The organism is Clostridium sp. CS1-1 (assembly GCF_056135525.1).
Window position 1 is genome coordinate 2,018,503 of record NZ_CM148680.1, and the last position, 230,686, is coordinate 2,249,188.

The following is a 230,686-nucleotide window of genomic DNA, read 5'->3' on the forward strand; positions in this document are numbered from 1 at the left end:
ACCAGATGTATTTATTCATGCTATGAAATTTGTATATTTATCCGCAGCTTCAATATGCGTTATAGGGATGACGCTTACTGTTTTAAGAATAATGGAAAGAAGAAAAAAACAACTTGTGCTTCACTAGTGAAACAATCTAGTAAGTTAGAATATAGTAAAAGGAAAGTGCAACTTAACCTTAGGATAGTGACCTGTTTGAATAGTAGGCTTTTAAGTTCATTTAACTTCTCTAGTATTAACAGTGCAACTTGTGAATACTAGAGAAGTATGAGTACTAAGGTGGTTATGTGTATGAGTTAATTCAGTTAAAAATCAGGTGTGATATTACCTTCATCTGATTTTTAATTGAATTAACATAATAAATATTTATTAGTTTCTCTTTTTTAGCCATATGTTTAGCCCATATATTATGGTAAAACTAAAGCATAAAACAGTACCAAAAAGTATGTTTGCAGTTCTAGTGTCGCCTCCTTCTACGGCAAAATATATAGCAAGTGGAATTGTTTGAGTCTTTCCCGGTATATTTCCAGCAACCATTAAAGTTGCACCAAACTCTCCAAGTGCTCTAGCAAAGGAGAGTACTAAACCACTTATGATTCCTGTTAATGCTAGCGGCAAAGTTATCCTAAAGAACACTTTTGTTTCACTTGCACCAAGTGTTCTTGCAGCATTCTCATAAGATTTATCAACACTTAAAAAAGCACTTTTACAACTTTGATACATTAGCGGTAGAGATACTATAAAAGAAGCAATGCAAGCTGCCCATAGTGTAAATATTAAGTTTATATGTAAAGTTTCGTATAAAAATTTTCCTATAATACCTCTTTTTCCAAGCAAAATGAGAAGTCCATATCCTGTTACAGAAGGTGGAAGCACCATAGGTATTGTGATAAGAGTTTCCAGGATATCCTTTCCTTTAAAGTCATATTTAGTGAATATTCTTGCTAAAGCTACTCCAACTATAAGTGTAAAAACTGTAGAAATTAAAGATACCTTTAAAGATATAAGTATTGAATTTAAAATCATAACTAGTCTATATTACTCTGTCAGCTCTTTTAATTTTATAGCCATAGAGCTAAGATTGTTAATGGCTGCATCCATTTGTTGAATTTGAGATAGCTGATTTTTAAAAGTATCTGTAGTTGAAATTATGCTTTCAGAGATATTGTTAACTGATTTTTCAATTTTTGTCAATGTATTATTTATTTCACTAATTGAATGACTACTTGAGTTGGATAGTTTTCTGATTTCTTTTGCTACTACAGAAAAACCTTTTCCATGGTCTCCAGCTCTAGAAGCTTCTATTGCTGCATTTAATCCTAAAAGATTAGTTTGGGAAGCAATATTCTTTATGAAATTTAGTACTTCATCCGTATTTTTTGCGTTTACCGCTGCTTCTTCCACTTCGGATAATATGGCATCGTTAGAGTATACAGCGGATTCTATTCCAGATGAAACCAAGCTTGAGGCCTTAGAGATGTCATTTAAGGATTCAGACAAAATACTTGATAAGTTTAGTATTTCATGATGTCGTTTCATACTTTTAACAAGAACAATACTGCCAATTATTGCTCCCATATCATCCTTTACTGGAATTCCTGTAGCCTTAATTTCTACTCCAAAAACCTCTTTTGGAACTATTAGAGATAAAGTTTTTTTAGCTTTAATACATTCATAAGCAGCACCGCCAGGTCTTAACGAATCACCGGCTTGGGCATTCAAATTTATATTTTTGCTATTAATTACTTTAATAAAATGTTCTGTTGTCGATATAGTAAATGCTACCTCGTCTTCAAAAAAACTCTGCATATAAGGTATCATTTCATTAAAAGCATTCTGTAACTTATTTTCGATATTAAATTCCTTCATGATTATTCCTCCCCTTAGAAAGCTAAATAACGACCCAAAAATTGTTTATGATTATATAATACCACAATATATTATAAAGTTAAGAGTCGATAGTTAATAATTAATGCTTGGTAGCAATTTTTCTATTAAAATTAAAGAGTCTCTTGTCGAATCAAAGCTAAAATTATATAGCAATAACTGACTGTAAATAGGAAGTACTTTGCATATTTACTATGCATTGTAACCAATTTGTTGTTTTTGAATATACTACTTATATAAAACAGAAGAGAAAGCTTAAAGTTATAACTTAAGTTTAGATTTGCATTAGGATTAAAAATTGAGGTGCTTAAGAATATGAGGAGGGATCTTTATGTCATGTAGAAGAAGAGGAAGAGAAGATTGGTGGATTATTATACTAATAATAATTCTTCTTGGCTTTAATAGAAGATAGTTAAATGTAGGGAAACGAATTTTTCGTTTCCCTTTATACATTAATGATACTAGTATTTCTAGTTAAGGGTTTAAAGGTGTTTTTCAAAACCACATAAAGTGAATTTAGTTTTAAAATTAGAAAGGTAAGTTGTAAAATTTAAATAAAAACATCTTATAATGTAGTAACAGTTTTTAGATTTCCTAATATAATACTAGTATAAACAAAAGATTTAATGATTGAAGATAATGGGTTACTATAAGATTATAAGGAGGGGTCTATATGTCACATAAACATTGCTGCAGACATGATGGATTTATCGGAGGTTTTGGCGGAGGAAACTGTAGCTGGATAATAATATTAATAATTTTGTTATGTTGCTGTAATAATAGAAGATAGTATTTGGCGATGAGGAATCAAAAATGAAACTATATTAAATGATATAAATTTACATCATTTAATATGACTGATAACTATACTAGAATAATAAGTAATGAGGAAGCGATGATTCGCTTCCTTTTTCTATGCCATGATTGGATGTTTGTTTAAGCATTGTATTAAGACACTATTCTTATTATTATAAAAATTAAATTAAATTCAAGGTGATAAAAAATGCAAAATAGTGTAAAATTATAGTGAATAAGCTTTTTAACTTAATTAAATCGGGGGAGTTTTCATAGATGATAAAAAACAATAAAGTTTTGGTGTTTTTAGTATTTGCATTGTTAGCTATTTACTTATTCCCTAACAAAGCTAGTGCAGTTAGAAATGAGAAAAAGCATGTGCTTATTTTAAACTCCTATAACCAGGGATATGAGTGGACAGACTCTATAATGAAGGGGATAGGAGAATCTATAAAATACGACAAAGAGAAGCTCTTTATGGATGTAGAATACATGGATACCAAGAGAAAATGGAATAAAGAGTACTTTGAGAAACTATATGAGTTTTATAAGTATAAGTACAGTGATAGAAAATTTGATGTTATTATTTGTAGTGACAATGATGCTTTAAATTTTATGACTAAATATGGAGATGAGCTTTTTCCAAATACGCCTGTGGTATTTTGCGGAATAAACTATTTTAATCAGGATGTGATAAAAGGACATAAACAATACACAGGAGTAGTAGAAAATGTAGATTTTAAGAAGACTATTGATATAGCTATAGAGTTGAATCCCAAAATTAAGAAGGTAGTTGCACTTACAGATAGAACTACAAGTGGAATATTAAAAAACGAAGAATTAAATAAATTATCATCTAAATATAATGATTTGCAGTTTCAATCTTACGACTGTGGAGACATTAAACATATAAAAGATGTACTTGCATCGCTTGATAAGGAAAGTATGGTAATACTCATGGGAACTATAGAGGAGAATTACGGAAAGTACATGCCTGCAAAAGAGTTTGCTGATGTTGTTGTGCAAAATTCTCCAGTTCCAGTGTACACTATGTGGGACTTTCATTTGAATTCAGGTGTACTTGGTGGGGTGATTAATACTGGGTACTATCAAGGTGAAAAAGCAGGAAAATTATCAGAACTGATTCTAAAGGGACAAAATGTTAAAAATTTGCCTGTAATTATGGATAGCGGTAATAAATATATGTTTGACTATAGTGCAATGAAAAAATTTAATATAGAACCATCAGACTTACCTAGAGGTAGTATCGTTGTAAATGAACCAACATCAAAATATGATATTCCCAAAATATATATTTTGTATGCGCTTTTGGTTTTGATGATAATTTCGGTTATATTTAATTACTTACTAGCTTTTAACATAACTGAACGTAAAAAATCCGAAGAATTACTTAAGGAAAGTGAAGAGCAATATAGAAAACTTTTTGAACTATCACCTAATTCTATTCTAGTTAATAATAAAGGAATTATACAACTAGCTAATAAATCTTCGTTAAAGCTATTCGGTGTCGAAGACTATGGTCAATTAGTTGGAAAATCTTTAAGTGATTTTATGCAGCACGATATGGATACTAAAAGCAAGCTTCACATTCTAGAAAAATATAATAAGGGATATTTGCTAAAAGAAGGAAGGATACTTCGTAAAGATGGAACCGTTGCTGACGTCGAAATATCAACAACATCTTTTCATTATAAAGGGGAAGATATGGTTCTTACAGTGGAAAGAGACATTACTGACAGTAAAAGACTTTTGGAAACCTTAGAATATGACAAAATAAAAACAGAGTTTTTTTCTAATATATCGCATGAACTTAGGACACCTTTAAATGTAATTTTGAGCGCTATACAACTATGGGAGTTATATGAGAAGAACGATGAAAATGGTCAAATTGACAAAAAAGGTTACAAATATATAAATACAATGAAACAGAACTGTTATAGACTACTTAGGCTAATTGGAAATCTAATTGATGTTACGAAGGTGGATTCAAATTATATGAGTCCCCATTTTCAAAACTACAATATTGTAAGTTTAGTTGAGAATATAACTTTATCCGTTGCTGATTATATAGAAAATAAATATATAAATTTAGTGTTCGATACTGATTCTGAAGAAAAGATTATAGCTTGTGATTTAGATAAAATAGAGAGAATTATACTAAATCTCCTTTCTAATGCTGTTAAATTCACAAATGCTGGAGATAGTATTTTCGTAAACATCTATGATAAGAAAGATAAGGTTTTAATTGTTGTAAAGGATACAGGGGTAGGAATTCCTAAAGATAAGCTCGAAATAATCTTCGATAGATTTAAACAGGTAGATAAGTCCCTTTCTAGAAACAGAGAGGGTAGTGGCATAGGTTTATCTCTTGTAAAAGCTTTTGTGGAAATGCATGGTGGGAAAGTTATGGTTAAAAGTGAATATGGAAGGGGAAGTGAATTTATCGTAGAACTTCCAGTATGTAGAACTGCAGAAGATGAGTGTGCTGTAACATATGAAGGAGATAACAAGAAGAATTATTTGGGAAGGGTAAATATTGAGTTTTCTGATATCTATGAGGAATAGAAAGAGTTTTATGGAAAAGTTACTTCTTAAAAGCTATGGACAAAGCTGATTATATCAATAATACATAAATCTAGTTGACAAAGTCAATTAAAATTGTATATTATTAACATAAGATTTAGTTCCAAAAAATGGATTGGGGTGATTTTATGGATAAACAGAAGGATATTATTGTCTCAGAAGTAAGAAGTTTTAGTCGTTTCTATACGAACATAATAGGTTTATTAAATCAAAGTATACTGGATAGCCCATATTCTCTTACAGAGGTTCGAATTCTTCTTGAAATAGACAAGACTAAAGATTGTACAGCAAATGTTTTAATTGATAGGTTAGGAATTGATAGAGGTTATATGAGCAGAATTTTAAATCGTTTTGAATCTAGTGAGTTGATTATAAAGGAGAATTCTTCAAATGATGGTCGTGTTTTTTTCTTATGTTTGACAGTAAAGGGTAAGCAAATTTTATCAGTTCTCGAGGAAAGATCTAATAAACAGATTAAAAACTTAATAGAGAACTTAACAGAAAGTGAAAGTGAAAAATTGGTAGATTCTTTGAGATATATTAAATTTGCGTTGTCGCCAGATCTAAATGCAATTAAAATTCGAAAATATGATGTAAAAGATATTAAATACATCATAAGTAGACATAGAGAGTTGTATAAAGTTGAGTATAAATTTACCTCAGAGTTTGCAGATTATGTCGAAAAGTATGTAAATAAATTCAATGAGAATCATGATGAAGCTAAAGAAAATATATGGATTGCAGAGTTAAACGGTTCACCAATAGGAGTTATAGCAATTGTAAAAGTTGACAACTCTACTGCTCAACTTCGATGGTTTCTTATTGAACCAGAAATGAGAGGAAAAGGGTTGGGGCATAAACTTATAAAAATAGCAATAGATTTTTGTAAAGATAAAAACTATAAACATATTCTATTATGGACTGTTGATATAGTGGAAGCAGCTCGACATCTTTATGGAATATATGGATTTAATTTAACCGAGTCAGTAGATAATAATAGTTGGACCGATTGTTTGATTAAAGAGGAACGTTGGGATTTATATCTGTAATTTAATTTTATTAAAAGCGACACATCTTGACATTAGTATATATAATGCGTCGCTTTTTTATTGATTTTTAGCTAGAAAGGATATCCTCTATTAAGTCTACATCTAAAATAGTAATTTGATTTTTCTCAAAATCAATAATTCCCTCATCCTTCATACTAATTAACTCTCTAGATAAAGATGGTCTTGGAATACCTAGCTGCTCTGCCATCTCTTTTTTTGTTATTTTTAATGAAATAGTTTGGCTGCCTTGAACCTTATATTCATCTAAAATATAAGAAGCAACTTTTTGTCTAATTGTTTGATATGATATATTTCTTAACTTCTTGTTTAGCATAAGGATTTTATTAGATAAGAGAGTCATAAAGTTACTTAAAAATTCAGGGCTTACGCTACTTAATTTTAATATATTTTCCTTAGATATAAACATAAGTTTACAATTTTCAGAAGCAATAATTGTAGCAGGATAGGTGCTTTTATTGGAAAATATTATAACCTCACCAAAAATATTTCCTGCTTGTAGCTTAGACATGGTAATTGTTTTACCTGAAGCGTAGATTCTTTGCACTTCCACACTGCCTTTAATAACTATCCCTATACTTGAGCAGTGAGACCCTTCCAATGCTATAACTTCATTTTTACTGAAAGTATTTATTGTATAATTTATATTTTTTAATGTATCTTCTATATTTTTTTCTGCAAATCCTCTCATTAATATGCATTGTTTAAGTGTATTGATAATCTCGGTCATAAAATTACCTCCAAATTTTTTACTTATTCAAGGTACTTAGTTAAGTGGAAATTTTGTCTTGTTGTAACATATGTTACTGCACTTATAAATTTATTCTATTATAATGTAGACAACAAGACAAGGGGAGGAAATAATTATGATAAGAAAAATTGTGGATATAGATAAAGAGAAATGTAATGGATGTGGATTGTGCGTACACGCTTGCCATGAAGGTGCAATTGAACTGATAGACGGTAAAGCAATTCTTATAAGTGATGAATATTGCGATGGCTTAGGTGATTGTTTGCCAGAATGTCCTACTGGTGCTATAGAAATTGTTGAAAGAGAAAGTGTAGCTTATAATGAAGAATTAGTTATGAAGAGAATGGCAGAGAAGAAGCAGGCTACAGAAGACAATACTTTACCTTGTGGATGCCCTGGAACAGTAGCTAAGAAAATCGAAAGAAAACAAGTAGTTGAAGAGCCTACACTAGCTTGTGGCTGTCCTGGAACAGCTGCTAAAAAGATAGAGAAAAAGCCTTTAAAAGTAATGTCTGCAATGCAGCCAAGAAAGAAAGCGGTATCAGATACAGGGGTTTTACAATCTGAGTTAAATCAATGGCCTGTTCAATTAAAACTAATAAATACTCAAGCACCTTATCTTAAAGGAGCAAATTTATTAGTTGCTGCTGACTGCACGGCCTACGCCTTTGCGGATTTCCATAGAGAATTCATAAAGGATCGTATTACAGTTATAGGATGTCCTAAACTTGATGATGTGAAATTCTATGAAGAAAAACTTGCAGAGATTATTAGAATAAACAATTTAAAAAGTGTAACTGTTGTGAGAATGGAAGTACCTTGCTGTGCAGGCATTGTAAATGCTGTAAAGAATGCAATGCTTAGTGCACAAGTAATTGTTCCTTATAGGGAAATAACTATAACAACTGATGGAAGTATGATGGAATAGTAATATCAGAATAGATCGGTTTAATTTAAAAAGCTCCGATTTTTTGGCGAAAAGCTGTGAAAAAAATGAAATTAATTTATAGGATTAGCTTTAATTTAGAAAAAGGTCAGTTTGTTCTGGCCTTTTTTTCGTTTAATAAAGGACGATAGGAACATTTTATATTTAAGCACATAAAATGATTTACATAGAGAGTAATATATATTAATGTTAATTTTATATTAATAAGTCTAATATACATTGACAGTATATAGATAAAGGTATATATTGTATATAGATGAATATCTATATAAGGAGTGATTAAGTGAGCTTAAACTATGATGATAATGTAAAAGTTATAAAAGCACTTGCAGATACTAATAGATTAAAAATAATTGATATTTTATCTTGTGGTGAGAAATGTGCGTGTGATATTCTAGAACATTTTGAGTTCACTCAACCTACACTTTCACATCATATGAAGGTGCTGATGGAGTGTGGACTAGTTGACTGTAGAAAAGAGGGATTATGGAGCTACTACTCCTTAAATACTTCTAATTGTAATAAATTAATGTTATTTTTTATGAATCTTGTGACTGATACAGATGATTGCATCTGTAAAAATAAATCTAAATGTGAGTGTAAATAAAAATAAGGAGATGGGTACTATGAAAAAAATGATTATTTTTGATCCAGCAATGTGTTGTTCAACAGGAGTGTGTGGTCCAGTTGTTAACCCGGAATTATTAAGAGTGTCTACTGTGCTAAATAGTCTAAAGAACAAAGGCGTTATCGTTGAAAGATTTAACCTAACAAGTAATCCTCAAGCTTTTATAGACAATAAGGTAATTAATGAACTACTTAATACTGAAGGCGTAGATATCCTACCAGTAGTTATTGTAGATGGTGAGATTGCTAAAACTAAAGCATATCCAACTAATGAAGAATTTTGTACTATGTTAGATGTTCCTGAAAGTTATCTTAAAGCTACAATTAAGATAAAGAAGATGAGTGATATAAGGAAAGAAAAATCAAAGGATTGTGGTTGTGAAGGTGGTTGCTGCTAATAAGGAGAGGAGAAATACTTATGACTAAGAAATTTAATCCAAACGAAATACAGTTAACTAAATATTTGTTTTTTACCGGAAAAGGTGGTGTTGGCAAAACCTCAACAGCCTGTGCTACTGCAATGACTTTAGCAGACCAAGGGAAAAGAATAATGTTAGTGAGTACAGATCCAGCTTCAAATCTACAGGATGTTTTTAATACCGAATTAAATAACAAAGGGGTTCAAATAAAGGATGTGCCAAATCTTGTAGTTGCAAACTTTGATCCAGAAATGGCAGCTAATGAGTATAAGGAAAGTGTAGTTGGTCCTTTTAGAGGGAAACTCCCGGATGTAGTCATTAAAAATATGGAAGAACAGCTTTCAGGATCATGTACTGTTGAAATAGCTGCTTTCAATGAGTTTTCAAATTTCATTACTGATGATAAAGTTCAAGAGGATTTCGACTATGTGATATTTGATACAGCTCCAACAGGACATACACTAAGAATGCTGCAGTTACCTTCCGCATGGAGCGATTTTATAAGTGAGAGCACTCATGGAGCGTCTTGTCTTGGCCAGCTAGCTGGACTTGAAAGTAAAAAGGAAGTCTATAAGAATGCTGTAAGAACCTTAGCAGATAAGAATATGACAACTCTTATTTTAGTTTCTAGACCTGAAAGTTCACCACTTAAGGAAGCTGAGAGAGCCTCTAAGGAGCTGCAGCATATTGGACTGAATAACCAAATTCTTGTTATTAATGGTGTGTTACAAAATCATAACGATGAGTTATCTACTGCTTTATATAAAAAACAACAGAAGGCACTCGAAGAAATGCCACAGTATTTAAAAAACTTGGAGAACTTTGAAATACCATTAAGACCATATAATGTAACTGGTCTTGAAAATGTAAGAGCATTTTTGAAGGAAGAAAATGTAAAGTATAGCCAAGAAAAGTTAAATATTAGCGAAATACCTAAGTTAAAAACAGTAATTGAGGATTTATACAATAGCGATAAGAAAGTGATTTTCACAATGGGTAAAGGCGGAGTAGGAAAAACTACTATAGCTGCCACTATTGCACTAGGTCTAGCAAAAAAAGGCAAGAAAGTTCATCTAACAACTACTGATCCAGCGGCGCATCTAAAGTTTGTTTTGGATGAAGATTCCAGTATAACTTTAAGTCATATTGATGAAAAAGAAGAATTAGCAAAATATCAAGAAGAAGTATTAAGCAAGGCGCGAGAAACAATGGGTGAGGAAGATTTAGCTTATATAGAAGAAGATTTAAGATCACCATGTACCCAAGAGATTGCTGTATTTAGAGCTTTTGCCGAGATAGTTGAGAGATCAGAGAATGAAGTTGTTGTTATTGATACTGCGCCTACGGGACATACTTTATTACTTTTAGATTCAACTCAAAGCTACAATAAAGAAATACAACGTACTCAAGGAGATATACCAGAATCAGTTAAGAATTTGCTACCTAAACTAAGAAATGAAAAGCATACAGACGTTGTTATTGTAACTCTTGCAGAAACAACGCCAGTTTATGAAGCATTGAGGCTGCAGGAAGATTTAAATAGAGCAGGCATCCACAGTAAATGGTGGATAATTAATTCTAGTATGTATATTACTAATACAACTAATGAGATATTAAAAGCTAAGGCTAGTAATGAAATCCAGTGGATAAATAGGGTGGACGAAATATCTAAGGGTAATTTTGTTGTTATTGAATGGAAGTCTGAAGAACTAAAAGGCGAAAGATTGATAGAACTAATTAACTAAAGAATAAGTTCACTACAAAATTGAATTGAAAAATCTTTTGTGGTGGGCTTTTTATGTATTTATATTTTATAAAAAGTTAGGGGGATTACTATGAGTAGACAATCGTCAAGGTTATCATGGCTTGACCGTTACTTGACATTATGGATTTTTATTGCCATGGGCTTGGGAATATTTTTAGGGTGGGCAGTACCTAGTTTATCTGAAGCATTATCAAAGTTATCTATTGGTACTACATCTATTCCTATTGCTATAGGTCTTATTGTAATGATGTATCCACCACTAGCTAAGGTGAATTATAAACAGATAGGAAAGGTATTTAGAAATCCTAAAGTTTTAACTTTATCCTTAGTACAAAACTGGGTTATTGGACCGGTGCTCATGTTTGCTCTTGCAGTTTTATTCTTGAGAAACTATCCTCATTTTATGGTAGGACTTATACTTATTGGATTAGCAAGATGTATTGCTATGGTAATTGTTTGGAATAGCCTTGCCGATGGAGATAGTGAGTATGCAGCAGCACTTGTTGCTTTTAACTCCATATTCCAAGTTGTATTCTTTTCATTATTTGCATATTTATTTATCACAGTATTTCCAAAGCTCATAGGACTAGAAGGCATGGCTGTGCATATTTCTATGACAGAAGTAGCATCATCAGTGGCTGTTTATCTTGGAATACCATTTATTGGTGGTATGCTTACAAGATTGATATTAGAGCCTAAGATGGGAACTGAGTGGTATACTAAAAAGTTTATACCTAAGATTAGTCCATTGGCATTAATTGCTTTGCTATTCACTATTGTTATTATGTTCATGTTTAAAGGTAAGTATATAATTGAACTTCCTATGGATGTTGTGAGAATAGCAGTACCTCTAGTTATATACTTTATAATAATGTTCTCTGTTTCTTTCCTTATAAGCTATAAGTCAGGAATAGATTATCACAGAACGGTAACTCTTGCCTTCACAGCAGCCAGTAATAATTTTGAACTTGCCATTGCCGTTGCTGTTGCAGTATTTGGAATCGAGTCAAAGGAGGCATTTACTGCTGTTATAGGTCCACTTATTGAAGTACCCGTAATGATAGCACTTGTTAATGTGGCGTTAAGATGGGGTAGAAAGTACTTTAACTACAGGAAAAACGTAGAAGGGGAATAATTAGAGTGGATTTATAAAGGCCAGTAAATAACTCGGCCTCTTTAAGAATTTTATAGCATCAGTTGGTAATGGAGAGAAATATCTATAGGAACGAATAAGAGGCTGAGATAAAAGGATTAAAATTCTTTTGTCTCAGCCTTATCTTATTTAGCAGACTCAAATGTACCGTAAATTATAGGTTTATATTCCTGAACCATAACCCTACCTTTAGATATAACTGTATGAATGTTTAGTTTTTCATCCATTAAGACTATATCGGCATCATACCCCTCAACAATTTTACCTTTGTTTTTAAGTTTTAATAATTTAGCTGGGGAGGATGTTAAAGGAATCAAGGTTTCCTCAACGGAAATGCCTTTATTTAATATGCACTCCTTAATAATATCTAAATTTACGGAAGGCAGTTCTGTTGTAATTCTTAGAAGCTTTCCGTTCTGGTCAAATATAGGCATACTTCCTCCAGCATCTGAACTCATGGTTATATTATAAGGTGAGATACCTTCGCTTAGCATAGTTTTATACACTTCAGCTGCACTAACGGCATCGTCGCCTTCTGGTTTTATTCCTGTTGTTATATCTACAAAGCCACCACTTTTTGCATACTCTATTGATTGCTTGTAAACAAGAGAATTTCTATTTATGTGAGTAGGTAGTAAATTCTCAAAAGGAATTTCTGATTCATTAGCAATATCCAAAACAGGGATAAGGCCTTTTTTTCCATCTCCAACATGCATATGTAAAACACCACATTTTCCAGCAATCATTCCACCAACTCTGGCCTCGCTGGCCAAATGGATTAAATCATAATCAGACGGGTGGCTTCCTCTGTGGTCTGATATAGCTATTTCACCTACACCGATTATTTTATCAACAAAAATAATATCCGTTCTTGCACTGTCTGTTATTGTTCTTGTTGGCATTTCATAGCATCCGGTCCAACAAAAAGTGCTTAGGCCTTCCTCTTCAAGACCTCTAGCTTTGGCAAGAAGATTTCCCATACTTCTTGTGGTGCCATCAGTGCCGAGTAAGCCGATACAAGTGGTGATACCATTTAAAGTAAAGTCTGTTAACTTTAATTCTGGGGTTCTTGTAGTGAAGCCACCTTCACCTCCTCCACCAGTAATATGAACGTGTAAATCAATTAAACCTGGTATAGCAGTCAAACCATCTCCATCTATTATCTGAATTTCAGGAAAGTTTTTAGTTGGTAAACTTATTTCAGACGATAAATAAACTATTTTATCAAAGCTAATTAGTATATTTTTTTTACCTAAAGATTCAGGTGCAAAAACTTCTACATTTTTTATTAAGATCACGATTTCATCTCCTTTGCTACTGTAGATAGCTGTGACTATATGAATATTTTTACCAAAGTCTTTTTTTTATATTCGAAAACTAATATAATTATCATTATATTAGTAGCAACTAACTGTTAGATAATAACATAGGAAGGGTGATATAGAATGTTTTTTATAGGAATTTTTGGAGTAGAGGAAAAGCAAAAAGAAATTAGGACTATAGAAAACTTATCCTGTAAAAATTGTGAAGGTAGTTCTAATCTTGTTTTATTAAAGCAATATACATTTTTTCATTTGTTTTTTATACCTATATTTAAGTGGGATATAAGGTATTATTTAATGTGTAATAAATGTAATGCAGTGTATGAGTTATCAAAGGAAAAAGGAATTAGAACTGAACAAGGTGAGGATAATGCTATTACTTATTGGGATTTAAATAGAATTGAAACATCAAGTTATGGTAATTACAGATATAATACAAACAGGTGTGAAAATTGTAGAAGGGAAATAGAGCCTCATTTTGCATATTGTCCACATTGCGGAAAAAAGCAATATTAGCAAGAATGTAGTTAGAAAAACATATTTTTGAAGAAATTTTAAAAAGAATGTTGACATTTTGGACAAAATGGGATATTATAATACTTGTGTTCGATAAAAGTAACACTACAGTCTTAGCTGGCCCCTTGGTCAAGCGGTTAAGACACCACCCTTTCACGGTGGTAACAGGGGTTCGATTCCCCTAGGGGTCACCAAATATTTTGGGCGCATAGCTCAGCTGGGAGAGCACCTGCCTTACAAGCAGGGGGTCACAGGTTCGATCCCTGTTGTGCCCACCAAAAATAAATATGGCCCAGTGGCTCAGTTGGTTAGAGTGCCGGCCTGTCACGCCGGAGGTCGAGGGTTCGAGTCCCTTCTGGGTCGCCAAAAATATATGTTGATATAGCTTAACGGATAGGAAATTGGTATAGTGTAGGCTCGATTTTGGTATCAGCATTATAAAATATTATGGCCCCTTGGTCAAGCGGTCAAGACACCACCCTTTCACGGTGGTAACAGGGGTTCGATTCCCCTAGGGGTCACCAAGATAAAGCAACTTAAACATTTAATGTTTAAGTTGTTTTTGTTTTATATTATAATCTTAAATAAGATATAGGGCTGTATTAACAGCCCATATTTCCACCAGCTGGTATAACGTTAAAGGATTTTCCGAAAAGTCCTTTTGTATACACTATTTTTGAACCATCAAATAAATAAGAGGTATCTGGTTCAAGTACAAATTTAACATCATTAACAGTAAACACTTCGTCATCAGCTTGTTGCTCATCCAGAGCAGCACCTAGAATAGGGCCGCCTCAGCCAAAGCCTTTCACCATAAGTCTTACTGCAGGTTTATTTTGTTTTTCTAAATTTTCAAGTAAAGCGTTTTTTGTATTATCATCAAATAAAATATTCATAAGTTAACCTCCTCTTACCCATACGGGGTATCTGTATCCTTAGCTTTATTATATTATTTAATTTCTCCTATGTCAATAAAAATATTAGATGTAAATAATTAAAGTAATGTGTATATAGTGAAACCTATTTACAAATTCTTTTAAGTTAAATCTAATCTCTTTTAATAAGTTTATCAAAATAAATACATAATAACATAAGTAGACATTAGGAATTTAATAATATAAATCATTGCTTTAAAAGAAAGGAGAGAGGATTTTGAAAGAAGTATATATAAAGGAAATTAAGCCAGGGGAGAATGTAGCTACAACTTTAATGGTGCTAAAAAAACTTTATCGAGATGGTAATAAGTCTACTATAATCTTAGGAGATAAAAGCGGTGACACAAAAGCTGTAATTGAAGATAAAGATATATTACAAGTCGGTAATGTTTTGAAAATCAAAGGGGTTTTGTCCAATATACTTGAAGTGAAAAGCTTTGAGATCGTAGAGCATTTTTCGATGGAAGATTATCTACCTTATGTTGAAAGACCGATTGATGACATAATGAATGATATAGAAGAGATATCAAATGAAGAGTTTAAGAGTAAAGAAGTCATTGCATTGAATAATTACTTCTTTAATAATAGTGAATTTGTAAAAAAGTTTAGAAAGGGAATAGGCGGAGTAAGTCAACATCACAACTACATTGGTGGCTTGGCCGAACATACTCTAAACGTTATGTATATAGCAAAGATGCTTGCATATAGGTATGATGCTAGAAATAAAGAAGTTGCAATCCTTGGAGCTAAGCTTCATGATATCGGAAAGACAGAAGAGTATTTTGTTGACGGCCCATTTTCCTTTACTTTAACAGGAGAGATGGAAGGACACATAGTAATAGGTGTTAGAATGATAGAAGAAGCCTTTAAATCAAATCCAGAGCTATATGGTGAGGATTTTAAAGCAAGAATAAAGGGGTGTATAGTACAACACCACGGAAAACTTGAGTACGGCTCACCCAGAAAACCTAATACAGAGGAAGCACATATCTTAAATTTGGCAGACCAAGCAGATGCATTTTTAAATAAAATCTCACAAATCAAAAAAGGAGCACAGCCTAATACTTGGTCAGAGTATGATAGAAGAATCGAAGGGAAAATTTATATCTAGTCACAGAAATCCAGATGGAACATTATCGTCTGGATTTTTGAATATAGCAAGTATATTAGTTAATAATAGTATTAAAGTTTTAAGTCAATGGAGTGATATATCATGAATATAGATGTTGTGGTTATGTCTATAGCAACTATAATAATAGTAGCTTTGCTAATAATATTTGTTCCCAAAAGTAAAATACGTGAGGCGCATATAATTTTTATGTTTAAAGAAGTATTAACTTGGTTACTTGGGTTAGTTGTTGTGGAATACAGATTAATTGAATACCCAGTCAGATTATTTCCATATGCTACTAGAAGTAGTTTTTTGTTTGAGTATTTTATGTATCCTTCAATATGTATATTATTTAATCTACACTTTCCTGAAGAAAAAGGTTTTTTTCATCAGCTTATGCACTACGTTTATTATTGTTCAGCTATGACAATCTTTGAGGTTATTGCAGAAATGTATACCAATATTCTTAATTATATTCACTGGAGCTGGTATGTGACATGGCTCACATTATGTATGACTTTTTATATCTCACGACAATATTATCGATGGTTTTTTAGAAACAAAAGGATTTAGTATATAATAACGTCTAAGTGTTTTTCTTATGTTTGATTTTTGTTATAATAATATGGGGTTTGTAATCTCAATAAAAGTTATAAAGAGAAAATGCTTAGAGGTGATGCAGATGGATATAAATATAGGATTGTTAATTTCTTTTATACTTATTATATATGGTGTACTAAAAAATATATTCATAGGATATATGATAATTGTTTGCTATTTTTTATTTGCGTTAATTTCCTTCAAAAAGGGTTTTAAATTTAAGGATATAGTAAAAATGTCTTATAAAGGTGGAAAACGCTCCTTTGTGGTTTTAAAAATGTTTATATTAATAGGAGCAGTTATCAGTGCATGGATGGCATCAGGCACAATACCGACAATAGTTTATTATTGTTTAAAATACATAACCCCGTCTACATTTATACTCTCCACGTTTGTAGTTTGCTGTGTAATGTCTTCTTTAATAGGTACTTCGCTGGGAACGGTAAGTACTGTTGGAATACCTTTGATGATAATTGCAAGAAGCGGAAATGTAAACCTGAATATAACAGCAGGGGCGATTATTGCAGGTGCTTACTTTGGCGATAGATGTTCTCCTATGTCTTCAAGTGCAGCTTTAGTTGCAAATTTAACTGAAACAAACGTATTTATAAATATTAAAAAAATGATTTATTCATCAATAGTTCCGTTTTTGATATCTTTGATTTTTTATTATAGGCTATCACTAAATCAACCTTTAAGAGTAATAAATAGTAATCTATCAAATGAACTTTTCAGCGCATTTAGAATCGAATTTATTATGTTCATTCCTGCTTTAATAATCATAGTACTTTCGCTTTGTAAGATTAATATGAAGACTTCTATTTTGATTAGTATTATATCTGCAGGTATATTAGCTTTATTCTTTCAGCACCATCAATTAAAAGAGTTAGTCTATTATATTATTTTCGGATTCAAAATAAGCAGTAATAGCCCACTGCAAAATATTATAAAGGGCGGAGGAATACTATCAATGTTAAAGGCCGCTGTAGTTGTATTTGTATCCTGTGCCTTAGCAGGAATATTTGAAGGGATAAAAGTCTTTGACAAGTTAAAAAATTCACTTTTATGTATGAAACTTACTGGATATAGACTATTTGGGGTAACCTCAATAGTGAGTATAGTTACTGCTGCATTCGGTTGCAATCAATCAATTGCAACTGTCATGACAAGTGAAATTATGAAAGACTGCTATGATAACATTGACAAGCATCAATTTGCCTTAGATCTCGAAAATTCTGGAATATTAATTTCTGCGTTAATACCTTGGAATATTGCTGCATTAGTGCCTACAACAACAATGAACGTAAGCACCGCAGGATATGTGCCTTACGCATTTTATTTATACATACTTCCTATTATCTATCTTATATGTTCTAAATACTTTAATAAAAATATAAGTGAAAATGTCAATATAACAGTATAGAACTTTTAACCTTAAAAATTGTAATACATTAACATAAGTTTATGTGGAAATTAAATTTCTCCTAATAGCTTATAGGGGATGATATCCGTGTTTGTTAAAGTAGGTATATTAACTCTTTTAGGCCATTAAATTTTAATAATAAATTTCATAATAGATTCATATTTGGAATATTTATAAAATATAATACTATTTAGCTTGTATCTGTTTGAAGCTTATGTTACGTAGACTAATATAGCAGGAGGTTAATATATGCTAAAAAGGGTCATTGTTATTTATAAATCAAAATATGGAAGTACAAAACGTTATGCAGAATGGATAGCGGAAGAGGTAAATGGAGACTTATTAGAAAGTTCTAAAGTAAAAATTTCTGATTTACAAAAGTACGATATTATTATATTTGGAGGCTCCTTACATGCGGTAGGCATTAGAGGAGTAAAGCTAATTACAGATAATATTGAGCAGCTTAGGGATAAAGAAATTATAGTATTTGGAACTGGTGCATCACCAGTTTATGAAGATGCAGTTAATCATATAATAGAACACAACTTTAACGAAAAGATTAGGGAAAGAGTGAACTTCTTTTATCTAAGAGGGGCCTTCAACTATGATAAATTATCTTTTAGTGATAAGGTTCTAATGAACATCTTAAAAGCTAAACTTAAAGCTAAAAAAGAAGAGGAATTAGATGATGAAAGTAAAGAACTACTAGATTGCTATGACAATCCAGTCGACTGGACAGATAAAACGGCCATTATTCCTATTATTCAATTTATAAATAGTACAACTTAGCAAGAAATGGCCACTTAATCTAAGTTTAGATTCACACTGTTACGTTAGTCCTTACTTAGAAAACAGAATTTAATACTAACTAACCTTTAAAATCTCCAATCTTTTAAGTTTATTAGTATTAGATTCTGCTACTGAAGAGAGGTCTGACGCAGCAGTGTAAGTCTACTATTCAAACGGTTTACTATCTTAAGGTTAAGTCGCATTTTCTTTTAAGCCTACAAAACCTCTCTAATTACTCTTAGAACATTTTTATAAAATATATTCTCTATTTCATCATCTGAAAATCCATTTTTATTCAGTTGAAAAGCTAATTTGTCCATTTCAGAAATATTAGCAATCTCACTAGGCATGTCTACTCCATCAAAGTCAGAACCGATACCTATAACGTCAATTCCACCTACATTTCTAATGTGTTTAATATGACATATCATATCTGATACTTTGGCTGGAATATTTTCACCTAAAAATGACTTCTCAAAATTAATACCCATAACTCCACCTTTTTCGGATAGAATTTTAATCATTTCATCAGTAAGGTTTCTAGGGTGGTTAGTTATTGAACGAGCATTAGAGTGAGAAGCTACAAAAGGATTCTTGGAAAGTCTTGAAACGTCATAAAAACCTTTGTCTGATAAATGAGATACATCTATTATCATAGATAGATTATTCATTTCGCGAACTACTTCTTGTCCAAAGGATGTTAAACCCCTATATACGAACTCTGGCTTACAGTTAGGGTATCCTATTTCGTTTGGAAAATTCCAAGTGAGAGTTATAAGGCGCACACCTAATCTATAAAAATTTCTAAGGTTGTACAAACTTCCGTTAAGAGCGTCTCCTCCTTCAATAGTTAGGAGAGCAGATATTTTGCCTTTACTCTTATTCTTATTTATATCTCTGTAGTTCTTAGCTATTGCTATGCTGTCTTTATTTTTATCAATTTCTAAGTAAAATCTGTCCAACATCCTTAGACAAGTATCCAAAGGGTTATCAGTTTGTTTTTGATCTATATACAGGGCGAAAAATTGTGCTAAGGAATTTCCTTTTTTCAGTTTTTCTATATCTACGCTTAAGTTATTTTTCAATAGACCTGAATCATTTTTATTTTTTGAAAGCTCATATATAGTATCGCAATGAAAATCGATTAAATTCATAATCTAACCTCCTTAAGGTTACATACACTAAATAATTTATTTACTCTTAGGGTTTACTTATCAGCGATTATTTAGCTTTTGTTATATTTACCTACTTATAATATATTATATACTTTTTTACTATAATTGACATACTGATTTAAAATAGAAATTATATATAAAGTTATAATATTTTGATATTTGCCAATACGTGTTATAATTATCAAAGAAATTTAAGAAATGAAATAGATTTTTCATATGATATTGAATGATACTTAATCATTAACAAAATTAAGTGAATTGAAAAAAGTTATTTTGATAAAATGAAAGAAACTGCAGCCTTTATAAATATTGGAAGGGGGAAAACAGTTAATGAAAAGGATTTAATTCAGGCGCTTAAAAACAAGAAAATTCGTGCTGCTGTCTTGGATGTGTTTTTTAAAGAACCCATGCCAGAGAATAACCCATTATGGGAATTAGAGAACGTTATAATAACTCCTCATATTTGCGGGGAATCAATAAGATATATGGACAAGGCTATGGAAATAGTCGAACATAATTTGCAAGCATTTGCTAATAGAAGTATGGATATGATAAATATTGTAGACACAGAAAGAGGATACTAAAATAATAGTTTATAGTGAAAGCACTATCAAAATTTATTGAAATTCAGCAATATTGATAGTGCTCATTTTAATTTTAAACATTTATAAAAAGAGTTAAAATTGAATTGTTATCTTAAAAATCAATTTCGGTTGACAATAAAAAGATTATATAGTATTATAATTGTAAACTTGTATGCTTATATGAGTTTACAATTTACCGGATAATAGGAGAAGAATTATGAAACTTAAAGTAAGAGATATGATTTTGGTAGCTATGTTTACTGCATTAACAGCAATAGGAGCTTTTATTAAAATACCTATAGGACCTGCACCTATAACTCTTCAAAGCTTATTTACTGCACTAGCAGGTGTGTTGCTTGGAGCAAGGTTAGGAGGACTTTCACAGCTAGTGTATGTAGTTCTTGGACTTATAGGCATTCCAATATTTACTGCTGGGGGAGGACTTTCCTATGTTTTTAAACCTTCCTTTGGATATCTTATAGGCTATATATTAGCAGCCTTTGTTATTGGGAAAATATCTGAAGGATACGATAAACCAAGCTATTTAAGGTTATTTTTAGTTTCTCTAATTGGCACAGTAGTAATTTATACTATAGGAGTTCCTTATTTATATGTAATATTAAAATATGTAATGGGAGCAAATATAACTTTTATAGGAGCCTTAAAGACAGGATTTTTAGTATTTATACCTGGAGACATAGTAAAATGCATAGTGACTGGATTGTTGGGAGCTAAGGTAGTACCAGTTATTAAAAAGGCGGCACTTTCATAAACGATCTAAAATTAGGCTACATAAGTTAGAAAACTATGTAGCCTAATTTTTTATATTGCAGTTAACAAATCTAATATGTCTATATAGGTGTGTAACTTCCACCTAAGCCTCTAACAGATACTTCTCCTGAAATTACTTTTTCTACCTTTCCATCGGTATGCTGAATAATCAACTCACCGTCTTCGTTCAAATCTATAGCTTTGGCGATAGTCTCTTTCCCTCTGTTGAGTATAGTAATTTCTTTGCCTATTAAGATAGAACTTTTTTTGCAGATGTCAACAGAAGCTTTTACGGAATTTTCCTTTTGGAATTCATCGTATAGGATTTCAAAGGTGTTTAATAAATTACTAACAAGTTCTTTTCTTTTTATATAATTTCCTGTTTCTGCACTCAGAGAGGTGGCTATTTCTCTGAGTTCCTCAGGGAACTCTGACTTTTCTAAGTTTACATTTATGCCTATGCCCATAACCACATAATTAACTTTGTTTAGTTCTCCACTCATTTCTGTAAGAATACCACATACTTTTTTTCCGTTAAGTACTATATCATTAGGCCATTTCACATAACCCTCTATACCTAGTTTATGTAGTGATTTAATAACTGCGGCAGCACCAACTTGAGTAACTTTAGGAACATTCATCGGGTCAGTGTCTGGTCTTAAAATAATAGATAACCATATTCCTTTAAATCTAGGTGAAACCCAGTTACGTCCGAGTCTACCTCGGCCGACAGTTTGTTCTTCGCTTATAACAACAGTACCATTTGGTGCATTGCTTAAAGCAAGTTCCTTAGCTTTATTATTTGTTGAATCTATTGTTTGGAAATACATTATATCTTTGCCAATGTATTTTGTATTTAAGTTTTCACTTAATTCTTCAAAAGAAAGCAAGTCAGGGGAGGAAATTAACCTGTAACCTCGTTTTGATACAGATTCTATCTCGTAGCCTTCTTCTTTGAGTCCATTTATATATTTCCATATGGCAGTACGCGTAACTCCAAGTTCTCCACTTATATTTTGGCCAGAAATAAAGCTTTTTTCGTTTTCCTTCAATAAATGAAGAATTTTATTTTTCATAAGATCACCTCATAACGTTATCTTACTAATTATACTTTGAACTTATGCTATGTGCAATAGTAGTGGAGTTTCAACTGATATTTTGCTAAATTAGCTATAATAAAGAAAGCAGATGTTAACGTATGTCATTAACATCTACTCTTTACGAAACTGTATTTATAAGTATTATACATTTAAGGTAAATTATTATTTGATTTTAATCATTATGAGAAAGCTTTGAACGTTTGGTATACTTTTTGCCATTTGCATGAGCACCTATTTTTTCGCCATTTTCAATTCCGATGTCTCCACCGTGCTGAGGATACATTTTTCTTAGTTCAGCATTAGATTTATGATCAGTTCTTAAATGATTTTTATTATTATCCATTTATAAACACATCCTTTTATATATATTACATATATTCGCAATATCGATTACAGTTTTTTGCAATTGGTATTGCGGAGAAATTTAATTAAATCTGCATTAATAATTTGCACTGCCTACGATAAATGTATTCAAAGCAAAGTTTCTTACTAATGTATAAAATACTTTTTATATGAAGATATTTGAAGAAATAAATCATTCAAGGCAATTAACTTTTATTTAACAATTTCAAATAGTCTAAATTATAAAAAATATATATAATTTTTAATAGAAAAGCGTTATAATGAAATCAAGGAACTTAATAATCGAATAGGGGGTTATCTTATGTTAAATGGCAAAAAAATTCGAGAGATTAGGTTGAGTCTAGGTTATACTACCCTGGATATTCAAAAACTCACGAAGAGCCCAAAATTTGAAACTTCAATTTCAAAATCCTATTTAGAGGAATTAGAGAGAGGGGATAAGAAAAATCCCAGCTTTGTAAAGGTGGTCGTTCTTGCTAAAATTTTAAGATGTAAAGTGGACGACCTTATATTAAGTGCCTAAGATAAAGTTAAAATGAATTTACTTAAGAGTTTATAGATAAACATATATATCAATGGTTCGAATTTTAAGTCAAGAATAAAACCTTTTTCTATAGAAAATAATAATAGAAAGAGGTGATTGTTATGAAAGAAAAGGATCAAAAAAGTGAACAAGTAAAATTTGTAGACATTTCAAAAGAATATCTAATTGAGACAGGGAAAGAAGTTCCACGAGCTATTATAAAATCTTCTGATATTGTAGAAGATGAAGATGGAAACTGCACTGTTATGGGGCATAAAATAGAAGCTAATGCATGTAGTATGATAAAGGATGATTACGAGGTTTAGTTTAAGGTATCTACGGGTTTACTGAAATTTGAAAGAGGGATGAAAATGCTAGATATTTGTTTACTAGGCTGTGGAGGAAGTATGCCTGTAGCACATAGATATCTTACTTCCATGGTAGCATCTTTTAGAGGAAGAAAAATACTTATAGATTGTGGTGAAGGCACACAAGTAAGTCTAAAAATGTTAGGATGGGGTATGAAAACTATTGATGCGATTCTCTTTACTCATTTTCATGCGGACCATGTGGCAGGACTACCAGGACTGCTTTTGACCATAGCAAATTCAGATAGAACAGATCCACTAACTATTATAGGGCCAGAGGGGTTATGGGAAGTGGTTAATGGACTCAGAGTTATTGCTCCGGTATTACCTTATAAAATAGATATTCTTGAATTTAAAGGACAAGGAAGAACATCTCAAAAGGTAGGGAATTTTAATATAAATATTATGTCAGTAAATCACACAATGCCTTGTTTTGCATATTCCATAGATGTTCCAAGGAGTAGGAAGTTTGATAAAGATATGGCTATAAAAAACAATATACCTGTAACCTTCTGGAATAGACTGCAAAAAGGTGAAGAAGTGTACTATGAGGATAGATGGCTTACAGGAGATATGGTTTTAGGCGAAGAAAGAAGAGGACTTAGGGTGTCCTATAGTACAGATACAAGACCTATAGAAGAGTTAATAGAATTTGCAAAGGGATCAGATTTGTTTATTTGCGAAGGGATGTATGGAGATGATGAGAGTCTTCCAAAAGCTTTGGAAAATAAACACATGCTTTTTTCAGAAGCAGCTACGCTAGCAAGAGAGGGCGGAGTTAAGGAATTATGGCTTACTCATTTTAGTCCTTCTATGTCAAATCCAGAAGAATATTTACAAAATGCAGTAAATATTTTTCCCAATACTGTTTTAGGTCAAGATAGGCTTACTAAAAGTTTGAATTTTGAAGATGAAAATAGAATCTAATACTAATCTATTTTTAAAGACTCCAATTTTTTTGGTGTTTTCTTGCAAAAACCATGAAAAGAATTGAGAGTCTTTAAATTCGTTAGCAATAAGATAGTGTAATTTTTTAGTCGAAGCTGACTTCACAGTATAAACCTATTAATAATATATCTTAAATAGCTATGAACTAAAAAGTCTACAAATTGAGGAACTCCATGTAAAAAGCTTGAAAAGTTAATTAAAACTACTATTTTTACAAAGTAAAAGTTAACAATTATAAGATGAAAAATTAGCTTTTACTTTGTAAATTGTTATATGGATGCTCCCATTGCTCGTATAGGTAAACAATTATATAAGGTGCTATATATCGGGTAATAGTAAGGAAATGATTCCAATGGTTATATATTAACAACCCTTTTGAGTGCATCCATAAAGCAAAAAAAGCAGAAAGTATACCCAATGATGCAAATAAATAAACTTTGTGATTATCTTGAATTTTAGGTATAGCAATAGCAGCAAGGCATCCGACTATTGTTGCAAGGGTCATTGCAACAAATCGATCATTTGCTGTATCGTTATCGAAAATGTTAGGTCTATACTCATACAGTTTCATTACGCCTCCCATTATTGCTCCTGGCCACTCAGTAATGACATAAATAGAACAAAGAAGGCGAAACTGATAAGAAACTGGTGGAGAATAATTGACTAATCGATCTGCAAAATAGGCTAAAATCCGCGACACGACTAAAATAATTGAAGGAGTTATCCAATGATTCCAATGATAGTAAACCATGTAACCATATTTTACGAATAAAAATTCTAGAATTCCCAGCATTGAAGCGAAAATACTGCTTAATAACCAAGGACGATGGTATCGTACCGAATAACAACAAAAGATAATGGCTATTAAGGGGAATATCATTCCATCTGAAAAAACAATTCCTAGGTAATTGCCAATATCTATGGTATTTAACAAGTGAACAGGTAGATCATAAAAATTAAACCAGAAATCAAAAGGTACATCGCCAAAATCAGTTATGAAAACAGTAATTACATATATGCTGATAATAGAATGCCATGTCAAATGAGCCTTTCTAATAGCCCAAATAGACCATAACAAAAAGAAAATTAATGTAATAATATAAATCAAACTATTACCCCTTTCAATCTAAACATATTAATACTTATAGGCTACTGTAGATACCAGTGATATCACCAATAGCAACAGGAAACCATCCCTATGCAAAGAGTATTCAATGGCCTAGTTTATCTTTTGCATTTACAAAAGATCTGAGGATTTTTAATTCATCAATCTGTTTACAATACGCATAGTTTTTCATACCTTGACCTATTTTGATTAGTCTGCTCTATTGTCAAGTTAGATATTCATCGAACGAAAAAATGGTAATTGTCTTATCTTTTGGTGGAATGAAAAAGACTATACCTAATAAAAGTAAAGATTAAGCTAGGTTGAATTTTACTAATATATATTATAGAATTATTTTACCGGAGATGTATAAAATCGTATTAAAGTGTTAAATAATATTAACTTATAAGAGGAGGGAAAAATCAAAATGGTAATATGTAAAAATCTCTATGAAAATAAAAACATAGAAGTTGTAGAAGCTAGGGGAGATGTAAAAGTCCTTGAATATAAGAAAGATTTAAGTGTAAATGCTGCAAATGCTATGGCATCATATTTTGCTTCTGAAATGAATGTTAGAAAGAGACAAGTATTGATTGAATTAAAAGGTAGTGCCTATACAATTAGTGCAGGAGCGATGCAGTGGACTTCTGGAGATGTTAATATGGTTGCTGATGTTAAAGGATTTGGTGATTTGTTTGGTAAAGCTTTATCCTCTAAGGTAACAAAAGAATCCGCAATTAAACCCAAATATCAAGGAACTGGCCTATTAATGTTAGAACCTACATATAAACACATTTTACTTGAAGATGTTTCAGAGTGGAGTGGAATAGTACTAGATGATGGACTTTTTCTTGCTTGTGAATCAAAGGTTCAACAAAAGATAGTAGCTAGAACTAATCTTTCTTCAGCAATGCTAGGAAAAGAAGGATTATTCAACTTATGCCTTAAAGGTGCAGGAATTGCTGTATTAGAGAGTCCTGTGCCAAGGGATGAACTTATAGAATTTGTACTTGAAAATGATGAAGTTAGAATTGACGGAAATTATGCTATTGCATGGTCTGATTCACTAGATTTTAGAGTTGAAAAGTCTAGCAAAAGTTTGATTGGTTCTGCGGTTTCAGGTGAAGGGTTAGTTAATGTGTATCGTGGAACAGGAAGAATACTTATGGCACCTATAGAGTAAGATATATTGCAGAGTCAAGTATATGAAATTTAACTAATGAATTTCAAAGATTCCGCTTGAACATGGATAAATCTTAATCTAGTCCAAAAGCTAAAATCCACGACGTTTTTGTCGTGGATTTTAGCTTTTTACTCAGTCATCACAGCTACTTCTTGTTCAGCTAAATCTGAATCTCTACAGGATAAAGGTTTAATTCCTTGAATTTCAAGTTCTTCATAAAGCTTTTTCATAGTCATATCAGGTTGATAGTAGAATTGACTTTCTCTTATTATAAAAAAATTCCAACCAACCCTTTGAAGTGTCATACGTCTACTATGATTTTCTTCCCAATTTAATGAGAAGGCTGTATTTTCACCACAGCAATCCACAGCTAATCTACTATGATTTCCTTCTATTACAAAGTCGATTTTGTACTTACCAACCTTAACATCAGTTTTAAATCTATAACCATTAGCCTTTAGTTCACTGTAGACATCCTTTTTAAATCCTGAAGATAATATGCTGTTGCCTTCTACATAGATTACAGATTTATTTTCATTATTTATGCAGTACTCTAACAGAGATGCCCTTACGCATTTAGGGTTTAAATCCTCCAAATCTACTGAGTGAAATAAAAACATTTGATTTCTAGCGCGGCTTGCAGCAACGTTAAATCTTCTAATATCTGATTCTTTAGTTAAGGACATAAACTTAGCATTTTTTGCAATAACTAGGGATAAGAACATGACATCTCTCTCATCACCTTGGAAGGAGTATGCATCACCGCATATAATCTTTCGTTCTATCATTTCTTCTATTCCTAGCTTTTCCTTAAGCATATTCTCAATAAGTTCACTTTGAGCCTCTCCAAGAAGAGAAATAACCCCCATAGTCATATATCTATATCTTTCATCTTTGCAGCACTCAACGATTTTATCTACAAGAGCCTCTGCTTCTTTTATGTTTACGTTTTTAGAACTGTCTTTTACTCCATCTTGAATTAGTACTGCAGATATAGCAGGGTTAAAGCTTTCTGTTTTATCAGGACATCTTAGAGGTATAATTTCATTTGAGTAACACAATTCATTACTAAAACCTATAATCTCAGGTGCGCATCTAAAATGCTCCTTCAGCACTAATCTACTAGGGAATACCCTTAAAGCAGTATGATAAAGACTTGTTTTCAAATCAAACCATTCTGCATGTGGAATATCCTTTAAGTATCTATTTATCAAGTTTTCGACCATCTCATTATCTTTACCAATGGCTTCTGGACTAATCTGGCATTCATCGCCAACAATTACAGCTCGTTTACCTCTTAGAAGGGCGGTTACCGCTGAAATATCACTCTGGCTGCTCTCGTCAACAATGACTACATCAAACAGATCATTTTCAAGATTAATGTTCTCAACAACCTTATTTAGAGGCATAATCCAAACAGGAATAACACCTTTACAGTTTTCCATTTCCTTTTGTGCAAACTTTCTATATTTAGCTGCTTGTTTTCCAGTACCTTTCCCAATCCTCTTTATAGATTCCATCCATGTAAAAAGACTTCTCTTTTGCGACTCTGTAGTACGAATAATCTGGTTATACCAAGTTTTTTTAGCAACTATCTCTTTTATAAGTGCTTTTTCTCTAAGAGTTTCAGCCTCAATGTCCTTTTCTATTTGTTCGGGCCTTAACTTACAAACTTCATTTAAAAGAGATGCAGCTGCTCGCCATTTCCAAGCGTTTTCCCAGTTTTTGTAGTTTTCATCTATGAAGTTTTCGCCCCATTCAGCTAAGAGCTTTTTAGTAAATTGAGGACAGATTTCTCTTAATTTACTAAGGAATCTATTTATCTGTTCACCCTTGTCTTTTATTTCTTTAAGCTTCCACAAGCTATCATAAAGCTTTCTAATTTTAGTCTTATCATACTCTGCTATCCAATCAGAGGCTTCCATTAGGTAATCGTTACTTAAAAATAACCTTCTCGTTTTTTCTAGGTATTTATTTAAATCCTCATATTCTTTTATATATTTTATAGATTGAAGGGCATTTAAAAGATATTCATAGCCTTGTTTATTGTACAAATTCAAATCAACGGGAGGGGTAGTGTCTCCTAATAAATTCACAATATTATTAGCATAATCTTCTTCCCAATTTATAATAGATTGAAGTTCTATAACATTTTCAGCGATTGTATTAAGTAAATTACTATCGGAACTAGTAACAACTTTGCCACCAAATTCTTTTACTGTATTATTCCATAAAGTTCTTAAATGTCTTTCTAAGGATTCTCTCTCTATAGCTTTGCTAAATATATCACACTGTTCTCTTGTATTTATAGGTCTATAGTCTACTTCACAATCTTCCAAAATATAGCCTAAGCTGCTGTGGAAAACCTTAAACATAGAACTAAGCTTTCCTTTAGATTGAATATGTTTATTAATCACCTCAAAATCTTTTTGAAGTTTACTGATATCCAGATTACTTGGAAACTTTATGTTATGAGAATTTACAATTTGCTTTAAAACACTTATCTGTCTCACATAATTGTTTAAATTTAAAATTATGTCTTTCCAATATTCTTTAGAAGACTCGCTATTATAGTAAGACTTCATAACAGATTTAAGCCAACTGCTTTCTATTTGTTCGATTTTTTCTTTTGCTTTTAGTGAAATTTTTAGAAGTTCTTCAAGTTTATCTTCACTAGATTTCATTTTCCAATGTTCTACGTTTGCTCTATATTTATGAATATTTCCTTCTAATGTCTTCATTCTATCAAGATTTGCAACAAGCTCATCATAGGTTGGTACCTTATAGAGCAAATCTCTTATTTTAGTTAGTTTATCTACTTCATCCTTTTTATTTTCTTTTAACAACTTCAATAACATATTGAATTCTTCTTCTGTTAAAGGGCATCTTGTTTTAAGATGAATATTATCATCTATAAAGCAGTAGTTATCCTTGTTCTCTTTCACCCATTTTGCAAGAGCAGTTAAAGTTAAAGTTTCGTTTTTATAATTTATAGTTTTATTTTCGAAGGATTCAGCTTCCTTTAAGTCATGCTTAAGGTGTTCTATATCCATTCTGCATTTCTTCAAATCATCTTCTAGAGGAGATAGCTCTTTTAGAAGTGCTTTAGGATCAATTGACAGATTTTCAGTTATTTTTCTTACAGACTCGTCTAATTCTTTTAGAGCCTTTCCGTCATTACCTAAAAGGCTTATACATAAGGCTTCAATTTCCTCTGGTATTTTGCTGGCAAGCACCTTTAAAGCTTTATCTGTCTGACTTGTAACAAGAACTCTTTTACCATGTGCCATTAAATGACATATCAAGTTAACTATAGTGTGGCTTTTACCAGTGCCTGGAGGACCTTGTACTACAACACCAAAGTTTTTAGCGAGTCTCTTAGTAATTTCCTCCTGCTCTTCATTAGATGGCAGAGGAAATAAAATGTCTTTCCCAATGGAGTCCCATTCTCTGTAATTTTCATTAACTTGTATAGAATTATTCTCTTTTACCAAAGCCTCAACAGTTTTTGGTATAGTATTGTTATTATCTATGTAATTTAATATATCCTTAAGCTCTAAATCCCACAGCCTTGTGTCAATATTTCTTAGAGCTATACTAGGTGCATTATAAATAGCTGGTATATCACCAGTTTTTATATCACTTAGAGAACTTATATCATTTTTAATTCCTTCCATTGAAGCTTCTGAACTAAGGCTATTCAGAATTCTTTCTAAAGTGCCTTGGACATCCTCCATCTTTCTTGCATCAATTCCAGAATCTTTGATTTGAAGGTTAATATCTATTATTTCATGAAGATTAGGAAGATCAAGTCCTTCAAGTATTCCTAGTTCCAAATTAGTAATATTGTTATAAGGAGTAAGAATAAATATGCCATGCTCTGCATCAAAGTTTAATGACATCCTTGTTGTAAAAATAGGATGGATTATTTTTTCATCGTTAACTTTCCAGCTTAAGAGACCATGCCCCCAAACTATTTCTAGATCTTCACTATTCTTTTCTAATTCTGAGTATATCTTAAAAAGTGAATTATAAAGGTCTTTATGCTCTTTTCCGACTTGAAGCCAATTTTCATCTTCTTTTTTATTCAAAATACAGCCTTTTTTATTATATAAATCGGCTTCCCAAATAACTTTATTGTATTTGGTTACGTCGCGGATTATCTTTTTATCCATATTTTTTATACTTAGTAGGTACAAAAATATACTTTTTATTTTATTTCTACTATCCAATTTGAACCCTCCCACGTGAATTATGACAATACATATTATTATAGCATATTTATGGAGGCATTACTTTATTTTCTCAAGAAATATCATAAGCGGATAGTTGACGTTTGTTGAATTGAGAGTGAACAAACCAATTCTTTTTACGAAGTAATGAGAAAAATTTTCATTAGCAACCAAATGTCCATTGTCAACCCAAAAAGTCAATTAACTAAAAATTAAGTGAAACATGTGAATGGACTAACATATACTAATACTAGAGCACTTTACAAGGGAGTAGCACATGCTGAAAAAATATCATAGATCTATAAGTTTTTTAAGTAAAATGTTTTTTTTAATATTAGGTTCTGTACTTGTGTCAGTGGGACTTGAGATATTTCTAATACCAAATAACATAGTTGACGGAGGAATTACAGGTATATCAATTATTTTAAGCTACTTAACAAAAATGCCACTTGGGGTTTTTATACTTGCGTTAAACATACCATTTCTTATTGTTGGATATAAACAAATAGGAAAAACCTTTGCTTTTACAACATTATTCTCCGTAATAATGCTGTCTATTGGAGTTACATTACTTCATCCAATTCCAAGCATAACTCACGATGTGCTTTTAGCTTCGGTTTTTGGAGGAATAATATTAGGGGTTGGAGTTGGACTTATAATTAGACATGGAGGCTCATTAGATGGAACTGAAATAGTAGCTATAATATTAGATGAAAGTACAGCTTTTTCAATTGGTGAAATTATAATGTTTTTTAATCTTTTCATACTTAGTAGTGCTGGGCTAGTTTTCGGATGGGATAAAGCAATGTATTCTTTAATTGCATATTTCATAGCCTTCAAAATAATTGATATTACTGTTGAAGGATTAAACGAATCGAAGGCTGTATTTATTGTATCGGAAAGAAACAAGGATATTACAGAGGCGTTAATGGCAAGACTAGGGAGGGGAGTAACTTTACTTGATGGAAAGGGAGCTTATAAAAATACTAAAACTAGTGTTATATATGTTGTAGTTACAAGACTTGAAATTGCTAAGTTGAAATCTATTGTTCATGGCTTTGATGAAGATGCTTTAGTTACTATTGGAAGTGTTGAGGTCACAGGAAAAAGGTATAAGAAGAAGCCAATACATTAAACTTACTAAGAAAAGCAGTAGGTACTTATCCATTCTAAAATTTCACAGGTGGAATGGATAAATACCTACTAATTTATGCTTCAAGAATAAATAAATTAAATTTGTACATATTGATAGATATAATGCATGAATTAGGAGGTAGCAGTAATGTTTAGAGAAATATTTTTTTGTGAAAATAATGTAAGCAAAGGGTTAGAAGAAATAGTAGAAAGACTTGAAAAGAAGTTTCCAGATGATACTGTATTTATTGAGCCATGTCTAGGTCGCTGTGGAGAATGTGCAGAAATTCTATATGCTGTAGTCGATGCTGAAATGATTACAGGAGAGACACCGGAGGAATTATACGAAAATATAAAGAGAGAATTGGAGGATTAATAAAGGGTGGTGTTATCATGAAATGTTTATTTTTACAGTATCCTAAATGAACTACCAGTAGAAAGGCTAGGAACTGGCTAGAAAAAAATAATATAAAATTTGAAGACAGACATATAATTGAAGAGAAGCTAACAAAAGAAGAATTAAGAGTGATTATAGGTAAGAGCGGTATTCCAATAAATAAGTTTTTTAATAGCAGTGGGAAACTATATAAAGAGATGGAGTTGAAGGATAAGGTTAGTACTTTGTCAGAAGAAGAACTTCTAGAAATTTTAGGATCGAATGGAATGCTTGTAAAGCGACCAATTTTGGTACTTGGGGATAAAGTTTTAGTAGGGTTTAAAGAGGAACAGTGGCAATCAATATTATAAATATTATATGTAAAAAATACTTTTTCATTAAAATAGGAGGTAAATTTCATAAATTTATCTATAATTCATAGAAAATAATGTATTTTTATGATATATTAAATTCATTAAAATTAAAAATACAACTATGACATCAAAAAAGAAGGGAGATAACATGGAAAATAAGACTACCTCATCAAATTTTATAAAAAATATTGTTATTGAAGATTTAAAATCAGGAGATTATAATCAGATAATCACTCGTTTCCCACCGGAACCAAATGGTTATTTACATATTGGTCATGCAAAATCAATTATCTTAAACTTTGAATTAGCAGATGAGTTTAAAGGTAGAACAAACCTACGTTTTGACGATACAAACCCAACTAAAGAGGATACAGAGTATGTAGAATCGATAAAAGAAGACGTTAAATGGTTAGGATATAACTGGGAAGAGCTTCATTTTGCTTCAAATTATTTTGAAGCAATGTATGAGCGTGCTGTGTTATTAATAAAAAAAGGAATAGCTTATGTAGATGACTTATCTGGAGACCAAATAAGAGAATACAGAGGTACTTTAACGGAGCCGGGAAAAGAGAGTCCATTTAGAAATAGAACAGTAGAAGAGAATTTAGATTTATTTGATCGTATGAGAAAAGGTGAATTTAAAGACGGAGAAAAGGTTCTAAGAGCTAAAATAGATATGGCATCACCTAATATAAGTATGAGAGACCCTATTATATATCGTATAGCTCATGCTACACATCATAACACAGGAGATAAGTGGTGTATTTACCCAATGTATGCTTTTGCACATCCATTAGAAGATGCAATTGAAGGGGTTACCCATTCAATTTGTACATTGGAGTTCGAAGATCTTCGCCCACTATATGATTGGACAATTAAAGAGTGTGAGATGGAAAGCAAACCTAAACAGATTGAATTTGCAAGATTGAATTTAACTAATACAGTTATGAGCAAAAGAAAGTTAAAACAATTAGTAGAAGAAAATTTAGTAGATGGCTGGGATGACCCTCGTATGCCAACTATAGCTGGTTTAAGAAGAAGAGGATATACACCAGAAGCTTTAAGAAATTTCTGTGGGGAAATTGGAGTAGCAAAGTCTAACAGTATAGTAGATTCTCAAATGCTTGACCATTTTGTTCGTGAAGATCTAGAGAAAAAGACTCCTAAAGTAATGGGAGTATTAAATCCTATAAAGGTTGTAATTACAAACTACCCTGAAGATCAGGTTGAAATGCTAGAGGTTCCATACAATGTAGACATTCCTGAACTTGGAAGTCGTCAAATTCCATTCTGTAGAGAAATATATATAGATGGAGAAGACTTCATGGAAAATCCACCTAAGAAATATTTTAGAATGTTCCCAGGTAATGAAGTGAGATTAAAGGAAGCTTACTTTGTAAAATGTAATGAAGTTATAAAAGATGAAAAAGGGAATATAGTTGAGCTACAATGTACTTATGATCCTGAAACAAAGAGCGGAACTGGATTTACTGGAAGAAAGGTTAAAGGAACAATTCACTGGGTAAGTGCAAAACATGCTACACCAGCTGAAATAAGATTATATGAACCTTTAATACTTGATGAAGAAGGGGATAGCGAAAAGTCCTTCCTTGAACAAGTTAATCCTAACTCATTACAGATTCTTAACGGATTTGTAGAGCCAGAGCTAAAGAATGCAAAACCGCAAGATAAGTTCCAATTTATTAGACAAGGCTATTTTAACGTAGATCCTAAAAATACAAAGAATGATAAGTTGGTATTTAACAGAGTAGTATCTCTAAAGAGTTCATTTAAAATAGGATAATAATTAAAAAGCATGGATTATACAAATCCATGCTTTTTAATTATTAAATTCACTAAGAATATTAAGTCTAATAGTTATAAGACTATTTAAGTCCCTTCATGTTACCTCTAAGAGCTTTTAAACGACCGTTTACATAACTTAAAAGTTGACCCATATCGTTCTTAATATCTGCAGGAGCGTTAGTTACTATAGTTATAATATCTAATTTATTTCCTTTTACTTCTTTACCTATTTCATATGCCAGACATATGTTTTTAACTTTCCAATATGCATTATTAAATTCGTCAACTTGTCTTTTATTATAGTAGCCTTTTTCAATGCCAAATTGAAATAAATCCGCTGCAGCTTCTAATTCCTCTAGGTCCTCAGCTTGCAGGGTTTCATTAATAAGAGCTTGAAATGTTTTCATAATAGAGCACCCCTCTTTTGTCAAATAATAATTTTTACTGTTATAAAAGCTTTATATATTTAACTCTATAAGCTTAAGTAGAACTCTTACAACTTTTTATTCTATAAAAATTCAAATCCGAGTATTATTATATTATATTGTACTAGATTTTACAAATTAAATTTATACTCTAAAGAAAAATAGTGGAAAAAACACATCTTTTTATACGCTTTTTAACAATTAAATAGATAAATTAAGAAAATTTTAGAAATTATTAGATAACATACTAAATATTTGGATAAATCGCATTATAACAAAATGTAAAAATAGTCGCAATATGATAACATTGAGGTGTAAACGCATCCACAATAGAATATATAAAAGTGAAGAATGCGTTTAAAATGACAGGTGTTTCGGGAAAATACAAGCTTTAGAACAAGAGTTACAATCAGAAGTTGTAAAATTAATACAAGCTCCAGGTGTATAGGTGGAGAAGAAAAGAGGTTGTTGATTTATTACCGGCAGAACTGGAAAGACTAGAATGTTACAAGTTCTTTGAATGTTATATGGAGTATGTAGTTGGAAGAGTTAAATTTACAACGAATGAACTACAGTAGAGTATTCGCCAATGCAAGAACAATATGCCCATACTCCGTATGACAAAGTACGCACAGACTTTATAGTTAATATAGTGGTTGGAGATGTATCCAATTTCTTAAAGGTTTTTATAGGCTTATCAGAAAATAAATCTGTAGAATAATCGGATTGTTTCATCACTAAAAATATTAGTATATAATGAAATCCAAACTAAAATCTGTTATAATTGTAAATTAGAAAGCATTAGGATAACAATTATTAGGAGGAAAATCAATGTTTAAATGGAAAAGTGAATATGAAACAGGAGTACAGAAAGTAGACGAGCAGCATAAGAAGCTTTTTGAAATAGCAAATGGAGCTTATGAGCTCCTAACAAATGATTTGTGTATTGATAAGTATGATAAAATTGTACATATAATTGAAGAACTAAAGGATTATACAGTATTTCACTTTACAGCCGAAGAGGAATACATGCTTAGCATAGGATATAAGAAATTCTTTTCTCATAAGGTAGAGCATGACGAGTTTATTAAAAAGTTTAATGATATTGACTATAATCGTATAGATAATGGACAAAATGAATACATAATGGAATTATTAGAGTTCATTTATCGTTGGATTGATGAACATATTTTAATAAAGGATAAAGAGCATAGTCATATGTAGAATTTGGATTGTAACTATTTGTTATAAACCAAGGTAAATATAATGGATACCAAGGCATGTTCAACAAAGGATCTGCTTTGGTATTTTTGGTTAAGTGATAAAATTGACAAAATGGGTAGCGTTATATCAATGAATTCATATAATTTTGAGCGTGCATTTAAGGAGGATTCATAATTGGAACCGTTTGATAGAGCAGTTAGAGATCGTTTGATTACTGAAAGTATTTCAGATATGACTTGGGAAATGGATTTAGTGAAAAATAAGATTTATGTGTCAGATTCTTGGAAGGAGTTTCTAGAACTTGAAAACGATGAGTTTAAATATAATCCGGAATTTTGGTATACAATTATTCATCCTAAAGACCTGGAGAAGGTGATAAGATCCTTTTCTGATCATTTAGAAAAGGTAACACCATTATATGAAGTTGAGTACAGAATTAAAACTAAAATTAATGGGTACAAATGGGTTTTATGTAGAGCTAAGGCTTCAAGGGATGAGAATGGGAAACCTATATATATAGCTGGATTTCATATTGATATTAATAGACATAAAACTGTTGAAGAAAGTGAAAAGAAGTACTGCAAACTGTTTAACAATGTTAATGACGCAATTTTTTTATCTCCTATAAACAAGAATGTATCTTATGGTAAGTTTATGGAAGTCAATAACGTTGCTGTTAAATTAACTGGACATTCGAAAGAAGATCTTTTGAAAATGAGCGTTTATGACATTACACCAAAGGAAAGTTATGAACAAACCTCAATAAATCTAAAGGAAGCTTTAGAAAAAGGAAGTTTTTGTTTAGAAATAAAGATCTTAAATAGGGATGGACATGTAATTCCAGCAGAAATAAGTGGTCATTTGTTTAATTTAAATGGAGAAATTGTTGAGCTAGCTGTTATTAGAGATATAGGCGAAAGGTTAAAAACTCAGGAAACTTTAAAAGAGCTTCTAGAGCAAACAATTGAGTATGATAGGCTCAAAACAGAGTTCTTTAGCAATATATCACATGAACTTAGAACGCCGCTAAATATAATATTAAGTTCCATACAGCTTCTGAATTGCGTTCAGAGTGAATGTGAGAATAATTCAAGTAAATGTTGCTCAGCCTTCAGAAAATACATAAATGTTATGCAAAAAAATAGCTATCGTCTATTAAAACTTATAAGTAATCTTATAGATATAACGAAAATTGATGCTGGGTTTTATAAATTGGATATTAAAAATCATGATATAATTAACATTATTGAAGATATCACACTATCTGTTATTCCATACGTAGAGAGTAAGGGAATTGAAATAGTTTTTGATACTGATGTTGAAGAAAAAGTTATGGCTTGTGACTATGATAAAATAGAAAGAATACTATTAAATCTTCTATCCAATGCCATAAAGTTTACTGATTCCTGTGGAAAAATTGAGGTAAATGTTTCAGATAAAAAAGAATATCTAACAATCTCAGTAAAAGATACAGGAAAAGGTATTCCCGAAGAAAAGTTTAACACTATATTTGAGAGATTTGGACAAGTTAATGAAGTTCTTACTAAAAGAGCAGAGGGGAGTGGGATAGGTCTCTCACTTGTAAAAGCATTGATACAAGCTCATGATGGTAAAATATCCGTTAAAAGCAAGATTGGGGAGGGAAGCGAGTTCATAATTGAACTTCCTTTTAGAACAGTAGAAGAATGTGAAAGTTTCCAGTCGAATATGATGTACTCCTCGGAACAGAGTAAAATTGATAGAATAAAAATTGAATTTTCAGATATATATACATAATATTTTTACCCCAGAGAAATTTTTTTCTTTGGGGTAAAAATATAAACAGGTAAAAAGAATGTCAAGGATGTTAATTTGGAGCTGTATAAAGGTGAAATTTCATGGATAGCTGGACTTAGGGTGGCAATCAATATAACCTTATTAAAAGCATTATTTGGGGCATATATAGATAGCTGGTGACTACCTAGCAAAAGCTTTAAATGGAAAAGGAAAAATAGTTGAAATAATGGGTATTATGGGGACGAATGTTGCTCAAGATAGAAGTAAGGGATTCAATGAAGCAATTGCAAAGCATCCAGATATGAAAGTCGTAGCTAAACAAACTGTGAACTTCGATAGAGCAGAAGCGATGAAGGTTATGGAAAACATACTTCAAGCCAATAAAGAAATAGATGGTGTATACGCTGCCAATGATGAAATGGCTCTTGGAGCACTAGAAGCAATAGAAGCTGCCGGAAGACTTGATAAAATTACATTGATTGGTTGTGATGCAATAGACCCTGCAGTGGCAGCTGTAAAAGCTGGTAAACAAGAAGCTACAATAGCAGAACCACCTTTCTTCCTTGGTAAAACAGCTGTAGAAACAGCTTTAAAAGCTGTTAAAGGTGAAAAAGTTGAAAAGAAAGTAATATTAAGCTCAACATTGGTAACAAAGGAAAATGTTGAAACAGTTAAGACAAAAGAATAAAATTTAAGACAAAAGAATAAAATTTAAGGTCACAGTTACAATTAAACTGTGGCCTTAAGAATTGGTTATGAATTTGAAGGGAGATAAACAAAATGGAAATACAAAGATATATAGATCATACAATACTTAAACCAGAAGCAACAGAACAGCAGGTGATAAGGCTATGTGAAGAGGCTAGAAAATATAATTTTGCATCTGTTTGTGTGAATCCTTATTATACATCTTTAGTAAGAAAAGAACTTGAAGGAACAGATGTAAAAACTTGTGTCGTAATTGGGTTTCCTTTAGGAGCTAATACTAAAGAGGTTAAGGCCTTTGAGACAGAAAATGCCATTCAAAATGGAGCTCAAGAGGTTGATATGGTAATAAATGTTGGTGCCTTGAAGGATAAAATGTATGATGTTGTCGAAGAGGATATAAGATATGTTGTGGAACAAGCGAAAGGAAAGGCATTAGTCAAGGTTATTATTGAGACTTGTTTATTAACTGAAGAAGAAAAGGTAAAAGCTTGTGAACTGTCAGTTAAGGCTGGTGCAGATTTTGTAAAGACTTCCACAGGATTTAGCTCTGGTGGAGCAAAAGTAGAGGACGTGGTCTTAATGAGAAAAACTGTAGGAGCTGATGTTGGAGTAAAAGCTTCTGGGGGAATTAGAGATTTTGAGGCTACAAGAGCCATGATAGAAGCTGGTGCTAATAGAATTGGGGCAAGTGCAGGAATAAAAATTGTTGAGGAGTCTTCAAAGTAATAGGATATTACTGAGAATATAGTACTGGGTTACGTTAGTATGCCGATTATTACTATATTCTTTTTATTTGTATTGGTTAGTTATTATTCAAAAAGGACAATTGTGAAATATGAAATATTTGAATTGATATCTTTCAAATAGTGGTTGACTTTATTCTGTTAAATTGATATAATACAACAGTAAAATTAAATAGTAACTTCTTATCAAGAGTGGTGGAGGGACTGGCCCTATGATACCCGGCAACCCAAAAGTACGATGTGCTTTTAAAGGTGCTAAATCCAGCAGGTTTTACCTGGCAGATGAGGAAAGGTGTATTAACTTCTTGATTTATCTGCAAGAAGTTTTTTTATTGTCTAAAATTATGATACAAAGAACTAAAGATTACACCATTTATGAGTTTTAACATCAAAATTTAAATTGAAGGTTGTCTTAAAACAGTATAAATCAATAGCAATTTAAATAAGTTAGAACTTAACATCAATTGAAAAAGAGGAGGAGTTTATAATGAGTCAAAACAAAACAGGAAACCCATGGGCATTATTGCCATTTTTAATTTTTGTGGCTGTGTACATAATTACTGGAATTGTAACTAATGATTTTTATGCTTTGCCAGTTACGGTACCATTCTTAATAGCAGCTTTAGTAGCATTAGCCATGAATAGGAAGGAAAGTTTTAATAATAAATTAGAAAGATTTTGCTTGGGAGCTGCGGACACAAATATTATTTTAATGTGCATAATATTTATATTAGCTGGTTCCTTTGCTCAGGTAGCAAAGGATATGGGGGCTGTTGATTCTACTGTTAACCTTGGGTTAAGCATTTTGCCGAGTAATATTTTGATTGCAGGTGTGTTTATTATCGGATGTTTCATTTCAACTTCAATAGGGACTTCAATGGGAACAATTGCGGCTATAGCGCCTATGGCGGTAGGACTAGCTACTAAAACCGGTGTTCCAGTAGAACTTGCGTTAGCAGCGGTAGTAGGTGGAGCGATGTTTGGAGATAATCTTTCGATGATTTCAGATACAACAATAGCTGCTACTAAAACTCAAGGTTGTGAATTGAAAGATAAGTTTAAAGTTAATTTCAAAATTGTTCTTCCAGCAGCTGTAATAACCGCAATTATCCTTGCTGTCATTACAAGTGGAAAGGAAATTGCTTTAGTTGGTAATTATAGCTATTCGTTAATTAAAGTACTTCCTTATGTATTTGTCTTAATAGGTGCTTTAATTGGAGGGAATGTAATTCTGGTACTGATATTTGGTACTTTGTTTTCAGGGGTAGTGGGAATGGCAACAGGTGCCTTTAATTTAATAGGCTTTGCTCAATCGGCTGGAAAAGGAATTACAGGTATGTCTGATTTAGTTATCATGTCACTTTTGATAAGCGGAATGGTAGAGTTAGTTAAATATAACGGCGGAATTGATTTTATTATTAATTTTATAACAAAACGAATTAAGAGCAAAAAAGGTGCTGAATTTGGAATTGCTGCGCTTATAAGTGTAGTAGATGCATGTACAGCCAATAACACTGTAGCAATAGTTATGGTTGGTCCATTAGCAAAGGATATTGCAGATAAATTTGGAGTAGATCCAAGAAAGTCGGCTAGTCTATTAGATACTTTCTCCTGTTTTATTCAGGGAATTATACCTTACGGAGCTCAGATACTTGTAGCTGCTGGTGTAGCTAAAATATCTCCTATTTTAGTGATGAAGTATTTGTTCTATCCTTATTTAATGGGAGCTTGCGCTTTAATAGCAATTCTAACTGGATTACCTAAATTGAGACCGATAAATGTTAAGAATAATGAAGATAATAAAAAAACTGCTTAATGCTTGTAGTGTGAGTAAAGTGAAATAAAACTAGACTATAATGTCAGATAAGTTTTGAAGTATGAGCCAAGTAAACTCATACCTCAAAAGCTTATTAGCTTTTAATTTACGGATTTTTTAAGTCATAAAGATAAGAATATATGTTATGGTCAAATATAATCTATATTATATAATTTTTAAGTTAAGTTTAAGTATGAGTTTAAATGTTTGGTGCATTCATATATAAAAAATTATATTATATTTATGATTTAAATTGGCCTTAAGAACAGGAGATTTTATGATCAATGTAGAATAAATAAAGTAGGTCAAAAATTTGCACTTGTCATAAAGTGGAACTTGAGCCAAGTGGTAATATTAAGTCAGGTAATCATCGGATAAGATTTAAGTAGTTTTCAGGTAAATGGTAATCCACATCTGAAGAAAAAATCATTTCATATTTACAGCCATGAAATGATTTTATAACTCATAAAAAAGGTTTAGTTTTTATTGACTAAACCTTTTTTATTTACATACCTATAGGTAGATTATAATGTTTTAAAGGTACATCATTATTCTGCTCTTACAATATTAGGATTCTGCTTGAATATCTCTTTCTTTTCCTAAAAAGAAAACAGCTAGTGCCTCAGGTCCTCCATATGCTCCTACAACAGGACCAATGTAACTGATAATTACATCTTTAACTTTTACCTTACTTAATATAAGATCTTTTAATACTAAGGCATCTTCTAAGCAGTCCCCGTGAGAAACACCTATAACTTGGTCCTCAGGATTCTCTATCTTTTCTATAACCTTTTCAACTAAGGTATTAATAGCTTTTTTGCGTCCTCTTATTTTATCTAAAGGCAAAACTTTACCTAGATTACTTATAGTTAGGAATGGTTTTATGCTTAAAAGAGTGCCTACAAAGGCTGCTGTGGCAGATATTCTACCTCCTCTTTTAAGATGATTTATATCATTTACTACCATATAAGTATTTAAATTTTGCTTAATATTTTCTAAAAAGCTGACTATATCCTCAATTGACGAACCTTGCTTTTGCATTTCGTAGGCTTTTAGAACCATTAAACCTTGTCCAAGGCAAGCTGTTAGAATATCTATTACATAAATCTTTGCACTAGGATGTTCTTCAAGGGCCATATTTCTCGCCACATGTGCTCCACTCACAGTACCACTTAATCCACTAGAAGCTCCAATATATAAGATGTCTTTTCCTTCATTTAAAATTGACTTAAAGAGATCAAAAAAGGAGTGACTGCTTGGTTGAGAAGTTTTAGGCATTTCTCCTTTTCTCATATCATCATAAAACCCTTTTAAGGGATAGCTTGTACCGAAGTCATCTAGCCTTTCGTTTTCGTTATAACGATAAGTCAAACTTACGTAAGGAATCTTAAGTTCGTCTACAAACTGTATTGGTAAATCCGAGCAACTATCAGTAATAATTGTGAAATCTCTCATCTTCTTTCCTCATAAACTTTCAAATATATTTTGACAATAGTTATTTTGCAATATTTCATATTGTTATTCTACAAAAAATATCAAAATAGCACAAGATGTATCAAATAAATATTCCATTCAGTTTTAGGGTGATTAAGTATATTTTTCTCACTAATTAAATAAATGGGTTAAATTAAATTGGTACATCATATAAATAACTATAAATAGTTATAAATTTCAGACAATTGATTAGTGTTGTTATAATAAATAAACTGAAAGTGTTTGGAAAAGACCTATTATTAGTTGGGGGAGAGTGATGAGTGGTGTTAGATGAACTATTTAGTAAGGGTTTAAAGGTGTCCTGTGAGGGCAATATAAATATTAATAGATGCAATGATGATATTTTGATAATACTTGAGCGGAGCTGTGATCTTGAGGGAGAAGAAAGAGAGAGTACTATTCATAACTTGCAAAAAGGGTATGCTATGATTCAAAGTGGAAATAATAATGGTAATTGTGGTTCAATTGAACATGGCAAAAAAGAAAGCATAATTATTAAAGCTGATGCTAAAGATAAAAGTAGTAACATCACACAGAGAAATTTTCAAGTTATAATTGGCAATAAAAAAACAAAAAACGCAAGAATAAGTAATAAAGACAAACAATATTCTAACCGAAAAAAAATACATGATGAAAGATATTTTAATTATAACAATAAAAATGGTACAAATATTTTTATAATGGCCATAAATGATATTTATGTGAAAATAAGGAGTTTTATTCGTGAGATTTTTAGTAAAATAAAATGGTGGAAGTCATAATTTTATATAGTTATACAACTAAAAGCAAATTATGAAAAGGAAGGGAGTCAGTTTGACCCCCTTTTTTAGTGATTTTAAGATGTTTCTAGAATTCCAGAAGTAATTTGTTTTAATAGAGTAATTAAAATAAATGCAATATTTTTAAGCTGATGTATCATAATTAGGAATATTTAAAAATATTATAGTATAAATATAAAAATATGATAGTTAAGGCTTTAAATTGATGGTGCATAGTATAAGCATAAACGGATTACTTAGAGTATCACAAATAAGCTGATAAGTAATATTATGGCATTATACTAGTGTAAAAGTTTTACAGGGTAGGTGGTTTAAAGTGTCAAATATAATATTCATTATCTTCTTTTTTATAGCTGTTTGTATAATTATATTTACAGACGATACAAGCTGTTACTCTAGTTCAGATAAAGCTGCGTATAGAGTACCTACAGAATATTTTTTAGATGATAAGTATTTGCTTCACCGTTATTCGAATTCCTTACAAAACATAGGAGATGAAACGCATATTAAAGTAAAATCTTCAACTATAAGAAAGAAGAGAAGGGTGAGTACTAAAAGAATTAGCAGAGATTTTGAAGATATTCCGCTTAAAGTAATTAGAGGAAAGAGATAAGTACTTTAAATTAAAAATCTTGATACTCGGGATTAGGCTTATAGTTAATTACTGTAAGCCTTTTATGTTTTAGTATATTTATGGTTTACATAAACTATAGAATATTAATTTTAAAAATTTTATAAAAATATTCATAAAAAAGCTTAATATGAAAAAACTAATTCTAACTCTTAGTTTAAATAATACTATAATTGGAGGCTTTTTATGAATCATTTAATTATTTATGCTCATCCAAATACAAATAGTTTTTCAAATGCTATAGTAGAAGCCGCAAAGGACTTTTCTATGAAAAGAAAATATAAAACAGAGATTAGAGATCTGTACTCTATAGGATTTGACCCTATACTAAAGAGTACAGATTTATCGGATATTCATGAAGGTAAAGTTCCAGAAGATATTAAAAGAGAGCAAAGTTACATAAAGTGGGCTAATATAATTACTTTTGTATATCCTATCTGGTGGACTGGAATGCCTGCTATTCTAAAAGGGTATATAGATAGAGTGTTTTCCTTCGGAATGGCTTATAAACAGGGCGAACAGGGGCAAGAAGGATTGCTAAAAGATAAAAAAGTATTTATTTTTAGCCCAATGGGTACATCAAATGAAAATTATAATAAAAACGGCATTATTGCAGCCATGAAACAAATTTCTGACAACGGAATATTTAGTTTTTGTGGAATGAAAGTTGAACAGCATGCATTTTTTGGAGATGTGCCTAAGGCAAAAGAAGACGTGAGAAAACAATATTTGCAGGCAGTTTCAGAAATTTATTCAAGAAGTTTAAAATCTGAACAAGGCAATAGTGAGGAGAGCGAAAGTAAAGACTCTGAGAATAGCAATAATGATAATGGTTCAAATAGCAATAATAAAAATGAAGGTTCTCAGGGGAATGGTGGGAACTGTGACAATAAAAATAGTGGTGGCGGAAATAATAGTAAAAATCAAAAAGATGATAATGAGAACGGTGAAAGTAATAAAAATAAGTGCAATGATAGCAATGATCAACAAAATAGTAATCAACAAAAGAATAATCAGGAAAGCACACAAAATAATAAGAATACAGAAAACAATTCTCAAGAATCTGATAGTGTAAATAAAAAGAATGATAATAAGCAAAATAAAGATAGCAATTCTGAAAGTAAAACTAAGTCAGGAAATAGTAATAAATCCTAATATGTAAAACTATAGGTAAATAAATATATCGATTTAGATAATAGTATAGCAAAAACTCTAAATTATATATATAATATATATTATCCGAAAAGCAAATGGAATTTTTGGTCATGTAAAAATAAATTAGTAAATTATATTAAAATTAAACAAAAGTGATGAAGAAAACCACTTTGAAAACTTCAGAGTGGTATTATTTTTGTTTAATTAATGTACAAGTTTTTCACTAACGCTTATATTTAGCATTAAATTACTAAAAATATGGGTGTTAGTCGTAGTAGTTATGCAAGAAAGGATGAGTTAGTGCTTTGAAAGAATTATTTTGTGATTCAAAGTTTTATAGGAATTTGCTTAGAATAGCTTTGCCTATCATTATACAAAATTTTATTGCAAGTTCTTTGAATATGATTGATACAGTAATCGTTGGTAGACTTGGAGAGACGGAGATAGCCTCTGTCGGAATAGCCAATCAATTTATGGTACTATTTAATATAATAGCCTTCGGTATGTTTAGCGGGTCAGGAATATTTATATCTCAATTTTGGGGAAAGAGAGACATCAAGAACATAAGAAAGGTATTGGGAGTTTCATTAGTTGCTGGATTGGTATTATCCGTAATATTTACTGTAGTAGCCTTAAGTATTCCACATAAAATTATAGGGATATTTAATACGGATCCTAAAGTTATAATCTTAGGTTCAAAGTTCTTGAGAATTGCGTGTATAAGTTATTTATTTTCAGCAGTGACTTTTACGTTTGCTATGGCTTCAAGATATGTAGAACAGGCTTTTATTCCAATGGCGGTTAGTGCTATTGCCCTGCTTTCAAATACATTTTTAAATTATGTTTTTGTGTTTGGTAAGTTTGGGGCACCTGAACTAGGAGTTAGTGGTTCAGCTTTAGCAACAGTAATTGCAAGGATGATCGAAATGACGATAATGATCACATATATTTATAAAACTAATAATATACTTGCAGCTAGATTTAGTGATTTTAAAGAAGTAAGCAAGGAATTTGTTTTTAGATTATTTAAGACAATCATACCTGTTGTTTTAAATGAAGCTTGCTGGGGGCTTGGAATTGTAGTATATTCAGTAGCTTATGGCAGAATAGGAACTCAGGCAATGGCTTCAGTTCAAATTAGTAATACAATACAAAATTTATTTATGGTTTTGACCTTTGGCATTGCAAGTTCAGCAACAGTAATGATTGGAAAGAAAATTGGTGCTGGTGATGAAGAAACTGGAAAAATATATGCTAGAAGATTTTCAGCTTTGGGATTTATAATTGGATTATTTTCAGGAACAATATTATTTTTTACATCTCCAAGTATTTTATCATTTTTTAAAGTATCCGAAAGTGTTTTACATGATTCATTATTAATTCTGTATATAACTTCCGCAGTTTTAGTTCTAAGAATGTTTAATATAATCCTAGTGGTTGGAATTCTAAGAGGTGGAGGAGACACAAAGTTTTCGTTTATAGCTGAGGCTTCAACTATGTGGGGTATTGGAGTTCCAATGGCTTTTGTAGGTGCTCTTCTTTTAAAGCTGCCTGTATACCTAGTAGTTGCCATGATTGCTATGGAAGATGTAGTTAAATGTATAATCGGAATTATAAGAATAGTTTCAAATAAGTGGGTGAAAAACGTTATTCATAATATGTAGCAATAAATGAGATGTTTATCTTTGAAAAGGAGACGATTATATGAACGTTTATGAAGTTATTATAAGGCTGTTTTTAGCTACTATTGTTGGCGGATTAATTGGATACGAGAGAGAATATAAAAATAGACCAGCAGGTTTTAGAACACACATACTCGTATGTGTTGGTTCCTCTGTAATATCGATGATTCAATTATATGATGTTGATCAAACTGTAAATATAATATTAAAGCATCCGGAACTTGCCAGTGCACTGAAAGCAGATATAGGAAGAATGGGGGCACAGGTCGTAAGTGGAATCGGATTTTTAGGAGCAGGTACAATAATACACCAAAAAGGATCAGTTAAAGGGCTTACAACAGCAGCTAGCTTATGGGTAGTTGCTTGCATTGGTCTTGCAGTAGGATTAGGCTACTATTCCTTAAGTGTTCTATCTACTGTAGCTGTAGTTTTAGTTCTTGTAAGTTTAAAGAAATTCGAATCTAGATTCATGGACAGATCAAGTTTGACTAAGCTTGAAATTGTATATTTAGATAAAAAGGGAATGGTTCAGAAAGTAGAAAATTATTTTCAAGGTAAAAATATAAAGGTTAAGAATATAGAATTTATTATTGAAGATGAAATAGAGGAATATGCAGCAAGCTACGCACGAAGTTTATATTCCATATTGGTACCGAGATATATACAAACAGGAGAAATCATTAAGGATTTAGCACTAATAGATGAGGTTATAAAGGTAACCATTATTTAATAAGAATTAAAATTACTGTTGTTTAAGTGCATTAAGTGAGTAACAATATGTATCTTAGCTAACATTAAATTTAAATGATTCTTCTGAGAAAAAGCTTCAGTCAGAGACTAATGAGACTGAGGCTTTTTCATATTGGATTTTAGCTTGGATAGAAAATAAATTTAAGGTAATCATATAGATTAAAGTGTAATTTACACCATAATAATTGATTTAAATATTAAAGAATTTAAGGAGGAGAATATTTTATGGAAAGGCTAGTTGGAAAGTCAGCGCCTTACTTTAAGATGAGTGCTGTAAAAGGAGATGGAAGTGATTTTATAGATGTAAAATCTGATGATTATAGAGGAAAGTGGTTAGTAATGTTCTTCTACCCATTAGATTTTACATTCATATGACCTACTGAGATTACTGGTTTCAGTAATAGGTATGAAGAATTCAAGAAAGCAAATGCAGAATTATTAGCAGTAAGTTGTGATAGCCAATATGCACATCAAGCTTGGGTAAAACAAAATCCTAATGAGGGTGGTTTAGGAGAGATAAACTTTCCAATAGCTTCTGATAAAACAATGGAAGCATCAAGAAATTATGGTGTTCTAATGGAGGAGGAAGGAATATCCCTTAGAGGTTTATTTGTTATAGACCCAGAAGGCGCTATAAGATATTCTGTAGTTCATGATTTAGGAATAGGAAGAAGTGTTGATGAAACAATCCGTGTACTTAGCGCGCTTCAAACCGGAGGATTATGCCCTATCGACTGGCATGTAGGGGATGAGACTCTTTAATTTTAAAATGATATCAGCACTGTGATTATTATCTGTGCTGATTTTACTGAAAAATGTGGACATACTATGTTATAATGTAATAAGAGATTAAAACCCATTATAAAATTTATAGTTATTATAGGTATTTTAAATAGCTTATAGGAGTGACGAGAATGGAAAGAGTAAAGCTTACAGAAGGCTTAGAGTTTTCAAAGATAGTACATGGTTATTGGAGAATTGCAGAGTGGGGAATGACTTCTCAAGGGGTTTTAGATTTATTAGAAAAATGCATAGAAATGGGTATCACAACTATAGATCATGCGGATATTTATGGAGGCTATACCTGTGAGGGCCTATTTGGGAATGCATTAGCATTAAAACCTAATCTTAGAGAAAAAATTGAGATAGTCACAAAATGTGGTATAAAGTTAATATCTAAAAATCGACCAGAGAATAAAATAAAATATTACGATACTAGCAAGGAACATATAATTAAATCAGTTGAAAACTCTTTAAAAAACCTTAATACCGATTATATAGACTTGCTACTGATACATAGGCCAGATCCATTCATGAATCCTGAGGAAGTTGCAGAGGCATTTACTAAGTTAAAGGATGAAGGAAAAGTATTGAATTTTGGAGTATCTAATTTTAAACCATCTCAGTTTAATATGCTTTCGTCTTATTTAGAATTTCCACTTGTAACAAATCAAATAGAAATTTCAGTTATGAACTTAGACAGCTTTGCTAATGGGAGTATAGATCATTTGCTAGAAAGAGGAATTCCACCTATGGCTTGGTCTCCTCTTGCCGGTGGAAAAATTTTCAGTTCTAATGATGATAGAGCTATTAGATTGCGAGGAACTCTAGAAAAAATTGCTGCGGAATTGAATATAAGTTCAATAGATACTTTAATGTACGCTTGGTTATTAAACCATCCTGCAAAGATAATTCCTATAGTTGGGTCAGGAAAGATAGATAGAATTAAAGCTGCAGTAGAGGCTGAGAATGTAAAGTTGACAAGACAGCAGTGGTTTGAAATATGGCAGAGTTCAACAGGTAGAGAGGTAGAGTAATAATTTACAGTGCAAAAATGACCGATCTTTAAGATTAATCTTAAGGATCGGTCATTTTAAATTTAATATTATTATTAATCTGTTCTGTGATGATAATAAGATCCATAGTATGGATTATAATAAGGTGCATAGTATGGACTGAAATATGGATTGAAATACGGATTATAATATGGTGGATAGTAATTATGTGGATAATCACCAAATGCATAGGAACCTAATCCTAATAAAGCTAATGGTAATAAATCCCCTTGTCTAGACATATCTTGCCCATATTGATTCATCATACCTGGACCGTACATCATAGGATAACCTTGCATCGAATAAGGCATTTGTTGCATTTCATAAGGCATTGAGCCACTCATAGGCATTTGTTGCATTTCATAAGGCATTGAGCCACTCATAGGCATTTGCTGCATTTCATAAGGCATTGAGCCACTCATAGGCATTTGCTGCATTTCATAAGGCATTGAGCCACTCATAGGCATTTGCTGCATTTCATAAGGCATTGAGCCACTCATAGGCATTTGTTGCATTTCATAAGGCATTGAGCCACTCATAGGCATTTGTTGCATTTCATAAGGCATTGCGCCACCCATAGGCATTTGTTGCATTCCATAAGGCATTGTGCCATCCATAGGCATTTGCTGAGTACCATAAGGCATCATACCACTCATTGGAATGTCATTCATGGCATCGTCTTGTCGTTCATCTAAAGTGTCTACTCTTTCATTTTTATTAAATTCCATAAAAATCCTCCATAAGATAACTACATTAATATAGTATGAAGTAACAGAGGGATTGACACTAAATTTTTAGAGTATAGTTTTTTTTGTTAAGGGAATAATTAAGTTTAGATGTGTTTTTTAACAAATAATCCCAAGGATGGTAGTTTACCTCTTTATAATAAAAATGAGGAGGATTTTCGTATGGAAAACAATCCTATAGATAGAGAGTTAGTCTGTAATGAAAATCATTTAAAACAGACACTAGGTGAAGGAGCTGATATTGTATATCGTCGCATTGTAATACCAAGCTTTAACGATGTGAGAGCTCTTTTAGTATTTATTGATGGTTTAGTTAACACAAGTGAAATTGATGACACAATACTAGCGCCATTAATATCCTATTCCCAGCTTCCAGATCAAAAAGATTTGATAGTCAATGAAGGTTTATTAAATGGATTAATTGATGCCGGGGTATTCGCACCTTCCGTTAAGGCCACTGATAAGTGGGAGGATGCCTGTGACAGTTTAGTTTCAGGTGATAGTGTTTTGTTTGTCGATGGAATGAATAATGCTTTTATTTTTGCAACTAGGGGCTTTCAGACTCGTGCTGTATCGGAACCAGCCACTGAAACCGAGGTTCGAGGTCCAAGAGATGGATTTGTTGAAAGTATCCGTATTAACACTACTCTTATACGAAGAAGGATTCGTGATTATGGGCTGAGATTCGATATGATGAGAATTGGTGAAAGAACAAAAACAGATATTGCAATTGCCTACATTGATTCATTGGTAGATAAAAAGACATTAGGAGAATTGGTTAGCCGTTTAAATAGAATAAAAGTAGATAGTATACTAGAGAGTGGATATATAGAGGAGTTTATTGAAGATTCTCCATACTCCCCATTTCCCCAAATAGAACACACAGAAAGACCAGATAAAGCTTCAGCAGCTATACTATCTGGTAGGATTGTAATTTTAGTTGACAATACACCATTTGTATTAATTGTGCCAACTATATTTTGGCAATTTATTCAAGGCAGTGGAGATTATTATGAGAGATTTTTCATAGGCACAGCAATCCGGTTTATTCGTATTTTATCTATGTTTTTAGCCTTAACAAGTTCTTCTATATATGTTTTACTTGCTTCTTATCATCAAGAAATGCTCCCTACACCTTTGGCGTTGAAAATGGCTGCTGGAAGGGAAGGAATACCATTTCCGGCAGTGCTTGAAGTTTTAATAATGGAATTAATGTTTGAAGTCTTGCGTGAAGCAGGTATTAGAATACCAAAACCCATTGGTCAGGCTGTAAGCATTGTTGGAGCTTTAGTTATTGGAGATGCATCGGTAAATGCAGGCTTAGTTTCTCCTACAGCAGTAATTGTAGTTGCAATCACAGGTATAAGCTCCTTTGTTATGCCAGCCTATAGTTTAGCTATTACTTTTAGAATGCTTAGGTTCCCGCTTATAGTAATTACTGGATTATTTGGAATTTTGGGGTTTCTAGGAGTAACAATTGCTATTACAATTCATTTGCTTTCGCTTAGATCTTTTGGTGCACCTTTTATGGCTCCAGTTATGCCTTTCCGTATTGATGAAAATAAAGATATTGCAGTAAGAGTTCCTTGGTGGAAAATGGCTAGGAGACCAAAGTTTTCACATTCTTCTAATGTAGTGAGACAATCGGGAGATTTAAAACCAGAGCCACCAAAGGATAACTTGAAAGACTCTTAATACTACTTTGAGGGATGATAAAATTATGAAAAAATTAATAGCCTTATTCTTTATATTTAACACAATTTTTTTATCAGGATGTTGGGATATGAGAGAGTTAAATGAACTAGGAATGGTAATGATAGTTGGAATAGATAAATCCACTGACAAAGAAGGGTTTGTGGTTACAGTTCAAATAGCAAAAGGAAAAGGCCAAGGAGGAGGTCAAGGTAGTACCGCTAGTGGAGAGCCAACCTGGGTAGCAAGTGCTGATGGAAGTACTATTTTCGAAGCTGTTAGGAATCTTGCTAGGTTTTCATCAAGAAGAATAATGTGGGCTCATAATAATGTTGTAATTATTGGAGAAGAACTTGCAAGAGAAGATATAACACCTGTAATAGATTTTTTTACACATAACCCTGAGTTAAGAATGAAAACATGGGTAGGAATTGCAAAAGGAAAAGCAAGCGAATATGTGTCATCCAAAACAGGTATGGAAGATATACCTGGAATATCAGTAGCAGAGTTGTTTAGATACCAGGATCTTCCGAGTTTAAGTGTACAGACTGATATGCTTAGACTTTATTCAGACTTTTTAAGTGATTCCGTTCAACCACTTGTGTCTACATTCAGAAAGAGAGAAAAATTGCCTGGCGAAGGAAATAGTCAGGTTGAACTTGCTGGCGGAGCAGTTTTTAAGGGTACAAAAATGCAAGGATGGCTTTCTCCAGAGGAAACAAGAGGACTAAGTTGGGTAAGAGGTGAAACAAAAAGCTCAATCCTTTCAGTATCCAATATAGGTGAAAATAAAAAAAAGGTTGCAGTAGAACTTAGAAATATAAATGTTAAAATAAATTCAGAAATTGATGATAATAATCCTGTAATAAATATCAATTTCCAAGCAGAAGGGCATATTTCAGAAGAAGATTTCGTATCTAATATGTCTATTGATGAATTGAAAAATAAGGTGGAAAAAGAGTTAAAAACGCAGGTGGAAAAAGCTATTTCTAAGGGGACAGAAAAGATTCAAAAAGAATATAAGAGTGATGTCTTAGGTCTTGGTCGTATAATCCATATTCAGCATAAGAGTGAATGGGATAAGAGTATAAAGAATAAATGGGAAGAACTATACCCAAATACTTTAATTAATATTAATGTGAAAATAGATATTCGTACTAGCGTTCTTTACCAAAGACCTATTATGCAGGAAAAAGAAAGTGGAGGTTTGAGAAGGGATGAAGGCAAAGATTGATAGGCTACAATATTTTTTTGTTATTCCTAATATATTGTTCGGTAAAGCAATAGGAATTACTGCAGGAGTTATAGTGAGAAGAATAGGGGCAGATACATGGTCGGCTATGCTAATTGGGTTTATAGCAGGTACTTTAATGGTATTAATGATGACATATGTCTCATCGAAGTTTCCAGAAAAAACAATTATTCAATACGCTGAGGATATCTTTGGAAGATTAATCGGCAAAACCTTAGGGGGGATAATAGCAATATTTTTTACTGTTGCATTTATGGTATCTGCAAATGTAATAACCTTACATCTTAGTGAATATTTTTTACCTCAAACCCCTTTTTTCTTATTATGTACAATTTATATTTTACTATGTGCATATGGGGTAATATCAGGAATCGAGGTTACTCTAAGATTTTCATTCTTCGGATTTATTATGGCCAATATGATAAATATAACTATGGTTTTAGGTACTATAAGAGATTTTCGTTATATGAATCTTATGCCTTTAATGGATAGAGGATTGAGTGCTAATGTCTACAATAGTATGTATATGTTTACTGATATAGCTATGGTTATTTTTGCCATAGGAATAATATATCCAATGATTAATGAGAAGAAGAAATCTATATCTATATCATTTTGGGGGATGTTAGTAGGGGCTATCATGATAATTATTTGGCCTATTAGCGAGGTTGGTGTTATGGGAGCAGATGTAATGAAGCAGTTTACTGTAGTATGTATGCAGCAGGTAAGAAGTGCTCAACTATCTATTTATCTTCCAAGATACGAATTAATTATGGTTATTTTCTTTGTTTGGGCAATGTTTGTTCAATCAACTGTGATGTTATTTTGCAGTACGTACAGTTTCAAGCAGGTTACCAATGTAAAAAAAGATTGGAAAATTTTTTTCCCTTTAATTTTAATAACAATAATTGGAACTTATTATATTGGTCGGGATCACAATTTTTATGTGCATTTTTTATCAAATGGATGGGGGCAAGTATGTGCAGTTTTAAGTATAGGATTACCGATTCTTTTTCTCTTGATTGGAATGCTCCGAGGTAAGTTAAAGAACTCGAGTCAAATAAAATAAGTTGCTAATTTGCCTTAAGTGTAAATAGGATTATGTGCTAATTTTTAAGAACTAAAATAAATTTTATAGTATTAAAACAACCTAGGAGATTAATTACGTTAATCTATAGCTGGTAGAATTTGATAATGCATCTGTATTATGCACTTATGAATTAAAATCTGAGGTAGTCAGTTGTAAGAATAGTTAAGGGCCTTATCAACACTGAACTTGATAAGGCTTTTATAGAGTTAAAATTCTTAATCTTGAATAGATTAAAATGCTTAGTAATTATTGACAGATAGGGATAACTTATAATAAAGTATACTTAGGAGTTCTATGCAATAATTTAGCGTACACGAAAGGGAAGGGGTAACGTGATAAATTTTTTTAAAGCCAAAAAGAATAACTCAATTGTTGAGAATTCAATTGTTGATGAGATAAAGGAAAAGAATATTTCTTGTGGTAATATACAAGATGAGACTGTTGACTTTTTAAAGAGTATGCATAAAAAGATAGAGACAATTATAAATCAGCATAATATGGTTAATAGTGAGCATGATGTTTTAGCAGATTTAGCTGGAGATATAAAAAATCAAATGAAGATTGTTTCAGAGTTGACAACAAATACAGATGAATCTACTAATATTCTATATAATGAAGGTAATAAACTTTTGCGTATTACCGAAACTACTGTAGAAAAATCTGTAGAAGGAAAAGAATCTGTGGAGTCCATGATGAATATTATTTCTTCTCTAGAAAATGAAATTAAGGGTACTTATAGTAGCATAAATCTACTTGCAGAGAAGTTTAATAAAATCAACGAAATAGCTCAGCTAATCAGCGGTATAGCAAATCAAACTAATTTACTTGCATTAAATGCAGCAATTGAAGCAGCGAGGGCAGGTGAAAGTGGTAAAGGTTTTGCTGTGGTTGCAGATGAAGTTAGAAAACTTGCGGAAGTAACTGGACAAAGTACAAAAAATATTACTGACTTAGTACACAGTATTAATTTAGAAACAAAAAATGTATTGAATAATGCAGAAAAAAGCACAAAAGTAATTTCAGAAGGAATAGGAGCATCAAAAGGTGCGATAGAAAAAATTGATGAAACGCTAACTTCTTTTGCTGAGGTAGAAGGTGGAGTAAAGAAAGTAATTAATATTTTAGGGACTCAAAAAGGAAATGTTGGACAGGTGTTACAAAAAATAAGCAGTATTGATGAGATTTTAAAAGAAACAAATAATCAAATACTCCATCATATAGAAGAGGCAACTGGAGTAGACAAAAAGCTTGAAGAAAGCGTAAAGGAATTAAATAATTACACTAAAAAAATATTATAATAAACGAATTAGTGTTAAAACCGTACAAACTTTAAGCTTGTACGGTTTTTTAGGTTTAAATATCACTAAGAGTATGAAATTCAAAATTTATGATATAATTTAGATAATAAAGTAAAATTATAACTAGAGAGGATATTAATAAGTAAATTGTAATTTAACAAACTTTAAATTTGATTGGAAGTGTAAATGTGAGCAAGGTAATATTGATTGTAGATGATGAAGAGAGAATTAGATTTTTAATAGATGCCTATTTAAAAAAAGAAGGATTCCGCGTTCTTCAAGCGGAAAATGGTGAAGTAGCACTTAAAATATTGGAAGAAGATAAAGTTGATTTTGTAGTTCTTGATATTATGATGCCTGTAATGGATGGTTGGACTACCTGTAGGGAGATTAGAAAAACATCTGATGTTCCAATACTTATGCTTACGGCAAAGGCAGAAGATGAAGATCAGTTACTTGGTTTTCAGTTAGGTATAGACAGTTATGTTACAAAACCCTTTAGTCCAAAAGTTTTAGTAGCTAAAATAAAAGCTTTACTAAAAAGATCCTATCCTGATGAACTAGAAGATACTAATTCACTTGATGGGCTTTATATAAATGAACAAAATCATGAAATAAAATTGGATGAAAAAGAAATATATTTATCTCCTAAGGAGTTTGAACTATTATGCTATTTCGTACGTAATAAAGATATAGTTTTAAGTAGGGAAAAAATTTTAGACTCAATATGGGGATTGGATTATGATGGGGATTTGAGGACAGTGGATACTCATATAAAAAGACTAAGAGAAAAACTAGGGGAAAAGGCGTACTTAATATCTACAATAAGGGGAACTGGTTACAAGTTTGAGGTTAAAAAATGAATTTAAAAGATATAAGATTAATAAAAAGTATTAACGAAAGTATAACTTGGAAATTATTTGTTGTAACTGTTATAGTTTTTATTATTTTTATAAGTAGTACTTTAGTAATTCAATCCGTGTTTTTTAGTCAATTTTATATAAGTAAAAAGGAAGATAACCTACAAAAAGGAATCGAAAAATTCAAAATTGCCTATGATAAATCAGAAGATGGTAAAAAAATAACAGATTTAATCAGAGATTTTGAAGAAAGTCATAATGCTAAGATAGTTATATTAGATAATAAGGGCAGAATAAAGTTTATTACAAAGTCTAATAGTGAGCGAAGTGATGCTGCTAGAATAAGGATCATTAATGAAACGATAAAAAACTGGACTTTAAGATCTGATATGCTTTCAGAAATGAGAGAAAATAACAAGTCTATTACTATATTAACTGAAAAAAATAATAATGAAATTAGAAGTATCATAAGTGCAATTCCAAGTAATAACAAAGATGAAATAATTTTTGCTATTACATCACTTCAGCCTGTAAATGAGGCTACTTATGTTATAAAAGAGTTTTATTTCTATTTTTATTTTGGAGCAATATTTTTAATTATAATATTATCTCTACTTTACTCGAATATGATTTCAAAGCCATTACTTCAGCTAAACAAAGCAGCCTCAAAAATGGCAGAATTAGATTTTTCTGATAAGCTTGTTATTCAAAGAGAAGATGAAATAGGAAGCCTAGCTACTACTTTAAGTTTTTTGTCGGATAACCTAGATAAAGCGTTAACGTCCCTTAAGGAAGCTAATGCAAAACTGGAAGAGGATATCGAAAAGGAAAGAAGAATAGAAAGAATGAGAAAAGAGTTTGTAGCAGCGGTTTCTCATGAGCTAAAAACACCAATAAGCCTTATAGGTGGTTACGCCGAAGGTTTAAAAGATGGAGTTTTTGAAGCAGAAGAAAAGGAATACTATATTGATGTTATTATGGATGAAAGTAAGAAGATGTCTAATTTAGTATCTGATCTGCTAGACTTATCTCAGCTAGAATCAGGAAACTTTAGATTAGTAAAAGAAAGGTTTTATATTAATGAACTATTGAAATACACAATAAAGAAGTTTGGGTCCCTAATAGATGAAAAAAATATAAAGCTAAAAGTAATTAAATTAGATGAAATATGTATATATGCGGATTGGTCAAGAATGGAACAGGTTGTTACTAATTTTATTACAAATGCTATAAGGCATACTGAAGAAAATGGACAGATTAACATTGGTATTGAAGAAATAGGGAATGACAAGTATCAGGTTTATATTGAGAATAGTGGAAGCCTTATACCTGAAGAGGAAAAGAATAAGATATGGGATAACTTTTATAAGATAGATAAGTCTAGGAATAGAAAGCTTGGTGGTACTGGTATAGGCCTTGCTATTGTTAAAAATATACTTATGTTACATGGATATGAATATGGGGTAGAAAATACAGAATATGGAGTCAAATTTTACTTTATTGTTAATAAATCCATGCAATAATAGGTCTGTTTAACCAAGAATTAAATTATAACTTAACTTCTAATAGCATTTAACAATTATAATTCAAATAGAAATTAGAACGATACTAAATAATAAGAAGTTGAATAAAATATACATCTAGCTTTTAGTAAAATATTGTCTTGTTAACTGTAAAAAGCAAATCATACAAAAGCTGTCGCTAGTAATAGCTACAGCTTTTGTATACTGTGAAGACAAGACCTTATAAACAAATCTTACATATAATATATTTTATATTAGTTATTTGCCATTAAGCAATGTTTATACATTTGTCAATAAATAAGTTAAAACTTACAAAAACATGAAAAGATTTAGTAAAAAAATAAATTAAATAGATTTAGAAAATCTTATTATTAAACTTATTAATTGTTTAAAAGAAAGTTATTAGCTTATTAAAGTAAAGTAGTTTACAATTTGTTAAATAATTTGTCACTGAACTGTAATGTTTTAGGTATAAGATAAACTTGAAACTATAAAGGGAAGGACGAAGAAAATGAATTTTAAGAATATAAAGCAGAGTAAATTAGGAGACTTTATATTATATAATGCAGACTTAATAATATTCTCGTATATAATATTTTTAAAATTAATGATCTATGCGAAGCAGATATCGCCAGAGTATTTATATACAAAAGTAGCATATCCAATTTTTGCTTCTATTTTAATATTGACAAGCTTTACGGTGCTTCTTAGCAAACAGAAGAGATTAAATTTATTGTTTTCCATGGATTTAATTATAAGCTTAGTTTTATTGTCTGATATAGTATATTTTAAGTATTTTAAGGACGTTACAACAGTTGCAGCTTTAAAAAATATAAAACTTTTGGGCGGGGTATCTTCTAGTGTAAGTAGTTTAATCAATTTAAAGGATTTTTTGTATTTAGCGGATATAGTCCTACTATTACCAGTACTAAAAATATATAAGAAGACTCCTCAAACTCAGAAAAAACCTTTTATTAAAAGATTTTCTGTTTTTATTCTCATGCTTATAATAGGACTTTTTATGAATGTGAAATCTGTGTACGCAGTTTCTAAGGATCAACCAACACTTTTAACTTCAATGAGTAATAGAATATATTTAACAAAAATGATAGGTAATCTAAACTTTCACGCAGTAGATGCCTTCAATTATGTGAGTACGAATGTTAAAAACTCAAAAAAGTTACCTTCGGAGAGAGAAGAAGAAATTAAAAACTTTTTAGTAGAAAACAATAATAATAGCACTAATTTAAAAGGAATAGCAGAAGGCAAAAACTTAATAGTTATTCAAGTTGAAGCCTTACAAAGCTTTGTTATTAACCAAAAGATAGGTGGACAAGAGATAACCCCTAACTTAAATAAATGGATAAATAAGAGCTTGTATTTCGATAACTATTTTTATCAAGTAGCAGGTGGTAATACTTCGGATGCAGAGTTTATGTCTAATAATTCATTGTACCCTGCAGAATCAGGCGCTGCTTATAATACTTATAGTAGCAACTATTATGATTCTTTAGCAAGACAGTTAAAGGAAAATAATTATTACACAGCAGCATTGCATGGTAATAATGAAGGCTTTTGGAACAGAAATGTAATGTATAAAGCCGAAGATTTTCAGGATTTTTATGGACAACATAGTTTTAATATTGATGAAGAAGTAGGTCTAGGTTTAAGTGATAAATCATTTTTAAATCAATCCTTAGATAAAATTAAGAGTTTTAAAGAACCTTACTATTCGTTTTTAGTAACCTTAAGTAGTCATCATCCGTATGACGATGTAAAAGCTTATGGAGATTTTAATGTTGGAGAATATGACAATTCTCTTTTAGGAAATTATCTAAAAAGTATTCATTATACAGATGAACAATTAGGAATGTTTTTAGATAAACTAGATAAAGAAGGAATTCTAAGTAACTCTGTAGTTGCTGTTTATGGAGATCATTTTGCAATTCCAAGAGAAGAAATAGATCAGCTTTACAAATTTGAAAATGTAAGTAATGCTAATGATTTAACTTGGTTTGAATATCAGAAAGTACCTCTAATAATGCATTTTCCAAATGATCAATATAAAGGTGTAAATCATACTTATTCTGGACAAATGGATTTATATCCAACGCTAGCGAACTTGTTTAATTTATCAAAAGATTATATGTTTGGTAAAGATATGCTTAATTCAAATAGTAATAAAGTAATCTTTAGAAATGGATCATTTACTGATGGAAACACGTTTTATATTTCTTGGACAGACACCTATTATGACATAAAAACCGGTAAGATGATCGAAGAAACTGAAGACTTAAAAAAGAAAAAGGAAGATGCTACAAAAGAACTTAAGTACTCAGATGATTTACTAAATCATAATTTATTAAAGACTTTTAAAGAGGAGATTAAGAATACGTTAAAGTAAGATTTATAGTGTTATCAAAGCCTTGAAAAATCAAGGCTTTTTTTGAAATTTAAAAGAATACTTTCAATTAAGTTTTTGACCTTAAATAACATAAATATTAGGCACTAAATTGATTAGTACCTAATATTAACAAATTTATTCTTTATTTTCTCTTATTATGAGATTTATAAAAAAGCTGGCAATATAGGGCCAACTTTTTTTAAGGAAAGTAATTCTCCCGCTAAGAAGAACAGCGCGAGTTTTTAAAGGATAACCGTGGAATATTGCTCAGTTATCCGCATTAATTATCTTCTTAGAACACGAAGTGCGTCAGCTACTTTTCTTGCAAAATTCAGAGGTTTATCAATTGACTCAAAGTGAATATACATAAGCCTTGGACATTCAAATAACCAGTGATTATGAAGTCCAGTAACCAAAATCCCGTGGCTTCTGAGTATAGTAATAAAATCATTAATTTCATCTTGGAGGATAACTGTTTCACCTAAATTAAGGGTTCTTCCTCTTTTATCCATGGACTCGAAAGAAAATAGAGCAGCTAAAGCTAATGGGGAACGAGTTCGTCTACCAAGTATTTGTGCATTTATATTTCTGTTAAATGTCACAACACATAGGTTATTTGTTGAAGTTAGAATTTCTGCCCCAAGTATTCTTGCAAATTCACTACAAACTGAACGACTATTACTCATATCAGATTCACTACAAGTTGAACGAGTAGTATTCATATCAGATTCACTATAAACTGAATGACAATTACCCATATTTATTCCCCCCACGTTTATTTTATAGAAAATCAAGACTAAGTTAGTTTGTAATTTATAGTCAAACTTGATTCCCTATGTAGTGTGAGGGATTATATTTGATACTATATTATGCAGCTTGTTTATAATGGTTCATAATTAATATCAGTATTTTGATTTCATAAATTAAAACTCTTACTTTAAACAACAATAAAAAGATAATTTTTTAGGTAGATTATTAAATTTCATAACTATAGTAATAACATTATCATTGTGTAAAGCTAATAGTAAAGCTGGCAGAATGTCAGAGAGTTTAAGTAAATTGAACATAGATACAAAATAGAATAAAAAAACATATAATGAGTCCCCCTTGTTATATAGCAAATAAGCATTGGTAGAAATACTAGTGCTTATTTCAATTGAAAATACTTATCAACAATATATTGTGGATAATGTGCATAATTAATACTATATATTGAGTATAGAAGTGAGAATGGGCTAGCTAACTACACAATTTATAAATGTAAAACATATAAGATTAGAATTTATATTGTTTTCTGAGAATGTGGAAAGAGTGCTAAAGGATAGGAATTTAGAATACCTTTATTGTTTTAGTAAGAGGTCAGAAATGGGAAACGATTGCAATAGTCTTAAAGAATACATGAAGGAAGTTATAAGAAGGTGAGTAGGGCATTGAGACAATTAAAATAATTCAATAAAAAAGGGATAATAAATATCCTTATAGAATAATAATACTAATGATAAAATATAGGAGGTATATTATGGGAATATTAGATGGATTAATGGGAAATGCTTCAGAATCGAATACAGAAGAGATTCAGAAAAAATATGCTAATATATTAGCGGAAAATGAGCAAGTAGAAAAAGCTTATAAACTATTAAGAGATATGTTTATATTTACTAATAAAAGGCTTATACTTGTAGACATTCAAGGAATGACAGGAAAGAAGATAGAATATCATTCTATCCCATACAAGAGCATAACACATTTTAGTATAGAAACATCAGGACATTTTGATTTAGATGCTGAACTAAAAATATGGATTTCTGGAACAGCGTTACCAATTCAAAAACAATTTAATAAGAGTCTAGACATATACGAATTGCAGTCCTTGTTAGCGACTTATGTATTTAAATAAATATAAATTAATTGAAGTTATTAAGAGAAATGGTTAAAAATCATCTCTCTTTTATTTTGCGTATAAAAAGTTATAAATTTGAAATAAATAAAATTAAGATTTTTGATGATTGATAAAGGATTGTAAATAGTTTGATTTAAGATCGTTAGACCTACCAGAGGAATAATGGATTCAATTATTTGATGCAGTCATAAGAACTGAGGTTATAGCCTATTTCAGTAGATAAAATACTTAAATATATATTAACATTTTTAATTAAAGAACATAGTCTATGTAGGAGGTAGATTTTATGAAAGTTATAGAAACAAATCTAAATTTTAGAGGATTAGCTTATGGTAATAAACCAAATAAAATAGTTTTACACCACTCAGAAGCTTCTAAGTGTACTATACAAGACATTCATCAGTGGCATTTAGCTAATGGATGGGCTGGATGTGGATATCACTTTTTAGTTAGAAAGGATGGAAGTATTTATAGAGGAAGACCAGAAAATGCAATAGGAGCTCATTGTCCTAGTGCTAATAGTAACAGTATAGGAATATGTGCAGAAGGTGAGTATATGACTGAAACAATGCCAGAAGCGCAAAATAAAGCTATCATAGAATTAGGACAGTACCTTAAAGGAAAATATTCTATAAGTAATGTGTATGGTCACAGAGAATTATATTCAACTGATTGCCCAGGTACTAATTTTCCGTTAAGAGAATTATCTAACTCTATAATGTCTGGAAGTGCTGTTTCAGTTACTATGTTAACTTCAACTACAGCACACACAGTCAAAAATCCTATATTATTAGAGCAAATAAAGTCTTTACAGTACAACTTTAATAAAGTAAAGGGTACGAGCCTAACTGTAGACGGTTTAGCTGGCATAAATACAATTAAGGCTGTAAATGCTTATGTTATAAATAGAGGCGAAAATAATAATATAATAAAGTGGGTACAGCAAAAATTACAGTTGTGGGGATATAAAGTGAAAACCATATCTGGAGTATATGATGAGACTACTTTCCAAGCTGTTACCGAATTGCAAAGAAATTGGGGACGAGATATAGATGGAGTTATTGGACCTAAGACTTGGGAGATATTCTTGAACAACTAATTATAGAGAGCTGTAAAAGGCTCTCTTTTATATAGAGCGTATCATAATCTACATCAAAATAAGCTTTCTTATTTTGAACTTGTTGTTCAACGTGTCATAGTGTGCTATTATATATTGAGTTGTGAACTAAGGAGTATACATAGAATTATAGGATAACTGAAATATAGGAGGACGAAATGATTAAAGCAATTTTATTTGATTTAGATGGAACTTTAATAAATACAAATGAGCTTATAATTGAAAGTTTTAAATATACTTTTAGTAAGTATTTAAAAAGAGAAGCATCAAGGGAGGAGATTGTAAGAACCTTTGGAGAACCTCTAAGAGAAACTATGGCCAAATATGACGAAGAAAATGCTGATTTAATGGTAAGTATATATAGAAACTATAATGAAGCTAAACATGATGAAATAGCTAGCACCTTTGAAGGAGTAGAGGAAGGTTTAAAAGCACTAAAAAGTAGGGGAATTAAGCTTGCAATAGTAACTTCAAAAAGAAGAGAATTGGCTGAACGAGGACTGAAATTAATAAACATATATGAGTATATGGATGTTATAGTTACTCCAGAAGATACGGAAAAACACAAACCACTTGGAGATCCAGCCTTAAAGGCTTGTGAGCTTTTAGATGTTTCTCCAGGGGAAACAATTATGATTGGAGATAGTCATAACGATATCCTATGTGGCAGAAATGCAGGATGTAGTACATGTCTTGTAAAATATACAGCACTTCCATTTAATGAGCTTATGGAGTATAAGCCTGATTTTGTTATTGAAAACATTAAAGAATTAGTTTCTGTTTGTAACTCCTTAAATAAGGATGTTGTATAGATAAGTAATCTCTTAAGAAAATCAATATATTGAGAAGTTCAAGTAAGCTTAGAGATACCTTTATTTCAACTTCTCAATATATTATTTTAATTTCTAAATAAAACTTGCTTAAGAAAAATAGTTTTATTTAAAAATTTAAATTATGCTGTACTGGTCAAAATTACGAGTCATTATCAGGTAAGTTTAATCCCATATCATCTACGTGAGTAAGATCAATATGAGTAAGATCTACTAGTCTGTGAGGTAAATCTAAATTAGGATCTTTTAAATCTCCGCCTAAACCTTTCATAATCTGTTTTGCTTTTTCTTCATCATTTCCTTCAACGTTTACAACTACTCTATAGTTTATATCAGTAATTTCTTCAAAGCCACCCATACCACTTACCATCGGGCTAGCAGCATCTAAAGGTCTTTTTGAAGGATCTCCTATAAGAGGACCTGAGCTTAAAACTAATGAAGAAAGACTTGGAGAATCTTCATTTCCAGGAAGAACGGTGTTATTTCCAGTATTAAACTCAACATAATGGTCATTTATATCTGCTACTGCATTTTTAAAACCCTCACTTTTTAGTCTTTCTACTGCTTCATTGGCATTTTTAATTCCTTTAAAATACGCTTCTAGTTTCATAGTTACCTCCTATATATATCATAACTTTAAGTTATTTTCTCTCGCAATAAAGAATATTATTCTATATAGTAATAATAGATTTATATGGTAAAATGTTAGAATAAATCTAGATTTTAAGAATAATTTTTACTTTAACATATTTAAAGACAAAACCACAAAATATCTCTAAAATTTTTTGTAGTTTAGATACTTGAATTTGATGAAAGGAGTTATTAATAATGAAAGTATACTATTTATCGGTATTATTAGTTATAGTATCCAATACTATTTATCATGTATTTCAAAAATCAATTCCGGATGCAGCAAACCCGTTCACTTCGCTAGTGGCTACATATGCAGTAGCTTTAGTATTAACAATTATTGCTTTTTTTATATATCCTTCAAATACAGGATTTGTAGAATCATTTAAAAAGCTTAACTGGTCAAGTTATGCATTAGGAGCCTCAATTCTTGGACTAGAATTAGGATTCTTATTGGCCTATAGAGCGGGATGGAATATAAGTTTAGCTGCTCTCTTTACAAATGTCTGTGTATCGGTTTTGCTTATTCCTATAGGGATACTACTGTATAAAGAACATATTTCTTTAATAAATATAATAGGGATTGTTCTAAGTATAGCAGGAGTTGTTTGTATATATAAAAAGTAAGAGGAATCATTAACAATTATAAAGAGGTGACAAGAAGCATGAAAGCAGATGCGGTTTTTGAAGGAGGAGGAGTGAAGGGAATAGGATTAGTTGGAGCTATTTGTTGTCTTGAAGAGAAAGGATTTGAATGGTATCGTTTAGCGGGATCATCTGCAGGAGCAATGATTGCAGCGCTTTTAGCTGTAGGATACTCAGGAAAAGAATTGAAAGAAATAATGATTAATTTAAATTATAAGGACTTTTTGGATAAAAGAAAGCTAAAATTAGTGTCATTTGTATCAAAATCATCGTCACTCTTTAAAGATAAAGGGATACATTCTGGTGACCCTATAAAGAGAATTATGGCAGAACTTCTTGAAAAAAAGGGTAAAATTAAGTTTAAAGATATAAGTATTAATGGTAGGTCTAGATTAAAAATAATTGCCTCGGATATTACTCAAAAAAATATGTTAATACTACCAGATGATATTTCTAGATATGGAATAGATCCTATGGAATTTGAAATTGCAGAGGCGGTTAGAATGAGTATTAGTATTCCGTTTTATTTCAGGCCGATTAAGTTTAACTATAATGATATATATAGCTATATTGTTGATGGAGGTATTCTAAGTAATTTTCCTATATGGATATTTGATGTGGACAATACTCCAAGATGGCCGACCTTTGGATTTAAACTTGTGGGTGATAGAATTAGCTATACATCTGTAGGTAAAACTGATTTAATATCATTTTTGCTAGATGTTGTTGATACAATGATAAATAGAAATGAAGAGATATTTATAAAAGACAAAGATGCAGTTAGAACCATATTTATCCCAAACCTAGGAGTTTCAACCGTAGATTTTGATATAACAAAAGAAATGAAGTTAAGAATTTTCAAGTCAGGTTATAACAGCGCAGAAAAATTTTTGAATAATTGGGACTTTCAAAAATATATACAAAAATACAGACGATAACAATTCTATAAACAAGCTAAAGAATGATATAACAGGATATTTTAAAGCCTTGTCATACAATATACTTAACGAGAATACTAATTTGTAAAGTAAAATTATTGAATAATAAATTAAATAATAGTCTTAAAGCCGAACAGATAAGGAGTCATTATGATAAATAATAAGGTTAATAAAAGTGGAAAGTTGAATAATGTAACTGAACTAAAAGATGAGGTAATAGAAGCAACTAAAGAATATGTTAGAAATGAGCTAGAAGGTGAAGGGTCAGGACATGACTGGTGGCATGTTTATAGGGTTTGGAAAAATGCAATAAGTATTGCAACAGGCGAAAATGCTGATTTGTATACAGTTGAGTTGTCAGCGCTTTTGCATGATATAGCAGATTGGAAGTTTTGCAATGGAGATGATACTGTAGGGCCGAAAGTTGCTGCTGAATGGTTAAAAAGTCAGAATGTTGATGAAGAAAGGATTAAACACATAAGTGACATTATAAAAAACTTATCTTTCAAAGGTGCTGGTGTTAAAAATGAAATCAAAACTATTGAAGGCAAGATAGTTCAGGATGCAGATAGATTAGATGCTATTGGTGCTATAGGTATAGCTAGAACTTTTGCATACGGTGGTCATAAAGGAAGGGAAATGCACAATCCCTATATCAATCCAGAATTTCATCAAAGCTTTGAACAATATAAAAATAGTCAAGGAACAACTATTAACCATTTCTATGAAAAGCTTTTGCTCCTAAAGGATATGATGAGCACAGAAACAGCGAAAAAAATAGCACTGAAGAGACATGAATTCATGGAGGAATTTTTAAAGCAATTTTACATAGAATGGAATGGAGCGGAAAAGTAAAATAATAAATATGTAAGGGGTGGTTTAATAATTTAAACCACCCCTTACATATTTATTATTTTACTTGGCAAGTACTATTCACCACAACCTGAGCAGCTGCTTCCACAACCGCCATCAGCTTGTATTTCTGTTTCTATACTTAAACCACCGCGGCCATTCTCGCTACCACTCTTTATAGTAAAAGCACCATATTGGTTTATTAGGTCTTTTTCAACTAAGAACTTAGTGTCTTGAATTTGTACAACTATATCATTAGCCTTTTGTTCATCCAGAACAAGATTAAATGATGGACCGCTTCAGCCCATACCTGCTAAATAAATTCTAATTACATCAGTTGTAATATCATTTGATTTTAAAAGTTCTTGAAACTCTTTATAAGCTACATCGCTCATATTCACAGCTGCCATGTATATTACCTCACTTCTCGTTTTATTTTATAGTTATTTGTGAACTTGCTCTACTCATAAGGCAATAGAGCTTTCTGCATCGATGACCTCGAAACCTATTATCATCGCAGGCTTAATGTCGATAGTTATTATCGTATTTAAGTCAAGTCTTATGTTATAAATAAAAGATAACTAATAGTGTTTAATTATAATTTTAAACTAAGACTTCTATTTAATTATAATAATATAAAATAATAAAATTTTCAAGTATAACAAAATTAAATATGTTTAATTTATTATATTTAAAATTTTTTTTGTTGTTACAATTTTAATTTCGAAACTTTAATACTAAAAAATTTTAAACTATAGATATGTATTTAAAACTTTTTATAAAAAGTTAAAAATGTATTCCTTAATGAAGTGATAAAAAACAAAACAAATATAAAAGTTTACTAATATTATTATATTAATTATATATATAAATACATCTAATTTTCGTATAAATCAAATTTTTGTAAAAATAAGTTGAATTAAAACATTAAATCTTCTGAAATGTAGGGTTTATTATTTAGGGATTCAACTAAAATTCAATAAAAAAAAGATTCTATTAATTTTAATATTTTCAAAACAGGAACAATTGATTGTTAATAATTTAATTATATTTAAAAAATAAATATAAAAATTATAATAATAAGTAAAATAGACGTTTTAAACGATAACACGAACAATGAGTGGCGAAAATTGTAGGAAAATTAAAGAAAAAAACGTATAGCAAAATAATTGTTTTCATGATAAAATATTCACGAAGGCAAGAAGATAATACATATCCTTCATTCATTCCACAAATAAAAATATATATACAATTCGAAAGGGGAAAATACACAAATGGAAAAGGGAAAATACTTAGCAGAAACAAAAAAAGCACTAACACCTCTTTTAGCAATAGAAGAGGCAGCAAGATGTCTTTTGTGCCATGATGCGCCATGCAGCAAAGCATGTCCAGCAGGCACAGATCCAGCAAAATTCATACGTTCATTACGTTTCAGAAACTTAAAGGGTGCGGCTGAAACAATAAGAACTAACAATCCACTTGGAGGAGTATGTTCAAGGGTATGTCCTTATGACAACTACTGTGAAGGTGCTTGTAGCAGATGTGGAATAGACAAGCCTATTAGAATCGGAGAGTTACAGAGATATATAAGTGACCACGAGCAAGCTATAGGTATGGAAATTCTTCAAAAAGTTGAATTAAATAAAGAAAAGGTAGCTGTAATCGGTTCAGGTCCAAGCGGTCTAACTGCTGCAGCAAGTTTAGCACAAAAAGGATATAAAGTAACTGTATTTGAGGAAAAAGATATTTTAGGCGGATTTTTAAGTTATGGAATTCCTCCTCAAAGATTACCTCAAGAAGTTGTTGAAAATGAAATAAATTATATAAAAGCACTAGGTGTTGAATTCAAAACTAACGTTAAAGTTGGAAAAGAGATCAGCGTAGATGCTTTAAGAGGAGAAGGTTACAAAGCATTCTTAGTAGCTTGTGGAATACAAAAAGGTAAGAGTATAGATGTTAAAGGCGCAGAATTAGAAGGCGTTATTAACGGAGTAGATTTCTTAGCAGAAGCTAAAATTAAGAATGGTGAAGTTGCAGTAGGTAAGAGTGTAATCGTTATTGGTGGCGGAGACGTTGCTATGGACTGTGCTTCAACAGCAAAACTTCTTGGTGCAGAAGATGTTAAAATTGTTTATAGAAGAACAATAGAAAAAATGCCTGCAAGCACAGAAGAAAGAGAATACATCCAACAACACTTAAATATTCCTATATTTACAGGCTTCAAGCCAGCTGAAATAGTTGGACAAGACGGTAAAGTTATAGGATTAAAAGCTGAAGGAATGTTTGATGCTTCAACAATGCAATTAGCAGCTGATATGGTTATATTTGCTGTTGGACAAGAAGCAGAAGATGTAAATGCTATAACAACTCTAGACGTAGAAGATGTATTTGCATCTGGAGATATAGTTGAAAGCGACAAAACTGTTGTACAAGCAGTAGCATCAGGTAAAATAGCTGCAGAAAAAATCGAAGCTTACTTAATAGAAAAATCAGGAGTAGATGAAGCAGCATCAGCTAAGGAGGGTGTAAGATAATGAAAAAGAAAGATCTTTCAATAGAGTTTTGTGGAGTAAAATTTGAGAACCCATTTTTATTAGCATCATCACCAGTTGGAAACAACTATGAAATGTGTGCTAAAGCATTAGAAACTGGTTGGGGTGGAATAGTATTTAAAACTGTTAACTCAGAAAAAATGATAGAAGTATCACCACGTTTTGATGCAACTAGAAAAGAAGGAACTCCTTTCGTAGGATTCAAAAACATGGAGCAAGTTGCAGAGCATTCATTAGAAGAAAACTTAAGAGACATGAAGAAACTTAAAGAAAATTATCCAAATAAGGTTCTTATAGCTTCGATAATGGGATCAAGTGATGAAGAATGGACAAGATTAGCACAACAAGTAACAGAAATTGGAGCTGACATCATAGAGTGTAATTTCTCATGTCCTCAAATGACAACTAGCACAATGGGTTCAGACGTTGGACAAAACCCAGAATTGGTTAAGCAATACTCAGCAGCAGTAAGAAGAGGAACTCATCTTCCAGTACTTGCTAAAATGACTCCAAACATAGGAAACATGGAAATACCAGCAAGAGCTGCAATTGAAGGTGGAGCTACAGGTATAGCTGCTATTAATACAATAAAGTGTATAACTGGAGTAGACTTTGATAAGAGAGTTGGTCTTCCAATAGTAAATGGAAAATCATCAATATCAGGATACTCAGGAAAAGCTGTTAAGCCAATTGCATTAAGATTTATAACTCAGATGAAACAAGATTCGGTACTTAAAGATGTACCTGTAAGTGGTATTGGTGGAATTGAAACTTGGGAAGATGCTCTTGAATTCATAATGCTTGGATCAGGAACAGTTCAAGTTACAACAGCAATCATGCAATATGGATACAGAGTTGTTGAAGATATGATAAGCGGATTACAATACTTCATGGAAGAAAAAGGTGTAGAAAATCTTCAAGAATTAGTTGGCTGTGCACTAGATAATATGGTACCATGTGATAACCTAGATAGAGATTATATTGTATATCCAAGATTTGATCATAACGATTGTATAGGATGCGGAAGATGTTATGTTTCATGTTATGATGGAGGCCACCAAGCTATAGTTTGGGATTCTGAAACTAGAAAGCCATCACTTAATAAAGATAACTGTGTAGGATGTCACTTATGTTCGTTAGTATGTCCTATCGAAAACTGTATAACTAAAGGGGATATCAAATTTAAGGATTTCGGAGTTGAAAGAGAAATAGCTCTTTAGTATAATATTCATTAGGGAAAATGGCTGTTTAATTTTGGGGGAATAAAAAGGAGAAAAGTTATGGATGGAATAATTTCAGGTGCTATAAGCATGGGAATCCTAGCTTGGATATGGGCTAACTTAAGTGCGGCTATCGGAGCTTCAACATGGGCAGGATTTATGGGCACTACAACTTATTATGCATCAGGCGAAAGATTTATTAAAGGGTGGATTAAATGTGTAGTAGCAAATATGGTTGGCGTACTTTGGGCTATAATTTGTGTAGAAGTATCAAAATCACTCAATCTTCCTAACATAGTTGCTATTATGACAGGGGTTATTTCCTTTGGTATAGTTGCACAGGCTAAATGGAAACATTTATCATTTGTACCAGGTGTATATATTGGATGTTCAACAACTTTTGGTATGCTTGCTTTAAATAACTCTTATTTCACTACAGCATCAGTACTTTTGATGGGATCTGTTGTAGGATTGCTTTCAGATGCTGGCGGAGAATTATTAGTTAGATTAACTAATAAGAAAAAGTCAAATGTAGAAGAAGAACTAAAAAAAGAAGCATAGCTATTGACTACTTGTTCATCCATAAGAGATAGATGTCTATCTCTTATGGATGAATTTGTTCAATAATAGCTAACCATTACTAAGCTTTTCATGCTAATAAACGGAGTAAAGCGGCGATTAGCTCATGGATATGCTTGAATAAAAGTTGGAAATTTTTGAATTTTCTTATTCTAACTTTTTATTGAACTTCATAAATTATAGAAGTCCTATAATAACGATTCTTAAACAATTCTAAAATTAAAATTTCTAATATATTTATCCTTTATTAGGGGGGGGAATGTTAAATGAGTAAATTTGATTTAGTAGTAAAAGGCGGAACTGTAGTAACAGCTTCTGATATTTTTAAAGCTGACTTAGGTATTAAAGATGAAAAAATTATTGAAATTGGAATAGAACTAAATACTGAAGGAGCGGAAACTGTTGATGCAACTGGTAAGTATGTATTTCCAGGTGGAATAGACCCACATACACATATGGACATGCCGTTTGGCGGAACATATTCAAGCGATGACTTTAAAACTGGTACTATTGCAGCAGCTTGCGGAGGAACTACAACAATAGTGGATTTTGCGATTCAGCAAAATGGAAAGTCCCTAAAGGATGCAACAGATACTTGGCGTGAAAAAGCAGATGGAAAAGCTGTAATAGATTATGGTATTCATATAAGTGTTACAGATCTGAATGACAACGTTTTAAATGAAATGCCTGAAATAATAAAACAAGGATATTCGAGCTTTAAGATGTTCATGACATATGATGGATTAAGAGTAGATGACGGTACAATAATAAGAACTTTAACGAAAGTAAACGAAAATGGTGGACTTGCTTGTGTACATGCAGAAAACTATTATGTTATTGATTACCTTACTAAAAAGTTCCGTGAAGAAGGAAAGGGAGAGCCAATATACCATGCATTATCCCGTCCTGATTTAGCTGAGGGAGAGGCAGCAGGAAGAGCTATAAAGCTTGCTAAAATTGCTAATGCACCTCTTTGTATAGTTCACAATAGTTGTGATGCTTCAGTGTCCGAGATAGCACGTGCTAGAGCAGAAGGTTACCCAATAATCGGAGAAACTTGTCCTCAATACTTATTATTATCAGAAGACAACTACAGAGAGCCAGATTTCAACGGAGCTAAGTACGTTATGTCACCTCCATTAAGAGATAAAAAGAACTGGCCAGCAATGTGGAAGGCTTTAAAAGACAATACTGTACAATTCGTTGCTACAGACCATTGTCCATTCTTTATGAAACAAAAGGAAATGGGAAAAGATTTCTTTGCTCAGATTCCAAATGGAGCTCCAGGAGTAGAGCTTAGAATGTCATTAATGTACACCTATGGAGTAGCAGAAGGAAAAATTGACCTTAACAGATTTGTACAAGTTACATCTACAAATGCGGCTAAGGTATATGGAATGTATCCGCAAAAAGGTACTATTGCGGTTGGTAGTGATGCTGACTTAGTAGTATTTGATCCAAATGTTGAACTTACAGCAACACAATCAATGCTTCATGAAAATGTCGACTACACACCTTATGAAGGTTTCAAATTAAAAGGTGCTCCAGTAGTTACAGTAAGCAGGGGAAATATAGTTGCTAAAGATGGTCAATTTGTAGGAAAAGAAGGAGCAGGTAAATTTGTAAAGAGAGGCGCTCCGACTTTAATTTAGTGTTTTAACCTATCGGGCATCGAAAATAGCCAACCTGTACGAGAGTATATTTTGGAAAAGATGTCTCAGTATTAAAATAAAATTTAAATTGCATAATCACTTATAAACCCGTAAACCCTAAAAATAAAAGAGAACTTTTGATAATGAAAGAGGTATTCTTTCACTGAAATTGTTTGTAAACCCCGTATAAATTCATTTATGCGGGGTTTTTTAGAATACTTAAAAAAATAAAAGTGTTGTTAGAATTGGTTGTATCTATTTTTGAACATTAACATTTTGCTTACTAGATTAAAATTAGAGAATGTTTTCCTGATATTTTTATATTTATTCGATGACTAAACATTAGATGTGGTTACCCTCATCAGATGTCAAGAACTCTGTTTATGTGGTAAAATTATATTGTATACAATAACTAAGGGGGAGTAGGTATGAAAATTAGAACTAGAGCGGGTGCTATTATTTTCAATAACGAAAATAAGCTTCTTTTAGTAAAGCATAGAGATCCAGAAACGGGGGAGACTTGGTGGATGTTACCTGGAGGTGGAATTGACGCCGGTGAAAGCGCCGAGGATGCAGTGATAAGAGAGGTTAAGGAAGAATGTGGTATTGATTGTATTCCAAAGGATATTGTATATGTTCGTGAATATGTAGAGTGGCAAAAGGAAACACACCATATAGCTTTATTCTTTACTGCAGATGCAGTAGATTTTAATATCAAAACAGGAATAGATCCGGAATTTTCTATGGAAAAACAATTAATAATTAAAACAGATTTTTTATCTGAGGATGATGTAAAGAACATGAAAATTGATATTTATCCTGAAATTTTAAAAGATGAGTTCTGGGTGGATTTTAAGCTAGGATTTCATGGGCACAAGGTATATCTCGGCCAACAAGAATAATTCTAGAAGTTTAGTTATTACTAGATCATGTATGTAATTTAAGTCTTAAAATCAGATAATAAATTTTATTTTATAAATGGCCAAGAATTAATGAATATCAGTACTTAATAATTAATAAAATCTTATATGGAGTTCATAAAGTTAAACTCGAATCATAAGAAGCTAGAGGATAACCTGATTCTTTGTGAATGAATCCAAGGGTACAGCTAACTTTGAATAAGTGAGAATTGAAGTGGCAGCAGTTGGATAAGTAATATAAGGAGTGTAGCAATGAAATTATTAAACATTATTAGTACGATAAAAAAGAGAGATTTGTTAATTATTCTTGGCCTAATGTACTTAAGTACACTGACGGTATTTGGTATAGCGTATTGGAGAATCGCAAATATTTCTTCTGGAGAATTTTTTGTGTTTCAAAATGATATTAACATTAATACAAAAATAAATGTCTTTAAAAAAAATCTTAAGTTAAATATATATAATAGGGATTTCAATAATACTATAAGTGAATTAATTAGCTCTGAGGAATACAGAAGGTCAATAGTTAAGCTAAATGTAAATGAAGAAAAAAATGAGGATAAGAACTTTTTTATTTTTACTTTGGACAAACCATTAGGCGAGGTATGGGCTAATTACTATTATCTCCTATTTCAAGGAAAAGGAATAACCCATATGAGAATAGATAGTGCAGAAGAGCAAGTGATAAATAATAAGTTTCATACACATAAATTAAAAATATCCTTATATAGAATAAATACAAATAACAAGGACGATAACTTTATTCTTTATAAAAAGCAAGATAAAAATAGGTTCGAAAAAAAAGAGACAACAACTATATGGGTAAAGGACTATAATATTATTAGTACTGAACTTTTTGAAAAAGAGTATTGCTATTTTCCATTAAGCTTTTACTTTACAAACCTTATAGAAAATTCTATTTCCTTTATAGATGAAAGCCCAATTGTTTTAAAAGGTGTAGCAAACGGAAGTTTTAAATATCCTCTATGGAACTTTTTGTATTTTAGTGCCGTAACTATAACAACTCTAGGATATGGAGATATTCTGCCTAATTCAACATTAGTTCGTGTGCTTGTTATGTTTGAAACAATTTTTGGAGTGGTTATTATTGGTATGTTTGCATCTTGTCTATTTTGGAGTAAAAAAAACTAATTATTTAAAAATTTGTAAATAAGGGTTACAATATTAGTAAGAGGAATACAGAGAGGAGATGCTATAATTGACGGAAAAATTATTTTATACTAACCCATATTTAAAAGAGAGTGAAGCAGAGGTAAAAGATATAATCGAAAAGGATAATAAAATCTTAGTAATTTTAGATAAGACTCCTTTTTATCCTGAAGGGGGAGGGCAACCATCGGATACTGGTGAAATTGGCGATGCTAAAGTTACTTATGTTTATGAAAAAGATGGTGTAATATATCATCAAGTTAATAAGGTACCTGAAGATAAAACGGTTAATTGTAGAATAGATTTTGAAAGACGGTTTGATCATATGCAACAGCATAGTGGAGAGCACTTACTGTCTGGAGCGATTTATAAGCTATTTCAAGGTGCCAACAAGGGGTTTCATTTAGGTGAAGATTACGTTACTATAGATATCGATTTAGAGGCCATGACTGAAGAAATGGTTAAAATGGCAGAGGATGAAGTGAACAATTATATTTTTAGAAATATAGATATTTGTACATATATAGTGTCAAAAGAAGAAAGTGAAGAACTTCCATTAAGAAAGAAAATAGATGTGAGTGAGGATTTAAGAATAGTAGAAGCCAAAGATATGGATTGCTGTCCATGTTGTGGAACTCATGTGCTTAAAACTGGTGAAATAGGAATTGTAAAGGTTATTAAGACTGAACGATATAAAGGTATGACTAGAATATATTTGAAATGTGGAAATAGGGCATTAAAAGATTTTCAAAATAAGCAAAACATAATAACTAAGCTAAATAGGTATTTATCTTCTGATGACAATAATTTAGTTCAAAGGGTGGAAAGTCAGTCCTTAGAAATTGAAAGAATGAGAAAGGAATTAAACAACCTACGAAAAGCATCAGCAGAAACCGAAGTGAAAGGTATAATTGGGAATGAGAAAAATAATCTTGTAGTTAAGAAATATGAAAATAAAACCTTTGAGGAAGTGCAACTTATTGGAACATTACTAGTAGCGAATAGTTATATGGTCATTTTAGGGTCTATTTTAGAAGGTAAAATCCTATTTGAAAACAATACTAGCTCAGAAGTTAACTGTGGTAAATTATTTAAAGAAAATATAAGAGAGTTTAATGGCAAAGGTGGAGGTAATGCTAAAAGAGCACAAGGCACTTTTGAAAACAAGAACGATCTAATTAATTTTATAGATTTTATATATTCTTATGTAAGTAAATTAGTATAGTGATGGATCTATAGGTCCTGTATTTATGCTTTTACCAAAGGATTATATATTTTGGTATTCCTTTGAACTCTATGAAAGAGGAGATTTTCATGACTATGTTTCTGGATTTCTTTAGCTAAGAAGCGAATTGATTTATACCTAGTTCTTTGGTAAACACATTATATTGAATGATTAATTGAATTGTGATAAAATTTTAACATAATTATAAGGTAACATAGGCTCTATTAAGCTTTAAAGAGCCTTATGTTACTTTCATACTAAGGTATCTTCAAAAAATGACTAATAAGTAGGCTACTGTATATCTTATGCTATACTATGCCGTCAGAATATGTTCATATAAAAACTATTAAAGATATCTATCTGGGGTGTCATACCTTTGAAATGTTATTTTAGGTGACTAATTGTTTTGTAACTGAATGGAGTGATTTTATGAGGAAATTTGGAACTGCAGTAATTTTATGTGGTGGTAAGAGTAGTAGAATGGGATTTGATAAGAGTAAGATAAGAATTGGTGAAAAACTGTTAGTAGAGTTAATAGCAGAACAATTAGAAGATGCATTTGAAGAAATCGTACTAGTGGCAGAGGATTGCGGTAAATTTCAAAATTTGAAATACACTGTTCTGGAAGATTTGAAGAAAAACTATGGTCCTGCAGGAGGAATATATACTGGCTTAAAATTTGCGTCATCAAAATTTGTGTTCTTTATAGCTTGTGATATGCCGATAATAAACATCAAGTATATAAAGTTTTTGATTGAAACCGCTGGAAAAATGGATTGTGATGGGGTAATACCTAAGAATAAAGATTGGGTTGAACCGCTTTATGCTTTATATTCGAAGGACCTTATTGGGGAGTTTGAAAATGGGATAGAGAAAAACAACTTAGTTCTCTATAATATTATAAAGAATTCTCAGATACACTATATTCCTGATGAGGTCACAAAAGAGTATGACAGAGAAATGAGGATGTTTTCTAATTTAAATTACACTAAGGATCTAGGGATTTTAGAGGAGATGTGTAATGGGTTGAAATATAAAACAGATGAAATAAGTGATTCGCTTGATATTTAATAGAAGCAAAGAATTGCGTAGTTAATTGTAGCAGCAATGGACTAGTGATTAAATTAATAATTTGCTGGGGTGGTTTTATGTTAATTGTTAGGATATGTGTGGGAAGTGCCTGTCATCTTAAAGGGTCATATGATGTGATTAAATGCCTTCAAGAATTAGTTAAAGATTATAAACTAGAAAGTAAGGTAGAACTTAAAGGAGCATTTTGTTTGGGTAATTGCAAAGACGGAGTTTCTGTAAAAATTAATGATGAAGATACTATATACTCAGTTAGAAAGACAAATGTTGAAGAATTTTTCAAATTACAGGTTCTGGGGAGGATTCAATAATGAAGTATATGGATTTTTCAAGAGCAAACTGCAAGAACTGTTATAAGTGTTTACGTTCATGTCCGGTAAAAGCAATAAAATTTAGAAATGAACAAGCTGAAATTGTTGAAGAGAGGTGCATTGCTTGTAGTCATTGTCTTTCTGTATGTCCCCAAAATGCAAGACATATTGTAAGTGATATAAATAGAGTTAAAGAAGCAATAAATACTGGCAAGAGAGTAATTGCAAGTGTGGCTCCCTCTTTTGCAGGTTATTTTGATATGGAGGCAAGTGAGTTTTCCGGATTACTTAAGAATTTGGGCTTTATATACGTAGAGGAAACAGCTGTTGGAGCTAGTTTGGTATCAGAACTTTATAAGGAACACATAGAAAAAAGTAGTAATAGTAACTATATTACAACTGCATGTCCATCAGCTAATTATTTAGTAGAAAAATATTATCCTGATTTAATCCAGTACATGATACCTGTAGTTTCACCTATGATTGCGCATGGAAAAATATTAGGTGAGACATATGGCGAGGATAGCTTCATTGTATTTATAGGGCCTTGTATGGGAAAGAAAATTGAATCTGAGGGCTTTATAAATAAAGAAGTAATGGATGCAGTTCTCACTTTTGATGAAATTTTAGATTGGGTAGAAGAGCTAAAGATAGACTTAAGCAAAATAGAACAAAAAGATTTTGATAGAATATCCTACAGTAATGGGAGAATCTATCCACTTTTTGGCGGAATTGTACAAACTATAGAATCTGAATTGAAACAAAAGAATTTAGAGGCAATATCAGTTAGCGGAATAGATGAATGTATGGAGATTTTTAGAAGTATACAAAAGGGTGAAATAAAAGATACATTTATTGAGGTTAGTGCATGCAAAGGAAGCTGTATAGGTGGCCCTAAAATGATAGAAAATGAAAAGGGATACTACAAGAGGAAAAACAAGGTTAAAAACTATATTAAAAATAGTACTTCAATGGATAATGCTGGTGAAGTATTTCTAAATAATATAGATTTTACTAGATCTTTTATTGATAAAAGTATTTTAAAAGAGTACATAAATCCTAGTGAAATAGAAAAAGTAATGAGGGAAATGGGTAAATATGACGTTGAAGACGAACTAAACTGCGGTGTGTGTGGCTACAATACTTGCAAGGAAAAAGCACAGGCCATAATTGAAGGAATGTCAGAACCTAATATGTGTTTGCATTTTATGAGAAGTAGAGCAGAGAGCCTAGGAAACGTAATGTTCGAAAATTCTCTAAGTTGCATTATTCTCTTAGATGGAGATATGAGAGTTAAGGAAATGAATCCGGCAGCAGAAAAGGCCTTTATGGTTAAAGCAGAAAGTATAAAAAATAAACCGATATCAGTTATTATAGATAATGAAGATTTTAAATATGTAAGAGAAACAAAAAATAATATTAACAGTAAAAAAGTTTTTTATCATAAGTATAATTTAAACTTCTTAGAAACAGTAGTTTATCTCTCGGAGCAAGATTTGGTAATGGTTGCGCTTGTAGATATTACAGAAGTGGAGCAGAACAAAAAAAGACTATTGGAATTAAAAGAAAATACTATAAATGCTGCACAACAGGTTATAGAAAAGCAAATGAGAGTTGCACAAGAGATTGCTAGCTTACTTGGAGAAACTACAGCGGAGACAAAGATGACATTAACTAAATTAAAAAAGATTGTTGAAGGAGAAAATGAGAGTATACTGTGAGGTGATACTTAAATGAGTTTTTTTATAGATGTTGCATACGACACTTTAGTTAAACATGGAGAAGAGTTAGCTGGAGATATGATTAATGTAATAAGAATGGAAGACTGCACTATAATAGTTATGGCTGATGGACTTGGAAGTGGGGTAAAAGCTAACATTTTAGCTACTCTGACATCTAAAATTGCCGGTACTATGCTTAGGGAAGGAGCAGACATATACGAAACTGTAGATACAATAGCTAACACTTTACCTGTATGTAAGGTACGAAACATTGCGTACTCAACTTTTACTTTAATTAAGATTTATGAGAATGGTAATGCTTATATTGCTGAGTATGATAATCCACCTGTATTTATAATAAGAAATGGTGAAAGCTTGAGTGTCAACAAAAAGGAATTAATCATAAATGGAAGGATAATTAAAGAAAGCAAACTTATGCTAAGAGATGGAGATATAATAACTGTAGTAAGTGATGGAGTAATTCATGCAGGGCTTGGTGACATATTAAATTTAGGATGGCAATGGGTAGATGTGGATAGATATCTTAAGAAAAGGTCCTACGAAAGCAGAAACGCTAAAAGCTTAACAAAGGATTTATTAGAGGCTTGTTATGATTTGTATTACGGAAAACCAGGAGATGACACTACAGTAGTTTCAATAAAAGTTAGAAATCCTTCTTATGTTAACCTATTTACTGGGCCGCCTAAAGATAAAAAAGATGATAGTAAGTTGATTAAAGAGTTTATAAATAGCAAAGGAAAAAAAATTATATGTGGAGGAACTGCTGCTAATATTGCAGAGAGAGAGCTAAATAGGAAGCTTAAGGTAGATATTGATTGTCTTAATAAGGACATACCTCCAATAGCTAGGATGGATGGTATACACTTAATTACAGAAGGGGTTTTGACCTTGAGTAAAGCTATAGAGAAAATAAAGATATTTTCAGATCCATTTTCTAAAAATAATATTAACATGGATTTTAGTGGAGAAGATGGAGTTTCTAAGCTTGTTAAAGTATTAATCGAAGATTGTACCCATTTGAATATATGGGTAGGTAAGGCAGTAAATCCAGCACATCAAAATCCAGATTTTCCTATAGATTTAAGTATAAAACTTAAGCTGGTAGAAGAATTATGTATTTTAATGAAGTCACTAGGAAAGAATGTAAATATTAATTATATCTAATAGGTAGAATATCTTAATTTAAAATGTATCTTAAAGAATATGATAATTATTTAAGAGTATGTTGAAAAAAGAGTAACAGGCAAATTAAACCATAAGAGGGTCGGTTTAATTTGCCTGTTAGTATTTAAATGGTTTTAGGGTTTAGGGCTAACTAATTAATACTCACGCTTAAAGTATTTAGTGTGAAGTAATTCATGAGATTTTTCGCTATAAGGCTTGCCTAAATATTCCTCATAAAGCTGAATTATAGCTGGATTATTGTGAGATTTTCTTAGAGGCTTACTTCTATCCTCCTCGTATAGTGCGTGAGCTCTCTTGCCTAGAATATCGTAGTCTCCATGAATATATGGTTGGCCACCACCATCAATGCATCCACCAGGACAAGCCATTATTTCTATCATTTGATAGTCAGCTTCTCCGGATCTTATTTTATTTAAAAGCTTACGAGCATTTCCAAGGCCACTCGCAATTGCAGCTTTTACTTCTAAGTCTTTAATCTTTATTGTGGCTTCTCTGATACCATCAAAACCACGAACAACTTGGAATTCTACATCGTCTAACTCTTCACCAGTAATCCACTCATAAGCTGTACGAAGAGCTGCCTCCATAACACCACCAGTAACACCAAATATAACACCAGCTCCAGTAGATTCCCCAAGTAGGTTGTCGTATTCCTCATCTTTTAAGTGTGTAAAGTTAATTCCAGCTTCTTTTATCATTTTAGCAAGTTCTCTAGTACTAATTACTATATCTACATCATTATTCATTTCAGGTCTTGCAGCTTCGTATTTTTTAGCCAAGCAAGGCATAACTGAAACTACTACAATATTTTTTGGATCTATATTCATTTTCTCAGCATAGTAAGATTTAGCAACTGCTCCAAACATTTGTTGAGGAGATTTACAGCTAGAAGGAATGTCTAAAAGATCGCTAAATTCATGCTCAAAGAAGTTTATCCAACCTGGACAGCAGCTTGTAAGCATTGGAAGTCTGCCTCCATGATTAATTCTATGCATAAGTTCAGAAGCTTCTTCCATTATAGTTAAGTCTGCAGCAAAGTCTGTATCAAAAACTTTGTTAAAACCTAGTGAACGAAGAGCTGCAACTAATTTGCCAGTAACTGCTTTTCCGAGTTCCATACCAAATTCTTCACCTAATGCTGCTCTTACTGCAGGTGCAGTTTGAACTATAACAAACTTATCTTTGCTATCTAAAGCATCCCAAACCTTAGATGTATTGTTTACTTCTGTTAATGCTCCTGTTGGACATACTGATACGCATTGTCCACAGAAAGTACAATTTGTTTCAGTCATAGGATTTCCAAAAGCAGGGGAGATAACAGTATCAAATCCTCTGTTAACAGCGGAAAGAACAGAAACAGTTTGAACCTCGCTGCATACAGTTTCACATCTTCTACATAATATACACTTATCTAAATCACGAACTATTGAGTAGCTAGAAGTATCCTTTGGGTAAGTAGATATTTCACCTTTAAACTTAATTTCTCTAATTCCCATATCGGCAGCTAGCTTTTGAAGTTCGCAGTCAGTATTTTTTTCACAAAGTAAACAATCCTGCGGATGGTCGGAAAGGAGAAGTTCAACAACATTTCTACGAGCTTTTATAGATCTTATAGAATTAGTTTTTACAACCATACCTTCAGCTACTGGTGTAGTACAAGAAGGGGCAAGGTTTCTTCTTCCGTCAACTTCTACCATACATACTCTACAAGAACCAGGCTTGTTTTCAACACCTTCATGTAATTTTAAGTGGCATAACGTTGGAATATTTATATCAAGTAATTTTGCAGCTTGCAAAACTGTAGTTCCACTTTCAACTTGTATTTGTTTATCGTTTATAGTAAGAGTAACTAAACTCAAAATGTCCACCTCTTTCATAAAATATTATAGTTTAACTATTGCATCTACTGGACAGCCGCTGAAGCATGCACCACATTTAATACATTTCTCTTGATCTATAATATGCTTTTCTTTAACCTTTCCACTAATGCAGTTAACTGGACAGTTTCTTAAGCACTTAGTACATCCTATACACTTATCTGTAACATCAAAACTAAGTAGGTTCTTACAAACTCCTGCAGGACATTTCTTTTCTTTTACGTGTGCTAAATATTCATCCCAGAAATAATTCATTGTACTTAGTATTGGGTTAGGGGCAGTTTGTCCAAGACCGCAAAGTGAGGTATCTTTTATTGTTTCAGCTAATTCTTTTAAGTTTTCTAAGTCCTTTTCAGTACCTTTTCCATCACTTATTTTAGTTAATATTTCAAGTAAACGTTTATTTCCAACTCTACATGGAGTACATTTACCACAGGATTCGTCTACTGTGAATTCTAGGTAGAACTTAGCTATATCAACCATGCAGTTATCTTCATCCATAACAATCATTCCGCCTGAACCCATCATTGAGCCTATGGAAGTTAAAGATTCATAATCAATAGCAATATCTAAGTTAGATGCTGGTATGCATCCGCCAGAAGGTCCACCTGTTTGTACAGCTTTAAACTTACGACCATTTTTAATACCGCCACCAATATCGAAAATAATTTCTCTTAAAGTTGTTCCCATAGGAACTTCCACAAGTCCTACATTGTTAATTTTTCCTGCAAGTGCGAAAACTTTTGTGCCTTTAGAAGTTGCAGTACCAATAGAACTATACCATTCAGCACCATTAATTATAATAGCTGGGATATTAGCTAATGTTTCAACGTTGTTAACACAAGTTGGTTTATTCCAAAGTCCACTCTCTGCAGGGAAAGGTGGTTTATTCGTAGGTTCACCACGGCTACCCTCAACTGATTGAATTAGGGCTGTTTCCTCACCGCATACGAAGGCACCAGCTCCATATTTTATATCTATATCAAAACTAAAATCTGTTCCTAAAATATTTTTACCAAGAAGACCAAGTTTCTTTGCTTGCTCTATAGCTATCATAAGTCTGTTTACTGCAAGTGGATACTCAGCTCTTATGTAAATAACACCTTTTGAGGCACCGATAGCATAACCAGCTATTGCCATAGCTTCTAATACACTATTTGGGTCGCCTTCAAGTATTGAACGATCCATGAAAGCACCTGGGTCACCTTCATCAGCATTACAGATTATATATTTTTGATCTGCATTATAAGCCTTAGCGAAAGACCATTTTTTGCCGGTAGGGAAACCACCGCCTCCACGACCTCTTAAACCTGAATCTATAATAAGTTTTATTACTTCATCTGGAGACATTTCTGTAAGAACTTTACCTAATGCTATATATCCCTTAGCAGCAATACTTTCTGTTATCTCCTCAGGATTTATCAAACCACAGTTTCTTAGGGCAATTCTCTGTTGTTTTTTATAGAATGACATTTCATCTTGTCTTTTTACTTTTTCTTTAAGAGTAGGCTCTTCATATAAAAGTCTATCTATTATTTTTCCATTTAATAAGTGTTCGCTAACTATTTCTTGTGCGTCATCTGGTGATACATGAACATAGAAAGCATTATCTGGATCTATTTTAATTATGGGACCTTTTTCACAGAAACCAAAACAACCAGTTATAGCTACCTTAACTTCATCTGCAAGACCTGCTTTTTCTATCTCTATATTTAAGTTTTCAACAATTTTATCACTATCTGAGGATTTACAACCTGTTCCACCACATACAGTAATATAACGTTTACACCTCTTATTTTCAACTGCTAGCTCCTCTTCATGAGTTGCTTGTCTAATTTTTAACTTTTGAGAGTATAGTTCACATGATTTTTGGAGTTCTTCAAAAGAATTAATTCTATTCAATGTCGTTTCCCCCTATTCACAATATTCATCTAAAACTTTATCAACGTGTTGTTTTGTAAAATGGCCATAAACCTTATCATTTACAGTCACTACAGGAGCAAGTCCACACGCACCAACACATCTTAAGACTTGAAGAGTGTATTTTCCGTCTTCAGTTGTTTGTCCAACTTTTATGTTTAATTTTTTCTCGAAATCTGAAAGTACATCACCAGCGCCTTTAACAAAGCAAGCTGTTCCCATACATACATTTATAACATATTTACCTGTAGGGACCTCTGTAAAGTAAGAGTAGAATGTAACTACACCATTTACCTTGGATACAGGGATGTTAAGTTTTTTAGCAACATGTTTTTGTACATCTTGAGGTAAATAACCAAAGATGTGTTGAGCCTTATGAAGTACTGTTATCAAAGCTCCATTTTTATCTTCCATATTTTCGATAAATTCATCTAGTTGTTTAAAGCATTTTTCGTTTAATTCATTACAACACACTATCATGACCCCCCCTAAAAAGTTGTGTTTTTTCTAACAATTTAATTATATCAAATTTTTACGAAAAATATAGTGGTTTTGTTAAAAAAATATTTAGAAAAGTAATAAAAATTTTGAGTGTTTAAAAAAGTTAAAAAATTTTATTAAAAAATTATTTGAAATATAACATAAATCTGTAAAATAATTATCCAAGTTAAGCCTAAAATCAATCAGTAGACTGGTTAAACAACAAATTCGACTAAATTTTCAAGAATAGTCGAATTTGTTACTTAACGCAAAAAACGACAAAAAATAAAATTGAGTTTAAATCGGTAAATGACGAATTGGATATCCATAACAATTAAATTATCATTTTGTTAAATAAATAATTGGTTTAAAGTGAAAATTTTATTAATATATATTATAATTAAGATGTGTTTAATCGCAGATAGTAGCTATATATTTCTTTTAATTGGGTTTTGTATGAAGTGTTTAGAAACGTTAAGCTCTAATTGATAGGGCATATAGCTTAAAAATAGAGGGGAGAAGTGAAAAGAAAATTTGTATACAAAAGTTATAATTAAAAATTTATTAGAAGGAAATTAGGTGAATTATTTGAGTTTTGAAAAGATGTTAACAATAGCTTTAATTTTAGCCGCTATCGCACAGTTCTTTTTATCATTTGTAAATGGAAAAGAGAGTAAAAAGGATTATGGAGAAGTAATATTAAGGTTATCAATAGCAGATATAAAACAAAAGTTTTTAGCAATACTTTTTATAGGAATAATTGCTTATTTTATATATGTTATTATAACAGGTTATTTTTCAACTTTAGGTGTAATGATTATTATTTATTTTCTATTTAGCATTTACGATTTTAGTAAATTAAGAATAGTAACTGCAAAAGGAATGGGGCAAAAAAGCTTATATAATAACACTTATTATAACTTCAGCAGCTGGGAAGATATAGTAGAGTGGGCATGGGATCAGAAAAAAGAAAATTTATTAATAATTAAAACAAGAAAGAAAGATGGAATTCAAATTAAAGATTGGCAGGTTTCACCATCTGAAAAAGAAAAGATTAGTGACCTACTAAAAGAACATGTTGGCGAATAATAAAGATTAATATAAAAGACATAAATGCACTAGGAATATAGATCATTTATGTCTTTTATTAAACTTTTATACTATTAACAAACATTGCTTAAAGCATGTCGAACATAATCTTAAGTAACCAATAAACAAAATAAAATAGATTTTATTTATTTGGCAATAATATCTTTAACTACTTCTCCACCTATTATCATACCAGCAACAGGGGGAACAAATGATATACTACCAGGAATTTGTCTTTTTGCAGTACATTTCTTACTTCCGCTAGTGCATACGCAGCCTTCTTTACAAGTTACAACTTCTTCTGACTTTGGTTTCATAGGCATTTCTTCAGAGTAAAGGACTTTTAAATTCTTAATGCCTCTTTTTCTTAATTCGTATCTCATAACTTTAGCTAATGGACAAATTTTTGTGTCATATATATCTGCTATCCTAAATTGAGTAGGATCTAATTTGTTACCTGTACCCATACAACTAATTATTTCTATATTATGGCTTCTGCACCAAAGTACAAGGGAAATTTTAGATGAAACTGTATCTATGGCATCAACAACATAGTCAGCATTTATTGGTATTATTTCAGCAATATTGTCTTCTTTTACAAAGGTTTGATGAATCTCAATCTTACAATTAGGATTTATTTTAGAGGCTCTTTCTCTCAATAGTTCAACCTTTGGTTTACCGATTGAATCGAAAGTAGCATGTATTTGCCTATTTAGATTAGTTAAACACACCGTATCATCATCTATTAAAATAAGATGTCCAACTCCAGCTCTAACTAGTGCTTCGAAGGTAAAGCTTCCTACACCGCCTAAACCAAAGATGACTACTGTACTATTTTTTAATTTTTCTAAAGAATCTTTGCCTATTAATAACTCGGTTCTTGAAAGTGAATGTTGTCTCATGTGTTATCTCCTTTTATGTAGAATTTATTGTATTAAATAAATAGATAATACTATTTATACTTATTTGAGTAATAATTCCAATGCTAAACAAGTATTATAACTATAAAATTTCTTCACGTCAATAGTATATAATAATAAATGTAAATGTCAATATAAAAAATGATGAAGATGAATAGTTTATAGTTATAACCTGTAAAGTTAATAGTATAATGTTTCTATAGACTACGTTTAATGTATTTATAATATTTAGGTGGTTATTTTTATGATGAAGGATGAAGGGGGAATAGCTAGCATGAATAAGCTAAGAGTTGGATTATGTCAGATGATGGTTACTGACAATAAGAAAGAAAATATTGATAAGGCAAGAAGTATGATTTGTGAAGCAGCAAATAAGGGATCGCAAATTGTATCTCTTCCTGAAATGTTTAATTGTCCATACAATAATAAACATTTTAGAGAATATGCAGAGTCTTATCCAGGCGGTGAAACACTTAAGATGTTAAGTGAAGTTTCAAAAGAGAAAAGCATATATTTAATAGGGGGGTCAATCCCAGAGATAGAGGATAACAAAGTTTATAATACCTCTTTCATATTTGATAATAAAGGGAATTTGATAGGAAAACATAGAAAAGTACACCTGTTTGATATAGATATAAAAAATGGTGTTAAATTTAAGGAATCAGAAGTACTATCTAGAGGCAAGGATGTAACTCTGTTTGAAACTCCTTGGGGAAAAATAGGAGTGGCTATTTGCTATGATATAAGATTCCCAGAATTAATGAGAATTATGGCACTAAAAGGTGCTAAAGTTGTTTTTGTACCAGGAGCTTTCAATATGTCTACTGGTCCTGCGCATTGGGAAGTTTCATTTAGAGTTAGAGCACTAGATAACCAAATATATGTAGCTGGAGTATCGCCGGCAAGAGATGTAAACTATTCATATGTAGCATATGGAAATTCCTTAATTACAAGTCCATGGGGAAATGTAATTAATAAATTAGATGAAAAAGAAGGAGTATTAGTTGAAGATATAGATATAGATTATATAGATGAAGTAAGAGAATCCCTCCCCTTATTAAGGCATAGAAGAGAAGATATGTACAGCTTAGACTTGAGAGACATTACCAACTAAAGAGTCTAACCTATTGAAGTCCTAGGCGCCAAATGAATGGCACCTAGGTATTTTAATTTACAGAAAATTTTATATAGTTCCCCTGTTCTTAAAACAACGATTAATTAAGGCAAAAGGTGTATAGTAATTATAGATGTTAATAAATATGCAACGTTAAACCTGTTCGCAGATGGTGTTTAACAAGAAAAGAGGTTTTAAAATGAAAATGGTGCGGCAGTTTGCAATTATATTGATTATTTGTTTTTTAGGTGAATTGCTAAGAATGGCTTTTAATTTGCCTATTCCAGGTAACGTAATTGGAATGATAGCTTTATTATCATGTTTATGTACTGGTGTAGTAAAAATAGAAATGATCGAAGAAATTAGTAAGTTTTTATTAGATCATTTAGCATTTTTCTTTTTACCAGCGGGGGTAGGGCTAATATCCTCAATGGGGATTCTTAAAAATTATTGGCAATATGTTATGTTAATAGCCTTTATTTCTACAATTGTAGTTATGGTGGTCACAGGTATAACAGTACAATTATTTAAAAGGAGAAAGTTATAATGAAAGAGTTAATATCGACCCCTATATTTGGTATACTAATTTCTCTGATAGCTTTTGAAATAGGATGTATACTTTATAAGAGGACTAAAGTTTCTATTTTCAATCCATTATTTATAAGCATAATTTTAGTTATATCTTTTTTAAGTGTTTTTGACATAAGTATTTCTGATTATGATAAAGGCGGACAATTTATTTCATTTTTCTTGTCTCCTGCAACGGTAATACTTGCAGTTCCTTTATATAAGAAATTCAAGCTTTTAAAGGCTAATGCGTTACCAATATTAGCAGGAATATCAATTGGTTCCTTAGTATCAATTACAACTATAATTCTCCTATGTCACACCTTTGGGTTATCGAAACCTTTAGATGTTTCAATGATACCAAAATCAATTACAGTGCCTATAGGAGTTGAAGTTTCGAAACAACTAGGTGGAATACCTTCAATAACTGTGGCAACTATTATAATAACAGGAATAATTGGAGCAGTTGCAGGTCCGTATGTATGCAAGATATTTAAAATAAATGACAAAGTAGCGATAGGAGTTGCAATCGGAACAGCATCTCATGCGCTAGGTACCACAAAGGCTATTGAGCTCGGAGAAGTTGAAGGCGCAATGAGTAGTTTATCAATAGGAATCGCTGGGATTATAACTGTTGTTATTGCACCTATTTTAGTTAAGCTATTTCAAAGTCTAATTTAGCAACTTGGTAAAGCCTTTAATTAGAACAGTATCTTTTATTAAAGATTTGGAAATCGCTTAAGTTTAAAAGAGTAAGTTTTAGATTTATGATATTTGATAGGCATACATAAGTAAGGTTTATGTATGCCTATTTTATGTTAAGCCTATTTAGCAAAAATATAAATGCTAATTTATTGAAAACTTAACGATATAGTAATAAAATAGTAATAAGAGCTTACAAAATAATAAAAATAAGAAAAAATGAAAGCATTATACAAATCAATAAAGGTGGGAGAACTATTGAAGGAAAAACCTGAAGAGATGCCGTACAAAAAGTTACTACAGGAGTTAAGTTATTATAAACAGACCTATGAGGAACTTAAGTTAATAATGGATACAACCTTTGATCAGATAACTGTTACCGATGAAAAAGGGGTATTAGTAAAGGTTAGCAAATCTTGTGAGGAAACATTTGGTATATCTGAGAGTGAAATGATAGGAAAAGATGTTTATGAACTTTCTAAAAAAGGAGTGTTCAGTCCATCTATTACAGTAGAAGTTTTGAAAAAAAAGAAAGAATTATCATTAATTCAAGAAACGGCATCTGGAAAAAGATTGATGGTAACCGGCATACCAATGATCAATGAAAAGGGTAAACTTATAAGAGTTGTAAATATTTCAAAGGATATTACTGAATCAGAGATGTTAAAAAACCAATTAGAGGAAACTGAGCATCTTTTGGACTGGTACAGAGATGAAATAAGAAGAAATCAAATAAGAAATCAAGAATATATAGTTGGAAATTCTAGTGCGATGAAAAAAATCATCGAATTAATTGAGCATATTGCAAATATTGAAACTACAATAATACTTCTTGGCGAAACTGGGGTTGGAAAAAGTTTTATAGCAAAAACGATACATCAAATAAGTAAAAGAAGAGAACAACCTTTTGTGCAGATTAATTGTGGAGCGATTCCTGAAAATCTCATTGAGTCAGAACTTTTTGGGTATGAAGAAGGGGCTTTTACAGGGGCAGTAAAAAAAGGGAAAAAAGGTTTGTTAGAGGTTGCTGGTGATGGGTCTATTTTTCTAGATGAAATTGGAGAGTTGCCAATGCAGCTACAAGTAAAATTGCTTCATGTTCTACAGGAGAAACAAGCATATAAAATAGGAGGTACAGAGCCCTTTGATATAAAAGCTAGAATTATATCAGCAACAAACAAAGATTTGAAAAAACTAGTAAAGGAAGGTAAATTTAGAGAAGACCTTTATTACAGACTAAATATTGTGCCAATACATATTCCAGCTTTAAGAGAGCGTAGTGAGGATATTCCTCTGTTCATAAATTATTTTTTATCAAAATGCAATGAAAAATATAGTTTATCGAAACAAATATTATCTAGTGCATACAAGGTATTATTTTCATATAGATGGCCTGGTAATATAAGAGAGTTGGAAAACATTGTTGAAAGACTAGTTGTTACATCTAATAAGAACATAATTGAAGAGAATGATATTTTTGATATATTCACGCATATTCCTAAATATGTTAGTGAAGTTAATGAGTTTATACCTTTAAAAATAGCTACTGAAGAATTTGAGAAACAAATTCTATTGAAGGCAATAGAAAAATATAAAACAACACGAAAAGTGGCTGATGTGCTCAAAATTGATCAGTCAACAGTGGTTAAAAAGTTAAAAAAAATTAAGGAGGGCTCTTTAAAGAATTACATTGATGGTAAGTAGTAATGAAGAATGTACAAGTTTTATAAAGATGTTTATGTAGGAAAAAATTTGGATGATAAAATGAGTATTTATTAATTTAGAAACAGAAAACTGAGTAGTTGATTATATTAATCATAGGTTTTGATGAAAAATTTCATCAAAACCTATTTTTTTTACAAAAAATTTTAAATTATTTTGTTTAAAAAAATTAAAAATTAACTAAATTAAATTAAGAAAAGTAATAAGAACATCAGTAAATTCAAGGGGATATACTAGATTAAAAAATTCAAGTTAATTTAGTTGGCATAAGTCTTGCTATATTATTTTTATGTAAGAGACGAAGATGCTTAATTACTCTTCGATATTTATGAATGAACAAACTTCAACAGAAGCTGCTAAAGTTTATGCAAAAGGAAACCATTGCAGTTGCAAGTGAAGCTAACTTAGTTACTCTTGTTTCAAATGAGGAAATAACGCTAACTCATAGCATACTTATTAAAGTCATGGCATAATTATTTAAGAGATATCTAGGAGTCATATCATTAAGAGGACAAGTTGTAGCTAAAGATGAAAATGTGTTGGTAAAGAGAGGAGAGGATAATTTATAAAAAGAAAGCAATTAAGACTTGTATAGAAAGTAGTTTTATAATAACTGCATAAAGAAAATAAAGTATATTAAATTAAAACATTAGATGAGAAATATACTTTTAATAAATAAATATAAAAATAAAAGGAGCGTGTATTAAAATGAAAAATATTATGTTAACTTGTGACAAAGAAAGGCTAGAAGATAAAATCGTTACATTTAGTAAATTCGGTGATGCTGGTCATGGTGGAATAACAAGATTTTCTTTATCTAAAGAAGCTCTTCAAGCAAGAGCAGAATTCGTTAGAAGAATGGAAGCTGTAGGTGCAGTGATTACAACGGATGATATGGCAAACATGTATGCAACACTTAAGGGTTCAGAAGACCTTCCTGCAATCGTAATGGCATCACACGTGGATTCAGTTAGAAATGGCGGAAACTATGATGGAGTTTTAGGCGTACTTACAGGAATGGAAGTAGTTGAAACTATAGCTACTCAAAAGATTCCACATCGTCATCCTGTTACAGCTATGATTTGGACAAATGAGGAAGGTTCTCTTTATCCACCAGCTATGATGTCATCAGGAGTTGTTTGTGGTAAATTTGATAAAACTACTATGCTAGCTTCAAAAAGTAAAGAAGGAAAAACTTTTGGAGAAGCTTTAAACGAAAGTGGACACGAAGGAGATGTAGCAAACAGATTGAATCCTAAGGATTATGTTGCTATGCTTGAATTACACATTGAACAAGGGCCTGTACTTGAAGCTGAAAAGAAGGACATTGGAGTTGTAGAAGGCGTTCTTGGAATGGTTAACTATAGAATAAGAACTTATGGACAATCTGATCACGCAGGAACTACTCCAATGAAATATAGAAGAGATGCTCTTTTAGCAGCGACTAGTGCTATCAGATACCTACATGATGAATTAGACAAACTTGATGAGAATCTTGTTTACACTACAGGTGAAATAGTTTGCCATCCATGCGTGCATACTGTTATCCCTGATTATGTTGACTTCTCATTAGATGCAAGACACAAAGACCCTGAAGTAATCAAACAAGTTGTTAAAGTTATTGAAAATATTCCTGCAGAACTTGACAAGTGCAGAGTTGAGTCTGAATTGCAGTGGGCACGTAACACAATTCAATTCAATGAAGAATTAGTTGGTTTTGTTAGAAAGAATGCAGAAGCATATGGATATTCAAACATGGATATTTACAGTGGTGCTGGTCACGATGCTCAGTTTGTAGCTGATATTATGCCTACAACTATGATATTTGTTCCAAGTGTTGATGGACATAGTCATTGCGAAATAGAACATACACCTGTAGAAGCTTGTTGGAAAGGTGCTAATGTATTATTACAAACAGTCTTAGATGTAGATAGAAAATAATAGATGAATTTTAGTAATGAAGAAGAGTGTCTTAAATTGATGTTTTAAGACACTCTTTTTTCCTAAACTAATGAAGGTTCACGGACTTCATTATAGATAGAAGAAAATGTATTTAATGTATTCTGAGATGCTGGTTCTAGAGGATAATATCCTTTTTGAACCATCCACTGCCAAACATCATAGGCATGGTTACAACTCATTGTAAAGGCATCTTTTAAGAATTCTCTAACTGTAGGATTACCTGTTTCCATGGCAGACCATGCATATTCTCTTCCCGCTCTTTTTAAGGTCAAAAGATATGCAGTAGCTATTTCTCTATCGTCCATCTGTTGTATGTTAGTTCTTGGTGTAATTGGAGGGAAATTATTGTTTGGTGATTTAGTATAATCTTGTAAAACTGCGTTTAAGTTTGGAACATTAAGTTTTTGAGTGGAGCCATTTGCTTTGCTAACAAATTCTACTTTCATGTTATAGTCCTGAACATGAGCTGGAAAATGCCTTTCTATCATAGCCTTTAATTCTGGATCCTTTGCTATATTTTTGAACATAGCCATATTTGATATAGAGTTTACACAGCTCACTATTAATTCATGTAAGTCGTATACTTCATGAGCAGCCAATTGCATAATATTACCTCCCAGATTATTAATTTATATTACTACAAAAACTAATTTTCCTCTATAATAATTATTTATGCATATAGTTTTGTTCAAAACAAAAAAGCTTACTTAATTTGAATTTGACATTAAATTAAATAAGCTTATCAATCTTTAATTATATTAAAATGGTATGATACAATAATTCATAAGAACAATATGTTATAATTTTATAGTATTATCTGAGGAATTCATTTTTTCAACTATAGTATACATATTTGTTATTTCACCAACTGCAAGTTTTTCTTTTAACCCATAGAAGTCTAAGCAAGTCCCACAACTTAAAACGTTAACTCCTCTTTCTTTAAGCTTTATAATGCTTTCGACGCAATCGGAGCCTTCAACGGCAAGTTTGACCCCAGCATTTAAAAATAGTAGATCTGAAGGAATATTGTCACTTTCTGATAAAGCATACATGTAACTTTTCATAAGAGTTGTACCCAATAGATCATCGCCAAGTCCTAATTTGTCACTTCCGATAAGAATAGTAAGTTTCTTTTCGTCAAAATTCATTGGGATACACTGACAAGCTTCTTTAGTTATTCGTATATGATAAAATCCATTAGTCTCTTCAATTTCATTTTTATAACCATTACTTTGCGCAAATTTTGAGATATTATTTTTAGCAACCTCATTATCTACTATGATAGTAGCAGTACCCTCATCGATAGAATCAAAATACTTTTTAGTATTTATTACAGGTTGAGGACATTTTAAACCTTTGCAGTCAACAACTTTTTCCATTTATTTTACCACCCTTCAAGTTTTATTTATTAAAACATCATATAATATTAATATTTTGGTTAAATTAATATTTAGAAAATAACAATGATAAATTATTATCCTAATAAATTATAACATAACTATATATTGTCAATTATAATTTTTTAAAATAGAACAACATTTTTCTATAAAAAAATATTATAATGAAATGAGTTGAGAGATTTTAAGAAATAATAATCAGAAAATTTCTACATACGTGATTAAATGAAAAATTTGTGGTATTATGGTATACGATGTATTATGTAATTTAGTAAATTAACAGATACTATATACAAGGAAAGGGTTTTGGTAATGGAAAATTTTATATTTAATTTCACATTTGTTTTTCAAATGTCAGTTTTTGCAATTACTATGTATTATTTACTTCTTTCGCTATTTGGGCTTTATAAAAAAGAAGACAAAGGTGCTGAAAAATGCTTGCCGCAAAAGACATTTGCACTACTTGTGGCAGCTCATAACGAGGAAATGGTTGTTGGTAAAATTGTAGAAAGTCTTAAGGAACTTGATTATCCTGAAGAAATGTATGATATTTTTGTTATTGCTGACAACTGTAATGATAAAACTGCGAGTATTGCAAGAAGTTATGGCGTAGGTGTTCATGAGAGAAGTGTTCGTGATAAGAGGGGAAAAGGATATGCTCTTGAGTGGATGTTTGACAGAATATTTAAGATGGAGAAAAAATATGATGCAATAGCCATTTTTGACGCAGATAACATTGTATCGAAAAATTTCCTGAAAGAGATGAATTATAAGATGCTCCAGGGATATAAAGTTGTTCAAGGATATATAGATAGTAAAAATCCAGATGATTCATGGATAACCCAGTCATACTCTATATCATTCTGGTCTGCAAATAGATTATTTCAGCTAGCTAGGGCAAATTTAGGACTATCAAATCAGTTAGGTGGAACAGGATTTTGTATGGACACAGAAATTCTTAAGGAGTTAGGATGGGGGGCAACATGCCTTACAGAGGATTTAGAATTTACATGTAAGCTTGTATTGAACGGATATAAAGTAGGTTGGGCACATAACGCAATAGTTTACGATGAAAAGCCTTTAACACTAAAGCAATCATGGAATCAAAGAAAGAGATGGATGCAGGGATTTACTGATGTAGCATCAAGATTTTTCCTAAGACTGATAACTAAAGCAATAAAGGATAAAAGCTTTACTACTCTGGATTGTGCACTATATACAATACAACCATTTGTGACACTCCTAATAGGTCTATCTGCATTACTAACAATAATACAAATGAATACTAAAGGCTTAGATATATATGCTTTGAATTATTTGTTTGGTGATATTGTATGGAAAATATTTAGTATTGCTCAATTTATGTTTACACCTTTAATAATGATTCTTGAAAATAAACTTTCAAAGAAGATGTTTATTACTTTTGCATTATATTCATTAAATGTTGTAGTACTTTCATACATATTTGGATTAATATATGGAAATCAACCTCCAACTTTTATTCCGGTACTTATAGGAAATATTGCTTACATAGCTCTCTTTATAATATCTATTCGCTTAATAAGCGGTAAAAATCCTGTTAAAATATTTGTTTGGTATTTATTATATGGAATTTATACTTTAACTTGGATTCCAATAACTATACAGGGAATAATGGATAAAAATAATAAAGAGTGGAGCCACACAAAGCATGTAAGACAAATAAGTATTCAAGAAGTTGAATAAGTTAGGTAAATAAAAATATAGATCATTTAATACTGCCAAACTAAATTAATTATGAAAAAAGACTCGTAAATAACGATAAGTTGTCTATGGGTCTTTTGTTCTATACATTAAATTTGTACAACTGTACATATTAATTATGAGCAACCAATTCATCTGATTTAAATTTGATATGTATCTAAGGACAATAAAGCTAGTGAAAAGCATGGAAAGTATGAATTAGAATAGAGGTGTAAATTTATGGGCGACAATAAAGAGAAAATACAAAGTTATGAAAAGACTAAAGAATTTGGCATGGAGCTTTTTACGAAGGGAATGTGTATGGGTGAAATAATGAATAAATCAGAAATGACTGCAGAAGAAATAGCAAAATATAGAGAAGAGCTGGATAAGGATAGGTGATTTTTATAAAAAACTTCATGATATAATCATGGAGTTTTTTACTTATGTACTAAATTAATAAAAAATATATTTTAATATATTTTTTTGTAAATTTAATAGTTATATTGTAAAAAGCCCACAGTTTATTATAAAATAAGCATATGTAAATATATTATAAAGCTGTTTTATAATGTGAAGTTAAGAAGGACATACTGTTGATTAAAGTAATTTAAGAGGTGAAATATGGAGAGTAGATTATATACGAAAGAAAAAAAGATAAAAATATCGCCAAATGAGAGTTGTATCTGTAATAGTGGCATGCTTTTTAAAGAATGCTGTATGAAGAGAAATAATGAATATAAAACTTTAGGAAAAAACTATATCGATGAAGAGATAATCTTCAATTCAACGGAGACTAGTGAGGAATATAATAAAGTCGCTGATTTTTTACTTAAAGAAATAATAGACAAGGAACTAAGTGTTAGTAAAGGCAAAGAATACTTGAGGTACATATACGAAGCAGCAGATAAAGGAGCTGAACAGTTTACAAGGTATATTCCTTGTAAAAAGGGCTGTAGCCATTGCTGCCATATTTATATGGACTGCACCGCTGTAGAGGCAGAATTGATTAGAGATTATGTTTTAAATAATTTTGACAAAGAAGAAATTGAGAACTTAAATGCTGTAGTATCAGAAACTATAGAAGAAGTACCTACATATATAGATATATCTCAGCTAAGTAATACTAATTCAGTAGAAATTTATAGTAAAAAACATATACCTTGCATTTTTTTAAATGAAGAAAATTCATGCTCTATATATAAAGTAAGACCGTTAAATTGTAGAAAGTTTATTACATTTTCGGATAGAGTTAACTGTGAAAGCGGGACAGACGTGGTTAAACCCAATATTTCTATCAATAATATAGCTCAATATTCTATTAACCATCTTTCAATGAATATTGCAAGATTTAAAAATTTAAAAATGTATTCTGAGATTTATTCGGAAGAAAAAGCTGTATATAGAGCATTACAATATTGGTTTAAGAATGGGTTCAAAGAATTAAATAGGGATTTGTCGGAGGGATAGATACTCTAATATACGCATTTTACTTATTGAATCGCTTATAAGAAGCAAGAAATATAATATCTATTACAAGCTTTACTTTACAACTTTCATGAATTATTTAATTATTTTTGTGAATAATAAACTTGGAGGTGATAAAGATGAAAAAAGTCGCTATTGAAAAAGGATTAAGTGCTGTAGGAAATTATTTATCTAAAAATGGTTATAGTGTTGAAGAATTTGAATTAAATAGCACTGAGAACTCATCATTCTATGATAAATTTGATGCAGTTGTTGTAACTGGACAGAGTTTAAATGTTATGGGATATTCTGACACTACTACAAGAGTTCCACAGATAATTGCTGATGGTCAAACAGCGGAAGAAATAAAGAATCAACTTGAAAAGGTAGCTACAAAATAGAACTTAAATTAAATCGATAATCCCATTGAGTTATTTAACTCTAATAGGATATTATAGTTTATTGGAAAATAGATGCAATATGATTTATGTCATAAGTTTGCATCTATTTTTATCGTTATAAAGATACATATTAATTATTATGTAAACAGAACACAAAGTAAACAAAATACAAAAACAATGCTTTTTAAATTATTAAACTTAAAAAGTAAAATACTAAAGGACAGTAGTAATTTAGAATAGTATATTGCTGCTTTTTAGCATTTTATTGAACAATAAGAGAAAAATATGACTAAGCAATGCTTTTAAAATTATAATTTGGAAAAATCTTTCTTGCGTATGCAGAGAATTAATTATAAATTAATATAGTATGAACTTAAATTATCTTAAAGTATTGTAGATATTATTATAAAAAGTAGGTGGAAAGTGTGGAAGAAAGATTACAAAAATACATGGCTGCTTGCGGAGTCGCATCCAGGAGAAAATGTGAAGAAATAATACAACAAGGAAGAGTAAAAGTAAATGGTGCTGTAATATATGAATTAGGATTTAAAGTAGTTAGCGGAAAGGATGAAGTATTAGTAGACAATAAACAAATAAAAAAAGAGGAAAGAAAAGTTTACATAGCTCTTAATAAGCCAGAAGGCTATGTATCAACAGTGAAAGATGAGAAAGGAAGGAAAACTATCATAGATTTAGTTCAGGTAGAAGAAAGGATCTATCCTATAGGAAGATTGGATTATGACACATCAGGACTAATATTACTTACAAATGATGGAGAAATCTACAATAAGATAATTCATCCAAGAGTAGAAAAAAATAAAGTATATATAGCTGAAATAAAAGGAATACCAAATGAAAAAGAAATAGAACGATTTAAAACAGGAATTGATATAGGTGGTTATATTACTTCGCCAGCAGAATTTAAAATATTAAAAAAGTATAAGGAATCAGCTGAGGTTGAAATAATAATACATGAAGGAAAAAACAGACAAATTAGAAGAATGTGCGAAAAGATAAATCACCCTGTAATTGAGTTGAAAAGAATACAAATAGGTAGTATAAAATTAGGGAATCTATCAAAAGGAGAGTGGAGATATCTAAACAAAGAAGAAATTAAAAGTATAGAGTAAGCATATCATCTGATTGTAATTCATTAATTATTAAAAATTATTATAGCTTACCATATGAATTATTATGTTAACTAAATTAAATGTAAACATAAAATTTAAAAATGTGATAAAATAAAAATTTACTAAGTAAAATACTATTTATTTTTATCTAAAAATAACGAAGAATAAGTAAGATGAAATATAAAATTAAGGAGTGTAAAATGTATAAGTACGTTAGTGATGTTAACAGTATTTCTCATCATATAATTAAAAACTTTTCTAGTAATTTCATGGTTGCAATAGATGCAACTTTAGGGAATGGATACGATACTGATTTCTTAAGTGAACTATTTTCAAAAGTATATTCTTTTGATATTCAAAAGTCTGTTATTGATGAATATAGAAAGAGGAATAAAGATAACGTAGTTTTGATTAATGCTTCTCATGATGAATTTCAAAAGTATGTTAATGAAAACGTAGATTGTATTATGTATAATCTTGGCTTTCTTCCAGGTGGTGATAAAAATATTACAACTAAGAGTGAATCTACAATAAAAAGTATAGAAAATGCGCTAAAGTTAATAAATAGTGGGGCGCTAATAACGATTGCAGTATACAGAGGGCATGAAGAAGGAAAGAAAGAAGAAACTGCTGTCTTGAGTTTTGTTGAAGCTCTTCCAAAGGAAAAGTATGGTGTTATGCTTCATTCATTTGTTAATAGAAGTAATACTCCCCCGTATTTAATTGTTATTGAAAAGAAATAATTAGGAGGTGAACGTTTATCAAATTTACAATAACTTGATAAACAATAATTATGAAAGATAAATTAGAATTAATAGCAACTAAGGAATTTAAATATTATGAAGAGATGTATAAGGTAGTTGATTTTTTAAATAAAAATTTAGGAAATCATGACCTTGTATTTGGAATAACGGAAAAGGAAGATACACACGTAATAAATATTTATAAAGAAAAGTGATTAACAATTGAAAGATGTATTGAAAATGTGTTCAATAGATGTTAAAATGAAGTAAATATTGCAAAATTACGGGGATGAGAGAAAGGATTGAAGAACTATGGAAGATGGTAACAACAAACAAGACTTGATGAGAACTATACAGGTTAAATTTCCACGTCTAAGTAAAGGACAAAAATTAATTGCTGAATACATTTTAAAGCATTATGATAAAGCAGCCTTTATGACAGCAGCTAAATTAGGAATAAGTGTAGGAGTAAGTGAATCAACAGTAGTAAGATTTGCTAATGAACTAGGATTTAGCGGGTATCCTAAGCTTCAAAAAGCTCTTCAAGAATTAATAAAAAATAAACTTACAACCGTGCAAAGAATTGAACTATCCAATGATTTCGTTAGTGAAGAGAGTGCTTTAAAAGGTGTTTTAAAGTCTGATATGGAAAATATAAGAGCTACGTTGGAGAAGATTAATCATAAAACTTTTGAAGATGTTGTAAATAGCATATTTGAAGCAAAAAAAATATATATAATAGGTCTTAGAAGCTCAACTGCTCTTTCTGAATTTTTAGGGTTTTACTTAAATCTAATTTTGGACAATGTAAAAGTTGTTGGATATGGAATTAGTGACATTTTTGAACAAATGATTAATGTTGATGAAGACGATTTAGTTATAGGAATTGGTTTTCCGCGTTATGCAGCTAGAACTATAGAAGCACTGGCATTTGCTCAAAGTAGAAGAGCTAAGGTTGTTGCTATAACTGATAGCCTTCTATCACCACTTGCAGCAAGAGCAGATTATACATTAATTGCCCAGAGCAATATGGCCTCATTCGTAGATTCATTAGTTGCCCCATTGAGTGTAATCAATGCATTAATAATTGCAGTTGGATTGAGAGAAAAAGAAAAAATTTCTACCACATTTACAAATCTAGAAAGTATCTGGGAAGAATACCAAGTTTATTCATTTAAAGAATCAGAGTAAAATTTATATAAAGAGACGAGCCTTATAGACTTTGGTTCGTCTCTTTTACTTTGAAAATAAATATTGAATTAATGAATCTATTATATTACTATAATATAGATAACAAACAATAATTATTAATATAAGGCGGTGAATTCATGGCAACAGTAGTAGTAATAGGCGGTGGCCCTGCAGGGATGATGGCAGCAATAGCCGCTGCTGATAAACACAAGGTTATATTAGTAGAGAAAAATGATAAATTAGGAAGAAAAATGTTTATCACTGGAAAAGGAAGATGTAATATAACAAATGCTAAGGATATAAATGAATTTTTTGATTATATACCAGGAAATCCTCATTTTTTGTATAGTTCACTTTATACATTTACTAATGAGGATACTATGAGTTTCTTTAATAGATTAGGTGTAGAGTTGAAAGTTGAACGAGGAGATAGAGTATTCCCTGTGTCTGATAAGTCATCTGATATCATAAGTAACTTAGACAAGGAACTTAGGAAAAAAAATGTAGGGATACTGTTAAATTCAAAAGTAAAAAGCATCATTTATGAAAATAGTGTTATAAAATCAGTGAAACTTGAAGATAATTCTATAGTAAAAGGCGATTATTTTATATTGTGTACAGGTGGAATGTCTTATCCTCAAACCGGATCTAATGGAGAAGGGCATAAATTTGCTGAGAATTTAGGACATAAAGTTACAAAAATAACACCATCTCTTGTACCAATCGAAGTAAAAGAAAATTGGGTTAAGGAACTCCAAGGCCTTTCACTAAAAAATGTTGAATTGAAAATATTAGATAGTAATAAGAAAGTATTGTATGAAGAATTTGGTGAAATGTTATTTACTCATTTTGGTATATCTGGCCCAATTGTATTGAGTGGCAGCAGAGTTGTGAATGGCAGGGGAGACTTAAAAGCTTCTATAAATTTAAAACCTGCTTTAACTGCAGAGGAATTGGATAGGAGAATTCAAAAGGATTTTGCAAAATATATTAATAAAGATTTTAAGAATTCTTTAGATGAATTGTTACCTCAAAAATTAATTCAAGTAATTATAAGATTATCAGGAATAGACGAGAATAAAAAAGTTAACTCAATAACTAAAGAAGAGAGAAAAAGTTTAGTGAATTTATTACAAAATCTCACATTTGAAATAAAAGGACTAAGACCTATTGCTGAAGCGATTGTAACCGCTGGTGGTGTTTCTGTAAAAGAGATAGATCCATCCACAATGGCTTCAAAAATAGTAAAAAACTTATACTTTGCCGGAGAGCTTATTGATGTAGATGCATATACTGGGGGATATAATATACAGATTGCTTTATCTACAGGTTATTTAGCAGGGACTAAGGTTGGTGAAAATTAATGATAGCATTAAGAGGAGCTACAACAGTATCAGAAAACTCCGTAGGAGAAATAAAAAATTCATCAATAGAATTGTTTGAAGAGATAATTAAAAGGAACAATATAGATTTAGATAAAATTCTATGTATACAATTTTCGTGTACAAGAGACATTACAAAGGCCTATCCAGGAAAGTTTATAAGGGAAGCTTTTAATATAAAAGATGTTGCTATAATGCATTATAATGAAATGTATGTAGAAGATGATAATGAAGCGGCAATTCCATTTTGTATACGAATTCTAATTATGGTAGATGTAAACATTGAGTATAAAGAGTTTGTATACTTAAAGAGAGCTAAAGATTTACGAAAAGATTTAAGTAACAAATAGCATCATAAAATAAAGGATTTTATCGTTATTTATAGAATATATAAAAATTATATGATAAAAAAATTGTTACATTAAAGAAAGGCGGAGTGAATTATTTGAATATATCTGTGGCAATCGACGGTCCTGCTGGTGCAGGAAAAAGTACTATAGCAAGTATTATAGCTGATAGATTTAATCTTATGTACATAAATACAGGGGCAATGTATAGAGCGGTTACACTAATGTGTATAAGAAAAAATATTTTACATACAGATTCTCAGGCAGTGTGTAATTTAACTAATTCTCTTGATATGTACTTTAATGGAGATAGATTAATTGTAAATAGAGAAGATGTAAGTGAAGAAATTAGGCATCCTGAAATTAGTAATAATGTATCTAACTATGCTGCAATTCCGGAACTACGAGAAATATTAGTCAAACTACAGCAATCAATGGCGGATAAATATAATGTAATTATGGATGGTAGAGATATTGGGACTGTTGTGCTAAAAAATGCTCCTTTAAAGTTTTACTTAACGGCAAGTCCAGAAGAAAGAGCTAAAAGAAGGTGCAGTGAGCTAAATGAAAAGGGAATTGAAGTAGAATATAATAATATACTAAACGATATAATAAAGAGGGATTATATAGATTCAAGTAGAGAAATAAATCCATTGAAAAAAGCAGACGATGCTATAAAAATAGATTCTTCTAAATTATGTATAAATGAAGTAGTTGAAGTTATAACAAATTACATAAAAGAATATATAAAGAAAGATAAGATAAATCATTAATCTAATAAGGTTTAAGCGAGGAAACTAGAAAAATTGGAGCAGCTATACCTTAATTATATAAAAAGTTAATTAGTTGCATTTTATTAAGATATTAATATTAACTGAAGGTGAATATATTATGAATGTTGTATTAGCAGAGAAAGCAGGCTTTTGTTTTGGTGTTAAGAGAGCTGTTGAAGAGGCAATAGAAACTCAAAGGAAATTCAATAAAAAAATATATACATTAGGACCTTTAATACATAATAATGATGTTGTTAATTATTTAAAGGACAACGATATTTATCCAATAGAATTAGAAGATATAAAAAATTTACAGGTCGAGGATGTAGTAATTATACGCTCCCATGGTGTACCTGAAAGAATATTTAATTTATTATCTGAAAAAGGAATAAATGTAATCAATGCCACTTGTCCTTATGTGTCAAATATACAGAAGAAAGTTAGAACATATTTTGAACAAGGTTACTCTGTATTGATTGTAGGTGATAAGAACCACCCAGAAGTTATAGGAATTAATGGATGGTGTGATGATAAAGCAATTATATCTAAAGATGGTTCAGATTTAGAAGATTTACCTAATAAGTTATGCGTTGTATCACAAACTACTGAAAAACAATCAAATTGGGAGAAAGTCTTAAATAGAGTTGTAAAAGATTGCAAGGAGTTTATTGCTTTCAACACCATATGTAGTGCAACAGAATTTAGGCAAAAATCTGCAGGTGAGCTTTCTGAGAAGGTTGATATGATGATAGTATTGGGTGGAAGAAATAGTTCTAATACTACCAAGTTATATGAAATTTGTAAAACGAATTGTTCAAATACTATTCATGTTGAAAACTCAGGTGAAATACCTGATGATATAATAAATTCAAGTAAATTTAAAACTATAGGTATTACTGCGGGTGCGTCTACACCAGATTGGATAATAAGGGAGGCTATTTTAAAAATGAGCGATAACAAAGACCAAGAATTAAATGAACAGCTAGCTTATATGGAAGAGAATGATAAGCAAATCATCGTAGGACAGTTAGTAAAAGGTAATGTTATTTCTGTCAATGAAAAAGAAGTATTTCTAAATATAGGATATAAGGCTGATGCCATAATTCCTAGAGGTGAATTAACAAAAGATGAAAATGTTAGTTTAACAGAGTTAGTAAAACAAGGAGAAGAAATAGAAGCAAAAATCATTAAAAGAAAAAATGAAGATGGATATGTGGTTCTTTCAAGAATTGAAATTGAAAGAGAAAATGCATACAAAGAATTAAAGGATAAATATGAAAATGGCGAAACTATAAAGGTTGTCATAAAAGATGTAGTAAACGGCGGTCTAGTTTCTAGCTATAAAGGAGTAAGAGTATTCATACCAGCATCCCACATTGAACTTTTTCATGTAGAGGATTTGTCTCAATATATAAATAGTGAATTAGAAGTAAAAATAATTGAATTTAAAGAGATTAAAAATACTACAAGAATTGTTGCGTCAAGAAGAGCATTATTAAAAGTAGAAAAAGAAAAAAAAGATGAAGAAACATGGGATTTGTTAAGAAAGGACTCTATTGTAGAAGGCGAAGTAAAAAGACTAGCAGCATTTGGTGCTTTTATTGATGTACAAGGTGTTGATGGGTTACTTCATGTATCAGAAATGTCTTGGGGTAGAGTTCAAAAACCTAGCGATATATTAAATATTGGAGATAAAATAAAAGTATATATACTGGATGTAGATAAAGAAAAGAAAAAATTATCTTTATCAATTAAAAAAGCATTAGAAAATCCATGGGATAATGTAGAAATTAAATATCCAGTTGGAAGTATTGTTCTTGGAAAAGTTGTTAGATTTGCAAGTTTTGGTGCTTTTGTTGAGTTAGAGCCAGGAGTAGATGCATTAGTTCATATATCACAAATAAGTAGAAATAGAATAAATAAACCAGAAGATGTACTTAACATTGGAGATGAAATAAAAGCTAAAATTTTAGAAGTTAACAAAGAAAATAGAAAAATAGGATTAAGTATAAGAGAAATAGATGAGATATAATATCAGAACCGCTCACTCTAATTAAAGTACGTATATTACTTTTAAAGTGCGTGTAATCATCAAACAATTGAATTGCACGCATTTTTATATTGAAATCTATTAACATATATAGAGATTTAAAGATATACGGAAATATTTTGAGTTTTGTGCGTATATCTTCTAAAAAATAGCTATATATATTGACTTTTTGATTATTTTTGATAAAATTTAATTGTTATGATTTTAAGCAAGGGGGTAAATACGGAGAATGAACGAATTAGGACGTCACATATTAGCAGAAATTTACGGATGTAGTTCTGAAATATTAAACAACAAGGAACTTATAGAAAAGATAATGGTTGACTCTGCATTGAAAGCTGGTGCAGAAGTAAGGGAAGTTGCTTTTCATAAATTTAGTCCTCAGGGTGTAAGTGGAGTTGTTATTATATCAGAGTCACACTTAACGATTCACACTTGGCCTGAACTTGGATACGCTGCTGTAGACGTATTTACTTGTGGTGATAAAGTAAACCCATGGGATGCATGCAACTATATGACAGAGCAATTTAACGCTAAGAACATGACTGCTACTGAGGTAAAAAGAGGTATCTTTGAACAACCAGTATCGGTTAAAGCGTCAAATATATAGTAGATCATCGTTTACGATGATCTTTTATATTTTAAGGCTTACATAACTATTCAATCCAAGAAACTAGTAGGTTAGTATATATGATTTATACAGCTTATTAGTTTCTTTGCATTAAAATGTAATAATTTCTACCTAGTTTAATATACTTTACTAGAGAAAGAATGGAGGGTAGAAATGTGGAAAATATTAGTTGTAAGTACCCAGAGCAACTTTCCAGAAGGGAAATAAACTTTATATATAAAGTTTTGGAACAATATGATTTTAAAGTAAATAGTTGTACAAAAGTAAAAAATGTATATAGAATTGAAACTTCAAATGGAGTTGTTTGTTTAAAAAGAATTAAGCATAGTAGACATAAACCAAATAATGGAAGTGTTATTGAACAAGAGATTTTAAATAGCGATTTTCATAATATAGCAAAGTACTATAATGCAAAAAGCGGCAAAGGTTATGCGAAATATAAAAAAATGTTATTTTGTGTGACTGAATGGATTGATGGACAAGAGTGCAATTTAAATGACATAGAAGAAGCTACTAGTTGTGTAAAATTATTGGCTGAATTTCATTTGAAGACAAGTAACATAGATATAACTAAGATTAAGGTTAAAAACAACCTCAAAAACTGGTCTAAAAAGTTTAATAGTAATTTAAGAGACTTGGAAAAGTTTCAAAAAATAATTGATAAGAAAAGGATAAAAACTGAGTTTGATATAGCCTATTATAATTATTTAGAAAGCTTTTATTATAAAGGCATGATATCATTAAATTTTCTAAATACTTCTGATTACTATAAATTGTCCAGTTATAATACTAAAAGTAGAGGGTTATGCCATGATAAATTTTATGATGAGAGTATTATTAAAAAAGAGGATAGACTCTATCTAGTAGACTTGGATAGTATAAAGATTGACCACCATGTAAATGACCTAGGGAAACTGATAAGGAGATTAATGTATAAAAAGAACTATAAGTGGGATTTTGATAAGGCTAAAGTATTAATACAAGCTTATAATTCGATAAATAAGTTAAGCCAAAGCGAACTAGAAATAATGTTGGCTTTTATGATTTTTCCTTATAAGTTTTGGAAGCTTGGAAAAAAACGATATTTGAAACAAAAGCAATGGGATGAATCTAAGTACCTTCGTAAACTAAATGAATTAACCAACTACAGTGAACTGCAAAATAAGTTCTTAGAAGGCTTTCTAGTTTTTATAAGTGAATATAAAGTAAAATCTTAAATAAAAATTTGACTTATATATCTTAAATATTTATACTTATATTTGGTTATGGTTAAATAATAATATGAAGCAATGGGGAATAAGTTTATGTTTGAATGCGTGTCATTAAATAAATTTAATATGAATAGTTTTAAAGAATTAAATAAATTTAGAAGTAGTTTTAATGTCTTGAATGAGGATTTTTTTGAAATATACTATAATAGTAATTTTGCTCAGAGAATGTTTCTAAGGCGCAGAGTAAAGCTGTTAAAAAAAGACTCGAAATATATTGGATATATATGGACTGAACTTGATGATAAAAATATTTATTCTATAAATGCTATTAATGTTATAGAAAATCGCTTGGGTGTTGTAGACAACCATGCTCCATATAAATTTTTAATTAATACTTTAAAAAGAGGGTCCGTTATAAAATACTTATGTGAAGGTAATGATTATAATTTTGAGGTTTTGAAAAGTTTGGGATTTTCTAAAAGAGAAGGGACATTGATACTTTATTTAAATTTATATAATAGTCAACACTCCGATTTTGACAAGGAATTAGAGTTTGAAACATTAAAACTAGGAGTAGATGAGCAGAAAAGATGCAATATTCAAAATGAAATTTTTAAAAACGACACTAGGATACCGCTTAATATACAAGACATATATTTTGATCAAGCTCAAAGCTATTATTTTGACCAAGGTGCAATATTTGTTAAGAAGGATGGAGAGTATATTGGATATGGTCAAGTGATTATAGAAGATGATACCCCAACTATAGTTAACTTTGGCATACTAAAGGAATATAGAGGTAGGGGTTATAGCAATTCGCTTTTATCATATCTTATCAATATAATAAAGTATAATGGATTTAATCATGTAAAGATAAAAGTTAAAAGTGTAAATGAAATAGCACTAAATTTATATAAGAAATTTAATTTTAAAGTCACAGGAGAAAGATATAACTGGGAATTAAAAATATAACCCTATGGCGTGCATCATAGGGTTATATGGCTTATTTGAATATATAAAATATTAGGATGATTTTATATATTGTTATCTTATCTATTTTATTATGTTTTCTAATGGGATGTGAACTGTTTTAAATTCAAACATAGTATCAAACTGAATCTGTTGAAAATAGGCTCTATCACCTATACAATCACATCTTAAACAATCTTTTTCCTCAGTTATGTTACTTTCGTTTTTAACATCATACATAAATACCCCTCCTTTTAGGAATAGTGTTCCCTAAAAGGAGGGGTTTATTACTTTATTTTTTCATTTTATTAATAAAATTTTGCAAGAACATTTCCTAATCTTTTTACGCCCTCAACAATGTTCTCATCACTCATGCAAGAATAGTTCATTCTGAAGAAATTAGGATGTCCACCGTTAGGGAAGAATGAACCACCAGGAACGTAAGCAACATTATCTTTTAATGCTTCTTTTAATACTTCTGCAGCATCAAGACCTTCTTTTAATTCTATCCAAGTGAATAATCCACCAGTTGGAACTGTAAATTTAACATCTGCAGGGAAGTATTTTCTTATAGAATCAAGCATAAGACCTCTACGCTTACCATATACTACTTTGATTTTTTCTATGTGTTCATTTAAGTCGTATGTTTCCATAAATAGTGCTGTAGCTCTTTGATCAAGTGTACTACATTGTAAATCTGCACCTTGTTTTATAACTATGTACTTTTCTAATATTTGTGGAGATGCGCATACCCAGCCAATTCTTAAACCTGGGCAGAATGTTTTTGAGTATGTTCCAAGATATATTACCCATCCTTCTTTATCAAAACTCTTAATTGAAGGATGTCTCTCGCCATCAAATATTAAGTCTCCATATGGATTATCTTCAATTACTGGTATTTGATATTCAGCTGCAAGCTCAGCTATACGTTTTCTTCTGTCATCTGACATAGTTCTTCCAGTTGGGTTTTGGAAATCTGGAATAGTGTATATCATTCTAACATCTGGATTTTCTTTTAATTGTTTTTCTAATTCATCAACAATCATACCATTGTCGTCCATAGGAATTTCTATAAAGTTAGGCTCATAAGCTTTAAATGCATTAATTGCACCTAAATAACTTGGGCTCTCACAGATTATCTTGTCACCTTTATTTATGAATAATTTTGCTGAAAATTCAAGACCTTGTTGTGAACCTGATGTTACTGCGATATCATCAGCTGTTACATTTACTCCTGCTGGAGCCATTCTTTGTTTTGCGATTATTTCTCTTAAAGGTTTAAAACCTTCAGTTGAACTATATTGTAGAGCTAGTCTACCATCTTTTTCTAATACCTTTTGTATAATCCCTTCCATTTCTTTAACTGGAAACAATTCTGGTGCAGGTAGTCCTCCTGCAAAAGAAATGATTTCTGGCATTTCTGCTAGTTTTAATAATTCTCTAATTTCTGATGCTTTTAATCCTTTAGCTCTTTCTGAAAAACGTACTTCCATAAAAAATCCCTCCGAAATTACAATAAATTATTTTTAGGTCTATATACATATTCTACAATAATTCAGAATTTCCTTTTAACTTTACAAAATATTAAAATTTGAAGTTTTATATGAAATAAACATTTCAATTTTCTGTAATTTGTGCAAACCTTTTCAAATAATAATGAATTTTGTAGAACAGTCTATCTATAGATAATAATACAATTTTTTAGTCAACTTTTCAATGTTTAATTATGTTTTTTATGATATTTTTATAAAAAATGTATGTTATTTTTTAAACAACCCTTTATTTATCATATATATTATATATATTTGAAAATTTTAATATGTACAGTAATATGAATTTAATATTTTAAAATTAGAAAGATTTTAAAAGTTAACTTTCAAGTATAATTTAAATAATAAAAAACAACAAAAAATAGATATTAGTAAAAAAATATAGTATAATGTAGAATGTCGAATAGCTAAATAGAAGTTGATAGGCAATATACAAATAAGTAACGCTATTATAAATTTTATTATAAGTAGTCTTAGTATCATTGATTGCTTTTTTAAGATTTAATTAGCAGTATTAAAAATAAGTAGTATTAGTATGAGGTGAAATAATTGTTTAAAGAGTTGGAATTTAAAAAAACGGATAAGAAATTCTTCATAGAAACCTGGGGTTGTCAGATGAATGAAGAAGACTCTGAAAAGCTGTCAGGGATGTTAAAAAAATCTGGATATAAAAGAACAACCGTAAAAGAGTTTGCGGATTTAATTATATTTAACACTTGTTGTGTAAGAGAAAATGCAGAACTAAAAGTATACGGAAACTTAGGAGCATTAAAAAAGCTTAAAGAGAAAAATCCGGAGCTTGTAATTGCAGTATGTGGATGTATGATGCAACAAAAGGATATGGCTGAAGCTATTGTAAAGAAGTTTCCTTTTGTTGATATTGTATTTGGAACTCACAATGCATATAAATTCCCTGAATACTTAAATAGAGTTAAGCAAGAAGGTAAGTCTGTTGTAGAAGTTCAGGATAAAGAGGATGGAATTGTAGAAGGCGTTCCAATAGACAGAGAAAGTAGTGTGAAAGCATTTGTAACTATTATGTATGGTTGTAATAATTTCTGTACGTATTGTATTGTTCCATATGTACGAGGTAGAGAGAGAAGTAGAAAACCTGAAGATGTTGAAAAGGAAATAAAAGAATTAGTTGCTAATGGATATAAAGAAATTACTTTGCTTGGTCAAAATGTTAACTCTTATGGTAAAGATTTAGAGTCAAAGCTTACATTTGCAGAGCTTTTAAGAAGAATTGACAAAATTGAAGGATTAGAAAGAGTTAAGTTTATGACTTCTCACCCTAAGGACTTAACTCAAGATGTTATAGAAGCAATAGCTGAGTGTAAAACTTTATGTGAGTATATACATCTTCCTGTTCAATCTGGATCATCAAGATTGTTGAAAAAGATGAATAGAAGCTACACAAAAGAACAGTATTTAGATTTAGTACGTAGAATAAGAGAAGCAATTCCTAATGTAGCTATAAGTACTGATATTATAGTTGGGTTCCCTGGTGAAACAGAAGAGGATTTTGAAGAAACTCTTAGTCTTGCTAGAGAAGTTCAATATGACTCAGCATTTACATTTATTTATTCTAGAAGAAAAGGAACTCCAGCGGATGAAATGGAAGACCAAATAGAAGATAATGTAAAGCATGATAGATTTAATAGATTAGTTGAAGTAATTAATGCTTCCGCTGCGAGAAAAAATAAAGAATACGAAGGCAGAATAGAAGATGTGCTAGTAGAAGGCTTAAGTAAAAATGATGAAAATAAGTTAATGGGTAGAACTAGAACTGGAAAGCTTGTGAATTTTACTAGTGATGAAAGCAATATTGGAAAATTAGTAAATGTTAAAATAACTAAGGCTAATTCATTTTCATTAGTTGGAGAACAAGTTTAAGTTGATTGAGAATTGAGAATCTAGAATTGAGAATGAAGATTAAATGAGTTTATGATCTTCATTCTCAATTTTAAACTTTCAATTCTCAATTTATTTTCAAAGGAGGTAAAAAAGTGGGTTTAACACCAATGATGCAGCAATATCTTGATGTAAAGGAAGGCTGTAAAGATTGTATTTTGTTTTTTAGATTAGGTGATTTTTACGAAATGTTTTTCGAAGATGCAGAGGTTGCATCTAAGGAATTAGAACTTGTTTTAACAGGAAGAGAGTGCGGACTAGAAAAAAGAGCCCCAATGTGTGGAATACCTTTTCATGCAGCAAATTCTTACATTAGTAGATTAGTTAATAAAGGTTATAAAATTGCTATATGTGAACAACTAGAAGATCCTTCCGCTTCAAAAGGAATAGTTAAAAGAGGAATTATAAAAGTTGTAACTCCGGGGACATATACCGATTCGTCATTTCTAGAAGAGAATAAAAATAACTATATAATGAGCCTTTATATAGAAAATGAAAAGAATCTTGCTGGTTTATGTTTTGCGGATGTTTCTACAGGAGACTTCAATTGCACGGATAGCAGTTTCGAGATATCTGTTATTTTAGATGAAATATCTAAATACGCACCAAAAGAAATTGTAATCCAGGAGAACGTAGATGAAGAAATAATATCGAGAATAAAGGAGAGAGTAGAGGTTACCTTTTCAAAAGTATCTGAAGACTTTTTCGCCACTGATATAAATAAAACGTTAGAAACACAATTCGCTAATATAAACCTTGATGAATATAATTGCATATTATTGAAATCTTGCAATGGGCTAATAAAGTATGTTATGGAGACTCAAAAAACTTCTTTAAATCATATAAATGAATTTAACTACTATAGTATAGTTGATTATTTAAGTATAGATAGTAACTCTAGAAGAAATCTAGAGCTTACTGAAAATTTAAGAGAGAAAAGTAAAAAAGGCTCTTTACTATGGGTAATGGATAAAACCAATACTGCTATGGGGGGGAGACAACTTAGAAAGTGGATTGAGCAACCATTAGTTGATAAGGTATCAATAGAGAAAAGACTTAATTCAGTGGAAGAGCTTCTAAACAATTTATCTTTGCAGGAAGATTTAAGAGAAGCTTTAAAGGAAATATATGATATAGAAAGATTAGTTGGGAAAATATCTTCTAAGAGTGTAAATGCTAAGGAATTATTAGCGTTAAAAGGATCTATAGAAAAGATACCTACAGTAAAAAATATTCTGGCAGCCTTTGAAAGTAATTTATTTGTAGAAATGTATGATAATTTGGATGAACTTAGAGACGTTTATAAAATACTTGATGAGTCAATATCTGAAAGTCCATCAATTTCTGTAAAAGAAGGAAATATAATAAAAGAAGGATATTGCAAGGAAATTGATGAACTTAAGGTTGCAAAAGCACATGGTAAGGAATGGATAGCTTCACTTGAAAATAGTGAAAGGGAAATAACTTCCATCAAGTCCTTAAAAATTGGTTATAATAAAGTATTTGGGTATTATATAGAAATTACTAAGAGTAACCTAAATTCCATACCAGAAGGAAGATATATAAGAAAACAAACTTTAGCTAATGCAGAAAGATTTATTACACCTGAGTTAAAGGAAATGGAAGATAAGATATTAGGTGCAGAAGATAAGCTAATAAATTTAGAGTATGAAGCTTTTGTGAAGGTAAGGGAGGAAGCGGAAAAACAAATTCATAGGATGCAGGACACAGCGAGAACCATAGCGGAATTAGATTGCTTATGTTCGCTTGCTATCATAGCTTTAGAAAATAACTATAGTAAACCAAAGATAACAAATAGTGAGGAGCTTTATATCGAAGAGGGAAGACATCCTGTTGTGGAAAGAATCATTCCATCAGGAAGTTTTGTATCAAATGATACAATTATAAATACAGTAGATGAGCAACTCCTTCTTATTACAGGACCTAATATGGCAGGTAAGTCTACTTATATGAGGCAAGTAGCTTTGATTGTTATTATGGCACAGATAGGAAGTTTTGTACCTGCTAAGAAGGCTACTATAGCTGTATGTGATAAAATATTTACTAGAATAGGAGCCTCTGATGATTTAGCAGCTGGTAAAAGTACCTTTATGGTAGAGATGTGGGAAGTGTCGAATATATTAAAGAATGCCACAAATAAAAGTTTAATTTTACTTGATGAGGTTGGTAGAGGAACTAGTACCTATGACGGTCTGAGTATCGCTTGGTCAGTTATAGAGTATATCTGTAACAATAAAAAATTAAAGTGTAAAACCCTATTTGCTACACATTATCACGAGCTTACTAAACTTGAAGGAGTTTTAGAAGGTGTAAAAAATTACTCTGTATCTGTAAAAGAAATAGGGAGTGATATTGTCTTTCTTCGTAAGATTGTAAGAGGTGGCGCGGATCAGTCCTATGGTATCGAAGTTGCAAAGCTTGCTGGATTGCCAGATGAAGTGATTAAAAGGGCCAAAGAAATACTAGATAAAATAGAAAAAGAAAATGCAAACGATATAAATATGGATAACTTCACTATTACAGAATCTAACCACAAAAACTTTGTTGAAAAATCAATTTCAGTGAGTAATACACCTGAAAATAGGGAAGAAATAGCAGTAGATAAGTTAGATGACAAACAAGTAATTAAAGATAGAGAAAAGAATGAGGATAGCATAAATAATTCAGAGAATTTGATTTTGAAAAATAATTGTGATCAAGAATATGAAAGTTTACCACTGCAAATTAATTTTGCTGATATCGAAAAGCAAAATTTAATAAAAGAACTTGCTTCTATAGATATATTGAATATGACTCCTATGGATGGATTTAATAAATTATATGACATAATAAGAAAGGCAAAAAATTATAATAGTTAACTTATGCTTAATAGAGGTGGTACTTTGAAAAGAATAAATGTGCTTGGTATTGAGACTTCAAATAAAATAGCAGCGGGGGAGGTTGTAGAACGTCCTTATTCGGTTGTTAAAGAATTGGTTGAAAACAGCATAGATTCTAATGCAAGGAATATAACTGTTGAGATTGTCGATGGCGGACAAAAAAGTATAAAGATTATAGATGACGGTTACGGAATACACCCAGACGATATTGAAAAGGCGTTTATGCCTCACGCTACAAGTAAAATAAGCAGTATAGAAGATGTTTATAATATAAACACTATGGGATTTCGTGGAGAAGCCCTAGCTAGTATCGCAGCGGTATCTAATATTACATTGAAAAGTAGAATTGAAGAATTTGATTATGGCAAAGAAATATCTATCAGTGGGGGAAATATTAACTACATTAAGGACATAGGTACTAATATAGGAACTACAATAGAGGTTAATGATATATTTTATAATGTTCCTGCAAGACTAAAATTTTTAAAATCTACAAGTAGAGAAGGAGCGTATATATCAGATATTCTTAATAGACTTGCTCTCGCTAATCCTCAAATCTCTTTTAAGTTTTTAAATAACAATAAAAAATCATTAAATACTTATGGAACTGGTAAGATAATAGATGTTATAAGAAGTATATATGGAAAGACAATATCAGAAAATATAACAAGTTTCGAAAAGCATAATGACGTGGTATCTATTCATGGATTTATAGGTAATTCTGAAATAAGTAGAGGAAGCAGAAATAATCAAAGTATATTTGTGAATAGAAGATATGTAAAGAACAAACTTATAACTGCTGCAGTAGAAAATGCATTTAAGTCTTTTTTAACTATTAATAAATTTCCGTTTTTCATTGTGTTTTTAGATATATTTCCAGAATATATAGATGTCAATGTACATCCTACAAAATCGGAAATTAAATTTAGAGACGATAGAGAGATATTTAAAATTACATTTGATGCTGTTCATGAAGCTTTACGTGATTCTTTAAGGGAGTCCTTTAGCATTTCTGTTGATGATGAGAATAAAGAGGATTCCTTTAAGGATGAGATTGTAAAAGAGAGTGTTCAAACTATTAAATTTCCAATTGATTTAAGTTCTTTTAATGAAAGTAATTATATTAATGAAAATTCTGGCAATAATAAAAATGATAACCAAGGTTATTTTGACCATTTTAATAATAAATTATCATATATAAAAGAGAATGTGAATAAAGAGGATCAAAGTAATTTTACCGCGTATGATAGTACTAATAACCATGAAGAAAGACCTGAAGGTGTTTCGGATGTAGATGATAAAAAAAACTATGATTACAAGGATAAATGCAATCATTCCATAGATGATAGAGTAGCTAAATTTCCATCGTTAAACGTTATAGGTCAGTTTCATAATACTTATATACTAGCAGAGCTCATGGATAATTTATATCTTATAGATCAACATGCAGCACATGAGAAAATCTTATTTGAAAAATATAAGAAAAGCATACAAGTAAACACAGTGGTATCCCAAGTTTTAATAACTTCTGCAATAGTTGAGTTGTCTTCTGAGGACTTTGATATATTTAAGGAAAATAGCGAAACTTTTAAAAAGGTTGGATTTGACATTGAGATTTTTGGTGATAATACTTTAAGCATAAGGGAGGTACCTTTAATATTAGGTAAACCTGATATTAAAACCTTATTCATGGATATATTAGATAACTTAAAAAATCTAGGGTCTGGTGAGACGTGGGAGGTAAAGTATAATACTATAGCAAAGCGTGCATGTAAATCTGCAGTTAAAGCAAATGACACACTGTCAATTATTGAGATGAAAGCATTAGTTGAAGACTTAAGGTTTATAGATGACCCTTTTACTTGCCCTCATGGTAGACCGACAATTATTAAATTCAGTATAAATGAACTAGAAAAGAAATTTAAGAGAATACAATAGTGATTTTAAACGAATAGTAAGAGGGGGATTATATGATAGATTTATTTATACTCGCTGGACCAACAGCAGTAGGAAAGACTGATATATCCATTAAATTAGCTAGAAGGCTTAATGGTGAAATAATATCAGCGGACTCAATGCAGATATATAAATATATGGATATCGGTTCAGCTAAAATAAAAGAAGATGAGATGAAGGGAATTCCTCACTATCTTATAGATGTAGTAGAACCACATGAGAATTTTAACGTATCTGAGTTTAAGAAAATATCTACTAAGATAATAAATAGTGTTAATGAGAAAAGAAGGCTTCCTATGTTGGTTGGTGGCACTGGACTTTATATAAATTCTTTAATTTACAATTATGATTTTACCGAAGCTGCTACTGATGAGGAATACAGAGAGTATCTATACGGGTTGGCAGAAACAAATGGCAAGGAGTATGTCCATAGCCTACTTAAGGAAATTGATGTCGAATCCTATGAGAGATTGTATCCAAATGATTTAAAAAGAGTTATAAGAGCCTTAGAAGTATATAAGCTTACAGGAAAGACAATAACGAAATGCAACGAAGAAAACAACATTTATGATATTCCGTATAATGTATATTACTTTGTTCTTAATATGAATAGAGCTACACTTTATGAAAGAATAGATAAAAGAGTAGATATTATGATTGAAAATGGGCTTATAGATGAAGTTAGGAAGTTAAAATCTATGGGATATACAGCTGAGATGCAGTCTATGAAGGGAATAGGATATAAGGAGATGCTATTCTATTTAGATGGTAAGATAACATTAGACGAAGCTATATATTTAATTAAAAAAGGTAGTAGAAATTACGCCAAGAGACAATTAACTTGGTTTAGAAAAGATAAAAGGGTAATTTGGATAGATAAGGATGAGTTTAATAGTGAGGATGATATAGTGGAATATATAGCAAATAAGTTTCATTCAATTAAGGATGAAACTATAGATAAATAATTCTGTAAATTTTATAATAAAATTAAAGGGATTTTATCATAACTTATAGAATTATATAAAATAAAAATTGTGTGGTATTGTTACTTTAATTTAGTAGCAAATAGATATATTAAATAAATTATAAGGAAAGGCAGGTGAAAAACTGCTATAGTAGGTATTAAACAGGAATCGTAGTATAGAAACCTGTAATACTACCACCTTATCTATCCATAAATAAGGTGTAAAATCAATTTTGGTGATTTTTAATAGCAGGATGAGGAATATGAGTAAAACGGCTAATAATCTACAAGACATATTTTTAAATGGAGCTAGAAAAGGTAAAACATCAGTTACTATACACTTAACTAATGGTTTTCAGATAAAAGGGAATGTAAAAGGTTTCGATAGTTTTACGGTAGTTCTAGATTGTGACGGTAAGCAGATGATGATATATAAACATGCAATCTCTACAATAACTCCTTTGAAACCAATTCTATTTAATAATATCCCAGAAGGAGATGCTTAAGAATAGGCTAATAATTGCCTATTCTTTTTTTATATGGTATTATAATCAATGGAATTAGTATATAATTAAACAAAATTATACAAAAATATACAAAAGCTAAATTATGAATTTCAGGAGGTTTGTAAAATGATAGATATAACAAAAGAATACCTTAAAAATACTTATGGTATAAATGATGAAGTACTTAGTTTTTATGAACAAGCTATAGATGATATAAAAGAAGAGTTCTCTAAATATGATGAAATAAGAGAATTTAATCAATTTAAGGTTTTAAATGCATTTCAAGAAGAAAGAATTAGTGAATCTCATTTTACTAATTCATCAGGATACGGTTATGGAGATATAGGGAGAGATTCGCTTGATAAAGTTTATGCTAGAATTTTTAATTGCGAAAGTGCATTAGTTAGACCACATTTTGTAAATGGAACACATGCATTAGGTACAGCTTTATTTGGTAATTTAAGACCTGGGGACACTATGATGTCTGTATGTGGAACTCCGTATGACACTTTACATAATGTAATAGGGATAAGTGGCAAGAAAAACATTGGTTCGTTAAAAGAGTATGGAGTAAACTATAAGCAAGTAGATTTCACGGCTTGCGGAGATATAAATTTTGATAATATTAAGAGTGAATTAGAGAATGATAAAAGTATAAAGTTAGTACACATTCAAAGGTCTACAGGTTATGGATGGAGAAAGTCATTATTAATCTCTCAAATTAAAGAAATTATAGATTTCGTTAAGAATATTAAACCAGAGGTAATATGTTTTGTAGATAACTGTTATGGAGAGTTTTTAGATATACAGGAACCTACAGATGTTGGAGCGGACTTAGTTGCAGGTTCCTTAATTAAAAATATTGGAGGAGGGATAGCTCCAACAGGAGGATATATAGCAGGTAAAGAGGAATACGTAACTCAGGCTTCATATAGATTGACTGTTCCTGGAATAGGGGGGGAGTGTGGATCTACCTTTGGAGTTATGAGACTCTTATACCAAGGATTATTTTTTGCACCACATGTAGCTATTGAAGCGGTTAAAGGAGCTTTATTTTGTGCAAGAATAATGGAGTTAGCTGGATTTGAAGTGCTTCCTAAATATACAGATAAAAGAAGTGATATAATCCAGGCTATCAAATTTAATGATAAAGATAAATTGATAAATTTTTGTAAGGGAATACAACTAGGTTCCCCGATAGATTCTTTTGTACAATGTGAGCCTTGGGATATGCCAGGGTATACAGATCAAGTAATAATGGCTGCTGGTGCATTTGTCCAAGGCGCTTCCATTGAATTATCTGCTGATGCACCTATAAGAGAACCTTACATTGCATATTTACAAGGTGGATTAACTTTTGACCATGCAAAAATAGGAGTATTGATAGCTTTGTCAAAAGTAATATAAGTAGTTTACAATGTGAAATTTTAAAATCATATTTCGCTAAAATTTATTAAGTTAGTATAATAATATCAAGTAGTTATATTATATTGATAGATAGGTTGTTATGTATTTTAAAATTTAATTAAGATAAGAATTCATTTTGTGTTTTATATAAAGAAAAGAGTGGGCATTAGTATAGAAATTAAATTTCAATTTAATGCTCACTCTTTTACTTAGATATTTTAATACTGTCTATAAACTCCAACAAGTTTACCTAAAATTGTACAGTCATTAACAATTATAGGAGACATAGTACTATTTTCGGGTTGAAGTCTTATATGATCTTCTTCTTTATAAAATGTTTTAAGTGTAGCTTCATTATCGATTAAAGCAACAACAATCTCACCATTTTGAGCAGAAACAGCTTTTTGTATTATAGAAAAATCACCATCTAATATACCAGCTTCAATCATACTTTCTCCCTTAACCTTTAAAATAAAAAGTTCTTCATTACCTTTTATAAAATCTACTGCTATTGGAAATGTACCTTCTATATTTTCTACTGCAAGTATTGGAAGACCAGCAGTTATTGTACCGACGATAGGGATGTTCACCATTTCCTTTTTATTTAACTTATCTTCAGTTATTATTATTGTTCTAGGTTTTGAAGGATCTTTTGATATTAATCCTTTTTTCTCTAATCTTTCAAGGTGACCGTGAACTGTAGATGTAGATTTCAATCCAACAGCAGCACATATTTCTCTAACTGAGGGTGCATACCCTTTTTCTTTTATTTGATTTTTAATAAATTCATAGATTTCTGTGTTTTTTGTACTTTTGTGTTCTGACATATTAAACACCTCTCTTATTTAGTTATTAGAATTATACCACATATTGTTAGAAATATCAAACTAATGTTCTGTTAAACTCTTTGTTTAGATATAAAGTTAAAAAAACTCTTGGGAATTACGGTTATATTATGTATAATAGTATTTAGGCCTAAATTTAAGAGATTAAATATAAATTAGGAATTGCTCATTATTTAGATTGGTAACGAGTATTGGATTAATAGAATTTGTTTCCGGAAACTTATCCGGGAAATATGTTCGAAGATTTTTAAATTAGAAAGGAAGTAGCTATGAATAGGGAATACTGTATTTTTAACTCTAAAAAAGAATGTAATAATTGTGGAGAGTGTGAGAGATGTGATTTGAACTCAAACAAGAAGTGTAATAATTGTGGTAAATGCTTAGAGTTAGAAGGTTATGACATGAAAGCAATAAAAATTGATGAAATAATAGATGATGTAAAAGACAGCCAGGAGATTGAGCAACAGCTAGAGAAGTCCAGAATAGGTGAAATTGAAAACGAAAATTATTCTCAATTATCAAGTGGAGTAATGGGGAATGAATCAGATGATGATACATTTGATGATGAGGGTTTAATGGATTCATGCGATGGCTATGATGAGGAATATAGTGAAGTTGATAATGATGATATTGTATTCAATGAAGAAATGGATGATAACTTAGTTTATATCGATGATATCGAAGGGTTAAGTGATTTACTTGAAGAAGATAAGGTTAGTGAGATGTACCCGGGTGTTTTGAGATATAATGGGAAAGAGAATGATATAAATTAACTAAGTAAAACGCAAAATTAAAATACAGTTTCAACTATGAAGTGATTAAATTTACTTTATAGTTGAAACTGTATTTTTATGTTAATTTAAATATAGTGATTTAGATTTAATAGGTGTTTTCATCACTCAATGGATTAGAGTTTATTGCTTCTCTTAATTTTTCATCATCAACATGTGTATATATTTGAGTAGTTGATAGATTTTCGTGGCCTAATATTTTCTGAAGGCTTCTTATGTCAACATTACCGTATTTGTACATTAAAGTTGCAGCTGTGTGTCGTAGCTTATGAGGGGTATATTTATCGGTATCTAAATCAGCGGCTTTTAAGTATTTTTTCAGCATCATCTCTACGGTTCTTTTGTTAAGTCTTGTCCAATTTTTACTTATGAAGAGAGCGTTTTTATCAATGATTTTATGTAGATTTTCGCTGCGGACTGATAAGTAATTTTCGATAGCTTTTATACATGCGTTGTTTAGATATACGGTTCTTTCTTTATTTCCTTTACCGATTACTGTTAATGTATCGCCCTTAATATTTGGGATATTAATTCCGCATAACTCGGAAAGTCTAAGGCCACAATTTAAAAACAATGTTAGTATACAATAATCCCGTTCTTTATTTTTTCCGTCTACAGCTCTTAAAAGAGACTTACTTTCATCTAAAGTGAGATATGTAGGATTTCTTCTGCTTATTTTAGGAGATTCTAGATTTAAAGCGGGATTTTCATCCACAATTTTTGCTATACCACTAAGAAACTTAAAGAATGATCTTAGAGTAGCAACTTTCCTGGCTCTAGCATGAGCGCTATTTTCTCTATATTTCTCTGTGAAAGATAAGAAGGCAAAGAGATCAGGTAATTTCAATTTTCTTATGATATTATCGTCTATATCATATATAGGAATTTCTTCAAAATCAAGATTATTGTCATAGGGTAGGTTTTTATATAATTTTAAAAATCTAAAAAACATAATTAGATCAATTCTGTAGGCATTTATAGTATTGGGGGATTTACCTTTTATAGTTTCTAAGTAATTTAAAAAGTTTATTACTTGCTCAGGCAAATCGTTATTGCGTATTGCTTTAATATCATATTTCATATTGCTAAATTCCTTTCAACCTTTTTAGGTATTTCTTTGAGTGTGTTGTATATTGATTGACTTACGTTTGAACTAGAAATTCTTAATATTTTCTTGGTTTATTCATTATTGGTATATTTAGAGCGTCTTTTTTTTACAGCTATTTTTTGAGCTTCTTTAAGAGTTCTGCTTAGGCCTAATTCTTTTAACCATATTTGAATAGTGCGAACTCCAACGTTGTAGATATCAGCAATATCAGAAGTGCTAACTTTTCTCTTTTTAACTAGGATATATAAATCTTTTATTATGTACTCGTAACCCCTATGTGTTTTTGAAGATTTGTAGTTATCGTATATCTTCAGTAATAAAACTTCATCCTTTGCGTTTAATGGAATATTCAATAGCTCTTTAGTTTTTTCATCATATTTAAAATTTTTATATTTAAGTGTTATAATTCTGTCTAAAGTCATAAAAACCTCCTTAAATGTGCTTAAAGCCTTGATTTTATTATACTACAATCCCCTTTTTATTTCAACACGCGAAATTCGCTAAATGTATATTTAGCGAATATACATTTACGTAAATTTATAGGTGAATACTATTTATTATATATTAGATTAGTTTATAACCTTAGAATTAGCTAAAATGCTGTATGATTATATTAAATTGCTTGAGTGTATATATTTAGTATAAAAGTTAATGTGAAATTGTTGTATATAATTGTAAAAGTAGCTCTTTATAATTCCACATACAAGTCTTAATTGATAATATTCTCATTTAGATTAAAACGATTCAAAAAAGCATTTTTAGTTCTTAATATTCATTATTGTATATTAACATATTATGAATAATTGATGGATATTTATTAATTCAATATAAATCCACATTTTAACAAAGTGCTTGTAGACCTATTTTTCTGCTTTCATCCCCTATTCTTCCCTTTCTAACAGGGTGCAACCCAAAAGCAATATATGTTAATATAATAATAAAATGTAAAAATAATGAATATAGTTTTATTCATAAAATTTAAAATTAAAAATTTAATTATCTAATAATTCCACAATTGATTTTTTCTAAAACTTATTTTTAAAATATAAGCAAGATGTATAAAATGACAATTAGTTCTTATTCAGAGTCTTGGATTAAATTAATTTACAAATTAGTACCGTTTACAAATGTTCCATTATAGAATTATTTTTAGCTTAAATATTAATTCTAGATACATATAGATTATATTTAGAAATGTGAATAATATTATAAAAACTAGACAAAATATACTAATGTAGCATAATTGTACCTATACTTACTAAAGGAGAGTTATTAATGAGAGTTGGTATACCTAAAGGATTATTATATTGTAAGTATTATCCATTTTATGAAACCTTTTTTACAGAGCTAGGAGCAGAAATAGTTACATCTCCAGACACTAACAAAGATATATTAGATATAGGGGCGAAATACTCTGTTGATGAAGCTTGCTTGCCTATAAAGGTTTTTCATGGTCACGTTGCTCAAATTAAAGATAAATGTGACATTATGTTCATTCCTAGGATAATGCAAATTGATAATAAGGAATTTATCTGCCCGAAGTTTTGTGGATTACCAGAGATGGTAATTAACAATATACCTGATATGCCTAAAGCTATTATATCCCCTATTTACGCATCTTCAGAAAAACAATTAAAAAAATGGGCTAGAAGCACAGGCAAAGTATTTAACAAAAGTAACCTTAATATAGAAAGAGCATATGAAGCTGCTATTAAAGCACAGCAAAAGCATAAAACTAGCATAAGGGATGAAGGATTTAACTTAAATGTTGCATTAGTAGGTCATCCTTATAATATTTATGATAATTTTACAAACATGAATGTTGTTAAAAAGTTAAATAAGTTAGGTATAGGTGTAATAACAGAAGAGAATGTTGAAGAAAATCATATAAGTAATCAAGTAAAAGATTTATTCAAAAGACCTTTCTGGACTTTTGCAAAAAATTCTTATGGTTTTTCTACCTATCTCGCAGAAAATAATAATATTGATGGTTTAGTTTATGTATCATCTTTTGCATGTGGTATAGATTCTGTTGTTATAGAACTTATCAAGGATAGATTAGGAAACTTCCCTATTCTAATCTTAAAAATAGATGAACATACTGGTGAAGCTGGGTTTGATACGAGATTAGAAGCTTTTGCTGATATGCTAGAAAGAAGGTGTAGCTAATATGAAAATAACTTTTCCTCATCTTGGGAACACTTGTTTTGCTGCAAAAGCTATTTTTGATGGTCTAGGTGTAGATTATATAATTCCTCCACCTAGTAATAAAGAAGCGTTAGAAATAGGATCATTACATTCCCCCGAAGAGATGTGTCTCCCCTTCAAAATAATGATTGGGAATTATATTAAGAGTATTGAGCAAGGAGCTGACACTGTTTTAATTGTGGGAAGTTGTGGCCCTTGCAGATTCGGTGAATATTGTGAGATTCAAATGAAATTACTGAAAAAATTAGGCTATAATTTAGATTTTGTGGTATTAGATAATCCAAAAGATATAGGCGTTAGGGAATTTTTAAATAGGATAGAAAAAATAACATTACACAGTAATAAAACACGAATAGAAAAAGTTAAAATTATTCATGATGCGTATAAAGTAATTAATTTAATAGATAAGATTGAAGAAAAAGCCAGATTACTTTCTGGCTACGAAGTAAATAAAGGAGAGTGTAAAAAACTTTTACGACAGTGTAAAAGTGAAGCTTTCAAATGTTCAACTTCAGAAGAAATGATAAATCATTTGAAAAAATATGAGAAAATAGTAAATAGCATAAAAATTGATAAAAGAAAGAATCCGCTTAAGATAGCTATTATTGGAGAAATATATACTATAATTGAACCGTTTTCAAACTTATATATTGAAGATAAACTAATGGAATATGGAGTTTCCACCAAAAGATATCTTTCCCCAAGTTGGTGGTTTAAAAACATGGCTTTGTCCCCTATAAATATGAATTCACTTAATATAAGAAGAGCTTCGAGAGAGTATTTACCTTTATATATTGGCGGCCACGCAAGAGAGTGCATTGGAGAAGCAGTAATTGCACATGAGAAAGGATTTGATGGAGCAATTCAAATATTTCCGATGGGATGTATGCCTGAAATTGTTTGTAAGTCTATACTTCCTTCAATTTCAAAAGATAAAGACTTTCCTATACTAACTTTAGTTGTAGATGAAATGACCGGAGAAGCTGGTTATGTTACTAGAATTGAAGCCTTTTTAGATTTACTCGAAAGGAGAAAAGAAAATGTATTATATGGGAGTTGATGTTGGCTCTGTCAGCACAGATTTAGTACTTTTAGATAAACATTTAAACGTAGTAGAATCTTTATATTTAAGAACTAAAGGTAGACCAATAAATGCTATTCAAGAAGGTTTTAGAATTTTAAAGGATAAATATAATAATAAAGAAATAATAGCTGTAGGAACCACAGGAAGTGGTCGCCAAATAGCTTCTTCTCTAATTGGCGCTGATGTCGTAAAAAATGAGATAACGGCACACGCGGTTGCATCCTTAAATTCTAATAAAGACGTTAGAACAATTATTGAAATTGGAGGTCAAGATTCTAAAATAATATTATTAGAAAACGGCATAGTTACTGACTTTGCGATGAATACTGTATGTGCAGCTGGAACAGGTTCGTTTCTTGATAGGCAAGCAGAAAGATTGGAGATACCTATTGAAAATTTTGGAGAATATGCATTAAAGTCTACAAATCCAGTTAGAATTGCAGGAAGATGTGCTGTTTTTGCTGAATCTGATATGATTCACAAACAGCAATTAGGTTATAGTGAGAATGATATTATACGAGGACTTTGTGAAGCTTTAGTAAGAAACTATTTAAGTAATGTAGGAAAAGGCAAAGAAATTAAATCCCAAATCTTTTTTCAAGGTGGAGTAGCTGCCAATATTGGTATGAAAGCCTCCTTCGAGGAAGCGTTGGGGTGTGAAGTAACTGTGCCTAAAAATTACAAAGTTATGGGTGCTATCGGTTCCGCTATTTTGGCAAAAGAACGCTTAGAAAAAACTGGTGAAATTACTAATTTTAAAGGATTTGATTTGGCTGATATGAGTTTTAATTCTAAGAGCTTTGAATGTGAAGGCTGCCCAAACAAATGTGAAGTTGTAAAAATACTTGGTAGTGAAACTGTAATGGGATTCTTCGGAGATAGATGTGGGAAATGGAGCGGATCTGTTGCTGTATAGTTAAACTGTAATTACTACTATACCATATAAAAAGTATCATTATCTATTTCAATTAGATTTAGCTAATGATACTTTTCTTATATAATATACTGGTATTAGAGTAAGTGGTTACCGAATAGACTTATTCAACTCTACAAAATTATAGGCTTGCCGTTGGGTTTGTAAAAGAACAAGGTACCCTTACCATACATTTACCACATACATCTGATGGACCTAAGTGATTATAAATCTTGTCGTTATTCAAACACATTTCATGACATTTCTTCCTGTTAAATCCATCAACTTTTAAAGCATCATTAACACATCTTTCAACGCATTTTTTGCAACTTCCATTGTATTTATATAAACAAAATTCTCTTTTTATAGCATCAGATTTTTCAATTTTTAAATTTGTTATTATAGTTCCCACTCTTCCTGTGCACCCTTTTTCAGTTATAAGCATATTATTTAATCCAAAGGTTCCCAATCCAGAAATATAAGCAGCGTGTCTATGAGACCAATCATTTATTAATTTATTATAATCAAAGTTTATTGACAAGGGTACTCCAACAGTATTAAATCCTTGTAGTTCTAATTCGTTTTCTATGTATTCGTTTAAATCTAATATTAACTTATTTGTATCAACATAAGCTCTAGCCCAAAACTCAGAACTCTCTTTACCATCTATGTTACTCTGCGCAATGGACTTTTCAAATGGTATAAAATAGGTAATTACTGTTTTAGCATCCTGCAAAAAGTCTTTTGGTAATTTGTGGTTTTCTCCAATAATTTCTTTCAATTTTAAAAACATAGTGTCTTCTGCATCAGCAAACTTTATTAATGGATGACTCCACTTAGTTTGCATGTTATTGTTTGTTGAATAAGTTCCCACATAAGATTCAATTAGGTTTTCTACTAAATTTTTCATTTATATCCCCTTCCCCAAAATAGAACTTAGCATTGTTTCATTTACCTATTTATACCACAATTTTAGTAAAATTGCTATATGTTAGGTTTTAAACTTTAAATGTCAATTTATACATGTAATTTAACGCAGTGTAGATGAACAAAATAAATACAAGGAAGGAGGTGTAATACTGATTTATTGTTCTAATATCAATATAGAATTTAAACTATGCAAACTAAAATTTATTATAGTTTAATAAATCAGGTTTTGAATATGCCACAAGGACGAAAAACATCAAGAGATGATATGATTTTATCCACTCCAGCACTTACTGAATCATTAGGTAGTACTACTTCTGCTGGCTTAACTGAAGGGCTTACAGGTGATAAGCCTTTATTTCCTCATTATAATGATACTAATTACTCAAAAAGTGAAGTAAAAGTGAAAACTAAAACTAAAAAAATGTAATTTAAAAGGTGCATAGTATACCTATGTGCCTTTTAAGTTACATTTTTTTAGAATGAAAAAACTCACCATATGGTATTGGCATTAGATAGTTCATGTAATGCTAGAGATTTATATGGTTAATAAATATAAATCCCTAGCATTTGATTTAAAACGTATTAGACAAACAATATGCTTGAAATTAAATTTATTTTACACCTTATATGTAGATGTTACATAAAATATTATGAAGAATAATTTTTATGGAGAAAAGTATGTATTTATTAAGGCAAGGTAATTATTCGAGGATAGATGCGGTTAACTATGCGACTAAGTATGCCCTTAAACCTAACCCAGCGTATAGGTACTTTCCTTTAGTCAATGATACTAGCGGAGACTGTGCTAATTTCATATCACAGTGTCTTAGAGCTGGAGGAGCACCTATGAGCTTTGATTCTAAAACTCCTTGGTGGTATAGAACTAATAATAATAATAATGTAAATGATGATACTTGGTCTATATCATGGGCTGTAGCACATTCACTATATTGGACATTAAAAATTAATAAAGAATCAAATTCACTAGGACCTAAGGGATTGGAGGTCCCTAATATACGAGAGCTTGAATTAGGCGATCTAATGTTTTTTGAAGATAATAAAGGAAAGATATTTCATTCAGCAATAGTTACTGCATTTTCATTTGGTTATCCATTAATATCCCATCACTCTTTTGAAGCGTTAAACATACCATATCAAAGAACTTGGGAGTCGAAAAAGATACACTTTCTGAAAATTAGTATTTAGAAGATTAGTTGTTTTTACTGGATATAGTAATGATATTAATAAAATTTGTATTTGGACTTAAATAAATATTTATTTTCTTAGTTTTATAGATTTTCACTAGAGATATTATTATATGTCTAGTGAAAATCTGTTTACCTTTATAATAGACATAAGCTTTATTAATAGCAATAAATGTATTAAGACTATTTATCATGCTTATACTGAAAGTAGTAGTTGCTAACTATAGGGGTTGACATATAAAAGTCTTCCCCGTCTAAATCAACCGCTGCTCTCTCATCTTTTTTGTTATCTACAGACTTATTTTCGTTGAATTCCTTTTTTTCTCGTTCCATAATGTATTTTGCTACTTTTTAATATATACCAATGTTTATAGTTGAAATTTTAGTAGCTATCTCCTTTCTTAATTTGTATTTCAATACCTTTATTTATATATTATTTACATAAAACACATTACCTATGAATAACTTTAAGATTATAACGAAAAAAAGATGGCCTTTAGACCATCTTGTAATTTACTTACTTAGAATAGAATTCGAGTATTTTAGAGAATTTAACTTCAACAGGAATTTCATCCTTTTGTGGCATTCTTATAAGTTTACCAGAGAAGCTTTCTTTATCTTTCTCTATGTACCTCAAAGTAATTTCTATAGTATTAAAGTTCTCTACAAATAATTCATTTTTTCTAGATTTTTCTCTTAGGCTTAACTTATCACCTATATCTACTATATATGAAGGTATGTTTACTTTTTCACCATTTACTAAAATGTGATTATGAACTACCATTTGTCTTGCTTGTCTCAAGGTAGAAGCAAAACCTAGTCTATATACTAGATTATCGAGTCTTCTCTCTAATGTTTGAATTAACATTTGATCTGAACTTTCTTTAGATTTTAGAGATTCAAAAACATATCTTCTGAATTGCTTTTCTAAAACACCATAATATGCTTTTAACTTTTGTTTTTCTATTAACTGTTCTCCATACTCAGAAAGTTTTCTTTGAGGTTTAACCCCTCTCTTTAAAGCTTTTGGATGATTAAATACATTTACGCCTAGATGTCTTGCTACTTTGAATCTAGGTCCCATTGGTCTTGCCATTTTATTCCTCCTAAAATATTATACTGCGATAATAATTTAGCGCCAGACAGCCTATAGTTATAATAACATAAAGTAAACACTTTGTAAATGATAATATATATCAATTGATATATAATTTCATTTAATTTAAATATGCTTGTTTATTATAATAAAATACCTTTGTTCAATTTTATTATTTCCCTTTTTAATATTTAGAATTAACTCTAATAGTATACCTATTAATAGCGATGGAATAGAATGAGTAAATACTCTTGCTGCGAAGCTTACAATATATTCTACTGTGAGAGCACTAGTATACAAGGAGTCCAGGCCTGAACTTATTGTAAATGTTGAACTTAATATCCCAAAAGGTAACCATAAATTTAGGATTCCAATAATTAGCTCATAATACTTAATTATTATAAGTTTTTTAGTTTTTCCATCTTTATATAAGTATTTCATTAAGTTCCACTTGTAAATTTGGGATAATATTTGCATACAAATAAAAACTAAAAGCAAAAATACAAGATGAAAAATAAGCTCTTTAAGCATATGTATGTTCTTTTTATTAATAAATTCGGTCATAATGAATATTATAATTAAAATAAGTGAAAGGAAAAGGTTTCGTAAACTAAGTGTATATCTTAAGAATCCTTTAGATTGTATTTTTAGCCAATAATTATAATCATAATTCATAGTTATACCTCACTAATCAACATATACAAAGTATTTAAAGTAGGTTATATTATATTTAAAATATAACCTACTTATGATTACTTATATTAATTTTTAGAATAGAAATTGAAATAAATACAAACACTACCAAATAGAAAATATATAGAAAGGATGTTTTAAATTGAATTTATCTGAATCCTTATTATGTCCTGTATGTAATGGAAATCACTTTAGGATGAAGCGTCAAGCTACGTATGTTTATACTTATAATATTAATACACCAATTACTGAACAATGGAGTGAGGAAAGTGATGCTCTGCCATTCTTGTTCGATAATAGAGAACAAACCGACTCAAAAGAGTTTCTAGAATGTGCTGAATGTGGAGAGATCTTTCCCTGCCCTTTCTTTACAGATAAAGAAAAGATTAGCGTGACTATTTTACAAAAAGCTATAAGATCTGATTATAAAGAAGAGCCGGAGTTTTTTGGATAGTAATTATTAAAAGCCCTTAACTAAAGTTAATAAAGAACTTTAGTTAAGGGCTTTTATAATACTCTGTTTATCATTTTATATATAGCATATCCACATGGGGAATATTATCTTCAAGATACGCATCTGATACTTTTACAAAACCTAAGCTTTCATATAACTTTATAATATATTGTTGAGCAGAAATTCTTATTTCCGTTTCCTTAAGCTCTTGTTTAATAAAATTAATAGCTTTTGTTAATAAATGTTTTGCTAATCCTCTATTCCGATAATTTTTATGTACCAAAACCCTACCAATAGAAATCTCCCTGTAAGAAAGTCCTTTTGGCAGTATTCTAAGATAAGCTATAATAGTATTATCTTCTTTCAAAAACATATGAAAAGAGTTTAAGTCTTTATCATCACATTCCTCATAAGGGCAATTTTGTTCTACAATAAAAACGTTAACTCTTTCTCTAATAATGCTATAGAGCTCATTTACATCTAATTCCTCAAACTTTTTTATAACAAAAATCATATTGAATACTCTCCACTTCTACTAAGATAAATATACATACTAAATTTCATAGTTTAATGCCAATTTGCATTACTTGCGATTTAATTATTAGGTATAGTTACTAATTCTATGTCTGAACGTGAATTGTCTATATTAATTACGGCTACGCTAATAGGCAGGTTGAATCTGCGTGGACCTGCACTACCAGGATTTAAATATAAAACATCATTTAGAACTATATTTTCCGGATTGTGAGAGTGACCACTAATAACGATATGAAATCCTGAAGTTTTAACATCTAAATCTATGTCCCTTACATCATGAATAACATATATTAATTTTTCGCTTATTTCTACTACTTCAGTTTTATGATATTTATAAGCCCAGTCACCTTTATCACAGTTTCCTCTTACAGCCACAACCGGTGCTATTTTTTCTAGAGATTTAATTATATCAGGATTACCTATATCACCAGCATGAATTATTAAATCAGATTCTTTAAAAAGATCTAGTGCATTCGGTCGTAAAAGCCCGTGTGTATCTGATATAACTCCTATTTTACATTTACTCATCCATTTTCATCTCCTACATACCACATTTGCTAGCTAAATTATATAGTTCCTCATCACATACTCTATACACAGTCCATTCATCCATTGGTACAGCATCCATTTGTTTATAGAACTCTATAGATGATTTGTTCCAGTCTAAGCACCACCATTCTAGTCTGCCACAATTTCTTTCTAAGGCTAATCTAGCTAAAAATGAAAGCATTAATTTACCTAATCCCTTGCCACGAACCGCTGGTCTTACGTATAGATCCTCTAAATAGATGCCTGGTTTCCCTAAAAATGTAGAGAAATTATGAAAGAATAATGCAAAGCTTACAGGTGCACCTTTATACTCACCAATAATAACTTCAGCAGCATTACGCTTAAATAATGATTCTCTTAAAGTATCCTCTGTTGCAATAACTTCATCAAGTAAATTTTCATAGTTAGCTAATTCCTTAATAAACTTTAAAATTAAAGGTATATCTTTTTCCTCTGCAAATCTTAAATTAAACTCTTCGATCTTAGTTGTTATTATATTATTCATTTTTTATCCCCCCCCAATAGTTTGAAAAATTATTATGCTTCTACAGATATAAACTGATTAGTTTTTTCATTATATTTATATTCAATGGCTTCTAGCCTGTTTATGATATCCTCTAAATTCAATTCATTTTCTTCGCATAAAACTCTAAGGCTATCAAATTCATCTCTTAGCTTCATATTTGTCCAGCTTAAGAGAATATATGGATCTATGGTTGGAACCTTTTCTTTATCCATTTATATATCACCTATTTCAATAAATATTTAACTAAAGACTAAACATATACCTAACTCTGTATATGTTTAGTCTCTTTAGATTGTTTTTTAATATTCTTTTAAAATAATAATTTACTGTCTAGTGCAAAACAATTTTATCACCTATTAATTCTACTTTTACATTAGAACCTTCTCTAAATTTCTTTTGTAGATATTGTTCCGCGATTTCATCTTCGATATACTTTTGTATTGTTCTTCTTAGTGGTCTTGCACCATATTTTTCATCATAACCTATTTTCAAAATCTGATCCTTCACTTCTTCAGATATTTCTAAATTAATTTCTTTTTCCTTAACTTCATCAATAACTTCTTTTAACATTAGGTTGATGATTTTATGAAGTTCATCCTTTGACAATGGAGTAAATACAATGGTTTCATCCACTCTATTTAAAAATTCAGGTCTAAAGATTTCTTTAAGTGCCTCTTTTACACGATTTTCTAAAATATTATATCCATCCTGCGCAAAGCCAATTCCAGAAGATTTGAAATTAGTTCCTGCATTAGAAGTCATAATAATCACTGCGTTTTCAAAGTAAACAGTTCTTCCTTGACTATCTGTAAGTCTTCCGTCTTCAAGAATTTGAAGTAACATATTAAATATATCTGGATGAGCCTTTTCAATTTCATCAAGTAAAATAACTGAATATGGTTTTCTTCTTATTTTTTCAGTAAGCTGACCGCCTTGGTCGTAACCTACATATCCAGGAGGAGCACCAATTAACTTTGAAACCGTATGCTTTTCCATATACTCAGACATATCAAGCCTTATTATTGCTTCTTCACTACCAAAAAGTTCAGTTGCAAGGGCCTTAGCTAGCTCCGTTTTACCAACACCTGTTGGACCAACAAAAATGAAGGAAGACGGTTTTCTCTTTTTTCTAAATCCTAATCTATTTCTGCGTATAGCTCTAGATAAAGATACGATGGCTTCATGCTGACCTATAACCCTTTGGTGTAATCTTTCTTCTAAATTCAATAACTTTTGAGCTTCTTCTTCTGTAATCTTTTGTACAGGAATTTTTGTCCATGCTTCGATAACATGAGCAATATCTTCAACAGTTAGTTTAACGTCAGCACAACTACTTTTAAGTTCCCTAATTTTATCTTGAAGTCTGCATTCATGTACCTTGTATTGAGCCGCTTTTTCATAATCATTATTATTACCAGCATCTATTATCTTGTTTTGTAGTTGCTGTAATTCTTCTTCTATTGATTTTAACTCTACAAGTCCTTGGTTTTTTAGGTTAGCTCTAGAACTTGCCTCGTCTATAACATCAATTGCTTTATCTGGTAGGAATCTATCAGTTATATATCTTTCTGACAATCTCGCAGCGGAATCTATTACTTCATCAGATATTATTACATTATGATAAGATTCATAGTAATTTTTTATTCCTTTTAAAATTTCAATGGTCTCTTCTACTGTTGGCTCATCAACTATAACAGGTTGAAATCTTCTCTCTAAAGCTGAATCTTTTTCTATATGCTTTCTATATTCTTCTAGAGTGGTTGCTCCAATAACTTGAATTTCCCCTCTGGCAAGAGCTGGTTTTAAGATATTAGCTGCATTCATAGCCCCGCCTTGAGCTTCTCCCGCTCCAATTATATTATGAACTTCATCAATAACTAAAATAATGTTACCATTATCTTTGGCTTCTTCTATAATGGATTTCATACGACCTTCGAACTGCCCTCTAAATTGAGTACCTGCCACAATTGCAGTCAGATCTAGTAAATATACTTCTGAATCATATAATTTAGCAGGAACCTGTTTCTCTGCTATCCTAACAGCTAAGCCTTCTGCGATAGCTGTCTTACCAACACCTGGCTCTCCAATTAAAATAGGGTTATTTTTAGTTCTTCTGTTAAGAATCTGTATAACTCTATCTATTTCTGTCTGTCTCCCTATAACTTTATCAACTTCCTCGTTTTTTGCTTTATCCGTTAAATTTATTCCATACATATCTAGATTTTTTCTTTTTTTCTTAAAAAATCCACCTTTTGTTTTTACTTTAGGCTCCTCTTTATTAGAAGAGTGTTCCTTATTAAAAGCTTTAGGCTCTTTGTTGTCTATATCATCTGAAGATTTAAATGTATTATTAAATAAATTCAAGAAAGAAGTGTTTTTTGATTCATCAAGATTAATATCCTGAAACATAGTACTCATTTGTTCTGATAAGTTTTCTATGTCATCTGGAGTCATGCCAGCTTGCTTCATTAATTGATCCATAATAGGTATTCCCATTTTTTTAGCACAATCCATACATACACCAACCATTTCTGGTTTTCCACTGTCAACTTTAGCTGTATATATTGTTGCTATATTTTTATTACAAATAGAACATAGTTGCATTTAAATCATCTCCATTTTCCAATAAAGTCAAGTTGTATTATCGCAATTACAGTATATCATATTTCTGTCTAGATTATTATTAATATTTTTTAAATAGAATTAGATCATAATACTTCATTCAAGTGTTACATAATAAGAAAGTTGGCTTAAGAGGTTAAATCTTTCTTTTGTTTTAAATTAAATCTATTATATATCTTCCAAATCACTTCAATGTTTTGAAAAAACACACTAACTATATATGGATCAAAGTGTTTTCCAGATCCATCTTTTATTATTTGAGTGGCTTCTTCAAAGCTAAAGGCCCTTTTATAAGGTCTTTTACTTGTTAGAGCATCAAATACATCTGCTATAGCAACGATTCTAGCACTTAAAGGTATATTCTCTTCCAGCTTACCATTAGGATAACCAGAACCATCCCATTTTTCGTGATGACCTTCTGCTATTTCAATTGCTATTTTAAATATACTTCTTCCTCTCTTTATTAGGTTATCATCTGCAGTTTTTAAAACTTTAGCTCCATATGAAGTATGAGTTTTCATAATATTAAACTCATACTCAGAAAGCTTTGCAGGTTTGAGTAAAATTTCATCCCGTATAGCTACCTTTCCGATATCATGAAGAGGACTAAATCTTTCAATATTATTTACATAATCTAAGTCTATAATATTTCTATATTTTTTTGTATTAGATAATAACTCTGCAATCACTCGGGAATATGTTTTCATTCGATTTAAATGATCACCAGTCTCCGGGTCTCTTTCCTCAGTTAGGGTTGCCAGCGCTAATGTTGAGCTTATAATCATATCATCAATTAGAATGTCCTCTTCAAGACTAAGCATTATACTATTTGCCAGGGTTTTTAAAAAATTTATATGTTTCTTTTGATAAACATTTTTAGTGTTACTTGAGAAAAATATTATTCCCACTGCACCTTTATCATTTTTAAGTGGAAATGTTATTGATGATTTTATGCCCTCTTCTAGCAAAATACGATTGTATTCTTTAACTGGTTTTCCTTTAATATATTCCTCAAGATCGTTAATTATTCTTTCCTCACCTGTTTCAATAATTTTACCAAGAGTAGTTTCCTTAATGCCTGTCCTAAACCCCAACAGCCTCTTTGGCAGATTCTTATGATATTTACCTGAAACTCCATAAGATGCTTTTATTATATTTCTTTCAGCATCTATCAATGCTATTCCTATATGTGTATACGGAATAAATTCAATAAAAGAGTTAAATATGTAATTCAAAACATCCTTAAATGGTATATTTTTGCTTAGATTCTCGATAAGCAAGATTATGCTGTTTAATTTATTAAATACTACTTGTACTTCTTTAAAAACTGGAACAATATTAGCATCTTCAAACTTAGGAACAATAGCTTCTAAATCTGTTATACCAACTCCCTCTAACCCTTTATATAGCTGCCCTATTGGTAGAAAAAGATTTTTATATGCATTTACAAAAAATATAATTAGTGACATAAGTATTGTTATTGAAAGAAACATTACTGTATAAATCATAATTTGACTTCTTTTGTTATTATAATTAGAAACTAAATTTGTTATGTCATTACTACATTCCAAAAGAAATTCGTTATTTTCATTAATGTATTTAACTGCGTTGTACAATTCTATAGAGTTATTTTTTTCGTTTAAAACTGTATTAATAGATTTGTTAAACACTATCCAAATTTGTTCATGCTTTTGTAAAATAGGAGAAAGTTCTCCAAGGGCTTCTGTAAAATTTAATCTATTACCTTTTGAGATTATAAAACCATTTTTTATAGTTTGATACTGTGATTCATATTCATTTTTAGACTTTTGGAGTTCTTCTAATGTTTCGCTTATACTTGCTTGTGAGTGAAATTTTTCCTTTTCTTCATTATTATATGCTCCATCATAAGTATAAAGTTCATATATACGATTTACGTCCTTGGTCATCATTTGCGTAAGCATTCTTTGTCGGCCTAAGATATTAACTAAAGTACTATTTTGTGAACTAGTATGTAGGTTAATTAATAGTAATATAAAAATCGATATAACTACAGCAGATATAAGAACTATAATTATAGAAATATGCCTTTTATAAAGGTCTACTACAGATATATTTTTATTTTTCATTGAATATTTGCCTCCGTAACTAAATTAAGAGTATCTAATAAATTTTATATTATTTACATCTTGCATACAGTATAAATTATACATTTAATAGCTGAATTTTAACATAATAATATCAAAGTAAGTTTAAATATATGTATTTAATTAATATTAAGTATAGCTTATTTTCACTAAAACTTTAATCCTCATCGATTATGTTGATGAGGATTAAAGTTTCATAATACATATTATCATATTTCTAGCGTTGATTCATCTATCCAGTTCCAGTTGCTTCTAAGTTCTTTTATATCTTCTACAAGTTTATATAAGGATAAATCTTTCATTTTAGATTCTAACATTACGTCAAAATCAATTCCTAAAGGTTTGCATACCTCTAGAAATTTTATAAAATCTTGAGGGTTAATGAAATCTGAATGTTTTCTATCTGTTTTACCTTCCTTAGGGCTTGAAAAGTGAACTTTTGGGGGAATCGATTGGTTAGACCATGTATTTAAAATTTCTCTAAGTAAAGGTTCCAAGGAATCTCCTCCGGTATTACATGTATGATGATGGACATCTAGTACCATAGGAGCATCTACTGTCTTACATATTCCTAAAACTTCTCTTGTAGTAAAGGTTTTATCATCATTTTCTAATATCAATTTGCTTGTTATATCAGAGGGAAAATTTTTAAAATTGCTTATAAATCTTTCAATTGCTTTTTCTTTTCCACCTTGGCTACTACCTACATGTAGAACCATTTTTCCATTTGGATAATCTAGATCCTTAAATAAATTTACGTGAAACATAAGGTTTCTTTTAGAACTTTCCACAACTTCCTCTCTAATACTATTTAAAACATTAAATTCATCAGGATGAGTATCTACTCTCATATTATATTTCTTTACTAGGTCTCCTATTCTTTTGAATTCTATGTTAAAAATCTTTCTGTAATCCCAATTAGTAACTTCTGGATGAGTTGCCAATGGAACTAGCGCTGAAGTTATCCTATAAAAATGAATATTATTTTTCACATTATACTCAAGAATTTTATACAAATCATCTAAATTTGATAATGTTACTTGTTTAAGTTTATTTAGTTTGTTAACATCATTACCCTGTTTTCCATAATTAGTGTAAGTTACTGTACTTGAGGATGTAACCTTGGGAAGCTTTAGAGCTATAGCCACATAACCTAAACGAATTTTCATTATAGCACCTTCTTTTCATACATAGTAAACATAGGTTAGTTTATGTATAGTTAAAATATTAATACCATAAAGAGAAAATCTGTTCATTATAATATAAGACGAGAAGAAGATTACTGTTGGAGAACGGCTGAAGAAACAATAAAAGATATAAAAAGTTTAACTTTTACAATGGGTTATTAATTACGTCTTACAGGGTTATGGGTAATTATTATAAGCATTATTATTTACTTGACAATGATTTATAAATTATGGTATTATTAATTTGTAAAAGTTAATAATACTTGTTAAAAGGGAGTAATTTAAATTATAAAGTCAACAATTCGATTTAGTATTCTAAATCTGGCTTTATAAGCCTATTTAAGGTTATAAGACTTTTAACATAATTCATATATAGCGATGAATTATGTTAAAAGCCTTTTATTTTTGCCCTTTATATAGCAAAATTATAATTTACATAAATAAGGAGGTAATTATATGACAACAAAAAAATCACTATTACATTTAAGTTTCTGGGTTGGTATGGCGATACTATTTAATATCGGTATCTATTTTTTCATGGGAACAGAAAAGGCTTTAGCTTTCCTTGGAGGGTATGTAATTGAACAAAGCTTAAGTTTAGACAACCTGTTTTTATTCATACTCATATTTCAAAGTTTTGGGATAAAATCAGAATATCAAAAGAGAGTTCTTACTTATGGAATAGTTGGGGCTATTATATTAAGGTTAGTATTTATACTTTTAGGTGTAACCATTGTTAACAAGTTCCATTGGATGCTTTATATATTTGGTTTACTTCTAATATTCAGCGGAATCAAGATGTTTAGAAATGATGAAAATGAAAGTAATTTTAAAGATAGCAAATTAATAAAGCTTCTTAATAAATTTATACCAGTTTCTGATACATTAGATGGGGAAAAATTTTTTACTAGGAAAAATGGTATATTATACGCTACCCCACTTCTCGCAATAGTGCTGCTTGTAGAAGGATCTGATATTATTTTTGCAATAGATTCAATACCAGCTATATTCTCTATAACTACGGATCCATTTATAGTATATACTTCTAATATATTTGCTATATTAGGTCTTAGAAATCTATACTTTATATTAGAAAAGCTTCACAATAATTTTGTTTATGTAAAGTATGGAGTAGCAAGCATCCTTGTATTTACTGGTATAAAGTTATCTGTTTTATTCTTCCATCTTGAAATATCAATAGTGGCTTCTTTAATTACTATATTTACAATACTATCAATTAGCATCATAGCTTCTATAGTGAAAAGTAAAAAAGATAAAACAGAATTATGTTCAAGTGCTGCTACAGAGACTACTGAATAAAAAAATTAATTAAAATAGGAGTTAGATATCCGTATGGTATCTAACTCCTATTTTAATATAATTTATTTATCTTCTATAGGCTTTTTAAGGAATCCTAACATAAATGCTGTTATAAATGATCCGATTAATATTGATAAAACATAAAGTAAAGGATTTCCTTTAACTATAGGAATTACAAATACTCCACCGTGGGGAGCAGGTAAACCTATATTAAACATCATTGTCAACGCTCCAGCAATTGCTGATCCAACAATTATTGAAGGAATAACTCTTCCTGGATCTGCTGCTGCAAATGGAATAGCACCTTCTGTTATAAAACTTGCTCCCATTATATAGTTTGTTTTTCCGGCATCTCTTTCTTGTTTAGTAAATTTATTTTTAAATAATGTAGTTGCAATAGCAATACCTAGTGGTGGAACCATACCCCCTGCCATTATAGCTGCATGTGGATAATAGTTTCCAGCGTCAATCATAGCAATACCGAATGTAAATGCTGCTTTATTTATTGGACCACCCATGTCAACAGCCATCATTCCACCAAGAATTAAACCAAGAAGTACTCTATTTGCTGTACCCATTGATCCCAACCAAGCTTGCATAGAAGTATTAAGTGCCTTAACAGGATTAACTATAAATAGCAACATTACAGCACCAGTAATAAATATTCCGAGTAAAGGATATATAAGAACTGGCTTTATTCCTTCAAGTGATTCTGGAAGCCCAGCAAATAATTTCTTAACTAGTAATACGGAATAACCTCCAAGGAAACCTGCAATTAATCCGCCTAAAAATCCAGCACCATTATTTGCAGCTATAAGTCCACCAACCATTGCTGGTGCGAACCCCGGTCTATCAGCTATACTGCTTCCAATAAAACCTGCTAGAACAGGCACCATCAAAGCAAATGCATTTCCACTACCGATATCCATAAGAAGTTTTGCTATAGGGTTAAAAGATGGATCTTTTGGATCAAAGGCCTTAATTCCGAACATGAAGCATATCGCTATTAATATCCCCCCACCTACAACGAAAGGAAGCATATTTGATACACCACTCATTACATGCTTATAAAATCCTGTTCTTTGGTTCTTATTTCCATTTGAAGACTCTTTACTTCCTATATGATGATATATAGATGCATCTCCTTGTAGTCCCTTATTTATAAGCTCTTCAGGTTTCTTTATAGCTTGAGCCACAGGAACTTGAAGTACTTTCTTACCTTCAAATCTAGACATTTCTACTTGTTTATCCGCTGCAACTATTATTGCTGTTGCTCTACTAATCTCATCATCTGTTAGCTTATTTTTTACTCCAGTAGAACCATTAGTTTCAACTTTGATCTCTACTCCTAGTTCTTTTGCTTTATTTTTAAGAGAATCTGCAGCCATATAAGTATGTGCAATACCAGTTGGGCAAGCTGTAACTGCTAGTATTAATCTATTATCATTAGAGCTTTTTTCTACAGTTGCCTCAGAATTTTGAGTTTGTAAATAATCTTTTTCTTGAGCATCAATTAAATTTAAAATTTCATCTTCTGATTTGGCGTTTAAAAGCCCATTTTTAAAATTTTCATTTATAAGTAAGCTAGATAATCTTGATAGGGTTTCTAGATGCTCATTATGTGCTCCTTCACTAGCTGCTATCATAAAGAATATATGTGCATTATTACCATCTAAAGACTCAAAGTCTAACCCTTCCTTTGAACGACCAAATGCTAATGATGGTGTCCTGACAGCTGCTGTTTTAGCATGTGGAATGGCTATCCCATCCCCTATTCCTGTTGAAAATTCATTTTCTCTTTTCAATATTGCATCTTTATATTCTTTTTTATTATTTAATCTTCCTGCATTGTCTAATTTATCTATTAATTCATCGATAACTTCTGTTTTTGATTTAGAATTTAAATCTAAAATAATTGTATCCTTTTTTAGAAGCTCCGTAATTCTCATTTTTTTCCTCCTAATAGCATTTAATATTTTTATAATTATAGAAGACATTCATTTGTTTAATCTACATGACACTTTTTATTTAAACTAATTTAGTTATAAGTATTTCAGTAAGGAATCTTTCAACATCTTCCTTTTTACATAAATCCATTGAAAATGCTGTAGCACTACCAGTTGCAGCTCCCCATTTAAGTGATTCAATTAGGCTTGAATTTTGTGAATAACTTGCTATAAAACCAGCAATTAAGGAATCGCCTGCTCCTACAGAGTTTTTTACAACTCCCTTTGGTGCTGATGCATGATACACACCTTCTTTACATAATAGCAAAGCACCTTCACCTGCCATTGAAATAACAACGTTTTCTGCACCCATTTCTCTAAGTCTTTGACCATATTTAATTAGTTCTTCTCTACCATTAATGCTTACATTAAATAATTCTTCAAGCTCGTGGTTATTTGGTTTTATCAAAAATGGATTATATTTTAATGTTGTTATTAAGGCTTCACCGGTAGTATCAACAACTACTTTCAGGCCCTTGTGGAAGCATTTTTCTTGAATAATTGAGTAAATGTTTCTTGGCATCGATTTCTGTACATTACCAGCTAAAACTAGAAAATCTTTTGTATTTAATGTATTAATTTTTTTAAACAATTCTTTTAAACTTTCTTCATTTACATCAGGTCCTGAACCATTTATTTCTGTTTCCTCATTTGATTTGAGTTTTACATTTATTCTTGTATCACCACTAACCTCTATGAAGTCAGTATCTACTCCTTGTTTTTGTAGAAAATCTACTATATATTTTCCAGTAAACCCACCAATGAATCCGAGAGCTTTATTTTTAATGCCTAAATTATTTAAAACTCTCGATACATTAATTCCCTTACCACCAGCGTATTTATACTCACTTGTTACTCGGTTTACTTCTCCCGGCTTAAAGTTTTCTACATCTATTACATAATCGATAGATGGATTAAAAGTTACTGTATATATCATTATTCTATCACAACCTTTACTTTAGTTTTTTTACTATATCCCTCATAATCTTCTATATCAGAATTCGTAATAATTTCTGCCTTTCCCAAATCTCCAACTTTTACAAAACTTACCTCTCCAAACTTACTTTCATCAGCTAAAACGAATGCCTGTCTTGAATGTTTGATTGCATTTTCTTTAAGTGCAGCTTCTTCTACATCTGGTGTGGTAAAGCCATACTCTAGGTGTACTCCATTGATACCTAAAAAACATTTATCAAACCTAAATTTTTCAATATTTTTTAATGCATCAATACCTATTATTGCTTTAGTCGTTGTTTTAACTCTTCCGCCTAAAATATAAGAATTCAAGTTTTGTTCGACAAGAGAATTTATATGCTTAAGTCCATTTGTAACTATTATTATATTTTTTTTATCTATAAACTGAATCATTTCAAAAGTTGAAGTTCCAGCATCAAGATAAATACAATCTCCTTCTTTTATAAGTGATGCAGCATGTTTAGCTATTAGCCGTTTCTCTTCTATATTTTGAATTTCTTTTTCACTATAACTTGCTTCAATGAGTCTACCCTTAGTGAGCGTAGCACCGCCATGTACTCTTTTTAGTGCATTTATGCTTTCTAAGAATGTAAGATCACGTCTTATGGTGGATTCCGAAGTATTAGTTGCGTCTACTAGCTCATTTATTTTAACTACACTTTTATCCTTAAGCAGGTCAAGTATTAAATTATGTCTTTGTTCTGTTATCAAGAAAAACCACCTTCTTTTCGTAAATATTTTATTTATCACTTAATTATTATTTAACCATACTTTTTATATAATAGGCATCTCTTTATGAAAACATTATAATATAGAAATAATTCAATTTCAATCACATTCTTTCAAAAACAATCGGATAATTTCACAATTCATTCAAAATACTTCGTAATTATTTGAAGTATTTTGCCTATAAACATACTTATATTTTTATAATTACTGTAGATTAACTCATTTGATTAAATAAACTGTTCGTGCATTTTAATACAATTTTAACCACAAATATCAAGTTTTGAAGGATTGTCTAGATTGATCAAGATATAGCAATAGACATAATATTGTGTTAAAATTATATGTAATTGGAATATATGCGCATTACTTAACTCTTTGAATTATAACTTGAACACACTAAGGAGGAAATTTATGAATACAATTTTATTTGATCTCGATGGAACTTTACTTCCAATGGATATGGCGTTATTTGAAAAATTATATTTTGATGAAATAACAGATACTTTTTCAGATATAATGGAACCACAACAATTTGCTAAAAATATATGGGCATCCACAAAGGCCATGGTGAAAAACACTGAGTATAAAACTAATGAAGAAGTGTTTATGGAGGATTTTGGTGGAAGAATAAACGCTGATCTTTCGGCATTGAAAAAACGTTTCGATGAATTCTATGATTCAAGGTTTTTAAAAGTGAGAGAAGCTGTACATAGCATTGAATGTATTAAAGATAGTGTTAGAATATTAAAGGAAAAAGGGTATAAGATAGTTGTGGCTACAAATCCTATGTTCCCTGCTAAAGCAATTTATCATAGAGTGCGTTGGGCAGGTTTTGAACCAGAAGAATTTTCATATATAAGTACTTTTGAAACTAATCACTATTGCAAACCTCAATTAAAATACTACGAGGAAGTATTAAAAGATATATGTAAAACCGCCGATGAATGCTTAATGGTTGGAAATGATGTACAAGAAGACCTAATAGCAAAAAATCTTGGAATGAAGACCTATTTAATAACTGATAATATGTTACATAGAACTGAAGAAGCAATAGTTACTGACTATCAAGGAAAATATGAAGATTTTTATAAATTTGCAAAAAAACTTCCAAGTGTTATATAGTTAAAAAATATATGATTAACTTAAGACTACTATTTGGATATAAATTTAAGCAGGGGCATAAGTTCACCCCTGCTTTTTACTTAAAATAAAAAAAGTTGTATAGCCAATTATTAATTTATCCTACAGTCCTTTTTAGAGTGCTTTCTAAAACATCTTCAAATTTAGTAGTTAGATCCTTCAAAAATTTAATATTTTCAATAGGTGTTTTAGAAATAGTTACTTCTCCCGATAACATAAATCCACTAACCTTATTTCTCGTAAAATTGTAAATATCGTTTAATTCGCTTATAGTAGGTTTATTTCCTTTCTTTAAGGAATCTAATACATAGGTAGCTATAATTAGATCTTTTACACTTCTTTTCATTTTTGTAACGATTCTGTCTTGAATTAATGGTATCTCATGATTAAGGACTTCTGCAGTTAAGTCACCTCTACCAATCATTATTCCATCACTTACCTTCAATATTTTATCAAAGTTTTCATAGCCGTCTCTACACTCAATTTTAGACCATATTATAGGCATTTTTATATTGCTATTTTTTTTATTATAATCTTTTATAAACTTCTTAAGTTCCTTTATATTATCATCTGTAGTGACATAGGATAGACATATTATATCAACACCATGATCTAATCCCCATTTTATATCATATTTATCTTTTTCTGTTAAACAGAGCTTACTTCTATCCATACCTGGAGCATTTATTCCTTTTTCACCCCTAACCATACCACCTTTTTTGACTTCTACTTTTATTACATTTTCATTTTTTCCAAGCACAGTAAATTCCATAGTAGCATCTTTCATATAAATAATTTTTGCGCTATATAAATCTTTAAAATCTCCTTCATATGATATTGGAATAAGAGTATATTTGTTTGTTTTCTCATATTTTTTATATATGTTCTCAGTACAGAAGTAAATTATTTCACCGTCGTTAACCTTAATTTGATTTTTAAATAAATTTGAAACTCTAAGTTTGTTTCCTTGTAAATCCTGAAAAATAGACATCTCAGGATACTTTTTTTTAATTTCCCTTATTAGCTCCTCAGCTTTTTCATAGTCAATATGTGAAAAATTAAACCTCGGTATAGTCATACCTGCTTCAACCATTTTATCTATATCTTCTATCGAGTTAACCCATGAACCAATAGAACAAACTATATCCAATCATAAACACCCCATTTTTATCATCTTAATCCTATTTCTTTGTACTTTTGATAATATATACCATACCATAATCCGGTTCCGCTAACTAGTATTTCATTTATATTAAAACCTCTCATTATTTCTTTATACATATATAGGCCTACTCTTATAGCAATTAATTCTTCTATATAATTTGATTTTTTTACATCTACGCTATAAATATTTTCATAGACACTCCCTACACTTTTATACGCCTCTGCTATTTTATCCTCTATAGTTATTATTTTATTTTCAATAAATTCCATGGTAAGTTTTGTTCCGTGTTGATATCTATTAGTAACTTTACCTGTGGCCCTAGTTATTGCTGTTCCTACACCTACACATATACAATTATCAGGTGTAGGTGCATGATTTTTAAAGTAATGTACTAGCGTATAATCTATAAATCTATCCACTTTGCAAAATGCTTTTCTTATATTAGTATTTGTATGGTTTCGGAGAAATAATATATTTTCCAGAACGACAGTCCCTAAATCCAAACTGTAGGTTTGAAGTATTTTACCTTTTTCAAAAAGAGTTACCTCAGTTGAACCTCCCCCTTGATCAACCAAGATAAATCTTTGATCAGTGTTATTTATGTAACTACTTGCACTTAACATAAATGCATCTAATGTTGCCTTAGCTTCTTCCTCTTTCGTAAGTATTTTAACGTTTAGGCCACATTCATCCTTTATTATTTTTAGGAGGTATTCGTTATTTTCAGCGCTTCTTATGGCAGCTGTAGCTACAGTATATACAATATCTACATTGTTTTCGCTGAGCACATCAACAAAATGATTCAAAATAGGAATAATATTAGACTTAAAAAAATCTAAATTCATATTATTCTTAGCGTCTAATCCTTTGCCAGTATTAGTAAGCCAACCTTCTCTTTTGAAGCTTTTAAAATTAAAATCCTTTGATTTCATCTTATCTAATTCTCCAATTAGCATTTTTACAGCCTTAGTGCTTAGCTCTATAACTGCAATGCTTGTAGGAGTATTATTATCATTACTGATAACAGTTTTTATTTCACCAAATCCATCATTCTTAGTATTCATTGAGCTTGAAAGATTTCTTTTTTTATTATGCTTCCAATTTTTTTTATAATGGCTATAACTTGAAGATTTATAGGATAAATTTCTGCTCATCTTCTCACCTTTTTGTTATCTATTTAACTATAAAAGTATTAACATTTTCTCCTTCTGCATAGTTTATTATAAGTTTTTTACAATAATTTACGTACTCATCCAGCTTCTCTTCACCATTAAAAGAAACTATACCCATAATAATCCTTTTGGTATCCTCAGTTATCATTGCTCTTACTGAATCAGAGGTTGTGCTACCAAATTTTCCATTACTATCTTCAAAGACAGGCAAGTTAGACAAATTTATTTGTCCTCTTCCTATTCCTTCGTAATAGTCACCTTCTCTTCCAATGTTCAGAAATATTTCTGAGTCGATTTTATCCAAATCATATGCACATACTGGATGAAAGGATACTGTAGAAACGAGATTATTTATATCTACTACATTATTTACCTTGTAAAGCCCCTTTCCTTTTACAACCCTTCGAGCTAAGGATTCTGAAGAAACTCTATATCTACTAGGATCTTTTCCGATTTTTTTGTATGCATCTCTTGCCGCTTTTATATTGTTTATTTTCAATACATCTTGTAGAGAGTTATCCTCAGCAATGTTATTACATACGTTATCTATTTCTTTCCATAGACTTTCATTAGACTCCTTTACTTTTATTTCTGCTTCAACGCAACCAATTGCGATTTTGTCATTTAATAATTTTTTTATTTCAGTTGATATGTTTACCTTAACCATAATGCCTATCTCCTTATTCTATCATTTTATCTCAGTGTAAAAATTCTAAGTATTAATCCTTATTAATACAAGTGAATTTAATTGTAATTTATTTACACCTGAACTAGTTCTTTTACTTTACTTTGATTATACCAAATATTTGTTGGATTTGGTATTTTTATAACAATTATAATATATTAAAAAATATTTATACGTATTTAATTTTAAATTATGGGAAGTACTTAAATATAGGATTAATAGAATCTTTTTACTAAAGAGTTATTAAAAAGGAGAGTTTATTTTGAAAAATTTGAAAAAATCGAGAAAAACCATGATGCTTCTCACTTTAATTTTTGTTGCAATTCAAGTTTTTATTTTTATAGGTTTCATCATTAATAAAAAGCGAGATTTTATCGCTGAAATAATTGTTATAAATGTTCTTATACTGATATGTATTATTATTGAAATCAAGTTTAACTTATATATACATAACTACACAAGAGGAGTAGTTTATGCAACAATAACACTTCATTTATTGGTTGGAGAATATTTAAATGTTTATACTAAATCATTTATCTTTGACAAGGTTCTACATTTTTTTGGAACATATTCATTTTCGCTCTTTATATATTCCTTATTTAATGCAATAACTAAGAAAACAATCAGCTCTAAGGTAAATGAATTTATTTTTATAAGTTTGCTCGGGATTAGCTTAGGAACATTTTATGAAATAATCGAATTCTTGATAGATATTATAATTAAGCCCCAAATTCCTTCTCAAGGTGGAGTACTTGACACAAATTTAGATATTATATTTAATATTTTTGGTGCTTTAACAGCTGCAGTTCATATGATTTTAACAAGATTTAAGTTAACAAAATATAAAGCAAATAATTAAGTAAATTTAAAGATAATAACTTAATTTTAAGAAAATATTGAGAAATAGTTTGTAAATATAAATAAAATTAGTCAATTAAACTTATGCTGATTTAATTTTACTATGTATTTAATCATCTTATTAAAAAAACTATGAGTGTATATGTTTTGTGTATAAGATATATGGTAAAATACTAAGGTATAGCATCCCACTATAAAGGAGGACAGACTAAATGAATTATGATAAATTAATATTAGCTTTAACTGTCATAATTGCAATTTCTATTTTGATATGTATAATTAAAAAAGTTACTAAAGTAATTATTTTCACTTTAATTGTAGTATTTGCTTTTTCCTTCATCAAGGCAATAGAAGCAGGAAAAAGTCCAACTGAAGTTTTTAATGCATCAAAAAATGATTTAAGTTATTCTAAGGAAATTTATAACTATACAAAAAAAGTGAAAAAGTCTGTAGAAAACACAGTAGTTGGTATAGAGAGTAAATCCGTACCGGAAATAATATCAGAAAACAAAAATCTTCATGACTACTTAGATAAAGTAAGCAAATTACAACATGGAGTTGAATTAGATGTTTTCCATGACAAATATTATAATTATCTAAAAAGTATTGTACTTACTTCTGATACTCTAGTAAAGAGTGCTAATGTATCTAGTGGAATAATTAAGAATGCAGAAAGTGCAAAAACTAATCTTAATAAGTATTTAGATGGTTTATTAAATGTTAAAGAACAGTACTTAAAATAAGTGTTTTTATAAACTACAAAAAATTTATTAAAAATATAAAAAAACACATACTTTAGTTTAAATGTTTATGATTAAATTACATATGAAAATAAGCACTATCAAAATTTGTTAAGTTTTGATAGTGCTTATTTTAAATCTTAAAACCTTTCGATTTAACCTTTTATTAAATGTATATCTATCATAATATCTTTACTATAAATATTTATTTGGATTTATTGTGATTAACAGTTATTTTAACTAACTTTTTTTCCGTTATGTTTCTTATTGACTTAGTAACAAATAATATCGCAAAGGGACCTACTAAAGAAAGAAAATAGTTTAAAGCTGTTAATGTTGAATTTATGTTATCCATGAATATCACCTCTTAATACCTAAGTTTAATAGTATTATACAAAATTATTAATTAATAATCAATATCAATTAATAAAATATTTTGGCGTAATAATATCCTCAACATTAACCCGCTATGTTGAGGATATCAAAACTAAAACCAAATCAACTTTTGGTAATATTTACACATTAATTAACGACAAATAAATTCGTCGATTCTTCTTAAATCAATGCCAAAGTATACCCATCTTCTGCCGTTCCATCTCCATCCTGAAGCAGTTCTTCTATCTACCCGAGTAAGATAAGCCCAGAAGGAATTTCCGTTATTTAACCATATATAAACAAATCTATTAGTGCAAGCTCGAATTGAACCTGGTGATACTGCAAATGGTTGTGCACCACCATGTGGTCTTGGTCTTTGTGGTGTATGGGATGGAGGTGGTGGTAAATTTGGTCCGCCAGGTCCTTGAGGTCCTCCAAAACCAGGTTGCATTCCAGGCCCTTGATGTCCTCCTGGAGGTGGATTAAAAGGTGGTGGATTAAAACCAGGTCCCTGTCTCATGAATTCTTCTGTGTTATATTGTCCTGAATACATTTGGTAGAATGGACATCCCATAGGACAACACATTAATCCTTGATTTTCATTATAGTCATCTAGAAAATCATCATTACGAAAATACATTATAACACTCCTTAATGAGAACTACATTAATATAATATGCAGTGAAGTTAAAATTTGACACAAGAAAATTTTAACTTCACGTATTTAAATTACCTTAATGTGGTATAATTTTAATACTAATAACAGTATTGTAAAATAAAAAGTAGTTAATTCTGTTGATTTAACTTGTGTTAAAGCTTGGAATTAATTAAATAAAGGAGAGATACTATGAAGGACCTTAATGTTTATCTAAAAAAATACGCAGAGCTCTCAATTAAAGTTGGAGTTAATCTTCAAAAAGGTCAAACACTTGTTATAAATTCACCAATAGAGTGCTCAGACTTTGTAAGAATAATAGCAAAAGAAGCCTATGATGCAGGTGCTAAAGATGTTCATGTAGAATGGAGTGATGAAGAGCTAACACTTATAAAATTCATGAATGCACCAGAAGAAGCCTTTAAGGAGTTTCCAAAATGGAAAGCAGATGGATATGAAGAGCTGGCTAAAAATGGTGCAGCATTTCTTTCTATTTCTGCATCAAACCCCGAACTCTTAAAAGATGTAGATTCAAGACGCGTATCAGAAGCTAATAAATCAAGATCAATTGCATTAAAGAAGTATAGAGAATATATTATGAATAGCACTGTTTCTTGGTCAATAATTTCTATACCAACAAAAAGTTGGGCTAAAAAGGTCTTTCCAGACTTATCAGAGAATAAAGCTATAGAAAAACTATGGGAAAGTATATTTATGACTGTTAGGGTGGATAAAGATAATCCTATAGAAGCATGGACAGATCATTTAAATACTTTAAAGAATAAGGTTGATTTTTTAAATGAGAAAAAGTTTAAAAAGCTACATTATGTTTCAAAAGGAACAGATTTAACTATAGAACTACCTGTAAAACATATATGGGCTGGTGGTGGAGAGTATAATGCTAAAAAAACTTACTTTGTTGCAAATATGCCAACAGAAGAAGTTTTTACTTTACCTCTAAAAGCAGGAGTAAATGGTATTGTACAAAGCACAAAACCGCTAAATTACAGTGGAAATCTAATTGATGATTTTACTTTAACCTTTAAAGATGGAAAAATTATAGATTTTACAGCGAAAAAAGGCTATGAAACATTAAAAAAGTTAATAGAAACAGATGAGGGATCCCATTACCTTGGAGAAGTTGCTTTAGTACCTTACCATTCACCTATTTCTAATTCAAACATTATATTTTACAATACACTGTTTGATGAGAATGCTTCTTGTCACTTAGCTATAGGCGAAGCTTACCCAATTTGCCTTGAGGGTGGTAGTGAAATGAATAGTGACGAACTTGAAAAAGCTGGTGCCAATATTTCTTTGACTCACGTAGATTTTATGATGGGTTCTGCTGATCTTAATATTACTGGTGTAACCATGGAAGGTGAAGTAGTTCAAATATTTGAGAATGGAAACTGGGCGTTTTAATAGATGTTTGTATAATTAATCTAAATAAAGAATAAACTCCTTTGAACAAATAAGCGAAGGAGTTTATTGTTTATATTTAATTGTTTATATACTTACCAATATCTTATTTATATCTTCACTTACTGCTAAACGTTCCTCATAAACCCACTCTTCATCAAATTCTAAATTAAATGCCTTAGAGAAAGAATAATAAAGATTTATCTTCTGATAGTATATTTCAAGATCATAAAGTTCCTTAAAGTTTACCACTGGTTTAGATATTATATCTCTCTTAGCAATAAAGGTTTCGTCTAGATAACTTAAAAAGCAATCCATCATTGTTGGGTTTGATACATCGAAAGGAATTTTTAATAATCGCCATTCTATTTCTTCATCTAGCTTATAGGATTTTATAGTGTCTAAAATTATTAAATAATCTCCTATATCCATTTTTCTATATAATTCGTATTTTTCTTCTCTTGTACTCCACAAAGCAAGCTTTTCTCTTAAAGGTAAATTTTTTATTTTTAATATTGCTTCGCTAGGTCCAAGAACACCTTCTTTTATTCGTCTATCTTCTGAATCAATCATTTCTTTTATAAAAGATTGAGTGTCACCGTAGGAAGCTACGTATCCAACCTCGTATATTCCCTTTCTTCCTGCCCTTCCTGCAATTTGCTTAACTTCTTGTGAATTTAAATATCTTACTTCAGTTCCATCAAATTTCTTCACATCCATAAATACTATTCTTCTGATTGGAAGATTAACTCCCATTCCTATAGCATCGGTAGTTATTAGTATGGTAGTTTCTTTATTGATAAATTGTTCGTATTGTTTTCTTCTTACTTCAGGAGGCAAATCTCCGTAAATTAAACTAGCTTTGATACCTTGGTCAGCATAATAATATGCTAGTTCCAGCACCCTCTTCTTAGAAAACACAACCAATGCATCTCCATTTTGAATCTTTTTATTAGTGAAAGCATCGAACTGTATTTCCAGTGGTATATCCCTCTTATACTCCATATAATTATATTCATCCTGACAATCCTCTATAATGTCGATAAGTAATTTTTTTGAATTTAAAGCTCCACATATATGTATTTCTCTACTCTTTAATCCTAGTAAAGCTCTAGTCCATGCTGCACCCCTTTGATCATCATTTATCATTTGAATCTCGTCTATAACAGCAACATCATATTCATTATCAATATTAAGTTTTTCTATGGTACAGGATACATGTCTTGCTTCCTCAATCAATATTTCTTCTTCACCAGTTAATAGGTTACATTTAACACCTTCATTATTCAATTTTTCATAATTCTCTAATGCTAATATTCTTAATGGAGAGAGATATATTCCATTTGATGCTTCTTTTAGCCTTTGCATTGCGTTATACGTTTTTCCTGTATTTGTTTCTCCTAAATGAAGATAAAACTTTCTTTTAAACTTTCTTGCTGCTTCATATTCATCTTTAGGGTTTGCAGGAAATACAGTATCGAACTGTTTAGATACGAGTGTTGGAATGTGAGTAGTTATAAGTACACCCATAATACCTGATCTTAAATAATTATCAAAATCATCATTAATTATTTCTTTAAAATTAAAATTAGTGCCATTTTTTCTATTATAGTCTTCAACAAGCCTTTCAGATATATATTCTAATAAATCCAAATATCTTTCATAAACATTGTTGTAATCTCTAATATCTGCATCTTCAAACTCTTGTAAATGCCTTATTTTTTTTCTGACGGCTGATTCATGCTCCCATAAAGCATTCGTTTTTGTATGTTTAACTATTTCTTCTATCTGTGAAATTTGGTTTTTTATCTTTCTAAAGTTTCTTTCTACCGCTCCTCTTTTCATTGGTTACCTCCTAGATCCAATTTTGCTTATTATATCTATATTAATATTATTAAGATTAGGTATAACTCACCTTTAATCATTTTATGCTTATGCTTTATTTCAAATTAAAACTAGTTAAAATTTTCTTCTAAAATTTCAAATATATAAGATATTACAAGGTTTTATTTTTAATATAAACTATTACTTTAGGTTATATACATATGTTATATAATTATATTTGTATGTTATATTTTATAAAACCATTCTTCTAAGTTATCAATAGCAGTATTCATTACTTTTACTGCAGCATTTATAGTATATAATAGATCCTATACTTTTTCATGCAAAGTAAGATACTTTTCTTTAACATTTTAATAAATTGCTCTTTTATCATATATGTATTATGTCTTACTAATAAGAATGTCTTTCATTTTAACTATTCTTATATAGCCACATTTTTAAATTGCTAACCAGAATAGAAAGTAAAATTTTGTACAAAACTATTTTAACAAATATAATTTCTTCATAATTTCTTCATATCAATCAATTACAATAACTTTACGCAAATGATTATTATTTTCAAGAAAGGATGGTTTTAGTGCTTAAATCAAAATATTTGAAAACTTTAGGTATTGCAACAATGATAACTGTAGCCTTAGCTGGTTGTGGTAATACAATTAAAAATGAAACCAATAAGCAGTCCACTACCCAAACAGAAACTAAAACAGAGCAAAAAGTTGCCTTCTACTATTCAGCAAATGAAGGAGGAAGTATTTCCAAAATAGATGCAGCGACAAATAAAGTTTTAGAAACTATTAAAGTGGATGGTGCTGCACATAATGTTCAAGTTTCACCAGATGGTAAAGTAGTAGCTGCAACTTCCGCTGTTATGATGGAAAAAGGTAAAACTGAACATGGTACTATGAGTATGAATGGTTCTGCATTGTTCTATGATGTAGAAACAAATAAACTTATAAAAAAAGTAGAAGTAGGTAAACATCCTGCTCACGTAGTATATACATCTGATGGTAAATATGTATTAGTTACAAATAATGAAGACAATAATGTATCAGTTATTAACACAAACGATTATAATGTAGTTGGTAAAATCTCTACAGGTAATGGCCCTCATGGTTTTCGTATATCAAAAGATGGGAAGTTTGCTTATGTAGCTAATATGTATGAAGATACTGTGAGTATTTTAGACATTGCAAACTTTAAGGAAGTGAAGAAAATTAAAGTTGGAAAAACACCTATAACTACTGGTATAACAAATGATGGAAAAACTCTTGTAGCAACTATAAATGGTGAAAATACTTTAGCTATAATAGACCTTGCTACAGAGAAGGTAGAAAAAGTACCTGTAGGAATAGGCCCAGCACAGGTTTACATTCAATCCGATGATAAATTTGCATTCGTAGCTAATCAAGGCACTGAAGCTACTCCTTCAAATACCGTTACAAAAATTGATTTAACTACAAAGAAAGTTGTAGCTACAATAGAAACTGGTAAAGGTGCTCATGGAGTAGTAACTAGTCCTGATAACAAATTTACCTATGTCACTAATATGTTTGATAATACTATAAGTGTAATTGATAACATTCAAAATAAGGTAGTTACAACAGTATCTGTTGATAAAACTCCTAACGGTATAAGTTACAGAGAAGGTAAATAACTAACAACTACTAATTTAAGACCAAGGTGCAATTAAAACTATGGTATAATCCCTCAGAGTATCCTCTTTATAATGCTACAATTAGTTAGTTATTGTTTTAATGTTTCTCCCATTAAAAAGAACTAAAGGACTTAATCCCTTAGTTCTTTTTTTGAAATAATAATATCTAATCTATAATTAGGTGTATTAATATAGTTCATATTATAACTTATTATTTTGCAGTCAAGAATATTATTTTTAAAAATTATCATCACTTTTCATTATATACTACTATCTTTTTAACAATATCACTAAATAGATTCGTTACCTCTACATTATCAAATCCTGACTTTTGAATATTTTCTATTGTTCTTCTGTTTATATTAGCTCCATAGGTATTTACTACAATAGGATTTAATATATCCATAATTATTCCTAAGATTTTTTTCTCACTTCTAACATGCTCTATCATTATTATTTTTCCATTTGGTTTACACACTCTTCTTATCTCTCTCAAGCCTTTTATTGGATCGGGTATAGAGCAAAATACACAGGTAGTATATACTGTATCAAATACATTATCCTCAAATTCCATGTTTTGGGCATCCATATTAAGTAAAGTCACTTTCTTATTAAATTTTTTTATTTTTTCCTTAGCTTTTTCTAACATATTTTCACTAAAATCAATACCTGTTATATTAATATGTTCGGGATAGTACTCTATATTCTTTCCAGTTCCAACACCTACTTCCAAGACATTTCCCTTTAGCTCTTTCATAACTTCTATTCTCCATTGTTTTAGCGCCATCATTTCCATTGGATTTTCAAGAATATCATATATTTTAGCTGCTCTATTATATCTTCTTCGAATTTTTTCAGTTTGTTTATCCATAAGACTCTCCCCTATTCCTAATATTAGTGCTTATTATATTATTACTAATTTTTTACGAAAAGTATATATAAGCCTTAAAATTTAATAGACAGGTATAATACTAATTTATGTATTTTACCTGTCTTCATATCAATTTAGTACAACATTTTATTCAAATAATGAGAAGGAAATATAATACCTAAAAAGCGCTGTGGATATTGTAGTAAATAAACACTCCATAATTCCTCCATATTTTGGTTTTATAATAAACACATAACGAAAATTTAATTATGAATAAAGGAGATGTTTTTTATGAAAAAGAAACTAATGGTTTTAATGACTACAGCGATACTTGTTATTGGAGGGATCTCTGCTGCTTATGCTCAAGGAAAAGAGAGCATAGTTCCTAGCAAATTATCTGTAGTAAGCTCTACTGAAGATATAATAACATCAAACTCTAATTCAATAACTGAATCTCAAATACCTGCAAAATATAGTACAAATAATACTAGTTATAATGATATGATAAAAATCATGGAGGAAAATGGATTTACTGATGCAGCAAAAGCTATGGAAAATAGAGATTTTGCTGCTATGAATAGGTTTATGGGTAGTTTAAATTACACTGACTACAACAAAATGATAGATATAATGAAAAATAACGGATATGGTCCTATGGCTAACATTATGCAGTCCACAAGCAGACAGGATATGATAAACATGCATCAATCAATGATGAGCAAAAATTTCAAATAGTTCGCGTATAGCCTTAAATTTATCTAATCCTATATTTTCTCAATAAATTGACAAAAATTAATTTTATTAAATAAGGACTGCTAGTTATGTGGGTTTTATTTATAGAAGGATACTGGTTTTAAAACAAATAATTCATTTGGTAGCTACAAACTTTAATACTCACCCTAAAGCTTAGAATTCTGTTTATGTAAAAAACTTCTTGTAAACATAAATAAACTATATTTACAAGAAGTTTTTTTATATGTATAGTTATAGTTAATAAAATTATTTAACTCTACGAGCAGTTATATAGTCTCCTCTATCAACTGGTGAAATCTTAATTACATCTCCAGTACGTGGTGAATGTATATATGCACCATTACCTACATACATACCCATGTGCGTAGGATTGCCGCCTTTACCAAAGAAAACTAAATCTCCTGGCTGCAACTGATCCCTGGACACACCTGCTCCGTCTTTTATTTGATCATAGGTAGTTCTTCCTAAAGAAACTCCAAAGTGTTTATATACATACTGAGTAAAACCAGAGCAATCAAATCCAGTACTTGGCGAAGTTCCTCCCCACAAATAAGGTGTTCCCATGAAATTTGAAGCATACGCTACAACGTTATTATTACTTATAGGTGAACTTACAGCAGAACCACCTCTAGATAAAGTTACCTTAGGTGCAGTAGCCCTTATGCTAGCTACTTCTCTTGCCGCTGTACTTACTGCAGCCTGCTCAGCTACTGCATACTCTCTTTGTTGTGTTTTAGCTTGTTCTATTAGCTTTTTTTGGTCATTTTTACTTTTATTAAGTTCATCTAATTTCTTTTCATTATCTGATTTCAGTGATAGTAACTTTTTATTTTCTGATTTAAGCTTGTCTACTCTGTTGGCAATATTAGTCTGTTTTGTACTATAACTTGAAATAATTTTATTATCAAAGCTTATAATTCTTTTGGCTATATCAACTTTCGAAATAAAATCTCCAAGTCCATCGGAATCTAAAAGCATATCCAAATATCCACTAGATCCATTTATGTAAATTGCTCTCATTCTCTTATTAAATAATTCTTTCTCTGTTTTTAGTTCACTTTCAGCTGTTTTTAATTCATTTTCTGAAGATTTGATATCCTTTTCTTTCGTTAGTATCTGCTTTTTATTTTCATCGATTTTATCCATTACCCCTTCTATTTGGTTGTCCAAATTCTCTATATTTCTTTCAAGCTCTTGGACCTTTGAATATGAATTATTGCTATTCGACGCTGGTTGAGCATAAGCTACACTATTAACTGTTGCAGTAAGTGCTAGTATCATTAAAAGCTGTTTCAATCTTTTATTCAATGCTATCTCTCCTTAATCTAAATACTTTTGGAATTGAATATATACGTTTTTACAATTCCATTAAAATATCTTCTTTAGATATTTTACCAAAACACTTAATAATATGAAATACTACATTTTTTGCCATTTAATCATATTACATGGTTTTTATATTATATCAAAATAATATGTAGATTTTATGAAGATTTTTGATAAAGTTAACTAAAAGAAAAAAATCTGGAATGCTTTTATCGCACCTCAGACTTTTTATAAAAATGTGAATTATTCTGAGGATAGCTTTATATGAAGAAAAAAAGCCTTATTCTCGTAATTATATCTCATGCAATTTGGGATTTAACAATATTTGTTTTATTCCCATTGATGTAATACCATGAATTACATAGTACTAATAACATCATAATAATCTATAAGCATATTATAAATTTGGTTATGAAATGAGGGACACTAAATATGATGAAGAATAGTATAGATTTACAAAATATTTTCTCTTCTATTGCAGAGAATTATGATAAATTAAACTCGATTTTAACTTTTAATATAGACAAAATGTGGAGGAATAAAACTATAAGAGTATGTAATTTAAAACCAAATAATAGGGTCTTAGATTTATGCTGTGGTACAGGACAAATGGTTAATTATGCTTGTAAAAAGGTAGGAAAAAACACTGAAGTTATAGGACTTGATTTTAATCAAGAAATGATTAATGTTGGACATAAAAGGCTTAGTGAAAACATAAGAGATTATAACTTTAAATTGATACAAGGAGATATTTTAGAGTTACCTTTTGAAAGTAACAATTTTGATTGTGTAACAATTGCCTTTGGAATTAGAAATATAAAGGATAAGAATAAAGCATTTTCAGAAATGCACAGAGTTCTAAAACCAGGCGGAAAATTAGTTTGTCTTGAGCTATCTACTCCAGAACTTCCTATTCTTAAAGAACTTCATTCAGCATATTTGACTTATGTTCTACCTACTATTGGATATCTTGGCACAAGAGATAAAGGTGCATATACCTATCTCAGGGATTCTGTAAAGAATTTTATGCCAAAGAAAGAATTAAAACTTTCATTTGATGATGCTGGTTTTATAAATACAGGATATATATCTTTAACTGGTGGAATTGCTTCTATTCATTATGGAGTAAAGCATATATAGGTTTTGTAAAGTTTTGAATTGTTGAAAGTATTTTAAATAAAGAAAGAAGCTGATTTACAATAAATAAATCAGCTTCTTTCTTTATTACATATTATCCATTTTTCTACACTCATCAGCACATTGACGACATGCATCAGCACACATTTTACAGTGATTATCTGTAAATTTACTACACTCAGCCGCACATTCATCGCAAATTGTTGCACATAAATTGCAGATATGAGTTACGTGATGACTTCTTCTAGACATTGAAGCTGCTGCTGTTGCACAAATCTCTGCACAATCGATTAAATCAAGTATGCAATGTTCTCTTGCCTTTACATCTGGTTCTGCTAAGCAAAGTCTAAAACACTCCTGACATAATTGCATACATTTATTACAAGCATCAACACAAGCTTGATATTGGGCGTTTGGCGCTAATAAAGTTGCATTCATAATTTGAATCCTCCTTAAAATTTGTGATATTTTATTTTACAAATTCTATTTTGCTCTAATTATTTAGATTTATGTACTTAGTATCATTTTAGCAATCATCGTATGCTTCTATAATAATTATTTAAAGTAATAAGCTTAGAGCAATTACTTTAAATATATGGTAAGTTAGTAAGGCTTTAAAGTATACGGTGTATCTACACTAAAACAAATGAGTAGCAATAATCACTAGAAAATATTTTTTCTGACAGCATTTCTAATTACTTTCTTCATAAAAACTACATATTGGTCTATTATAATTATATTGTATTAAAAATATAATGTGTAAGTCCCCCTTATACAAAATATATAATACAGATCTGTACTATTAAAAATGTACTGGTATTAATATATCAGTACATCCTTATTTTTGCCTACTTTTATCATATAATTAACATATAAAGAAAGATGCTTGCCTTAAAGGCTAAGCATCTTTCTTTATTTTACCTATTAAGTTTAGCTCTAATACTTTGCACATAATCTGAATTTTCTAATCCTAATCTCCAAATAGAAACTCCGGATAAATCTAAGTTATTTACAATATCTAGCTTATAGCCTATACTTTGACCATTCTCAAACCAAACTTCATGTTTCATACCGGAACTGTCAGTATAATTAAAGTAAGGACTTTTAGATGTTTCATCCCATTTAATTTCTGAGCCATATTTATCTGCAATACTATTTGCTTCGCTTAGACTATATGATTTACCCTTTGACCCATCAGAGGACCAATCATAGGCATAAGCAGCTAGTCCTAATACTATCTTTTCTTTAGGGATAGTTTTAACAGTATAGTTTATTACCTTCTGAACCCAGTCAATAGATGCTATTGGTCCTGCTTCACCACCAGTCCAATGTTCATCATAAGTCATAATTATAACTTTGTCAGAATACTTTCCGATTTGCTCATAATCATATGCTCCATTCCAGTTGTCTTTAGGGTTGTCCCAAGTTTTAGCTGGAACTGCAATCGTTACGTCAAATCCCTGAGGATTCAAGGTATTATATAACTCCTTCATAAAGTCTGTAAAGTCATTTCTGTTTGATGCATAAATACCCTCTAAATCAATATTTACACCCTTATAATTATTTTCTTTTAAAGCTAATAATATATTATTTATTAGCCTTTGTCTATTTTCAGGACTTTCAAGTAGGCTTTTTGTAATTTTAGGATCGAAATAGTTTGATACCATTGCATAAGCTTTAATTTTATTATTATTGGCATATTCTAATTGTTTCGGCGGAATATACCCTTTAATATTGCCTTGTCCATCTGTTGAATAAGTATCAGTAGCTATTTCATCAAATAATCCTGGATATTTAGTCATTGTATTATATGAAGAGCTATCTCCAGGATAATAGTAAGTTGTATATCCTAATATTGACCTCTCAGGCGAGAAAATTGATTTTACAAAGGAATCTGAGATACCGGCAGTTCCTCCTAATATTTTTAACAAAGATATAGAATCTTCTTTTGAACTAACTATCGAAAGAGAGCTACTTCTAGTCTTGCTTGTTAATACAATTGGAGCTGTGTCTTTAGCTGCGGCTGCAGATCCACAAAGAGCATCAGGGAAGTTTTCTCCATATGCTAGATATACATTGTTAAAATTTAAATCTCCAGAAAATTCGTTGAGTATAGCTAAATTAGTTTCATATCTATTATTTCCGCTTAGTCTTTTAATATTAGTTAAGTTTCTCGTTATATCATCACTTATAACAGCAGTTCCACCTACAACGTAGTAATTATCTATACTATGGTTTTGTATAAAATCTTGCGTACTATTTGGTAATTCTTTTGAAGGTGTAAGTAGAATTGGAAGTTGTTTTACAGCGGCAATTGAAGCTATAGACAAGGCATCTGGAAAGTTTTCACCTGAAGCCAATACTGCCCCATTACTTGTCCCTATTTCTTCTGCAATTTTTACACTGGTTTCATATCTATCTTGACCACTAAAACGATTTACTTCTATATTTATATTTTTTAAATCTTGAACAATACCTTCTGATATTACTCCAGAACCACCTATGATATATGCATTTTTAACACCTAGTCTTTTTATTTCCTCGTAAACTTTTGCATTTAACTGTTTACCCTCAGTTATCAATATAGGTGCATTATACTTTTTTGCAAGCGGTGCGGCTGAAATAGCATCGGGAAAATTCTCTCCTGAAACTAGAATTACATAATCCGATTGTGCCCACCCATCTTGTGATACTTTTACAGCAGTTTCGTATCTGTCAGCTCCACCCAATCTTATATTAGACGGGGAAGCAGATACCTGTGGCGATGCCGCGGAGATAACAAATGTAAAGAAAAAGGCGGCAATTAGATATTTTTTAAATTTTACCACTATATATTTCCCCCCTATAAATAAAGTAATATTAGTTTAATAGCATTTATACTACAGTTAGTGCGTATCCTTGAATTAATATTGATTTGTTATATATGACTTGTACATATTGATTATCTATGAAATTATGACACATTTCAATGAATAGTTATATCCATGTATGGTATATTTAAAAATTATAGTATAAAATTACAAGAAATAGTTTCATCGTGTTTTATTAAATCGTGATTAAATAAAAAAGTGACATTTGATAAGAGTAATAATCTTATCAAATGTCACTTTTTCACTAATAAATGTTTTAAGTGTTAAATTCTTCTTTTATTCTTTTTAATAAATCAGTATCTGTAATTACATCATATCCTGTAAGAGCAAGTGCTGCTGCACCTTTAATAAGTGCTTTGTGGGCCACTTCAGTTACAGTAGCATCTGCAAACTCCTTACTATGAGACACTGAGTTTTCGCATCCAAAACCTATATAGGGATGGATAGAAGGCACAACATAACTTACATTACCCATATCTATAGAACCATAGGTAGCTCTTGGTGGAAATATGTTTTCTTCTCCAGCATATCTCAAGTTATTACTAAAGGTTTTAGATAATATTTTATTAGTTTTCATATTATCATAAGAAATTTCATAATTGCTAATCTCAAGAGTTGCTCCAGTCATTAGAGCTGCGCCTCTTGCTACATTTTTAACCTTATCAACTACTACATTCAAATACTCTCTTTCATTTGCCCTAATATAAAATTGTGCTATAGCTCTATCAGGAACAATGTTTGCAGCTACACCGCCTTCCTTTATAATACCATGGATTCTAACATCAGAAGTAACATGTTGTCTTAAGGCATTTATTCCATTAAAGGTTTGTATAACTGCATCTAGCGCATTAATCCCTGATTCAGGTTCTGCAGCAGCATGACTTGACTTTCCTTTAAAGTCAAATTGTAGTGCGTCTATTGCTAGAGATTTACCACTTTCATAACTGGCTTCACCTGGATGTAATATCATTGCCACATCAACGTCATTAAATACACCTTTTTCAGCCATATCAACTTTTGCACCATCACATTCTTCTGCAGGAGTGCCTAGAACAATGATTTGTCCGCCTATACTGTCTAACACTTTACTTAACGCCACAGCAGCCCCTACACCCATAGTTCCAATCATATTATGTCCACAACCATGGCCTATTTGCGGAAGTGCATCATATTCACATAGGTATGCAATGTTAGGCCCTTTTTTTTCAGCCTTATATACAGCTTTAAATGCAGTAGCCTTGCCTACGATTCCAATTTCTACTTTGAACTTGTGTTCCCTTAGAAATGCTGTCAACTTTTCAACTGCTTTAAATTCCTTGTTCCCAAGTTCAGGATTATAATACATATAATCATTTGTTTGACATAGCTGTTCTTTAAACTTTTCAAGCTCTTTTATTATTAAATCTTTCATAACCTTGCTTTAGTAAGTGAAAGTATCTCAATACATATCCTCACTAAATAGTCACTTCCCTTCTTAAATTCATGACTTTATAGTACAAAGCACAGCCTTAATAAAAGCTGTGCTTTGTGAATTATTTAAAATTATCTTTAATTTTTATATAAATTAGTGAATAAAATTACTTCTTTATAATACTTTAGCTAAGAAGTCTTGAGTTCTTGGATGCTGAGGATTAGAGAATATATTCTCTGGAGTATCCTCTTCTAAAACTACGCCTCCATCCATAAACAGAACTCTATCTCCAACTTCCCTTGCAAATCCCATTTCATGAGTAACTACTACCATTGTCATTCCTTCTGAAGCAAGCTCTTTCATAACATCTAGAACTTCTCCAACCATTTCAGGATCAAGCGCGGATGTTGGTTCATCAAATAACATTACATCTGGAGCCATTGCAAGTGCTCTAGCGATTGCAATTCTTTGCTTTTGTCCTCCAGAAAGCTGTCCAGGGTAGTTGTTTGCTTTATCATAAAGTCCTATTCTCTTTAACAAATCAAAAGCTACTTTATTAGCTTCATCAACAGACATACCTTTAAGTTTTCTTGGTCCAATAGTTATATTATCAAGTACTGATAAATGAGGGAATAAATTAAATTGTTGAAATACCATTCCCATTTTTTGACGCAGCTTATTTATATCAGTTTTTTTATCAGTAATAGAAATTCCTTCAAAAACAATTTCTCCATCGGTTGGTTCTTCTAATAGATTTAGACATCTTAAAAATGTACTTTTTCCAGAACCACTTGGACCAATAACAACGACAACTTCACCTTTCTCTATTTCTACGTTAACTCCTTTTAGAACATGTAATTTGTCGAATTTTTTATGCAAACTATTAACTTTAATCACTTGTCTTCATTCTCCTTTCAAAGGCACCTACAACTTTTGATAGGCTAAATGTCAATACAAAATACATAATTGCTGCAACAATTAAAGGTTCAAATGGTTTAAATGTATTCCCTCTAACTGTATCAGCATTATACATAAGCTCATGTATACCTATAATAGATGCTATAGATGATTCTTTAATTACTACTATAAATTCATTACCTAATGCTGGTAAGATATTTTTAACTGCCTGAGGTATAATAATGTATCTCATAGCCATTCCAGGTTTCATACCTATTGATCTTGCAGCTTCCATTTGACCTTTATCAACTGCTTGTATTCCAGCACGAATTATTTCTGCTATATATGCAGCACTATTTACTGATAAAGCAATAATACCTGCTACAAAATCTGGTAAAGCAATTCCTAGGTGAGGAAGTCCATAGAAGACTATATATAATTGAACAAGCAAAGGAGTTCCTCTTATAAACTCTACATAAGATGCAGCTATTACATTTAAAATCTTCTTATTTGATAATCTCATCAGTGATAAGATTAAACCGAGCATAAATCCAAATAGTACTGTAAAAAACGCTAAAAATACTGTAAATTTTGCTCCATTTAGAAAAAATAAATAATACTCTGATAAAAAACTAAAATCCAATATTCTGTCCTCCCATTTTCTATTAATATTGTAAGTATAGGTTATCTTTACAGGAAATTACCATAAGTTCTACAAGAAAGAAAATGTTAGGCAGTAACTATTGCCTAACATTTTTGCTTAAGTATAAAAAGCATTCTATTGATTTTCTACTAAATTATTTGCATCTGTAACAAATTTGTCAATACTCTTTTCGCTTGATAATCTATCTAAAGTTTTGTTAACTTCTTTTACTAAGTCTCCGCTTCCCTTTTTGAAAGCAGCAGCAGAACCAGCTTCTTCAGTTTGTAGCTTTATATCAGATATAACTAAATCTTTATTAGCATTTACATTTGAAGTAGCTACTGGTAATTCAACAATTACAGCATCAACTCTATTTGTTTTTAAAGCTAGCATTAAATCAGATATTTTTCCAAGAGCAACTGCTTCGGCACCACTTACTTGTTTCTTAGCTATTTCTTCTTGTATAGCACCCTTTTGAACTCCTACTCTTTTTCCTTTTAAGTCGTCAGTTGTTTTGATTTTACCCTTATCTGATTCTCTTACAACTATTGTTTGAACCGCTTTGTAGTATACGTTTGAAAAATCAACATTTTTCTTTCTCTCTTCAGTTGGAGTCATTCCAGCAACAACTATATCTACATTTCCTTGATCTAGAGCTGCAAGCAATCCATCGAATTTCATGTCTTTAACTTGAAGTTCTACACCAAGATCTTTGGCAATTTGTTTAGCAACCTCAACGTCAAATCCTACAATTTCGTCTTTTCCATTTATTGATTTGTGGAATTCATATGGTGGATAGTCTGCACTTGTACCAAGAACAAGCTTTCCGCTTTTCTTTACTCTTTGCATAACTGCTGATTGAGAATTTTCTCCACTACCGTTATTTTGAGCGGCATTCTGATTTCCACAAGCTGCAAATGTAAGCATTGAGCCTACTACTAGTGACATTGCGATGATTTTCTTTAAACTTTTCTTTAACATTTTATTGTTCCCCCTGCCTGATTACATTAATCTTTATATGAATAATTATATATTCATTCATATAATTATTCAATACTTTTTATGCAACTTTATGTATTATTATGTGTTTTTTCTATTATTACGTTTACAAAGTATCTTAGTTAGTATCGTATACCCGTCAACATTTATGATTCATTTAAAATTATGCATATATGTTTAGCTTATGCATAATTTTCTGTATATTTCAACTAATATATTATCTAGCATTTTATCTCTACTCAATAATTTAGTATTTTAGTTTTTCACTTAAACTATTCAATATTTCTATTCTTTTTTTAGGATTTTATTTATTATTTCTCCTTCTATAAGTTCACTTTTGCTAAAACCATTCTTAAAATATCTTATTTGTTTGTACTTTATACCGTTCATTTCAAAATCTAAAATATCAACCCTGTCACCTTTATAAATTAGTGGCTTATTTTCTCCCTTTAGATAAATGTGTGCTTCCATAACTTTGTTAATACTCCTCTCATTAAAAGTATATCTAAATTTAGATTATACTATAAAATTTATTTTATTAGCTATTTCATATAAATCCACATTACGAGTACCTGTTATACATGAACCTCTAGTTTGCTTTAACAACAATTTAAAATACAAGGGAGATAACTTATAACTAAAGTTATCTCCCTATCATATAGCAAAGTTATAACAAGAAATATAACCTCAACTACACTTCGTAGAGATGCAATTATACTCTCCTTATAACTCCCTGATATTATTGTTTACAAATCTAAGACAATTATTCGTTTTATATGTAATTTATAGTAGTGATTTAAAACATATTTACAACGTTAAAGCCTTCTATTTGAGCTTTTTCTATTAGCTTTGTGCAATCTAAATGCATACAGAAAATTTTATATCTAAATTCTTTTGGTATAAGTTCACATAACTTTCTTAGTGGTAAATGAGTATTACCAGGGTAATCCGCTAAGCAAGTGTCTGTATAAAGCTCAGTGTAGATGTTGTTTCTTAGATTATTTAGAACATCTTTTTCTAAATTGTTAGTATCCCCAGCATAAAATAATTCTACTCCGCCTACAAACTTTATGCTATATCCGAAACAACTTAATTCAGGAGAGTGTTGTACTTTATGAGCTTTAAGTTCTAATATATTTAACTTTTCTAGATTATGTGTTTTATCTGGTTTAGTTATTGTATATATAGAACTTGATACACCTTGCACTTCTAAAAAATTTGATATCTCATAAGTATTTTCAAAAATTAAGTTAACTTTAAGCTTTTTTATATAGTAGCAGTAAAAAATTAGAGTTCCTAGACTTCCCACGTGATCAGGATGTAAATGGGTTATAATAACATTAATATTCTTTGTAGTCTTAAGTAAGTCCTTTTCCATAATTCTTGTAAATACATTTTCACCACAATCAATTAGCAGCAAGTCTTCCTCATCTTTTATATAGGCACTTGTATTTCCTTCCTTAGTATTAAAGGCACTCCCTCTTCCTATAAACTTCAATAATTGCATTTTTATTACTCCTTGAATAATTTGTATTTTTTATTAATAATATTTTAACCTACTATTTACTGAATATGAGTATTTTAACTATTATAGTTTGTATAAAGATTTAATTATTTCGATATGTATTTTCAAATTTGTAACTATTTTGCGGAAACTATTTACTAGTTAATAAAAACAAGATTCAATTTGTATAATCTAAACAAATCAAACCTTGCTCCAAACAACTATGGTTTAATACGTTACATTTCGTTAAATTTCCATATACAAAAATTCAATACACCTGCAAAAGATACCCAAAAAATATATGGTATGAATAGATAGGCTGAAATTTTATCGACTTTGAAAAATTTAAATATAGTTAACATAATATAAATCACCATAAGAAGTATGTCTAAGAATGCAAGTCCATAAAGTCTAAATTTAAAAAATATTATTGTCCAAATCAGATTTAATACTAACTGAATTATATAATATCTTTTTGCGTTACTTACATCTTTGCCTTCTCTTCCTTTTAGTATTATGCGATAGAATGCTATTGTCATTAGCAAATACAGTACACCCCATACGATAGGAAAAACCCATCCCGGTGGAGAGAATGATGGTTTTATAAGATTATTGTATGTATTCATATTGGTCATACTTAAAAATCCAGATAAAAAGCCTGCCGCTTCAGTTAAAATTATAATTATAATAAGTAAGCCTATTTGTTTTTTCCCATCTACCTTAAAAATATTAGTCATATATTACTCCTTTATAGTATTATTAGTACTATTATATTTGTTAAGTATATAATTTTATGTTCATCTTTTTTATTTATTTCATTGAATAGTTTAATATTCAATTTGTTTCCAGATTGTATAATATTAAATGCATATCTAGTTTATTAAAAAATTATTTTAATACTATGAATTTAAATTCATGATTTTCATCACAGAATTTTTTTTGTTTTTATGATATAATCGTAAATTATAATTTATAAAGCTGCAGGAAAGGTATGTTTTAAAATGAAAAAAGTAGGTATAATTAACTGTTTTGAAGTGTCAAAAAGATGTTCAGGATCTGGTTGTTTTAAGGCTTTTAATAACAAAACTGCGTCCTTTGAAGAATATAATTCAGACTCTGAGCTAATTAGTTTTGTTCATTGTAATGGTTGTAGTGAAGATTCTATTGATCAGGTTGTAACTAAGGCTCATAGGATGAAAGATATTGGGGTAACAACAATTCACCTATCTTCATGTATCAGATCTAAGTGCCCTTGGTATCGGGAATTTGTTGATGAATTATCAAAGGATTTTGAAGTTGTAGGATACACCCATGGAAGTAAGGATGGAAAAAGAAAAAAAACCTCAGAGTAATCAATGCTCTGAGGTTTCTTCCTTTTTAAATCTTAGGAATTGTGATTATAAATAGTGAAATTCTATAATTACGCTATAAGTATTCTAATTTCATGTGTTTTATTATATAGATAAGTCAAATGTCTTAAGCAGCATCATCACTAAAATTACACTTTAGTAAATCTCTTGTTCTATTAATTGCTTCATTTATATTGCTGCAAAAATTTTCCCTACCTAATGTTTCAACAAAGCCATATCTTTTTAAAGCATTAAAAACCATCTTCTTACTTTCTAGTATAATTAGTTCAGTATTTTGTTTCTTGCATGCCTCATAAAGATTTTCAAACTCATGATATCCGGTGGCATCTATTGTTGGAACATTGCTCATTTTTATAATTAAAACTTTACAATTTCCTTCTAACTTTTTAGTAACATCAACGAATTTGTTTGCTGCTGCAAAGAAAAATGGGCCCTTAATTTCATAAAAAGATACTTCTTCATGATTATTGACTTTCCCTGAAAAATCGATATAGTCTTGATCTTCATTTTCATTTTCATAGCATACAACCTCTGAATAATCTGCCATTCTTTTTATAAATAAAAGAGATGCAACTACTACTCCTATTCCAATAGCTATAACAAGATCTAGTAAAATAGTAAGTAAAAAGGTTAATAAAAATACTGAAGCATCACTTTTTTGTGTGTTTTTTAGGGTCTTAAATGCCTTCCAATCCCCCATATTATAAGAAACTACTATAAGTATAGCCGCTAGAGAAGACATTGGAACTAATTTGACATAAGGCATAAGCAGCATCATTATAAGTAGAAGTGTAATAGCATGTACAATTCCTGTTATTGGAGTTCTTCCTCCATTCTTTACATTTGCAGCAGTCCTTGCTATAGCGCCGGTAACGGGAATTCCACCAAAAAGTCCTGAGAATATATTAGCAAAGCCCTGAGCAATAAGTTCCATATTAGAACGATGATTTCCGCCAATCATACCATCTGCTACAACAGCTGAAAGAAGTGATTCAATTGCAGCAAGTATTGCAATTGTTATAGAAGGAACCATTAATTCTTTTATCATATTCATATTAATATCATGTACAACTATTTTAGGCAAAGTACTTGGAATAGTTCCAAATCTACTACCAATAGTCTCAATATTTAACTTGAAATACATAGTTATTGCTGTTGTCAATATTAAGGCTATGAGAGTGCCAGGTATTTTCTTATTTATTTTTGGCCATACAACTATTACCGCAAGAGCAAAAACTCCTATAAACAAACTTTGATAGTTGATTGTATTCATATGGCTTATGTACGAAATCCACTTAGGAATAAATTCTGACGGTATGCTTTTTATCTTTAATCCAAAAAAGTCAGTAATTTGTGTTGAAAATATTGATACCGCTATTCCACTAGTAAATCCAGTAATTATTGGATAAGGAATATACTTTAGAATTTTACCAAATCTAAACAATCCCATAAGGATTAAAAAAGTACCTGCTATTATTGTTGCAACAGTTAAACCAGTTATACCATATTTTTGCACGATACCATAAACTATTATTATAAAGGCTCCAGTAGGCCCACCGATTTGAACTCTACTTCCGCCCAGAAAAGATACTATGAATCCTCCAATTATTGCAGTATACAATCCTTTTTCAGGAGAAACACCTGAAGCTATTGCAAGAGCAATTGATAAGGGTAATGCTATTACAGCAACTATGATTCCTGCAATAAAGTCTTTTAGAAATTGTTCTGTTGTGTATTCTTTGAAACAAGTAATTAATTTAGGGACTAACACGTTTTTCACTCTTCTTTCTCTCATATATAGTGCTGTCATCTTATAGCTTATCACTAATAAACTTTGTAATTCTAATAAGACAACGTTATTGATTATATTACTTTTTTCATTTGTTATCAAGTTACTAATAGTACAATAATATGGAAAAATACCGCACTAGACGCGTTAGTGCGGTATTTTCCACTTTAAACTTATTATTTAGTTCAAACCTTAAATATATATTTTCCTAAAATGTATTTATAACTAGTTTAATTTTAAACATCTAACTTGCTAATTAATTTTTCTAGATAAATTGATTTCATTTGCTTGCTTGCCATAGCCTGTTTCATAGGAGGTAGTTTTAGTATAACAGATAATATTGCAGCCATTGCTCTATGACTTCCAAAGGCTTGGTTATCGAATATTAGATTCTGAAGTTGGCCTTTCTCTATTGCCATTAGCACAGCTCTGTGAACTGAGTTTACTGGAGTAATTATTCTCAGCCCCCTACTCTCCAAACGAATGCTTTTTTTGGAACAGGATCTAACGCATACCCCGCACCCTAGACATATATCTTCATTCACTTTGGCTCTCCTTCCTTTTGTACCTTCTCCTTCCATTGTAACCATAGTTATTGCTTCTATAGGGCACATCTTTTCACATTTACCGCAGCCAACACATGTACTTTCATCTACCCGTGGAATAAAATTAGTAGTATGAACGGGGTGTAGCATTCCAAATTTTTTAGATGCGACCATTGCTTCACAACAGCAACCACAGCAATTACATATAAAACTTACATTTTCTCTTACATTTTCACCGCACTGAACAAGATTATTTTCATAAGCTTTATGTAATAATTCTATTCCTTCTGATACATCTACTTTACGGGCGTATTGATGTTTGATTAAAGAGGCTGCTACGTTGTTAAAGGTCATACAAATATCTAACGGGGCATTACAAGCACGACCTACATGATGCATTTTATGACGACAATAACACATACTTATACCAATGTGAGAAGCTGATTTAATTACTTCACTAGCTCTCTCATAATCAAGAACATGTACTGCATTTTCATTTGAAAGCACTCTTTCTTGTACAAACACTCTACCAAGTCTTGTTTCTGTGCTTAGAAATAGCTCTTTTACAAAATCTTCTTCAACATTTAAGTATTGATAAAATAGTTCACTGAGTAACTTTTGGTCAACATCACCTCTAGTTCTCATTAGAGAAAACTCAAAAAAACCTGCCATAGGAGGGGGAAGCATATATTCTTGTACTCCATTATGGTCTGTATCTAGTAATACTGCTTTGCTTGCCAACTGATCTAGAACTACATGTGCTTTCGCTTCTTCCATATTCCATATTCTACTGGCAGTTTTAACTGTAAAAGGCTTTATCGGAAGCTGAGCAACGAGTTCTGCTTCTTTCTCACTAAATAAAATATTGAGAATTTTATATAAAGTTTTTGATGGAGGAGCCCCTTGTGGAAATCTATTCAATCTCTCCTCTAATTTTTTATAGCTTGATTTTATATTATGATGGGACATCATTTCACCCTCTTAAAAATTAATCTTGTCTAATATTAATAAATATGTTCATATTTAGTAATTATTGACAACTTCTGAATTTTATATTCTAAACCTTTAAGTATATAAGTATAACTTATCTTAAAATTACTATGTTTGATCGAAAAGTATCTTCATTAGGTAAACTCAAAGATTATGAGCTACTTTTGAATAAAATCAAATAGTTTCCAATTAAAGAAACATTGACTTGTTAACATTTTATGTAATTATAACATAGTATAAATAAGACTGCTTTTTCAAAAGTTTGCTAGTAAGAGTATAATTTTTAGGGGGGTATTTTAAAAATTGTATATTATTTTTAATTTTCCAGAAAGTGCAAACGATCAATCTCTACAAATGTTAAGATTAAATAATGTCGTCACAGTAAAGCCTAAGGAATTAAAAGTTTCTAAAAAATTTATCAGTGAAGATATAAGAATACCTATTCTAAACGGGATGAATAGTGATAAGATACAAAGACAAATAAATAGTTCAATCGAAGGTGACATAATGGAGTTTAAGAGACAATTAGAAGAGGCTGCTAATGAATACGGTTCAAAAGCTGAGAAAGAAGGAAAAGATTTTAAGCCCTACAGTATATCTTCTAACTATAATATTACGTATAACAAAAACAATATTTTAAGCATTTCTGTGCTTTATTATGAATATATTGGAGGAAGACACACTTACATTCGATCTACTTATAATTTCGACTTAAATACTGGAAAGCCGATTGCTTTAGAAGATATATTTAAACCAGGTGTTAAATATATTGATATTATAAATAGAGAAATTAAAAATCAATTATCTACAAACACAAGTCTTTATCCACCGGGGTCCGCAGAAAGTTTTAAAGGCATCTCAAGAGACCAACCATTCTACCTAGAAGATAAAAATCTTGTACTGTTTTTTGGATTCAATGAAATAGCGCCTTCTATATCAGAAATACCTATTATTAGGATACCTTATTCTACTTTTAAGAATGAATTAAAGCCAATGCTTTTAACTTAATTAATATAAAAGAACCGTATTGGACTTGTCCAATACGGTTAAGGGGAGAAACTAGGTGAGAATTATTCACCCATAAACATTTTTATATCATCATCCACATTAGTTATTCCACCAATACCAAAATTCTTAACTAGTACGTCAGCAACATTTGGTGAAAGGAATGCTGGAAGTGTTGGTCCTAAGTGAATGTTTTTAACTCCTAAATGTAATAATGCTAGTAATACTATTACAGCTTTTTGCTCATACCATGCAATATTATATGATATTGGAAGTTCATTAACATTATCTAGTCCAAATGCTTCTTTAAGTTTAAGAGCAATTACTACTAATGAATAAGAGTCATTACATTGTCCTGCATCTAATACTCTTGGAATTCCTCCAATATCTCCTAAATCAAGTTTGTTATATTTATATTTCGCACAGCCAGCTGTAAGTATAACTGTATCTTTTGGAAGTTTTTCAGCGAATTCTGTATAGTAATTTCTGCTCTTCATTCTTCCATCACAACCTGCCATAACGAAGAATCTCTTAATAGCTCCGCTCTTTACAGCTTCCACTACTTTATCAGCTAGTGCTATTACTTGGTTATGAGCGAATCCTCCGATGATCTCTCCAGTTTCTATTTCAGTTGGAGGAGCACATTTTTTAGCATGTTCTATAATTACAGAAAAATCTTTTTCTTTTCCATCTTCTCTACTTGATATATGTTTACATCCTTCTACAGCTGTAGATCCAGTTGTATATAGTCTATCTTTGTATGAATCCTTAGGTAGAACAATACAGTTTGTTGTCATTAGTATTGGACCATTGAAACTTTCAAACTCTTTATCTTGAAGCCACCAAGCGTTTCCATAGTTACCTACAAAGTGACTATATTTCTTAAATGCTGGATAATAGTGAGCTGGAAGCATTTCACTATGAGTATAAACATCTACTCCAGTTCCTTCTGTTTGCTTTAGAAGTTCTTCTATGTCTTTTAAGTCATGGCCACTAATTAAAATAGCTGGGTTATTTCTAACTCCTATATTTACTTTTGTAATTTCTGGGTTTCCATAGCTTGAAGTATTAGCGTTATCAAGTAATGCCATAGCATCTACGCCATACTTACCGCATTCTAATACAAGCGCAACTAATTCATCTGCAGTTAAGCTATCATTCGTAATTTCTGCAAGTGCTCTTTGCATAAATGCATATAGGTTGTTATCTTCGAACTTTAGGTTGTATGCATGTTCTACATATGCTGCCATACCTTTTAATCCGTAAGTTAATAATTCCCTTAATGATCTTACATCTTCATTAGCAGTAGCAAGTACTCCTACTGTATCGGATTCAGCTTTAGCTTCAAATTCAGCATCCGTTTCAGCATACCAAGTAGCTGACTCATGAATGTTTTCTCCAAAATTTCCACCGGCTTTAGTTATTGATTCCTTAATCTCTTCACGAAGCTTTAAACCTGCTCTAACTTTTCCGAAAAACTTAGCCTTGTCCCAGTTAGCATTAGTAATTGTCATGAATAACCCGTCAACTATAAAGCTATCTGTTTCTTTCTTGTTAACTCCAAGCTCTCTTGCCTTTACATTAACTATTGAAATTCCCTTTAGTACATATACTAATAAATCCTGCATATTTGCAAGGTCACTTGTTTTACCACAAACACCTCTTAGTGTGCAGCCTGCTCCTTTAGCAGTTTCTTGACATTGATAACAGAACATACTCATTTTATGTGCCTCCTATTTTGTAAATATGTATATTTCAATATTCAGTGCATAACTATTAGTGATTACTCTTTTATATTATCAAAGTTATCATAAAAAAGACGTGAGCGTAATCACGCTTTTGGAAAATTTTCCTAATAAGCTTTGCAGTTTGCACTTTTATAACCCAGGGCTACATCAGTATTATATTAAAATATATTTATTAAAACTGTGATTGAAATCAAAAAATATAAATAAATTTTAATTTTAATGTAAAGCTTTGTAGACAGAAAACCAATATAGGGTATGTAGAACTTGTTGATATGAACTCATAAAGATGATAGGCGTATTGTACTATTTTGCTAGCATAGGCTGAGTGTATTTTACAATCACTGCAGCAATATTTCTACTAGCACAAAAAGAAGGATAAGCACATTACACTGTACTCATCCTTCTTTTAAATTATTTTTTAGTTATCGCTACACGCCAAACATCAGGGCCTTCCTCTAAATATTCCCAATCAAATTGATCTTTATACTCAACCATAAGTTGGTAATATAAAGGTTTTGGATCATGATCATTAATTAATTCCATCTTCTCTCCAGTTTTTAGACTGTCGATTGTCGAGAAAACCATGTTATGTTTATCTTTTGGTTGGTATTTTCTTACATCTACTTGTGCTGCAAATGAACTCATATGTATATCCTCCTGATAATTTAATATTTTATTTTATCTTTTTTAATTATAGTATTTTCTATACATATTTTCTGTGATTATAATCATATTTTATTTAAATTTTGTAACTTGAGTTCTTGACTTTCTATGAAATTAATACTATAAAGACCATCATAAAATGCCTCTTCACAAAGAATCTTATTTATATATTTTTCAGTGTAATCATTAGAAAACAGAAATAGCAGAACATATACCTTTTCAAAATAACTGCCTTCTTCAAAATTTATTAGTTTAGGAGCCTTCTTTAAAAAGTTTAAAATTCTTTTCTTTAAATTACATATATCAGTTGGCAAATATGGATTAGTAAGATGATTGAATTCTTTTCTATACTTATCAGCTCCACCTAATTTGTCAAATGTATTCATCAATACCTGTCCCAGTGCAAAAAAATATTCTTCCTCAGATTCAAATTCATTTTTATTATTTTTCTGTAATAACACTATAAAGTCTTCTATATACTTTTTATTCCCCATTTTATTACCTATCCCTTCATTATTCTCTATAATATATTTTCTCTTAATTTATATTAAGTTTCAAGATGTTGAATTTATATCTTGTAAACAAAATACATTCTCTTAAATAGTATAATTAGTATAAATAATTATTTAAGGTGAGTTTATGTTATTAAAAATAATTTTAATTCTTTTAGCGGTGCTGTCCTTTTTTGCTAAAAACAAAAACATGTCTATAGCTGCTATTATCGTTCTACTATTATCTTTTAGTAGTGACGAGAAACCTTTAGTTTTTATCGAAAAATACTTTTTAGATATTGGTATGATATTTCTGATGATGTGGATGCTTGTTCCAATAGTTAAATCTGGGGACTCAATTATTAGGGATATGAAGAATCTATTAAATGTTAATGGAATAGTTTCTCTTCTATCGGGAATATTTGTTGCTGTACTTGCTGCCAAGGGCATAGGTTTTTTAAAAGGTAGTGTTGATGTAATGTCTGGCGTTATTATAGGTTCTATAGTAGGAATTGCTCTTCTAGGAGGGGCACCTGTAGGACCCTTGATAGCATCGGGTATAGCTTATGAAGTGGTTAAAATTATAAGCTATATTTTTAAAAACTAATAGCATATATAATTAGAAAACAATTTATAAGTTAGGATAAAAAGTTTAAAATATAAACTAAACACTTAAAATCAAAGTAACTTAAACTTATTTTCTTTTAGAGCAATATTTTTATATAAATAAAAAAATGATAGTTTATTTACTATCATTTTTTCTTTGGAGCGGGTGAAGGGAATCGAACCCTCGTAACTAGCTTGGAAGGCTAGCACTCTACCATTGAGTTACACCCGCATATTTAATATTTCTTGTGCTATATTAACAATACTACAAATGTTAAGCTATTCTATATTACATTTAATTGGAGCGGAAGATGGGATTCGAACCCACGACGTTCACCTTGGCAAGGTGACGCTCTACCACTGAGCCACTCCCGCTTATTTAATAAGTAATTTAAAACTAAGGATATATTTTAAAAAGAACTAATTGGTGCAGGTGAAGGGAGTCGAACCCCCATGCCTAAGGCGCTAGATCCTAAGTCTAGTGCGTCTGCCAATTCCGCCACACCTGCTCATATTAATATTATATAATATTTCAAGTAAAATAACAAGCTGAAATATTATTATGAATATAATTTTCTATAGCAAACATTTAATTACCAACTATAGAATATCTAAAGATTAAGAATATCAATCTTTAATTTTGGTGGCTCACCGGGGAATCGAACCCCGGACACCATGATTAAAAGTCATGTGCTCTACCGACTGAGCTAGTGAACCAAATGGCTGGGATAGCAGGATTTGAACCTACGAATACCAGAGTCAAAGTCTGGTGCCTTACCGCTTGGCGATATCCCAATGTTTTTAGTGGTCGGGGTGACAGGGATTGAACCTGCGACCTCATGGTCCCAAACCACGCGCGCTCCCATCTGCGCCACACCCCGATACTTGGTGCGTCTTAAGGGATTCGAACCCCTGGCACACGCCTTAGAAGGGCGTTGCTCTATCCAACTGAGCTAAAGACGCATTTTCTGTACTCACTTCAGTTATCTTGTGAACACAATTATGAATTTTATACTATTTTTGATAGCTTGTCAACTATTATTATATAATTTTCAGCTCGTTTTATAGCATAATATGCAAATAGAATCATATTACGTATTATTTTCTAGTTTTTTCGCCGCATTTTAATATTTTTACACATATTTATGTTCTTTAAGTCTAAATCTATTTGATTTTAACTTAAAATGAAAATTAAAGCAGATTAAGTTTATCAATTCCCTTTAAATAGTTATGTCTACAAATATTATTTTAGAGATTAAAAACTAACCTGCTTTAATAGGATCCTCTTCCTTCATCATTTACGTTGACTTTTACATTTACATCTATATCAGATTCACTTATAATTTTATTCCAATCTACACCAGTCTTTCTTCCATACTTGGCTGCTGCTATTCTTCCTAAGCCTAAGATATCTGTTTTATATTCATATTTATACTTATTTATACATTTAGTACAAGACTTTTTCATATCTTCTTCCATATCTTGTATAAACTTTTTTAGCACTTTAGGATCTTTATCGAGATTTTCATATAATTCATTAGATGCTATACTTCCGTTTAATTCTAAATTAATCACAAATCTGTATCTATCACCAGATCTATAGCATTTAATTTTTCTTTTAGATTGTGCATAGTAATTGATATAATGCCTTGGATCTTTTTGTATAGTTACTACTCCTTTTCCTCCATTAAACTTTAAAAGATTAATTATTCTCGCTTCTTGTATATTGGTCTTTGCTATCATATTATCCCCTTTAAATATTGCTAGACCGGTGATTTCAGGTCCCTCTTCCTTTAGTTCAATGTAAGGAAGAACAGAGTTTCTTCCTTCCGCATCAACCCTAACGATTAAATCCATTATACTAAACTGCATAGAAAAAAAATTGTAATATGTTGAATTTTTTATCATTCCTTCAATGTATTCTGCAGAATTTGCATAACCTTCAATTTTATAATTTAATAAGTCTTCTGCTTTTCCATTAAATACTATCGAAGGGCTTCTATCATTAATTTGAGGATTATTAAGCAGTATATCTATAATATTACGAATACCATTTCGAGCAAATGTTTCACTTATTATATATATTCTTTCAACCCCGAATAAAAGTTTTTTATTAGATTTTGTCTGTCGATTTTCTCTGGTAGCTCCTATGGTATTGGCTTCACCACTCACTACTTTACTTGTGGTATTTTCAGAGGAGCCAAATTCATATGAAGACATACTAATATTGTAAGTCTCCTTACCTATTAGATCAAAGCCAATTCCAATGGGGATATCATAATTTTCTACAACCTCCCCCTTTGAACCTATAAAGCTATAAATAAAAATTATAATTAAAATTAATATAAAAACAGCTCTTTTTCTAAGGTATTTTTCCACTTTTACCACCTTTTCCATATAGGTTAAAGAATCTTTTAAAATGGCCTAATATTACTTTAATATTCTCCTCTTCCCTCGTCCCGTACAAAGGCCTTTACATTTACTTCTATAATTGAATCACATATAACTTTGTTCCAATCTGTACCGGTTTGTTTCCCATACGTACCAGCGGCAGTCCGCCCTAAATCTAAAATGTCTGTTTTATATTCACATTTAGCTTTGTTAATATATTCAGTACACATTTTCTTCACTGAATCTTCTACATCTTTTGTAAATTCTTTTAGCACTTTAGGGTCTTTGTTAAGGTTTTCATATAATTCGTTAGATATTACACTTCCACTCAACTCAAGATTTATTACAAATTTATATTTTTCATCTGCTTTAGTGCATTTGACTTTTCTTTTAGATTGTGCGTAATAGTTAGTATAGTGTTTGGGATCTCGTCCAATGGTTATTACGCCTTTTCCACCATTAAATTTTAAAAGGTTTATAATTCTCGCTTCTTCCATATCTGTCTTTCCTATCATTCTATCTCCCTTAAATATAGCAAGACCAGTGATTTGGGGTGATTTACCCCTTAGTTCAACATAAGGAAGTACTGAGTTCCTTCCTTCTGAATCTACTCTTACAATTAAATCTAACATACTAAATTCTGAAGAAAAAAAGTTATTATACTTCGAGTTTTTTACCATTCCCTCAATGTATTCCGCTGAATTTGCATAACCTTCAATTTTATAGTTCAATAGGTCCTCAGCTTTTCCCTTGAATACTACTACAGGGCTCATATCATTTGCTTGGGGATTATTAAGCAATATGTCTATAATACTATTTATACCAAATATAGCGTGTGCCTCACTTATTACATATAATTTTTCTAATCCTAATGAAAACCTTTTATTAGATTTTTTTTGACGGTCATCCCTAGTTTCTCCTATACTTCCAGCTTTACCAGTAAGTACTTTACTTTTTATATCACCAGATGGGGTAAATACATACATAGAAATAGGTATACTATATCTTATCTCGCTCTTAGTATTTTTCTCTAAATCGTATCCTATGCCTACAGGGATTTGCAGATTTTCTACAACCTCCCCCTTTGAACCAATAAAACTATAGGTAAAAATTATAATAAAAACTATTATGAAAACAAATCTACGGTTAAAGTTTTTCTTCACATTTATCACCTTTTTTCATGGTTATTAATAAAGCTACTATGGAAACGTATGTTATATTGTACAGAAAGTAAATTGGCATAATCTTCCCTAGAAAAGCTCTCCTCGTAGTTGGATTTCCATATATGGTAGATAGATAAAAAATTAATGGATACATTAAAATAACAAATGATTTTCTACTTGCAATTTTAGTGATCTCACTTAAACCAGAGGCAACTACATAATAACAGACCGATATACATCTAATCATTAAAATAGTATATAAGCTAATGAATATATATCTGAAACTGTTAATAATAGGTATAGTAATAGCTTCTGTTACTGTAATTACGGGCCATAAAAATTTAGGAATGATGTCAATTCCTAAATAGAATATACAAATAAAGGTAAACCATGTATAAATGCCTCCGGTAATAGCCACACTTGTTATTCCGCACTTCTTTAATTTTTTATTATCATTTAAAAATGGGTACAATAAAAATAAAATTTCTACACCGCTATAAACAAGTATTGTATCTTTTGTGCTCTTTATTATGTTTATAATGCCAGAACCAAATACAGGCATTATATTTAAAATACTTCCTTGTTTAAGTGCTGAAATGGGAACAAAAAATACTCCAATTGTTAAATAAAATACTACTTCGCATACTCTACCGAGAGTTTTAATTCCTTTGTAAGCAACAAAGGCTGGCAGCACTAGCAATGTTAATGCTATTTTATATTTTGTTAAAAATGTAGTTGTATATATTAAAAGTACGTTAGTTATTCCAGATGATTCTTCTGTTAGAATTAATAAAAAGAACATTATAAATATTAAGTTTAAAATAGTTCCTAAAAATCTCCCGTAATAAGTTTTACTTAACATCAATATATTTTGTTTAGGAAATTTCTTATACATATATTCTGCTAATAAAATCAAATATATAGGATATAACGAACCCAATATACAGGATACCCATCCATCCTGATTGGCACTTTTTACAACATCAGTTGGTAGAGTTAATGCTCCAATACCAATCATGATTCCAACCAAAGTAAAGGTTAGTTGGCTAGGAGTTAAATAGTTATCCTTATCTTTATCCATTTTTTCCTCCTGCATCTACACTTTAAATTGTCTTATACTACGAAGTAAACTACTGATTAGGCCCTTCATTACATTGACTGTTTTTTTCTAGATATTAATAAGGCTACTAAAGTTACATATATTAAGTTATATAGTATATATATTGGTATAACTTTACTTAAGAAAGCTCTCCTCATAACGGGATCTCCATACCTGACGGACAAATAAAAAGCTAATGGATAGATTAGTATAACAAGAGATTTTCTATTTGCAATTTTAGTTACTTGACTTAAGCCAAAGGTAAGTGCATAATAGTAGCTTGATAAAACTTTTAGCATTATTAGGGTCCATAGACTCATAAATATATACCTAAAGTTATTTATGATAGGAATGGTAATAGCTTCTGTTACTACAACTACTGGCCACAAAAATTTAGGAATAATATCAATTCCTAAATAGAATATAGTAACAAAGGTGAACCATGTATAAATCACACCAATAACAACTATACTTGTTATACCACATTTTTTGACTTTTTTGGCATCTTGAACAAAAGGATGCATTAAAAATATTATCTCCATACCACTGTATGCAATTGCTGTATCTTTCGCAGATTTTATTATATTTATAATACCTGGATCAAGAACAGGCGTTATATTAATTAAGCTTCCCTCTTTCAGGGCTGGAATAGGCATAAAAAAGGTTACAACAGTTAAATAGAATATTACTTCATTCATTCTTCCAATAGTTTTTATTCCTTTATAAGCAACAAAGGCTGGCGCTAATAATAATGTTATTATTATTTTATACCTGGTTAAAAAATAAGTCATATATATTAAAAGTACGTTAGTCATGCCTGAAGCTACTGCTGTTAATGTTAATAAAAAATAAAATATAAATATAATATTTAATATTGATCCGATAAATTTTCCAAAACACTTATTACTTAGTATCAAAATATTTTCATTAGAAGATTTTTTATGTAAGTATTGAGCTATGAATACCAAATATAAAGGATACATTAAACCCAATATGCAGGATATCCATCCGCTTTGTTTTGCGTATTTTATTACATCAAGAGGTAGTGATAATATTCCTACCCCCATCATACTTCCGATTAAGAGCAAAGTTAATTGGTTAGAAGTTAAATAACTTTTCTTAGCCATTTTTCTTCCACCTAGATTTATGTTTAAAACTTCCCTGTCTTATTGGATTATTGGTCGACATAGAAATAGGCCTTTTATCCATTTTCCATATAGGTGCTCTTATTAAAGTATCTTTCATATCACTTTTACTAAATGAAAAATAAGGAACTCCAAAACTATCTAAAGAACAAAGGTAGGCTATTATAAAGAATGACGATATAGCAACTCCTAGCATTCCTAACCAATTGGCAAGTATTATAGCAGGATAGTTTAACAACCTTATTGAAAGTGCCATTTCATAGTTAGGAATTAGAAAAGATGCCGCGGTCACAAGTCCAACTACAAGTAATGTAGTAGAACTCACCATTTTGGCTTTGAGTGCTGCATCACCTATAATGATACCACCAACGACGCTTATCGTCTGCCCTATTTTGCCTGGAATTCTAAGTCCTCCTTCTCTTAAAAATTCTATAACTAAATTCATAGATAACATAGACATAAACGGAGTTAAAACTATTCCCTTTCTTGACTCAATTATAGATTGAATAAATGTTGCTGGGATTAACTCTGAGTTAAATTTAATTATGGTAATATAAACACCTGGAAAAGTTAATATTATAGCCGCAGCTATATATCTTACAATTCTAGTAAAACTCGAAATCAAAGTTCTATTATAATAGTCCTCTACTGTATGAAAGAACTCTACAAATACAGTAGGTAAAGTTAAAGCGAATGGACTTCCTTCAGTTAATATGGCAATTTTTCCTTCCATTAAATTGGCCTGTACTCTATCTGGACGTTCTGTATAAAAAATCTGCGGAAAAATACTATAAGTGTGCTTTTCTAAACATTGTTCAATAATAGAATTTGATTCTACACTATCTATATCTAAAGATTCTATTCTTTCTCGTATACTATTTAATATATTTTTATCTACTATATCATCTATGTACATAATCACTAAATCAGTTTGTGATCTCCTGCCTACTGTGAAATTTTCTATTACGAGACTTTTATCCTTTATACGTTTTCTTAATAAACTTATATTTGTTTCCAAGCTTTCTATAAAGCCGTCTCTAGGACCTCTTGTTGATGATTCGTTTTCTGGATCCGTAACAGATCGATAAGCCCCCTTGGCTGTATCTACTATTATGAAATTGTAATAACCTTCAACTAGTATTGCAGTTTTCCCTCGTTTTATATTTTCTACAGCCTTGTTTATATCTGGTTCAACATTAGTACTACTAATGGTAATATATTTCTTGCATAAGTAGTCTCCAACATCTTCTATTCCACATAAGTCTTCCTCTACATGTAACATTAAAGAAGAAAGAATGTCTCTATCTATCATATCTGTATTAACTAATCCTCCAGTATAAACAATAGCAGCATTTATTTGAAAGTTCTTTCCTATTATGAAGTGTTTTATTGCTAGTTTACTTTTTATCCCTATTAAATCTTCAATATGTTTAATCATACATTGAATAGTACTATTTTCATTTGGCATATATATCACCCCATATAGGAATTTATTCCCCATATTTAAACGAAATATACGCTTTATCCTTAGGATAAAGCGTATAACGTAGAAATAAAGCTTTATGGAATTCTTTTAGATAAGATTAACATACATTTCAGGAAAGTATATTATTCTTTACCTATTCCTTCTCCAAATATAGTAGTTAAACAGTAGTTATATACATTTGACAAATAAAAAAACTTATAGCTAATTTTAGCTATAAGTTTTTTTATTTGGAGCGGGTGAAGGGAATCGAACCCTCGTAACTAGCTTGGAAGGCTAGCACTCTACCATTGAGTTACACCCGCATATTTAATATTTTTTGTACCACATTAACCATACTGAAATTGTTACGCTATTCCGTAATACATTTAATTGGAGCGGAAGATGGGATTCGAACCCACGACGTTCACCTTGGCAAGGTGACGCTCTACCACTGAGCCACTCCCGCTTATTTAATAAGTAGCTTAAAACTAAGAACATGTTTTAAAAAGAATTAATTGGTGCAGGTGAAGGGAGTCGAACCCCCATGCCTAAGGCGCTAGATCCTAAGTCTAGTGCGTCTGCCAATTCCGCCACACCTGCAAATTAATTGGTGGCTCACCGGGGAATCGAACCCCGGACACCATGATTAAAAGTCATGTGCTCTACCGACTGAGCTAGTGAACCAAATGGCTGGGATAGCAGGATTTGAACCTACGAATACCAGAGTCAAAGTCTGGTGCCTTACCGCTTGGCGATATCCCAATGTTTTTAGTGGTCGGGGTGACAGGGATTGAACCTGCGACCTCATGGTCCCAAACCACGCGCGCTCCCATCTGCGCCACACCCCGATATATAATGCATTTTCAAGAATTCTAAATCCTAGTATACAACTTAGAACATTATTGCTCTATTTAGTTGATTTAAAAACGCATTTCTTATGCTCACTTAGTTTATTTCGTGAGTACATTTATGAATTCTATACTATTTTAAAGAGCTTGTCAACTATTCTACATCTTTTTTCAGACTGATTTAGCCTATATTTTGCCATTATCTCATATTTATGTCTATTTTCTTTAGTTTTCTTTGTATTTTAACTTGATTTTAAAATTGCTATTAATTCTAAAGTATTAGGCTATATACTAGTGAATCCATAAATTTGACATGAATATCCTTAATACTTAGTATTAAGGATCAGACGTAAAAATGTATATGAATATCCTACATTGGTCTCTTATAATTCCTTTAAAAATGAAGCTATTAAAAATGTCTTGTAGATAAACAAGTATCTACAAGACATTTTATTCAATATAATAAGATTTACTACAAATCAGTTATATCGATAGTCAAATATTCCATACACTAATGGAGTTGCTGTGAAACTATATTCTAGTCAGGTTTTACCTAATTTGCTAACTTTAACTTATCAAATTAATTTTCAACTAAAGGTTTCCAATTTTCATCCCTTAAAAAGATATTATTTGGTTTTCTTACAAGCTTTACTAGCTTTCTTTGAGATGCACCAAATTCCGTAAAATTTTTCTGGGCTTGTCTAAGTGAAACTCCATTTATTCCTTCAGCATAATCAGGATTCTCAAACTGAGCCTTATCATCTTCCCAAAAACAAGTTGTACAAATTTCATGAGTACCGTATGGTTTCTCACTTAAAGTTTTATATCCACAACATGGACAAGTGTATCTAATCATTGTTAACCCCCTATTATTAATTATAGATTAATTATAGAAATTTTAAATTACTATGTACCTAAATACTTTTGCATCCTGTTTACAAGTAAATGTTTCATTTATCTTTCCATTGCAAGCTACATTTAAATTGTATCAATTATTTTAAAGTATATCCACATGATATTTATACCATCTTTGTACATTGATTAGCTATACGTTCAGATTTCACCTTAAGCAATGGAAACCGTCACCAAATTAGTAAATTTGGCATATTATATATTGACAAAAGCTAAATATATTGATCTAAAGTAATAGGAGGTAATGAAGAATTGTCTAATAAAAAATCAAATTCAAGATCAAGTAGAAGTGATAAATGTAAAGAAACTAATAAATCAGGTAGAAGAAATAAATCACACAGGTCTGATAGATGCGAAAAAAGTGACAGATCCGATAAATGCCATAGATCAAGTAAAAGATCTAGACATCATAATTCAAAAAGATGTAGTAGATTTGGATATACACCACAATCAGATATCACAGATGTAAATAGTAGGCATTGTATGTCAGAGAGATCTGATAGATGTTGCAAGAATAGAAGATCTGATAAATCCGATAGATCCGATAGATCCGATAGATCTGATAGATCTGATAGATCTGATAGATCTTGTAAGAATAGAAGATCAGATAGATCCGATAGATGTGATAGATCAGACAGATCTTGTAAGAATAGAAGATCAGATAGATCCGATAGATGTGATAGATCAGATAGATCTTGCAAGAATAGAAGAAATAAAAACAATCGCAAAGGTAATTGTAGAAGAGATTAAAACAGACAAGCATTAGTTACTTTAGAAAATTATTCTCACTTTGGCATAACTGTAAGATTATTAAATAGAAGGACGGACAAATATGTCTGTCCTTTAATACTATATAAGATATAGAGTTATCAAAGGGGGGTTTCTCCAAAGTGAATTTTTCAGAAACTGAAATGTTTGAAAAGATTTTTTTAATGAGTGGTAAAGAAATTAACAAAAATTTTCAATATCTAGGAGAAGGAGCTGGTAGAATCATCTATGCTATAGATAAGAATTATGTTATTAAGTTATCAAAATTTCATGGTGGATATAGACAATGTGAGACTGAAAGTTTTATTTATAGTAGTATAGATGAAAATTTAAAGAGATATTTATGTCCTGTAGTTTGGTATAAAGAAGATATGCTCATTATGAGAAGAGCTATTCCTTTAGCTAAAAAAAGAGAGGAAAAGCACAAAAATGTTTTTAAGCTCCTCGGAATTAGCAAAAATGACTCTCTTTATAAAAACGTAATAGAAATAGTTGACACTTATGATTTACTATATGGAGATGTAAAAAGTTTAAGTTCTTGGGGAATATTAGATAATCAAATACTTTTAATTGATTATGGATGCACAAATAATATTTATAAAAAATATTTTTCAAAAGATTAAATACAATTTTATTCACATTATTTAATAAAGTTATATTTAAGTAGAGTACAAAATCTAGCACCTTTTAATACTGATTTAAAAGACTCTTACCCTTCCGGAAAAGAATAATTTTAAATTTATAAATAATTAGTATAAGCAGTACCCTATAAAACTAAAACTTTATAGGGTACTTATATTAGTTTAATATTCTTCTATTCAAAAACACCTAATATACCTATTAAAATCATTAATAATCCAGCTACAATAGTGGCTTTTTTACCGGTTACAAACTTCGAGGAAAACTTTGTTCCATAATTCGCTAAAGAAAATATAAAAAAACTTACAATGAAATAAGGTACCGATACCCAAAACGCTTCATATCCTATTAAACCTGAGCTAACTGAACTACCTATGTCATCAAGTGCTAATATTATACCGATGTATATTGCTTCCTTATATTTAAGAACTCTTACGTGTTCTATATTACTACCTTCTTTCTCAAGATAAGCTCTATATATCATCCATAATCCCATAGATACTAAAAGTATCATGCTAAGGATTGAAGAAGTATCTTCACTTACATAATGAGATATTACACCTCCAGAATATGAAGCAATAAATGACACTAAAAAAGCTAAAAATGAAATTAGTATATTTTTTAACAAACTCACTCGTATTCCAGCAATACTATAGGCAACTCCTATACCGATATTATCTATACTATTAATTACTGCAATGAAAAACAAATAAATTAAATCCATAGCCTTACCCCCTTATTTTCTTAAGTAAGATAATTGAGTTCATTTAAGTTAAGTTTTAATTTAGGGTGATTGACAATAAGGATTAAATTTTATTCTATTATATGTAGAAAATTACAGGTTGTTACAGTAATATCACATGAATTTTTATTTATATATCAGTTAATTAACATTAATCATAAACATTTTATATAAATTAACATACTATGTTATTATAAATAATTCTGTCAAAATTAATATAATCACCAATATAGCTAGTCAAATATAATTAAATGTTTCTATATCTCTATCAAAGTGAAAGGAGAATATATATGTATGGAACTAACTTGGTTTCTATAAACTTATTAGATAAAGTAAGACTGCAAAAAGGTGTTAATGAATTACACAACTTCTTTTTAACACTACTTAAGAATGACAGACAAGAGGCTCTAAATTTGGTTAATGATGAAAATCTGTGCTTCACTTCCCTATTTATACTTAAAACTACACTGAGTGAATATACCTTATTATCTTATTTAAGCTCAAGGAATCAAATTTCTCTACAAATGGTGGATGAAGTATTAAAGAGAACTTCATTAGATGAGAAATCTTCATCTGATTCTAAAGAAAAAATTCATCTTACCTTAAGATGGATGCTAGAAACAGGCTCTCATGACGACGGACTAAGTGACGAGTTTGACGAAGTTTTAGATATAGTCTCAGGGCTTCTGATAAGTAATTATATGGATATAACGATTCTGCCAATTGTAAGCAATATGATTTTTGCTAGAAATAGGAAAGAAAGTCTTATTCATGATTTAGTTTGGGCTTTTTTCCAATCAGATTCTCCTCAAATTATATCCTTAATCGGAGAGCGCCTACTTTCGTCACATACAAAAGATATAGAATTAGCCCGTAAACTTTTAGGGTTCGTACCAGGAATAGATATGGGCGAACACAGCGATAGTCAAAAACAGTATATATCTTTGATGAACTGGCTTAGAGAAAATGAGCCTTTTTTATTCTTTACAGGTGAAAGTTTTCAGCAGTGTTCTACTCCTACACCTTGCTTTGTACGCTTGGACTCTAAATATTTATGCAGATTTTCAATGATGAGTGGTAATATGAGATCAAATTTAATGCAAGAAGAAGAGCAGGAACTTTTGTTAACATTTAATGCTTTAGATGATCAAACAAAGATGCTGCTATCAGAATTTTCTTATAAGCTATTTAAGCAAAGCTTATACCATTGGAGCATGTGGATTAAGTACCCCGTATTAGATCAAATTAATATTGCCAGAGTTAATTTGGAGATGACTTAAAGACTTTAGATTGAATCACTAACAATAATAAAAAGTTGTGAAATAGGAGGCATGAGATGATTAAAATATCAGGTAATCAATTTGATCCTAGAACAATAAAAGAATATGCAAATAACAGCATTGAAAGTAAAGTTATTATTAAACTATATGAAAGTAAAACAATATATACTTATAACTCAATTAATGAATTAAAATTTGAATTAAGCTTAAGAAAAAATATAGTTGATTCATCCAAAGAACTTAATAAAAGTAACTTCTCGTTTGAAATTTTTCGCAAATCTAAGTGTAATTCTAGATTTTGGGAAAGAACAAAAATAGGAGGATTTTTATCAAAAAAAGGTGTAAAACCCTCTGAGGCCATTAAGGATATTTTCGTAAATAGCTCAAAATATGCAACTGAATGTGCTACAGCAATGGTTATTGTTTATTATAAGGCTTTACTTAACATATATCCTGAAAGCCTATTTAATCAAGTGTTTCCAAGAATATATTTGATGAATTGGCATAATATAGACTCCAATATCAGTGATATTGGGTATACAAAAAAGCAAGCGGATTACTTTCCTGGTGATAGAAGGTACTTCAAAAACCCTGAAGTAAATCCCAAAACTCCTGAATGGCAAGGAGAAAATGTTATATACTTAGGTAATGGAAACTATTACGGACACGGTGTTGGAATAACTACTGGTGACAAAATTATTAAAGAATTAAATTCAAATCGAAAATCAGGTGCAAAAATATCTGCATATTTATTAGACGTAGCAGCTCGACCTAATTTTAAGCATTTATCAAATCTATATTATAATTTTCAGTCATCAAACAGAACATATGATAGCTTTGATAAACACGGACACATTTATATATTTCCATACAATCCTGAGATTACATTATAATCAAATACTTTAAGAAAAGACTAGTAATTTATATCTAAACTAAACTTATCATCCTTAACTCTAGGATCTGGTATAAATAACTCACCTTTTAGTTTCATTGGCTTAGCTGATAAATCTACATTAGTAAATACAAGTACAAACGCTTGTGTACTGCCTGGCACAATGTCGTCACCTAAATTATTATCAGTAGATTTTAATTCGATTTTATTTTTGCTTGAATCTATTAAATGGAAATTATACAAAGACTTGCCTACTAAATATTTAGAATTATTTTCTATTTCAATTTTAATAGTAAGTGTATTATCTTTAGCATCCAGTGATAGAATTTTAATAAGTACTTTTCCTTTTGCTAACTCTGCATAAGCTTCACTTAACGAAGTTTTTTCATTACAATTAATTTTTTTTACGTTAGATGCATTAACTGTTTTGCTTTTCTTATTATGATTACTGGTTAATCCATTAATTCCTGTACTATACCCTGTTTTTATCAGATTCAGTGCTATAACTACAAAAACTAACCCTATAAATCTTTTCATAAGTTTTGCTAAAAGGTTTTTCAACGACAACACACCCCTTTGTAAAAGTATAAATATTATATGTTATTTTTTCCATATGCATTAAAATTATTCTTGAGTATAAATATAAGAACAATTGTAAAAGAAAGAGTTTTCGCTGTATTATTTATATTGACAGATTAACAATAGAGCAAAAGTCTCGTATAATGGAACAACTAACCAAAATAAAAAATAATCTTAGGTGAATAATATAAGGTTAATGATTTGAATTGGTTTCCAGTTTAGATTATTAACTTTATATTATTTTTACAATTCTCAAAAACTATTAACTATTCATAAGTTTCCCTATAATATAGATAAGTTGCTTTATCCTCAATAGTTTGTTTATTATTTCGTATATTTTTTGAAAATTTTCAAATCCTAATTTTGTAGGCTGAAAGGAGTGTTGCTAGTTAGGTGATTATTAGATTCGTAATGAATTTAATAATACAATTCATATGTCTGATATAATTTTATATAAAAATCATAGTATGTAAGAGATAAATCTATGTAAAGGACGGTTTGCTTCATGTTTCAAGAATTTAAGAAATTTGCAGTACAAGGAAACGTTGTTGACTTAGCGGTCGGTGTTATTATTGGGGGTGCCTTTGGCAAAATCGTTACCTCTTTGGTAAATGATATACTTATGCCTGCAGTAGGTATCTTACTTGGAGGTGTAAATTTTTCTAATTTAAAGATTGTAATTCGTCCCGGTAAAAATGGTGCTGCTGAGGCTGCACTTAGATACGGCCAATTTATACAATCTGTTGTTGACTTTTTAATCATTTCCTTTTCAATATTTTTATTTGTAAAAGCAATAAACTCCTTTAAGAAAAAAGAGGATAAAAAAGAAGATGAAACTGAGATAAGCAGTGAAGAAGCACTTCTTACTGAAATTAGAGATATACTAAAGAAGAATCTAAAATAATCATATCGTCATTAATATCATTTTATCTGCATATCCTTATATTGTCTTCCTCCAGGCTGATCACCTTTGTTACTAACTATAAATACATACTTAAATCCAATAGCTTAATTTTATATATTCTATAGGATTTAGCTGCAACTTTATCTTTAGCTGAATTAAAAGCTTATTATTAAATCTAATATGTATATATTACAACATGTACTAATAATCCTGTGAAACTTTTAGATTCTTAGCGAAACTTGAATAAGTTCTTTTTAAACAAGCCCTTTTAAGGTTAATTGAGCTTTTATGATGCATATTGAAGATTTAATTACCTATCCATATGTAGTATAATATAACTCATAAGGTGTTAAAAAATACAATGTTATTTAGTGAAATGTTGTGTAATACATTTTAAGATTCCACCTTCTCTTCGTTAGGTGGGCAATAATAACATTGAATTATGCTTTAAATTTGGAGGTATGTTTTATGGTAACTTTTATAATTCTAATGTCACTTTTAATTTTTACAGTTGTTGGATTAGCAGTTAGTGTTCTAGCTCTTCCTTTATTAGCAGTTGTACTACCTATCATTATTGTTGTAGCAATTATGTCTGTTGCACTAAAATTAGTTTTTGGAGCACCATTTTTCATTCTAGCAATAATTCTAGCAGCGATTTACTTTTCAAAGCGTAAGAGAAGATAATTATATTCAGTAATTTATTAATTTAGATTTTAATCTGGTGAAGTTATAAGCTTCATCAGATTTTTATTTTTAAGAATTTTATATATGATACCGACTACCCTATCTTATTTGTAATTTTTTCATAGCCAGAATAGCATTTCCTAAATATCTTAGCGTTAATTACATAAATACTACTTTATTGATAAAAAATAAGATAACAATATTTCACATGATATTGCTAAAAATATAAAAGGAGAGAAAAGATGAAATTTGGAATATCAAAAATATATTTAAATCGTGATATCATGCTCTTGCTTGGTTCCATATTCATTCTGCATATAGGAATATATATTATTACCCCAATACTCCCTATCATGTTAAGTTCGGAGCGAAATATGAATGCTACCCAGATTGGTTTAATAATTGCAGTTGGGTCTCTGTCTGCACAAGCAGGCAGTGCTATTGGTGGCCTTTTATCTGATAGAGTTGGAAATAGAACAGCTATGGTAGTAGGTGCTGCAACTCAATCTATAGCTTTATTTGGATATGGAATCAGTTACAACCTTCCCTTGTTACTTACATTTTCTGCGGTAAATGGAGTTGGTGGTGGTATATATGCGCCTGCTATTAGAGCTGCTATAGCATCACTAGCTTCTGAATCGTCAGAAACACAAACTACTGCATTTTCATTAAGAGGAATAGCGGCAAATATTGGCGTATGCTTTGCAGGGGTCATTATCCTATTTTTATCAAATAAACCAGCGATCTTTACTTTCTTTACTGGTGCTTTTATATTTTTAATTTTAGCACTTTTAACCTGGCTATTACTCCCAGCAGACTGTGGCGGTACGGAATGTCCTTCTATACCATTAAACAGTTATTTATTAATATTTAAAAATAGATCTTTTATGATATTTACTATAGTATCAATCTTAATATCATCTATATATGCACAGTTAGGATTACTACTTCCCTTGAGAGCGGAAGCAGTATTGAGTAACAGTAAAATAGTTGGAACTATTTGGACCATAACTAGTGTTATTGTCATACTATCTCAAGGTATTATTTCAAAATATGTTCTACGAAGACTCAATCCTTTTACATCATTATTTTTCTCATTACTATTTTTCGGTGGAGGTATATTTCTTATTGGGTTGTCAAATAGCTTTGCTTTTCTCACATTAAGTGCGATCATATTTTTAATCGGGGAGATGCTAATGCTTCCAACAACAGATGCCCTAACTAGTAAGTTTGCACATGCAGAATTAATTGGAGCTTACTTTAGTGTAGCTGGGTTAATCTCGGGAATTGGTACCGCTCTAGGTAATTTTGCGGGAGGTAAGCTAATTAATATTTATGGTATAAATTCTTCCCTATATCCTTGGGCAATTTTTGCAATTGCTTCTATTATTGTTGCTGGAATAGTTTTTATAGTAAGGGGGATTTCTTTCGTAAAGGAAAGCATTGAAGAATAAATAATAAAGTGGAATTTATATAGATTTATACAAATTCCACTTCTATAAAATACACTTTATCCGATGACTACCCGCTCTAATACCCCAACGCACTCTGTGAAAGTGATTCACACAAAATCAAAAATTTTGGCTCTCTACTTTTCTACAAGAGGGAGTAAAGAGCGGCTACGTCCATGGATAACGATTTCCCCTAAAGGATAACGAGTTCTAAGTGTCAAAGACACTAAGAACTCTGTTAATAAGCATCAGGTGGAGTTAAAACTCCATCTGATGCCAAGAACTCTGTTTATAGTTTTTTATATTCGATATGTGGAGCACCAGGATCACTTACTATTACATTTTCGTAAACTCCATCTTCAACTTCTCTTTTAAATTCCGCCCCACCTTCTGGATGGTGTTCCTTTGGAAAACTTTCGCTAACCACATCTCTATACTCAAAAGTTTGACCATTTTCAATCCTTTCCAGTTTTTCAAAATCTATATTACTCTTTCCTTCCATTGTACTTACCTCCAAGCTGATTATTTGTCTCATATTATCTTAACCAGTTTAAAAATTTTTAATACTTTAACTCCATTACAGCATTAGGACTTAGTATGGGAATTGCGTTAATTACAGGTACCTCATAAGGATGAATCTCTTTTATTGTTTTTATGGCTTCTTTTAAAACTTCTTTCCTACAACAAAATTCAACTTTAAATTCTTCTGCTTCGCATATCTCACCTACTTCTCCCTCAAAAGGATTAGCACCTTCCAATGGCCTCCAAAAACCTGTAACCTTGTACACTGTCATGCAATTATCATAGTTCCCACCTATTGTTAAAGCTCCTATATCATTAAGACCTTTTCTTAATTCTTTCAAGAACTTCTCAGGTATGAAGGTTTCTATCTTGTAATTATTAAATTCCATATTATATAGTTTCTCCTCTCAATTATCTATTACTTACTATATTTTTGATTTCATATTTCTTTAATGAGTATATTTCCTTTTTTACAAACTGTAATCATGTTTATATAAAAAATAGATAAATGTCTATGGTTATAGCACACTTATCTATTATCTTACTAATTATTTTTTTCTTAAGTTTCATTGGATATTTTCTTGTATTTTACGTGTGGTGCATTCGAGTCACTAACCACTACGTTATCAAACAATCCATTTTCAACCTCATTTTTAAATTGTATACTATCTTCAGTATGATCGCTAACTGGGAAATCATCTTTAGCAACTGCGCTGTATTCAAAAGTTTGCCCAATATTTATTTTCGCAAGTTTTTCCTTACAAATATGACTTCTTATTTCCATACTTACAACCTCCAAAATGATTATTTAGGTGAAACTAATATTATATTAACCATTATGGAATTATATAATTCGAAATTTTTTTAAACTTATCTATATTGATTTTTAACTTTACTTAAAGCGTTATAAAAATCGTCTTCATTTATGATAAATTTAGATAGGTTCTTGATTTCGCTAACATCATTTAAGCATTGCTTTATATTTAAATTCCTTCTCATACAATTGTAAGCTGCTTCTCTCCCTATAAAGGATATTTCCGCTCCGGACAATCCTATGAGTAAGTTGCTAAACTTCTCTTTATCAAACTTAATGTCTATAGGCATACCTTTAGTAACTTTTGAAAATATTTCAGTGCATCCTTTTTTGTCTGGCATCTTAACTAATATCTTTAAATCAAATCTTCCTGGTCTTAACAGAGCTTTGTCTATAATATCTATCATATTTGTAGATCCAATAACACAAATATCACCATAATCCTCTATTCCATCCATTAGACTCAACAGTTGAGTTAGAAATCTATCATCATATCTTCCAATTTCATCATTACCTCTTACTCTTGCAATTGAATCGATTTCATCAAAATATATAATAGATGGCTGCCTTTCCTTAGCTTCTTTAAATATATTTCTCAGATTCTCTTCGGATAAACCATGCCACATGCTCATAAGCTCTGAAGCTTTCACTGGTATAAAATGAGCTTTTATTTCATTTGCAATAGCCTTTGCCATCATAGTTTTCCCACAACCAGATGGGCCATAAAGTAACACTCCTCTATGAGGTTTTATGTTTAAGTGTTTAAATATTTGTGGTGCTTTTAGCGGTAATTCTACAGTTTCTCTTATCTCTTGAAGAATATCATCTATACCTCCAATGTCATCGAAGGTAACAGTTGGGATTAATCTTTTTCGCTCTTCTACAGCAATCTTTGATTGATCATCATTTTCAATTTCTTTTAATAATTCATCAACTGTACCTTGAGTTGTTTTGCTATTGTCTAAAAGTATATCTTCTTCTTCTTTTTCAATTAACGGCCTTGTTTTGCTGACTATTTTACTTTTGTTCTCAGATTTATTTAGTACCCCAGTTTTCTTAATTCTTTTACTTGTAATTTTCATCTTGTTTTTAGTAGTTTCTTCATTATTTGCAAGTGATTTACGTAAATTAGAGTATATTAATTGAATATCTTTAATATTAATCCGTTCACCATTATGCAATAATTTAGTTGATTTATATTTGTTAACCTGATTGCAGACAAAGAAAAATTTATGGTAGTACTCATTAAATTCAGTTTTATTTAATACTACTTCATTATGCTCTCGCCTTCCTATAGCTTGTTTAAAATTAGGTAAGGCTTTACAGAGTAAAATTATAGATTTATAATCATTTGTCTTTAATCTATTAAATAATAATTTCACTTCAAAGTCATTAGAATTGCTTGTCATTGTTTCCTCCATTGTTATGATTAATATTCAAGGCAAATGTTAGCTATTGAAAAGTAGATAACTTATACCAACCTATAATCATTCTAAATTTACATATATTATTGTACTAAAATAAAGTCATATACTCAACTTTATGTTTTAAATATTGAAACCTTAGCTGTTAAACTTTAACTAATTAAAGCTCTTTTTAAAACTTATAGTACTTATACTATTATTTCTAAGGGTAATAAAAGACTAAATATGCTATAATTTCATTATAGGTATTTTAAAGATATAAAGAAAAAAGATTATGAGGTTTTAATTATGAAAATATTTTTGTACTATGCTTTGATTATAAATCTTTATGGGGTCTTTCTGATGTATTGCGATAAAAACAAATCTAAAAAGAGGCAATGGCGAATCCCTGAAAAAAGGCTATTCATTGTTGCTATTGCTTTTGGGAGCATTGGAATATTTTTAGGCATGCAGCTATTTAGACATAAAACTAAACACTTAAGTTTTGTCTTAGGTATACCCTTTATAATGCTCGTACATTTATTTATTTTATTTAAGTATTTCACTAGTATTCATATATATTAAATTTAACTTTCTTGATTTTAAAGGATGTTGCGATATAAATCATTCTTTTAAGGTGACACTAGCTTCGGGTTAATATTAAGAATTTAGTCTTAATAAAAATTAGTAATAAAGGAAGTTTTCCATTCTTTCATTGTAAAAACAATTGAAACTTAGCTAGCTCCACCACAGGTAAAGTTAGCTAAGTTTCTAATTTTTCATATGATAGTATAACTAAATACCCTGACATACAAATTTAATGTCTGATAACAAGTAAAATATAATCTAATCCTAGTGAACATAACATAGAATAGATAATATATAAGTTCTTTGAAGGTAATTATATTAAATTATCTATTTCTAAACTTAAATTAAGTATCTGTTTTTACTTATATATAGTATTTCTCTGTTACTTCTGTCTTTACACCGTATTCTTTCCCCATTCTTATAATTGTTCCCCCAAAAAGATCTCCCTCATTATACTTATTTCCTCTTTCTATATCCCTTTGATATGATGTTTTGGCGTCATAAGGGAAGTTTTTAGCCTTATTAACTGATTTTTCTATAATATCTTCATCTAAAAAAATATTCTTTTTAAATGCAAGTTGTTTTACTTCTTCCATAATAAATGCTAGGTCTTTAACTAAAGCTTTGTCTTCAAGAACTTGGCACATTGATTTCCTAGAGTGAGCAGTAACCAGTGCATAAGGAGCGATAAATATATACTTTGTCCATATTTCCTTAAATGGATTTTCCTCGTATTTAAACTGTATATCTAAATCATTAAAGCATTTTATTATATTATCTGGGTAATAATCTGAATGCTCAGGATCTTTTCCAAATATTATTTTCCCATCTGTCCCATTAAGTGAAATTATTCCTGGTTTTTCGATATTTGCACTAATATATACGCAAGCTGGTAAAATTATACCTTTTGTTATTTTGGACTTAATTCTTTCATATATATCAGCACCATTCAAAAGAGGTAATATAATTGTATCCTCTTTAATTTTTCCTTTTATTTTCTCTATAGTTTCCTCCAAATCATAGCCTTTTACGGTGATTACAAGTAAATCTATATTATCTACCTCATCTATATTATCTGTTGCAAAGTTTGGATATGCCTTTATTTCTTTACTATTTGCTTTCAAAACTATTCCATTATTTTTTATCTCTTTTAAATGCCCCCCTCTTGCAACAAAGCTAATTTTATAGTTTTCGTTAATACTGGAATTCAACATCTTTGCTCCGAAGTAGCCCCCTACTCCTCCTACTCCGTATATACAAATATTCTCTATTTTCCTATTCATAGTATTTTATTCCCCCTAATATTTAAGTAATATATCCTAATATATATTATAACTTATGTTTTGGAAATCATCTATATAACAGAAAAAGCAGACGTATTTATTTCGTCTGCTCTTTCTATTTAGGTAAAAATTAATTTTACTATCTGCATACATAGTACAGATAAAGCTGATAGTAACAAAACATAATATGATAGAAATATATCGCTATTTAGTAAAATTGCAAAAATGGATACTATTATGTTAAATACAATGATCGATAAGCAATTTTTAAATTTACTGGATTTTTTATAGTATCTTACTGCCAAAAGTAAAAGTGAGATAAGTATAAAAATCAAAGAATAAATTACTTTAATTTTCAAAAATGACCTATCAAAAGTTTCATTTTTATATATTAGAGAACGCATAACGCCCATCTTCGATTCTGATAAGTGATATATAATAATTGTAGCAACTACTAGCGCTATTTGAATGAAAGTTATTATCCATCGAAAAATATTTCTAATTTTCATAATTAGCACCTTTTAAAAAAATTATTATTCATATAGTTATAAGTAAAATATTGAACAAGTTTAACCTTCTAGGAAATAAATTTATCATTGTTTCTTAGGCTCGCCTGTTTCAATTGGATTTGCTGGATTTCCAGTGTTTCCACTCCATTCATTCCAGCCACCATCATATAGTGATATGTTCTTTAATCCCATTACATCTGCATATGTTAGTACTTCAGCTGCTCTCCATCCAGTTCCGCAGAAGAAGGATAATCTTTGTTCTGGAGTAATTCCCCATTCCTTCCACATTGCAATAATTTCATCTTTGTTACGCATTGTGTTATCTATATTTCTATAATGCTCTAAGTTTGAGTTATCTGAACCTGCATGTCCCCAAACTGAACCTGCTGGACGACCCATTGGTTTTATATAATCATATCCTGAAGTTTTACCTATGTGTTCATCCCAACTTCTTATATCAACTAATTTGCTTCCTTTTTTATCTGCAATTATTTCTTTAGCTTGTGGTAAGTCAACAATATATCCTTTATTTACAGGAACCTTTGCTCCGAATGATGCAACAGGAACATTTGGATTTGATGTCTTTTCTAATTCATATCCTGAATTTTTCCATTTTGCTGTTCCACCGTTTAGTACTCTAACATCCTTAACGCCCATGTACTTTAATATTGCTGCCACTCTGTAAGCTGCCATAGAATCAGCTCCATATAATACAGTAGTAGTATCTACAGTTATTCCGTTATTTTCTGCAAATTTCTGTAGCTTGTCATCTGAAAGACGATTCCAAAGAGGGCCTTCTTCTATTTCATCAGTATTTATGTGCACTGCTCCTTTTATATGACCTTCTTTCAAATAGTCAGGTGAATCTTTTTCTTTTCCCCAAGAAACTTCAAAAACCTTATATTCTTTACCATTATAAGTCTCTGGTTTTTTACCATCAATTATATCTTTTACCCAAGAAGCTGGAACTAACATTTGGTAGTTAGCATAAGCTTCCATTGGGAGATTCTCATCTTTTGACCATTCTTTGATATCATATGTGTATATATTTTTATATCCTTTTTTAGATAAAAAGTCTGCGACTTCCCTTCCATCTTTACCATTTGCATCATACAGAACTACATTTTTTTCTGAAGATATTCCCTTCGTTTTTAAAGTCTCTTCCAAAGTCTTGTCCTTATTTTTAGCATCAACCTTTAACCATGATGCTGAAAAATCTGTAGCCCCCTTAACATGTCCACCTCGGTTTATACCATCAAGCTTCCACCCGATATAGGCATCATTCTCTCTTGTATCTACTACTACCCAATCACTCTTACCTATCTTATTTTTTAAGTCTTTTGTTGAAATATTTTTGGTTCCATCTGTATTTTTTACAACTTCCTTGCTACTACATGCCGACAAAGTCGCTGCAGAAATCGATAAAGCTAAAAATACCCCCAATAGCTTACTAATTTTTTTCAAGTTAGCTCTCCTCCTTAGTCTTTTATATTCAAAAATTTATAATATCAACTATTAATTTTAGCTTCATTGTCTAAAAAAGTAAATATATGCACCTATTGAAATGTCTGATACATCTCTAATCATCTATAATTACTTTCTATAACTATCACACTCATGTAAATGAACTTTTCTAATTAACATAGACTATGTTATAATTTTATGATTAAAGATCCAATTTCACCTACTTTAAGTTTTAATTGAAGTGAAATATCAATTGAATTTTTAAGCATAATATAAATAGTTAATAACTAAAAGGAGAAACTTATGGGAAAAGTAATCGAATTTAAAAAGTTTAGTAAAAGAATAAATAAAGATAAGTTAAATATAACAGATTATGATTTAGGTATATTTCCAGAAGATGAATTAGTATATACTAGAAGAGAAGTACAAATTAGATTAAGTGAAATGGATGCTGTCATTAGTTGTGTTCATAAGCAAACAATAATTAATGAAGGACTTATAAAGGAAGCTGAATTAGAAAATGACTTTGAAAAGTTAACTTACTTAAAAGATTTTAATGATAAGCTTCATGATGTTATTTATTTTTTAACAAATGGTGCCTACGGAGATCCTATCATTATTAGCTTAAATTTTTTGGAGTTCAAGTACTTAGTTGGTACTATACAATTAGAAGTAGAATTACTAAAGGTTTCTAAGAATCGTATAGATGACGATAGTTATTTAGAGTACCTAATTACACTAGAGGGCATGTTTAATAAGTTCTTCGTTATTTACAAGGAATGGGAGAAAGAATTTCTAAAATAAGGTGGAAATTGAATCAGGAAAGGTTCTAATCTTGCCTGATTCATAATTAGCCTGATTTGATGTAAATCGCTTTCAAAGGTGCGAGGCGAGTATCGGAACAGATAGACATCCGATAAATTTAAAGCTCCATACCCCAAACTATTTTTCTATAATTTTTAGGATCTGTGTCCCCTTCTGTGCTTATTATTAATACTCTCGAATCTCTACCCAAACTCAATTTTTTGGCTAAATCTTTTAAACTACTATCCTTAACTATTAAGCTAATTGCTCCAAGCCCAATGGCTCCAGATTCTCCGGATATTACCTGAGGGTCGCCTTTAATGGGATTTCCAAGTATCCTCATGCCTAGTTCTGTTACATAATCTTTACAAGATAAATAAATATCTGAGTAATCTCTTAATATATTCCAACCTATTATATTAGGTTCTCCGCAAGCAAGTCCAGCCATTATAGTTGGCATATTTCCTGTTACTGGATGTGGTTTTCCGTCACCGGCTTTAGCTGACTTATAAATACAGGCTGCTTCATCGGGTTCAACAACTATAGTTACTGGTCTTTCATTACCATATCTTTCTGCTAAGTATCCTTGTATTGCACCTGCAAAAGCTCCTACACCAGCTTGAAGAAATACATGAGTAGGTTTTCCTTCGCCTCTGTTACTAAGTTGCTCTAAGGTCTCATCAATTAAAGTTGTATAGCCTTGCATAATCCATGTAGGAATATTTTCATATCCCTCCCAAGCAGTATCCTGTAGAATTACTCCATTATGTTTTCTAGCATATTCACTAGCAAATCTAACTGCATCATCATAATTTAAATCTGTTATATACGCTTCTGCGCCTTCTGCCTTTATGTTACTTAGTCTTGTTTCTGATGAATCCTTCGGCATGAAAACTATTGCCTTATGTCCTAGTTGTCTTGCCGCCCAAGCAACTCCTCTTCCATGGTTTCCATCCGTTGCAGTAACAAAGGTAATTTCTCCTAGTTTTTCTTTTATTTCTGTAGATACTAATTTTTCAAAAGATAACTCTTCTATACTTACTCCTAATTTTTCGCTTAGATATTTTCCTATAGCGTAAGAACCTCCAAGTACCTTAAATGCATTTAAATCAAATCGATAGGACTCATCTTTTACCCAAAGTTTATCTAAATCCAACATTTCTGCTAGTCTATCTAAACTGTGGATTGGAGTAATGCAATACCCAGGAAAACTCTTATGAAAACTCTTTGTAATTTCTATAATTTGTCTTGATAAAAAATCTGTTGAAAATCTTTCTGAATTATTATGTCTTGCAAAGGGGTTGTCTATCCATTCTATATTGCTGGATCTTACCATTGAACTCATCCCTTCTTTTTTTCTTATATAACTATTGGTTTTCTGTGGCTTTAGTTAATTTTGTAACATTTTCCTCTATGAAGAAACCTGTAAATCCGCCATATCTAGCCACATATTCATTTACTAATAGTGTATTAACAGATGGGCTCGAAAAGGCTTGCTTTATACCTTTAGCTTCTGATCCCACTAGTTCGGACATAAACTTATAACCATCTCTTTGCAAAGATCTATATGTGTAATCTATGTCATCTGTTTCAAAAGCAAGGTGATGAACTCTTATTCCATAATTATATATAAACTTTTCCGTAGGTCCAGAAGTTTCTTCATCAATATAAGGCTGTATTCCAGATGTAAAGACCATAGCGAATTTAGCCTTATCTAGCCTTGCCACATTAGTAATTGAATTTAATGAGTCTACATATATAGCAAAGTCAAAGTTATAATTTGTAAGCTCCATAAATTCTACTAATGCAGAATCCCTATCGAATGCCTTTACTCTTGTGGCAGCATGATCAAGCTTTCCTATATTACCCAAATACACTTTGTTAATTTTTTTATCTACAATCTTTATAACTCTATCCTGTGGGCTCATATATTCTTTTTTACTATTTTTCCATTGTATAAGTCCTATTGAGTTGCCAGTAAAACTTGATGGTATGGTTTGAATAAATAAGTAATTTCCATTATCCATTATTCTACTAGTTTCAAATACAACCCCTCTTCTTTTTTGTATTTCTACATATTTATAAATATCAAAACACTCAAAAACGAAAGTCTCTAGTCTCGTATTTGGTAAATGTTTTGATTTAGGGTTGATATTATAATCTAAAAACCCATTGTTTTTTTGTAATCTACTTTTTATTATTATATCTGCAGAACCTTTATATTTTAGTATGATAGTTCTATTTTCTGAATTACTAAAGCACTGATCAATCTCATATCCTGTGTAATTCAATATTTCAGTGGCTGCTTCTTCAAGGTTATCATTTTCTACATTAACAATTATATTTTGCAAATCGCCAACCAGTCCATTAAGTCCTGATGCATCTCTAAATTTTATAGCTTTTTCTGCCGCTATTTTCAATACTTCATCATCATTAACAAAAGCCTTTGTATTATCTTTGCTATAATTTAACTCAGGATGCATTTCATAAAAGCTAGGGAATATTAAATTACTCATATCTTATCACTCCAATTAAAAATAGTTTTCTGATATCTAATTTAACTTAATTTTCTTAGTTACTATTATAATTTATATTCGTTTATCTCAATAAAATATGCTATTCCCCATGGTAATAGTTGCGTAGAAAAACTTATAATAATTAATAATCTTCTTCATTTGGCATTACTGAATAACTATTTTTAATAGTAGATAAAGCAACTGTAGTCTTTGTCTTCATGATTCCATTCATTCCCTTTATCTTGTTTAGAATTATCTCAAGTGTTTCTGTATTTTCAGTAATGATTTTCAATGCATAATCATAGTCTCCCGCCAGATAATGACACTCTATTATTTCATCTTCCTTTTGAATTGCGTCTAAAAATTTAGTTGTAAACTTAGGTGACTCTAAGCTAATAAACATAATTACTGTTAAATTTCTATCTATTTTTTTTCCGTTAATAATTATAGTGTATTTCTCTATCACACCTGAAGCATCCAGCTTTCTTAGCCTATCACTCACTGCTGGCACAGATAAGTTAACTTTACTACTAATTTCTGAAGCTGTAACTCTAGCATTATTCTGTAATAACTTTAATATTTTTATATCTAAACTATCCATTTCAATACTCCCTTGGTTAAATATTTAACTATTTATGCTTAAACTATTATATACTCTTAAATATTAACATATAATCGATAAAAATAAACAAATTTTTATTAAAATTATTGAAACTTATTAAATTAATTAAGTTTGTTTAATATATAACAATGTGTAACTTCAAAGTTTATCGAATTTTATACATTTATGACGTAATAAACACAAGTTTTAATTTTTTTTAATTTAAAATATTAAGCGATAATGCTATTTAACCTTAAAATTATAATTTGAATAAGGCTGTAAACCTTATCACAGATAATAAATTTAGGATAAATCACCATAAAACATTAATTATTATTGAAGTTTTATGTATACGTTTAAAATCATTTTAAATTGTAGTATGATAAAGACGAGCAATAAACCAATGATAATTTTCAACAAATTATATATTATATTTTGGGGGGTAATTTTAAATGACTAATGAAAGAGTAACTAGCTACATTAATGGTGTAATTGAAAACGTTAAGAAGAGAAATGGTAACGAGCCAGAATTTTTACAAACAGTTGAAGAAGTTTTAGGTTCATTAGGTCCAGTACTTGAAAAACACCCTGAGTACATTGAAGAAAACCTTTTAGAGAGATTCTGTGAGCCAGAAAGACAAATCATGTTTAGAGTTCCATGGGTTGATGATGCAGGAAAATTACAAGTTAACCGTGGATTCAGAGTACAATTTAACGGAGCTATAGGACCTTACAAGGGAGGACTTAGATTCCATCCAACAGTATACATAGGAATTATCAAATTCTTAGGATTTGAGCAAATATTAAAGAACTCATTAACTGGTCTTCCAATAGGTGGAGGTAAAGGTGGTTCAGACTTCGACCCAAGAGGAAAGTCAGACAATGAAATCATGAGATTCTGCCAAAGCTTCATGACTGAGCTTTACAGACACATCGGACCAGATGTAGACGTTCCAGCTGGAGATATCGGAGTTGGTGGAAGAGAAATAGGATACCTTTATGGACAATATAGAAGAATCAGAGGAGCTTTCGAAAATGGAGTTCTTACTGGAAAAGGATTAACTTATGGCGGAAGCTTAATAAGACCAGAAGCAACTGGATTTGGAGTAAGTTACTACTGTAACGAAATGTTAAAACATGAAGGAACAGATTTCACTGGTAAAACAGTTGTAGTTTCAGGATTCGGTAACGTTGCTTGGGGAGTATGTAAGAAAGTTAGCGATTTAGGTGGAAAAGTTGTAACACTTTCAGGCCCAGATGGATACATCTATGATCCAGAAGGAGTAACTGGAGAAAAGATTGATTACATGGTTGAAATGTTAAACATAAACAAAGGTGCAAGAATTAAAGATTATGCTGATAAATATGGCGTACAATTCTTCCCAGGAGAAAAGCCATTTGGTGTTAAGGCTGATATCATAATACCATGTGCAATTCAAAATGATATTAAAATAGAAGAAGCTAAGAAAATAGTTGAAAACGGAGTTAAATTCGTTTGTGAAGCTGCTAATATGCCATGTACAAATGAAGCTGTTGAATACTTCTTAGAGAAAGGTGTAATAGTAGGACCTTCAAAAGCTGCTAATGCTGGTGGAGTTGCTACATCTGCTCTAGAAATGGCACAAAACAGTGGAAGAATAGCTTGGACTGCAGAAGAAGTAGATGCTAAATTACATCAAATCATGGTTAATATCTACAATAACTGTAAGTCAGCTTCTGAAAACTTTGGCTTTGGATATAACTTAGTTGCTGGTGCTAACATTGCTGGTTTCGTAAAAGTTGCTGAAGCTATGCACGCACAAGGAAACTACTAAAATAGTTTGCTCGTATTATCTAAAAACCCTATGCTTAATGCATAGGGTTTTTGTACTATTAATTTTAAATATCGGATAAAATAAGATTTGAGGCAATTTATTGCTACACTATCTCTTATGTTGATGATGTTAATTATAGATTATCTTTATTACTATGGTTTAGTTTGATATTGCACGACATACCTTCCATCTTCTTCAGTCGTACTTAAAACCTTAAAGCCTTTCTTTGCTAACTTTTTAGATGCTTTATTAAATTGTTTTTCACCTTGATAAGTTCTTTCAGTTAATCTTTTCATAAGTTATCACTCCTCTTTCATAAGCATAGATATTTTAGCATATATAATATTTTATCCATCTTTTCATTTCTAACACCATAAAAATCATTTTATTAGTTTCGAAATTTTTGTATGAACTTGAGTATAATAAAAAACACCTCTATCAAAAGAAAGTTTTTGATAGAGGTGTTTTTTATTATAGTGCTTGTGATTCCTTCCATTCTCCAGCATAGTCTTCTAATATCTTATGAAGAACTTGGCCAATTCTTGAATAAGATTCATCATTAAGGTTTGCGAGTGATATTCTAATAGACCACTCTGGTCCATTGAAGCCACTTCCACTTAACAGCACTATGGAAGATTGCTCTGCTAAACGTATAAGAATATCTACCGGCTTGTAGTTATCCTGTAAGTATTTTGCAAATTCATCATTATAATTATGGCTTGCCCACTCTAGTAAATCAAATTGAGTGTAGTAAGCTGCATCAAAAGGATCCTCTCTTAGATTTAATCCTAATCCATCAAATAAAAGCTTTTGGCGACGACGACAAATATCCATCGTTAACTGCTTGTATTTATTCTCTCTATCTAATATGGCAAATAATGAAAAGAATGCCATTTGAACTTGTTGAGGAGTTGACAAACCTGCAGTGTGATTAAGTGCTACCTGTCTACTATCTGCTACAATTCTATCAATAAAAGGAATTTTATCAGGATTAGTAGAAATACCCGAATAACGCTTTCTTGCTCTTTCTTTTTTATCATTATCTTGTTGCCTTAACAACTTATCAAATACATTGTCTTCATAAAGCGCAATAGTTCCAAGACGCCAACCAGTTACTCCAAAATACTTTGAGAATGAGTACACTCCGATTGTATTATAAGGTAAATCTGCCATTAAAGAAGAAAAATTATTTACGAAAGTACCATATACATCATCTGAAATGATCATCAGATTAGGGTTATCCTTTCTAACGATATCTTTCAAATGTTTTATTGTTTCTGGTTTCATTGCCATAGATGGTGGATTACTAGGATTAACTATAAATAATGCCTTTATTGATGGGTCTCTCAGCTTATCCATTTCTTCAGAAGGATATTGCCATGTACGCACGCCATCTTCAGTTACCTCATCTGCTAAAACTTTTACAACTTCGAAATTGTATCTTGGTAAATGAGGTATTTCTAAGTAAGGTGTAAAGATTGGTGCCATTAGAGCAATCTTATCGCCCTTTGATAAGATGTTGTTAGCTAGTAGTGAGTCAAAAATATAACACATTCCTGCTGTTGCACCTTCAACAGCAAAAATTTTAAACTTTCTCTCAAGAGGTTCATTATAGCATAACTCTTGAATAAGATAGTCATGGACTATGCCTTCTACGTGCTTTAATATTCTATCTGGTTGAGGATAATTGTCACCAATAATTCCATCTGTCAACTCATATATCCAGTTATCAGGATTAAATCCTTTTACTGTAACACCATAATTAATCATTTTTCTTAGTAGTTCAATACCAGGGGCATTGCTATTAGTTTTTACAAACTCTAAAAAACGCTCTGAAATCCCTTCTTTTCTTGGCATGCCAGCTAAATCATCTTCATTCCATACTCTACGGCTTTCTTCTACAGCAAAATGGCCAAAAGTAAAGAAAGCTTCCCTCGGTGTTGCAGCAATCCAGTTAGGATTTCCTCTTCCTGCATCAAGCAGTGAATGAGTACCAATTTTCTTTGATTCTTCAGCTAAATTAATTAGTTTATCTTTAAGTTCAAAAGGGCTAATCTTACCATAAACCCTCTCAATTTCTTCACGATGAATACTAAAGTTATCCATGTTTAAATCCTCCTAGTTGTATTAATTTTATATAGTTGCATTCTGTTTTTATACATCAAAGTTAAATTCATATTTAAGTGTCTTTTTCAATTGAAGAAAGAATTATAAATGTTTCAGTTGTCCCAAACATCTGTAGTCTCCCTATTAGTTTTTCTAAACTAGCAATATCTTCGACTCTAGCTTTTAGAATCTTATTATATGGTCCTGTAACCTGATGACATTCAATTATGGAACTTTCAGTTTTAATAAATTCCATAAACTTTTCATTTCTCTGAGCCCTTAACCCTACGTTTATAAACACATTTATTTTCTTTCCAAGTTTGTCATAGTTTATTACAGCTTTATATCCAGATATTACATTGTCTTCCTCAAGCCTCTTTACTCTTTCTGCAACTGCTGGTGGACTGAGTGCTACCTTTTGTGCAAGCTCCTTCATAGGTATTCTGCCATCTTCCAAAAGCACTTCAATTATTTTAAAATCTGTAGCGTCCATATATTACCTCCTTGAGAAAAACTTTTTCTCTTATACAAAATTAAAATGAAAGCATCGCAGTTTTACAATTTATTTTTAAACTTACTACTAATTTTACACAAGTGTTATACCGTAAATTATTTAATAGGTACTTGTCAAATCTTGCGAGTTCCTAAATTAGTATTTAAATTTTAGCATATTGCATACATGATGTACATGCACAAAACAATGTTATTTATTGATTTTACATTGTTTAATTAATTATTTATTATATAAAAGCTAATTATCAAAGTAACTACTTAATAAATGGTTAATTAAATTAAAAACAAACTCACTTTACAACCAACATTTTAATATATGCTAGTTGTAAAATGAGCTTGTTCTTAAATAGGTTTCAAATTTGATGTTATTCGAGACAATAGTTGTTTTTAAACCATTATTTTATAACCAGTTCTACAGGACAGTGATCAGATCCCATAACTTCTGTGTGAATATCTGCACCTATTAATCTATCTTTAAGTGAGTCTGAAACGCAGAAGTAATCTATACGCCACCCTGCGTTGTTCTTTCTGGCACTAAATCTATAAGACCACCAAGAATATACTTCTTCCTTATCCGGATTGAAATATCTGTATGTATCTATAAACCCAGCATCCAGCAATTCAGTAAACTTTTCTCTTTCTTCATCTGTAAATCCAGCATTTTTTCTGTTTGTCTTAGGATTCTTAAGATCTATTTCCTTATGAGCCACGTTCAAATCACCACATACAACTATAGGTTTACTTTCTTCCAAAGACTTTAAATAACTTCTAAAATCATCTTCCCACTTCATTCTATATTCAAGCCTAGCCAATTCCTGCTGTGAATTTGGTGTATATACTGTTATCATGTAAAAATCATCAAATTCTAGCGTTATTACTCTCCCCTCCTTATCATGTTCTTCGATTCCAATCCCATATGTAACGCCTAGTGGCTCTATTTTTGTAAATATAGCAGTTCCTGAATACCCCTTCTTTTCAGCATAGTTCCAGTATTGATGATATCCTTCAAGCTCTAAATCTATCTGGCCTTCTTGCAATTTGCTTTCCTGTATGCAAAATATATCTGCATCAACTTTTTTGAAAAAATCTAAAAAGCCTTTTGTAACACAGGCTCTTAGTCCGTTTACATTCCATGATATTAGTTTCACTTCAATTCCCTCCATGCTATAAATAAAAGTATTTTCTAGTCTTAATACATAGGCTTATTATACCACAAACTCCAAATGTAATTTAAGTTAATATAAATCAAGTATTGCTATAGCTGTAACTGCTTCCACTACTGACACCGCTCTAGGTACAATGCAAGGATCATGTCGTCCTATTATCTCTATTTCAGTATTTTCTTTAGTTTCAATATTTACAGTCCTTTGAGCTTTACTGATTGAAGGAGTAGGTTTTATTGCGACCCTAAAAACTAAGGGCATTCCATTAGTAATCCCACCTAAGATTCCACCATTAGCATTACTAAAGGTTTTTATTGTTCCTCCGCTAGCATAATATTCATCATTAGCCTCTGATCCCTTCATTTTTGTAATATCAAATCCTGCACCAAATTCTACCCCCTTTACTGCTGGAATAGAGAATAATAATTGTGCTAAAGTGCTTTCTACTGAATCAAAGAAAGGATTTCCAATTCCCACTGGTAGATTAATTACCGCAGTTTCAATTACTCCTCCCACTGAATCCTTTTCTTCTTTTGCTTTTATAATAGCTGCTTGCATTTCTAAGCCTATTTTTTCATCTATTGCTGGAAATGAATTTTCCTTTAAAATTTTTAATATTTCGCTATTTACATTTACCGAATCAAAACTTTCATCCTCAGTTTTTTCAATACTTTTTATATGACTTCCAATAACTATGCCTTTTTCCTCTAAAATCTGTTTACATACCGCACCTGCAAATACTAATGGGGCTGTTATTCTTCCTGAAAAATGGCCTCCTCCTCTATAATCATTAAATCCATCATACTTCACATATCCTGTAAAGTCACCATGAGAAGGTCTCATTAAATTCTTGGTTTTTTCGTAGTCTTTTGAATGATGATTTGTATTATAAATTATTGCACAAAGAGGTGTCCCAGTGGTTTTTCCATTAAAATATCCACTCAATATCTGAAAGGTATCTTCTTCCTTTCTTGCAGTAGAGAGTTTATTTTTTCCTGGAGCTCTTCTTTCCAGTTCTTTATTAATATAGTCTAAATTTAGGTCTATACCTGGTTCAAGTCCATCTATATTTATTCCTATAGCTTTTCCATGTGACTCTCCAAAAATAGAGAGTTTAATTTTATTCCCCCAAACTCCACTCATTCACCATACCTCCTAGTTTCCTGAAATGATTCCAAAAATCGGGATAAGACTTTTCAATACAATGAGAGTCTTCTATTACAATAGGTTCTTTGCATTTTAGTGATGCTACTGCTAATGCCATAGCTATACGATGATCATTCCAACTTTTCACAGTTCCGCCTATAAGAGTTTCCCTTCCTCTTATTATCAGTCCATCTACTTTTTCCTCTATATCTGCCCCAATTTTGTTGAGTTCAGTAGTTATGGCAGTTAATCTATCAGATTCCTTAAATCTAAGTCTTGATGCATTTGTTATTTCTGTTGTTCCATCACTTAGTGCCGCCAATACTGCCAAAGCAGGTACTAGATCTGGAAACTGAGAAGCATCTATAACAATGCCTTTAGTTTTGGACGGTAAAGCTTTAATTTTATTTCCTTCTACAGAAATTTCTCCACCCATGGTTTCAATTATTTCTAGTACAGCCTTATCTCCTTGAAGAGAATTCATATTTACCCCATCACAAGCTACATCCGCTCCCAGGGTACCTGCAACTAACCAAAAAGCTGCTTGTGAAAAGTCTCCTTCTACTCTATAGTCTGAGGACTTATATATTTGATTACCTTTTATAAAAAATTCTTTGTAGTTATCATTTTGAATATCTACGGAAAAGGTTTTGAGAGCATCTATAGTTAAATCTACATAGGATTTAGATTCTAGCTCTGTTGTAACTATTATGCTGGAGTCTCCTTCCAAAAGTGGGAGCGCAAACAATAAACCGCTGATAAACTGAGAACTTACGTCTCCTTTAACTCTATATTCACCAGCTTTTAATTTTCCTTCTACAGTTAATGGAAGCCTACCGTCTACATTCTTATAATGAATTTGTTGTTCATCAAATATTTTATAATAATCTTCAAGAGGTCTTTCTACAAGCTTACCTCTTCCAGTAAAGGTAACTTCGTTTCCTATAGTAGCGGCTATAGGTATTAAAAATCTCAAGGTAGATCCTGATTCAAAACAGTCAATTTTGGTATCTCTAGGCCCTAGCTTACCGATACTCTTTACCTTTATTTTTGAAGCTTCTTTATCTAGTGTTACCTCTACTCCTAGATTACTCATAGCTTTACAGGTAGCCTCAACATCTTTTGAAAAAACTACATTACTAATATTGCTAACACCTTCAGAAAGTCCAGCACAAATTACCGCTCTATGACAAAGGCTTTTTGATGTTGGAATTACTATCTCTCCCTCTAGCTTACTTTGGATAAGCTTTACATACTTCATAAGTTTCCTCCTAGTTCTGCAAAAATTAAATAAGTAATAACTAAATATAATAATCTAATTCATTTAATCTAATTTTTTTAATAGCGCCTTCACCAATTTTTTTTAGAACAATTAAATTAATATTCTCTCCACTAATCTTTTTATCTAAAACTATAGTATTAAGTACTTCAGCCCTATCCATTGTTGGTATCTTGTATGGAAGTTCGTATTTTTTCAACACCTCTTCAATATATTTTGAAGCACCTTCTTCTGTAATATGAAGCTTTTCGGTATTTTTAGTTATTTCTAACATTCCAATGGCCACCCCCTCACCATGGGTAAATTTTTTATAATTAAAGTATTTTTCTACTACATGACCTAGTGTGTGACCAAAATTTAAAAGCATTCTTTCTCCGAAGTCTTTTTCATCTAATTCAACAACTAATTTTTTTATACTGCAGCACTTGTATATTAGAGAATCTATGTTATCTAAAAGTTCTTCATTGTTAGTATAATTCATCAATTCATTGATAATACTTTTATCTTTTATACATCCATATTTTATGACTTCTGCTAATCCATCATGTAAAAACCTCTTATCTAATGTCTTTAAAAACTCTGGATCTATAAAAACTGCCTTTGGGTGATAGAACCTTCCCACCAAGTTTTTGCCACTAGGCAAATCTATTGCAACCTTTCCACCCACACTGCTATCTACTTGGGCTAAAAGAGAGGTTGGTACTTGAATATAAGAGACTCCTCTTAAATAAGTTGAAGCTGCAAATCCTCCTAAATCTCCTATAACACCGCCACCAAAGGTTATTATCAAGTCTCCCCTACCTAGCTTAAAACCTGAAAGTTTATCGTATACTTTCTTAAGAGTATCTATAGACTTACTTTCTTCGCCAGGCTTTACTACTATAGTTTCTGTGATAAATCCCCTATTTACAAGTGCTTTACTTAGGTTTTCTACATATAACTTTTCTAAATTACTATCAGTAATTATAGCAATCTTTTTATCTACGTAATTTTCAGCCAAGTGCTGTTCTATCTTACCTAAAATATTTCTTTGTATATAGATATTATAGTTATTGTTTTTAAGGCTTATTTGAAGTTTTTTCATATTAAAATCATCTTCTTTCTTTTTCCATAAGCTCTAATAAAAAATAAGGCCCTCATGAGCCTTATTTATAAATCAGATTTATGACATTTATGCCTTCAGAAATTTTCTACAATTTCTTTTCTAATATTGAATGTTTTTTAAGCACAAACCCTTTGCTTGTGCAATCGGTCCTGCTTCTGATCGCTTCTTTTGACTCAATATTTTTTCTACATCATTCGCTTTAAGATTACCTCTGCCTACTTCTAAAAGAGTTCCTGCAATAATTCTTACCATATTTAATAGAAATGAGTTTCCATTTACCTCAATCTCTATTATACCATCATTTTCTCTTATATCTATATAATTGATAGTTCTAATAGTTGGTTTAGTATTAGGTCTTAAGCTAGTAAAGCTTTGAAAATCGTGGGTTCCGATTAGAATTTCTGATGCATTTCGCATTTCATTTAACTCAAGTTCCTCATCAGTATGATAAGCATATTTTCTATTAAATACATTTCTAAATTTATTATTATCAATAGTATATACATAAGTTTTTGATTTTACATTATATCTTGCATGAAATCTTTCAGTTGTGTCTTTCATGGATTTTACAACTATATCTTCAGGCAAAAATTCATATAAATAATCTAACATAAACTCTATAGTAAAAGTACAATTAGTACGGAAGTTTGCTATGTAATTATCTGCATGAACACCTGAATCAGTTCTTCCACACCCTATTACTTGAATATCTTCTCCTGTCATCTTCGATAATACATTTTCTATTTTCTCCTGAATTGTAGATATACCTTCTTTTTGTTTTTGCCATCCCTTATATCTAGTTCCGTCATATTGTATTGATATTTTTAAGTTCCTCATATTGTACCACCTTTATTTCTACATTTTTAAATATTATAGCATATTGTAGAAAAAATCTCTTTGAATTCTAATAGATTTTTTAATTTACTATAGATTAATTAGTTGATAAATATATAGCATAAAATAACATCTTATTAAAAATAATATAGAACAAGTGATAATTAATCAATAATTTGAAGTCATAACTTACTATATTTTAAAAATATAATAAAAAAAGTATTAAATTCATATTGACATACTTTAAAAATGGAATTATAATTAATTCAACAAGTAAGCAATAAAAAACATAAACAACCTAAAAACTATGAAGAGAAGAGTAGTTATAAGAATATTTTTAGAGAGTCAGGGATGGTGGAAGCCTGATAAGATTCTTATATATGAAGAACGTCTCGGAGTTTCTAACCGAAATCTTTTGAAAGTAGGCTTAGACGGAGCCATGCCGTTAAGTATTGGACAGTATCGAATTATTATTCTGTACTGATTTAAGTGAGCTAATTAGCTAATTTGGGTGGTACCGCGGAAGTTTGCCTTTCGTCCCTTTTATGGGATTGAAAGGCTTTTTTTATTGTAAAAAATATAGTAGTTAATATATTAAATTGTAGGAGGAATAAATTATGGAAATGTTATGTAGTTCATTAATTAAACCAGAGGGATATAAGCCACTTCATAGTGTGATAGAAACTGAAAGAGGAATAAAAAAGCTAAAGGACTTCTTTGAGAAAAGAATTGCAGAGGAACTTAACCTTACAAGAGTCTCTGCACCAATATTTGTAAAACGTAGTACAGGTGTAAATGATAACTTGAACGGTATTGAAAGACCTGTTGCCTTTGATGCAAAAGGAATAGATGATTCTGATATTGAAATTGTTCAGTCACTTGCAAAGTGGAAAAGAATGGCACTTAAGAGATATGGCTTTGCTGTTAACGAAGGTCTATATACTGATATGAACGCAATAAGAAGAGATGAGGATTTGGATAACCTTCATTCAATATATGTTGACCAATGGGATTGGGAGAAAGTTATAACTAAAGAAGATAGAACACCAGAAACTTTAAGAACTACTGTAGAATCCATATATAGAGTGTTTAAGGATACAGAAGACTTTGTATGCGGATTATATCCAGCTATTGATAAGATACTTCCCGAGAAAATTACTTTTATAACTTCACAAGAACTTGAGGATAAATATCCTGAGCTTACACCAAAAGAAAGAGAAGATGCTATAGCAAAAGAATATGGAGCAGTATTTATATCTCAAATAGGTAAAGCTTTGAAATCAGGAGAAAAACACGACGGAAGATCACCAGACTATGACGATTGGGAATTAAACGGAGACATACTTTTCTGGTATCCTATTCTTGATAGAGCAGTTGAGTTATCTTCAATGGGAATAAGAGTTGATGAAGCTGCACTTATTAAACAATTAGAAATAAGAGGATGTCAAGACAGAAGAGAACTTGAGTATCATTCAATGCTTATAAATGGTATGCTACCATACACTATTGGTGGGGGAATTGGTCAATCAAGAATTTGTATGTTCTTTTTAAGAAAAGCTCATATAGGAGAAGTTCAAGCTGCACTATGGCCTCAGGAAATGCTTAAAGAGTGTGAGAAACAAAATATACTTTTATTATAGTGAAATTTAAGCATATATTTTATTGAACTTATATGTAGATAAACCAGTGCAAAGTTAGACTTATCCGCCAGGATATATTGTCAGTTCCTCGACACTATAAATACTTTTTTATGATTCTAAAGCTTGAACTTCATAAAAACCTAAGAACTTTAGAAACTCGCTTCGCTCAGACAGTCTAAAGTTCTAAGATTTTTATAAAGTTCAAGCTAAGAATCATTAAAAAAGTATTTAAATGTGATTTCAGAACTGACAATATATCCTTCTGAATAAGTCTAATTTCTAATTGATTTATTTACTTTATTATTTTAAATTCATATCCCTGATCTTTTAAATACTTTATAACTCCAGGTACAGCTTTTGCTGTTTCTTCTTTGCCATAGGTATCGTGCATTAATAATACTACCTTTTGTTTATTTCCTACTGTATTTTTCACCTCTTGTAGTAGCTCTTCTGAATTTTTCTTTTTACCTTCTGCATCTGCATCATAAGCATTCCAATCAATACTATACATATTATTTTCTCTTAGAACTTCATTAAAATTACTTAAATTGGGATCATGGTAATAAACCCTAGACATGTATCCTCCAGGCATTCTCGTAACTCTTGTACTAAATTCTTCCCCAATAACATTGCTTATAGCATTATTGGTTGCTCTTACTTCCTGCATGTATTTTGATGCATCAACCTTATTTCCAGGATATAAAATTTTAAGATTATGAGTATAGGTGTGGTTTCCTATAGCATGTCCGTCTTCCAAGATCCTTTTGACAAGATTTTTGCTATTTTCATTGGCCTCAATGTTAGTTCCTATCAAGAAAAAAGTTGCCTTTACATTATTTGCTTTTAATGCATCTAATACCTGTGGAGTTACTGTCGTAGATGGGCCATCATCAAAGGTTAAGAATACTATTTTCTTTCCATCATTTTCCGCATTGTTTTCTAATATTTTATTAACCTTTTCAGCATCATAAGCATAATTATCTTTAACTATTTTCCTATCACTTAGTAGAGTTTGTGCAGCTTCATCTGGCATAATTCCCTCTCCACCTAATATTCTTAGCTCATTTATTAGGGGTATTTTTGAAGCTATTGCTGTTTTTAAAAGCATTACATTGCCATCAGTGAATATAATTGGAGAATTTGTTTTAGCTGCAGCAGCTGCACCTGATAATGTATCTGCAAAACTCTCACCGGTTGCTGCATAAATATTACTAAAATCTAGCGCGTCAGAAAACTCGTTAATTACTTTTATATTTGTCTCATATCTGTCCGTGCCGCTTATCCTCTTTGAACCTGTAATAATTTTGTCAATATCACCACTAATTGCACCTTCAGCACCAATTATATAACACTTTTCCACACTGTTATTTTGTATATAGTTCTTGAAATCTTCCGTTAAACCAAGATTATTAGCTAGTATTATAGGCATCCCTTTCACTGCAGCTATAGGAGCTATAGACAAGGCGTCTGGAAAATTTTCTCCTGAGGCTATCACTACACCATTGCTGCTGCCTATAAATTCTGCGACTTTTAAACTAGTGTCGTATCTATTATTCCCTGAAATTCTTTGATAGTCTATATTTAGTTCATATATTTCTCTTTCCATTTCCTCTGCTATAACACCTGAAGCTCCTATTAAAAATACTTTTTTAACATTTAATCTGGTTAACTCATCTTTTATACCGTCTTCTAAAGCATTTCCTCTAGTCAATAGTATAGGCGCATTGAACTTCTTAGCTAAGGGAGCAGCACACAAGGCATCCGCAAAACCCTCTCCTGATACTAAAACTGCATATTCTGACTTGTCCCAATTATTCTTACATATATTAATGGATGTAGCATATCTGTCACTACCCCCAAATCTTTTTTGAATTGGAGCCGCAGAAACCTTAGTGGATATGATTAGTAAGCTAGATATTAAATAACCTGCGATAAACAAACGTCCCTTTTTCAGCATTTTATTTTCTCCCCCTCAGTGTCATCAGATAAAACTATCTCTGCAATGCATTAAATTTAATTATCTAATAACATTATACCATTTATTACCAAATACAAAATAATAAAATTTTATAATATTGCTGATAAAATTCTTTAGTTAACTTCTCCTAACTCTATGCTTAATTTTTTAGTGAAACAACAAATAAAAGATGCGGCAAAATCACCGCATCTTTCTATTATCATTACTCCCTTATTTGTCCATCCCCATAAATAATATATTTTGTACTTGTAAGTTCTTTTAAACCCATTGGTCCCCTTGCATGGAGTTTTTGAGTGCTTATTCCTATTTCTGCTCCAAATCCAAATTGGCTTCCATCAGTAAATCTTGTGGATGCGTTAACGTAAACGGCTGCTGCGTCCACCTCTTTTAAAAATCTTTGAGAATTTGAATAGTTATTTGTAATTATAGCTTCTGAATGTTTAGTACCATAAAGGTATATGTGCTCTAAGGCTTCGTCTAAGGAATTTACTATTTTAATTGCTAATATTAAGTCTAAATATTCTGTAGCCCAATCTTCCTCTGAAGCTGGCTTAACACCTTCGAGTATCTGTTTAGTCGCCGAACAACCTCTTAATTCCACTCCTAGAGTTCTTAGCCTTTCAGCAAGGTTAGGCAAAAACTCACTTGCAATTTTTCTGTGTACAAGTAGTGTTTCCATAGCATTGCATACACCTGGTCTTTGAGTTTTGGCGTTGACTATTATATCTTCCGCTGACTTTAAGTCTCCATCCTCATCTACATACACATGGCAGTTTCCAACACCAGTCTCAATAACTGGAACAGTAGAATTATTTACAACTGACTTTATTAATCCTGCTCCGCCTCTTGGTATTAGTACGTCTATATATTCATTTAACTTCATAATAACATTTACCGCTTTTCTATCCGAGGTTTCAATAAACTGTATGCATCCCTCTGGCATACCATTATTTATAGCTGCTTCATATATTGCATTAGTTATTGCAATATTAGAATTAATAGCTTCTGATCCACCTTTTAAAATTACAACGTTTCCTGATTTTAAGCATAAGCCAGCAGCATCAACTGTAACATTAGGACGTGCTTCATATATAATACCCACTACTCCAAAAGGAACTCTTACTTGTCCAATAGTAAGATTATTAGGCTGTTTCCACATTCTTATCACTTCTCCGTTTGGATCCTCAAGGGAAGCTACGTTTCTTAGTCCTAAAGCCATATCATTTATTCTTGCTTCATTTAACATAAGTCTATCTATCAAGGATTTAGATAGTCCTTTATCTACCCCATTTTTAACATCTTTTAAATTAGCTTCAATAATATCTGACATTTTATATATTAATGCATCTGCCATAGCAATTAAAGCTTTATTTTTATCTTTTGTACTAATTGTAATCATCTTTCTTGAGGCTTCTTTGGCAAATTTAGCTTTTCCAATCACATATTGTTCTATATCCATTTATACTCCCCCTAAATTGAAATCAAGTATATTTAATGATTAGTTTCAATCTTTTGAACTAATCTTTTATAAAATTTAATTGTTTTATCTTAATATAGCCAAGTTGTTTTTATGAATTATTTCATCATAGTCCTTGTAACCTAACTTACTCTCAATTAGAGATGAATCTACGCCTTTTATAACATTTAATTCTAAGGAGTTATAGTTTGAAATTCCATGTGCTATTTCGTTTCCATCCCTATTTACAATCGCCACAACTTCTCCTTCATTAAAATTACCCTCAGTAGCTATAACTCCTATAGGTAGCAGACTGCTGTTATTTCTAATTAAAGCCTCTTCTGCACCTTCGTCAACTACAATTCTAGCCTGAGGTTTCACTCCAAAGGCTATCCAGTGTTTCTTTGCCTGAAGCCTATTATCGTTTGATGCAAACAAAGTACCTAATTCTTTTCCTTCTAGCGCATCATTTATAATATTATTTACACTCCCATTTAGTATAAGCATTGGTATTCCTGACGCAGAAGCAATTTTTGCTGCATTAATTTTAGTTATCATTCCACCAGTTCCTAGATCGCTTCCCTCTCCACCTGCTGACCCCTCAATTTCTTGTGTGACTTTTTCTACATTATATATAAGTTTAGCATCAGGGTTATTTTTAGGATTTGAGTCATATAAGCCATCTATATCACTTAATATTATTAATAAATCTGCTTCTACAAGACTTGCAACCATAGAAGATAAATTATCATTATCACCAAACTTTATTTCATCTACTACTATGGCATCATTCTCATTAACAATAGGAATGACACCTTGCTCAAATAAAGTAAAAAAAGTGTTCCGTGCATTTAAAAATCTCATTCGGTGAGAAAAATCCTCTCGTGTTAGAAGAATTTGAGCAACAATTTTTCCATATTCCGCAAAAATCTTCTCATACATATGTAATAATATGCCCTGTCCTACAGCAGCCGCTGCTTGTTTTTCTGGTATAGTTTTAGGGCGATGCTTAAGTCCTAGTCTTCCCCTTCCTGCTGCAATCGCTCCTGATGATACTAGCACTATCTCTAATTCCCTATTATTTATATCTACCAATTGTCTAACAAGACGCTCAATACGATTTATATTGAGATAACCAGTAGCATGAGTTAATGTTGAACTACCTACCTTTACAACTATTCTTTTTACATTTTCTAAGAATTCTCTTCTATTTACATCCATAATAATTAACTATAAAATAGTCTTCCTCCTTTTTATGATTAATCTTTATTTATTAGTTATTAAATTAATAAAAAATCTTTCGCTTTTATAATCATGGCTTTCCATACTTATAAAAGCGAAAGACTAAAATTCTGCCGTACTAATTCTTTACAATTATATATAGTAGTTATACTTATTATTCCGCTAATTTTAAATAAACAAAGTTGTTTCATCGGATAGAATATTAGGATTTTTGTCTTCAGCTAAGAATAAACAGACTAATTTACGTTTGGTAATTAATGCTTGTCCTTGAAATAACTTATAAATACTATATTATTCTTTTGTAGGAATGTCAATATATTTTTTATTTTCAAATAAACGATATATTATTTAACTATATAGTTCTTTTTGGTAGTTAACACAAAAAATTGGTTATATTATAACAACTAACCTAATAGAAAATTATTTTATTATTCTATGCAAATCTATTAGCTGGTTACGGTAAAAGAATATAAATGAGTTAAAATGCTATAACATTATTTTAGATTTTCATTTGACTTACCTTTTAATATATAGTAAACTATACCCTGGTTAAATAAAATATTGAAGACAGTTCGTTGTTACCATCCTGTCTATAAACAAAACTAGGGATTAGCTACCTTTGGGTAGTTTTTTGTTTAAGGGCAGATTCTGCCCTTTTTTTATTTATAAAAATATTATGATGATATTGAATTAAAAAGTTATTCTTAAAGAATGTAGATGTAAAAGACTCAGTTAAATATTATAACTGAACGCTTAGTATATAAGATTTTAAGCAAGTATTTTAGGAGGATACAAATGTATATTTTAAAAGCAGAACACAGCTTCGATAGTGCGCATTTTCTTGCAGGATATGAAGGTAAATGTGGCAATATTCATGGACATAGATGGAAGATTGAGATTGAAGTACAATCGGAAAGGTTAGTTAAAGGTGGACAGCTTGATGGTATGGTAATAGACTTTGGTGATTTAAAAAAAGATATTAAGGATATGGTAGATTATTATGATCATGCCTTAATTATAGAAGAAGGAACAATGAGAGAAGAAACATTAAAGTGTTTAATGCAGGATGGATTCAAAGTAATTAAGGTTAACTTTAGATCAACGGCAGAAAATTTTGCTGCATTTTTCTTTAAACAAATGAAGGATAAGGGGTACAACGTAAAGAGGTCTACAGTATATGAAACCCCAACTAACAGCGCCATATATGAAGAAAGTGGGGTTAACTAATATGAATTTCAAAGTAGTTGAAAAGTTTGTGAGTATTAATGGCGAGGGGCGTTTATGCGGACAATTAGCCATATTCATAAGATTCGCAGGCTGTAACTTAAATTGCAGTTATTGTGACACAACCTGGGCCAATGAAAAAGATGTACCCTATGAACTAATGTCTAGTGAGAGTATATATGAATATATAAAAGCCACAAAAATTAAGAACATAACGTTAACTGGAGGTGAGCCTCTTCTTCAAGAAGGAATTCTTGAATTATTACAACTATTATCCAAGGATAAGGAACTTCACGTAGAAATAGAGACTAATGGGAGTGTTATGTTAAATAAGTTTTTAAATATAGAAAATCCTCCAAGCTTTACTATGGATTACAAGCTTCCCTCAAGCAATATGGAGGATAAAATGTCCTTAGAGAACTTTAAATACTTAACAAAAAAAGATACAGTTAAATTTGTATCAGGTAGCATTGAGGATTTAGAAAGAGCCAAAGAGATGATAGATAGATATAATCTTACGGACATAACAAGTGTATATATAAGTCCAGTGTTTGGGAAAATCGACATGGAAGATATTGTAGAATTTATGATTATTAATAAATTAAATGGAGTAAACTTACAAGTTCAACTTCATAAAATTATTTGGGATCCAAACAAGCGAGGTGTATAGTTTAATGGAAATTAATACAAAAGCAATTGAAGAGCATATAAGAGGAATTCTAATAGCCTTAGGTGATAATCCTGATAGAGAAGGTCTTAAAGGTACTCCTGAACGCGTAGCAAAAATGTATGAAGAAATTTTTAGTGGAATGAGCTATAGTAACGATGAAATTGCTGAAATGTTTAATAAGACTTTTGAAGATGATTTATGCGTAGAGAAAGATACTAATGATATGGTAATAATGAAAGACATAGAAATATTTAGCCATTGTGAACATCACCTAGCATTGATGTATAATATGAAGGTTGCCGTAGCCTACATACCTAATAAAAAGGTTATCGGACTAAGTAAAATAGCAAGAATAGCTGATATGGTAGGCCGAAGGCTACAACTACAAGAAAGAATTGGAACAGATATAGCAGAAATTATGCAAAAAATAACTGGTTCTGAAGATGTTGCTGTTATTATTGAAGGTGAACATGGCTGTATGACTACTAGAGGCATCAAAAAACCAGGAACTAAAACTATATCTACAACTTTAAGAGGAAAATTTAACACTGATGTAATGTTAAATAATAGATTAATGATGCTATATAGTAAATAAAAGGATGGTGTATTAAATGAATAAAGAAAAAGCAATAGTTGTTTTTAGTGGTGGACAAGATAGTACCACATGCTTATTCTGGGCAAAAAAAAGATATAAAGAGGTTATAGCAGTATCTTTTGATTATAATCAAAAACACAAATTAGAATTAGAGTGCGCAAAAGATATATGTAAAAAGTATAATGTGGAACATCATATTTTAGATTTAAATCTATTAAATCAGTTAGCACCAAACTCATTAACTAGACAGGACATAACTGTTGATAAAGACGCACCTACAGAAGGTGTGCCTAACTCCTTTGTAGATGGAAGAAATATGTTGTTTTTAACCTTTGTAGCTGTATTTGCAAAGCAAAAAGGAATAAATAATATAATTACTGGTGTGTCTCAAAGTGACTTCAGCGGATACCCGGATTGCAGAGACGTATTCATAAAATCTTTAAATGTAACATTGAACTTGGCAATGGATTATCAATTTGAAATTCATACACCATTAATGTGGATAAACAAAGCTGAAACATGGAAATTAGCACATGACTTAGGAGTACTTGATATAGTAAAGGAAGAAACTCTAACTTGCTACAATGGCATAATTGGAAATGGTTGTGGAGAATGTCCAGCTTGTAGTTTAAGAAAAAATGGGTACTTAGAGTTCAAAAAAGCATATCTATAGTATTGAATTATGTGAAATATATTTATAATTCATTAAATCTTTTAGGAGACAATCTTCTTTTGTAAGGTTATCTCCTATTTTTTTATATATTGATACAAATCTAGATATTCTCCTATATGAGAAAACAGAAAGTGAAAATGTTTAACAATGCTATTAGAGGAGTTTAAACTGGCTATTTAAGTCAAAACCATACTATGGGTTAATTAATAAAATATGCTAATATTAGCATATCCATTAATTATAAGCAATTTAATGATGTAAAATGTTAACAGATACTGAATATGAACTAATACTTTGCTAAATTTCAATATGATATTCACAAAATAATTTTTCTATATGAAGGAGTTTTTGATATGAAAAGATACTTAAAAATGTTTATTAGCATATGTTTATCATTTGCAATTTTTATTACAGCCGTAGGTTGTAATAACTTAACATCAGTATCTACAGATAATAAAAGAAAATCTGTAGTAATAGGTGCTGTTTTCTACACATTTGATGATGCATGGATTGCGTCCTTACGTAGTGAAATCTACAAGTCAGCTGATGGTAAAGTTGAAGTTGATATTTGGAATGGAAATAAATCTCAACAAACAGAAAATGATAAAGTTAATCTTTTTATTAATAAAAAGGTTAGTTCTTTAGCTATAAACCTAGTTGACCCATCTGCCGCTGGAATAATTGCCGAAAAAGCAAAGGAAGCTAACATCCCTGTTGTATTCATTAATCGCGAACCTAAGGCGACGGACATGCAAAAATGGGACAAAGTGTACTATGTTGGAACTAAAGCCGAGCAATCAGGAATGATACAGGGACAAATGCTAGCAAACTACTTTAGAAATCACCCAACTAAGGATGGGATTATCCGTTATGTTATGTTAAAAGGTGAATCAGGGAACCAAGATGCTGAATTAAGAACTCAATACTCAATTAAAGCAATTGAAGATTTAGGATTTAAGGTTATAAAAATATCTGAAGATACAGCAATGTGGAATCGTGCAAAGGCACAGGAAAAAATGGACACATTTCTTGCGTCCTATGGTGAAAACTTTGACTGTGTAATAGCTAATAATGACGATATGGCTCTCGGTGCAATTGATTCCTTAAAGGCTAACGGTTATTTTAAAAATGGAAAGTATATGCCAGTTGTTGGCGTAGATGGCACAGCAACAGCACTTAAATCTATTAAAGATGGCACTCTTCTCGGGACAGTGCTGAATGATGCTAAGAAACAAGGTGACGCTGCTTTCAACCTCTCTAATGTCCTCGCTAAAGGGCTAACTCCAAATAAGGATAATTTTAGTTATACAATTACAAACGGCAAGTATGTATGGATTGACTATAAAAAAATTACTAAAGAAAATATAAACGACGCAGAATAAAAAATATTATGTGTAATTGTTAAGTATTCTGTCATTTAATTTAATTATAAATAACTATAGGAGTAATGGAGGAAGTATTGTGATAAAAAACACTAAAGTTCAGACTAAAATTTTTATTGGATTTGGTATTATTTTAATTATGATGTTTGTCACTACAATTGGTGCTTTCTATAACTTTAATCGCATTGAAACATCAACTAAGAAGGTTTCCAATAATGTGATTCCCATAGATCATATTGTTTCTAAAATTAGTAGTGAGTTAGTTAATGAGGAAACCGGAGTACGTGGTTATATTGCAAGTAACGGAGATGAACGATATTTAGAATCATACAAGGCAAGTCAAGAAAGCATAACAAATAATCTAAAGGATGTAAAGAAATATTATTTCATTAGTGAAGATTTAGCAAGTATTGTTGAAAATGAAGCTATCCCTAATATTCAAGTAATAAATAATTACTTTCAGATTCAAATAGATCTTGTAAAGTCAGGTAAAATTGAAACAGCACGTGACAGACTGGAAGATGGTAGAGTATACATGAATACTTATAAGCACGTGCTTAAGAAAATGGATTTAGAAATAGATACTATAACTAATGACACTTGGCTTGAAAATAAAGAAGCAAGTTCACAGGCAAAGTTGATAATGAGTATCATATTCTTGATAAGTATAGTGGCCAGTATTATTGTTGCAATAGTAATTTCACAAGGTATAGTACATAGACTTTATAAATGTGTGGCCACTCTACAAGAAATTGCCACAGGTAACCTGGTGATTGAACCTTTAGAAATACCAGAAAAGGATGAAATTGGACAATTAGGTGACTCCATTAATGTAATGATAGATAACTTAAAAAGTATAGTACGATCAGTACTAAATGCATCAGAGCAAGTGGCCGCATCCTCTGAGGAATTATATAGCAATTCGGAGCAGTCAACTAAAGCTGTAAGCCATGTGACTAACACAATTACTGAAGTATCTAGTGGGGCAGAAAGTCAATCTAAGGCATCAGGTGAAGCTTCATATGCAGTTGAACAAATTTCTGCTGGAGTACAACAGGTATCACTTAATTCGATTAACGCAGTTACTGTTGCTAGTCAAGCATCAGCTGCAGCTAAAGATGGTAGCAACGCTATTTTAGAGGCTATAAATCAAATGACAGCCATTAAAAATTCTACAAAACTTGTAGACGATGCTATTAAAAAGCTAAATGAAAACTCAAATGAGATTGGACAAATTGTAGATGCCATTTCATCTATTGCAAGACAAACAAATTTACTTGCCTTAAATGCTGCCATTGAGGCTGCTCATGCAGGTGATCAGGGAAAAGGTTTTGCAATTGTTGCTCAAGAAGTTCGTGAACTCGCTGAGCAATCTAGTGATGCTACTCAAAAAATTACAAAACTCATTAGACAAGTCAATAATGACACTAAATCAGCGGTTATTGCTATGAATAATGGCGTAAAAGATGTAAATATTGGAACACAAGTAGTAAACGACGCTGGCAAAGCGTTTGGTCAAATATTAAAGCTTGTGGATGAGGTTTCTTTACAAATCGAAAATACTTCTGAAACTTTACAACAGTTTGCAAGTGGTAGTCAACAGATTGTTGTATCCGTTGATGTTATTGATACTATTTCTAAAGAAACCTCTACCCAAATGCAAACAGTTTCTGCGGAGACTGAAGAATTATATGCATCTATGGAAGAAATAACATCTTCTTCTCAAAATCTATCAGATTTAGCACAGGAACTTCAAAATACAGTGAATCAGTTTAAAATGTCTTAATAATAATTTAATCAAATAAAAAAACATTAAGGAATAGAAGTTGATGGTTTCTTCTCTTCCTTAATGTTTTTTCATTTTTATGTATGGAGTTAAAATCCATAAACTATTTTGGAAATTTTAAAGATTTTTAAGCAATAATTCTGCGATTTGAACAGTATTTGTTGCTGCACCTTTTCTTATATTGTCAGCAACTACCCACAAATTAAGCCCATTGTCAACACTAAAGTCTCTTCTTATTCTTCCAACGTAAACTTCATCAGTTCCTTCAGCATTTATAGCCATAGGATAAACATTGTTTTTTACATCATCTTGTACGATGATTCCATCCGCATTTCCTAGGAGTCTGTAAACTTCCTCTAATTCAAATGGCTTTTCAAACTCTAAATTGATAGAGATGCTATGGCCATGTCTAACAGGAACTCTAACTGTAGTTGCAGTAATTTTAAGATCATAATCACCTAGTATCTTTTTAGTCTCTTCTATCATTTTTATTTCTTCTTTTGTATATCCATTTTCCATAAATACATCAATATGTGGAAGACAATTATAGGCAATTTGGTGAGGATATTTTTTAGCTTCAATCCCCTGTATACCATTTTCTAAATCCATTACGCCGCCCACTCCTGAGCCAGATACAGCCTGATAAGTTGAGTAGATTATTCTTTTTATTTTGAATGCATCATGCAATACTTTAAGAGGAACAACAGATTGAATTGTAGAACAATTAGGGTTTGCTATTATTCCGTTGTTCCAATTTACATCTTCAGGATTTACTTCAGGTACAACTAGTGGAATATCCTTATCCATTCTCCAAGCGCTGCTATTATCCACTACAATTACTCCGTCTTCTTTTGCAATAGGAGCAAATTTTTTACTAATATCTCCACCAGCAGAAAATAAAGCTATATCCATATCTCTTTTGAATGAGTCTTCAGTTAGTTCCTCAACAACATACTCCTTACCCATGAATTCTACTTTGTTTCCTGCAGACTTTTTTGATGAGAAAAGGTATAAATTATTAATGGGAAAGTTTCTTTCCTCTAATACCTTTAAAAATGTTCTTCCTACCATACCAGTTGCACCAACTATGCCTATATTTGCTTTTCTCATTTTTAACACCTCGTATAATATATTTTATTTACTAGTTAACTGCTATTGGTCCTCCAAACTCTAGAAATGAAAGATTAAAGTGGCACTATATTTTTAGATTAGTTTAACCAATCACCAGTTAAAGACAGGTCCCATCTGATTTTATTTTAATTTACAGATTTAATTCCTTTGCTAAAACAGTTACTGCTTTTTGTTTATCCTTTGCATCTATAGTATAGGATATACTTATTTCAGAAGTAGTTACTTGTTTGAACTCAATATCATTATCTGAGAAGATGTTAAATATCTCAGATGCAACTCCTGATTGTTTCATCATACCTATTCCTACAACAGATATTTTTGTTATGTTTGAATCTTTAGATACTTCAATACCCTCAATTACTTCTTTAAGTTCCCTAGCTATTTCATCAATAGCATGTACATCTTCTTTAGATGTAGTAAAAGAAACATTTACGTATCCATGAAATGGGGCTGTTTGGCTTATCATATCTACATTCACGTTATGTTTTGCCAATCTATCAAATACAATTGCTATATTCTTAGAATTGTGCAAAACATTATTTACTGTAACCATTAAAACATCATCGCTAATTGAAAGACCTGTTATTGTTTTTCCTTCCATTGTTTCATCATACTCCTTTATATAAGTTCCTTTTTTATTTTCATGGCTTGATGCTACATAAATAGGAATATTATATTTACATCCTATTTCAACTGCCCTTGTTTCCATAACACCAGCTCCTAAGCTTGCCATCTCCATCATTTCCTCATAGCTTATAACATCTAATTTCTTTGCATTTGGCCAAATCCTTGGGTCAACACTATAGATTCCTTCTACATCTGTATATATTTCACAAGTACAATTAAGCTTTGCAGCCAAAGCAACGGCTGTTGTATCTGATCCTCCTCTACCTAAGGTGGTTATATCTCCATTTTCGTTTATACCTTGGAAACCAGCAACAACAACTATTTTGCCTTCATCTAGATAGTTCTTAACATTTTCAATATCTATATCTGAAATACGATTTCTTGTATGAATTCCTTCTGTTTTAATTCCAGCCTGAAATCCTGTTAATGATACTGAATCAAATCCATATTCATGAAATACCATAGATAATAAAGCAATTGATACCTGCTCACCAGTAGATACTAGCATGTCCATTTCTCTTTTGTTTGGATTGTCTGATATCTCCTTAGCTAACCCAATAAGTTGGTCCGTAGTTTTGCCCATAGCTGAAACTACCACTACAACGTTATCCCCTTTCTTCCTTCTCTCTATTACCTTTTTTGCAACAGCTTTTATTTTATCTATAGTTCCTACAGATGTTCCCCCATATTTTTGTACTATTGTAGCCATCTAAACTACCTCCTTCATTAAATCAATCTAAAATATATCATTTTTTATAATATCTTCATAAGTTTCTCTTTTAACGGCTAACTTTGTCTGTCCATCTTTAACAAACACGACTGCTGGTTTAGGTATTCTGTTATAGTTACTAGCCATGCTATAGTTATAAGCTCCTGTAGTTAGAACTGCTAGTATATCTCCCCTTTGAACTGTTGGAAGTTCAATATCTTTTATTATTACATCACCAGATTCGCAACACTTTCCTGCTATAGTATACATTGCTTTATTTTCAGAATAAAAGTTATTCGCAACCAACGCCTCATATTTAGCATCATAAAGAGCTGTTCTTGGGTTGTCTGTCATACCTCCGTCTACAAAAATATATTCTTTACCACCATAAGTCTTTTTGGTTCCTCCTATTTCATAAAGGGTAGTCCCCGCATTAGCAATTATTGATCTACCTGGTTCTATCATAACTTTTGATATATTTAAATTTAACTTTTCTGATTCTTCCTTAAGTATTAAAAGCATATTTTTAAGGCACCTTTTTAGCTGGACTGGTTCATCACCTTCAGAATAATATACTCCAAAGCCTCCACCTAAATTTAATTCTTCGGTAATAAATCCATATTTGCTTTTCATTTCATCTAAAAAATTAAGCATTGCTGATACACCTGAGTAAAATGATGCTTCCTCAAAAATTTGTGAGCCAATATGACAGTGGAAGCCTTTTAAGTTAACTGTCTCACTATTTTGAAATCTATTTA

220 protein-coding genes, 17 tRNA genes, 1 pseudogene, 1 riboswitch and 1 other annotated feature (2 of these 240 running past the window's edge) are annotated in these 230,686 nt (G+C 30.7%); of the genes and pseudogenes, 131 read left to right on the forward strand and 107 right to left on the reverse strand.

Going from position 1 to position 230,686, the window contains the following annotated elements; translation table 11 throughout:
* A protein-coding gene (locus tag AC0N0V_RS09405) for an MFS transporter (protein ID WP_474463708.1) crosses the window boundary here: on the forward strand, positions 1-127 show its 3' portion. It extends 1,304 nt beyond the left edge of the window; only the last 127 of its 1,431 coding nucleotides appear in the window; its start codon lies beyond the left edge, outside the window; it ends in the stop codon at positions 125-127.
* 242 nt (positions 128-369) lie between these two features.
* Here AC0N0V_RS09405 and modB read toward each other — a convergent pair whose 3' ends face one another.
* Both modB and AC0N0V_RS09415 read right to left on the reverse strand, forming a co-directional pair.
* Positions 370-1,026 carry a molybdate ABC transporter permease subunit gene (gene modB, locus AC0N0V_RS09410; RefSeq protein WP_474463709.1) on the reverse strand — a complete coding sequence of 219 codons (657 nt, stop codon included), beginning with the start codon at positions 1,024-1,026 and terminating at the stop codon, positions 370-372.
* Between the two features lie 12 nt (positions 1,027-1,038).
* Positions 1,039-1,869: a methyl-accepting chemotaxis protein gene (locus tag AC0N0V_RS09415; RefSeq protein ID WP_474463710.1), complete on the reverse strand. Its 831-nt coding sequence runs from the start codon at positions 1,867-1,869 to the stop codon at positions 1,039-1,041.
* A gap of 1,089 nt (positions 1,870-2,958) precedes the next feature.
* Between AC0N0V_RS09415 and AC0N0V_RS09420 the strand changes: the two genes are divergently transcribed.
* A complete protein-coding gene (locus AC0N0V_RS09420; protein ID WP_474463711.1) occupies positions 2,959-5,268 on the forward strand; it encodes an ABC transporter substrate binding protein in 2,310 nt (769 codons plus the stop codon).
* 146 nt (positions 5,269-5,414) lie between these two features.
* Positions 5,415-6,335 (forward strand): bifunctional helix-turn-helix transcriptional regulator/GNAT family N-acetyltransferase, encoded by a 921-nt coding sequence (locus AC0N0V_RS09425; RefSeq protein WP_474463712.1) that lies wholly within the window; start codon positions 5,415-5,417, stop codon positions 6,333-6,335.
* Between the two features lie 67 nt (positions 6,336-6,402).
* Here AC0N0V_RS09425 and AC0N0V_RS09430 read toward each other — a convergent pair whose 3' ends face one another.
* Positions 6,403-7,083 carry a Crp/Fnr family transcriptional regulator gene (locus AC0N0V_RS09430; RefSeq protein WP_474463713.1) on the reverse strand — a complete coding sequence of 227 codons (681 nt, stop codon included), beginning with the start codon at positions 7,081-7,083 and terminating at the stop codon, positions 6,403-6,405.
* Positions 7,084-7,219: 136 nt separating this feature from the next.
* Here AC0N0V_RS09430 and AC0N0V_RS09435 point away from each other — a divergent pair, with 136 nt between their 5' ends.
* The 5 genes from AC0N0V_RS09435 (at position 7,220) to arsB (ending at position 11,996) form a co-directional block, all read left to right on the forward strand.
* Positions 7,220-8,032, forward strand: a complete 813-nt coding sequence (locus tag AC0N0V_RS09435) for an ATP-binding protein (protein ID WP_474463714.1) — start codon at positions 7,220-7,222, stop codon at positions 8,030-8,032.
* A 301-nt stretch (positions 8,033-8,333) separates the two neighbouring features.
* Positions 8,334-8,657 (forward strand): ArsR/SmtB family transcription factor, encoded by a 324-nt coding sequence (locus AC0N0V_RS09440; RefSeq protein ID WP_474463715.1) that lies wholly within the window; start codon positions 8,334-8,336, stop codon positions 8,655-8,657.
* A gap of 19 nt (positions 8,658-8,676) precedes the next feature.
* Entirely contained in the window at positions 8,677-9,075 is a 399-nt protein-coding gene (gene arsD / locus AC0N0V_RS09445; RefSeq protein WP_474463716.1) for an arsenite efflux transporter metallochaperone ArsD, read from the forward strand.
* Between the two features lie 20 nt (positions 9,076-9,095).
* Positions 9,096-10,841: an arsenical pump-driving ATPase gene (gene arsA / locus AC0N0V_RS09450; protein WP_474463717.1), complete on the forward strand. Its 1,746-nt coding sequence runs from the start codon at positions 9,096-9,098 to the stop codon at positions 10,839-10,841.
* Positions 10,842-10,931: 90 nt separating this feature from the next.
* A complete protein-coding gene (gene arsB / locus AC0N0V_RS09455) occupies positions 10,932-11,996 on the forward strand; it encodes an ACR3 family arsenite efflux transporter (protein ID WP_474463718.1) in 1,065 nt (354 codons plus the stop codon).
* 143 nt (positions 11,997-12,139) lie between these two features.
* On the opposite strand, the gene iadA is transcribed toward arsB, so the two are convergent.
* Positions 12,140-13,312: a beta-aspartyl-peptidase gene (gene iadA / locus AC0N0V_RS09460; RefSeq protein WP_474463719.1), complete on the reverse strand. Its 1,173-nt coding sequence runs from the start codon at positions 13,310-13,312 to the stop codon at positions 12,140-12,142.
* A gap of 147 nt (positions 13,313-13,459) precedes the next feature.
* On the opposite strand from iadA, the gene AC0N0V_RS09465 reads away from it, so the two are divergent.
* The 5 genes from AC0N0V_RS09465 to AC0N0V_RS09485 all read left to right on the forward strand — a co-directional run bounded on the left by AC0N0V_RS09465 (position 13,460) and on the right by AC0N0V_RS09485 (position 14,376).
* Positions 13,460-13,852: a zinc ribbon domain-containing protein gene (locus AC0N0V_RS09465; RefSeq protein WP_474463720.1), complete on the forward strand. Its 393-nt coding sequence runs from the start codon at positions 13,460-13,462 to the stop codon at positions 13,850-13,852.
* 119 nt (positions 13,853-13,971) lie between these two features.
* Positions 13,972-14,046: transfer RNA gene (locus tag AC0N0V_RS09470), tRNA-Glu, on the forward strand.
* Between the two features lie 8 nt (positions 14,047-14,054).
* Positions 14,055-14,130 (forward strand) — tRNA-Val (locus AC0N0V_RS09475).
* A gap of 11 nt (positions 14,131-14,141) precedes the next feature.
* Positions 14,142-14,218 (forward strand) — tRNA-Asp (locus AC0N0V_RS09480).
* An 83-nt stretch (positions 14,219-14,301) separates the two neighbouring features.
* Positions 14,302-14,376, forward strand: a tRNA-Glu gene (locus AC0N0V_RS09485).
* A gap of 78 nt (positions 14,377-14,454) precedes the next feature.
* Here AC0N0V_RS09485 and AC0N0V_RS09490 read toward each other — a convergent pair.
* Complete coding sequence (locus tag AC0N0V_RS09490) at positions 14,455-14,595, reverse strand: hypothetical protein (RefSeq protein WP_474463721.1); 141 nt, start codon at positions 14,593-14,595, stop codon at positions 14,455-14,457.
* A gap of 409 nt (positions 14,596-15,004) precedes the next feature.
* Between AC0N0V_RS09490 and AC0N0V_RS09495 the strand changes: the two genes are divergently transcribed.
* From AC0N0V_RS09495 to AC0N0V_RS09515, 5 genes are all read left to right on the forward strand, one after another.
* A complete protein-coding gene (locus tag AC0N0V_RS09495) occupies positions 15,005-15,898 on the forward strand; it encodes an HD domain-containing protein (RefSeq protein WP_474463722.1) in 894 nt (297 codons plus the stop codon).
* On the forward strand, positions 15,864-16,004 hold the full coding sequence (locus tag AC0N0V_RS09500; protein WP_474463723.1) for a hypothetical protein: 141 nt from the start codon (positions 15,864-15,866) through the stop codon (positions 16,002-16,004). Before AC0N0V_RS09495 ends, AC0N0V_RS09500 begins: the two co-directional genes overlap by 35 nt.
* Positions 16,001-16,471, forward strand: a complete 471-nt coding sequence (locus tag AC0N0V_RS09505) for a CBO0543 family protein (RefSeq protein ID WP_474463724.1) — start codon at positions 16,001-16,003, stop codon at positions 16,469-16,471. The genes AC0N0V_RS09500 and AC0N0V_RS09505 overlap by 4 nt, the downstream gene beginning before the upstream one ends.
* A 109-nt stretch (positions 16,472-16,580) precedes the next feature.
* Positions 16,581-17,921, forward strand: a complete 1,341-nt coding sequence (locus AC0N0V_RS09510) for a Na+/H+ antiporter NhaC family protein (protein ID WP_474463725.1) — start codon at positions 16,581-16,583, stop codon at positions 17,919-17,921.
* Between the two features lie 249 nt (positions 17,922-18,170).
* Positions 18,171-18,710 carry a flavodoxin domain-containing protein gene (locus tag AC0N0V_RS09515; protein WP_474463726.1) on the forward strand — a complete coding sequence of 180 codons (540 nt, stop codon included), beginning with the start codon at positions 18,171-18,173 and terminating at the stop codon, positions 18,708-18,710.
* Between the two features lie 215 nt (positions 18,711-18,925).
* On the opposite strand, the gene AC0N0V_RS09520 is transcribed toward AC0N0V_RS09515, so the two are convergent.
* Entirely contained in the window at positions 18,926-19,864 is a 939-nt protein-coding gene (locus AC0N0V_RS09520) for a dipeptidase (RefSeq protein ID WP_474463727.1), read from the reverse strand.
* Between the two features lie 302 nt (positions 19,865-20,166).
* On the opposite strand from AC0N0V_RS09520, the gene AC0N0V_RS09525 reads away from it, so the two are divergent.
* The gene (locus tag AC0N0V_RS09525) at positions 20,167-20,469 is read left to right on the forward strand and encodes an NAD(P)-dependent oxidoreductase (protein ID WP_474463728.1); all 303 of its coding nucleotides are present in this window, start codon (positions 20,167-20,169) and stop codon (positions 20,467-20,469) included.
* 217 nt (positions 20,470-20,686) lie between these two features.
* On the forward strand, positions 20,687-21,241 hold the full coding sequence (locus tag AC0N0V_RS09530) for a biotin transporter BioY (RefSeq protein ID WP_474463729.1): 555 nt from the start codon (positions 20,687-20,689) through the stop codon (positions 21,239-21,241).
* A 79-nt stretch (positions 21,242-21,320) separates the two neighbouring features.
* Here the strand turns inward: AC0N0V_RS09530 and AC0N0V_RS09535 are convergent, their stop codons facing one another.
* Entirely contained in the window at positions 21,321-22,316 is a 996-nt protein-coding gene (locus tag AC0N0V_RS09535; RefSeq protein WP_474463730.1) for a biotin--[acetyl-CoA-carboxylase] ligase, read from the reverse strand.
* 196 nt (positions 22,317-22,512) lie between these two features.
* The gene (locus AC0N0V_RS09540) at positions 22,513-22,683 is read right to left on the reverse strand and encodes a hypothetical protein (RefSeq protein ID WP_474463731.1); all 171 of its coding nucleotides are present in this window, start codon (positions 22,681-22,683) and stop codon (positions 22,513-22,515) included.
* 321 nt (positions 22,684-23,004) lie between these two features.
* On the opposite strand from AC0N0V_RS09540, the gene AC0N0V_RS09545 reads away from it, so the two are divergent.
* The 3 genes from AC0N0V_RS09545 (at position 23,005) to AC0N0V_RS09555 (ending at position 24,521) form a co-directional block, all read left to right on the forward strand.
* Positions 23,005-23,226: a helix-turn-helix domain-containing protein gene (locus AC0N0V_RS09545; RefSeq protein ID WP_474463732.1), complete on the forward strand. Its 222-nt coding sequence runs from the start codon at positions 23,005-23,007 to the stop codon at positions 23,224-23,226.
* Between the two features lie 122 nt (positions 23,227-23,348).
* Positions 23,349-23,552 (forward strand): hypothetical protein, encoded by a 204-nt coding sequence (locus tag AC0N0V_RS09550; protein WP_474463733.1) that lies wholly within the window; start codon positions 23,349-23,351, stop codon positions 23,550-23,552.
* A gap of 45 nt (positions 23,553-23,597) precedes the next feature.
* Entirely contained in the window at positions 23,598-24,521 is a 924-nt protein-coding gene (locus AC0N0V_RS09555) for a ribonuclease Z (RefSeq protein ID WP_474463734.1), read from the forward strand.
* Between the two features lie 268 nt (positions 24,522-24,789).
* On the opposite strand, the gene AC0N0V_RS09560 is transcribed toward AC0N0V_RS09555, so the two are convergent.
* A complete protein-coding gene (locus AC0N0V_RS09560; protein ID WP_474463735.1) occupies positions 24,790-25,650 on the reverse strand; it encodes a hypothetical protein in 861 nt (286 codons plus the stop codon).
* A 424-nt stretch (positions 25,651-26,074) separates the two neighbouring features.
* Between AC0N0V_RS09560 and AC0N0V_RS09565 the strand changes: the two genes are divergently transcribed.
* Positions 26,075-26,830, forward strand: coding sequence for an AIM24 family protein (locus AC0N0V_RS09565; RefSeq protein ID WP_474463736.1), 756 nt, complete (start codon positions 26,075-26,077; stop codon positions 26,828-26,830).
* A 128-nt stretch (positions 26,831-26,958) separates the two neighbouring features.
* Here AC0N0V_RS09565 and AC0N0V_RS09570 read toward each other — a convergent pair whose 3' ends face one another.
* Positions 26,959-31,062: an AAA domain-containing protein gene (locus AC0N0V_RS09570; protein ID WP_474463737.1), complete on the reverse strand. Its 4,104-nt coding sequence runs from the start codon at positions 31,060-31,062 to the stop codon at positions 26,959-26,961.
* A gap of 277 nt (positions 31,063-31,339) precedes the next feature.
* On the opposite strand from AC0N0V_RS09570, the gene AC0N0V_RS09575 reads away from it, so the two are divergent.
* The 4 genes from AC0N0V_RS09575 to AC0N0V_RS09590 all read left to right on the forward strand — a co-directional run bounded on the left by AC0N0V_RS09575 (position 31,340) and on the right by AC0N0V_RS09590 (position 34,750).
* Positions 31,340-32,197: a YitT family protein gene (locus tag AC0N0V_RS09575; protein ID WP_474463738.1), complete on the forward strand. Its 858-nt coding sequence runs from the start codon at positions 31,340-31,342 to the stop codon at positions 32,195-32,197.
* 147 nt (positions 32,198-32,344) lie between these two features.
* Complete coding sequence (locus AC0N0V_RS09580; RefSeq protein WP_474463739.1) at positions 32,345-32,572, forward strand: YuzB family protein; 228 nt, start codon at positions 32,345-32,347, stop codon at positions 32,570-32,572.
* Between the two features lie 17 nt (positions 32,573-32,589).
* Complete coding sequence (locus AC0N0V_RS09585) at positions 32,590-32,943, forward strand: Spx/MgsR family RNA polymerase-binding regulatory protein (RefSeq protein ID WP_474463740.1); 354 nt, start codon at positions 32,590-32,592, stop codon at positions 32,941-32,943.
* Between the two features lie 151 nt (positions 32,944-33,094).
* Positions 33,095-34,750: a glutamine--tRNA ligase/YqeY domain fusion protein gene (locus AC0N0V_RS09590; protein ID WP_474463741.1), complete on the forward strand. Its 1,656-nt coding sequence runs from the start codon at positions 33,095-33,097 to the stop codon at positions 34,748-34,750.
* Between the two features lie 82 nt (positions 34,751-34,832).
* On the opposite strand, the gene AC0N0V_RS09595 is transcribed toward AC0N0V_RS09590, so the two are convergent.
* Positions 34,833-35,159, reverse strand: a complete 327-nt coding sequence (locus AC0N0V_RS09595; protein ID WP_474463742.1) for a hypothetical protein — start codon at positions 35,157-35,159, stop codon at positions 34,833-34,835.
* A 458-nt stretch (positions 35,160-35,617) separates the two neighbouring features.
* Between AC0N0V_RS09595 and AC0N0V_RS09600 the strand changes: the two genes are divergently transcribed.
* The 7 genes from AC0N0V_RS09600 (at position 35,618) to AC0N0V_RS09630 (ending at position 41,444) form a co-directional block, all read left to right on the forward strand.
* Complete coding sequence (locus tag AC0N0V_RS09600; RefSeq protein WP_474463743.1) at positions 35,618-35,755, forward strand: hypothetical protein; 138 nt, start codon at positions 35,618-35,620, stop codon at positions 35,753-35,755.
* Positions 35,756-35,766: 11 nt separating this feature from the next.
* A complete protein-coding gene (locus AC0N0V_RS09605) occupies positions 35,767-35,898 on the forward strand; it encodes a hypothetical protein (RefSeq protein WP_474463744.1) in 132 nt (43 codons plus the stop codon).
* A gap of 110 nt (positions 35,899-36,008) precedes the next feature.
* Positions 36,009-36,401, forward strand: coding sequence for a bacteriohemerythrin (locus tag AC0N0V_RS09610; RefSeq protein WP_474463745.1), 393 nt, complete (start codon positions 36,009-36,011; stop codon positions 36,399-36,401).
* A gap of 174 nt (positions 36,402-36,575) precedes the next feature.
* Positions 36,576-38,177, forward strand: a complete 1,602-nt coding sequence (locus AC0N0V_RS09615) for a sensor histidine kinase (RefSeq protein ID WP_474463746.1) — start codon at positions 36,576-36,578, stop codon at positions 38,175-38,177.
* A 169-nt stretch (positions 38,178-38,346) separates the two neighbouring features.
* Positions 38,347-38,865 (forward strand): substrate-binding domain-containing protein, encoded by a 519-nt coding sequence (locus tag AC0N0V_RS09620; RefSeq protein WP_474464498.1) that lies wholly within the window; start codon positions 38,347-38,349, stop codon positions 38,863-38,865.
* Between the two features lie 92 nt (positions 38,866-38,957).
* Positions 38,958-39,611 carry a deoxyribose-phosphate aldolase gene (gene deoC / locus AC0N0V_RS09625; RefSeq protein ID WP_474463747.1) on the forward strand — a complete coding sequence of 218 codons (654 nt, stop codon included), beginning with the start codon at positions 38,958-38,960 and terminating at the stop codon, positions 39,609-39,611.
* A gap of 197 nt (positions 39,612-39,808) precedes the next feature.
* Positions 39,809-39,917: riboswitch (SAM riboswitch) on the forward strand.
* A gap of 198 nt (positions 39,918-40,115) precedes the next feature.
* Entirely contained in the window at positions 40,116-41,444 is a 1,329-nt protein-coding gene (locus AC0N0V_RS09630) for a Na+/H+ antiporter NhaC family protein (protein ID WP_474463748.1), read from the forward strand.
* A 567-nt stretch (positions 41,445-42,011) separates the two neighbouring features.
* Here AC0N0V_RS09630 and AC0N0V_RS09635 read toward each other — a convergent pair.
* A complete protein-coding gene (locus AC0N0V_RS09635) occupies positions 42,012-42,899 on the reverse strand; it encodes a DegV family protein (protein WP_474463749.1) in 888 nt (295 codons plus the stop codon).
* A gap of 299 nt (positions 42,900-43,198) precedes the next feature.
* On the opposite strand from AC0N0V_RS09635, the gene AC0N0V_RS09640 reads away from it, so the two are divergent.
* The 7 genes from AC0N0V_RS09640 (at position 43,199) to AC0N0V_RS09670 (ending at position 49,752) form a co-directional block, all read left to right on the forward strand.
* Complete coding sequence (locus AC0N0V_RS09640; RefSeq protein ID WP_474463750.1) at positions 43,199-43,699, forward strand: hypothetical protein; 501 nt, start codon at positions 43,199-43,201, stop codon at positions 43,697-43,699.
* Positions 43,700-44,033: 334 nt separating this feature from the next.
* Positions 44,034-44,330, forward strand: a complete 297-nt coding sequence (locus tag AC0N0V_RS09645) for a hypothetical protein (RefSeq protein ID WP_474463751.1) — start codon at positions 44,034-44,036, stop codon at positions 44,328-44,330.
* A gap of 204 nt (positions 44,331-44,534) precedes the next feature.
* The gene (locus tag AC0N0V_RS09650; RefSeq protein WP_474463752.1) at positions 44,535-45,503 is read left to right on the forward strand and encodes an NAD(P)H-dependent oxidoreductase; all 969 of its coding nucleotides are present in this window, start codon (positions 44,535-44,537) and stop codon (positions 45,501-45,503) included.
* A gap of 305 nt (positions 45,504-45,808) precedes the next feature.
* Positions 45,809-47,167: an MATE family efflux transporter gene (locus AC0N0V_RS09655; RefSeq protein ID WP_474463753.1), complete on the forward strand. Its 1,359-nt coding sequence runs from the start codon at positions 45,809-45,811 to the stop codon at positions 47,165-47,167.
* Between the two features lie 40 nt (positions 47,168-47,207).
* The gene (locus AC0N0V_RS09660; protein WP_474463754.1) at positions 47,208-47,915 is read left to right on the forward strand and encodes an MgtC/SapB family protein; all 708 of its coding nucleotides are present in this window, start codon (positions 47,208-47,210) and stop codon (positions 47,913-47,915) included.
* Between the two features lie 245 nt (positions 47,916-48,160).
* The gene (locus AC0N0V_RS09665) at positions 48,161-48,697 is read left to right on the forward strand and encodes a peroxiredoxin (protein WP_474463755.1); all 537 of its coding nucleotides are present in this window, start codon (positions 48,161-48,163) and stop codon (positions 48,695-48,697) included.
* Between the two features lie 152 nt (positions 48,698-48,849).
* Positions 48,850-49,752 (forward strand): aldo/keto reductase, encoded by a 903-nt coding sequence (locus AC0N0V_RS09670; RefSeq protein WP_474463756.1) that lies wholly within the window; start codon positions 48,850-48,852, stop codon positions 49,750-49,752.
* 74 nt (positions 49,753-49,826) lie between these two features.
* Here the strand turns inward: AC0N0V_RS09670 and AC0N0V_RS09675 are convergent, their stop codons facing one another.
* Positions 49,827-50,498 (reverse strand): hypothetical protein, encoded by a 672-nt coding sequence (locus AC0N0V_RS09675; RefSeq protein ID WP_474463757.1) that lies wholly within the window; start codon positions 50,496-50,498, stop codon positions 49,827-49,829.
* Between the two features lie 180 nt (positions 50,499-50,678).
* Between AC0N0V_RS09675 and AC0N0V_RS09680 the strand changes: the two genes are divergently transcribed.
* The 7 genes from AC0N0V_RS09680 to AC0N0V_RS09710 all read left to right on the forward strand — a co-directional run bounded on the left by AC0N0V_RS09680 (position 50,679) and on the right by AC0N0V_RS09710 (position 60,635).
* Positions 50,679-52,211: a spore germination protein gene (locus tag AC0N0V_RS09680; RefSeq protein WP_474463758.1), complete on the forward strand. Its 1,533-nt coding sequence runs from the start codon at positions 50,679-50,681 to the stop codon at positions 52,209-52,211.
* Positions 52,212-52,236: 25 nt separating this feature from the next.
* Positions 52,237-53,442: a Ger(x)C family spore germination protein gene (locus tag AC0N0V_RS09685; protein ID WP_474463759.1), complete on the forward strand. Its 1,206-nt coding sequence runs from the start codon at positions 52,237-52,239 to the stop codon at positions 53,440-53,442.
* Positions 53,426-54,529, forward strand: coding sequence for a GerAB/ArcD/ProY family transporter (locus tag AC0N0V_RS09690; RefSeq protein WP_474463760.1), 1,104 nt, complete (start codon positions 53,426-53,428; stop codon positions 54,527-54,529). Before AC0N0V_RS09685 ends, AC0N0V_RS09690 begins: the two co-directional genes overlap by 17 nt.
* Before the next feature lie 353 nt (positions 54,530-54,882).
* Positions 54,883-55,848 (forward strand): methyl-accepting chemotaxis protein, encoded by a 966-nt coding sequence (locus tag AC0N0V_RS09695; RefSeq protein ID WP_474463761.1) that lies wholly within the window; start codon positions 54,883-54,885, stop codon positions 55,846-55,848.
* Between the two features lie 188 nt (positions 55,849-56,036).
* Positions 56,037-56,711: a response regulator transcription factor gene (locus AC0N0V_RS09700; protein ID WP_474463762.1), complete on the forward strand. Its 675-nt coding sequence runs from the start codon at positions 56,037-56,039 to the stop codon at positions 56,709-56,711.
* The gene (locus AC0N0V_RS09705; protein WP_474463763.1) at positions 56,708-58,231 is read left to right on the forward strand and encodes a sensor histidine kinase; all 1,524 of its coding nucleotides are present in this window, start codon (positions 56,708-56,710) and stop codon (positions 58,229-58,231) included. Before AC0N0V_RS09700 ends, AC0N0V_RS09705 begins: the two co-directional genes overlap by 4 nt.
* A 511-nt stretch (positions 58,232-58,742) precedes the next feature.
* Entirely contained in the window at positions 58,743-60,635 is a 1,893-nt protein-coding gene (locus AC0N0V_RS09710; protein WP_474463764.1) for an LTA synthase family protein, read from the forward strand.
* A gap of 284 nt (positions 60,636-60,919) precedes the next feature.
* Here AC0N0V_RS09710 and AC0N0V_RS09715 read toward each other — a convergent pair whose 3' ends face one another.
* Positions 60,920-61,321: a DUF1259 domain-containing protein gene (locus tag AC0N0V_RS09715; RefSeq protein WP_474464499.1), complete on the reverse strand. Its 402-nt coding sequence runs from the start codon at positions 61,319-61,321 to the stop codon at positions 60,920-60,922.
* Between the two features lie 833 nt (positions 61,322-62,154).
* On the opposite strand from AC0N0V_RS09715, the gene AC0N0V_RS09720 reads away from it, so the two are divergent.
* The 3 genes from AC0N0V_RS09720 (at position 62,155) to ppaX (ending at position 64,464) form a co-directional block, all read left to right on the forward strand.
* Positions 62,155-62,532, forward strand: coding sequence for a PH domain-containing protein (locus AC0N0V_RS09720; RefSeq protein ID WP_474463765.1), 378 nt, complete (start codon positions 62,155-62,157; stop codon positions 62,530-62,532).
* A 289-nt stretch (positions 62,533-62,821) separates the two neighbouring features.
* On the forward strand, positions 62,822-63,634 hold the full coding sequence (locus AC0N0V_RS09725; protein ID WP_474463766.1) for a peptidoglycan recognition protein family protein: 813 nt from the start codon (positions 62,822-62,824) through the stop codon (positions 63,632-63,634).
* 176 nt (positions 63,635-63,810) lie between these two features.
* A complete protein-coding gene (gene ppaX, locus AC0N0V_RS09730) occupies positions 63,811-64,464 on the forward strand; it encodes a pyrophosphatase PpaX (RefSeq protein WP_474463767.1) in 654 nt (217 codons plus the stop codon).
* 160 nt (positions 64,465-64,624) lie between these two features.
* On the opposite strand, the gene AC0N0V_RS09735 is transcribed toward ppaX, so the two are convergent.
* Complete coding sequence (locus AC0N0V_RS09735; RefSeq protein WP_474463768.1) at positions 64,625-65,092, reverse strand: hypothetical protein; 468 nt, start codon at positions 65,090-65,092, stop codon at positions 64,625-64,627.
* Positions 65,093-65,310: 218 nt separating this feature from the next.
* On the opposite strand from AC0N0V_RS09735, the gene AC0N0V_RS09740 reads away from it, so the two are divergent.
* The 3 genes from AC0N0V_RS09740 to AC0N0V_RS09750 all read left to right on the forward strand — a co-directional run bounded on the left by AC0N0V_RS09740 (position 65,311) and on the right by AC0N0V_RS09750 (position 67,550).
* On the forward strand, positions 65,311-65,739 hold the full coding sequence (locus AC0N0V_RS09740; protein WP_474463769.1) for an EamA family transporter: 429 nt from the start codon (positions 65,311-65,313) through the stop codon (positions 65,737-65,739).
* Between the two features lie 38 nt (positions 65,740-65,777).
* Positions 65,778-66,695, forward strand: coding sequence for a patatin-like phospholipase family protein (locus AC0N0V_RS09745; protein ID WP_474463770.1), 918 nt, complete (start codon positions 65,778-65,780; stop codon positions 66,693-66,695).
* Positions 66,696-66,845: 150 nt separating this feature from the next.
* Entirely contained in the window at positions 66,846-67,550 is a 705-nt protein-coding gene (locus AC0N0V_RS09750; RefSeq protein ID WP_474463771.1) for an HD domain-containing protein, read from the forward strand.
* A gap of 296 nt (positions 67,551-67,846) precedes the next feature.
* Here the strand turns inward: AC0N0V_RS09750 and AC0N0V_RS09755 are convergent, their stop codons facing one another.
* Positions 67,847-67,957: an iron-sulfur cluster assembly accessory protein gene (locus tag AC0N0V_RS09755; protein WP_474463772.1), complete on the reverse strand. Its 111-nt coding sequence runs from the start codon at positions 67,955-67,957 to the stop codon at positions 67,847-67,849.
* Between the two features lie 864 nt (positions 67,958-68,821).
* Between AC0N0V_RS09755 and AC0N0V_RS09760 the strand changes: the two genes are divergently transcribed.
* The 11 genes from AC0N0V_RS09760 (at position 68,822) to AC0N0V_RS09810 (ending at position 81,171) form a co-directional block, all read left to right on the forward strand.
* Complete coding sequence (locus AC0N0V_RS09760; RefSeq protein ID WP_474463773.1) at positions 68,822-70,081, forward strand: FAD-dependent oxidoreductase; 1,260 nt, start codon at positions 68,822-68,824, stop codon at positions 70,079-70,081.
* The gene (gene preA / locus AC0N0V_RS09765) at positions 70,081-71,319 is read left to right on the forward strand and encodes an NAD-dependent dihydropyrimidine dehydrogenase subunit PreA (protein WP_474463774.1); all 1,239 of its coding nucleotides are present in this window, start codon (positions 70,081-70,083) and stop codon (positions 71,317-71,319) included. The genes AC0N0V_RS09760 and preA overlap by 1 nt, the downstream gene beginning before the upstream one ends.
* Positions 71,320-71,379: 60 nt before the next feature.
* On the forward strand, positions 71,380-71,880 hold the full coding sequence (locus AC0N0V_RS09770) for a DUF1097 domain-containing protein (protein ID WP_474463775.1): 501 nt from the start codon (positions 71,380-71,382) through the stop codon (positions 71,878-71,880).
* A gap of 284 nt (positions 71,881-72,164) precedes the next feature.
* Positions 72,165-73,550, forward strand: a complete 1,386-nt coding sequence (gene hydA, locus AC0N0V_RS09775; RefSeq protein ID WP_474463776.1) for a dihydropyrimidinase — start codon at positions 72,165-72,167, stop codon at positions 73,548-73,550.
* Between the two features lie 428 nt (positions 73,551-73,978).
* Positions 73,979-74,452: an NUDIX domain-containing protein gene (locus AC0N0V_RS09780; protein ID WP_474463777.1), complete on the forward strand. Its 474-nt coding sequence runs from the start codon at positions 73,979-73,981 to the stop codon at positions 74,450-74,452.
* A 270-nt stretch (positions 74,453-74,722) separates the two neighbouring features.
* Entirely contained in the window at positions 74,723-75,622 is a 900-nt protein-coding gene (locus AC0N0V_RS09785; RefSeq protein WP_474463778.1) for a potassium channel family protein, read from the forward strand.
* A 67-nt stretch (positions 75,623-75,689) separates the two neighbouring features.
* Complete coding sequence (locus AC0N0V_RS09790; RefSeq protein ID WP_474463779.1) at positions 75,690-76,865, forward strand: alanyl-tRNA editing protein; 1,176 nt, start codon at positions 75,690-75,692, stop codon at positions 76,863-76,865.
* 429 nt (positions 76,866-77,294) lie between these two features.
* Positions 77,295-77,936 carry a molybdenum cofactor guanylyltransferase gene (locus tag AC0N0V_RS09795; RefSeq protein WP_474463780.1) on the forward strand — a complete coding sequence of 214 codons (642 nt, stop codon included), beginning with the start codon at positions 77,295-77,297 and terminating at the stop codon, positions 77,934-77,936.
* 77 nt (positions 77,937-78,013) lie between these two features.
* On the forward strand, positions 78,014-78,265 hold the full coding sequence (locus AC0N0V_RS09800; RefSeq protein WP_474463781.1) for a (2Fe-2S) ferredoxin domain-containing protein: 252 nt from the start codon (positions 78,014-78,016) through the stop codon (positions 78,263-78,265).
* Positions 78,265-79,986: a [Fe-Fe] hydrogenase large subunit C-terminal domain-containing protein gene (locus AC0N0V_RS09805; RefSeq protein ID WP_474463782.1), complete on the forward strand. Its 1,722-nt coding sequence runs from the start codon at positions 78,265-78,267 to the stop codon at positions 79,984-79,986. Before AC0N0V_RS09800 ends, AC0N0V_RS09805 begins: the two co-directional genes overlap by 1 nt.
* 12 nt (positions 79,987-79,998) lie before the next feature.
* Positions 79,999-81,171, forward strand: a complete 1,173-nt coding sequence (locus AC0N0V_RS09810) for a SpoIIE family protein phosphatase (RefSeq protein WP_474463783.1) — start codon at positions 79,999-80,001, stop codon at positions 81,169-81,171.
* Between the two features lie 155 nt (positions 81,172-81,326).
* Here the strand turns inward: AC0N0V_RS09810 and AC0N0V_RS09815 are convergent, their stop codons facing one another.
* From AC0N0V_RS09815 to nuoE, 3 genes are read right to left on the reverse strand one after another with little or no spacing between them, the layout of a single operon-like run.
* Positions 81,327-83,051: an NADH-dependent [FeFe] hydrogenase, group A6 gene (locus tag AC0N0V_RS09815; RefSeq protein ID WP_474463784.1), complete on the reverse strand. Its 1,725-nt coding sequence runs from the start codon at positions 83,049-83,051 to the stop codon at positions 81,327-81,329.
* Positions 83,052-83,075: 24 nt separating this feature from the next.
* Complete coding sequence (locus AC0N0V_RS09820; RefSeq protein ID WP_474463785.1) at positions 83,076-84,971, reverse strand: NADH-ubiquinone oxidoreductase-F iron-sulfur binding region domain-containing protein; 1,896 nt, start codon at positions 84,969-84,971, stop codon at positions 83,076-83,078.
* 12 nt (positions 84,972-84,983) lie between these two features.
* Positions 84,984-85,463 (reverse strand): NADH-quinone oxidoreductase subunit NuoE, encoded by a 480-nt coding sequence (gene nuoE, locus AC0N0V_RS09825; RefSeq protein WP_474463786.1) that lies wholly within the window; start codon positions 85,461-85,463, stop codon positions 84,984-84,986.
* A 585-nt stretch (positions 85,464-86,048) separates the two neighbouring features.
* Here nuoE and AC0N0V_RS09830 point away from each other — a divergent pair.
* Positions 86,049-86,558, forward strand: a complete 510-nt coding sequence (locus AC0N0V_RS09830) for a hypothetical protein (protein ID WP_474463787.1) — start codon at positions 86,049-86,051, stop codon at positions 86,556-86,558.
* A 146-nt stretch (positions 86,559-86,704) separates the two neighbouring features.
* Here AC0N0V_RS09830 and AC0N0V_RS09835 read toward each other — a convergent pair whose 3' ends face one another.
* On the reverse strand, positions 86,705-87,460 hold the full coding sequence (locus tag AC0N0V_RS09835; RefSeq protein WP_474463788.1) for a tRNA threonylcarbamoyladenosine dehydratase: 756 nt from the start codon (positions 87,458-87,460) through the stop codon (positions 86,705-86,707).
* 292 nt (positions 87,461-87,752) lie between these two features.
* On the opposite strand from AC0N0V_RS09835, the gene AC0N0V_RS09840 reads away from it, so the two are divergent.
* The 6 genes from AC0N0V_RS09840 to AC0N0V_RS09865 all read left to right on the forward strand — a co-directional run bounded on the left by AC0N0V_RS09840 (position 87,753) and on the right by AC0N0V_RS09865 (position 93,524).
* On the forward strand, positions 87,753-88,592 hold the full coding sequence (locus AC0N0V_RS09840; RefSeq protein WP_474464500.1) for a carbon-nitrogen hydrolase family protein: 840 nt from the start codon (positions 87,753-87,755) through the stop codon (positions 88,590-88,592).
* A 199-nt stretch (positions 88,593-88,791) separates the two neighbouring features.
* The gene (locus AC0N0V_RS09845) at positions 88,792-89,139 is read left to right on the forward strand and encodes a CidA/LrgA family protein (protein ID WP_474463789.1); all 348 of its coding nucleotides are present in this window, start codon (positions 88,792-88,794) and stop codon (positions 89,137-89,139) included.
* Entirely contained in the window at positions 89,139-89,840 is a 702-nt protein-coding gene (locus AC0N0V_RS09850; protein WP_474463790.1) for an LrgB family protein, read from the forward strand. The genes AC0N0V_RS09845 and AC0N0V_RS09850 overlap by 1 nt, the downstream gene beginning before the upstream one ends.
* Before the next feature lie 279 nt (positions 89,841-90,119).
* Positions 90,120-91,565 carry a sigma-54 interaction domain-containing protein gene (locus AC0N0V_RS09855; RefSeq protein WP_474463791.1) on the forward strand — a complete coding sequence of 482 codons (1,446 nt, stop codon included), beginning with the start codon at positions 90,120-90,122 and terminating at the stop codon, positions 91,563-91,565.
* Between the two features lie 350 nt (positions 91,566-91,915).
* A complete protein-coding gene (locus tag AC0N0V_RS09860; RefSeq protein ID WP_474463792.1) occupies positions 91,916-92,056 on the forward strand; it encodes a hypothetical protein in 141 nt (46 codons plus the stop codon).
* A 247-nt stretch (positions 92,057-92,303) separates the two neighbouring features.
* On the forward strand, positions 92,304-93,524 hold the full coding sequence (locus tag AC0N0V_RS09865) for an allantoate amidohydrolase (RefSeq protein ID WP_474464502.1): 1,221 nt from the start codon (positions 92,304-92,306) through the stop codon (positions 93,522-93,524).
* Between the two features lie 62 nt (positions 93,525-93,586).
* Here the strand turns inward: AC0N0V_RS09865 and AC0N0V_RS09870 are convergent, their stop codons facing one another.
* Both AC0N0V_RS09870 and yedF read right to left on the reverse strand, forming a co-directional pair.
* Positions 93,587-94,150 carry a spore coat protein gene (locus AC0N0V_RS09870; RefSeq protein WP_474463793.1) on the reverse strand — a complete coding sequence of 188 codons (564 nt, stop codon included), beginning with the start codon at positions 94,148-94,150 and terminating at the stop codon, positions 93,587-93,589.
* A 192-nt stretch (positions 94,151-94,342) separates the two neighbouring features.
* Entirely contained in the window at positions 94,343-94,924 is a 582-nt protein-coding gene (gene yedF, locus AC0N0V_RS09875; RefSeq protein WP_474463794.1) for a sulfurtransferase-like selenium metabolism protein YedF, read from the reverse strand.
* Positions 94,925-95,254: 330 nt separating this feature from the next.
* Between yedF and AC0N0V_RS09880 the strand changes: the two genes are divergently transcribed.
* The 15 genes from AC0N0V_RS09880 (at position 95,255) to AC0N0V_RS09950 (ending at position 108,962) form a co-directional block, all read left to right on the forward strand.
* Positions 95,255-96,667: a glycosyltransferase family 2 protein gene (locus AC0N0V_RS09880; protein WP_474463795.1), complete on the forward strand. Its 1,413-nt coding sequence runs from the start codon at positions 95,255-95,257 to the stop codon at positions 96,665-96,667.
* A 237-nt stretch (positions 96,668-96,904) separates the two neighbouring features.
* Positions 96,905-97,066, forward strand: coding sequence for a hypothetical protein (locus tag AC0N0V_RS09885; protein WP_474463796.1), 162 nt, complete (start codon positions 96,905-96,907; stop codon positions 97,064-97,066).
* A 222-nt stretch (positions 97,067-97,288) separates the two neighbouring features.
* A complete protein-coding gene (locus AC0N0V_RS09890; protein WP_474463797.1) occupies positions 97,289-98,134 on the forward strand; it encodes a YkgJ family cysteine cluster protein in 846 nt (281 codons plus the stop codon).
* A gap of 137 nt (positions 98,135-98,271) precedes the next feature.
* Positions 98,272-98,532 carry a YkuS family protein gene (locus tag AC0N0V_RS09895; RefSeq protein ID WP_474463798.1) on the forward strand — a complete coding sequence of 87 codons (261 nt, stop codon included), beginning with the start codon at positions 98,272-98,274 and terminating at the stop codon, positions 98,530-98,532.
* 425 nt (positions 98,533-98,957) lie between these two features.
* Positions 98,958-99,662 (forward strand): pseudouridine synthase, encoded by a 705-nt coding sequence (locus AC0N0V_RS09900; protein ID WP_474463799.1) that lies wholly within the window; start codon positions 98,958-98,960, stop codon positions 99,660-99,662.
* Between the two features lie 200 nt (positions 99,663-99,862).
* On the forward strand, positions 99,863-100,405 hold the full coding sequence (mnmM, locus tag AC0N0V_RS09905) for a tRNA 5-(aminomethyl)-2-thiouridylate-methyltransferase MnmM (RefSeq protein WP_474463800.1): 543 nt from the start codon (positions 99,863-99,865) through the stop codon (positions 100,403-100,405).
* 50 nt (positions 100,406-100,455) lie between these two features.
* Positions 100,456-100,620 carry a YpmA family protein gene (locus tag AC0N0V_RS09910; RefSeq protein WP_474463801.1) on the forward strand — a complete coding sequence of 55 codons (165 nt, stop codon included), beginning with the start codon at positions 100,456-100,458 and terminating at the stop codon, positions 100,618-100,620.
* Between the two features lie 97 nt (positions 100,621-100,717).
* Entirely contained in the window at positions 100,718-101,596 is an 879-nt protein-coding gene (locus AC0N0V_RS09915) for a MurR/RpiR family transcriptional regulator (protein WP_474463802.1), read from the forward strand.
* A gap of 137 nt (positions 101,597-101,733) precedes the next feature.
* Entirely contained in the window at positions 101,734-102,960 is a 1,227-nt protein-coding gene (locus AC0N0V_RS09920; protein WP_474463803.1) for a BaiN/RdsA family NAD(P)/FAD-dependent oxidoreductase, read from the forward strand.
* On the forward strand, positions 102,960-103,328 hold the full coding sequence (gene aroH / locus AC0N0V_RS09925) for a chorismate mutase (protein WP_474463804.1): 369 nt from the start codon (positions 102,960-102,962) through the stop codon (positions 103,326-103,328). The genes AC0N0V_RS09920 and aroH overlap by 1 nt, the downstream gene beginning before the upstream one ends.
* A 95-nt stretch (positions 103,329-103,423) precedes the next feature.
* Positions 103,424-104,098, forward strand: coding sequence for a (d)CMP kinase (gene cmk / locus AC0N0V_RS09930; RefSeq protein WP_474463805.1), 675 nt, complete (start codon positions 103,424-103,426; stop codon positions 104,096-104,098).
* Between the two features lie 118 nt (positions 104,099-104,216).
* Positions 104,217-106,130: a bifunctional 4-hydroxy-3-methylbut-2-enyl diphosphate reductase/30S ribosomal protein S1 gene (locus tag AC0N0V_RS09935; RefSeq protein WP_474463806.1), complete on the forward strand. Its 1,914-nt coding sequence runs from the start codon at positions 104,217-104,219 to the stop codon at positions 106,128-106,130.
* Between the two features lie 247 nt (positions 106,131-106,377).
* Entirely contained in the window at positions 106,378-106,758 is a 381-nt protein-coding gene (speD, locus tag AC0N0V_RS09940; protein ID WP_474463807.1) for an adenosylmethionine decarboxylase, read from the forward strand.
* Between the two features lie 176 nt (positions 106,759-106,934).
* Positions 106,935-107,996 carry a CotS family spore coat protein gene (locus AC0N0V_RS09945; RefSeq protein ID WP_474463808.1) on the forward strand — a complete coding sequence of 354 codons (1,062 nt, stop codon included), beginning with the start codon at positions 106,935-106,937 and terminating at the stop codon, positions 107,994-107,996.
* An 87-nt stretch (positions 107,997-108,083) separates the two neighbouring features.
* Positions 108,084-108,962, forward strand: coding sequence for a GNAT family N-acetyltransferase (locus tag AC0N0V_RS09950; RefSeq protein WP_474463809.1), 879 nt, complete (start codon positions 108,084-108,086; stop codon positions 108,960-108,962).
* 81 nt (positions 108,963-109,043) lie between these two features.
* On the opposite strand, the gene AC0N0V_RS09955 is transcribed toward AC0N0V_RS09950, so the two are convergent.
* Positions 109,044-109,199, reverse strand: coding sequence for a hypothetical protein (locus AC0N0V_RS09955; RefSeq protein WP_474463810.1), 156 nt, complete (start codon positions 109,197-109,199; stop codon positions 109,044-109,046).
* A 68-nt stretch (positions 109,200-109,267) separates the two neighbouring features.
* A complete protein-coding gene (locus AC0N0V_RS09960) occupies positions 109,268-110,452 on the reverse strand; it encodes an aminotransferase-like domain-containing protein (RefSeq protein ID WP_474463811.1) in 1,185 nt (394 codons plus the stop codon).
* A gap of 606 nt (positions 110,453-111,058) precedes the next feature.
* Between AC0N0V_RS09960 and miaB the strand changes: the two genes are divergently transcribed.
* From miaB to AC0N0V_RS09990, 6 genes are all read left to right on the forward strand, one after another.
* Positions 111,059-112,405, forward strand: a complete 1,347-nt coding sequence (gene miaB / locus AC0N0V_RS09965; RefSeq protein ID WP_474463812.1) for a tRNA (N6-isopentenyl adenosine(37)-C2)-methylthiotransferase MiaB — start codon at positions 111,059-111,061, stop codon at positions 112,403-112,405.
* 113 nt (positions 112,406-112,518) lie between these two features.
* Positions 112,519-115,302, forward strand: a complete 2,784-nt coding sequence (mutS, locus tag AC0N0V_RS09970; protein ID WP_474463813.1) for a DNA mismatch repair protein MutS — start codon at positions 112,519-112,521, stop codon at positions 115,300-115,302.
* A 3-nt stretch (positions 115,303-115,305) separates the two neighbouring features.
* Positions 115,306-117,261, forward strand: coding sequence for a DNA mismatch repair endonuclease MutL (gene mutL, locus AC0N0V_RS09975; protein ID WP_474463814.1), 1,956 nt, complete (start codon positions 115,306-115,308; stop codon positions 117,259-117,261).
* A 32-nt stretch (positions 117,262-117,293) separates the two neighbouring features.
* Positions 117,294-118,244, forward strand: coding sequence for a tRNA (adenosine(37)-N6)-dimethylallyltransferase MiaA (miaA, locus tag AC0N0V_RS09980; protein WP_474463815.1), 951 nt, complete (start codon positions 117,294-117,296; stop codon positions 118,242-118,244).
* Between the two features lie 262 nt (positions 118,245-118,506).
* Positions 118,507-118,749 carry an RNA chaperone Hfq gene (gene hfq, locus AC0N0V_RS09985; protein ID WP_474463816.1) on the forward strand — a complete coding sequence of 81 codons (243 nt, stop codon included), beginning with the start codon at positions 118,507-118,509 and terminating at the stop codon, positions 118,747-118,749.
* Between the two features lie 126 nt (positions 118,750-118,875).
* Complete coding sequence (locus AC0N0V_RS09990; protein ID WP_474463817.1) at positions 118,876-120,156, forward strand: methionine gamma-lyase family protein; 1,281 nt, start codon at positions 118,876-118,878, stop codon at positions 120,154-120,156.
* A 218-nt stretch (positions 120,157-120,374) separates the two neighbouring features.
* Here the strand turns inward: AC0N0V_RS09990 and lexA are convergent, their stop codons facing one another.
* On the reverse strand, positions 120,375-120,983 hold the full coding sequence (lexA, locus tag AC0N0V_RS09995; RefSeq protein WP_474463819.1) for a transcriptional repressor LexA: 609 nt from the start codon (positions 120,981-120,983) through the stop codon (positions 120,375-120,377).
* A 287-nt stretch (positions 120,984-121,270) separates the two neighbouring features.
* Here lexA and AC0N0V_RS10000 point away from each other — a divergent pair, with 287 nt between their 5' ends.
* On the forward strand, positions 121,271-121,774 hold the full coding sequence (locus AC0N0V_RS10000) for a hypothetical protein (RefSeq protein ID WP_474463820.1): 504 nt from the start codon (positions 121,271-121,273) through the stop codon (positions 121,772-121,774).
* Between the two features lie 106 nt (positions 121,775-121,880).
* On the opposite strand, the gene AC0N0V_RS10005 is transcribed toward AC0N0V_RS10000, so the two are convergent.
* Both AC0N0V_RS10005 and AC0N0V_RS10010 read right to left on the reverse strand, forming a co-directional pair.
* The gene (locus tag AC0N0V_RS10005) at positions 121,881-122,873 is read right to left on the reverse strand and encodes a tyrosine recombinase XerC (protein WP_474463822.1); all 993 of its coding nucleotides are present in this window, start codon (positions 122,871-122,873) and stop codon (positions 121,881-121,883) included.
* 98 nt (positions 122,874-122,971) lie between these two features.
* On the reverse strand, positions 122,972-123,322 hold the full coding sequence (locus tag AC0N0V_RS10010; protein ID WP_474463823.1) for a hypothetical protein: 351 nt from the start codon (positions 123,320-123,322) through the stop codon (positions 122,972-122,974).
* Between the two features lie 853 nt (positions 123,323-124,175).
* Between AC0N0V_RS10010 and AC0N0V_RS10015 the strand changes: the two genes are divergently transcribed.
* Genes AC0N0V_RS10015 through AC0N0V_RS10025 form a run of 3 tightly spaced genes read left to right on the forward strand, consistent with a single transcriptional unit; the run spans position 124,176 to position 127,108 of the window.
* Complete coding sequence (locus AC0N0V_RS10015; RefSeq protein ID WP_474463824.1) at positions 124,176-125,069, forward strand: acyl-CoA dehydratase activase-related protein; 894 nt, start codon at positions 124,176-124,178, stop codon at positions 125,067-125,069.
* 1 nt (position 125,070) lies between these two features.
* Positions 125,071-126,168, forward strand: coding sequence for a 2-hydroxyglutaryl-CoA dehydratase (locus AC0N0V_RS10020; RefSeq protein WP_474463825.1), 1,098 nt, complete (start codon positions 125,071-125,073; stop codon positions 126,166-126,168).
* Complete coding sequence (locus AC0N0V_RS10025; RefSeq protein WP_474463826.1) at positions 126,149-127,108, forward strand: acyl-CoA dehydratase activase; 960 nt, start codon at positions 126,149-126,151, stop codon at positions 127,106-127,108. Before AC0N0V_RS10020 ends, AC0N0V_RS10025 begins: the two co-directional genes overlap by 20 nt.
* Before the next feature lie 139 nt (positions 127,109-127,247).
* Here AC0N0V_RS10025 and AC0N0V_RS10030 read toward each other — a convergent pair whose 3' ends face one another.
* The gene (locus AC0N0V_RS10030; RefSeq protein ID WP_474463828.1) at positions 127,248-128,015 is read right to left on the reverse strand and encodes an epoxyqueuosine reductase; all 768 of its coding nucleotides are present in this window, start codon (positions 128,013-128,015) and stop codon (positions 127,248-127,250) included.
* A gap of 207 nt (positions 128,016-128,222) precedes the next feature.
* On the opposite strand from AC0N0V_RS10030, the gene AC0N0V_RS10035 reads away from it, so the two are divergent.
* Positions 128,223-128,462, forward strand: a complete 240-nt coding sequence (locus AC0N0V_RS10035; protein ID WP_474463830.1) for a hypothetical protein — start codon at positions 128,223-128,225, stop codon at positions 128,460-128,462.
* Positions 128,463-128,713: 251 nt separating this feature from the next.
* A complete protein-coding gene (locus AC0N0V_RS10040) occupies positions 128,714-129,241 on the forward strand; it encodes an amidase domain-containing protein (RefSeq protein ID WP_474463831.1) in 528 nt (175 codons plus the stop codon).
* A 182-nt stretch (positions 129,242-129,423) separates the two neighbouring features.
* Here AC0N0V_RS10040 and AC0N0V_RS10045 read toward each other — a convergent pair whose 3' ends face one another.
* The 3 genes from AC0N0V_RS10045 to AC0N0V_RS10055 form a co-directional block, all read right to left on the reverse strand.
* On the reverse strand, positions 129,424-129,573 hold the full coding sequence (locus AC0N0V_RS10045) for a hypothetical protein (RefSeq protein ID WP_474463833.1): 150 nt from the start codon (positions 129,571-129,573) through the stop codon (positions 129,424-129,426).
* A 184-nt stretch (positions 129,574-129,757) separates the two neighbouring features.
* Positions 129,758-130,336: a 30S ribosomal protein S4 gene (gene rpsD, locus AC0N0V_RS10050; RefSeq protein ID WP_474463834.1), complete on the reverse strand. Its 579-nt coding sequence runs from the start codon at positions 130,334-130,336 to the stop codon at positions 129,758-129,760.
* A gap of 126 nt (positions 130,337-130,462) precedes the next feature.
* Positions 130,463-130,777, reverse strand: coding sequence for a hypothetical protein (locus tag AC0N0V_RS10055; RefSeq protein ID WP_474463836.1), 315 nt, complete (start codon positions 130,775-130,777; stop codon positions 130,463-130,465).
* 394 nt (positions 130,778-131,171) lie between these two features.
* Here AC0N0V_RS10055 and AC0N0V_RS10060 point away from each other — a divergent pair, with 394 nt between their 5' ends.
* Positions 131,172-131,483, forward strand: coding sequence for a hypothetical protein (locus AC0N0V_RS10060; RefSeq protein ID WP_474463839.1), 312 nt, complete (start codon positions 131,172-131,174; stop codon positions 131,481-131,483).
* Between the two features lie 70 nt (positions 131,484-131,553).
* Here the strand turns inward: AC0N0V_RS10060 and AC0N0V_RS10065 are convergent, their stop codons facing one another.
* The 7 genes from AC0N0V_RS10065 to uvsE form a co-directional block, all read right to left on the reverse strand.
* Positions 131,554-131,997 (reverse strand): GNAT family N-acetyltransferase, encoded by a 444-nt coding sequence (locus AC0N0V_RS10065; RefSeq protein WP_474463841.1) that lies wholly within the window; start codon positions 131,995-131,997, stop codon positions 131,554-131,556.
* An 80-nt stretch (positions 131,998-132,077) separates the two neighbouring features.
* Positions 132,078-132,548 (reverse strand): metallophosphoesterase family protein, encoded by a 471-nt coding sequence (locus tag AC0N0V_RS10070; RefSeq protein ID WP_474463842.1) that lies wholly within the window; start codon positions 132,546-132,548, stop codon positions 132,078-132,080.
* Positions 132,549-132,561: 13 nt separating this feature from the next.
* Positions 132,562-133,074: an N-acetyltransferase family protein gene (locus AC0N0V_RS10075; protein WP_474463844.1), complete on the reverse strand. Its 513-nt coding sequence runs from the start codon at positions 133,072-133,074 to the stop codon at positions 132,562-132,564.
* Positions 133,075-133,106: 32 nt separating this feature from the next.
* Positions 133,107-133,307 (reverse strand): DUF4250 domain-containing protein, encoded by a 201-nt coding sequence (locus AC0N0V_RS10080; RefSeq protein WP_474463847.1) that lies wholly within the window; start codon positions 133,305-133,307, stop codon positions 133,107-133,109.
* Between the two features lie 118 nt (positions 133,308-133,425).
* Positions 133,426-135,699 carry an ATP-dependent Clp protease ATP-binding subunit gene (locus AC0N0V_RS10085; RefSeq protein WP_474463849.1) on the reverse strand — a complete coding sequence of 758 codons (2,274 nt, stop codon included), beginning with the start codon at positions 135,697-135,699 and terminating at the stop codon, positions 133,426-133,428.
* A gap of 146 nt (positions 135,700-135,845) precedes the next feature.
* Complete coding sequence (locus AC0N0V_RS10090) at positions 135,846-137,825, reverse strand: HD domain-containing phosphohydrolase (protein ID WP_474463851.1); 1,980 nt, start codon at positions 137,823-137,825, stop codon at positions 135,846-135,848.
* Positions 137,826-138,052: 227 nt separating this feature from the next.
* On the reverse strand, positions 138,053-139,012 hold the full coding sequence (gene uvsE, locus AC0N0V_RS10095; RefSeq protein ID WP_474463853.1) for a UV DNA damage repair endonuclease UvsE: 960 nt from the start codon (positions 139,010-139,012) through the stop codon (positions 138,053-138,055).
* Positions 139,013-139,486: 474 nt separating this feature from the next.
* Between uvsE and AC0N0V_RS10100 the strand changes: the two genes are divergently transcribed.
* Positions 139,487-140,350 (forward strand): TerC/Alx family metal homeostasis membrane protein, encoded by an 864-nt coding sequence (locus AC0N0V_RS10100; RefSeq protein ID WP_474463854.1) that lies wholly within the window; start codon positions 139,487-139,489, stop codon positions 140,348-140,350.
* 62 nt (positions 140,351-140,412) lie between these two features.
* Here AC0N0V_RS10100 and AC0N0V_RS10105 read toward each other — a convergent pair whose 3' ends face one another.
* The 3 genes from AC0N0V_RS10105 to AC0N0V_RS10115 all read right to left on the reverse strand — a co-directional run bounded on the left by AC0N0V_RS10105 (position 140,413) and on the right by AC0N0V_RS10115 (position 144,042).
* Complete coding sequence (locus tag AC0N0V_RS10105; RefSeq protein WP_474463856.1) at positions 140,413-142,299, reverse strand: PTS fructose transporter subunit IIABC; 1,887 nt, start codon at positions 142,297-142,299, stop codon at positions 140,413-140,415.
* Between the two features lie 79 nt (positions 142,300-142,378).
* Entirely contained in the window at positions 142,379-143,293 is a 915-nt protein-coding gene (gene pfkB, locus AC0N0V_RS10110) for a 1-phosphofructokinase (protein WP_474463857.1), read from the reverse strand.
* The gene (locus AC0N0V_RS10115; RefSeq protein ID WP_474463859.1) at positions 143,293-144,042 is read right to left on the reverse strand and encodes a DeoR/GlpR family DNA-binding transcription regulator; all 750 of its coding nucleotides are present in this window, start codon (positions 144,040-144,042) and stop codon (positions 143,293-143,295) included. The genes pfkB and AC0N0V_RS10115 overlap by 1 nt, the downstream gene beginning before the upstream one ends.
* Before the next feature lie 429 nt (positions 144,043-144,471).
* On the opposite strand from AC0N0V_RS10115, the gene AC0N0V_RS10120 reads away from it, so the two are divergent.
* Positions 144,472-145,182: an HAD family hydrolase gene (locus AC0N0V_RS10120; RefSeq protein WP_474463860.1), complete on the forward strand. Its 711-nt coding sequence runs from the start codon at positions 144,472-144,474 to the stop codon at positions 145,180-145,182.
* Between the two features lie 115 nt (positions 145,183-145,297).
* On the opposite strand, the gene AC0N0V_RS10125 is transcribed toward AC0N0V_RS10120, so the two are convergent.
* The 3 genes from AC0N0V_RS10125 to AC0N0V_RS10135 form a co-directional block, all read right to left on the reverse strand.
* Complete coding sequence (locus AC0N0V_RS10125; protein WP_474463861.1) at positions 145,298-146,350, reverse strand: pyruvate kinase; 1,053 nt, start codon at positions 146,348-146,350, stop codon at positions 145,298-145,300.
* Positions 146,351-146,370: 20 nt separating this feature from the next.
* On the reverse strand, positions 146,371-147,429 hold the full coding sequence (locus tag AC0N0V_RS10130; RefSeq protein ID WP_474463863.1) for a Ppx/GppA phosphatase family protein: 1,059 nt from the start codon (positions 147,427-147,429) through the stop codon (positions 146,371-146,373).
* Positions 147,430-147,538: 109 nt separating this feature from the next.
* Positions 147,539-148,204: a B3/B4 domain-containing protein gene (locus AC0N0V_RS10135; protein ID WP_474463866.1), complete on the reverse strand. Its 666-nt coding sequence runs from the start codon at positions 148,202-148,204 to the stop codon at positions 147,539-147,541.
* A gap of 280 nt (positions 148,205-148,484) precedes the next feature.
* On the opposite strand from AC0N0V_RS10135, the gene AC0N0V_RS10140 reads away from it, so the two are divergent.
* Complete coding sequence (locus AC0N0V_RS10140; RefSeq protein WP_474463868.1) at positions 148,485-149,081, forward strand: DUF2238 domain-containing protein; 597 nt, start codon at positions 148,485-148,487, stop codon at positions 149,079-149,081.
* Between the two features lie 211 nt (positions 149,082-149,292).
* Positions 149,293-149,823 (forward strand): hypothetical protein, encoded by a 531-nt coding sequence (locus tag AC0N0V_RS10145; protein ID WP_474463869.1) that lies wholly within the window; start codon positions 149,293-149,295, stop codon positions 149,821-149,823.
* A gap of 202 nt (positions 149,824-150,025) precedes the next feature.
* Here the strand turns inward: AC0N0V_RS10145 and AC0N0V_RS10150 are convergent, their stop codons facing one another.
* Both AC0N0V_RS10150 and AC0N0V_RS10155 read right to left on the reverse strand, forming a co-directional pair.
* Positions 150,026-150,175 (reverse strand): hypothetical protein, encoded by a 150-nt coding sequence (locus tag AC0N0V_RS10150; RefSeq protein ID WP_474463871.1) that lies wholly within the window; start codon positions 150,173-150,175, stop codon positions 150,026-150,028.
* A gap of 171 nt (positions 150,176-150,346) precedes the next feature.
* Complete coding sequence (locus tag AC0N0V_RS10155; protein WP_474463873.1) at positions 150,347-150,835, reverse strand: hypothetical protein; 489 nt, start codon at positions 150,833-150,835, stop codon at positions 150,347-150,349.
* Positions 150,836-151,042: 207 nt separating this feature from the next.
* Here AC0N0V_RS10155 and AC0N0V_RS10160 point away from each other — a divergent pair, with 207 nt between their 5' ends.
* Positions 151,043-152,275 carry an aminopeptidase gene (locus tag AC0N0V_RS10160; RefSeq protein WP_474463876.1) on the forward strand — a complete coding sequence of 411 codons (1,233 nt, stop codon included), beginning with the start codon at positions 151,043-151,045 and terminating at the stop codon, positions 152,273-152,275.
* An 84-nt stretch (positions 152,276-152,359) separates the two neighbouring features.
* On the opposite strand, the gene AC0N0V_RS10165 is transcribed toward AC0N0V_RS10160, so the two are convergent.
* Positions 152,360-154,117 (reverse strand): helicase-related protein, encoded by a 1,758-nt coding sequence (locus AC0N0V_RS10165; RefSeq protein WP_474463878.1) that lies wholly within the window; start codon positions 154,115-154,117, stop codon positions 152,360-152,362.
* Positions 154,118-154,694: 577 nt separating this feature from the next.
* Between AC0N0V_RS10165 and AC0N0V_RS10170 the strand changes: the two genes are divergently transcribed.
* On the forward strand, positions 154,695-155,771 hold the full coding sequence (locus AC0N0V_RS10170) for a YVTN family beta-propeller repeat protein (RefSeq protein WP_474463880.1): 1,077 nt from the start codon (positions 154,695-154,697) through the stop codon (positions 155,769-155,771).
* 250 nt (positions 155,772-156,021) lie between these two features.
* On the opposite strand, the gene AC0N0V_RS10175 is transcribed toward AC0N0V_RS10170, so the two are convergent.
* Positions 156,022-156,642 carry a class I SAM-dependent methyltransferase gene (locus AC0N0V_RS10175; protein WP_474463882.1) on the reverse strand — a complete coding sequence of 207 codons (621 nt, stop codon included), beginning with the start codon at positions 156,640-156,642 and terminating at the stop codon, positions 156,022-156,024.
* 291 nt (positions 156,643-156,933) lie between these two features.
* Between AC0N0V_RS10175 and AC0N0V_RS10180 the strand changes: the two genes are divergently transcribed.
* The gene (locus tag AC0N0V_RS10180) at positions 156,934-157,377 is read left to right on the forward strand and encodes a hypothetical protein (protein ID WP_474463883.1); all 444 of its coding nucleotides are present in this window, start codon (positions 156,934-156,936) and stop codon (positions 157,375-157,377) included.
* 264 nt (positions 157,378-157,641) lie between these two features.
* Here AC0N0V_RS10180 and AC0N0V_RS10185 read toward each other — a convergent pair whose 3' ends face one another.
* Complete coding sequence (locus AC0N0V_RS10185) at positions 157,642-158,703, reverse strand: C40 family peptidase (RefSeq protein ID WP_474463885.1); 1,062 nt, start codon at positions 158,701-158,703, stop codon at positions 157,642-157,644.
* Positions 158,704-158,979: 276 nt separating this feature from the next.
* Between AC0N0V_RS10185 and AC0N0V_RS10190 the strand changes: the two are divergent.
* Together AC0N0V_RS10190 and ubiE are read left to right on the forward strand one after the other, a co-directional pair.
* Positions 158,980-159,069: pseudogene (locus AC0N0V_RS10190) on the forward strand (CPBP family intramembrane glutamic endopeptidase); the annotation flags it as partial.
* A gap of 84 nt (positions 159,070-159,153) precedes the next feature.
* Positions 159,154-159,861, forward strand: a complete 708-nt coding sequence (ubiE, locus tag AC0N0V_RS10195) for a bifunctional demethylmenaquinone methyltransferase/2-methoxy-6-polyprenyl-1,4-benzoquinol methylase UbiE (RefSeq protein ID WP_474463887.1) — start codon at positions 159,154-159,156, stop codon at positions 159,859-159,861.
* Between the two features lie 84 nt (positions 159,862-159,945).
* Here the strand turns inward: ubiE and AC0N0V_RS10200 are convergent, their stop codons facing one another.
* From AC0N0V_RS10200 to AC0N0V_RS10240, 9 genes are all read right to left on the reverse strand, one after another.
* Complete coding sequence (locus tag AC0N0V_RS10200) at positions 159,946-160,296, reverse strand: four-helix bundle copper-binding protein (RefSeq protein WP_474463889.1); 351 nt, start codon at positions 160,294-160,296, stop codon at positions 159,946-159,948.
* A 479-nt stretch (positions 160,297-160,775) separates the two neighbouring features.
* Positions 160,776-162,686 (reverse strand): cell wall-binding repeat-containing protein, encoded by a 1,911-nt coding sequence (locus tag AC0N0V_RS10205; RefSeq protein WP_474463891.1) that lies wholly within the window; start codon positions 162,684-162,686, stop codon positions 160,776-160,778.
* Between the two features lie 298 nt (positions 162,687-162,984).
* Entirely contained in the window at positions 162,985-164,139 is a 1,155-nt protein-coding gene (locus AC0N0V_RS10210; protein WP_474463893.1) for a M20 family metallopeptidase, read from the reverse strand.
* A 174-nt stretch (positions 164,140-164,313) separates the two neighbouring features.
* On the reverse strand, positions 164,314-165,036 hold the full coding sequence (locus AC0N0V_RS10215) for an amino acid ABC transporter ATP-binding protein (RefSeq protein ID WP_474463895.1): 723 nt from the start codon (positions 165,034-165,036) through the stop codon (positions 164,314-164,316).
* On the reverse strand, positions 165,029-165,679 hold the full coding sequence (locus AC0N0V_RS10220) for an amino acid ABC transporter permease (protein ID WP_474463897.1): 651 nt from the start codon (positions 165,677-165,679) through the stop codon (positions 165,029-165,031). The genes AC0N0V_RS10215 and AC0N0V_RS10220 overlap by 8 nt, the downstream gene beginning before the upstream one ends.
* A gap of 135 nt (positions 165,680-165,814) precedes the next feature.
* Positions 165,815-166,660 (reverse strand): transporter substrate-binding domain-containing protein, encoded by an 846-nt coding sequence (locus AC0N0V_RS10225; RefSeq protein WP_474463899.1) that lies wholly within the window; start codon positions 166,658-166,660, stop codon positions 165,815-165,817.
* 303 nt (positions 166,661-166,963) lie between these two features.
* A complete protein-coding gene (locus AC0N0V_RS10230) occupies positions 166,964-167,149 on the reverse strand; it encodes a hypothetical protein (RefSeq protein ID WP_474463901.1) in 186 nt (61 codons plus the stop codon).
* Between the two features lie 325 nt (positions 167,150-167,474).
* Positions 167,475-168,185, reverse strand: coding sequence for an MBL fold metallo-hydrolase (locus AC0N0V_RS10235; RefSeq protein ID WP_474463903.1), 711 nt, complete (start codon positions 168,183-168,185; stop codon positions 167,475-167,477).
* Between the two features lie 233 nt (positions 168,186-168,418).
* Complete coding sequence (locus AC0N0V_RS10240) at positions 168,419-168,919, reverse strand: TspO/MBR family protein (protein ID WP_474463904.1); 501 nt, start codon at positions 168,917-168,919, stop codon at positions 168,419-168,421.
* 264 nt (positions 168,920-169,183) lie between these two features.
* On the opposite strand from AC0N0V_RS10240, the gene AC0N0V_RS10245 reads away from it, so the two are divergent.
* On the forward strand, positions 169,184-169,534 hold the full coding sequence (locus tag AC0N0V_RS10245; RefSeq protein ID WP_474463905.1) for a CGGC domain-containing protein: 351 nt from the start codon (positions 169,184-169,186) through the stop codon (positions 169,532-169,534).
* 124 nt (positions 169,535-169,658) lie between these two features.
* Here the strand turns inward: AC0N0V_RS10245 and AC0N0V_RS10250 are convergent, their stop codons facing one another.
* Both AC0N0V_RS10250 and AC0N0V_RS10255 read right to left on the reverse strand, forming a co-directional pair.
* Complete coding sequence (locus AC0N0V_RS10250) at positions 169,659-171,323, reverse strand: SulP family inorganic anion transporter (protein ID WP_474464503.1); 1,665 nt, start codon at positions 171,321-171,323, stop codon at positions 169,659-169,661.
* A gap of 254 nt (positions 171,324-171,577) precedes the next feature.
* Positions 171,578-172,855 carry a 4Fe-4S dicluster domain-containing protein gene (locus AC0N0V_RS10255; protein ID WP_474464504.1) on the reverse strand — a complete coding sequence of 426 codons (1,278 nt, stop codon included), beginning with the start codon at positions 172,853-172,855 and terminating at the stop codon, positions 171,578-171,580.
* A gap of 324 nt (positions 172,856-173,179) precedes the next feature.
* Here AC0N0V_RS10255 and AC0N0V_RS10260 point away from each other — a divergent pair, with 324 nt between their 5' ends.
* Positions 173,180-173,884: a DUF3298 and DUF4163 domain-containing protein gene (locus AC0N0V_RS10260; RefSeq protein ID WP_474463908.1), complete on the forward strand. Its 705-nt coding sequence runs from the start codon at positions 173,180-173,182 to the stop codon at positions 173,882-173,884.
* Positions 173,885-173,946: 62 nt separating this feature from the next.
* On the opposite strand, the gene hcp is transcribed toward AC0N0V_RS10260, so the two are convergent.
* The 3 genes from hcp to AC0N0V_RS10275 form a co-directional block, all read right to left on the reverse strand.
* Complete coding sequence (hcp, locus tag AC0N0V_RS10265; protein WP_474463910.1) at positions 173,947-175,602, reverse strand: hydroxylamine reductase; 1,656 nt, start codon at positions 175,600-175,602, stop codon at positions 173,947-173,949.
* Between the two features lie 438 nt (positions 175,603-176,040).
* The gene (locus AC0N0V_RS10270) at positions 176,041-176,274 is read right to left on the reverse strand and encodes a DUF2249 domain-containing protein (protein ID WP_474463912.1); all 234 of its coding nucleotides are present in this window, start codon (positions 176,272-176,274) and stop codon (positions 176,041-176,043) included.
* 83 nt (positions 176,275-176,357) lie between these two features.
* Positions 176,358-176,786 (reverse strand): hypothetical protein, encoded by a 429-nt coding sequence (locus AC0N0V_RS10275; protein ID WP_474463913.1) that lies wholly within the window; start codon positions 176,784-176,786, stop codon positions 176,358-176,360.
* 145 nt (positions 176,787-176,931) lie between these two features.
* On the opposite strand from AC0N0V_RS10275, the gene AC0N0V_RS10280 reads away from it, so the two are divergent.
* On the forward strand, positions 176,932-177,390 hold the full coding sequence (locus tag AC0N0V_RS10280; RefSeq protein WP_474463915.1) for a DUF441 domain-containing protein: 459 nt from the start codon (positions 176,932-176,934) through the stop codon (positions 177,388-177,390).
* 157 nt (positions 177,391-177,547) lie between these two features.
* On the opposite strand, the gene AC0N0V_RS10285 is transcribed toward AC0N0V_RS10280, so the two are convergent.
* The 19 genes from AC0N0V_RS10285 to AC0N0V_RS10375 all read right to left on the reverse strand — a co-directional run bounded on the left by AC0N0V_RS10285 (position 177,548) and on the right by AC0N0V_RS10375 (position 186,356).
* Positions 177,548-177,621 (reverse strand) — tRNA-Gly (locus AC0N0V_RS10285).
* Positions 177,622-177,689: 68 nt separating this feature from the next.
* Positions 177,690-177,764: transfer RNA gene (locus AC0N0V_RS10290), tRNA-Gly, on the reverse strand.
* Positions 177,765-177,814: 50 nt separating this feature from the next.
* Positions 177,815-177,898, reverse strand: a tRNA-Leu gene (locus tag AC0N0V_RS10295).
* Positions 177,899-178,030: 132 nt separating this feature from the next.
* A tRNA-Lys gene (locus AC0N0V_RS10300) sits at positions 178,031-178,106 on the reverse strand.
* A 3-nt stretch (positions 178,107-178,109) separates the two neighbouring features.
* Positions 178,110-178,184: transfer RNA gene (locus AC0N0V_RS10305), tRNA-Gln, on the reverse strand.
* 10 nt (positions 178,185-178,194) lie between these two features.
* A tRNA-Pro gene (locus tag AC0N0V_RS10310) sits at positions 178,195-178,270 on the reverse strand.
* Positions 178,271-178,275: 5 nt separating this feature from the next.
* Positions 178,276-178,352: transfer RNA gene (locus AC0N0V_RS10315), tRNA-Arg, on the reverse strand.
* A gap of 309 nt (positions 178,353-178,661) precedes the next feature.
* Entirely contained in the window at positions 178,662-179,768 is a 1,107-nt protein-coding gene (locus AC0N0V_RS10320; RefSeq protein WP_474463918.1) for a Ger(x)C family spore germination protein, read from the reverse strand.
* 56 nt (positions 179,769-179,824) lie between these two features.
* Positions 179,825-180,943 carry a Ger(x)C family spore germination protein gene (locus tag AC0N0V_RS10325; RefSeq protein ID WP_474463920.1) on the reverse strand — a complete coding sequence of 373 codons (1,119 nt, stop codon included), beginning with the start codon at positions 180,941-180,943 and terminating at the stop codon, positions 179,825-179,827.
* Positions 180,927-182,024: a GerAB/ArcD/ProY family transporter gene (locus tag AC0N0V_RS10330; protein ID WP_474463921.1), complete on the reverse strand. Its 1,098-nt coding sequence runs from the start codon at positions 182,022-182,024 to the stop codon at positions 180,927-180,929. Before AC0N0V_RS10330 ends, AC0N0V_RS10325 begins: the two co-directional genes overlap by 17 nt.
* A gap of 68 nt (positions 182,025-182,092) precedes the next feature.
* The gene (locus AC0N0V_RS10335) at positions 182,093-183,169 is read right to left on the reverse strand and encodes a GerAB/ArcD/ProY family transporter (protein WP_474463922.1); all 1,077 of its coding nucleotides are present in this window, start codon (positions 183,167-183,169) and stop codon (positions 182,093-182,095) included.
* On the reverse strand, positions 183,162-184,655 hold the full coding sequence (locus tag AC0N0V_RS10340; protein WP_474463923.1) for a spore germination protein: 1,494 nt from the start codon (positions 184,653-184,655) through the stop codon (positions 183,162-183,164). The genes AC0N0V_RS10335 and AC0N0V_RS10340 overlap by 8 nt, the downstream gene beginning before the upstream one ends.
* Positions 184,656-184,901: 246 nt before the next feature.
* Positions 184,902-184,975 (reverse strand) — tRNA-Gly (locus AC0N0V_RS10345).
* A gap of 68 nt (positions 184,976-185,043) precedes the next feature.
* A tRNA-Gly gene (locus tag AC0N0V_RS10350) sits at positions 185,044-185,118 on the reverse strand.
* 50 nt (positions 185,119-185,168) lie between these two features.
* Positions 185,169-185,252: transfer RNA gene (locus AC0N0V_RS10355), tRNA-Leu, on the reverse strand.
* Positions 185,253-185,260: 8 nt separating this feature from the next.
* Positions 185,261-185,336 (reverse strand) — tRNA-Lys (locus AC0N0V_RS10360).
* Positions 185,337-185,339: 3 nt separating this feature from the next.
* A tRNA-Gln gene (locus AC0N0V_RS10365) sits at positions 185,340-185,414 on the reverse strand.
* Between the two features lie 10 nt (positions 185,415-185,424).
* Positions 185,425-185,500: transfer RNA gene (locus tag AC0N0V_RS10370), tRNA-Pro, on the reverse strand.
* Positions 185,501-186,080: 580 nt separating this feature from the next.
* The gene (locus AC0N0V_RS10375; RefSeq protein WP_474463924.1) at positions 186,081-186,356 is read right to left on the reverse strand and encodes a CPCC family cysteine-rich protein; all 276 of its coding nucleotides are present in this window, start codon (positions 186,354-186,356) and stop codon (positions 186,081-186,083) included.
* Positions 186,357-186,656: 300 nt separating this feature from the next.
* On the opposite strand from AC0N0V_RS10375, the gene AC0N0V_RS10380 reads away from it, so the two are divergent.
* From AC0N0V_RS10380 to AC0N0V_RS10390, 3 genes are all read left to right on the forward strand, one after another.
* Complete coding sequence (locus tag AC0N0V_RS10380; RefSeq protein ID WP_474463925.1) at positions 186,657-186,881, forward strand: hypothetical protein; 225 nt, start codon at positions 186,657-186,659, stop codon at positions 186,879-186,881.
* A 153-nt stretch (positions 186,882-187,034) separates the two neighbouring features.
* Positions 187,035-187,178, forward strand: a complete 144-nt coding sequence (locus AC0N0V_RS10385) for a hypothetical protein (RefSeq protein ID WP_474463926.1) — start codon at positions 187,035-187,037, stop codon at positions 187,176-187,178.
* 124 nt (positions 187,179-187,302) lie between these two features.
* Positions 187,303-187,803, forward strand: coding sequence for a hypothetical protein (locus AC0N0V_RS10390; protein WP_474463927.1), 501 nt, complete (start codon positions 187,303-187,305; stop codon positions 187,801-187,803).
* Positions 187,804-187,994: 191 nt separating this feature from the next.
* On the opposite strand, the gene AC0N0V_RS10395 is transcribed toward AC0N0V_RS10390, so the two are convergent.
* The gene (locus AC0N0V_RS10395) at positions 187,995-188,543 is read right to left on the reverse strand and encodes a manganese efflux pump MntP (protein WP_474463928.1); all 549 of its coding nucleotides are present in this window, start codon (positions 188,541-188,543) and stop codon (positions 187,995-187,997) included.
* Between the two features lie 308 nt (positions 188,544-188,851).
* Here AC0N0V_RS10395 and AC0N0V_RS10400 point away from each other — a divergent pair, with 308 nt between their 5' ends.
* Together AC0N0V_RS10400 and AC0N0V_RS10405 are read left to right on the forward strand one after the other, a co-directional pair.
* The gene (locus tag AC0N0V_RS10400) at positions 188,852-189,841 is read left to right on the forward strand and encodes a hypothetical protein (RefSeq protein WP_474463931.1); all 990 of its coding nucleotides are present in this window, start codon (positions 188,852-188,854) and stop codon (positions 189,839-189,841) included.
* 56 nt (positions 189,842-189,897) lie between these two features.
* Positions 189,898-190,734, forward strand: coding sequence for a protein-glutamine gamma-glutamyltransferase (locus AC0N0V_RS10405; RefSeq protein WP_474463932.1), 837 nt, complete (start codon positions 189,898-189,900; stop codon positions 190,732-190,734).
* Between the two features lie 20 nt (positions 190,735-190,754).
* Here AC0N0V_RS10405 and AC0N0V_RS10410 read toward each other — a convergent pair whose 3' ends face one another.
* Positions 190,755-191,294 carry a hypothetical protein gene (locus AC0N0V_RS10410; protein ID WP_474463935.1) on the reverse strand — a complete coding sequence of 180 codons (540 nt, stop codon included), beginning with the start codon at positions 191,292-191,294 and terminating at the stop codon, positions 190,755-190,757.
* Between the two features lie 523 nt (positions 191,295-191,817).
* On the opposite strand from AC0N0V_RS10410, the gene mscL reads away from it, so the two are divergent.
* From mscL to AC0N0V_RS10425, 3 genes are all read left to right on the forward strand, one after another.
* Positions 191,818-192,216, forward strand: a complete 399-nt coding sequence (gene mscL / locus AC0N0V_RS10415) for a large-conductance mechanosensitive channel protein MscL (protein ID WP_474463937.1) — start codon at positions 191,818-191,820, stop codon at positions 192,214-192,216.
* Positions 192,217-192,684: 468 nt separating this feature from the next.
* Positions 192,685-192,900 (forward strand): hypothetical protein, encoded by a 216-nt coding sequence (locus AC0N0V_RS10420; protein ID WP_474463938.1) that lies wholly within the window; start codon positions 192,685-192,687, stop codon positions 192,898-192,900.
* 242 nt (positions 192,901-193,142) lie between these two features.
* Positions 193,143-194,354 carry an MFS transporter gene (locus AC0N0V_RS10425; RefSeq protein ID WP_474463940.1) on the forward strand — a complete coding sequence of 404 codons (1,212 nt, stop codon included), beginning with the start codon at positions 193,143-193,145 and terminating at the stop codon, positions 194,352-194,354.
* 286 nt (positions 194,355-194,640) lie between these two features.
* Here AC0N0V_RS10425 and AC0N0V_RS10430 read toward each other — a convergent pair whose 3' ends face one another.
* The 4 genes from AC0N0V_RS10430 to AC0N0V_RS10445 form a co-directional block, all read right to left on the reverse strand.
* Positions 194,641-194,853, reverse strand: coding sequence for a hypothetical protein (locus AC0N0V_RS10430; protein WP_474463943.1), 213 nt, complete (start codon positions 194,851-194,853; stop codon positions 194,641-194,643).
* A 58-nt stretch (positions 194,854-194,911) separates the two neighbouring features.
* Positions 194,912-195,262 (reverse strand): divalent cation tolerance protein CutA, encoded by a 351-nt coding sequence (cutA, locus tag AC0N0V_RS10435; RefSeq protein ID WP_474463945.1) that lies wholly within the window; start codon positions 195,260-195,262, stop codon positions 194,912-194,914.
* Positions 195,263-195,432: 170 nt separating this feature from the next.
* Complete coding sequence (locus tag AC0N0V_RS10440; protein WP_474463947.1) at positions 195,433-195,657, reverse strand: hypothetical protein; 225 nt, start codon at positions 195,655-195,657, stop codon at positions 195,433-195,435.
* Positions 195,658-195,743: 86 nt separating this feature from the next.
* On the reverse strand, positions 195,744-197,096 hold the full coding sequence (locus AC0N0V_RS10445) for an ATP-binding protein (RefSeq protein WP_474463948.1): 1,353 nt from the start codon (positions 197,094-197,096) through the stop codon (positions 195,744-195,746).
* Positions 197,097-197,399: 303 nt separating this feature from the next.
* On the opposite strand from AC0N0V_RS10445, the gene AC0N0V_RS10450 reads away from it, so the two are divergent.
* Positions 197,400-197,675, forward strand: a complete 276-nt coding sequence (locus AC0N0V_RS10450; protein ID WP_474463949.1) for a DUF1294 domain-containing protein — start codon at positions 197,400-197,402, stop codon at positions 197,673-197,675.
* Positions 197,676-198,040: 365 nt separating this feature from the next.
* On the opposite strand, the gene AC0N0V_RS10455 is transcribed toward AC0N0V_RS10450, so the two are convergent.
* Positions 198,041-198,961, reverse strand: a complete 921-nt coding sequence (locus tag AC0N0V_RS10455; protein ID WP_474463951.1) for a ketopantoate reductase family protein — start codon at positions 198,959-198,961, stop codon at positions 198,041-198,043.
* A gap of 593 nt (positions 198,962-199,554) precedes the next feature.
* Positions 199,555-200,934: a rhodanese-like domain-containing protein gene (locus AC0N0V_RS10460; RefSeq protein ID WP_474463952.1), complete on the reverse strand. Its 1,380-nt coding sequence runs from the start codon at positions 200,932-200,934 to the stop codon at positions 199,555-199,557.
* Between the two features lie 303 nt (positions 200,935-201,237).
* On the opposite strand from AC0N0V_RS10460, the gene AC0N0V_RS10465 reads away from it, so the two are divergent.
* On the forward strand, positions 201,238-201,738 hold the full coding sequence (locus AC0N0V_RS10465) for a hypothetical protein (protein WP_474463954.1): 501 nt from the start codon (positions 201,238-201,240) through the stop codon (positions 201,736-201,738).
* A gap of 118 nt (positions 201,739-201,856) precedes the next feature.
* On the opposite strand, the gene dpaL is transcribed toward AC0N0V_RS10465, so the two are convergent.
* From dpaL to AC0N0V_RS10480, 3 genes are all read right to left on the reverse strand, one after another.
* Positions 201,857-203,074, reverse strand: a complete 1,218-nt coding sequence (gene dpaL, locus AC0N0V_RS10470; RefSeq protein ID WP_474463957.1) for a diaminopropionate ammonia-lyase — start codon at positions 203,072-203,074, stop codon at positions 201,857-201,859.
* A gap of 31 nt (positions 203,075-203,105) precedes the next feature.
* Entirely contained in the window at positions 203,106-204,254 is a 1,149-nt protein-coding gene (locus AC0N0V_RS10475; protein WP_474463959.1) for a VOC family protein, read from the reverse strand.
* A 142-nt stretch (positions 204,255-204,396) separates the two neighbouring features.
* A complete protein-coding gene (locus tag AC0N0V_RS10480; protein WP_474463961.1) occupies positions 204,397-204,855 on the reverse strand; it encodes an Lrp/AsnC family transcriptional regulator in 459 nt (152 codons plus the stop codon).
* A gap of 452 nt (positions 204,856-205,307) precedes the next feature.
* Here AC0N0V_RS10480 and gdhA point away from each other — a divergent pair, with 452 nt between their 5' ends.
* Positions 205,308-206,669 (forward strand): NADP-specific glutamate dehydrogenase, encoded by a 1,362-nt coding sequence (gene gdhA, locus AC0N0V_RS10485; RefSeq protein WP_474463963.1) that lies wholly within the window; start codon positions 205,308-205,310, stop codon positions 206,667-206,669.
* 152 nt (positions 206,670-206,821) lie between these two features.
* Here the strand turns inward: gdhA and AC0N0V_RS10490 are convergent, their stop codons facing one another.
* The 8 genes from AC0N0V_RS10490 to truA form a co-directional block, all read right to left on the reverse strand.
* The gene (locus tag AC0N0V_RS10490; RefSeq protein ID WP_474463965.1) at positions 206,822-206,965 is read right to left on the reverse strand and encodes a hypothetical protein; all 144 of its coding nucleotides are present in this window, start codon (positions 206,963-206,965) and stop codon (positions 206,822-206,824) included.
* Between the two features lie 175 nt (positions 206,966-207,140).
* On the reverse strand, positions 207,141-208,775 hold the full coding sequence (gene aspD, locus AC0N0V_RS10495) for an aspartate 4-decarboxylase (RefSeq protein ID WP_474463966.1): 1,635 nt from the start codon (positions 208,773-208,775) through the stop codon (positions 207,141-207,143).
* Positions 208,776-208,848: 73 nt separating this feature from the next.
* Positions 208,849-209,268, reverse strand: coding sequence for an Lrp/AsnC family transcriptional regulator (locus AC0N0V_RS10500; protein WP_474463967.1), 420 nt, complete (start codon positions 209,266-209,268; stop codon positions 208,849-208,851).
* A 415-nt stretch (positions 209,269-209,683) separates the two neighbouring features.
* Positions 209,684-210,436: an exodeoxyribonuclease III gene (locus AC0N0V_RS10505; RefSeq protein WP_474463968.1), complete on the reverse strand. Its 753-nt coding sequence runs from the start codon at positions 210,434-210,436 to the stop codon at positions 209,684-209,686.
* A gap of 87 nt (positions 210,437-210,523) precedes the next feature.
* Positions 210,524-211,594 (reverse strand): chorismate synthase, encoded by a 1,071-nt coding sequence (gene aroC, locus AC0N0V_RS10510; protein ID WP_474463969.1) that lies wholly within the window; start codon positions 211,592-211,594, stop codon positions 210,524-210,526.
* Positions 211,572-212,858 carry a 3-phosphoshikimate 1-carboxyvinyltransferase gene (gene aroA / locus AC0N0V_RS10515; RefSeq protein WP_474463970.1) on the reverse strand — a complete coding sequence of 429 codons (1,287 nt, stop codon included), beginning with the start codon at positions 212,856-212,858 and terminating at the stop codon, positions 211,572-211,574. Before aroA ends, aroC begins: the two co-directional genes overlap by 23 nt.
* Positions 212,859-212,898: 40 nt before the next feature.
* Entirely contained in the window at positions 212,899-213,960 is a 1,062-nt protein-coding gene (gene aroB, locus AC0N0V_RS10520) for a 3-dehydroquinate synthase (protein ID WP_474463971.1), read from the reverse strand.
* A 120-nt stretch (positions 213,961-214,080) separates the two neighbouring features.
* The gene (truA, locus tag AC0N0V_RS10525; RefSeq protein WP_474463973.1) at positions 214,081-214,818 is read right to left on the reverse strand and encodes a tRNA pseudouridine(38-40) synthase TruA; all 738 of its coding nucleotides are present in this window, start codon (positions 214,816-214,818) and stop codon (positions 214,081-214,083) included.
* Between the two features lie 295 nt (positions 214,819-215,113).
* Positions 215,114-215,360, forward strand: a binding site (T-box leader).
* Positions 215,361-215,438: 78 nt separating this feature from the next.
* Here truA and asnA point away from each other — a divergent pair.
* Positions 215,439-216,455, forward strand: a complete 1,017-nt coding sequence (gene asnA, locus AC0N0V_RS10530) for an aspartate--ammonia ligase (RefSeq protein WP_474464505.1) — start codon at positions 215,439-215,441, stop codon at positions 216,453-216,455.
* 292 nt (positions 216,456-216,747) lie between these two features.
* On the opposite strand, the gene AC0N0V_RS10535 is transcribed toward asnA, so the two are convergent.
* From AC0N0V_RS10535 to proB, 3 genes are all read right to left on the reverse strand, one after another.
* Positions 216,748-218,412, reverse strand: a complete 1,665-nt coding sequence (locus AC0N0V_RS10535; protein WP_474463974.1) for a cell wall-binding repeat-containing protein — start codon at positions 218,410-218,412, stop codon at positions 216,748-216,750.
* Between the two features lie 223 nt (positions 218,413-218,635).
* Positions 218,636-219,892, reverse strand: a complete 1,257-nt coding sequence (locus AC0N0V_RS10540) for a glutamate-5-semialdehyde dehydrogenase (protein WP_474463976.1) — start codon at positions 219,890-219,892, stop codon at positions 218,636-218,638.
* Positions 219,893-219,976: 84 nt separating this feature from the next.
* Positions 219,977-221,110: a glutamate 5-kinase gene (proB, locus tag AC0N0V_RS10545; protein WP_474463977.1), complete on the reverse strand. Its 1,134-nt coding sequence runs from the start codon at positions 221,108-221,110 to the stop codon at positions 219,977-219,979.
* Positions 221,111-221,926: 816 nt separating this feature from the next.
* On the opposite strand from proB, the gene queD reads away from it, so the two are divergent.
* From queD to AC0N0V_RS10575, 6 genes are all read left to right on the forward strand, one after another.
* Complete coding sequence (queD, locus tag AC0N0V_RS10550; RefSeq protein WP_474463978.1) at positions 221,927-222,358, forward strand: 6-carboxytetrahydropterin synthase QueD; 432 nt, start codon at positions 221,927-221,929, stop codon at positions 222,356-222,358.
* Between the two features lies 1 nt (position 222,359).
* Positions 222,360-223,025 (forward strand): putative 7-carboxy-7-deazaguanine synthase QueE, encoded by a 666-nt coding sequence (queE, locus tag AC0N0V_RS10555; protein ID WP_474463979.1) that lies wholly within the window; start codon positions 222,360-222,362, stop codon positions 223,023-223,025.
* 4 nt (positions 223,026-223,029) lie between these two features.
* Positions 223,030-223,620, forward strand: a complete 591-nt coding sequence (gene folE, locus AC0N0V_RS10560; protein WP_474463980.1) for a GTP cyclohydrolase I FolE — start codon at positions 223,030-223,032, stop codon at positions 223,618-223,620.
* A 16-nt stretch (positions 223,621-223,636) separates the two neighbouring features.
* On the forward strand, positions 223,637-224,293 hold the full coding sequence (gene queC / locus AC0N0V_RS10565; RefSeq protein ID WP_474463981.1) for a 7-cyano-7-deazaguanine synthase QueC: 657 nt from the start codon (positions 223,637-223,639) through the stop codon (positions 224,291-224,293).
* A 353-nt stretch (positions 224,294-224,646) separates the two neighbouring features.
* Complete coding sequence (locus AC0N0V_RS10570) at positions 224,647-225,675, forward strand: galactose ABC transporter substrate-binding protein (RefSeq protein WP_474463983.1); 1,029 nt, start codon at positions 224,647-224,649, stop codon at positions 225,673-225,675.
* 79 nt (positions 225,676-225,754) lie between these two features.
* Positions 225,755-227,461: a methyl-accepting chemotaxis protein gene (locus AC0N0V_RS10575; RefSeq protein WP_474463985.1), complete on the forward strand. Its 1,707-nt coding sequence runs from the start codon at positions 225,755-225,757 to the stop codon at positions 227,459-227,461.
* A gap of 117 nt (positions 227,462-227,578) precedes the next feature.
* Here AC0N0V_RS10575 and AC0N0V_RS10580 read toward each other — a convergent pair whose 3' ends face one another.
* The 3 genes from AC0N0V_RS10580 to lysA form a co-directional block, all read right to left on the reverse strand.
* Complete coding sequence (locus tag AC0N0V_RS10580) at positions 227,579-228,571, reverse strand: aspartate-semialdehyde dehydrogenase (RefSeq protein WP_474463987.1); 993 nt, start codon at positions 228,569-228,571, stop codon at positions 227,579-227,581.
* A gap of 151 nt (positions 228,572-228,722) precedes the next feature.
* On the reverse strand, positions 228,723-229,928 hold the full coding sequence (locus AC0N0V_RS10585) for an aspartate kinase (RefSeq protein ID WP_474463989.1): 1,206 nt from the start codon (positions 229,926-229,928) through the stop codon (positions 228,723-228,725).
* A 27-nt stretch (positions 229,929-229,955) separates the two neighbouring features.
* On the reverse strand, positions 229,956-230,686 hold the 3' portion of the coding sequence (gene lysA / locus AC0N0V_RS10590) for a diaminopimelate decarboxylase (RefSeq protein WP_474463990.1). It continues 568 nt past the right edge of the window; 731 of the gene's 1,299 nt are visible here — the last part of the coding sequence; its start codon lies beyond the right edge, outside the window; its stop codon occupies positions 229,956-229,958.

Coding starts and splice junctions, on each gene's coding strand:
- rpsD (WP_474463834.1), bottom strand. CDS start 130,336: ATGGCAAGACCAATGGGACCTAGATTCAAAGTAGCAAGACATCTAGGC.
- AC0N0V_RS09670 (WP_474463756.1), top strand. CDS start 48,850: ATGGAAAGAGTAAAGCTTACAGAAGGCTTAGAGTTTTCAAAGATAGTA.
- AC0N0V_RS09610 (WP_474463745.1), top strand. CDS start 36,009: ATGTTTAAATGGAAAAGTGAATATGAAACAGGAGTACAGAAAGTAGAC.
- AC0N0V_RS09845 (WP_474463789.1), top strand. CDS start 88,792: ATGAAAATGGTGCGGCAGTTTGCAATTATATTGATTATTTGTTTTTTA.
- hydA (WP_474463776.1), top strand. CDS start 72,165: ATGAGTAAATTTGATTTAGTAGTAAAAGGCGGAACTGTAGTAACAGCT.
- AC0N0V_RS10335 (WP_474463922.1), bottom strand. CDS start 183,169: ATGGCTAAGAAAAGTTATTTAACTTCTAACCAATTAACTTTGCTCTTA.
- AC0N0V_RS09575 (WP_474463738.1), top strand. CDS start 31,340: ATGCTGAAAAAATATCATAGATCTATAAGTTTTTTAAGTAAAATGTTT.
- AC0N0V_RS10180 (WP_474463883.1), top strand. CDS start 156,934: ATGAAAAAGAAACTAATGGTTTTAATGACTACAGCGATACTTGTTATT.
- AC0N0V_RS10090 (WP_474463851.1), bottom strand. CDS start 137,825: ATGAAAAATAAAAATATATCTGTAGTAGACCTTTATAAAAGGCATATT.
- AC0N0V_RS09510 (WP_474463725.1), top strand. CDS start 16,581: ATGGATATAAATATAGGATTGTTAATTTCTTTTATACTTATTATATAT.
- AC0N0V_RS09735 (WP_474463768.1), bottom strand. CDS start 65,092: ATGAAACTAGAAGCGTATTTTAAAGGAATTAAAAATGCCAATGAAGCA.
- AC0N0V_RS10570 (WP_474463983.1), top strand. CDS start 224,647: ATGAAAAGATACTTAAAAATGTTTATTAGCATATGTTTATCATTTGCA.
- AC0N0V_RS09805 (WP_474463782.1), top strand. CDS start 78,265: ATGAAGTATATGGATTTTTCAAGAGCAAACTGCAAGAACTGTTATAAG.
- AC0N0V_RS10155 (WP_474463873.1), bottom strand. CDS start 150,835: ATGTATTTTCGTAATGATGATTTTCTAGATGACTATAATGAAAATCAA.
- AC0N0V_RS10105 (WP_474463856.1), bottom strand. CDS start 142,299: ATGAGAATTACGGAGCTTCTAAAAAAGGATACAATTATTTTAGATTTA.
- AC0N0V_RS09545 (WP_474463732.1), top strand. CDS start 23,005: ATGTTAAATGGCAAAAAAATTCGAGAGATTAGGTTGAGTCTAGGTTAT.
- AC0N0V_RS09850 (WP_474463790.1), top strand. CDS start 89,139: ATGAAAGAGTTAATATCGACCCCTATATTTGGTATACTAATTTCTCTG.
- AC0N0V_RS10130 (WP_474463863.1), bottom strand. CDS start 147,429: ATGAATACTAAGAATGATGGATTTGGTGAAATAAAAACTGTTATCAGT.
- AC0N0V_RS10440 (WP_474463947.1), bottom strand. CDS start 195,657: ATGGAAATAAGAAGTCATATTTGTAAGGAAAAACTTGCGAAAATAAAT.
- yedF (WP_474463794.1), bottom strand. CDS start 94,924: ATGGAAAAAGTTGTTGACTGCAAAGGTTTAAAATGTCCTCAACCTGTA.
- AC0N0V_RS10450 (WP_474463949.1), top strand. CDS start 197,400: ATGAAAATATTTTTGTACTATGCTTTGATTATAAATCTTTATGGGGTC.
- AC0N0V_RS09760 (WP_474463773.1), top strand. CDS start 68,822: ATGGAAAAGGGAAAATACTTAGCAGAAACAAAAAAAGCACTAACACCT.
- AC0N0V_RS09505 (WP_474463724.1), top strand. CDS start 16,001: ATGAATATAGATGTTGTGGTTATGTCTATAGCAACTATAATAATAGTA.
- aroC (WP_474463969.1), bottom strand. CDS start 211,594: ATGAGTGGAGTTTGGGGGAATAAAATTAAACTCTCTATTTTTGGAGAG.
- proB (WP_474463977.1), bottom strand. CDS start 221,110: ATGGATGTAAATAGAAGAGAATTCTTAGAAAATGTAAAAAGAATAGTT.
- AC0N0V_RS09415 (WP_474463710.1), bottom strand. CDS start 1,869: ATGAAGGAATTTAATATCGAAAATAAGTTACAGAATGCTTTTAATGAA.
- preA (WP_474463774.1), top strand. CDS start 70,081: ATGAAAAAGAAAGATCTTTCAATAGAGTTTTGTGGAGTAAAATTTGAG.
- AC0N0V_RS09705 (WP_474463763.1), top strand. CDS start 56,708: ATGAATTTAAAAGATATAAGATTAATAAAAAGTATTAACGAAAGTATA.
- AC0N0V_RS09780 (WP_474463777.1), top strand. CDS start 73,979: ATGAAAATTAGAACTAGAGCGGGTGCTATTATTTTCAATAACGAAAAT.
- AC0N0V_RS09865 (WP_474464502.1), top strand. CDS start 92,304: ATGTTAACTTGTGACAAAGAAAGGCTAGAAGATAAAATCGTTACATTT.
- AC0N0V_RS10405 (WP_474463932.1), top strand. CDS start 189,898: ATGATTAAAATATCAGGTAATCAATTTGATCCTAGAACAATAAAAGAA.
- AC0N0V_RS10080 (WP_474463847.1), bottom strand. CDS start 133,307: ATGGATAAAGAAAAGGTTCCAACCATAGATCCATATATTCTCTTAAGC.
- AC0N0V_RS10380 (WP_474463925.1), top strand. CDS start 186,657: ATGAAGAATTGTCTAATAAAAAATCAAATTCAAGATCAAGTAGAAGTG.
- AC0N0V_RS10025 (WP_474463826.1), top strand. CDS start 126,149: ATGTATTATATGGGAGTTGATGTTGGCTCTGTCAGCACAGATTTAGTA.
- AC0N0V_RS09435 (WP_474463714.1), top strand. CDS start 7,220: ATGATAAGAAAAATTGTGGATATAGATAAAGAGAAATGTAATGGATGT.
- AC0N0V_RS09950 (WP_474463809.1), top strand. CDS start 108,084: ATGTTTGAATGCGTGTCATTAAATAAATTTAATATGAATAGTTTTAAA.
- AC0N0V_RS10005 (WP_474463822.1), bottom strand. CDS start 122,873: ATGAAATATGATATTAAAGCAATACGCAATAACGATTTGCCTGAGCAA.
- AC0N0V_RS09895 (WP_474463798.1), top strand. CDS start 98,272: ATGAAAAAAGTCGCTATTGAAAAAGGATTAAGTGCTGTAGGAAATTAT.
- AC0N0V_RS10145 (WP_474463869.1), top strand. CDS start 149,293: ATGAATTATGATAAATTAATATTAGCTTTAACTGTCATAATTGCAATT.
- AC0N0V_RS10010 (WP_474463823.1), bottom strand. CDS start 123,322: ATGACTTTAGACAGAATTATAACACTTAAATATAAAAATTTTAAATAT.
- AC0N0V_RS10255 (WP_474464504.1), bottom strand. CDS start 172,855: ATGTCCCATCATAATATAAAATCAAGCTATAAAAAATTAGAGGAGAGA.
- mscL (WP_474463937.1), top strand. CDS start 191,818: ATGTTTCAAGAATTTAAGAAATTTGCAGTACAAGGAAACGTTGTTGAC.
- AC0N0V_RS10455 (WP_474463951.1), bottom strand. CDS start 198,961: ATGAATAGGAAAATAGAGAATATTTGTATATACGGAGTAGGAGGAGTA.
- AC0N0V_RS10175 (WP_474463882.1), bottom strand. CDS start 156,642: ATGGATAAACAAACTGAAAAAATTCGAAGAAGATATAATAGAGCAGCT.
- AC0N0V_RS10490 (WP_474463965.1), bottom strand. CDS start 206,965: ATGAAAAGATTAACTGAAAGAACTTATCAAGGTGAAAAACAATTTAAT.
- ppaX (WP_474463767.1), top strand. CDS start 63,811: ATGATTAAAGCAATTTTATTTGATTTAGATGGAACTTTAATAAATACA.
- AC0N0V_RS09550 (WP_474463733.1), top strand. CDS start 23,349: ATGAAAGAAAAGGATCAAAAAAGTGAACAAGTAAAATTTGTAGACATT.
- AC0N0V_RS10040 (WP_474463831.1), top strand. CDS start 128,714: ATGTATTTATTAAGGCAAGGTAATTATTCGAGGATAGATGCGGTTAAC.
- AC0N0V_RS10065 (WP_474463841.1), bottom strand. CDS start 131,997: ATGATTTTTGTTATAAAAAAGTTTGAGGAATTAGATGTAAATGAGCTC.
- AC0N0V_RS09885 (WP_474463796.1), top strand. CDS start 96,905: ATGGGCGACAATAAAGAGAAAATACAAAGTTATGAAAAGACTAAAGAA.
- AC0N0V_RS10160 (WP_474463876.1), top strand. CDS start 151,043: ATGAAGGACCTTAATGTTTATCTAAAAAAATACGCAGAGCTCTCAATT.
- AC0N0V_RS10445 (WP_474463948.1), bottom strand. CDS start 197,096: ATGACAAGCAATTCTAATGACTTTGAAGTGAAATTATTATTTAATAGA.
- AC0N0V_RS10240 (WP_474463904.1), bottom strand. CDS start 168,919: ATGACTAATATTTTTAAGGTAGATGGGAAAAAACAAATAGGCTTACTT.
- AC0N0V_RS09630 (WP_474463748.1), top strand. CDS start 40,116: ATGAGTCAAAACAAAACAGGAAACCCATGGGCATTATTGCCATTTTTA.
- AC0N0V_RS09915 (WP_474463802.1), top strand. CDS start 100,718: ATGGAAGATGGTAACAACAAACAAGACTTGATGAGAACTATACAGGTT.
- AC0N0V_RS10430 (WP_474463943.1), bottom strand. CDS start 194,853: ATGGAAGGAAAGAGTAATATAGATTTTGAAAAACTGGAAAGGATTGAA.
- AC0N0V_RS09840 (WP_474464500.1), top strand. CDS start 87,753: ATGAATAAGCTAAGAGTTGGATTATGTCAGATGATGGTTACTGACAAT.
- AC0N0V_RS09540 (WP_474463731.1), bottom strand. CDS start 22,683: ATGGATAATAATAAAAATCATTTAAGAACTGATCATAAATCTAATGCT.
- AC0N0V_RS09425 (WP_474463712.1), top strand. CDS start 5,415: ATGGATAAACAGAAGGATATTATTGTCTCAGAAGTAAGAAGTTTTAGT.
- uvsE (WP_474463853.1), bottom strand. CDS start 139,012: ATGAAAATTCGTTTAGGTTATGTGGCTATAGCTCTAAAGCTTCCCAAG.
- AC0N0V_RS10340 (WP_474463923.1), bottom strand. CDS start 184,655: ATGCCAAATGAAAATAGTACTATTCAATGTATGATTAAACATATTGAA.
- AC0N0V_RS10235 (WP_474463903.1), bottom strand. CDS start 168,185: ATGCAATTATTGAAGTTTATAGGAAGAGGGAGTGCCTTTAATACTAAG.
- truA (WP_474463973.1), bottom strand. CDS start 214,818: ATGAGGAACTTAAAAATATCAATACAATATGACGGAACTAGATATAAG.
- AC0N0V_RS09870 (WP_474463793.1), bottom strand. CDS start 94,150: ATGCAATTGGCTGCTCATGAAGTATACGACTTACATGAATTAATAGTG.
- AC0N0V_RS09810 (WP_474463783.1), top strand. CDS start 79,999: ATGAGTTTTTTTATAGATGTTGCATACGACACTTTAGTTAAACATGGA.
- AC0N0V_RS09960 (WP_474463811.1), bottom strand. CDS start 110,452: ATGGAAGTACGTTTTTCAGAAAGAGCTAAAGGATTAAAAGCATCAGAA.
- hcp (WP_474463910.1), bottom strand. CDS start 175,602: ATGAGTATGTTCTGTTATCAATGTCAAGAAACTGCTAAAGGAGCAGGC.
- AC0N0V_RS10245 (WP_474463905.1), top strand. CDS start 169,184: ATGAAAAAAGTAGGTATAATTAACTGTTTTGAAGTGTCAAAAAGATGT.
- AC0N0V_RS09680 (WP_474463758.1), top strand. CDS start 50,679: ATGGAAAACAATCCTATAGATAGAGAGTTAGTCTGTAATGAAAATCAT.
- AC0N0V_RS10075 (WP_474463844.1), bottom strand. CDS start 133,074: ATGAATAATATAATAACAACTAAGATCGAAGAGTTTAATTTAAGATTT.
- AC0N0V_RS09650 (WP_474463752.1), top strand. CDS start 44,535: ATGAATCATTTAATTATTTATGCTCATCCAAATACAAATAGTTTTTCA.
- AC0N0V_RS10375 (WP_474463924.1), bottom strand. CDS start 186,356: ATGATTAGATACACTTGTCCATGTTGTGGATATAAAACTTTAAGTGAG.
- AC0N0V_RS09465 (WP_474463720.1), top strand. CDS start 13,460: ATGTTTTTTATAGGAATTTTTGGAGTAGAGGAAAAGCAAAAAGAAATT.
- AC0N0V_RS10070 (WP_474463842.1), bottom strand. CDS start 132,548: ATGAGTAAATGTAAAATAGGAGTTATATCAGATACACACGGGCTTTTA.
- aspD (WP_474463966.1), bottom strand. CDS start 208,775: ATGGATAACTTTAGTATTCATCGTGAAGAAATTGAGAGGGTTTATGGT.
- AC0N0V_RS09880 (WP_474463795.1), top strand. CDS start 95,255: ATGGAAAATTTTATATTTAATTTCACATTTGTTTTTCAAATGTCAGTT.
- AC0N0V_RS09745 (WP_474463770.1), top strand. CDS start 65,778: ATGAAAGCAGATGCGGTTTTTGAAGGAGGAGGAGTGAAGGGAATAGGA.
- AC0N0V_RS10210 (WP_474463893.1), bottom strand. CDS start 164,139: ATGAAAGATTTAATAATAAAAGAGCTTGAAAAGTTTAAAGAACAGCTA.
- AC0N0V_RS09835 (WP_474463788.1), bottom strand. CDS start 87,460: ATGAGACAACATTCACTTTCAAGAACCGAGTTATTAATAGGCAAAGAT.
- AC0N0V_RS09720 (WP_474463765.1), top strand. CDS start 62,155: ATGGGAATATTAGATGGATTAATGGGAAATGCTTCAGAATCGAATACA.
- miaA (WP_474463815.1), top strand. CDS start 117,294: ATGATAGATTTATTTATACTCGCTGGACCAACAGCAGTAGGAAAGACT.
- AC0N0V_RS09420 (WP_474463711.1), top strand. CDS start 2,959: ATGATAAAAAACAATAAAGTTTTGGTGTTTTTAGTATTTGCATTGTTA.
- AC0N0V_RS10475 (WP_474463959.1), bottom strand. CDS start 204,254: ATGAGTAATTTAATATTCCCTAGCTTTTATGAAATGCATCCTGAGTTA.
- AC0N0V_RS09785 (WP_474463778.1), top strand. CDS start 74,723: ATGAAATTATTAAACATTATTAGTACGATAAAAAAGAGAGATTTGTTA.
- folE (WP_474463980.1), top strand. CDS start 223,030: ATGGAAATTAATACAAAAGCAATTGAAGAGCATATAAGAGGAATTCTA.
- mnmM (WP_474463800.1), top strand. CDS start 99,863: ATGTATAAGTACGTTAGTGATGTTAACAGTATTTCTCATCATATAATT.
- AC0N0V_RS09535 (WP_474463730.1), bottom strand. CDS start 22,316: ATGAAAAATAAAATTCTTCATTTATTGAAGGAAAACGAAAAAAGCTTT.
- AC0N0V_RS09685 (WP_474463759.1), top strand. CDS start 52,237: ATGAAAAAATTAATAGCCTTATTCTTTATATTTAACACAATTTTTTTA.
- mutL (WP_474463814.1), top strand. CDS start 115,306: ATGCTTAATAGAGGTGGTACTTTGAAAAGAATAAATGTGCTTGGTATT.
- deoC (WP_474463747.1), top strand. CDS start 38,958: ATGGAAATACAAAGATATATAGATCATACAATACTTAAACCAGAAGCA.
- AC0N0V_RS09500 (WP_474463723.1), top strand. CDS start 15,864: ATGATAGAAGAATCGAAGGGAAAATTTATATCTAGTCACAGAAATCCA.
- AC0N0V_RS09715 (WP_474464499.1), bottom strand. CDS start 61,321: ATGAGTAATAGTCGTTCAGTTTGTAGTGAATTTGCAAGAATACTTGGG.
- AC0N0V_RS09530 (WP_474463729.1), top strand. CDS start 20,687: ATGAAACTTAAAGTAAGAGATATGATTTTGGTAGCTATGTTTACTGCA.
- AC0N0V_RS10400 (WP_474463931.1), top strand. CDS start 188,852: ATGTATGGAACTAACTTGGTTTCTATAAACTTATTAGATAAAGTAAGA.
- dpaL (WP_474463957.1), bottom strand. CDS start 203,074: ATGGTAAGATCCAGCAATATAGAATGGATAGACAACCCCTTTGCAAGA.
- AC0N0V_RS10225 (WP_474463899.1), bottom strand. CDS start 166,660: ATGTTAAAGAAAAGTTTAAAGAAAATCATCGCAATGTCACTAGTAGTA.
- AC0N0V_RS10020 (WP_474463825.1), top strand. CDS start 125,071: ATGAAAATAACTTTTCCTCATCTTGGGAACACTTGTTTTGCTGCAAAA.
- AC0N0V_RS09675 (WP_474463757.1), bottom strand. CDS start 50,498: ATGGAATTTAATAAAAATGAAAGAGTAGACACTTTAGATGAACGACAA.
- AC0N0V_RS09800 (WP_474463781.1), top strand. CDS start 78,014: ATGTTAATTGTTAGGATATGTGTGGGAAGTGCCTGTCATCTTAAAGGG.
- AC0N0V_RS09935 (WP_474463806.1), top strand. CDS start 104,217: ATGAATGTTGTATTAGCAGAGAAAGCAGGCTTTTGTTTTGGTGTTAAG.
- AC0N0V_RS10580 (WP_474463987.1), bottom strand. CDS start 228,571: ATGAGAAAAGCAAATATAGGCATAGTTGGTGCAACTGGTATGGTAGGA.
- AC0N0V_RS09740 (WP_474463769.1), top strand. CDS start 65,311: ATGAAAGTATACTATTTATCGGTATTATTAGTTATAGTATCCAATACT.
- AC0N0V_RS09605 (WP_474463744.1), top strand. CDS start 35,767: ATGCAAGAACAATATGCCCATACTCCGTATGACAAAGTACGCACAGAC.
- AC0N0V_RS09520 (WP_474463727.1), bottom strand. CDS start 19,864: ATGAATTTAATCGATTTTCATTGCGATACTATATATGAGCTTTCAAAA.
- AC0N0V_RS09955 (WP_474463810.1), bottom strand. CDS start 109,199: ATGTATGATGTTAAAAACGAAAGTAACATAACTGAGGAAAAAGATTGT.
- AC0N0V_RS10425 (WP_474463940.1), top strand. CDS start 193,143: ATGAAATTTGGAATATCAAAAATATATTTAAATCGTGATATCATGCTC.
- AC0N0V_RS10055 (WP_474463836.1), bottom strand. CDS start 130,777: ATGAAATACTTATATAAAGATGGAAAAACTAAAAAACTTATAATAATT.
- AC0N0V_RS10120 (WP_474463860.1), top strand. CDS start 144,472: ATGAATACAATTTTATTTGATCTCGATGGAACTTTACTTCCAATGGAT.
- AC0N0V_RS09990 (WP_474463817.1), top strand. CDS start 118,876: ATGATAGATATAACAAAAGAATACCTTAAAAATACTTATGGTATAAAT.
- queC (WP_474463981.1), top strand. CDS start 223,637: ATGAATAAAGAAAAAGCAATAGTTGTTTTTAGTGGTGGACAAGATAGT.
- AC0N0V_RS10015 (WP_474463824.1), top strand. CDS start 124,176: ATGAGAGTTGGTATACCTAAAGGATTATTATATTGTAAGTATTATCCA.
- hfq (WP_474463816.1), top strand. CDS start 118,507: ATGAGTAAAACGGCTAATAATCTACAAGACATATTTTTAAATGGAGCT.
- AC0N0V_RS10085 (WP_474463849.1), bottom strand. CDS start 135,699: ATGCAACTATGTTCTATTTGTAATAAAAATATAGCAACAATATATACA.
- asnA (WP_474464505.1), top strand. CDS start 215,439: ATGTTATGTAGTTCATTAATTAAACCAGAGGGATATAAGCCACTTCAT.
- AC0N0V_RS09770 (WP_474463775.1), top strand. CDS start 71,380: ATGGATGGAATAATTTCAGGTGCTATAAGCATGGGAATCCTAGCTTGG.
- AC0N0V_RS10395 (WP_474463928.1), bottom strand. CDS start 188,543: ATGGATTTAATTTATTTGTTTTTCATTGCAGTAATTAATAGTATAGAT.
- AC0N0V_RS10275 (WP_474463913.1), bottom strand. CDS start 176,786: ATGGGGAATAAAAAGTATATAGAAGACTTTATAGTGTTATTACAGAAA.
- AC0N0V_RS09860 (WP_474463792.1), top strand. CDS start 91,916: ATGAACAAACTTCAACAGAAGCTGCTAAAGTTTATGCAAAAGGAAACC.
- AC0N0V_RS09795 (WP_474463780.1), top strand. CDS start 77,295: ATGAGGAAATTTGGAACTGCAGTAATTTTATGTGGTGGTAAGAGTAGT.
- arsD (WP_474463716.1), top strand. CDS start 8,677: ATGAAAAAAATGATTATTTTTGATCCAGCAATGTGTTGTTCAACAGGA.
- AC0N0V_RS10230 (WP_474463901.1), bottom strand. CDS start 167,149: ATGGAAGCACACATTTATCTAAAGGGAGAAAATAAGCCACTAATTTAT.
- AC0N0V_RS10030 (WP_474463828.1), bottom strand. CDS start 128,015: ATGAAAAATTTAGTAGAAAACCTAATTGAATCTTATGTGGGAACTTAT.
- AC0N0V_RS10165 (WP_474463878.1), bottom strand. CDS start 154,117: ATGAAAAGAGGAGCGGTAGAAAGAAACTTTAGAAAGATAAAAAACCAA.
- AC0N0V_RS09710 (WP_474463764.1), top strand. CDS start 58,743: ATGAATTTTAAGAATATAAAGCAGAGTAAATTAGGAGACTTTATATTA.
- AC0N0V_RS09910 (WP_474463801.1), top strand. CDS start 100,456: ATGAAAGATAAATTAGAATTAATAGCAACTAAGGAATTTAAATATTAT.
- AC0N0V_RS09920 (WP_474463803.1), top strand. CDS start 101,734: ATGGCAACAGTAGTAGTAATAGGCGGTGGCCCTGCAGGGATGATGGCA.
- AC0N0V_RS09590 (WP_474463741.1), top strand. CDS start 33,095: ATGGAAAATAAGACTACCTCATCAAATTTTATAAAAAATATTGTTATT.
- speD (WP_474463807.1), top strand. CDS start 106,378: ATGAACGAATTAGGACGTCACATATTAGCAGAAATTTACGGATGTAGT.
- pfkB (WP_474463857.1), bottom strand. CDS start 143,293: ATGATATATACAGTAACTTTTAATCCATCTATCGATTATGTAATAGAT.
- AC0N0V_RS09580 (WP_474463739.1), top strand. CDS start 32,345: ATGTTTAGAGAAATATTTTTTTGTGAAAATAATGTAAGCAAAGGGTTA.
- AC0N0V_RS10280 (WP_474463915.1), top strand. CDS start 176,932: ATGTTATTAAAAATAATTTTAATTCTTTTAGCGGTGCTGTCCTTTTTT.
- AC0N0V_RS10535 (WP_474463974.1), bottom strand. CDS start 218,412: ATGCTGAAAAAGGGACGTTTGTTTATCGCAGGTTATTTAATATCTAGC.
- AC0N0V_RS09515 (WP_474463726.1), top strand. CDS start 18,171: ATGCTAAAAAGGGTCATTGTTATTTATAAATCAAAATATGGAAGTACA.
- AC0N0V_RS10270 (WP_474463912.1), bottom strand. CDS start 176,274: ATGAGTTCATTTGCAGCACAAGTAGATGTAAGAAAATACCAACCAAAA.
- AC0N0V_RS10540 (WP_474463976.1), bottom strand. CDS start 219,892: ATGGATATAGAACAATATGTGATTGGAAAAGCTAAATTTGCCAAAGAA.
- aroB (WP_474463971.1), bottom strand. CDS start 213,960: ATGAAAAAACTTCAAATAAGCCTTAAAAACAATAACTATAATATCTAT.
- AC0N0V_RS10035 (WP_474463830.1), top strand. CDS start 128,223: ATGCAAACTAAAATTTATTATAGTTTAATAAATCAGGTTTTGAATATG.
- queE (WP_474463979.1), top strand. CDS start 222,360: ATGAATTTCAAAGTAGTTGAAAAGTTTGTGAGTATTAATGGCGAGGGG.
- modB (WP_474463709.1), bottom strand. CDS start 1,026: ATGATTTTAAATTCAATACTTATATCTTTAAAGGTATCTTTAATTTCT.
- aroA (WP_474463970.1), bottom strand. CDS start 212,858: ATGAAGTATGTAAAGCTTATCCAAAGTAAGCTAGAGGGAGAGATAGTA.
- AC0N0V_RS10100 (WP_474463854.1), top strand. CDS start 139,487: ATGACAACAAAAAAATCACTATTACATTTAAGTTTCTGGGTTGGTATG.
- cutA (WP_474463945.1), bottom strand. CDS start 195,262: ATGGAATTTAATAATTACAAGATAGAAACCTTCATACCTGAGAAGTTC.
- lexA (WP_474463819.1), bottom strand. CDS start 120,983: ATGTCAGAACACAAAAGTACAAAAAACACAGAAATCTATGAATTTATT.
- AC0N0V_RS09525 (WP_474463728.1), top strand. CDS start 20,167: ATGAAAGAAACTGCAGCCTTTATAAATATTGGAAGGGGGAAAACAGTT.
- AC0N0V_RS10200 (WP_474463889.1), bottom strand. CDS start 160,296: ATGAATGCAACTTTATTAGCGCCAAACGCCCAATATCAAGCTTGTGTT.
- AC0N0V_RS09690 (WP_474463760.1), top strand. CDS start 53,426: ATGAAGGCAAAGATTGATAGGCTACAATATTTTTTTGTTATTCCTAAT.
- AC0N0V_RS09565 (WP_474463736.1), top strand. CDS start 26,075: ATGGTAATATGTAAAAATCTCTATGAAAATAAAAACATAGAAGTTGTA.
- ubiE (WP_474463887.1), top strand. CDS start 159,154: ATGATGAAGAATAGTATAGATTTACAAAATATTTTCTCTTCTATTGCA.
- AC0N0V_RS09750 (WP_474463771.1), top strand. CDS start 66,846: ATGATAAATAATAAGGTTAATAAAAGTGGAAAGTTGAATAATGTAACT.
- AC0N0V_RS10045 (WP_474463833.1), bottom strand. CDS start 129,573: ATGGAACGAGAAAAAAAGGAATTCAACGAAAATAAGTCTGTAGATAAC.
- gdhA (WP_474463963.1), top strand. CDS start 205,308: ATGACTAATGAAAGAGTAACTAGCTACATTAATGGTGTAATTGAAAAC.
- AC0N0V_RS10420 (WP_474463938.1), top strand. CDS start 192,685: ATGGTAACTTTTATAATTCTAATGTCACTTTTAATTTTTACAGTTGTT.
- AC0N0V_RS10465 (WP_474463954.1), top strand. CDS start 201,238: ATGGGAAAAGTAATCGAATTTAAAAAGTTTAGTAAAAGAATAAATAAA.
- AC0N0V_RS09890 (WP_474463797.1), top strand. CDS start 97,289: ATGGAGAGTAGATTATATACGAAAGAAAAAAAGATAAAAATATCGCCA.
- AC0N0V_RS09755 (WP_474463772.1), bottom strand. CDS start 67,957: ATGGCAGCTGTGAATATGAGCGATGTAGCTTATAAAGAGTTTCAAGAA.
- AC0N0V_RS09595 (WP_474463742.1), bottom strand. CDS start 35,159: ATGAAAACATTTCAAGCTCTTATTAATGAAACCCTGCAAGCTGAGGAC.
- AC0N0V_RS09660 (WP_474463754.1), top strand. CDS start 47,208: ATGAACGTTTATGAAGTTATTATAAGGCTGTTTTTAGCTACTATTGTT.
- AC0N0V_RS10000 (WP_474463820.1), top strand. CDS start 121,271: ATGAATAGGGAATACTGTATTTTTAACTCTAAAAAAGAATGTAATAAT.
- arsA (WP_474463717.1), top strand. CDS start 9,096: ATGACTAAGAAATTTAATCCAAACGAAATACAGTTAACTAAATATTTG.
- AC0N0V_RS10585 (WP_474463989.1), bottom strand. CDS start 229,928: ATGGCTACAATAGTACAAAAATATGGGGGAACATCTGTAGGAACTATA.
- aroH (WP_474463804.1), top strand. CDS start 102,960: ATGATAGCATTAAGAGGAGCTACAACAGTATCAGAAAACTCCGTAGGA.
- AC0N0V_RS10330 (WP_474463921.1), bottom strand. CDS start 182,024: ATGGATAAAGATAAGGATAACTATTTAACTCCTAGCCAACTAACCTTT.
- AC0N0V_RS10500 (WP_474463967.1), bottom strand. CDS start 209,268: ATGGACGCTACAGATTTTAAAATAATTGAAGTGCTTTTGGAAGATGGC.
- AC0N0V_RS10150 (WP_474463871.1), bottom strand. CDS start 150,175: ATGGATAACATAAATTCAACATTAACAGCTTTAAACTATTTTCTTTCT.
- queD (WP_474463978.1), top strand. CDS start 221,927: ATGTATATTTTAAAAGCAGAACACAGCTTCGATAGTGCGCATTTTCTT.
- AC0N0V_RS10135 (WP_474463866.1), bottom strand. CDS start 148,204: ATGGTTAAGGTAAACATATCAACTGAAATAAAAAAATTATTAAATGAC.
- AC0N0V_RS09725 (WP_474463766.1), top strand. CDS start 62,822: ATGAAAGTTATAGAAACAAATCTAAATTTTAGAGGATTAGCTTATGGT.
- AC0N0V_RS09635 (WP_474463749.1), bottom strand. CDS start 42,899: ATGAGAGATTTCACAATTATTACTGATAGTTGCTCGGATTTACCAATA.
- AC0N0V_RS09555 (WP_474463734.1), top strand. CDS start 23,598: ATGCTAGATATTTGTTTACTAGGCTGTGGAGGAAGTATGCCTGTAGCA.
- AC0N0V_RS09430 (WP_474463713.1), bottom strand. CDS start 7,083: ATGACCGAGATTATCAATACACTTAAACAATGCATATTAATGAGAGGA.
- arsB (WP_474463718.1), top strand. CDS start 10,932: ATGAGTAGACAATCGTCAAGGTTATCATGGCTTGACCGTTACTTGACA.
- AC0N0V_RS10480 (WP_474463961.1), bottom strand. CDS start 204,855: ATGGATAGTTTAGATATAAAAATATTAAAGTTATTACAGAATAATGCT.